Annotated in this window: 203 protein-coding genes, 5 tRNA genes, 2 pseudogenes and 1 riboswitch (2 of these 211 only partly in view); of the genes and pseudogenes, 71 read left to right on the forward strand and 139 right to left on the reverse strand. The window is 73.7% G+C overall.

All coding sequences use genetic code 11. From position 1 onward, the window contains the following. The 3 genes in view from QQS41_RS00975 to aspS are tightly spaced (at most 18 nt apart) and all read right to left on the reverse strand, a layout consistent with a single transcriptional unit that may run on beyond the window. A protein-coding gene (locus tag QQS41_RS00975) for a replication-associated recombination protein A (RefSeq protein WP_448850842.1) crosses the window boundary here: on the reverse strand, positions 1 to 1292 show its 5' portion. Its footprint begins 106 nt before the window's first position; only the first 1292 of its 1398 coding nucleotides appear in the window; its start codon is at positions 1290 to 1292; its stop codon lies beyond the left edge, outside the window. Beyond that, positions 1289 to 2725, reverse strand: a complete 1437-nt coding sequence (locus tag QQS41_RS00980) for a phosphotransferase (protein WP_448850843.1) — start codon at positions 2723 to 2725, stop codon at positions 1289 to 1291. The genes QQS41_RS00975 and QQS41_RS00980 overlap by 4 nt, the downstream gene beginning before the upstream one ends. Before the next feature lie 18 nt (positions 2726 to 2743). Further along, a complete protein-coding gene (aspS, locus tag QQS41_RS00985) occupies positions 2744 to 4576 on the reverse strand; it encodes an aspartate--tRNA ligase (protein WP_448850844.1) in 1833 nt (610 codons plus the stop codon). 127 nt (positions 4577 to 4703) lie between these two features. On the opposite strand from aspS, the gene ypfJ reads away from it, so the two are divergent. From ypfJ to QQS41_RS01005, 4 genes are all read left to right on the forward strand, one after another. Beyond that, positions 4704 to 5594: a KPN_02809 family neutral zinc metallopeptidase gene (ypfJ, locus tag QQS41_RS00990; RefSeq protein WP_448850845.1), complete on the forward strand. Its 891-nt coding sequence runs from the start codon at positions 4704 to 4706 to the stop codon at positions 5592 to 5594. A 4-nt stretch (positions 5595 to 5598) separates the two neighbouring features. Beyond that, a complete protein-coding gene (locus QQS41_RS00995) occupies positions 5599 to 6954 on the forward strand; it encodes an L-serine ammonia-lyase (RefSeq protein WP_448850846.1) in 1356 nt (451 codons plus the stop codon). 126 nt (positions 6955 to 7080) lie between these two features. Next, entirely contained in the window at positions 7081 to 7827 is a 747-nt protein-coding gene (locus QQS41_RS01000; RefSeq protein ID WP_448850847.1) for a CBS domain-containing protein, read from the forward strand. Between the two features lie 172 nt (positions 7828 to 7999). Continuing rightward, positions 8000 to 9445, forward strand: a complete 1446-nt coding sequence (locus QQS41_RS01005; RefSeq protein ID WP_448850848.1) for a nucleobase:cation symporter-2 family protein — start codon at positions 8000 to 8002, stop codon at positions 9443 to 9445. A 229-nt stretch (positions 9446 to 9674) separates the two neighbouring features. On the opposite strand, the gene QQS41_RS01010 is transcribed toward QQS41_RS01005, so the two are convergent. Further along, positions 9675 to 10694 (reverse strand): hypothetical protein, encoded by a 1020-nt coding sequence (locus tag QQS41_RS01010; protein ID WP_448850849.1) that lies wholly within the window; start codon positions 10692 to 10694, stop codon positions 9675 to 9677. Positions 10695 to 10848: 154 nt separating this feature from the next. Between QQS41_RS01010 and QQS41_RS01015 the strand changes: the two genes are divergently transcribed. The 3 genes from QQS41_RS01015 to QQS41_RS01025 all read left to right on the forward strand — a co-directional run bounded on the left by QQS41_RS01015 (position 10849) and on the right by QQS41_RS01025 (position 13533). Continuing rightward, entirely contained in the window at positions 10849 to 11979 is a 1131-nt protein-coding gene (locus tag QQS41_RS01015) for an LLM class flavin-dependent oxidoreductase (RefSeq protein ID WP_448850850.1), read from the forward strand. Further along, positions 11979 to 12674, forward strand: a complete 696-nt coding sequence (locus QQS41_RS01020) for a CE1759 family FMN reductase (RefSeq protein WP_448850851.1) — start codon at positions 11979 to 11981, stop codon at positions 12672 to 12674. The genes QQS41_RS01015 and QQS41_RS01020 overlap by 1 nt, the downstream gene beginning before the upstream one ends. A 145-nt stretch (positions 12675 to 12819) precedes the next feature. Then, entirely contained in the window at positions 12820 to 13533 is a 714-nt protein-coding gene (locus QQS41_RS01025; protein ID WP_448850852.1) for a DUF2786 domain-containing protein, read from the forward strand. On the opposite strand, the gene QQS41_RS01030 is transcribed toward QQS41_RS01025, so the two are convergent. The 3 genes from QQS41_RS01030 to QQS41_RS01040 are packed head-to-tail and all read right to left on the reverse strand — an operon-like array spanning position 13530 to position 18328. Beyond that, on the reverse strand, positions 13530 to 16337 hold the full coding sequence (locus tag QQS41_RS01030; RefSeq protein WP_448850853.1) for a DEAD/DEAH box helicase: 2808 nt from the start codon (positions 16335 to 16337) through the stop codon (positions 13530 to 13532). The two genes, QQS41_RS01025 and QQS41_RS01030, sit on opposite strands and share 4 nt — an antisense overlap. A gap of 14 nt (positions 16338 to 16351) precedes the next feature. Then, positions 16352 to 17632 (reverse strand): histidine--tRNA ligase, encoded by a 1281-nt coding sequence (hisS, locus tag QQS41_RS01035; RefSeq protein ID WP_448850854.1) that lies wholly within the window; start codon positions 17630 to 17632, stop codon positions 16352 to 16354. Between the two features lie 18 nt (positions 17633 to 17650). After that, positions 17651 to 18328: an MBL fold metallo-hydrolase gene (locus QQS41_RS01040; protein WP_448850855.1), complete on the reverse strand. Its 678-nt coding sequence runs from the start codon at positions 18326 to 18328 to the stop codon at positions 17651 to 17653. Between the two features lie 419 nt (positions 18329 to 18747). On the opposite strand from QQS41_RS01040, the gene QQS41_RS01045 reads away from it, so the two are divergent. Next, positions 18748 to 19596 (forward strand): peptidylprolyl isomerase, encoded by an 849-nt coding sequence (locus QQS41_RS01045; protein ID WP_448851925.1) that lies wholly within the window; start codon positions 18748 to 18750, stop codon positions 19594 to 19596. 210 nt (positions 19597 to 19806) lie between these two features. Continuing rightward, positions 19807 to 20772: a bile acid:sodium symporter family protein gene (locus QQS41_RS01050; RefSeq protein ID WP_448850856.1), complete on the forward strand. Its 966-nt coding sequence runs from the start codon at positions 19807 to 19809 to the stop codon at positions 20770 to 20772. A 171-nt stretch (positions 20773 to 20943) separates the two neighbouring features. Here the strand turns inward: QQS41_RS01050 and QQS41_RS01055 are convergent, their stop codons facing one another. The 8 genes from QQS41_RS01055 to ruvC form a co-directional block, all read right to left on the reverse strand. Beyond that, positions 20944 to 23205, reverse strand: a complete 2262-nt coding sequence (locus QQS41_RS01055) for a RelA/SpoT family protein (RefSeq protein ID WP_448850857.1) — start codon at positions 23203 to 23205, stop codon at positions 20944 to 20946. A gap of 5 nt (positions 23206 to 23210) precedes the next feature. Beyond that, positions 23211 to 23753, reverse strand: a complete 543-nt coding sequence (locus QQS41_RS01060; RefSeq protein ID WP_448850858.1) for an adenine phosphoribosyltransferase — start codon at positions 23751 to 23753, stop codon at positions 23211 to 23213. A 70-nt stretch (positions 23754 to 23823) separates the two neighbouring features. Next, positions 23824 to 25137 carry a protein translocase subunit SecF gene (gene secF, locus QQS41_RS01065; protein WP_448850859.1) on the reverse strand — a complete coding sequence of 438 codons (1314 nt, stop codon included), beginning with the start codon at positions 25135 to 25137 and terminating at the stop codon, positions 23824 to 23826. Positions 25138 to 25139: 2 nt separating this feature from the next. Beyond that, positions 25140 to 27035, reverse strand: a complete 1896-nt coding sequence (gene secD / locus QQS41_RS01070) for a protein translocase subunit SecD (protein WP_448850860.1) — start codon at positions 27033 to 27035, stop codon at positions 25140 to 25142. A gap of 45 nt (positions 27036 to 27080) precedes the next feature. Continuing rightward, positions 27081 to 27524 (reverse strand): preprotein translocase subunit YajC, encoded by a 444-nt coding sequence (gene yajC, locus QQS41_RS01075; protein ID WP_448850861.1) that lies wholly within the window; start codon positions 27522 to 27524, stop codon positions 27081 to 27083. 156 nt (positions 27525 to 27680) lie between these two features. Continuing rightward, entirely contained in the window at positions 27681 to 28775 is a 1095-nt protein-coding gene (gene ruvB / locus QQS41_RS01080; protein ID WP_448850862.1) for a Holliday junction branch migration DNA helicase RuvB, read from the reverse strand. 13 nt (positions 28776 to 28788) lie between these two features. After that, positions 28789 to 29409, reverse strand: coding sequence for a Holliday junction branch migration protein RuvA (ruvA, locus tag QQS41_RS01085; RefSeq protein ID WP_448850863.1), 621 nt, complete (start codon positions 29407 to 29409; stop codon positions 28789 to 28791). Continuing rightward, positions 29406 to 30005 (reverse strand): crossover junction endodeoxyribonuclease RuvC, encoded by a 600-nt coding sequence (ruvC, locus tag QQS41_RS01090; protein WP_448851926.1) that lies wholly within the window; start codon positions 30003 to 30005, stop codon positions 29406 to 29408. The genes ruvA and ruvC overlap by 4 nt, the downstream gene beginning before the upstream one ends. Before the next feature lie 155 nt (positions 30006 to 30160). Between ruvC and QQS41_RS01095 the strand changes: the two genes are divergently transcribed. Further along, on the forward strand, positions 30161 to 31180 hold the full coding sequence (locus QQS41_RS01095; protein ID WP_448850864.1) for an aminoglycoside phosphotransferase family protein: 1020 nt from the start codon (positions 30161 to 30163) through the stop codon (positions 31178 to 31180). Here QQS41_RS01095 and QQS41_RS01100 read toward each other — a convergent pair. The 15 genes from QQS41_RS01100 to QQS41_RS01170 form a co-directional block, all read right to left on the reverse strand. Next, positions 31084 to 31545: a DUF3817 domain-containing protein gene (locus QQS41_RS01100; RefSeq protein WP_448850865.1), complete on the reverse strand. Its 462-nt coding sequence runs from the start codon at positions 31543 to 31545 to the stop codon at positions 31084 to 31086. The genes QQS41_RS01095 and QQS41_RS01100 overlap by 97 nt on opposite strands. Positions 31546 to 31673: 128 nt before the next feature. Beyond that, positions 31674 to 32423, reverse strand: coding sequence for a YebC/PmpR family DNA-binding transcriptional regulator (locus QQS41_RS01105; protein ID WP_448850866.1), 750 nt, complete (start codon positions 32421 to 32423; stop codon positions 31674 to 31676). 201 nt (positions 32424 to 32624) lie between these two features. After that, the gene (gene pdxT, locus QQS41_RS01110) at positions 32625 to 33212 is read right to left on the reverse strand and encodes a pyridoxal 5'-phosphate synthase glutaminase subunit PdxT (RefSeq protein ID WP_448850867.1); all 588 of its coding nucleotides are present in this window, start codon (positions 33210 to 33212) and stop codon (positions 32625 to 32627) included. Continuing rightward, complete coding sequence (locus tag QQS41_RS01115) at positions 33209 to 34069, reverse strand: acyl-CoA thioesterase (protein ID WP_448850868.1); 861 nt, start codon at positions 34067 to 34069, stop codon at positions 33209 to 33211. Before QQS41_RS01115 ends, pdxT begins: the two co-directional genes overlap by 4 nt. 116 nt (positions 34070 to 34185) lie before the next feature. Further along, the gene (pdxS, locus tag QQS41_RS01120) at positions 34186 to 35091 is read right to left on the reverse strand and encodes a pyridoxal 5'-phosphate synthase lyase subunit PdxS (protein ID WP_448850869.1); all 906 of its coding nucleotides are present in this window, start codon (positions 35089 to 35091) and stop codon (positions 34186 to 34188) included. A 115-nt stretch (positions 35092 to 35206) separates the two neighbouring features. Further along, positions 35207 to 35701, reverse strand: a complete 495-nt coding sequence (locus tag QQS41_RS01125; RefSeq protein ID WP_448850870.1) for an NUDIX hydrolase — start codon at positions 35699 to 35701, stop codon at positions 35207 to 35209. A gap of 4 nt (positions 35702 to 35705) precedes the next feature. Beyond that, on the reverse strand, positions 35706 to 36860 hold the full coding sequence (locus tag QQS41_RS01130; protein WP_448850871.1) for a glycosyltransferase family 4 protein: 1155 nt from the start codon (positions 36858 to 36860) through the stop codon (positions 35706 to 35708). 3 nt (positions 36861 to 36863) lie between these two features. Further along, a complete protein-coding gene (locus QQS41_RS01135) occupies positions 36864 to 37865 on the reverse strand; it encodes a phosphatidylinositol mannoside acyltransferase (protein ID WP_448850872.1) in 1002 nt (333 codons plus the stop codon). Continuing rightward, on the reverse strand, positions 37862 to 38563 hold the full coding sequence (gene pgsA / locus QQS41_RS01140) for a phosphatidylinositol phosphate synthase (protein WP_448850873.1): 702 nt from the start codon (positions 38561 to 38563) through the stop codon (positions 37862 to 37864). Before pgsA (QQS41_RS01140) ends, QQS41_RS01135 begins: the two co-directional genes overlap by 4 nt. After that, on the reverse strand, positions 38563 to 39120 hold the full coding sequence (locus QQS41_RS01145; RefSeq protein WP_448850874.1) for an HIT family protein: 558 nt from the start codon (positions 39118 to 39120) through the stop codon (positions 38563 to 38565). Before QQS41_RS01145 ends, pgsA (QQS41_RS01140) begins: the two co-directional genes overlap by 1 nt. Next, positions 39113 to 41107: a threonine--tRNA ligase gene (gene thrS / locus QQS41_RS01150; protein WP_448851927.1), complete on the reverse strand. Its 1995-nt coding sequence runs from the start codon at positions 41105 to 41107 to the stop codon at positions 39113 to 39115. The genes QQS41_RS01145 and thrS overlap by 8 nt, the downstream gene beginning before the upstream one ends. 196 nt (positions 41108 to 41303) lie before the next feature. Next, positions 41304 to 42536 (reverse strand): Dyp-type peroxidase, encoded by a 1233-nt coding sequence (locus QQS41_RS01155; protein WP_448850875.1) that lies wholly within the window; start codon positions 42534 to 42536, stop codon positions 41304 to 41306. 189 nt (positions 42537 to 42725) lie between these two features. Continuing rightward, positions 42726 to 43421 (reverse strand): copper chaperone PCu(A)C, encoded by a 696-nt coding sequence (locus QQS41_RS01160; protein ID WP_448850876.1) that lies wholly within the window; start codon positions 43419 to 43421, stop codon positions 42726 to 42728. 8 nt (positions 43422 to 43429) lie between these two features. Then, positions 43430 to 44002: a copper resistance CopC family protein gene (locus tag QQS41_RS01165; protein WP_448850877.1), complete on the reverse strand. Its 573-nt coding sequence runs from the start codon at positions 44000 to 44002 to the stop codon at positions 43430 to 43432. Between the two features lie 242 nt (positions 44003 to 44244). Continuing rightward, positions 44245 to 44316, reverse strand: a tRNA-Val gene (locus QQS41_RS01170). A gap of 527 nt (positions 44317 to 44843) precedes the next feature. Between QQS41_RS01170 and QQS41_RS01175 the strand changes: the two genes are divergently transcribed. The 4 genes from QQS41_RS01175 to QQS41_RS01190 all read left to right on the forward strand — a co-directional run bounded on the left by QQS41_RS01175 (position 44844) and on the right by QQS41_RS01190 (position 45248). Then, positions 44844 to 44916 (forward strand) — tRNA-Gly (locus QQS41_RS01175). 66 nt (positions 44917 to 44982) lie between these two features. Continuing rightward, positions 44983 to 45053 (forward strand) — tRNA-Cys (locus QQS41_RS01180). Between the two features lie 14 nt (positions 45054 to 45067). Further along, positions 45068 to 45142: transfer RNA gene (locus QQS41_RS01185), tRNA-Val, on the forward strand. A 30-nt stretch (positions 45143 to 45172) separates the two neighbouring features. Further along, positions 45173 to 45248: transfer RNA gene (locus QQS41_RS01190), tRNA-Gly, on the forward strand. A 455-nt stretch (positions 45249 to 45703) separates the two neighbouring features. Here the strand turns inward: QQS41_RS01190 and QQS41_RS01195 are convergent. Then, positions 45704 to 46192, reverse strand: a complete 489-nt coding sequence (locus QQS41_RS01195) for a ferritin (protein WP_448850878.1) — start codon at positions 46190 to 46192, stop codon at positions 45704 to 45706. A 105-nt stretch (positions 46193 to 46297) separates the two neighbouring features. Here QQS41_RS01195 and QQS41_RS01200 point away from each other — a divergent pair, with 105 nt between their 5' ends. The 3 genes from QQS41_RS01200 to msrB are packed head-to-tail and all read left to right on the forward strand — an operon-like array spanning position 46298 to position 48904. After that, entirely contained in the window at positions 46298 to 47221 is a 924-nt protein-coding gene (locus tag QQS41_RS01200) for a dihydrofolate reductase family protein (RefSeq protein WP_448850879.1), read from the forward strand. Between the two features lie 10 nt (positions 47222 to 47231). Then, positions 47232 to 48497, forward strand: coding sequence for a glycosyltransferase family 87 protein (locus QQS41_RS01205; protein WP_448850880.1), 1266 nt, complete (start codon positions 47232 to 47234; stop codon positions 48495 to 48497). Further along, positions 48494 to 48904 (forward strand): peptide-methionine (R)-S-oxide reductase MsrB, encoded by a 411-nt coding sequence (msrB, locus tag QQS41_RS01210; protein WP_448850881.1) that lies wholly within the window; start codon positions 48494 to 48496, stop codon positions 48902 to 48904. Before QQS41_RS01205 ends, msrB begins: the two co-directional genes overlap by 4 nt. A 159-nt stretch (positions 48905 to 49063) precedes the next feature. Here msrB and hemQ read toward each other — a convergent pair whose 3' ends face one another. The 3 genes from hemQ to hemE form a co-directional block, all read right to left on the reverse strand. Next, entirely contained in the window at positions 49064 to 49762 is a 699-nt protein-coding gene (gene hemQ, locus QQS41_RS01215; RefSeq protein ID WP_448850882.1) for a hydrogen peroxide-dependent heme synthase, read from the reverse strand. 112 nt (positions 49763 to 49874) lie between these two features. Continuing rightward, positions 49875 to 51323 (reverse strand): protoporphyrinogen oxidase, encoded by a 1449-nt coding sequence (hemG, locus tag QQS41_RS01220; RefSeq protein ID WP_448850883.1) that lies wholly within the window; start codon positions 51321 to 51323, stop codon positions 49875 to 49877. 49 nt (positions 51324 to 51372) lie between these two features. Beyond that, a complete protein-coding gene (gene hemE, locus QQS41_RS01225) occupies positions 51373 to 52464 on the reverse strand; it encodes a uroporphyrinogen decarboxylase (protein ID WP_448850884.1) in 1092 nt (363 codons plus the stop codon). A 63-nt stretch (positions 52465 to 52527) separates the two neighbouring features. Between hemE and QQS41_RS01230 the strand changes: the two genes are divergently transcribed. Continuing rightward, positions 52528 to 53103, forward strand: coding sequence for a DUF3000 domain-containing protein (locus QQS41_RS01230; protein ID WP_448850885.1), 576 nt, complete (start codon positions 52528 to 52530; stop codon positions 53101 to 53103). A 197-nt stretch (positions 53104 to 53300) separates the two neighbouring features. On the opposite strand, the gene QQS41_RS01235 is transcribed toward QQS41_RS01230, so the two are convergent. From QQS41_RS01235 to QQS41_RS01250, 4 genes are all read right to left on the reverse strand, one after another. Further along, positions 53301 to 54059, reverse strand: coding sequence for an iron ABC transporter ATP-binding protein (locus tag QQS41_RS01235; protein WP_448850886.1), 759 nt, complete (start codon positions 54057 to 54059; stop codon positions 53301 to 53303). After that, on the reverse strand, positions 54056 to 55216 hold the full coding sequence (locus QQS41_RS01240; protein WP_448850887.1) for an iron chelate uptake ABC transporter family permease subunit: 1161 nt from the start codon (positions 55214 to 55216) through the stop codon (positions 54056 to 54058). The genes QQS41_RS01235 and QQS41_RS01240 overlap by 4 nt, the downstream gene beginning before the upstream one ends. Further along, entirely contained in the window at positions 55216 to 56250 is a 1035-nt protein-coding gene (locus tag QQS41_RS01245) for an ABC transporter permease (RefSeq protein WP_448850888.1), read from the reverse strand. Before QQS41_RS01245 ends, QQS41_RS01240 begins: the two co-directional genes overlap by 1 nt. A 190-nt stretch (positions 56251 to 56440) precedes the next feature. Continuing rightward, positions 56441 to 57397 (reverse strand): siderophore ABC transporter substrate-binding protein, encoded by a 957-nt coding sequence (locus tag QQS41_RS01250; protein ID WP_448851928.1) that lies wholly within the window; start codon positions 57395 to 57397, stop codon positions 56441 to 56443. A gap of 365 nt (positions 57398 to 57762) precedes the next feature. Between QQS41_RS01250 and QQS41_RS01255 the strand changes: the two genes are divergently transcribed. Further along, entirely contained in the window at positions 57763 to 59034 is a 1272-nt protein-coding gene (locus QQS41_RS01255; protein WP_448850889.1) for an HRDC domain-containing protein, read from the forward strand. A 120-nt stretch (positions 59035 to 59154) separates the two neighbouring features. Here QQS41_RS01255 and QQS41_RS01260 read toward each other — a convergent pair whose 3' ends face one another. The 4 genes from QQS41_RS01260 to dut form a co-directional block, all read right to left on the reverse strand. Further along, positions 59155 to 60390, reverse strand: a complete 1236-nt coding sequence (locus QQS41_RS01260) for a class I SAM-dependent RNA methyltransferase (protein WP_448850890.1) — start codon at positions 60388 to 60390, stop codon at positions 59155 to 59157. After that, complete coding sequence (locus tag QQS41_RS01265) at positions 60387 to 61049, reverse strand: DUF3159 domain-containing protein (RefSeq protein ID WP_448851929.1); 663 nt, start codon at positions 61047 to 61049, stop codon at positions 60387 to 60389. The genes QQS41_RS01260 and QQS41_RS01265 overlap by 4 nt, the downstream gene beginning before the upstream one ends. 68 nt (positions 61050 to 61117) lie before the next feature. Beyond that, entirely contained in the window at positions 61118 to 61915 is a 798-nt protein-coding gene (locus tag QQS41_RS01270; RefSeq protein ID WP_448850891.1) for a DUF3710 domain-containing protein, read from the reverse strand. A 63-nt stretch (positions 61916 to 61978) separates the two neighbouring features. Next, positions 61979 to 62440, reverse strand: coding sequence for a dUTP diphosphatase (gene dut / locus QQS41_RS01275; RefSeq protein ID WP_448850892.1), 462 nt, complete (start codon positions 62438 to 62440; stop codon positions 61979 to 61981). Positions 62441 to 62492: 52 nt separating this feature from the next. Here dut and QQS41_RS01280 point away from each other — a divergent pair, with 52 nt between their 5' ends. Then, complete coding sequence (locus QQS41_RS01280) at positions 62493 to 63002, forward strand: DUF3093 domain-containing protein (RefSeq protein ID WP_448850893.1); 510 nt, start codon at positions 62493 to 62495, stop codon at positions 63000 to 63002. Positions 63003 to 63182: 180 nt separating this feature from the next. Here QQS41_RS01280 and QQS41_RS01285 read toward each other — a convergent pair whose 3' ends face one another. Next, positions 63183 to 63482 (reverse strand): DUF4193 family protein, encoded by a 300-nt coding sequence (locus tag QQS41_RS01285; protein WP_448850894.1) that lies wholly within the window; start codon positions 63480 to 63482, stop codon positions 63183 to 63185. Between the two features lie 306 nt (positions 63483 to 63788). Here QQS41_RS01285 and QQS41_RS01290 point away from each other — a divergent pair, with 306 nt between their 5' ends. Beyond that, positions 63789 to 64388, forward strand: a complete 600-nt coding sequence (locus QQS41_RS01290) for a LytR C-terminal domain-containing protein (protein ID WP_448850895.1) — start codon at positions 63789 to 63791, stop codon at positions 64386 to 64388. A 13-nt stretch (positions 64389 to 64401) separates the two neighbouring features. On the opposite strand, the gene QQS41_RS01295 is transcribed toward QQS41_RS01290, so the two are convergent. Continuing rightward, a complete protein-coding gene (locus tag QQS41_RS01295) occupies positions 64402 to 65301 on the reverse strand; it encodes an inositol monophosphatase family protein (RefSeq protein WP_448850896.1) in 900 nt (299 codons plus the stop codon). Between the two features lie 34 nt (positions 65302 to 65335). Here QQS41_RS01295 and ppgK point away from each other — a divergent pair, with 34 nt between their 5' ends. Together ppgK and QQS41_RS01305 are read left to right on the forward strand one after the other, a co-directional pair. Then, on the forward strand, positions 65336 to 66091 hold the full coding sequence (gene ppgK, locus QQS41_RS01300; protein WP_448850897.1) for a polyphosphate--glucose phosphotransferase: 756 nt from the start codon (positions 65336 to 65338) through the stop codon (positions 66089 to 66091). Between the two features lie 198 nt (positions 66092 to 66289). After that, on the forward strand, positions 66290 to 67834 hold the full coding sequence (locus QQS41_RS01305; RefSeq protein WP_448850898.1) for an RNA polymerase sigma factor: 1545 nt from the start codon (positions 66290 to 66292) through the stop codon (positions 67832 to 67834). 179 nt (positions 67835 to 68013) lie between these two features. On the opposite strand, the gene QQS41_RS01310 is transcribed toward QQS41_RS01305, so the two are convergent. The 5 genes from QQS41_RS01310 to QQS41_RS01330 all read right to left on the reverse strand — a co-directional run bounded on the left by QQS41_RS01310 (position 68014) and on the right by QQS41_RS01330 (position 73809). Continuing rightward, on the reverse strand, positions 68014 to 69582 hold the full coding sequence (locus tag QQS41_RS01310; RefSeq protein WP_448850899.1) for an SLC13 family permease: 1569 nt from the start codon (positions 69580 to 69582) through the stop codon (positions 68014 to 68016). 208 nt (positions 69583 to 69790) lie between these two features. Then, on the reverse strand, positions 69791 to 71068 hold the full coding sequence (locus QQS41_RS01315) for a DUF418 domain-containing protein (protein WP_448850900.1): 1278 nt from the start codon (positions 71066 to 71068) through the stop codon (positions 69791 to 69793). After that, a complete protein-coding gene (locus tag QQS41_RS01320) occupies positions 71065 to 71547 on the reverse strand; it encodes a hypothetical protein (protein ID WP_448850901.1) in 483 nt (160 codons plus the stop codon). Before QQS41_RS01320 ends, QQS41_RS01315 begins: the two co-directional genes overlap by 4 nt. A 226-nt stretch (positions 71548 to 71773) precedes the next feature. Beyond that, positions 71774 to 73564, reverse strand: coding sequence for a DEAD/DEAH box helicase (locus QQS41_RS01325; RefSeq protein ID WP_448850902.1), 1791 nt, complete (start codon positions 73562 to 73564; stop codon positions 71774 to 71776). Further along, positions 73561 to 73809 carry a DUF3039 domain-containing protein gene (locus tag QQS41_RS01330; RefSeq protein ID WP_448850903.1) on the reverse strand — a complete coding sequence of 83 codons (249 nt, stop codon included), beginning with the start codon at positions 73807 to 73809 and terminating at the stop codon, positions 73561 to 73563. The genes QQS41_RS01325 and QQS41_RS01330 overlap by 4 nt, the downstream gene beginning before the upstream one ends. A 71-nt stretch (positions 73810 to 73880) precedes the next feature. Between QQS41_RS01330 and QQS41_RS01335 the strand changes: the two genes are divergently transcribed. The 6 genes from QQS41_RS01335 to galE all read left to right on the forward strand — a co-directional run bounded on the left by QQS41_RS01335 (position 73881) and on the right by galE (position 79678). After that, positions 73881 to 74393, forward strand: a complete 513-nt coding sequence (locus tag QQS41_RS01335) for a DUF3099 domain-containing protein (RefSeq protein WP_448850904.1) — start codon at positions 73881 to 73883, stop codon at positions 74391 to 74393. Between the two features lie 35 nt (positions 74394 to 74428). Continuing rightward, positions 74429 to 76123: a DUF7782 domain-containing protein gene (locus tag QQS41_RS01340; RefSeq protein WP_448850905.1), complete on the forward strand. Its 1695-nt coding sequence runs from the start codon at positions 74429 to 74431 to the stop codon at positions 76121 to 76123. Further along, the gene (dtd, locus tag QQS41_RS01345) at positions 76120 to 76554 is read left to right on the forward strand and encodes a D-aminoacyl-tRNA deacylase (protein WP_448850906.1); all 435 of its coding nucleotides are present in this window, start codon (positions 76120 to 76122) and stop codon (positions 76552 to 76554) included. Before QQS41_RS01340 ends, dtd begins: the two co-directional genes overlap by 4 nt. 224 nt (positions 76555 to 76778) lie before the next feature. Continuing rightward, positions 76779 to 77774, forward strand: a complete 996-nt coding sequence (locus QQS41_RS01350) for a sigma-70 family RNA polymerase sigma factor (RefSeq protein ID WP_448850907.1) — start codon at positions 76779 to 76781, stop codon at positions 77772 to 77774. A gap of 240 nt (positions 77775 to 78014) precedes the next feature. Then, positions 78015 to 78698 (forward strand): iron dependent repressor, metal binding and dimerization domain protein, encoded by a 684-nt coding sequence (locus tag QQS41_RS01355; RefSeq protein ID WP_448850908.1) that lies wholly within the window; start codon positions 78015 to 78017, stop codon positions 78696 to 78698. Further along, complete coding sequence (gene galE / locus QQS41_RS01360) at positions 78695 to 79678, forward strand: UDP-glucose 4-epimerase GalE (protein ID WP_448850909.1); 984 nt, start codon at positions 78695 to 78697, stop codon at positions 79676 to 79678. Before QQS41_RS01355 ends, galE begins: the two co-directional genes overlap by 4 nt. A gap of 54 nt (positions 79679 to 79732) precedes the next feature. Here galE and QQS41_RS01365 read toward each other — a convergent pair whose 3' ends face one another. Further along, positions 79733 to 80806: a DUF4192 domain-containing protein gene (locus QQS41_RS01365; protein ID WP_448850910.1), complete on the reverse strand. Its 1074-nt coding sequence runs from the start codon at positions 80804 to 80806 to the stop codon at positions 79733 to 79735. A 256-nt stretch (positions 80807 to 81062) separates the two neighbouring features. On the opposite strand from QQS41_RS01365, the gene QQS41_RS01370 reads away from it, so the two are divergent. Both QQS41_RS01370 and QQS41_RS01375 read left to right on the forward strand, forming a co-directional pair. Next, positions 81063 to 82397 (forward strand): PAC2 family protein, encoded by a 1335-nt coding sequence (locus tag QQS41_RS01370; protein WP_448850911.1) that lies wholly within the window; start codon positions 81063 to 81065, stop codon positions 82395 to 82397. 77 nt (positions 82398 to 82474) lie between these two features. Further along, a complete protein-coding gene (locus tag QQS41_RS01375) occupies positions 82475 to 84964 on the forward strand; it encodes a DEAD/DEAH box helicase (RefSeq protein ID WP_448851930.1) in 2490 nt (829 codons plus the stop codon). Between the two features lie 136 nt (positions 84965 to 85100). Here QQS41_RS01375 and QQS41_RS01380 read toward each other — a convergent pair whose 3' ends face one another. Next, the gene (locus tag QQS41_RS01380; RefSeq protein ID WP_448850912.1) at positions 85101 to 86075 is read right to left on the reverse strand and encodes a hydrogen peroxide-inducible genes activator; all 975 of its coding nucleotides are present in this window, start codon (positions 86073 to 86075) and stop codon (positions 85101 to 85103) included. A gap of 164 nt (positions 86076 to 86239) precedes the next feature. Between QQS41_RS01380 and QQS41_RS01385 the strand changes: the two genes are divergently transcribed. Both QQS41_RS01385 and QQS41_RS01390 read left to right on the forward strand, forming a co-directional pair. Then, positions 86240 to 86836 (forward strand): peroxiredoxin, encoded by a 597-nt coding sequence (locus tag QQS41_RS01385; protein ID WP_448850913.1) that lies wholly within the window; start codon positions 86240 to 86242, stop codon positions 86834 to 86836. Positions 86837 to 86838: 2 nt separating this feature from the next. Continuing rightward, entirely contained in the window at positions 86839 to 87363 is a 525-nt protein-coding gene (locus tag QQS41_RS01390) for a carboxymuconolactone decarboxylase family protein (protein WP_448850914.1), read from the forward strand. Positions 87364 to 87614: 251 nt separating this feature from the next. Here QQS41_RS01390 and QQS41_RS01395 read toward each other — a convergent pair whose 3' ends face one another. The 5 genes and pseudogenes from QQS41_RS01395 to thiE all read right to left on the reverse strand — a co-directional run bounded on the left by QQS41_RS01395 (position 87615) and on the right by thiE (position 92277). Beyond that, positions 87615 to 88994: a Na+/H+ antiporter family protein gene (locus QQS41_RS01395; RefSeq protein WP_448850915.1), complete on the reverse strand. Its 1380-nt coding sequence runs from the start codon at positions 88992 to 88994 to the stop codon at positions 87615 to 87617. A gap of 214 nt (positions 88995 to 89208) precedes the next feature. Continuing rightward, positions 89209 to 90255: a hypothetical protein gene (locus QQS41_RS01400; RefSeq protein ID WP_448850916.1), complete on the reverse strand. Its 1047-nt coding sequence runs from the start codon at positions 90253 to 90255 to the stop codon at positions 89209 to 89211. 75 nt (positions 90256 to 90330) lie between these two features. Further along, positions 90331 to 90777 carry a neutral/alkaline non-lysosomal ceramidase C-terminal domain-containing protein gene (locus tag QQS41_RS01405; RefSeq protein ID WP_448851931.1) on the reverse strand — a complete coding sequence of 149 codons (447 nt, stop codon included), beginning with the start codon at positions 90775 to 90777 and terminating at the stop codon, positions 90331 to 90333. Positions 90778 to 90871: 94 nt separating this feature from the next. Next, positions 90872 to 91498, reverse strand: a pseudogene (locus QQS41_RS01410) (neutral/alkaline non-lysosomal ceramidase N-terminal domain-containing protein); the annotation flags it as partial. A gap of 83 nt (positions 91499 to 91581) precedes the next feature. Beyond that, positions 91582 to 92277, reverse strand: a complete 696-nt coding sequence (gene thiE, locus QQS41_RS01415; protein ID WP_448850917.1) for a thiamine phosphate synthase — start codon at positions 92275 to 92277, stop codon at positions 91582 to 91584. Between the two features lie 20 nt (positions 92278 to 92297). After that, positions 92298 to 92403: riboswitch (TPP riboswitch) on the forward strand. On the opposite strand from thiE, the gene thiO reads away from it, so the two are divergent. The 6 genes from thiO (at position 92396) to hrpA (ending at position 101036) form a co-directional block, all read left to right on the forward strand. After that, entirely contained in the window at positions 92396 to 93568 is a 1173-nt protein-coding gene (thiO, locus tag QQS41_RS01420; protein ID WP_448850918.1) for a glycine oxidase ThiO, read from the forward strand. (Overlaps the previous riboswitch by 8 nt.) Beyond that, complete coding sequence (gene thiS, locus QQS41_RS01425; protein ID WP_448850919.1) at positions 93565 to 93804, forward strand: sulfur carrier protein ThiS; 240 nt, start codon at positions 93565 to 93567, stop codon at positions 93802 to 93804. The genes thiO and thiS overlap by 4 nt, the downstream gene beginning before the upstream one ends. Before the next feature lie 3 nt (positions 93805 to 93807). After that, a complete protein-coding gene (locus tag QQS41_RS01430; protein WP_448850920.1) occupies positions 93808 to 94632 on the forward strand; it encodes a thiazole synthase in 825 nt (274 codons plus the stop codon). Continuing rightward, positions 94629 to 95822, forward strand: coding sequence for a ThiF family adenylyltransferase (locus QQS41_RS01435; protein WP_448850921.1), 1194 nt, complete (start codon positions 94629 to 94631; stop codon positions 95820 to 95822). The genes QQS41_RS01430 and QQS41_RS01435 overlap by 4 nt, the downstream gene beginning before the upstream one ends. 191 nt (positions 95823 to 96013) lie before the next feature. Then, positions 96014 to 96796 carry a pyrroline-5-carboxylate reductase gene (gene proC, locus QQS41_RS01440; protein WP_448850922.1) on the forward strand — a complete coding sequence of 261 codons (783 nt, stop codon included), beginning with the start codon at positions 96014 to 96016 and terminating at the stop codon, positions 96794 to 96796. 133 nt (positions 96797 to 96929) lie between these two features. Beyond that, positions 96930 to 101036 carry an ATP-dependent RNA helicase HrpA gene (hrpA, locus tag QQS41_RS01445; RefSeq protein WP_448850923.1) on the forward strand — a complete coding sequence of 1369 codons (4107 nt, stop codon included), beginning with the start codon at positions 96930 to 96932 and terminating at the stop codon, positions 101034 to 101036. A gap of 61 nt (positions 101037 to 101097) precedes the next feature. On the opposite strand, the gene nrdR is transcribed toward hrpA, so the two are convergent. Together nrdR and QQS41_RS01455 are read right to left on the reverse strand one after the other, a co-directional pair. Beyond that, positions 101098 to 101541, reverse strand: coding sequence for a transcriptional regulator NrdR (nrdR, locus tag QQS41_RS01450; protein ID WP_448850924.1), 444 nt, complete (start codon positions 101539 to 101541; stop codon positions 101098 to 101100). Between the two features lie 28 nt (positions 101542 to 101569). Continuing rightward, the gene (locus QQS41_RS01455; RefSeq protein WP_448850925.1) at positions 101570 to 101761 is read right to left on the reverse strand and encodes a hypothetical protein; all 192 of its coding nucleotides are present in this window, start codon (positions 101759 to 101761) and stop codon (positions 101570 to 101572) included. Positions 101762 to 102346: 585 nt separating this feature from the next. Here QQS41_RS01455 and lexA point away from each other — a divergent pair. Further along, on the forward strand, positions 102347 to 103096 hold the full coding sequence (gene lexA / locus QQS41_RS01460) for a transcriptional repressor LexA (RefSeq protein WP_448850926.1): 750 nt from the start codon (positions 102347 to 102349) through the stop codon (positions 103094 to 103096). Between the two features lie 73 nt (positions 103097 to 103169). Here lexA and ptsP read toward each other — a convergent pair whose 3' ends face one another. Beyond that, on the reverse strand, positions 103170 to 104852 hold the full coding sequence (gene ptsP / locus QQS41_RS01465) for a phosphoenolpyruvate--protein phosphotransferase (RefSeq protein ID WP_448850927.1): 1683 nt from the start codon (positions 104850 to 104852) through the stop codon (positions 103170 to 103172). Between the two features lie 217 nt (positions 104853 to 105069). Here ptsP and QQS41_RS01470 point away from each other — a divergent pair, with 217 nt between their 5' ends. The 4 genes from QQS41_RS01470 to QQS41_RS01485 all read left to right on the forward strand — a co-directional run bounded on the left by QQS41_RS01470 (position 105070) and on the right by QQS41_RS01485 (position 109414). Further along, positions 105070 to 105849 carry a DeoR/GlpR family DNA-binding transcription regulator gene (locus QQS41_RS01470; RefSeq protein WP_448850928.1) on the forward strand — a complete coding sequence of 260 codons (780 nt, stop codon included), beginning with the start codon at positions 105070 to 105072 and terminating at the stop codon, positions 105847 to 105849. Continuing rightward, a complete protein-coding gene (locus QQS41_RS01475) occupies positions 105846 to 106829 on the forward strand; it encodes a 1-phosphofructokinase family hexose kinase (protein ID WP_448850929.1) in 984 nt (327 codons plus the stop codon). The genes QQS41_RS01470 and QQS41_RS01475 overlap by 4 nt, the downstream gene beginning before the upstream one ends. 137 nt (positions 106830 to 106966) lie before the next feature. Next, positions 106967 to 109054, forward strand: coding sequence for a PTS fructose transporter subunit IIABC (locus QQS41_RS01480; protein ID WP_448850930.1), 2088 nt, complete (start codon positions 106967 to 106969; stop codon positions 109052 to 109054). 84 nt (positions 109055 to 109138) lie between these two features. Further along, entirely contained in the window at positions 109139 to 109414 is a 276-nt protein-coding gene (locus QQS41_RS01485; protein ID WP_448850931.1) for an HPr family phosphocarrier protein, read from the forward strand. A 166-nt stretch (positions 109415 to 109580) separates the two neighbouring features. On the opposite strand, the gene QQS41_RS01490 is transcribed toward QQS41_RS01485, so the two are convergent. The 3 genes from QQS41_RS01490 to hflX all read right to left on the reverse strand — a co-directional run bounded on the left by QQS41_RS01490 (position 109581) and on the right by hflX (position 113887). Continuing rightward, complete coding sequence (locus QQS41_RS01490; RefSeq protein WP_448850932.1) at positions 109581 to 110774, reverse strand: SLC13 family permease; 1194 nt, start codon at positions 110772 to 110774, stop codon at positions 109581 to 109583. Positions 110775 to 110824: 50 nt separating this feature from the next. Further along, complete coding sequence (locus QQS41_RS01495; protein WP_448850933.1) at positions 110825 to 112159, reverse strand: uracil-xanthine permease family protein; 1335 nt, start codon at positions 112157 to 112159, stop codon at positions 110825 to 110827. Between the two features lie 132 nt (positions 112160 to 112291). Further along, positions 112292 to 113887, reverse strand: a complete 1596-nt coding sequence (gene hflX, locus QQS41_RS01500) for a GTPase HflX (RefSeq protein WP_448850934.1) — start codon at positions 113885 to 113887, stop codon at positions 112292 to 112294. 249 nt (positions 113888 to 114136) lie between these two features. Here hflX and QQS41_RS01505 point away from each other — a divergent pair, with 249 nt between their 5' ends. After that, positions 114137 to 114907, forward strand: coding sequence for a hypothetical protein (locus QQS41_RS01505; protein ID WP_448850935.1), 771 nt, complete (start codon positions 114137 to 114139; stop codon positions 114905 to 114907). A gap of 158 nt (positions 114908 to 115065) precedes the next feature. On the opposite strand, the gene QQS41_RS01510 is transcribed toward QQS41_RS01505, so the two are convergent. From QQS41_RS01510 to QQS41_RS01525, 4 genes are all read right to left on the reverse strand, one after another. Beyond that, positions 115066 to 115746 (reverse strand): DsbA family oxidoreductase, encoded by a 681-nt coding sequence (locus tag QQS41_RS01510; RefSeq protein ID WP_448850936.1) that lies wholly within the window; start codon positions 115744 to 115746, stop codon positions 115066 to 115068. 66 nt (positions 115747 to 115812) lie between these two features. Next, a complete protein-coding gene (dapF, locus tag QQS41_RS01515) occupies positions 115813 to 116709 on the reverse strand; it encodes a diaminopimelate epimerase (RefSeq protein WP_448850937.1) in 897 nt (298 codons plus the stop codon). A gap of 113 nt (positions 116710 to 116822) precedes the next feature. Further along, entirely contained in the window at positions 116823 to 117731 is a 909-nt protein-coding gene (miaA, locus tag QQS41_RS01520) for a tRNA (adenosine(37)-N6)-dimethylallyltransferase MiaA (protein WP_448851932.1), read from the reverse strand. Positions 117732 to 117832: 101 nt separating this feature from the next. Then, entirely contained in the window at positions 117833 to 118507 is a 675-nt protein-coding gene (locus QQS41_RS01525) for a hypothetical protein (protein WP_448850938.1), read from the reverse strand. A 159-nt stretch (positions 118508 to 118666) separates the two neighbouring features. Between QQS41_RS01525 and QQS41_RS01530 the strand changes: the two genes are divergently transcribed. Then, on the forward strand, positions 118667 to 120001 hold the full coding sequence (locus QQS41_RS01530) for a DUF349 domain-containing protein (RefSeq protein ID WP_448850939.1): 1335 nt from the start codon (positions 118667 to 118669) through the stop codon (positions 119999 to 120001). A gap of 81 nt (positions 120002 to 120082) precedes the next feature. On the opposite strand, the gene QQS41_RS01535 is transcribed toward QQS41_RS01530, so the two are convergent. The 5 genes from QQS41_RS01535 to QQS41_RS01555 all read right to left on the reverse strand — a co-directional run bounded on the left by QQS41_RS01535 (position 120083) and on the right by QQS41_RS01555 (position 124961). Further along, positions 120083 to 120868, reverse strand: a complete 786-nt coding sequence (locus QQS41_RS01535; protein ID WP_448850940.1) for an Rv2732c family membrane protein — start codon at positions 120866 to 120868, stop codon at positions 120083 to 120085. After that, positions 120861 to 122381 (reverse strand): tRNA (N6-isopentenyl adenosine(37)-C2)-methylthiotransferase MiaB, encoded by a 1521-nt coding sequence (gene miaB, locus QQS41_RS01540; RefSeq protein ID WP_448851933.1) that lies wholly within the window; start codon positions 122379 to 122381, stop codon positions 120861 to 120863. The genes QQS41_RS01535 and miaB overlap by 8 nt, the downstream gene beginning before the upstream one ends. Before the next feature lie 223 nt (positions 122382 to 122604). Next, positions 122605 to 123336: a regulatory protein RecX gene (locus tag QQS41_RS01545; protein WP_448850941.1), complete on the reverse strand. Its 732-nt coding sequence runs from the start codon at positions 123334 to 123336 to the stop codon at positions 122605 to 122607. Positions 123337 to 123339: 3 nt separating this feature from the next. After that, on the reverse strand, positions 123340 to 124446 hold the full coding sequence (gene recA / locus QQS41_RS01550) for a recombinase RecA (protein ID WP_448850942.1): 1107 nt from the start codon (positions 124444 to 124446) through the stop codon (positions 123340 to 123342). Positions 124447 to 124727: 281 nt separating this feature from the next. After that, positions 124728 to 124961, reverse strand: a complete 234-nt coding sequence (locus QQS41_RS01555; protein ID WP_448850943.1) for a DUF3046 domain-containing protein — start codon at positions 124959 to 124961, stop codon at positions 124728 to 124730. Positions 124962 to 125104: 143 nt separating this feature from the next. Here QQS41_RS01555 and QQS41_RS01560 point away from each other — a divergent pair, with 143 nt between their 5' ends. From QQS41_RS01560 to QQS41_RS01575, 4 genes are read left to right on the forward strand one after another with little or no spacing between them, the layout of a single operon-like run. Then, positions 125105 to 125860: a hypothetical protein gene (locus QQS41_RS01560; protein WP_448850944.1), complete on the forward strand. Its 756-nt coding sequence runs from the start codon at positions 125105 to 125107 to the stop codon at positions 125858 to 125860. Positions 125861 to 125917: 57 nt separating this feature from the next. After that, positions 125918 to 126559: a biotin transporter BioY gene (locus tag QQS41_RS01565; protein WP_448850945.1), complete on the forward strand. Its 642-nt coding sequence runs from the start codon at positions 125918 to 125920 to the stop codon at positions 126557 to 126559. Between the two features lie 10 nt (positions 126560 to 126569). After that, positions 126570 to 127280 (forward strand): energy-coupling factor ABC transporter ATP-binding protein, encoded by a 711-nt coding sequence (locus tag QQS41_RS01570; protein WP_448850946.1) that lies wholly within the window; start codon positions 126570 to 126572, stop codon positions 127278 to 127280. Position 127281: 1 nt separating this feature from the next. Next, positions 127282 to 127902 (forward strand): energy-coupling factor transporter transmembrane component T family protein, encoded by a 621-nt coding sequence (locus tag QQS41_RS01575; protein WP_448850947.1) that lies wholly within the window; start codon positions 127282 to 127284, stop codon positions 127900 to 127902. Between the two features lie 136 nt (positions 127903 to 128038). Here the strand turns inward: QQS41_RS01575 and QQS41_RS01580 are convergent, their stop codons facing one another. From QQS41_RS01580 to QQS41_RS01655, 16 genes are all read right to left on the reverse strand, one after another. Further along, entirely contained in the window at positions 128039 to 128872 is an 834-nt protein-coding gene (locus QQS41_RS01580) for a PspA/IM30 family protein (protein WP_448850948.1), read from the reverse strand. A 126-nt stretch (positions 128873 to 128998) separates the two neighbouring features. Continuing rightward, positions 128999 to 129322: a helix-turn-helix domain-containing protein gene (locus QQS41_RS01585; RefSeq protein WP_448851934.1), complete on the reverse strand. Its 324-nt coding sequence runs from the start codon at positions 129320 to 129322 to the stop codon at positions 128999 to 129001. A gap of 134 nt (positions 129323 to 129456) precedes the next feature. After that, complete coding sequence (locus tag QQS41_RS01590; RefSeq protein WP_448851935.1) at positions 129457 to 129930, reverse strand: CinA family protein; 474 nt, start codon at positions 129928 to 129930, stop codon at positions 129457 to 129459. A gap of 91 nt (positions 129931 to 130021) precedes the next feature. Beyond that, the gene (gene pgsA, locus QQS41_RS01595; RefSeq protein ID WP_448850949.1) at positions 130022 to 130579 is read right to left on the reverse strand and encodes a CDP-diacylglycerol--glycerol-3-phosphate 3-phosphatidyltransferase; all 558 of its coding nucleotides are present in this window, start codon (positions 130577 to 130579) and stop codon (positions 130022 to 130024) included. Positions 130580 to 130588: 9 nt separating this feature from the next. Next, the gene (locus QQS41_RS01600; protein ID WP_448850950.1) at positions 130589 to 131773 is read right to left on the reverse strand and encodes a TerC family protein; all 1185 of its coding nucleotides are present in this window, start codon (positions 131771 to 131773) and stop codon (positions 130589 to 130591) included. A gap of 383 nt (positions 131774 to 132156) precedes the next feature. Then, positions 132157 to 135666, reverse strand: coding sequence for a DNA translocase FtsK (locus tag QQS41_RS01605; RefSeq protein ID WP_448850951.1), 3510 nt, complete (start codon positions 135664 to 135666; stop codon positions 132157 to 132159). A 179-nt stretch (positions 135667 to 135845) separates the two neighbouring features. Next, positions 135846 to 136463 carry a TIGR03085 family metal-binding protein gene (locus QQS41_RS01610; protein ID WP_448850952.1) on the reverse strand — a complete coding sequence of 206 codons (618 nt, stop codon included), beginning with the start codon at positions 136461 to 136463 and terminating at the stop codon, positions 135846 to 135848. A 74-nt stretch (positions 136464 to 136537) separates the two neighbouring features. Further along, on the reverse strand, positions 136538 to 138733 hold the full coding sequence (locus QQS41_RS01615; RefSeq protein ID WP_448850953.1) for a ribonuclease J: 2196 nt from the start codon (positions 138731 to 138733) through the stop codon (positions 136538 to 136540). Further along, complete coding sequence (gene dapA, locus QQS41_RS01620; protein ID WP_448850954.1) at positions 138734 to 139639, reverse strand: 4-hydroxy-tetrahydrodipicolinate synthase; 906 nt, start codon at positions 139637 to 139639, stop codon at positions 138734 to 138736. Between the two features lie 93 nt (positions 139640 to 139732). Then, a complete protein-coding gene (thyX, locus tag QQS41_RS01625; RefSeq protein ID WP_448850955.1) occupies positions 139733 to 140485 on the reverse strand; it encodes an FAD-dependent thymidylate synthase in 753 nt (250 codons plus the stop codon). A gap of 5 nt (positions 140486 to 140490) precedes the next feature. Further along, positions 140491 to 141252, reverse strand: a complete 762-nt coding sequence (dapB, locus tag QQS41_RS01630) for a 4-hydroxy-tetrahydrodipicolinate reductase (protein ID WP_448850956.1) — start codon at positions 141250 to 141252, stop codon at positions 140491 to 140493. Between the two features lie 221 nt (positions 141253 to 141473). Then, positions 141474 to 142739, reverse strand: coding sequence for a galactokinase (gene galK / locus QQS41_RS01635; RefSeq protein WP_448850957.1), 1266 nt, complete (start codon positions 142737 to 142739; stop codon positions 141474 to 141476). After that, a complete protein-coding gene (galT, locus tag QQS41_RS01640; protein ID WP_448850958.1) occupies positions 142736 to 143869 on the reverse strand; it encodes a galactose-1-phosphate uridylyltransferase in 1134 nt (377 codons plus the stop codon). The genes galK and galT overlap by 4 nt, the downstream gene beginning before the upstream one ends. A gap of 3 nt (positions 143870 to 143872) precedes the next feature. After that, positions 143873 to 144181: a cell wall anchor protein gene (locus QQS41_RS01645; protein WP_448850959.1), complete on the reverse strand. Its 309-nt coding sequence runs from the start codon at positions 144179 to 144181 to the stop codon at positions 143873 to 143875. A gap of 12 nt (positions 144182 to 144193) precedes the next feature. Then, positions 144194 to 145849 (reverse strand): sodium:solute symporter family protein, encoded by a 1656-nt coding sequence (locus QQS41_RS01650; RefSeq protein ID WP_448851936.1) that lies wholly within the window; start codon positions 145847 to 145849, stop codon positions 144194 to 144196. 299 nt (positions 145850 to 146148) lie between these two features. Continuing rightward, positions 146149 to 147132 carry an aldose 1-epimerase family protein gene (locus QQS41_RS01655; protein ID WP_448850960.1) on the reverse strand — a complete coding sequence of 328 codons (984 nt, stop codon included), beginning with the start codon at positions 147130 to 147132 and terminating at the stop codon, positions 146149 to 146151. Between the two features lie 363 nt (positions 147133 to 147495). Here QQS41_RS01655 and QQS41_RS01660 point away from each other — a divergent pair, with 363 nt between their 5' ends. The 4 genes from QQS41_RS01660 (at position 147496) to QQS41_RS01675 (ending at position 153224) form a co-directional block, all read left to right on the forward strand. Then, positions 147496 to 148479 (forward strand): ABC transporter permease, encoded by a 984-nt coding sequence (locus QQS41_RS01660; protein WP_448850961.1) that lies wholly within the window; start codon positions 147496 to 147498, stop codon positions 148477 to 148479. 1 nt (position 148480) lies between these two features. Further along, complete coding sequence (locus QQS41_RS01665) at positions 148481 to 149446, forward strand: ABC transporter permease (protein ID WP_448850962.1); 966 nt, start codon at positions 148481 to 148483, stop codon at positions 149444 to 149446. After that, complete coding sequence (locus QQS41_RS01670) at positions 149443 to 151485, forward strand: ABC transporter ATP-binding protein (RefSeq protein ID WP_448850963.1); 2043 nt, start codon at positions 149443 to 149445, stop codon at positions 151483 to 151485. The genes QQS41_RS01665 and QQS41_RS01670 overlap by 4 nt, the downstream gene beginning before the upstream one ends. Before the next feature lie 68 nt (positions 151486 to 151553). Beyond that, on the forward strand, positions 151554 to 153224 hold the full coding sequence (locus QQS41_RS01675) for an ABC transporter family substrate-binding protein (RefSeq protein WP_448850964.1): 1671 nt from the start codon (positions 151554 to 151556) through the stop codon (positions 153222 to 153224). Between the two features lie 190 nt (positions 153225 to 153414). Here QQS41_RS01675 and QQS41_RS01680 read toward each other — a convergent pair whose 3' ends face one another. From QQS41_RS01680 to QQS41_RS01690, 3 genes are all read right to left on the reverse strand, one after another. After that, positions 153415 to 155664, reverse strand: coding sequence for a polyribonucleotide nucleotidyltransferase (locus tag QQS41_RS01680; RefSeq protein WP_448850965.1), 2250 nt, complete (start codon positions 155662 to 155664; stop codon positions 153415 to 153417). 328 nt (positions 155665 to 155992) lie between these two features. Next, positions 155993 to 156262: a 30S ribosomal protein S15 gene (gene rpsO, locus QQS41_RS01685; RefSeq protein ID WP_448850966.1), complete on the reverse strand. Its 270-nt coding sequence runs from the start codon at positions 156260 to 156262 to the stop codon at positions 155993 to 155995. A gap of 280 nt (positions 156263 to 156542) precedes the next feature. Further along, positions 156543 to 157568 (reverse strand): bifunctional riboflavin kinase/FAD synthetase, encoded by a 1026-nt coding sequence (locus tag QQS41_RS01690; RefSeq protein ID WP_448850967.1) that lies wholly within the window; start codon positions 157566 to 157568, stop codon positions 156543 to 156545. 30 nt (positions 157569 to 157598) lie between these two features. Between QQS41_RS01690 and truB the strand changes: the two genes are divergently transcribed. Then, positions 157599 to 158645 carry a tRNA pseudouridine(55) synthase TruB gene (truB, locus tag QQS41_RS01695; RefSeq protein ID WP_448850968.1) on the forward strand — a complete coding sequence of 349 codons (1047 nt, stop codon included), beginning with the start codon at positions 157599 to 157601 and terminating at the stop codon, positions 158643 to 158645. On the opposite strand, the gene QQS41_RS01700 is transcribed toward truB, so the two are convergent. From QQS41_RS01700 to rimP, 11 genes and pseudogenes are all read right to left on the reverse strand, one after another. Further along, positions 158626 to 159231, reverse strand: coding sequence for a hypothetical protein (locus QQS41_RS01700; protein ID WP_448850969.1), 606 nt, complete (start codon positions 159229 to 159231; stop codon positions 158626 to 158628). The genes truB and QQS41_RS01700 overlap by 20 nt on opposite strands. A 19-nt stretch (positions 159232 to 159250) precedes the next feature. Further along, a pseudogene (locus QQS41_RS01705) lies at positions 159251 to 159853 on the reverse strand (MFS transporter); the annotation flags it as partial. A gap of 151 nt (positions 159854 to 160004) precedes the next feature. Then, entirely contained in the window at positions 160005 to 160649 is a 645-nt protein-coding gene (locus QQS41_RS01710) for a 4'-phosphopantetheinyl transferase family protein (protein WP_448850970.1), read from the reverse strand. Positions 160650 to 160651: 2 nt separating this feature from the next. Next, the gene (locus QQS41_RS01715) at positions 160652 to 161479 is read right to left on the reverse strand and encodes a metallophosphoesterase family protein (protein WP_448850971.1); all 828 of its coding nucleotides are present in this window, start codon (positions 161477 to 161479) and stop codon (positions 160652 to 160654) included. 346 nt (positions 161480 to 161825) lie between these two features. Further along, complete coding sequence (locus tag QQS41_RS01720) at positions 161826 to 163118, reverse strand: MATE family efflux transporter (protein WP_448851937.1); 1293 nt, start codon at positions 163116 to 163118, stop codon at positions 161826 to 161828. 131 nt (positions 163119 to 163249) lie between these two features. Continuing rightward, positions 163250 to 164362, reverse strand: a complete 1113-nt coding sequence (locus QQS41_RS01725) for a DHH family phosphoesterase (protein ID WP_448850972.1) — start codon at positions 164360 to 164362, stop codon at positions 163250 to 163252. 4 nt (positions 164363 to 164366) lie between these two features. Continuing rightward, positions 164367 to 164813: a 30S ribosome-binding factor RbfA gene (gene rbfA / locus QQS41_RS01730; RefSeq protein ID WP_448850973.1), complete on the reverse strand. Its 447-nt coding sequence runs from the start codon at positions 164811 to 164813 to the stop codon at positions 164367 to 164369. Between the two features lie 393 nt (positions 164814 to 165206). Beyond that, positions 165207 to 167999 carry a translation initiation factor IF-2 gene (gene infB / locus QQS41_RS01735; RefSeq protein WP_448850974.1) on the reverse strand — a complete coding sequence of 931 codons (2793 nt, stop codon included), beginning with the start codon at positions 167997 to 167999 and terminating at the stop codon, positions 165207 to 165209. 124 nt (positions 168000 to 168123) lie between these two features. Continuing rightward, on the reverse strand, positions 168124 to 168480 hold the full coding sequence (locus QQS41_RS01740) for a YlxR family protein (RefSeq protein ID WP_448850975.1): 357 nt from the start codon (positions 168478 to 168480) through the stop codon (positions 168124 to 168126). A 157-nt stretch (positions 168481 to 168637) separates the two neighbouring features. Beyond that, entirely contained in the window at positions 168638 to 169642 is a 1005-nt protein-coding gene (nusA, locus tag QQS41_RS01745; protein WP_448850976.1) for a transcription termination factor NusA, read from the reverse strand. Between the two features lie 3 nt (positions 169643 to 169645). Beyond that, complete coding sequence (gene rimP, locus QQS41_RS01750) at positions 169646 to 170242, reverse strand: ribosome maturation factor RimP (protein ID WP_448850977.1); 597 nt, start codon at positions 170240 to 170242, stop codon at positions 169646 to 169648. A 65-nt stretch (positions 170243 to 170307) separates the two neighbouring features. Here rimP and QQS41_RS01755 point away from each other — a divergent pair, with 65 nt between their 5' ends. Then, positions 170308 to 171270, forward strand: a complete 963-nt coding sequence (locus QQS41_RS01755) for a DUF4439 domain-containing protein (RefSeq protein ID WP_448850978.1) — start codon at positions 170308 to 170310, stop codon at positions 171268 to 171270. A 198-nt stretch (positions 171271 to 171468) separates the two neighbouring features. Here the strand turns inward: QQS41_RS01755 and QQS41_RS01760 are convergent, their stop codons facing one another. After that, entirely contained in the window at positions 171469 to 173313 is a 1845-nt protein-coding gene (locus tag QQS41_RS01760; protein ID WP_448850979.1) for a proline--tRNA ligase, read from the reverse strand. Between the two features lie 51 nt (positions 173314 to 173364). Between QQS41_RS01760 and QQS41_RS01765 the strand changes: the two genes are divergently transcribed. Further along, the gene (locus QQS41_RS01765) at positions 173365 to 174123 is read left to right on the forward strand and encodes a YaaA family protein (RefSeq protein WP_448850980.1); all 759 of its coding nucleotides are present in this window, start codon (positions 173365 to 173367) and stop codon (positions 174121 to 174123) included. Positions 174124 to 174289: 166 nt separating this feature from the next. On the opposite strand, the gene cobA is transcribed toward QQS41_RS01765, so the two are convergent. From cobA to cobO, 3 genes are read right to left on the reverse strand one after another with little or no spacing between them, the layout of a single operon-like run. After that, positions 174290 to 175399 (reverse strand): uroporphyrinogen-III C-methyltransferase, encoded by a 1110-nt coding sequence (cobA, locus tag QQS41_RS01770; protein ID WP_448850981.1) that lies wholly within the window; start codon positions 175397 to 175399, stop codon positions 174290 to 174292. A gap of 29 nt (positions 175400 to 175428) precedes the next feature. After that, the gene (locus tag QQS41_RS01775; RefSeq protein ID WP_448850982.1) at positions 175429 to 176886 is read right to left on the reverse strand and encodes a cobyrinate a,c-diamide synthase; all 1458 of its coding nucleotides are present in this window, start codon (positions 176884 to 176886) and stop codon (positions 175429 to 175431) included. Next, on the reverse strand, positions 176880 to 177500 hold the full coding sequence (gene cobO, locus QQS41_RS01780; protein WP_448850983.1) for a cob(I)yrinic acid a,c-diamide adenosyltransferase: 621 nt from the start codon (positions 177498 to 177500) through the stop codon (positions 176880 to 176882). Before cobO ends, QQS41_RS01775 begins: the two co-directional genes overlap by 7 nt. A gap of 78 nt (positions 177501 to 177578) precedes the next feature. On the opposite strand from cobO, the gene QQS41_RS01785 reads away from it, so the two are divergent. After that, positions 177579 to 178055: a GNAT family N-acetyltransferase gene (locus QQS41_RS01785; protein ID WP_448850984.1), complete on the forward strand. Its 477-nt coding sequence runs from the start codon at positions 177579 to 177581 to the stop codon at positions 178053 to 178055. Positions 178056 to 178063: 8 nt separating this feature from the next. On the opposite strand, the gene QQS41_RS01790 is transcribed toward QQS41_RS01785, so the two are convergent. The 3 genes from QQS41_RS01790 to mqo all read right to left on the reverse strand — a co-directional run bounded on the left by QQS41_RS01790 (position 178064) and on the right by mqo (position 181643). Further along, entirely contained in the window at positions 178064 to 178723 is a 660-nt protein-coding gene (locus QQS41_RS01790; RefSeq protein WP_448850985.1) for a vWA domain-containing protein, read from the reverse strand. Positions 178724 to 178841: 118 nt separating this feature from the next. Further along, entirely contained in the window at positions 178842 to 179993 is a 1152-nt protein-coding gene (locus QQS41_RS01795; protein WP_448851938.1) for an ATP-binding protein, read from the reverse strand. A gap of 153 nt (positions 179994 to 180146) precedes the next feature. Beyond that, positions 180147 to 181643 (reverse strand): malate dehydrogenase (quinone), encoded by a 1497-nt coding sequence (gene mqo / locus QQS41_RS01800; RefSeq protein ID WP_448850986.1) that lies wholly within the window; start codon positions 181641 to 181643, stop codon positions 180147 to 180149. Positions 181644 to 181777: 134 nt separating this feature from the next. Here mqo and QQS41_RS01805 point away from each other — a divergent pair, with 134 nt between their 5' ends. After that, positions 181778 to 182941, forward strand: coding sequence for an alpha/beta hydrolase (locus tag QQS41_RS01805; RefSeq protein ID WP_448850987.1), 1164 nt, complete (start codon positions 181778 to 181780; stop codon positions 182939 to 182941). A gap of 51 nt (positions 182942 to 182992) precedes the next feature. Beyond that, a complete protein-coding gene (mtr, locus tag QQS41_RS01810) occupies positions 182993 to 184429 on the forward strand; it encodes a mycothione reductase (RefSeq protein ID WP_448850988.1) in 1437 nt (478 codons plus the stop codon). Between the two features lie 159 nt (positions 184430 to 184588). Here the strand turns inward: mtr and QQS41_RS01815 are convergent, their stop codons facing one another. The 5 genes from QQS41_RS01815 to QQS41_RS01835 form a co-directional block, all read right to left on the reverse strand. Continuing rightward, positions 184589 to 185515 (reverse strand): esterase/lipase family protein, encoded by a 927-nt coding sequence (locus QQS41_RS01815; RefSeq protein ID WP_448850989.1) that lies wholly within the window; start codon positions 185513 to 185515, stop codon positions 184589 to 184591. A gap of 264 nt (positions 185516 to 185779) precedes the next feature. Next, on the reverse strand, positions 185780 to 186796 hold the full coding sequence (locus QQS41_RS01820; RefSeq protein ID WP_448850990.1) for an esterase/lipase family protein: 1017 nt from the start codon (positions 186794 to 186796) through the stop codon (positions 185780 to 185782). Positions 186797 to 187056: 260 nt separating this feature from the next. After that, positions 187057 to 188541, reverse strand: coding sequence for a cobyric acid synthase (locus QQS41_RS01825; RefSeq protein WP_448850992.1), 1485 nt, complete (start codon positions 188539 to 188541; stop codon positions 187057 to 187059). Positions 188542 to 188547: 6 nt separating this feature from the next. Further along, complete coding sequence (gene map, locus QQS41_RS01830; protein ID WP_448850993.1) at positions 188548 to 189417, reverse strand: type I methionyl aminopeptidase; 870 nt, start codon at positions 189415 to 189417, stop codon at positions 188548 to 188550. 185 nt (positions 189418 to 189602) lie between these two features. Further along, positions 189603 to 190835 carry a M50 family metallopeptidase gene (locus QQS41_RS01835; protein WP_448850994.1) on the reverse strand — a complete coding sequence of 411 codons (1233 nt, stop codon included), beginning with the start codon at positions 190833 to 190835 and terminating at the stop codon, positions 189603 to 189605. A 317-nt stretch (positions 190836 to 191152) separates the two neighbouring features. On the opposite strand from QQS41_RS01835, the gene QQS41_RS01840 reads away from it, so the two are divergent. Then, positions 191153 to 191611: a DUF2631 domain-containing protein gene (locus QQS41_RS01840; protein WP_448850995.1), complete on the forward strand. Its 459-nt coding sequence runs from the start codon at positions 191153 to 191155 to the stop codon at positions 191609 to 191611. A 229-nt stretch (positions 191612 to 191840) separates the two neighbouring features. Here QQS41_RS01840 and rlmN read toward each other — a convergent pair whose 3' ends face one another. Further along, the gene (rlmN, locus tag QQS41_RS01845) at positions 191841 to 192965 is read right to left on the reverse strand and encodes a 23S rRNA (adenine(2503)-C(2))-methyltransferase RlmN (RefSeq protein ID WP_448850996.1); all 1125 of its coding nucleotides are present in this window, start codon (positions 192963 to 192965) and stop codon (positions 191841 to 191843) included. A 146-nt stretch (positions 192966 to 193111) separates the two neighbouring features. Between rlmN and QQS41_RS01850 the strand changes: the two genes are divergently transcribed. Next, on the forward strand, positions 193112 to 193495 hold the full coding sequence (locus tag QQS41_RS01850) for a LapA family protein (RefSeq protein ID WP_448850997.1): 384 nt from the start codon (positions 193112 to 193114) through the stop codon (positions 193493 to 193495). A gap of 116 nt (positions 193496 to 193611) precedes the next feature. Here QQS41_RS01850 and QQS41_RS01855 read toward each other — a convergent pair whose 3' ends face one another. The 5 genes from QQS41_RS01855 to rpsB all read right to left on the reverse strand — a co-directional run bounded on the left by QQS41_RS01855 (position 193612) and on the right by rpsB (position 198240). After that, entirely contained in the window at positions 193612 to 194505 is an 894-nt protein-coding gene (locus QQS41_RS01855; protein ID WP_448850998.1) for a phosphatidate cytidylyltransferase, read from the reverse strand. A gap of 93 nt (positions 194506 to 194598) precedes the next feature. Next, positions 194599 to 195156 (reverse strand): ribosome recycling factor, encoded by a 558-nt coding sequence (frr, locus tag QQS41_RS01860; RefSeq protein ID WP_448850999.1) that lies wholly within the window; start codon positions 195154 to 195156, stop codon positions 194599 to 194601. A 207-nt stretch (positions 195157 to 195363) separates the two neighbouring features. Further along, entirely contained in the window at positions 195364 to 196050 is a 687-nt protein-coding gene (gene pyrH / locus QQS41_RS01865) for a UMP kinase (RefSeq protein ID WP_448851939.1), read from the reverse strand. A gap of 521 nt (positions 196051 to 196571) precedes the next feature. Continuing rightward, entirely contained in the window at positions 196572 to 197390 is an 819-nt protein-coding gene (gene tsf, locus QQS41_RS01870; protein ID WP_448851000.1) for a translation elongation factor Ts, read from the reverse strand. Between the two features lie 49 nt (positions 197391 to 197439). After that, entirely contained in the window at positions 197440 to 198240 is an 801-nt protein-coding gene (rpsB, locus tag QQS41_RS01875) for a 30S ribosomal protein S2 (protein WP_448851001.1), read from the reverse strand. 453 nt (positions 198241 to 198693) lie between these two features. Here rpsB and QQS41_RS01880 point away from each other — a divergent pair, with 453 nt between their 5' ends. Next, positions 198694 to 199239, forward strand: coding sequence for a murein hydrolase activator EnvC family protein (locus tag QQS41_RS01880; protein WP_448851002.1), 546 nt, complete (start codon positions 198694 to 198696; stop codon positions 199237 to 199239). A gap of 84 nt (positions 199240 to 199323) precedes the next feature. Here QQS41_RS01880 and QQS41_RS01885 read toward each other — a convergent pair whose 3' ends face one another. From QQS41_RS01885 to QQS41_RS01950, 14 genes are all read right to left on the reverse strand, one after another. Beyond that, positions 199324 to 200217, reverse strand: coding sequence for a tyrosine recombinase XerC (locus tag QQS41_RS01885; protein ID WP_448851940.1), 894 nt, complete (start codon positions 200215 to 200217; stop codon positions 199324 to 199326). 439 nt (positions 200218 to 200656) lie between these two features. Next, positions 200657 to 201808, reverse strand: coding sequence for a DNA-processing protein DprA (locus QQS41_RS01890; RefSeq protein WP_448851003.1), 1152 nt, complete (start codon positions 201806 to 201808; stop codon positions 200657 to 200659). A 137-nt stretch (positions 201809 to 201945) separates the two neighbouring features. Then, positions 201946 to 203487 carry a YifB family Mg chelatase-like AAA ATPase gene (locus QQS41_RS01895; protein WP_448851004.1) on the reverse strand — a complete coding sequence of 514 codons (1542 nt, stop codon included), beginning with the start codon at positions 203485 to 203487 and terminating at the stop codon, positions 201946 to 201948. After that, complete coding sequence (locus QQS41_RS01900) at positions 203488 to 203868, reverse strand: YraN family protein (RefSeq protein ID WP_448851005.1); 381 nt, start codon at positions 203866 to 203868, stop codon at positions 203488 to 203490. 207 nt (positions 203869 to 204075) lie between these two features. After that, positions 204076 to 204381: a DUF2469 domain-containing protein gene (locus QQS41_RS01905; protein ID WP_448851006.1), complete on the reverse strand. Its 306-nt coding sequence runs from the start codon at positions 204379 to 204381 to the stop codon at positions 204076 to 204078. Beyond that, on the reverse strand, positions 204378 to 205130 hold the full coding sequence (locus QQS41_RS01910; RefSeq protein ID WP_448851941.1) for a ribonuclease HII: 753 nt from the start codon (positions 205128 to 205130) through the stop codon (positions 204378 to 204380). The genes QQS41_RS01905 and QQS41_RS01910 overlap by 4 nt, the downstream gene beginning before the upstream one ends. Before the next feature lie 85 nt (positions 205131 to 205215). Further along, on the reverse strand, positions 205216 to 206157 hold the full coding sequence (gene lepB / locus QQS41_RS01915) for a signal peptidase I (protein ID WP_448851007.1): 942 nt from the start codon (positions 206155 to 206157) through the stop codon (positions 205216 to 205218). A gap of 174 nt (positions 206158 to 206331) precedes the next feature. After that, complete coding sequence (locus QQS41_RS01920; RefSeq protein WP_448851008.1) at positions 206332 to 207705, reverse strand: glycoside hydrolase family 1 protein; 1374 nt, start codon at positions 207703 to 207705, stop codon at positions 206332 to 206334. A gap of 391 nt (positions 207706 to 208096) precedes the next feature. After that, a complete protein-coding gene (gene rplS / locus QQS41_RS01925) occupies positions 208097 to 208438 on the reverse strand; it encodes a 50S ribosomal protein L19 (RefSeq protein WP_448851009.1) in 342 nt (113 codons plus the stop codon). Between the two features lie 264 nt (positions 208439 to 208702). Continuing rightward, positions 208703 to 209566 carry a metal ABC transporter permease gene (locus QQS41_RS01930; protein ID WP_448851010.1) on the reverse strand — a complete coding sequence of 288 codons (864 nt, stop codon included), beginning with the start codon at positions 209564 to 209566 and terminating at the stop codon, positions 208703 to 208705. Continuing rightward, positions 209563 to 210441: a metal ABC transporter permease gene (locus QQS41_RS01935; protein ID WP_448851011.1), complete on the reverse strand. Its 879-nt coding sequence runs from the start codon at positions 210439 to 210441 to the stop codon at positions 209563 to 209565. Before QQS41_RS01935 ends, QQS41_RS01930 begins: the two co-directional genes overlap by 4 nt. Then, positions 210438 to 211175, reverse strand: a complete 738-nt coding sequence (locus QQS41_RS01940; RefSeq protein ID WP_448851012.1) for a metal ABC transporter ATP-binding protein — start codon at positions 211173 to 211175, stop codon at positions 210438 to 210440. Before QQS41_RS01940 ends, QQS41_RS01935 begins: the two co-directional genes overlap by 4 nt. Then, on the reverse strand, positions 211172 to 212137 hold the full coding sequence (locus QQS41_RS01945) for a metal ABC transporter substrate-binding protein (RefSeq protein WP_448851013.1): 966 nt from the start codon (positions 212135 to 212137) through the stop codon (positions 211172 to 211174). The genes QQS41_RS01940 and QQS41_RS01945 overlap by 4 nt, the downstream gene beginning before the upstream one ends. Positions 212138 to 212435: 298 nt before the next feature. Then, on the reverse strand, positions 212436 to 214847 hold the full coding sequence (locus QQS41_RS01950; protein WP_448851014.1) for a Tex family protein: 2412 nt from the start codon (positions 214845 to 214847) through the stop codon (positions 212436 to 212438). A gap of 220 nt (positions 214848 to 215067) precedes the next feature. On the opposite strand from QQS41_RS01950, the gene QQS41_RS01955 reads away from it, so the two are divergent. Further along, positions 215068 to 216045: a hypothetical protein gene (locus QQS41_RS01955; RefSeq protein WP_448851015.1), complete on the forward strand. Its 978-nt coding sequence runs from the start codon at positions 215068 to 215070 to the stop codon at positions 216043 to 216045. A 44-nt stretch (positions 216046 to 216089) separates the two neighbouring features. On the opposite strand, the gene QQS41_RS01960 is transcribed toward QQS41_RS01955, so the two are convergent. Further along, the gene (locus tag QQS41_RS01960; protein ID WP_448851016.1) at positions 216090 to 216824 is read right to left on the reverse strand and encodes a phosphatase PAP2 family protein; all 735 of its coding nucleotides are present in this window, start codon (positions 216822 to 216824) and stop codon (positions 216090 to 216092) included. A gap of 216 nt (positions 216825 to 217040) precedes the next feature. Here QQS41_RS01960 and QQS41_RS01965 point away from each other — a divergent pair, with 216 nt between their 5' ends. The 5 genes from QQS41_RS01965 (at position 217041) to QQS41_RS01985 (ending at position 219933) form a co-directional block, all read left to right on the forward strand. After that, entirely contained in the window at positions 217041 to 217934 is an 894-nt protein-coding gene (locus QQS41_RS01965) for a hypothetical protein (RefSeq protein ID WP_448851017.1), read from the forward strand. After that, positions 217931 to 218149, forward strand: a complete 219-nt coding sequence (locus QQS41_RS01970; protein ID WP_448851018.1) for a hypothetical protein — start codon at positions 217931 to 217933, stop codon at positions 218147 to 218149. Before QQS41_RS01965 ends, QQS41_RS01970 begins: the two co-directional genes overlap by 4 nt. Before the next feature lie 85 nt (positions 218150 to 218234). Next, entirely contained in the window at positions 218235 to 218447 is a 213-nt protein-coding gene (locus QQS41_RS01975) for a hypothetical protein (protein WP_448851019.1), read from the forward strand. Positions 218448 to 218608: 161 nt separating this feature from the next. After that, positions 218609 to 218962, forward strand: coding sequence for a GntR family transcriptional regulator (locus QQS41_RS01980; RefSeq protein ID WP_448851020.1), 354 nt, complete (start codon positions 218609 to 218611; stop codon positions 218960 to 218962). Next, entirely contained in the window at positions 218959 to 219933 is a 975-nt protein-coding gene (locus QQS41_RS01985; RefSeq protein ID WP_448851021.1) for a hypothetical protein, read from the forward strand. Before QQS41_RS01980 ends, QQS41_RS01985 begins: the two co-directional genes overlap by 4 nt. Positions 219934 to 220861: 928 nt before the next feature. Here QQS41_RS01985 and QQS41_RS01990 read toward each other — a convergent pair. From QQS41_RS01990 to rpsP, 5 genes are all read right to left on the reverse strand, one after another. Next, complete coding sequence (locus QQS41_RS01990) at positions 220862 to 221494, reverse strand: phosphatase PAP2 family protein (protein WP_448851022.1); 633 nt, start codon at positions 221492 to 221494, stop codon at positions 220862 to 220864. After that, entirely contained in the window at positions 221491 to 221883 is a 393-nt protein-coding gene (locus QQS41_RS01995) for a hypothetical protein (RefSeq protein WP_303145936.1), read from the reverse strand. Before QQS41_RS01995 ends, QQS41_RS01990 begins: the two co-directional genes overlap by 4 nt. A gap of 8 nt (positions 221884 to 221891) precedes the next feature. After that, a complete protein-coding gene (gene trmD, locus QQS41_RS02000) occupies positions 221892 to 222836 on the reverse strand; it encodes a tRNA (guanosine(37)-N1)-methyltransferase TrmD (RefSeq protein WP_448851023.1) in 945 nt (314 codons plus the stop codon). 3 nt (positions 222837 to 222839) lie between these two features. Continuing rightward, the gene (rimM, locus tag QQS41_RS02005; protein WP_448851942.1) at positions 222840 to 223436 is read right to left on the reverse strand and encodes a ribosome maturation factor RimM; all 597 of its coding nucleotides are present in this window, start codon (positions 223434 to 223436) and stop codon (positions 222840 to 222842) included. Positions 223437 to 223690: 254 nt separating this feature from the next. Further along, positions 223691 to 224143, reverse strand: coding sequence for a 30S ribosomal protein S16 (gene rpsP / locus QQS41_RS02010; RefSeq protein ID WP_448851024.1), 453 nt, complete (start codon positions 224141 to 224143; stop codon positions 223691 to 223693). Between the two features lie 524 nt (positions 224144 to 224667). On the opposite strand from rpsP, the gene QQS41_RS02015 reads away from it, so the two are divergent. Next, entirely contained in the window at positions 224668 to 226818 is a 2151-nt protein-coding gene (locus QQS41_RS02015) for an acyltransferase family protein (protein WP_448851025.1), read from the forward strand. Positions 226819 to 227029: 211 nt separating this feature from the next. Beyond that, positions 227030 to 228884, forward strand: the 5' portion of a protein-coding gene (locus QQS41_RS02020) for an acyltransferase family protein (RefSeq protein ID WP_448851026.1). It continues 371 nt past the right edge of the window; 1855 of the gene's 2226 nt are visible here — the first part of the coding sequence; the start codon lies at positions 227030 to 227032; the stop codon falls past the right edge of the window.

Here is a 228884-nt window from a genome sequence, read left to right on the forward strand (position 1 = left end):
ACGTTGTCCGGCGGGTACTGCTGCTCGACGACGCCGCGGGGGTCGTCGTGCGGGTAGCGGTAGCCGACGGCGTTGCCGATGGCCTTCGCGCCGGCGTAGTGGCCGTCGCGCAGGTGCGGCGGGACGGGCCCGGCCTTGCCGCCGCGGACGTCCTTCAGCGCCGCGTCGATGGCGGCGATGACGCTGTTGGACTTCGGGGCCGTCGCGAGGTGGATGACGGCCTGGGCCAGCGGCAGGCGCCCCTCCGGCATGCCGATCATCTGCACCGCCTCCGCTGCGGCGACCGCGGTCTGGAGGCAGCTCGGGTCGGCCATGCCGACGTCCTCGCTGGCGAGGATGACGATGCGCCGGGCGATGAACCGCGGGTCCTCCCCGCCCTCGATCATGCGGGCCAGGTAGTGCAGGGCGGCGTCGACGTCGGAGCCGCGCACCGACTTGATGAAGGCGCTGGTGACGTCGTAGTGCTGGTCCCCGTCGCGGTCGTACCGGATGGTCGCGCGGTCGATGGCGCGCTCCACGGCGGCCGCGTCGAGCGTGCCCCCGTCGGCGACGCCCTCGGCGGCGGCCTCAAGGTAGGTGAGGCACCGGCGCGCGTCGCCGGCCGACAGCGCCACGAGCTGCTCCAGGCCGTCGTCCGCCAGCTCTATGCGGCCGTCGAGGCCGCGCTCGTCGGCGACCGCGCGGCGCAGCAGCTCGGCGATGTCGCCGTCGTCCAGCGACTCCAGCTGCAGCAGCAGCGACCGGGACAGCAGGGGCGAGACCACGGAGAACGACGGGTTCTCCGTCGTGGCGGCGACGAGGAGCACGGTGCGGTTCTCCACGGCCCCGAGCAGGGCGTCCTGCTGCGTCTTGCTGAAGCGGTGGACCTCGTCGATGAACAGCACCGTGCGGGAGCCGTCGCGGACGAGGCGCCGCCGGGCGCGCTCGATGACGGCGCGGACCTCCTTGACGCCGGAGTTCAGGGCGGACAGCGCCTCGAAGTCGCGTCCCGTCGACGTGGAGATGAGTCCCGCCAGCGTCGTCTTGCCGGTGCCGGGCGGGCCGAAGAGGATGACGGAGGCGTCGCCGCCGCCCTCGACGAGCCGCCGCAGGGGCTTGCCCTCGCCGAGCAGGTGCGACTGGCCGACGACCTCGTCGAGCGTCCGCGGCCGCATGCGGACGGCCAGCGGAGCGTGGGCGCCGGGGTGGAAGTAGTCGGAGCCGGCACCGCCGCCGTCTGCCGCGCCGGCGGCCCCCGGGCCAGCGGCGCCCGCCGGGGCGGGCTCGTCGAACAGTCCGGGGCCGCCGGTCATCGGGCGGCCCCCTCCCGAGCCCCGGCCGAGGCGATCTCGGCGACGTCGGCGGCGAACGCCGCGAGCGCCGGCGAGGGCGTGCGGCGGCCCTCGGCCCAGGCGCGCAGCACCCGGGCGGTGGCGGCGACGCTGCGGACGGTCGCGCGCCCGGCGGCGGGCGGCTCGCCCTCGTCGGCGGCCGCGAGCGTGCGGGCGAGGTGGGCGACGACGCCCTCGTCCCGGTCGTCGACGTCGTAGCCCTGGCCGGCCAGGCGGCGCTCGATGGCCGCCTCCGTCTCCAGTCCCTGGTCGACGGAGCCGATGTGCATGACCGTCACCATGATGAGCGTCCAGCCCAGCAGGCCGACGGTGATGCGCTGGCCGAGGGTGTCCTCCTCCTCGATGTCCGGCCAGGTCCGGCGGACCTCGGACATCCAGGCGTCGAGCAGGACGCGGACCTCGTCCTCCTCCAGCGGGGCGATCCGCGGGTTGCGGGGGAAGCCGGCGATGACGTTGGCGAGGTCGAAGCCGACGTCGCGGTAGCCCGCCCACTCGTAGTCGAGGACGTTGACGGCGCCGCCGCCGAACAGGATGTTGTCGGGCAGCAGCTCGAAGGGCGTGAAAGCGCGGTGGAAGCCGTCGGAGATGCGGCGCACCGCCTCCTCCACCAGCGCACGGACCTCACGGGGCACGGATACCCCGCGGTGCTCGAGCAGGGCGAGGCCGAGGTCGATGGAGCGGACGATGCCCCGGTCGCGGCCGCCGAGGACCAGCCCGGGGATGTCGCGGTGGGCGCGCCACATGCGGCGGGCCAGCGAATCGAAGCCCGCCTCCCGCTCCGCGGTGCCGGCGTGCATGCGGCCCAACGCGTGGCCGAGCATGCGCAGCGCGTTGATGCGCTCCCCGGGCTCCGGTTCGCGGCGGGTGAGCACGTCGGCGAAGGTCACGCCGTCGCCGACGTCGGTGATGATGACCAGGCGGCGGTCGACGTCGTGGGCGAGCAGCACCGGCCCGGGCCGCACGTCCGCCGGCAGGGCGGTCGTGAACTGGTACGCCGCGATTTCGCGGAGCACCGCCGGTTCGACGCCCTGCGCCGCCGCGGGGGCGAGCTGCTTGACGACGACGGAGCGCTCCGGCAGGAACGGGTTCGGCGCGACGCGCACGCGCAGCACCAGGGCGTCGCCGGAGCCCCCGAGGTCCTCGGGATCGCCGAGCTCGGGGCGGCCGCCGAAGCGGCTGGCCAGGAGGTCGGCGGCGTCGTCGAGCAGCGCCGGGACGTCCGCGTCGGTCGCGTCGGCGGGCACCACGTCGCGGGTCCGGCCGGCCTGCGGCGCGGATCCGGCCGCGTCCCCGTGCGGGGGGACGCCGCCTGGGACCGGCTCGTCGTGCGCCGCGATCGGCGACGCCGCCGCGCGGGCCTCCCCCGCGCGGCCGGTGGCGTCGGTGTCCTGCATGGTCGTCCCCGTCGCCGCCTACGCGCCGGCGGCCGGGGCGGCGTCGCCGCCCGTGGCCTTCGCGGCGTCGGCCTTCGGCTTCGGCTTGGCGTCGATGCCGGCCTCGCGGCGCTGCGCGGCGGTGATCGGCGCGGGCGCGTCGGTCAGCGGGTCGACGCCGCCGCCGGACTTCGGGAAGGCGATGACCTCGCGGATGGAGTCGACGCCGGCCAGGAGGCTGACGATGCGGTCCCAGCCGAAGGCGATGCCGCCGTGCGGCGGGGCGCCGAAGGCGAAGGCGTCGAGCAGGAAGCCGAACTTCTCGCGGGCCTCCTCCTCGCCGATGCCCATGACCTTGAAGACGCGCTCCTGGACGTCGCGGCGGTGGATGCGGATGGAGCCGCCGCCGATCTCGTTGCCGTTGCAGACGATGTCGTAGGCGTAGGCCAGCGCCTCGCCCGGGTTCTCGTCGAAGGTGTCGAGGTGCTCCGGCTTCGGGGAGGTGAAGGCGTGGTGGACGGCGGTCCACGCGGAGTGGCCGAGGGCGACGTCGCCGGAGGCCTTGGCGTCGGCGGACGGCTCGAACATCGGGGCGTCGACGACCCAGGTGAAGGCCCACTCGTCGGGGTCGATGAGGTCGAGCTTCTCGGCGATGGCGCCGCGGGCCGCGCCGAGGAGGGCGCGGGAGGACTTCGTGTCGCCGGCGGCGAAGAAGATGCAGTCGCCCGGCTTGGCGCCGACGTGGGCGGCGATGCCCTCGCGCTCGGCGTCGGTGATGTTCTTGGCGACGGGGCCGCCCGGCACGCCGTCCTCGCCGATGAGGATGTAGGCGAGGCCCTTGGCGCCGCGTTGGCGGGCCCACTCCTGCCACGCGTCGAGCTGGCGGCGCGGCTGGGAGGCGCCGCCCTCCATGACGACGGCGCCGACGTACTCGTTCTGGAACACGCGGAAGGTCGTGTCCCTGAAGAACTCCGTGCAGTCGACGAGCGGGATGTCGAAGCGCAGGTCGGGCTTGTCGGAGCCGTAGCGCTCCATGGCCTCCGCGTAGGTCATGCGCGGGAACGGGGTGGTGACCTCGACGCCGGCGGCGGCCCACACGGCGGTCAGCACCTCCTCGGCCAGGGCGATGACGTCCTCCTGGTCGACGAAGCTCATCTCGACGTCCAGCTGGGTGAACTCCGGCTGGCGGTCGGCGCGGAAGTCCTCGTCGCGGTAGCAGCGGGCGATCTGGTAGTAGCGCTCCATGCCGCCGACCATGAGCAGCTGCTTGAACAGCTGCGGGGACTGCGGCAGGGCGTAGAAGGTGCCCGGCTTCAGGCGGGCCGGCACCAGGAAGTCGCGGGCGCCCTCCGGGGTGGAGCGCGTCAGCGTCGGGGTCTCGATCTCGGTGAAGTCGTGGGAGTCGAGGACGGCGCGAGCGGCGCGGTTGGCGGCGGCGCGCAGGCGCAGGGCCTTCGCCGGGCCCTCGCGGCGCAGGTCGAGGTAGCGGTAGCGCAGGCGGGTCTCCTCGCCGACCTCGTTGGCGCTGGACTGGTCGTCCAGCTGGAACGGCAGGGCGGCGGAGGTGTTGAGGATCTCCAGCTCGGAGACGTTGACCTCGATGGCGCCGGAGGCGAGGTTCGGGTTCTCGGAGCCCTCCGGGCGGGGCTCGACGACGCCGGTGACCTTGACGCAGAACTCGCTGCGCAGGTGGTGGGCGCGCTCGGCGACCTCGGACTCGCGGAAGACGACCTGGGCGATGCCCGAGCGGTCCCGCAGGTCGATGAAGATGACGCCGCCGTGGTCACGCCGGCGGGCGACCCATCCGGTCAGGGTGACGGTCTGTCCGGCCTGCTCGGCGCGGAGCTCTCCGGCGAGATGCGTACGCAGCACTGCGGGGGTTCCTTCCAGGTGTTCGTTCGAGGTCCTCGGCCCGCCGGTTCGCGGCGGGCGCACGAATACCGGAGTGTACCCGCAGGGCGCGCCGCCGTCGGCCCCGGGCCGTGCCATACTTCCGGCCATGACGTTCAGCGAGGGATTCCGGAAGGGCGGGGATCGCGCCCGCCGCGGCGGAGGCGGCATCGGCAGGGGCGGGATCGCCGTCGGCGGCGGCCTCGGCGGCATCGTCCTGGTCGGCCTGTACCTGCTCCTGGGCGGCGACCCGGGCGCCCTGATGCAGGGCGGCGGGCCGGCCGCGCCGCAGCAGGGCACGCACGCGGAGCAGGGCGGCCTGGACCACTGCGAGACCGGCGCCGACGCCAACGAGCACGTCGACTGCCGCATCGAGTTCACGGGCATCTCGCTGGACCGCGTGTGGTCGGAGCAGCTGCCGGCGCAGGCGGGCATCGAGTACACGGCGCCGGGCATCGTCATCTTCGACGGCCGCACGCAGTCGGCGTGCGGCCCGGCGACGGCGAACACCGGCCCGTTCTACTGCCCGGGCGACGAGTCGAGCTACTACGACGTGTCCTTCTTCGAGCAGCTGGAGCGCCTGGGCGGCGGCTCGGGCCCGCTGTCGCAGGAGTACGTGGTGGCCCACGAGTTCGGCCACCACATCCAGAAGCTCGAGGGGACGCTGCACCTGTCGGACTACAACGACCCCGGCGCGGACTCGGGCGCGGTGCGCATCGAGCTCCAGGCGGACTGCTACGCGGGCATCTGGGCGCACTTCGCCGACGACGGCCCGGACGCCATCCTGGAGCCGCTGACGGAGCAGCAGGTCCGCGACGCGATGGCGACGGCGCGCGCCATCGGCGACGACGCCATCCAGTCGCACTCCGGCGGCGGCGTCAACCCGGACCTGTGGACGCACGGCTCGTCGGAGCAGCGGGAGAACGCGTTCCTGACGGGCTACCGCACCGGCTCGATGGCCAAGTGCGACACGCTCGGCCGCGACGTCTACTCGGGCTGATCGCATGGCCATCAGCGCGCTGGACATGTTCTCGGTGGGCATCGGCCCGTCGTCGTCGCACACCGTCGGCCCGATGCGGGCCGCCGCGGCGTTCGCGGCCGCCGCGCCGGAGGGCACCGTGCGCGTCGACGTGATGCTCCACGGCTCGCTCGCCGCGACCGGCCGGGGCCACGGCACCGACCGCGCGGTCGTGCTGGGCCTGGCGGGCCACTCCCCCGACACCGTTGCGCCGGACGAGCATCCGGCGCCCGGGCTCCCGGTGCCGCCGGAGGGCACGGCCGGGCGGCTGCGCTACCGGCTGGGCTTCGACATCGCGGCGCTGCCCTCCCACCCCAACGGCATGGTCTTCACCGCGCTCGGCGGCGACGGCGAGGTGCTGAAGGAGGAGGACTGGTACTCCGTCGGCGGCGGCTTCATCCTGCCGGGCGAGGCGCTGCAGGGGGCGCAGCCGGGCCCCGGTGCGGCGGCCGCGGGCCGGGAGGCGGAGCTGCCGCATCCGTTCTCCACGGCGCGGGAGCTGCTGGAGCGTTGCGACGGCGCGGGCCTGACCGTCGCGGAGGTGATGCTCGCCAACGAGACGGCGCTCCACGGGGGCGAGGAGGCGGTCGTCGCGCACCTGGACCGGGTGTGGCGGGTGATGCGGGAGTGCGTCGCCGCCGGCGCCGGCGCGCGCGGCATCCTGCCGGGCGGCCTCGGCGTGGAGCGCCGGGCGTCCGCGCTGCGCGACAGCCTCGCCGCCTCCGCCGGCCGCCGCGGCACGGACCCGCTGCACGCGATGGAGTGGGTGAACCTCTACGCTCTGGCGGTCAACGAGGAGAACGCGGCGGGCGGCCGCGTCGTCACCGCCCCGACGAACGGCGCGGCCGGGATCATCCCGGCGGTGATGCACTTCGCCCTGGACTTCGAGGAGGGCTTCGACGGGGAGGCGGCGCGGACGTTCCTGCTCACCGCGGGCGCCGTGGGCATCATCATCAAGCGCAACGCGTCCATCAGCGGCGCGGAGGTCGGCTGCCAGGGCGAGGTCGGCTCCGCGTGCGCGATGGCGGCGGCGGGGCTGTGCGCCTTCCTCGGCGGCAAGCCGTGGCAGGTCGAGCGCGCCGCGGAGATCGGTCTGGAGCACAACCTGGGCCTCACCTGCGATCCGGTGGGCGGCCTGGTGCAGGTGCCGTGCATCGAGCGAAACGCCATGGCGGCGGTGAAGGCCATCAACGCCGCGCGCCTGGCGATGCACTCCACCGGCGCGCACGTCGTCAGCCTCGACGACGCGGTGCGCACCATGGCGGAGACCGGCCGGGACATGCTGGACAAGTACAAGGAGACGGCGGCCGGCGGCCTGGCCGTGAACCTCACCGAGTGCTGACGCCCGCGCCGTGCGGCCGGGGCCCGCGGCGGGGATCGGGGCGTCGTCACGCGATGCGGCGGCGACCCGCGGCGACCGTGCGGCGGACGGCGGCGGCGACCCGGCCCCGCGGATAGCATCGGGGGCATGGACGACGACGCCGGCACCCGCCCCGGGGACAGGGCCCGCACCTTCCTGGACCACTACGCGCGGATCGAGGCCATCCTGGTCAAGCGCGTGCCCACCGAGCACTGGACGGGCGCGGTGAAGCGGGCGGAGCGGCTGCACGACCGGCACGGGATGACGCGGCACCAGCTCGACGCGTTCAAGGCGTTCGCGGAGCTGCGCAACGCGCTGAGCCACGCGGCCTACCGCGACGGCCGGCCCATCGCGGACCCGCTGCCGGAGGCGGTCGCGGCGATCGCGAAGCTGGCGGAGGATCTCGACTCCCCGCCCACCGTCTTCGACGTGCTGGAGCACCGCCACCCCGTCACGCTCGCGCCGGACGACGACGTCCGCCGGATGCTGCGGACCCTGCACGAGCGGCCGCACGCCCAGTTCCCGGTGTACGAGGACGGCCGGGGCATCGCGATGCTCACCACCGACGCCATCGCCCGCTGGGTCGCGGAGGACGTGACGACGGACGGGGAGATCGGCGCGCGCACCGTTTGCGACGTCCTGGCGCACGTCGCCGGCGACGCGGAGCCGGTCTTCGTCGCGCGGCTGGCGCCCATCACGGAGATCATCCACCTGCTGTCGCAGTCGGACGACCCGCGGCGGCCGGGCGCCGTCATCGTCACCGAGCACGGCCGCGCCGACAACCGGCCGCTGCGCGTCGTCGCCATGGGGGATCTGCCGGCGCTGTACGCGGCGCTCGACGGCCCCGGGGCCTGAGGGCCGCACCCCGGAGGCCGGCACCGGCCCCCGCGCGACGGGGACGCGACGCCCCATGCACCGGGCCGGCGGACCCGCACCGCGCCCGGATCCCGCCCGATCGCCCCCGTTTCCGCCCCGGATCCGGGGAGACCCCGGGGTGGGCCGGGGCCCGGGACGCTACGATTCACCCGTGACGAAGCCATTGACCACACCGGGGTCGCCGGAGGCGGCCGATCATCCCGTCAACCAGTACCCGGGGCACCTGCGCGCGCTCATCCTCGGGTTCCAGCACGTCCTGGCCGCGTACGCGGGCGCCGTCGCGGTGCCGCTGTTCGTCGGCTGGGCGCTGGTGGAGCAGGGCCGCATGCAGCCCTCCGACATCCCGCACCTCATCGCCGCGGACCTGTTCGTCGCGGGCGTCGCGACGATCGTGCAGTCGGTGGGCATCTGGCGCTTCGGCGTCCGGCTGCCGCTCATCCAGGGCTGCACCTTCTCCGCCGCCATCCCGATGGTGACCATCGGCGGCACCTACGGCGTGCCGGCCATCTACGGCGCGGTCATCGCGTCGGGCATCTTCATGATGCTGTTCGCCCCGCTGTTCGCCTCCCTGCTGCGGCTGTTCCCGCCGCTGGTGACGGGCACGGTGCTGCTCATCATCGGCACGACGCTGATGCCGGTGGCGGCGGACTGGGTCGGCGGCGGCGCGGACCTGAAGGGCACCGACGCCTACGGCACGCCGCAAAACCTGGCCATCGCGTTCTTCGTGCTGGTGTTCATCCTGGTCATCGAGCGCTGGGGCCCGCCGATGCTGTCGCGGATCGCGGTGCTGCTGGGCCTCGTCGTGGGCCTGCTGGTGTGCATCCCGCTGGGGATGGTCGACTGGTCGGAGACGGCCGACTCCCCCGTCTTCGGCCTGACTACGCCGTTCTACTTCGGCCTGCCGGAGTTCGTCCCGGCGGCCATCCTGGCGATGTGCATCGTCTCCCTGGTCACCATGGTCGAGGCGACGGGCGACGTGCTGGCCATCGGCGAGATCACCGACTCGAAGGTCGACGACCGCCGCATCGCCGACACCCTGCGCGCAGACGGCGCGGCGACGGTGCTCGGCGGCGTGTTCAACACCTTCCAGTACACGGCGTTCGCGCAGAACATCGGCGTGCTGAGCCTGACGGGCGTCCGCTCCCGCTGGGTCACCGCGGTCGCCGGCGCGTTCCTCATCATCCTGGGCCTGCTGCCCAAGACCGCCGCGCTGGTGGCGGCGATCCCGGCGCCGGTGCTGGGCGGCGCGGGCATCGCGCTGTTCGGCATGGTCGCCGCCGCGGGCGTGCGCACCCTGTCGGGCGTGAAGTTCACCGAGTCCAACATCGTCGTGGTGGCGGTGCCGCTGGCGCTGGCGCTGCTGCCGGCGGTGGCCCCGGCGCTGTTCTCCGGCCTGCCGGCGTGGTCGCAGACGTTCCTGTCCTCCGGCATCGTCATCGGCTCCGTCGCGGCCATCCTGCTCAACCTCATGTTCAACACGGGCGCCCGCGCCCCGAAGTCCGCGGCGCAGACGGCGCACGACACCTTCCGCGGCAAGCTGAACCTGAAGGACGACGACCACGACGGCTTCGGCGACGCCCCGCGCGGGCACCGCTGACGCGATCGCGCCGCGCACGGTCCGCGGCGGGTGCGTGACGACGCTCCCCGCCGCGGCCCCCGCGCCCCCTGCACGGCGGCCGCCCTTCCCGGTTTCCCCGGGAGGGCGGCCGCCGTCGTCGTGCGCGCGGGGCGTGCGGGCCCCGCGGAGGCGCTGTCCTCGGACCGCGTGCACCCGCCGACGCCGGCGCGCGCCGGCGCACGTGCGGGTCCCCGGGCCGCGCCGCGCCTCAGGATCCGGTGACGCGCAGCCCGAGCTCCGCGGCGGCGGGGCCGGAGATGAGCTCGGCGTAGGACTCCCCTTCGTCGTCGACGCCCGTGCCGGCGAGGATCCCGACGGCGACGAGCGTCCCGTCCGGGGCCTCCGCCCAGACCGGCGAGCCGCTGTCGCCCTCGATGGCGGGGACGCGCAGCGCGACGTCGGAGACGTACCACGGCGCGCCGGGCACGCCGCCCCAGGCGCCGCAGGCGACCCCGGACATCTGGCCGGAGAAGCAGAGCTCGGGGCTCTCCGCGGTCAGCTCCGGCAGCTCGGCGACGTCGCCCGGGGCGCGGTCGACGCCGAGGATGGACGCGTCGGCGAGCGACGGGTCGTCGAGTGCGATGAACCCGAGGTCGAGGTCCTGGATCGTCATGCCGTCGTCGCGGGCGACGGTGAAGCGCCCGATGACGCGGGGTCCCAGGAGCGTGTCGACGGAGACCTCGTCGCCCACCGAGCCGCAGTGCCCGGCGGTGAGGAAGCCGAGGCGCCCCTCGGCGTCCTCTCCGAGGAAGCCGAGGGTGCACGTCGAGCCGGCGTCGTCGTTGACGTAGGGCGCGCCGGGGCGCACCACGGGCGTCGGCGACGTCGTCGTTCCCGTGAACAGGCCGACGAGCAGCATGAGGCCGATGGTGACGGCGCCGATGACCACCAGGCCGACGGCGGCCGCGAGGCAGCCGGAGCCGCGGCGCCGCGGCGGCGCGGGTGGAAGCGGCGCACCGTACGGGCCGTGGGGGACATGCGCGCCGTCGGCGAACGGCGGCGGGCCCGGCGGCAGCTGCGGGTGCGGGGCGGGGCCTCCGTGCCGCGCACCGGGGTACGGGCCCGGCTGCGGCGCGCCGAATCCGCCGGCGTGCCGGCCCGGGTGCGGGTTCGCGTCCGGGTGGTGCGGCGGGATGTTCGGGGGCTGCTGCGGGTTCCCCCACGGGCGGGGCTCATGGGGGCCGGACCACCCCGGGCCGGGCGGTCCCGGAGGCGTGGTCGCGGGCATGGCCGCCATCTTGCCACGGGCGCCGCCGCGCGCCGGGCGGGCGGGTCACCGGGCGCGGGGATCCGGGCGAGATTGTTGACAGGCACCCGTCGCAACGCATATTGTTGACGCATCAACCCGCGGCACGGGCCGCACCCGACGACAGGAGCACGGCATGCAGTTCGGCGTCTTCACCATCGGCGACGTCACCACCGACCCGACCACCGGCCGCACCCCCACCGAGGGCGAGCGCATCGAGGCGATGACCGCCGTCGCCCTCAAGGCGGAGGAGGTCGGCCTCGACGTCTTCGCCACCGGCGAGCACCACAACCCGCCGTTCGTCCCGTCGTCGCCGACGACGCACCTCGGCTACATCGCCGCGAAGACGGAAAAGCTGGAGCTGTCGACGGCGACGACGCTCATCACCACCAACGACCCCGTGAAGATCGCGGAGGACTTCGCCTTCCTCCAGCACCTCTCCGGCGGCCGCGTCGACGTCATGATGGGCCGCGGCAACACCGGCCCCGTCTACCCGTGGTTCGGCAAGGACATCCGCCAGGGCATCCCCCTGGCCGTCGAGAACTACCACCTCCTGCGCCGCCTGTGGCGCGAGCGCCCCGTCAACTGGTCCGGCCAGTTCCGCACTCCCCTGCAGGGCTACGTCTCCACGCCGTGGCCGCTCGACGACACCCCGCCGTTCGTGTGGCACGGCTCCATCCGCTCCGTCCAGATCGCCCACCAGGCGGCGTTCTACGGCGACGGCTTCTTCCACAACAACATCTTCTGGAACAAGGAGCACACGGCGAAGATGGTCGGAATCTACCGCCGCGAATACGAGCGCTACGGCCACGGCGGCGCCGAGCAGGCCATCGTCGGCCTCGGCGGCCAGGTCTTCCTCGGCGAGACCGAGGCGGAGGCCAAGCGCATCTTCCGCCCCTACTTCGACAACGCCCCGGTCTACGGCGGCGGCCCCTCCCTGGAGGAGTTCTCCGAGGTCACCCCGCTGACCGTCGGCACGCCGGAGCAGGTCATCGACCGCACGCTGTCCTTCGCCGACTGGGTGGGCGACTACCAGCGGCAGATGTTCCTCATCGACCATGCCGGGCTGCCGCTGGACATGGTCCTGGAGCAGATCGAGATCCTCGGCCGCGAGGTCGTGCCCGTCCTGCGCAGGGAGTTCGAGCTGCGCCGCCCCGCCGGCGTGCCGTCGGACCCGCCGGACCACGCGTACCTGCGCGACCACCGCGATCACCCGCACCATCAGGTGGAGCCCGGCAAGCCCGCGGCCGGGGAGGAGGGCCGCTGATGCGCCGCATCGTCGTCGTCACCGCCGGGCTGTCGTCGCCGTCGTCGACCCGCCAGCTCGCCGACATGCTGGCCGACGCCACCGTCGCCGCGGTCTCCAGCCGCGGCGAGGCCGCCGAGGTCGAGGTCATCGAGGTCCGGGACCTCGCCCGCGACCTCGCCACCGCGTTCACCGCGGGCGGGCTGTCCTCCCCCGCCCTGGACGACGCCCGCCGCGCGGTCGCCTCCGCCGACGGGGTCATCGCCGCCGCCCCGGTGTTCAAGGCGTCGTACAGCGGCCTGTTCAAGATGTTCGTCGACGCGCTTGACGACGAGGCGCTGCGCGGCGTGCCCGTCCTCGTGGCGGCGACCGCCGGGACGGCGCGCCACGGGCTGGTCGTCGACCACGCCATGCGCCCGCTGTTCGCGCACTTCGGCGCCGTCGTCGCGCCCACGGGCGTCTTCGCCGCCACCGACGACTTCGGCGAGGCCGCCTTCACCGGCGGCGACGACGGCCGGGGCGTCGCCCCGCTGCACGCCCGCGTCGACCGGGCGGCCGGGCAGTTCGCCGACCTGCTGCTGGCGCAGGCCGTCGGCGGCCTCGGCGGCGCGACGGCCGACGGGGCGGGCGGCTCCCGCGGCGCCCGGCCGTCGGGCGCCGGCGTCGAGGAGACCGGCGTCGGCTTCGAGGATCTGCTCCGCGGCCACATGGGCTGACGGCCCGCCGGCCGAGGCCTTTCCCGGCACGGTCCACGGCCCGGCCGCGCCGGAGTTGTCCACCGCCGCCCGCCCGTCCACCGCGTGACGGACGGGCGGCGGCGCGCGTGCGGGGCCCGGCGGCGCGGGGCCTACGATGCGGCGCATGGGGAACCGACGCGACGTCATCCGCGGCCGCATCCGCGCGCTGCTCAACCAGGCCGCCGACCGGGCGGGCACGCCGGAGGGGGAGATCTTCGAGGCCAAGGCGCTGGAGCTGCTGGCCAGGTACGGGCTCACGGAGTCCGACCTGCCGGAGGCCGGAGACGCCGACCCGCACGAGGTCGTCGAGCGCACCATCGACGTCACCGGGCGCTACGTGACGCAGCGGCTGGCCCTGCTGGGGTCGCTGGCGCGGGCGCTGCACTGCGCCTCCGCGGCCCGGAAGCTCGGCGGGACGGGGCGCCGCGCCATCCTCGTCGGCGCCCGCCGGCACGTCGATCGCCTGGACCTGCTGTGGCCGATGCTCGACGCGCACATGGCCGGCCGTGCCGTGCAGCTCCGCTCGGAGGTCGGCGACCCCGCGGAGACGGCGCGGCTGCGGCGGTCCTTCATGGTGGGCTTCTCCCGCGGCATCGCCGCCCGTCTGCGGGAGGTGGAGCATGCGGTGGCCGAGGAGCACGGCCCGGGCACCGGGCTCGCCCTGCTGGACGACGGCCGCCGGGCCGAGGCCGAGATGGCGCGGCGCTACAGCGTCCGGGCGGGCCGCGCCAGCACCGCGGAGATGGACCCCGCTGCGCTCGGCGACGGGGTGCGCGCCGCCGGGTCCGTGGACCTCGGCGCGCGGCGGATGGAGCCGCGCAAGGCCATCGGGGGCTAGATGCTGGACCCGGCGGACCCGGATCCGCCGGCATCGCCGGAGGCGCCGTCGCACATCGCGCCACCTGCGACATCGCGGGAATCCGCTGCGGCGTCGCCCCCGTCCCGGGAGGCGTCGTCCGCGTCGTAGCCCAGGCGGCGGCGCTCGGCGGCGACGATGCTGCGGGCGATGTCGGCCTCGGACACGTCGACCGCGTCGGCGACGTCGGCGGACTCGCTGGAACGGGCGTAGGCGTCGAAGATGCGCCGCTTGTCGCCGAGGATCTCCAGCAGCCGCTCGTCGGCCGTGTCGTCGCCGACCAGCCGGTGCACGACGACCTGCGATGTCTGGCCCATGCGGTGCACGCGGGCGATGGCCTGGTCCTCCAGCGTCGGCTTCACCTGCGGTTCCACCAGGACGACGACGCCCGCGGCCTGGATGTTGAGGCCCGTGCCGCCGGCGGTGATCTGCGACAGCAGCACCGACCCGGCCGGGGCCTCCCCCAGCCGGTCGACCATCGCCTGCCGCTCGTCCGGGGCGACCGAGCCGGTGAGCACGCCGACGACGCGGTCGCCGAGCTCGGCGCGCAGGACCTCCAACACGTCGAGGAAGAACGTGAACACCAGGACGCGGCGTCCGCCGTCGGCGGCGCGGTCGACGATCTCCCGGACGCGCTCCAGCTTCGCGGGGCAATTGCCGGGCGTCGTCATCGGCGCCCGGCGCATGAGCATCCAGTTGCCCTCCGCGACCGCGGCGTCGTAGTGCCGCCGGTCGGCGTCGGTGAGGTCGATCCAGTCGGTCTTCTCCGTCAGGTCCGGCAGCTCGTCGAGGACGTCGTCCTGGTTGCGCCGCAGGTAGGCCGGGGCGACGGCCGTGCGGAACATTCCGGCGGGCAGCGTCACGCGCCCGTCGTCCAGCAGATCCGGCCGCACCATCCTCACGAGGTTCGCGAACTCGTCAACGCGGTTCTCCAGCGGCGTACCGGTGAGCAGCATCGCGTGGCCCGCGGCGGCGACGAGCCGCGCGACGGCCCGGCTGCGCTGCGCCTCCGGATTCTTCACCATGTGCGCCTCGTCGACGATGACCGCGTCGGGCTCGGCATCGGCGAAGTCGAGGGTGCGGGCGCCGTCGTAGGTGCACACGCACACGCCGCCGAGCTCCGCCCACGCCCGCACTGCGTCGTCCTTCGCCGCGCCGTGGGCGCGGTGGACCGGCAGGTCGGTGAAGCGGCGGGCCTCCCGCAGCCAGTTGACGACGACGGAGGCCGGGCACACCACGAGGATCCGCCCCGGGCGCTCCCCCGCCGCGGTCTCCGCCGCGGACTGCGCCGCGACGTGGGCGGCCATCGCCAGCGCCTGGACGGTCTTGCCCAGGCCCATCTCGTCGCCCAGGATGACCTTGCCCTGCACGAGGGCGAAGCGGGCGCCGAAGGACTGGTAGCCGCGCAGGTGCAGGTCCCGCAGGTGCGTGCGGTCCAGGTGCAGGTCGCGGATGCGCTGCAGCGTCGGGGCGTCGAGGTCGCCGCCCTCGACCTCCAGCCGCAGCAGGGTGGCCAGCAGCGCCTGGTAGTGCGCCGGGCGCTCCAGGTAGTCCGACCATGCGGCGTCGCCGGCGTCGTGCACCGCCGTCGGCGTCAGCGACTCCGGGTGGGCGTCGGCCCACGCCACGTCGTCGAGGAAGCGGGCGAAGGCCACCGGGGCGTCCGCCCCCGCCAGTGCGACGGGCCACGGCAGCGGCGACGCCGTCTCCGGCAGCACGGCCGCCGCGTCGAGGAGCCGGGAACGGCGCGCCCGCTCGACCTCGTCCAGATCGTCGACCTGGTCGTAGCGGTGCAGGACGCGCACCAGCTGCACGGCCGGGGCGGTCGGCTCGTCGCCGATGGACGTGCCGGCCTCCGACTCGGCCTCGTGCTGCAGCGTCTGCGCCGCCGCCCGCAGCCGCCGGGCCGTGCGCTCGCCGATGCCCGGCACCTGGCGCAGCACCGCCTCGGGGGCGCGCAGGACGTCGGCGACCGTCGTCACGCGCACCTGCTCCAGCCCCGCGAACCGCAGGCGCTCGTCGGTGACGGTGCGCAGCGCGTCGACGGGCAGGCCGGCCAGCAGGATGCGGGCGCGGTCGGCGGCCAGGGCACGAAGGTGGCGTTCCGCCTCGGCGCGCAGCCGCGGCTCGGAGTCCGGGTCGGAGGCGAGCGACCGGGCGCGGGCGAGGACCCGCTGGACGCGGTCGGGCTCCACCCAGGTCCATTCGCGCACGCCACCGCCCAGCCGCTCCGCGACGGCGGCGCGGACGGCCTCCAGCAGGTGGGGCGGGCAGCCGTGGGCGCCGGGCAGCAGCGGCACCCCCTGCGCCTGGATTGCCGCGGCGGCGCCGGCGCGGTCCAGCAGCGCCGCGGCGTCGTCGAGGGCCGCCGCCGACCCGGGGTCGTCGAGGACCGCGGCGAGCTCGGCCGCCGCCTGCTCCGCGCGCCGGGTGCGGCCGGACAGGAACAGCCGGCCCAGGAGGCCGGGCGAGGCGTGGGCGGCGGTCGCGCGCAGGACCGCGGCGCGGGCGCCGGCGAGCTCCGCGCGGCGCAGCACGTCGGCGGAGCCGGGCGAGGCCGCCGCCTCCAGGCCCGGCAGCAGCGCCGGCGGCCAGGCGGCGAGGGCCGGCGGGAACAGGACGACGCGGGCGTCGCCCAGGTCGCCCCCGCCAGGCAGGTCGATCCCCGGCGGCTGCCACGGACCGGCGGCGGCGCCCATGTCGCGGGCCAGCGTCCGGACGCCGTCGCCGACGGCGATGGCCCGGTCGGCCCGGTCCAGCAGGGTCCGCAGCGCGACGGCGTCCATGGCGTGCCCCGGCGTCAGGCCAGGCGGGCGGCGAGATCCGCGACGGCGGCGTCGAGGGCGACGGCCTCCTGGGAGTGCTCGGCGAGGTCCTTCACCTGCACCTCGCCGGCCTCCAGCTCGCGGTCGCCGAGGACCAGGGCGAAGCGGGCGCCGGCGCGGTCGGCGCCCTTCATCGCGCCCTTGAGGCCGCGGTCGCCGTAGCTCATGTCGGCGGAGACGCCGGCGCCGCGCAGCTCGTCGACGAGGCGGGCCATGCGGCGCTTGGCGTCGGAGCCCATGGCGACGCCGTAGACGTCGACGCGGCGGGCGGCGCCGAACTCCACGCCCTCGGTCTCGAGGGCCAGCAGGGAGCGGTCGAGGCCGAGGCCGAAGCCGATGCCGGAGAGGTCCTGGCCGCCGAGCTGGCCCATCAGGCCGTCGTAGCGGCCGCCGCCGCCGATGCCGGACTGGGCGCCGAGGCCGTCGTGGACGAACTCGAAGCAGGTCTTGGTGTAGTAGTCCAGGCCGCGGACCATGCGGGGATTGACCTCGTAGGCGACGCCCATGTCGTCGAGCAGCCCCGTGACCGTCTCGAAGTGCTCCCGGCACTCGCTGGAGAGGTGGTCGAGCATGAGCGGTGCGTCCGCCGTCATCTCCTTGACCTCGGGGCGCTTGTCGTCGAGGACGCGCAGGGGGTTGATCTCGGCGCGGCGGCGCGCCTCCTCGTCCAGCGGCAGGGCGAAGAGGAAGTCCTGCAGCTTCCGCCGGTAGGCCGGGCGGCACGTCTCGTCGCCGAGGGAGGTGATCTCCAGGCGCTGGCCGGTCAGGCCGATGGAGCGGAAGCAGGCGTCGGCCAGCGCCACGACCTCGGCGTCCAGCGCCGGGTCGTCGACGCCGATGGCCTCGACGCCGAACTGCTGGAGCTGGCGGTAGCGGCCGGCCTGCGGGCGCTCGTAGCGGAAGAACGGGCCGGTGTAGGACAGCTTCACCGGCAGCTGGCCACGGTCGAGGTTGTGCTCGATGACGGCGCGCATGACGCCGGCGGTGCCCTCCGGGCGGAGGGTGACGGAGCGGTCGCCGCGGTCGGCGAAGGTGTACATCTCCTTCGTCACAACGTCGGTCGACTCGCCGACGCCGCGGGCGAACAGCCCCGTCTCCTCGAAGATCGGCAGCTCGATGTGCTCGTAGCCGGCCAGGCGGGCGCGGCGCGTGTACTCCGCGCGCACCGCCTCGAACGCGCGCGACGCCGGCGGCGCGTAGTCCGGGACGCCCTTCGGGGCGGAGAACGGCTGGATCTTCTGCTTCTTCTCGCTCACCCGGCAGATGATACGTGGCTAGCGGACCTGGGCGAGGAAGGGGTTGGAGGCCCGCTCGTCGCCGATCGTCGACGTCGGCCCGTGCCCCGGCAGGATCGGCAGGTGGTCCTCCAGCGGCAGCACCCGGTCGCGCAGCGACGCCATCATCGCCTCCGGGTCGGCGCCCGGCAGGTCGGTGCGGCCGATGGAGCCGGCGAACAGCACGTCGCCGGAGACGATCACCTCGTCCGCCCCGTCGGAGACGCGCAGCATGACGCAGCCCGGCGAGTGGCCCGGGGCGTGGATGACGGAGAAGACGAGGCCGCCGTACTTCACCTCGTCGCCGTCCTCGAGGTCCCGGATGTCCTCCGGCGGCGTCATCTCGGAGACCCGGAACATCGCGCCGAGGCTCAGCCCCGCGCCGATCATCGGGTTCTCCAGCATGAACCGGTCATTGGAGTTGATGAGCACCGGCACGTCCCACTCCGCGACGACCTCGCCGACGTCGCGGGTGTGGTCGATGTGGCCGTGGGTGAGCAGGACCGCCTCGGGGACGAGGCCGCGGGCGGCGCACTCCTCCCTCAGCCGCTCGTGGGCGCCCATGCCGGGGTCGATGACGACGCAGGGGCGGGCGGCGCCGTCGCCGGCGTCGTCGTGTCCGGTGGCGACGTAGCAGTTGGTCTGCAGCGGGCCGGCGGGGAAGCCGAGGATCTCCATGGCGCGGGCTCTCCTGTCGTTGCGGTGCGGGGCGCGGGTGGTGGGGCCGGGTCGCCGGGTGCGGTCGCGGGACGCGGTGCGTTGCGACGGGTCCCCTCCGGCCCGGGGCCCGCGCCCCGGCCCGGACCGCGACCGTTCACGCGGCGAAACCTTCGGCACGACAGTCTACCGCCCGCCGTCCGCGCCCTCCCCGGCCGGCCTCCCCCGCGGCCGGCGCCGACGACCCGGGGCGGGTGCCGTCGTAAAGCCCCTCCCGCACCATCCGCGGACCCGTCACGCGCGCCGCGCCCGCGGCCCTGCGCTCCCCGCGCGCCGCGCCGGGGCATAATGGATCGCCGTACCCCGACCGCACCGACCACCCGGAAGGCAGGCACCACGTGGCCGACACCGCCGACAACCGCCAGCGGCGCCAAGACGCGATGAAGAAGCTGGAGCGCGAGCTGAACAAGCGCGACCGCGCCGAGAAGGCCCGCCCCCTGGGCGTGGTCGCCGCGACGCTGGTGATCCTCGTCGCCATCGTCGGCGGCATCTGGTTCCTCACCACCCGCGGGCAGGAGGACCTGACGGCGGAGGGCGACCCCGCCGCCGCCGAGTCGCAGGCGCCGACCGAGCCCATCGCGCTGGAGCCGACCCCGGTCCAGGGCGACATCGTCCCGATGTCCCGCGAGGAGGCGCTGCCGGAGACCGTGACCTGCACCTACCCGTCCGACGGGCAGGACGCGGGCGTCACCCCGCCGCCGGCGGAGAACGTGCCCGCCACCGGCACCGTCACCGTCACGCTGAACACGAACCACGGCGCCATCCCGATGGAGCTGGACCGCGCGGTGTCCCCGTGCGCCGTCAACGCCATCGTCCACCTGGCGGAGCAGGACTTCTACGACGACACGGTCTGCCACCGCATCACCGGCGGCGGCCTCAACGTCCTGCAGTGCGGCGACCCGACCGGCTCCGGCGCCGGCGGCCCGGGCTTCTCCTTCCCCGACGAGTGGCCGGTGAAGGACTCCAACCTCGACGCGCAGACGCCGCTGATCTACCCGGAGGGCTCCATCGCCATGGCAAACTCCGGCCCGGACACCAACGGCTCGCAGTTCTTCCTCAACTACGCCGACGGCCAGTTGCCCCCGGCGTACACCATCCTCGGCAAGATGACCCCCGAGGGCCTGCAGGTGGTCAAGGACATCGCGGCCAACGGCGTCGCCCCGGAGGCCGGCCAGCCCGACGGCAAGCCGGCCGAGGAGGTCCGCATCGAGACCGCCGAGGTCTCCTAGCCTCCCCCATCGCCTGACGACGGCCCCCGCCGCGCCCTCCCGGACGCCGGCGGGGGCCGTCGCCGATCGCGGGAACCGGTGGGCGCGGACGCCCGGAGCGGACGCGGGCGTCCCCGCCGTGGGGCGGAGCCGGCCGGGGTCCGGCGGGCCTGTGACGCGGATCGCACCCCGCCGTCGGCGGAGTAGACCGCTCAGGGTAGCCTTCCCCGCATGGACACTCCCACGACGACCAGCAGGCGCGGGGCGGGCGCGGAGGCCGGGCGCGGCTCCGCGATGCTCATGGCATCGACCGTCTTCCCGCTCATCGTGCTCGCCGCCGCCCTGTGGGGCTGGCTCTCCCCCGGCACCTGGACCCCGCTCGCCCCGCACGTGCCGATCCTCCTGGGCATCATCATGCTGTGCATGGGCATGACCCTCACCCCGCCGGACCTGCGCTCCGTGGCCCGGCGGCCCGGCGTCGTGGCCCTCGGCATCGTGGCGCAGTTCGTCATCATGCCGCTGACCGCCTGGGCCATCGCGAAGGCGCTGAACCTGCCGCCGGAGCTGGCCGCGGGCCTCATCCTCGTCGGCTGCGCCCCGGGCGGCACGTCGTCCAACGTCATGACCTACCTGGCCCGCGGCGACGTCGGCGTCTCCGTCGCCGTCACCACCTGCTCGACGCTGCTCGCGCCGCTGCTGACCCCGGTGCTCACCCTGTGGCTCGCCGGCACCTACATGGAGGTCGACGCGGCGTCCATGGTCGGCAGCATCATCAAGACCGTCATCGTGCCGGTCGCCGTCGGCGTCGTCATCCGCATCGTCGCCCGCCGCCTCGTCGAGAAGCTGCAGCCGGCGTTCCCGTGGATCTCCGGCATCGTCATCGCGATGATCGTCGGCACCGTCGTCGCCGGCTCCGCCGACAAGATCGTCTCCGCGGGCCTCATCGTCCTCGTCGCCGTCGTCCTGCACAACGGCGCGGGGCTCGCGCTCGGCTGGGCCGCCGGCCGCGCCGCGGGTCTCGACCGGGCCACCCGCCGCGCCCTGTCCTTCGAGGTCGGCCTGCAGAACTCCGGCCTCGCCGCCACGCTCGCCGGCCAGTACCTCACGCCGCTGGCGGCCCTGCCGGCCGCGGTGTTCAGCCTCTGGCACAACCTCTCCGGCGCGTTCGTCGCCTCCGTGATGGCCCGCCGCGGCTGACCGCGCCCGGGACCCGCGCACGCCCCGGGCGCGTCATCCCGGGCACGGCGACGGCCCCCGCACCGCACCCCGGCGAGGGGGCGGCGCGGGGGCCGTCGTCACGCGAACCCGCGGCACGCGACCGCGCGGGACGCGGACGCGACGCGCGGGCACCCGCCCGCGGCGGCCGCCTCAGCCGCCGGAGGTGACGCGGAAGACGTCGTAGACGCCCTCGATGCCGCGCAGCACCGAGATGATGTACCCCAGCTGCTTGGTGTCGGAGACCTCGAAGGTGAAGCGCATCGTCGCGACGGAGTCCTCCGCGGTGTGCGACGACGTCGCCATGATCGGCACCTTCTGCTCCGAGATGGTGCGGGTGATCTCCGACAGCAGGCCGTGGCGGTCGAGCGCCTCGATCTGGATGGTCACCGTGAAGACGGCGCCGGCGAACTCGTCGGCCCACGACACGCGGATGATGCGCTCCGGCTCCTCCCGCAGCCGCGCCGCGTTCGTGCAGTCCGTGCGGTGCACCGACACGCCGCCGCCGCGGGTGACGAAGCCGAAGATGTCGTCGCCCGGCACCGGGGTGCAGCACTTCGCCAGCTTCGCCATCATGTCGGCGCTGCCCTCGACCAGCACGCCCGCGCCGTCGGCGCGCGCCCGCTTCTTCGGCGCCTGCAGCGCCGACAGCGGCGTCCGCGCCACCAGCTGATCCTCCGCGTCATCCGCGGAGGCGAACTGCGCCATGAGGCGGTTGGTCACGTGCCCCGGCTTGACGCGGCCGAGGCCGATCGCCGTGTACAGCCCGTCGACGTCCGCGTAGTTCAGCTCCTTGGCGATGCGGTCCATCGACTCCGGCGTGAACAGCCGGTGCATCGGCAGGCCGCCGCGCTGGATCTCCGCCGCCAGGGCGTCGCGGCCGGCCTCGAGCGCCTGATCGCGGCGCTCCTGGTTGAACCACTGCCGGATCTTCGAGCGGGCGCGCGGCGAGCGGACGAACGACTCCCAGTCCTTCGACGGCCCCGCCTGCGGGTCCTTCGACGTGAACACCTCGACCCGGTCGCCGGTCTTCAGGGCCGACTCCAGGGCCACGAGCTTGCCGTTGACCTTCGCGCCGATGCAGCGGTGGCCGACCTCCGTGTGCACCGCGTAGGCGAAGTCCACCGGCGTCGCGTCCGTCGGCAGGGTGATGACGTCGCCCTTCGGCGTGAACACGAAGATCTCGTTGGACGCCAGGTCGTAGCGCAGCGAGTCGAGGAACTCGTTCGGGTCCGCCGCCTCCCGCTGCCAGTCCAGCAGCTGGCGCATCCACGCCATCTGGTCGACCTCGGACTTGTCGCCGCGGTGGGAGCCCTTCGTCTCCTTGTACCGCCAGTGCGCCGCGATGCCGTACTCCGCGTTGTAGTGCATCTCGTGGGTGCGGATCTGCACCTCCAGCGGCTTGCCGCCCGGCCCGATGACCGTGGTGTGCAGCGACTGGTACACGCCGAAGCGCGGGGAGCTGATGTAGTCCTTGAAGCGGCCCGGCATCGGCTGGTACAGCGAGTGCACCGCGCCGATGGCGGCGTAGCAGTCCTTCACCGTGTCGACGAGGACGCGGATGCCGACGAGGTCGTAGATCTCGTTGAACTCGTGGCCCCGCACGATCATCTTCTGGTAGATGGACCAGTAGTGCTTCGGACGCCCCTCGACGCGGGCGCTGATGTGGGCGCGCCGCAGGTCGGCGCCGAGCTCGTCGGAGACCTTCCGCAGGTACTCGTCGCGCTGCGGGGCCCGGTCGGCGACGAGGCGGACGACCTCGTCGTACTTCTTCGGGTACAGGATGGCGAACGCCAGGTCCTCCAGCTCCCACTTCACGCTCGCCATGCCCAGGCGGTGCGCCAGCGGGGCGATGACCTCCAGGGTCTCGCGGGCCTTCTTCGCCTGCTTCTCCGGCGGCAGGAACCGCATGGTGCGCATGTTGTGCAGGCGATCGCAGACCTTGATGACCAGGACGCGGGGGTCCTTCGACATCGCGACGACCATCTTGCGCACGGTCTCCGCCTCCGCCGCGGAGCCCAGCGCCACCTTGTCCAGCTTCGTCACGCCGTCGACGAGGCGGGCGACCTCCGGGCCGAAGTCGGCCTCCAGGTCCTCCAGCGAGTAGTCGGTGTCCTCCACCGTGTCGTGCAGCAGCGCCGCGACGAGCGTGGTGGTGTCCATGCCGATCTCGGCGGCGATGACGGCGACCGCCAGCGGGTGGGTGATGTACGGCTCCCCCGACTTCCGGAACACGCCGTCGTGGAGCCGCTCGGCGGTGTCGTAGGCGCGCTGCAGCACCGCGACGTCGGCGCGCGGGTGGACCTCCCGGTGGATGGCCACCAGGGGGTCGAGGACGGGCCGGACGCGCGTGCGACCGCCCGTAAGGCTCCGGGCCAGCCTGGCCCCGTACCGGCGCGCGCCCAGGTCCGCCATCTCGATCAGTCCTTCGGGGAGTCGACGACGTAGACCTCGGTGCCGGCCAGCGCCTCGCGCCCGCCGAGGCCCTCGACCTCGAGCACGACGCACAGGCCGCGGATCTCGGCGCCGCAGTCCTCCAGCAGCTTCATCGCGGCGCCCATGGTGCCGCCGGTGGCCAGGACGTCGTCGACGAGGACGACGCGGCGGCCGTCCAGGTCGATGCCGCTGGCCGGGACCTCCAGGGCCGCCGTGCCGTACTCCAGCTGGTACTCCTCGGAGTGGACCGGCGGGGGCAGCTTGCCCTTCTTGCGCACCGCCAGCAGGCCGAGGCCGAGCTTGTAGGCGACGGCGGAGCCGAGCAGGAACCCGCGCGCGTCCAGGCCGGCGATGACCTCCGCACCCATCTCGCGGCACTTCTCCGCCAGATCGTCGATGATGAGGCGGAAGCCCTCCGCATCGGCGAGCGCGGGGGTCAGGTCCTCGAAGACGACGCCCTCCTCCGGGAAGTCGGGGACGAAGCGCATGAGGTCGGCGAGGGCCTCCCTGGCGTTGGCGTAGGTCACTGAAGAATCCTCCGGAAATGGCGAAGCGGGCCGGGTACCCGTACAGGTTACCCGGCCCGCTTCCCTCGGATCAGCGGGATCCCGGACGCCACGTCAGCGGCGTCTCGCCGTCGTCGCCGTCCTCCCGCGGGGGGCGGGGCGTGACGACGTCCCGACGTGCGGCGCGCGGGCCGCGGGAGCCGGCGGCGCCGTCCTCCCCGGCCCCGGCCGCGGCGGGCCGGGCCGCCGCGCGGGCCGCGCCCCGATCGGGGGCGGCGTCCGCGACGGCCGCGTCGCCGGAATCGGCGGCGCCGCCGGAGCGGGGCTCGTCGTCACGCTCCCCGGAGGCGTCGCGGGCCTCCCCGCCGCGGGCCTTCGCCACGAGCTCGTCGTGGCGTCGGTAGCGGCGCTGGCGGCGCTTGAGCCACACCAGGATCGGGGCGACCAGCAGCACCGAGGAGAAGGTGCCCTGGATGATGCCGATGAACTGGATGACCGCCAGGTCGGCGAGCGTGCCGACGCCGAGCAGGCCGACGGCGATGACCAGCAGCGCGATGATCGGCAGCAGCGTCGAGACGCTGGTGTTGATGGAGCGCATGATGGTCTGGTTCACCGCGAGGTTCACCAGCTCGCCGTAGGTGCGGCGCGTTGACTGCTCGAAGCCGGCGGTGTTCTCGTCGACCTTGTCGAACACGACGACCGTGTCGTAGAGCGAGAACGACAGCACCGTGAGCAGGCCGATGATGGTCGCCGGGGTGACCTCCAGGCCCAGCAGGGCGTAGACGCCGAGGATGACGACGCCGTCGACCAGCAGGCCGCCGATGGCGGCGATGGCCATGTCCCGCTCGAAGCGGATCATGATGTAGATGAACACCAGGACCAGGAACACCCCGGCCGCGATGAGCATCCGCTCCGTGATGGTGGAGCCCCACGACTCCGAGATGGTGGAGTCGCCGACGGCGTCCGGGGAGACGGTGCCGGTGTTGTCCTTCGGCTGGAACGTCTCGTAGAGCGCGACGCGGGCGTCGTTGATCTGCTGGTCGGTCAGGGACTCGGAGGTGACCTCCATGATGCGGCCCTCGCCGGAGCCGACGATCTGCACCTGCGCCGGCTCGACGCCGGTCGCCCCGGTGAAGACCTCCTCGACCTGCTGCTCGGTCGCGTCGCCCGGCGGCATGGTCATGCGGGTGCCGCCCTCGAAGTCGATGCCGAGGGAGAAGCCGCGGATGACCATCGCCAGGATCGCGACGGCGAGCACGGTGCCGAACACGGCGAACCAGCGCTTCGACTTGCCGATGATGTCGATGCCGCCGGCGCCGGTGTAGAGGCGCCGCAGGAACCCGCCGCGGGCGTCGTCCTCCGCGTCGATCGGGGCGACGGCGGTGTCGGTGGTGGTGTCTGCCATGGCTACTTCGCCTCCTCGGCGGTCTGGTGGGCGATGCGGCGCTCGGCGTCGGCGGGCAGCTCCCGTCCGGCGCGGCGGCGATCGCGGGCCAGTTCCATCACCGAGCCGAAGCCGTTCATCGACGGCTTCGCCATCGCCGGGCGCCGGGACGCCAGGACCACCAGCGGGGCGGTCACCAGGAAGGCGGTGATGATGTCGAACGCGGTGGACAGGCCCAGGGTGAAGGCGAAGCCCTTCACGTCGCCGACGGCGAGGATGTAGAGCACCACCGCGGCGATGATGGACACGAAGTTGCCGGTCCAGATCGTCCTGCGGGCGCGGCGCCAGGCCCGCGGGACGGCGGACCGGAAGGTGCGGCCGTCGCGGATCTCGTCCTTGATGCGCTCGAAGAAGACGATGAAGGAGTCGGCGGTCGTGCCGATGGAGATGATGATGCCGGCGATGCCGGCCAGGTCCAGGCTGTAGCCGATCCAGCGGCCCAGCAGCACGAGGACGCCGTAGACCATCGCGCCGGCCGCGGCCAGGGAGACGATGGAGATGGCGCCGAGGCCGCGGTACAGGGCCAGGGCGTACAGGACGATGAGGCCGACGCCGACGAGGCCGGCGATGATGCCCGCCTGCAGGGAGGCGGCGCCGAGGGTCGGCGGGATCGTCGTCGTGGTGCCGCCCGGCTCGCCGTTCTCGCCGGCGAAGCTCAGCGGCAGCGCGCCGTATCGCAGGTTGTTGGCCAGCGACTGGGCCTCCTCGACGGTGAAGTCGCCCGTGATGCGGGTGAACTCGCCGACCGGGGTGGGCTCCTGGATGACGGGGGCGCTGATGACCTGGGAGTCCAGGACGATGGCGACGCGCTCGTTGAGCATGTCGGTGGTCAGCTGGGTCCAGGTGCGGGCGCCCGGGTCCTCGTTGCCGGACTTGAACTTGAAGGACACCTGCACCTGGCCGGACTGCTGGTCGAAGCCGCCGTTGATGGGGGCGTTCGTGTCGATGTCGTCGCCGGACAGGCGGTTGCCGTTCTCCTCGTCGGTGTCGCCGACGACGAGCGGCGCGGGGCCGAGCGGCAGGACCTGGCCGGGGCTCGACGGGTCGCAGGACAGCAGCGGCAGACGCGGGTCGTCGGCGCCGGCGAGCGGGTCGACGCGCTCCGGGTCGTCGCAGCGCATGAGCGCGGAGGTGGCGAACTGGGTCGTCGGGTTGTCCGACTGGCGCGTCGCCAGGAGCACCTCGCGGGTCTCGGTGCGCTGCTCGGCCGCCTCGATGGAGTTGGCGGGCTCGGCGGGCGGCGCGGCGGTGACGGTCGGGGCCTCGGGGACCTCGATGTCCAGCTGCGGCGGCAGCTCCTGGTCGGGGAACTGCTGCTCGAAGCCCTGGCGCTGCTGGTCGATGTTCGCGCGGAACTGGTCCGTGAACTCCTTCAGCGACTGGTTGGCCTCCTCCGGGGTGAGCACGCCCACGCGGACCCACTCGTCGGCGACGCGCTTCAGCTCGCCGGTCATCGCCGCCGGGTCGGGCGTCGGGGGCTGGAGCACCGGGCGGAAGAACAGCTGGGAGGTCTGGCCGAGGGTGCGGGCCTGCTGGGAGTCCTCGCCGGGCACCGTGATGACCAGGGTGTCGCCGTCGGTGATGACCTCCGCGTCGCTGACGCCCATGCCGTTGACGCGGTTCTCCAGGATGGTGCGGGCCTGCTCGAGCTGCTCCGGCGTCGGGTCCTGGCCCTGCGGGACCAGGGTGACGCGGGTGCCGCCCTGCAGGTCGATGCCGAGCTTCGGCGTGGGGTTGCGGTCGCCGGTGAAGAACACCAGCGCGTACGTCACCACGAGGATGATGACGAAGAGGGCGAGGGACCATTGCGGCCACGACGCCCTGATGCCGCCGCGTCCGCGGCGCGTCTGTGCTGACACTGTCTGTCGTCTCCTAGCGGGGCTCCGCCCCGTCGGTCGTGGGGGCTAGGGGCGATCCTGCGGGTCGCGCGGGTCCTCGATGCGGTCGGCCGGGCGGTCGGCCGGCTGGTCGTCGAGGGGGCGGGCGGCCGGGGCGTCGTCGGCCGGGCGGGCCTGCGGGGCCTCGGTCTCCGACTCCGCGGCCGGGGCGCCGGCGACGGCCTCGTCGGCGCGGCGGCCGGCGACGCGGTCCTCGTCGGAGCGGTTGCGCATGATGGCGGCCCGCTCCCAGACGGTGGTGACGCCCTGGGCGATGGTCAGCTCGACCGTGGTCTCGCCGAGGGACTCGACGATGCCGTGGACGCCGGCGCCGGTCTGGACGCGATCGCCGACCTGGATGCGCGACTGCATGTCGCGGATGGCGCGGATCTGCTTGTTGTGCCGGAACGTCTGCCACAGCGGCAGCGCCAGCAGGATGAGCATGAGGATGAGAAGGAGCAAGGGGTCCATGGGGGACGAGTGTATAGGCAGGGTGCCCTTCCCCCGGGAGGCGGGGCGCGCGTCCCCGGCGGTGGCCGCCCGCTCCCCCGCGCGGCCGCCGCGGGGCGTGACGACGGGTGCCGCGCCGCGGTTCTCCCCCATGCCCCGGCGCCGCGCCCGCCGCGGCTAGTGGCCCAGCGCCCCCGGCGCGTGGTCCGGCGGCTCGAGGCCGAGGTGGCGCCACGCCGCCGCCGTCGCCACGCGGCCCCGCGACGTGCGGGCGATGAGGCCGGCGCGGACGAGGTACGGCTCGCAGACCTCCTCGACGGTCGCGGGCTCCTCGCCGACGGCCAGCGCGAGCGACCCGACGCCGACGGGGCCGCCGGCGTGCTGGCGCACCAGCGCGCCGAGGACGGCGCGGTCGAGGCGGTCGAGCCCCGCCTCGTCGACGTCGAAGACGACGAGGGCGGCGCGGGCGGCGCCGAGGTCGATGGACCCGTCGGCGTGGACATCGGCGAAGTCGCGGACGCGGCGCAGCAGGCGGTTGGCGATGCGCGGGGTGCCGCGGGAGCGCGACGCGATCTCGGAGGCGGCCTCCGGGGTGATCTCCACGTCGAGGATGCGGGCGGCGCGTTCGACGACGTGGCGCAGGTCCGCCGGGTCGTAGAACTCCATCTGGGCGGTGAAGCCGAAGCGGTCGCGCAGCGGGCCGGTGAGCATGCCGGAGCGGGTCGTCGCGCCGACGAGCGTGAACGGCGGGATCTCCAGCGGGATGGAGGTGGCGCCGGGGCCCTTGCCGACGATGACGTCGATGCGGAAGTCCTCCATCGCCATGTACAGCATCTCCTCCGCCGGTCGGGCGATGCGGTGGATCTCGTCGATGAAGAGGACGTCGCCCTCCATGAGGTTGGAGAGCATCGCCGCGAGGTCGCCGGCGCGCTCCAGCGCCGGGCCGGAGGTCATGCGCAGCGACGTGCCGAGCTCGGCGGCGATGATCATCGCCATCGTCGTCTTGCCCAGGCCGGGCGGGCCCGACAGCAGGATGTGGTCGGGCGTGACGCCGCGGCGGCGGGCGCCGGAGAGCACGAGGTCCAGCTGGCCGCGGACCTTCGACTGGCCGATGAACTCCTCCAGCGACTTCGGCCGGAGGTTCAGCTCCGCGTCCGCCTCGGCCGCCTGCGCCGACGGGTCGACGTCGGGGTTGCGGAAGCCCCCGCCGGGGACCGCGGGCGCGGGCCCGCCGCCGGCGAGGTTGAATTCGGTGCGCTCGACGTCGCTCATGGTTCCCCCCACCCTAGCCCCGGCCGAGGGCCTTGAGCGCCTGGCGCAGCGCCGACGACGCGTCGGCGGACGGGTCGGCGGCGAGGACCGACTCGACGGCCCCCGTCGCCTCCCGCTCGCCGAAGCCGAGGCCCGCCAGGGCCTCCACGACGCGGTCGACCTCGGCGCCGCCGGCGGGCGCCGCGGCCGCGGGGGCGGCGGCGTCCGCGCCGTCGTGGCCGGCGGGCGCGGCGAACGCCCCGACCTTCTCCTTCAGCTCCAGCACGATGCGCTCCGCCATGCGCTTGCCGACGCCGGTGGCGCGCGACAGCGCGCGCACGTCCGAGCCGGCGATGGCGGCCGCGATGCCCTGCGGCGGCAGGATCTCCAGCAGGGCGAGCGCGATCTTCGGGCCCAGCTTCGACACGGTCTGCAGGAGGCGGAACATCTCCCGCTCCTCCGACGAGCCGAAGCCGTAGAGCGTCATCGCGTCCTCCCGCACCACCAGCTCGGTGAGCACGAGGACCTCCTCGCCCCGCGGCAGCTCCGCGACGGTGCGCGGCGGGCAGGTGATGAGGTGGCCGACGCCGGCGGCCTCCACCACCACGTGGTCGAGCGCCTTGTCGATGACGGTGCCGCGCACCGAGGCGATCATCGGGTCCCCTTCCTCTGCGCCGTCCACTGCGGCGCGGTCCTGGGCGCGTGGGCGCGCCGGAGTTCGTCGAACCGGGCCTTCTGCGCCGCCACCCGCTCCGCGACGGCCCGTTCGCGGGCGATGAGCGGGGCGCGCCAGCAATGGCAGATCGCCAGCGCCAGCGCGTCGGCGGCGTCCGCCGGCTTCGGCGGCTCCGACAGCCCGAGGATGCGGGTGACCATGGAGGTCATCTGCCGCTTGTCGGCACGGCCGTTGCCGGTCAGCGCCTTCTTCACCTCCGACGGGGTGTACTGGTGCACCTCCAGCCCGCGGCGGGCGGCGGCGAGCATGACGACGCCGACGGCGTGCGCGGTCTGGATGACGGTGGAGACGTTGCCGCGCTCGAAGACGCGCTCGACGGCGACGACGTCGGGGTCGTACCGGTCGATCCACTCCTCCACCGCGTTGGACAGGCGCAGCAGGCGGTCCTCCACCGCCGCGCCCGACTCGGTGCGGGCGACGCCGACGGCGACGGGGACGACGGACCTGCCGCGGCCGCCGTCGGCGACCGAGAGGCCGCACCGGGTCAGGCCGGGGTCCACGCCCATGACGCGCACGCGTCCGCCACCGTCGATGTCCACCCGTCCATTCCTATCACATCGTCCGAACAACCGTTCCCATGGGCCGGGTCCGCCCGGGCGCCGGGACGGCACCGCACCGGGGTCCGGGGCGGAGGACGGCGGCGCCCGGCCCACGCGTATCGTGGACGACCATGACCGACGCCCCGCTCACCGACGCCGTCCGCGCCACCTGGCCCGACGTGACCTGGGACGACGTGTCGTCGCCCCCGCGGGGCCTCGACCACGACGTCGCGGTGCTGCACGGCGCGGCACTCGGCGGCGATCCCGTCCCGGGCGGCGCCGTCGTCGCCCGCCGCGCCACCTCCCCCGGCGTCCGGGGCCGCGCGGGCCTGGAGGCCGCCGTCCTGGCCGAGCTGGGTCCGCGCATGCCGGACGGCGTCCGGCTCGCCCGGGCCCTGCGCCACGACGGCGCGGACCTGACCCTGCAGTCCTTCGTCCCCGGCGAGCCGCTGGACGCGGCGGCCGTCGCCGACGCCGGCCTCCCCGCCATGGCGGCCCGCATCTCCGCGGCGCTCTCCGTGTTCCACCGCGCCGGCATCACGGCCGCGCCGTTCGACGCCGTCGGCGGGTCCTGGTTCCCGGAGAAGGCCGCCACCGTCCGCGAACGCTGCGAACGGCACCTCCTGCCCCGGCTCGACGACGGCGCCCGCCGCGGCGTCGCCCGCATCCTCGACCGCGCCGACGAGGCGTTCGACGCCGACCCCGCCCCGGCGCACCTGGTCCACGGCGACGTCAACGCCTCCCACCTGCTGTGGGACGGGACGACGCTGGGCGTCATCGACGTCTCCGACATGACGGTGGCCGACGCCGCATTCGATGTCGCCCACCTCGACGACGTCGCCCCGGGCCTGCGCGATGCGGTCATCGGCGGCCTCGCCGACCGGGACCCGCGCGTCACCGCCGCCTCCCTGCGCGAGCGGGCCGCCCGCTACGCGGCGTGGGACGCGGTGTTCCTCGCCTGCGACGCCGCAGCCGGCGGGCACGCCGACGCGGCGAAGGCCCGCCGCCTGCTGGACGCCGCGCTGCGCGGCGCCGTCGGGGGCGGGGACCGTCGTCAGGCGAACCACTCGGTCGGAGGACCCGCCATGAGCAGCAGCCCGAACACGACCGCGACGCCGAGCAGCGTCACGATCGCCATGGACAGCGGGTAGCGGACGTACAGCGCCAGCACGCGGTCCGGCAGCGTCGACGGCCGCTCCACGGAGTTGCGGTAGCGCCAGTCCCCCTCCAACAGGCCGCGGCGGTCGACCCACTTGTCGAACGGCAGCGTCGCGAACGGCACGATGGACGACGCCAGGCCCAGCACGCCCGTCTTCGCGTCCCACCGCTGGTTCACCCAGGTGAGCACGGTGACGACGCAGTACGTGAGGAACGTCAGGCCGTGGACGCCGCCGCCGATGCGCACGCCGAGCTCGCCGGCGCCGACGGCGTACTTGAGGAACATGCCGCCGAGCAGCAGCGCCCACGTCACCATCTCGGCGGTGGCGAGGACGCGGTAGAGGGATTTCGGAGTCATGGCCGCAAGGGTATAGGCGCATACCCTTGCGGCACATCATCCGAAAGGCTGAAGGACGCGGCGCCCCGCGATCGACGGCGGCGCGGGCCCGCGTGCTGCGGGACCCGCGCCGTCGGCGGCGGCCGGACCTAGTCCAGCTGCTCGGCCACCTCGTCGGAGATGTCCATGTTGGAGAAGATGTTCTGCACGTCGTCGGAGTCCTCGAGGGAGTCGATGAGGCGCATCATCTTCTTCGCGCCCTCGACGTCCAGCGGGACCTCGACGGAGGCGCGGTAGTCCGGGTCGGCGGAGTCGTACTCGATGCCGGCGTCGGTCAGGGCCTGGCGGACGTTGGAGAAGTCGGTGAAGTCGCAGACGATCTCGAACTTGTCGTCGAGGTCGTTGACCTCCTCCGCGCCGGCCTCGAGGACGGCCATCAGCACGTCGTCCTCGTCCATGTCGCCCTTCGGCAGGACGAAGACGCCCTTGCGGGTGAACATGTACGCGACGGAGCCCGGGTCGCCCATGGAGCCGCCGGCCTTCGTCACGCGGGAGCGGACCTCGGACGCCGCGCGGTTGCGGTTGTCCGTCAGGCACTCGACCAGCATGGCGACGCCGCCGGGGCCGTAGCCCTCGTACAGGATGGTCTCCCAGTTCGCGCCGCCGGCCTCCTCGCCGGAGCCGCGCTTCCGGGCGCGCTCGATGTTGTCGTTGGGGACCGACTGCTTCTTCGCCTTCTGGATGGCGTCGTACAGCGTCGGGTTCGCCGCGGGGTCACCGCCGCCCGTGCGGGCCGCAACCTCGATGTTCTTGACCAGGCGCGCGAATTCCTTGCCGCGCTTGGCGTCGTTCGCGGCCTTCTTGTGCTTGGTGGTTGCCCATTTGGAGTGGCCGGCCATGTAGCGCTACCTGCTCCTCGTTCATCGGTTTCAGGGGGACGCCCCACTATAGCCCAGGGTGCGCGCGCCGACGGAGGCGGGCGCCCTCCGCGTCGCGCGGGGTTCGCGTGACGACGGTCACCGTCCGGCAACGCGCCGCCCTCTCCGCGGCGCGGCCGCCCCGCGGTGCCGCGTGACGACGGCCTCCCCCGGCGCTTCGCCTCAGGCTCCGGCGCCGACGCACTCCCGCAGGAACAGCTCGTGGACGCGCAGCTCCCCGTCCTGGCACTCGGGGTGGAAGCTCGTGGCCATGACGCGGCCCTGGCGGACCGCGACGACGGCGCCGCCCTCGGTGCGGGCGAGGACCTCGACGTCCGGGCCGACCTCCTCGACCTGGGGCGCGCGGATGAACACGGCGTGCACCGGATCGTCGATGCCGGCGAAGTCGAGGTCCTCCTCGAAGCTGTCGATCTGGCGGCCGAAGGCGTTGCGCCGCACCACCGCGTCGAGGGCGCCGAGACGCACGGCGTCCTCGCGGGTGTCCAGCACCGTGGAAGCCAGCAGGATCATGCCGGCGCAGGTGCCGTAGGCGGGCAGGCCGCCGGCGATGGCGTCGGCCAGCGGCCCGTCGAGGCCCTCCATCCGCAGCAGCTTCGACTGGGTCGTCGACTCTCCGCCGGGCAGCACGATGCCGTCGAGGCCCTCCAGGTGCGCCGGGCGCCGGACCTTGCGGACCTCCGCGCCCAGCGATTCGAGCACGCGCTCGTGCTCGGCGACGCCGCCCTGCAGCGCCAGCACGCCGATGATCACCGGCCGCCCTCCTTCTTCGACGGGACGGACTCCTGGCCGGGCGCCAGGGTCCGGGTCAGGCCCTCCTGCGTCGCGACGGCGACGAGGTCGCCCGCGCGGTTGAAGATCCGGCCGTGGGTCAGCGCGCGGCCGCCGTGGGCCGACGGCGAGATCTGGTCGTAGAGCAGCCAGTCGTCGGCGCGGAACGGGCGCAGGAACCACATCGCGTGGTCCAGGCTCGCCTCCTGCACCTCGACGCCCGGGTGCGGAACGAGCGCCGAGGACAGCAGCGTCATGTCGGACATGTACGCCAGGGTGCAGACGTGGAACGTCGGGTCGTCGGGCAGGCGGTCCTTCGCCCGGAACCACACCGCCTGGTGCGACACCGTGTACGGGTTCCGCGTGTACCGGTCCCCCGGCACGATGCGGATGTCCCAGTCGGACCACTCGCGCAGCAGCAGCTTGCGGGTCTCCGTCATCGTCGACTCGTCGACGACGACCTCCTCCGGCGGCGGCACGTCGCGCATCGCGTCGGAGTGCTCGATGCCCTGCTCCCCGACCCGGTGGAACGACGCCTGCATCACGAAGATGGTGCGCCCCTCCTGCACCGCCTTGACCTGGCGGGAGTCGAAGGAGCGGCCCTCCTTCACCCGATCGACGAGGTAGACCGTCGGCACGTCCGGCCGGCCCGGGCCGACGAAGTAGGCGTGCAGCGAGTGCACCTCCTTGCCCTCGCCTACCGTGCGGGTCGCCGCCACCAGGGCCTGCGCGGCGACCTGGCCGCCGAACGTGCGCTGCAGGATGGACTCGATGACCGGGCCGCGGTAGATGTCGCGATCGATGTGCTCCAGGTCCAGGACCTTGCGGATGTCCGCCATGGCCGGGAAACCCTCCTTCTCCTCGTGAATCGGGTGCGCCCCGGGTCCGGCGTGCCGGCCGGGCCCGGGGCGTCGTCACGCGCACGCGCGGGGGACGCGCGGCGCGTGCGGTGCTCCTACCAGCCGCGCTCGGCGAGGCGGTGCGGCTGCGGGATCTCGTCGACGTTGATGCCGACCATCGCCTCGCCCAGGCCGCGGGAGACCTCGGCGATGACGGACGGGTCGTCGTAGTTCTGGGTGGCGCGGACGATGGCCTTCGCGCGCTTCTCCGGGTCGCCGGACTTGAAGATGCCGGAGCCGACGAAGACGCCCTCGGCGCCCAGCTGCATCATCATCGCGGCGTCGGCCGGGGTGGCGATGCCGCCGGCGGTGAACAGCACGACCGGCAACTTGCCCTTCTCCGCGACCTCCCGGACCAGCTCGTACGGGGCCTGCAGCTCCTTCGCGGCGACGTACAGCTCGTCGTCGGCCATCGACTTCAGGCGGTTGATCTCCGCGCGGATGGTGCGCATGTGGGTCACGGCGTTGGACACGTCGCCCGTGCCGGCCTCGCCCTTGGAGCGGATCATCGCCGCGCCCTCGTTGATGCGGCGCAGCGCCTCGCCCAGGTTCGTCGCACCGCACACGAACGGCACGTCGAACGCGAACTTGTCGATGTGGTTGGCGTAGTCCGCCGGGGTCAGCACCTCGGACTCGTCGATGAAGTCGACGCCGAGGGACTGCAGCACCTGCGCCTCGGCGAAGTGGCCGATGCGGGCCTTCGCCATCACCGGGATGGACACCGCCTCGATGATCCCGTCGATCATGTCCGGGTCGGACATGCGGGACACGCCGCCCTGCGCGCGGATGTCGGCGGGCACGCGCTCCAGCGCCATGACGGCCGTCGCGCCGGCGTCCTCCGCGATACGCGCCTGCTCCGGGGTGACGACGTCCATGATGACGCCGCCCTTCAGCATCTCGGCGAGGCCGCGCTTCACGCGGGCGGTGCCGTGGGTCACGGTGCTGTCGGAAGAGTTGGTCAAGGAACCTGCTCCCTCGTGTGATGGGCCGGACGGCGGCCCGCCGGTGTGGTCCGCACCATGATAGACCGCACCGTACAGATGAACGCCATTCAGCCCGGTGGGGCGGTGGAACGCCTTACGCGTGGTCGGGTGCTGCGACGTCGAAGAACTCCGGGCGCGGGGCGGTGCCCGCCAGGCGCAGCCAGCGCACGATGGGCCGCCGGCGCAGGTTCCGGGTGTCGGTGACGGCGTCGTTGTAGAAGCGGCGGGCGAGCTCCACGCGCAGCCGCGCGTCGTGCAGCTCGATGGCCAGCGGGCCCGGCAGGCCCTCGTCGCCGCGGGCGACGAGCTCGGCGGTCAGCCGGTTCTCCGCGTCGGCGCGCGCGCCGGTGTCCGCCGCGGTCAGCGGCAGGGCCTCCGCGGCGCGCACGAGGTCCGCCAGGTCGGGGTGCGCGGCGCGGGCGACGGCGCCGCGGCGGCCGAGCGCCGACTCCAGCGACAGGCGCGCCAGATCGCAGCGCACGTGCATGCGGTTGAGCCGCTGGGCGGTGGCGGAGGCCAGCAGGCCCACCACGAGCGCCACGACGGCGACGACGATGACGACCACCAGCCAGGTGGGGATCTCGACCATTGCGCTACGTCCTCACTACCTTCTCGCCGTCCATGCGGACGGTGTCGTACACCTGCAGGACCCGGTCGGCGATCGTGGACCAGTCGTAGTCCCACGCCCGGGCGTGCCCGTCGGCGATCATCGCCCGCCGCCGATCGTCGTCGTCCAGCACCTCCGAGACGGCGCGCGCCAGGTCGGCGGAGTCGCCGTTGCGGAACTGCTCGCCCCACCGGCCGTCGCCGAGGACGAGGCGGAACGCGTCGAGGTCGCTGGCGACGACCGGGGCGCCGGCCGCCATCGCCTCCACCAGCACGATGCCGAAGCTCTCGCCGCCGCGCTGCGGGGCGACGTAGGCGTCCGCCGACCGCAGCACGGCGGTCTTCGCCCGCTCGGAGAGGCGGCCGACGAAGCGCAGCGCGCCCTCGTGGGCGCCGGCGCGGCGCATGGCGTCGCGGCGGTCGCCGTCGCCGATGACGACGACCTCCAGCCCCGGGTGGCGCCGGGTGATCTCCGGCAGCGCCTTCAGCAGCACGTCGAGGCCCTTTCGGGGCTCGTCGAAGCGGCCGAGGAACACCAGGCGGCGCACGCCGGGCTCCGCGGGTCCGATGCCGGCCTCCTCGCGGACCTCCGGGTCCTCCAGGCCCGGGCACTCCTCGTACTCCGCGACGCGGACGCCGTTGGGGATGAGCACCGGGTCCCCGCCGACCTGCTCCACCTGCCAGCGGCGGGCGACGTCGCTGACGGCGATGCCGCCGCGGATGCGCTCCAGGAAGGGGCGCAGCACCGGCAGCGCGAGCTTCAGCACCAGCGACCGGGTCGCCGCCGAGTGGTACGTGGCGACGATGGGGCCGACCGCGTTGGCCATGGCGAACATGGACCACGACGGCGAGTTCGGCTCGTGGATGTGCAGGACGTCGAACTCGCCGCGGCCGATCCACCGGCGCACGCGGCGCCACGTCACCGGGCCGAACGCCAGGCGGGCGACGGAGCCGTTGTACGGGATGGGCAGCGAGCGGCCGCCGCGGACGACCCAGTCGGGCACGTCCGCGTCGGGGCCGGCGGGGCCGGCGAGGCTGACCTCGTGGCCGCGGCGGCGGAACTCCGCGCACAGGTCCAGCGCGTGGGCCTGGACGCCGCCCGGGACGTCGAAGGAGTAGGGGCAGACCATACCGATGCGCATGGGCTACTCCCCCGCCTCGGCCGTCCCGGCGGGCTCGTCCGACCGGCCGGTCGGCTCCGTGGCCCCGGCGGCATCCGCGCGGTCCGCGGCCTGCTCCTCCGCCGTCTCCGCGCGGCGGCGCCGGCGGTCGGCGAGCCACAGCGGCTGCAGCATGTGCCAGTCCGCCGGGTGCGCGGCGATGTCGGCCTCCATGTGGCGGGCCTGCTCCTGGACGATGTCCGCGATGTCGCGGCCCTCGACGGGGATCTCCGGGCCCATCTTCATGCCCCAGCCGTCGTCGCCGACGAAGTGGACGTGGACGACGTGCAGCGCGGCCCCCGTCTCGCGGGCCAGCTGCGCGGCGCCGGCGGGCATGGTGGTGCGCTCGCCGAAGAAGTCGACCTCCACGCCGCGGCCGCCGAGATCCCGCTCGCCGAGCAGGCAGACGACGCCGCCGTCGCGCAGCCGGGCGCGCAGCCCCTCCATCGGCGGCTCCCCGCCGGTCAGCGGCAGGACGGTGAAGCCCAGGCCCTCGCGGAAGTCCACGAACGCGTCGTAGAGCTCCTCGGGCCGCAGCCGCTCGGCGACCGTCGTGAAGCCCCCGATGCGGTCGACCAGCCACATGCCGGCCATGTCCCAGTTGCCGGAATGGGTCAGGGCCATCACGATGCCGCGGCCGGAGGCGCGGGCCTCCTCGAAGATCCCCAGTCCATCGAAGTGGGCGCCGGCGGCCTCGACGAGCTCCGGGCCGACCATGCTGGGCAGACGGAAGGCCTCCACCCAGTAGCGCAGGTAGGAGCGCATCGACGCGCGCACCAGCGCGTCCGGCACCTCCTCCGGCGGGCAGCCGACGACGCGGGCGAGGTTGCGGCGCAGCTGCGCCGGGCCCCGGCCCCCGTCGGAGAAGCGATCCGCCGCGCGGTCCGCCGCCCACCGCACCAGCCGGTGCGGCAGCAGCCCCACGAAGCGCCACCCGGCGATGTAGCCGAGCGCCGCCCAGTCCTCCTGCGTGCGCGGGATCCTCATCGGGAACCGCCCTCCGGGCAGCGGCGGGTGGCGTCGTCACGCGAACCGGCGTGCGGACCGTCCTCCGCGCCCTTCGGCGGCGCGATGTAGTCCGACGCGCCCGGCTGCCCCGCGACCATCGCGAGGCGCTGGACGACGGTGAACACCGAGCCCGCGGCCAGCGCCCACATGGCGACCCCGATGGCGTACGGCACGCCCAGGCCCTCCAGGCCCAGACCCGTCAGCCCGATGATGAGGCGCTCCGCGCGCTCCACCAGGCCGCCGTCCACGGTGAAGCCCGACGCCTCCGCGCGGGCCTTGACGTAGGAGATGACCTGCGACGCCACGAGCACGGTCAGCGTCGCGCCGACCAGCGGCCCGGGCGACTCGACCTGCCACCACGCCCACCACGCGATCGCCGCGAACAGCGCGCCGTCGGTGATGCGATCGCAGCTGGCGTCCAGCACCGCGCCGAAGCGCGAACCCCCGCCGCGCAGGCGGGCCATCGTGCCGTCGACCAGGTCGAAGGCGGTGAACAACGCCATGAGCACGGCCGCGGCGAACAGGTGCCCCGTCGGGATGAGCCACAGCGCGACGCCGACGGCGGCGACGGTGCCGGCGACGGTGACGACGTTGGGGCTGACCCCGGAGCGGTTCAGCCGGATCGCGATCGGCTCGACGAACCGCGCGATCGGGCGGCGTGCCCTGGCGTTGAGCATCAGTCCTCCTCGGCCCAGGCCCCGGCCAGCAGGGCGCGGGTGTCCCGCAGCAGCTGCGGGAGCACCTTCGTGCCGTCCAGGACCGTCATGAAGTTCGCGTCGCCCGCCCAGCGCGGCACGACGTGCATGTGCAGGTGGTCGCCGACCGACCCGCCGGAGGCGCGCCCCAGGTTGAAGCCGACGTTCACCGCGTGCGGGTGCGACACGCGCTTCAGCACGCGGATGGCCTTCTGGCCGAACGCCATCAGCTCGTGCAGCTCCGGGTCCTCGAGGTCCTCCAGGTTCGCCACCTGACGGTACGGCACGACCATCATGTGCCCCGAGTTGTACGGGAACAGGTTGAGCACGCAGTACACCAGCTCGCCGCGGGCGACGATGAGCGCGTCCTCGTCCGACCGGGACGGCAGCTCCGTGAACGGGTTGGCCCGCCGCTTCGGATCGTCGTCGTCCCGGGCGCCGCCCTCCGCGATGTAGGACATGCGGTACGGCGCCCACAGGCGCTCCAGGCGATCGGGCTCGCCGGCGCCCCGGTCGATGAACGCGTCGCCGTCAGGCACGCCGCGCCCCGATCGACTCGGCGGACGGCTGCTCGTTGAGGCGCTCGCCCACCCAGGCGGCGACGAGGTCCGCGGCCTCCTCCACCGGCACGCCGTTGACCTGCGAGCCGTCGAGGAAGCGGAACGACACCGCCCCGGCCTCCACGTCGCGGTGGCCGGCCAGCACCATGAACGGCACCTTGCCGGTGGTGTGGTTGCGGATCTTCTTCTGCATGCGGTCGTCGGAGGCGTCGACGGAGGCGCGCAGGCCGCGGGCCTTCAGCAGCGCCGTGAACTCCTCCAGGTGCGGGATGCAGTCGTCGGACACCGGGATGCCGACGACCTGCTCCGGGGCCAGCCACGCCGGGAACGCGCCGGCATAGTGCTCCAGCAGCACGCCGAAGAAGCGCTCGATGGAGCCGAACAGCGCGCGGTGGATCATGATCGGGCGCTGCTTGGAGCCGTCCGGGGCGGTGTACTCCAGCTCGAAGCGGTCGGGCAGGTTGAAGTCCAGCTGCACCGTCGACATCTGCCAGGTGCGGCCGATGGCGTCGCGGGCCTGGACGGAGATCTTCGGGCCGTAGAACGCGGCGCCGCCCGGATCCGGGACCAGCTCCAGGTCGGACTTCTCGGCGACGGACTGCAGGATCGACGTCGCGCGCTCCCAGATGTCGTCGGAGCCGACGAACTTCTCCTCGTCCTTGGTGGACAGCTCCAGGTAGAAGTCGTCGAGGCCGTAGTCGCGCAGCAGCGACAGGATGAACTCGAGGACGTCGGAGAGCTCCTTCTCCAGCTGGTCCTCGGTGCAGTAGATGTGCGCGTCGTCCTGCGTGAAGCCGCGGGCGCGGGTCAGGCCGTGGATGACGCCCGACTGCTCGTAGCGGTAGACGGTGCCGAACTCGAACATGCGGATCGGCAGCTCGCGGTAGGACCGGCCGCGGGAGCCGAAGATCAGGTTGTGCATCGGGCAGTTCATCGGCTTGACGTAGTAGTCCTGCGGCTGCTTGACGCAGTGGCCGTGCTCGTCGTATTCGCCGTCGAGCTGCATCGCCGGGAACATGCCGTCGGAGTACCAGTCCAGGTGGCCGGACTGCTTGAACAGGTCGCCCTTGGTGACGTGCGGGGTGTAGACGAACTCGTAGCCCGCCTCGATGTGGCGGCGGCGGGAGTGCTGCTCCATCTCGTTGCGGATGATGCCGCCGCGGGTGTGGAACACCGGGAAGCCGGAGCCGATGCCGTCCGGGAAGGAGAACAGGTCCATCTCCTGGCCGAGGCGGCGGTGGTCGCGCTTCTCGGCCTCCAGCAGCATGTCGAGGTGGTGGTCGAGGGCGTCCTTGGACTCCCAGGCGGTGCCGTAGACGCGCTGCAGGCCGGCCTTCGACTGGTCGCCGCGCCAGTAGGCGGCGGACGAGCGGGTCAGGGTGAAGGCGGGGATGTAGCGGGTGGTCGGCACGTGCGGGCCGCGGCACAGGTCGAACCAGACGGTCTCGCCGGTGCGCGGGTTGACGTTGCGGTAGCCGGTGAGCTCGGCGCCGCCGACGTCGACGTTGGCGTCCTCGTGGTCGGCGACGCCGCCCTTCGACTTGTCCTCGATGAGCTCCAGCTTGTACGGCTCGTCGGCCAGCTGCTCGGCCGCCTGCTCCGGGCCGTCGAAGACGAAGCGCGCGAAGCGCTGGCCGGACTTGATGATCTTCTTCATGCGCTTCTCGATGCGCTTGAGATCCTCCGGCGTGAACGGCTCGGCGACGTCGAAGTCGTAGTAGAAGCCGTTCTCGATGGCCGGGCCGATGCCCAGCTTCGTGCCCGGGAACTCCGCCTGGACCGCCTGGGCCAGCACGTGGGTGCAGGAGTGGCGGATGACCCCGCGGCCGTCGTCGGTGTTCGCGGGGACCGGCTCGACGGTCTCCTCGGTCTCCGGGGCGTAGCTGAGGTCGCGGAGCTGCCCGGACGAGTCCCGGACGCAGACGATGGCGTCGGGGCCCTTGTTCGGCAGCTCCAGCTCCCGCATCGCCTCGCCGGCGGTGACGCCGGCGGGGACGGTGAAGGGGGCGGGCGTGGGCGTGGCGGTGGTCACGGGGAGGGTTCTCCTTCGGTTCTCGGGCGGTGGTCACATACCTGGCGACCCCCGCGGACGGGAAGTCACCTTACCCCCTGCCCTTCCCCGGCCGCCGACCGCGCCCGCGGCGTGGCCCGGGGCCGCCGCGTCAGTCGCCGAGGATGTCGTCGCCCCACCAGCCCTCGGGGTCCGTGCCGTGCGGGATGAAGAACACGGCGGAGCCGATGTGGGTGATCCACTCGTTGAGGCGGTCGGCCTCGTCGAGGCGCTTCTGCACCGGGTCGTACTGCAGCAGCGGGTCCTTCTGGTACGCGGCGAAGATGAGGCCCGTGTTCGTCGTAGCGCCGGAGCCCGGCTCGGGCGGCAGGTCGTACTGGTACGGGCGGCGCAGCATCTGCAGGCCCGGCTTGCCGTTCTCCGGCATGGAGCGGGCCATGTGCGACTGGGCGTCGATGACGGGCAGGCCGTACTCGTCGGTCTTCGACAGGTCGGCCGGGTCGTGCTCGTGCAGCTGCCCCAGCGGCGCGCCGGTGTCGAGGGTGCGGCCGGCGACCTCCTCGCGCGAGGTCCGGTCGAGGATGTCCCAGCCCTCGATGTCCATCTCGATGCGGCGGACGACCAGCGCCGTGCCGCCGCGCAGGTGCAGCGGGCCGTCCTGGATCCACACGATCTCGTCGTATTCCTCCGGCGTGCGGGGGTTGACGGTGCCGTCGAGCTGGCCGAAGCGGTTGCGCGGCGTGGCGCCCGGCTCGATGGAGCCGCGGGCGTGAAGGAATCCGGTCTGGATCCAGCGGGGCTCGGCGTAGGTGGCCCCGTCCTTGATCATGAAGCGCGCGCAGTGCGACAGCATCATGGGGTCGTCGCTGCCGATCTGGAGCAGCAGGTCGCCGTCGTTCCACTCGTCGCGCAGCCGGTCCAGCCGGTACGCGGGCAGCGGCCCGAGCCATTCCGGCGCCTTGTCGCGCATGCCGGCGGCCTCGAAGAAGCCGGGCCCGAAGCCGACGGTGATGGTGAGACCCGCGACGGAGAACAGCATCTCCGGCTCCAGGTCGGTGCGCGCCGGCTCGCCACGGGTCATGCGGCGGGCGGAGTCGGTCCAGATGCGCATGAGGCGGCGCAGCTCGGTCGCCCCGACGTCCTCGCGCAGGTCGAAGGCGATGAACCAGGAGTGCGCCTGCTGGGCCGTGGAGATGCCGGCCTGGTGGCGGCCGTCGAAGGGGATGACGTCGTCGCGCAGCGGCGGCGCCGGCGGGGCGTCGTCCTCCTTCGGGGTGAAGGACAGCGCCCCGGCGGCGGGTGCGGCGCCGGCGGCCGCGGCGGTCGCGCCGGCGGCGGCGCCGAAGCCCGCGAGGAACCTGCGGCGGGGAAGGTTGCTGCTCATGTCTCCGATTCTCCTTCGGTCGCGTGGGTTGCGGGTGGAGGGCGGCTGCGCGGGTCGCGTGACGACGCCCGCCGCCCCGGCCCCGCGCCCCGGATCGCGGGCGGCGCCCGCCCCGGGGGTGTCCGGGAGCGGGCGCCGCGTCAAGGTGCGGGCGCGGGGCCCGCTCCGGGGCCGTCGGCCTGCACGGGCCTAGTGGTCGTGGCCCTCGTGGCCGTGATCGTGGTCGTGGCCCTCGTGATCGTGGTCGTGGCCGGCGTGGTCGCCGTGGTCGTGGCCGGCGTGCTCGTCGTCGCCCGGGTTGACCAGCTGGCCGTCCTCGCCGTAGTCCTCCTCGCCCGCGGCCTGGACGCGGACCTCGACGTCCTCGCGGACGGTGGTGCCGTCGGAGAACTCGAGGACCATCTCGACCTCGTCGCCGGCCAGAAGCGGCTTGGTGGCGTTCATGATCATGAAGTGGTCGCCGCCCGGGGCGAGCTCCAGCTTGCCGCCGGCCGGGACGGTGAGGCCGCCGGGGACCTCCTGCATGACGCCGTCCTTGGTCTCGTGCTGCTCGTAGGTGGTGCCCTCCGGCAGGCCCTCGATGGAGAAGGAGGTGATCGTCAGATCCTCCTTGCCCTCGTTGACGATGGTGCCGAAGATGGCGGTCATCTCCTTGCCCTCCGGCATCTCCTTGACGTAGAAGTCCTCGAGATCGACGGCGGCCTCGGCCTTCGCCTCGTCGGTGGCGCCCTTGGCGGCCGAGGTGGCCTCCTCGGCGGCGCCGGCGACGGCGGAGGTGGCGTCGGCGGCCGCGTCCTTGGCCTCGTCGGCGGAGCAGCCGGCCAGCGCGAGCGCGAGGGCGGCGGTGCCGGCGGCGAGGATGCGGGTGGAGCGGTGGATGGTCATGGGGTGGTTCATCCCTTCTTCTTGACGACGGCCACGCCGGCGACGACGGCGATGACGAGGGCGATCAGGACGCCTCCGGCGACGTACGCCCAGGCGGGCACTCCGCCCGCGGCGTCACCGCCTTCGGAGGGGTCCTTCTCCGCGCCCGGGCCGGGGGCCACGGTCCGGCCGTCGCCGACCGAGAACGTGACCATGCCGCGGGTGGAGTGGCCGTCGGATGAGGTGATCTGGAACCCGACGAGGTACGAGCCGGGTCCGGGTCGGACGTCGTCCGGGACCTCCACCGTGACGTTCCTGCCGTCGAGCTCGGGCTCGGCGGTGAACAGGACTTCCTTCGTGTCCTGGTCGCTGACCGCGACCGTGTTGAAGCTCGGCTTCGGTTCGCCGGAGAAGACCAGCTGGATTTCGCGGGGGAATTCGTCGACGGAGCCGCCGTTGGGGGGAGTCGAGTCGACGACGGAGTCGTGGGCCGCCGCGACGGGCAGGCCCTCCCCCGCGACGGCCGGAGCCGCCACCGCCCCTCCCGCGAGGAGCGCGGCCGAGCCGAGGGCCGCCGCGATCCTGCGGATGGTGGTCGTCATCTTCGTGTGCTCCTCCCGCCCCGCGCCCGGGGCCCGACGGCGCCGCGCGTGCTCTCCCGCGGCGGACCCGGGCCAAGGTCCGGCCGGGGTCACGTCAGTAGTCGGACCCGGCCGCGGTTTGGTTCCCGCGTCACCCCGGAATGCTACGCCGGGTATCCGCGGGCGCGGAAAACGAGGGCCTGGCGCGTCAGAGATGCGACGAGGGCCGCGGCACCATCGGTGCGGCGGCCCTCGCGTTTCGGTAGCTCCGACTGGGTTCGAACCAGCGACCTTTCCGGTGTGAACGGAACGCTCTTCCACTGAGCTACGGAGCTGCAACGGGCGGGTTCCGGGGAACCGCGCCCTCGCTGCGGGATAAGTTAGCACGCCCGCACCCCAGGTTCCCAATCACCCCTCCGACATGGACCGGGGTGCCGATCCCCGGGCGGCCGCCGGGTCGCGGCCACCCGCGCCGGAGCGTGACGACGGCACCCGCCGCGCGCATCGACGTCGCCCGCATCCACCGGCACCCGCGTACGCGTCCACGCCCGAGCGCACGCGCACGCCCGTCACGCGCACGGGCGACGCGCACGGCGGCCGAAGACGACGGCGCCCGCCGCCCGGCGCCCGCGCGGATGCGCGTCCCGCGCCCGCCGGGGCGCGCGTCCCCGGTGCGGGCGCCGGGGCACGGGCACCACGGTGCGCGGAACGCCGTCGAAAAGCAGCCGCCATGCACCCACCGGAAACCGGAAATACGGCACCACCTGGGGATTTGTGCGCGTCGGAGTAATCACGCTAATGTTCTTCTCGCACCGCAAGCGGGGGCCACGGGAAACCGGGACCGCCGCGAACGGATTGCAGTGCGGATGTAGCGCAGCTGGTAGCGCATCACCTTGCCAAGGTGAGGGTCGCGGGTTCGAGTCCCGTCATCCGCTCGGATTTTTCCAAACCGGACACCATCTGGTATAAAGTTCGGAAGAATCACGAGGCGGTAACGCCACGGTGGAATGGCCGAGTGGTGAGGCAACGGCCTGCAAAGCCGTGCACACGGGTTCGATTCCCGTTTCCACCTCGCAGTAATTGCAGGCGCGATTAGCTCAGCGGGAGAGCGCTTCCCTGACACGGAAGAGGTCACTGGTTCAATCCCAGTATCGCGCACCAACCACTCCCCTCACGGGGAGTTCGGTTTTTGCGGATGTAGCGCAGCTGGTAGCGCATCACCTTGCCAAGGTGAGGGTCGCGGGTTCGAGTCCCGTCATCCGCTCCACCGAAACCCGCCGCCCGGCTCAGCCGGACGGCGGGTTTCCTCGTGCGCGGGGTGCGGTACGCCCCGGTGCGCCGTCGCCGCTTCGGGGCCACCGCTCCCCACCTTCCGGCGGACTCGCGGACATGCGGTCGGACGACGGGCGAAATGGTCCCCGCAGCCGTGGGACGGCCCCGCGGGAACCTGCGGAACGAAAGCGCCGACGCCCGCGGGGCGAATCCGCCGGGCCCCGTGGATCGCCCGCCGGCGGATGGAACGACGAGCGGATCGACGCCGCCCGTCCATCGCCGGCGCACGGCACGGGGCTCGCGCATCCGCACCGCGCCGAAACGGGAAAGGGCATGCCCGGGGACGGGCGATCGTCCCCGGACATGCCGAAGGGCGCCGATCCCGTGGGCTGGACGGGATCGGCGCCCCTGAAGTTGCGCCTCAGGCGCACCGGCAGGCCATGGCGCGGTTTAGCGCTTGGACAGCTCCTGGTCCATGAGCAGGATGCCGGTGCCCTCGGAACCGACGAAGGTCAGGCGGCCGATGATGGTGCGGACGGTGTCCTCCTCCTCGATCTGCTCCTCGAGGAAGCCGTCGAGCAGCTTGCGGGAGTCGACGTCGCCCTCCTCGGCGGTGAGGTTGCGCAGGGCGCGGATGGAGGCGGAGACCTTCTCCTCGTGCTCCAGGGCGATGCGGAAGGCGTCGATCGGCTCGCCGATCTTCAGCTCCGGCTTCTCGATGACGCCGATCTGGGCGCGGTTGTCGCGGGCGTCGAGGTGGGAGATGAACGCCTCGGCGTGCTCGATCTCCTCGGCGGCCTGGGCGCGCATCCACGCGGCCATGCCCGGGAGGTCGATGTAGTCGAGCTCGATGGCCAGCTGGCGGTAGACGTTGGACGCCGTCAGCTCCATCGTGATCTGGTCGTTGAAGGCCTTTTCAAGAGTGTCGTTGAGTCGCATGCCTGCACTATAAATCCACCCTTTTAAAGGCGGCAACCCAGTCGCGAATACCTATCGAAGGTGACCCTTCCCTGCGTTCGCATGCCGTCACGTATCGTCCGGACCATGCATTGGCACGGCTCCATCACGCCCGCCGACGCGGCGCGATTCGTCTCCGACCAGGGGCTTTACGACGACACCCGCCCCGGCGGCGATGCCGGCGGCGACGATTCAACCCTTTTCGGGGGTGCGAACCCCACGGAACCAAATGCAGAATGTGAGTCCAATCACGATTCAGGATGTGCGCAAATCTCGGCTTCCCGCGCCACTTCAGCCCCATCAGCCACTCCCGTTGCGCCTGAAACGTGGACTCGCGCCGTCCTCATCACCACGCCTGATGGACGAGCCACCGTCGACGGCGTCTCCGGCGGGCTCGGCAACGACGCGGACGCCGCCGTGCTCGCAGCCTGCCGCGACGCCGCGGACGTCATCGTCGTCGGCGCCGCCACGGTCCGCGCCGAGGACTACGGCGGACACCATCCCTCCGACGAGGTGCGCCGGAAGCGCCGCGCGGCGGGACGCGCCGGGGCCGCGCCGGTGGCCGTCGTCACGCGATCCGCGAGGATCGTCCCGGACTCGCGGCTGCTGCGCGACGCGGAGGAGCCCCCCATCATCGTCACGCCCCGCGACGCGGGCGCCGCGGACGACGCCGGCGACGATGAGGCGGCTGCGCGGAGGGCGCGGCTGGACGCGCTCCGCGACGCCGGCGCCCGCCTCCTCGAGCTCGACTCGACCGAGCCCGCCGACGTGCGCGCCGCGCTGGCGGAGCTCGGCCTGCACCGCATCTCCCTGGAGGGCGGCCCCTCCCTCTACCGCGCGTGGATCGACGCCGGCTGCGTCGACGAGCTCACGCTCACCCTCGCACCCGTCGTCGCCAGCTCCGGCGCCGCCGCCTTCCCGGACGGCCCGCCCGCGCACTGGCGCCTGCACGCCGCGGCGCACGGCGACTCGCACGTCTTCCTCCGCTATCTGCGCACCCCCGGGCGGTAATGTCCGCCCCGTGACGTACACCCCCGAGAAGCCCGCGCCCGCCGCAGGCCGCAGCCCCGGCCGGTACCTCGCACCGGCGCTGTGGCCCCTGGCGATCCTGGCGGTCATCCACCGGTGCATCATCCGACCCTCCGGCGGCGACACCACCGACGACTTCTCCACCGTCTTCACCGCCATCTGGCGGTTCATCGACGGCGAGCGGGTCTACGAGCAGGACTACGCGTCCATCGTCCCCCACTACCTGTACTCCCCCGGCGGCACGCTGGCGCTGACGCCGCTGCTGGGCTGGTCGGACGACATCGACACCGTCCGGTGGGGCTTCATCGCCATGCAGGCCGCCGCCATCATCGGCGCCATCGTCCTGCTGCTGCGCTGGGTCGGCGTGCCGTGGCGCCACTGGCTCTACCCCGGCGCCATCGCCGCGGCGTTCGTGACCGAGACGGTGTCCAACACCGTCGCCTTCACCAACGTCAACGGCATGATCCTGCTGGCCGAGGTCGCGTTCCTCGTGCTCCTGCACCGCCGCCGCCAGCTGTGGGCCGGCCTCATCATCGGCCTGGCCATCACGGTCAAGCCCATCGTCGCGCCGCTGCTGTTCCTGCCCTTCGTCCGCCGCCAGTTCGGCGCCGTCGGCGCGGGCATCGCCGTGCCGATCGTGTTCAACATCGCCGCCTGGCCGCTGATGACGGCGCCGAAGGAGTACCTCACGCTGACGGTGCCGTACCTCGGCGTCATCCGCGACTACGCCAACGTCTCCCTGTCCGGCCAGTTCGAGTACTTCGGCGTGCCCGGCACCCGGACCCTCATCTGGCAGGCGCTCGTGGCCCTGGCCGTCATCGTCGGCCTCGTGCTGCTGCTGCGCTGGGTCGACCGGGACGAGATCTTCTGGCTGTCGACGACGGCGGCGCTGCTGATGACCGGCGTCTTCCTCCTCGGGTCCCTCGGCCAGATGTACTACTCCATGCTGCTGTTCCCGCTGTTCGCGACGCTGGCCCGCCCGCTGGCCGGCGCGCGCGACGGCTGGGGCGAGCCCGCCCGCTCCGTGCTGCACTCCGTGCCCGTCGCCGCGGGCCTGGCGCTGTGCCTCTGGTTCACGTCGTTCCAGACGGAGGCCTTCGCCACCGGCTCCTGGTGGTTCGACGTCGGCCGCGGCACCGTCGGCTGGATCCTCATCGTCTTCGGGCTCGTCGGCTGCCTGGTGAAGTGGACCGTCGAGGAGGCCGCACGCGGCGTGCCGCTGCACCCGGCGCTGCCCGGTGTACGGTCGGCCCCATGACCGAGCGCGAGGACTGGAACCTGACCGACGCCGAGTGGCGCGCCCGCCTCTCCGACGCGGAGTACCGGGTGCTGCGGATGGCCGGCACCGAGCGGCCGTTCACCGGCGAGTACGTCGACACGGAGACCGAGGGCGTCTACTCGTGCCGCGCCTGCGGGGCGGAGCTGTTCCGGTCGCGGGAGAAGTTCCATTCGCACTGCGGGTGGCCGTCGTTCTTCTCGCCGGCAGACTCGGACGCCGTCGTCGAGAAGCGCGACACCTCGCTCGGCATGGTTCGCACGGAGGTGCTGTGCGCCCGCTGCGGCTCCCACCTCGGCCACGTCTTCGAGGGCGAGGGCTACGCCACGCCCACCGATCTCCGCTACTGCATCAACTCCATCTGCTTGACGCTGGAGCCGTCGGCCTAGGTCGCGTCGCGTCAAGCACCCGCGCAGGACGACGGCGCCGCGCCGGCCCCTCCCCGGGGCGGCGCGGCGCCGTCGTCATGCGGTCGACCGGCCGGTTGCGCGGCGGCCGCGGACGCCATGCCGGCGGCCGTCGTCAAGCAGCCGGCCGCCGGCGCGCCGTCACGGCAGCGTCGTGGTGATCTCCGCGATGTCGTCGACGCGGCGGCCGGTGTGGAACGGCACCTCTTCGCGGACGTGCAGGCGCGCCTCGGTGTAGCGCATCTTCCACATGAGGTCGACGATGCGGTCGAGCTCCGGGCCCTCGAACGCGAGGATCCACTCGTAGTCGCCCAGCGCGAAGGACGGCACCGTGTTGGCGCGGACGTCCGGGTAGTCGCGGCCGGCCATGCCGTGCTCGGCGAGGATGCGGCGGCGCTCCTTGGCGTCCATGAGGTACCAGTCGTAGGAGCGGACGAACGGGTACACCGCGATGTAGCGGCCCGGCTCCTCACCCATGATGAAGCTGGGAAGGTGGGACTTGTTGAACTCCGCCGGGCGGTGCAGCGCGGCGTTCGACCACGTCGGGGTGGAGGCGCGGCCCAGCGCCGTCTCGCGCTGGAAGCGCTTGTAGAACTCCTGGATGTCCTCGATGCGCTCGGCGTGCACCCACGTCATGAAGTCGGCGTCGGCGCGGAGGCCGGAGACGTCGTAGACGCCGCGGATCTCCAGGTCCGTGTCGTCGTAGGACGCGAGGAAGGCGCGGGCCTCCTCCGTCACCGCGTCGCGGTCGTCGCCGAGCGCGCCCGGCTGCACCTTGTACGCCGTGAACATGAGGTAGCGGATGGTGCTGTTGAGCTTCTCGAAGTCGAGCTTGGCCATGTGGCCCGTGTCCTCCCTGGTCGTCCGGATGGGTTCTCTGGTTCAGGGTACCCTCACCCGTATCGCGCGCGCCGCCGCGCCCGCGTGAGGTGCCCCACGCCGCATCCCGCTGCTACAGCGCGGCGGCCAGCCGGTCGGCGGCGGCGCGGGCGTCGGCGATGCAGGCCGGGATGCCGGGGCCATGGTGCCAGGCGCCGCAGGCGACGACGCCGCGATCGGCGGCCTCCTCCAGCAACGCGTCGGCGACCGTCATGAGCTCCGTGTGGCCCACACCGTAGCGCGGGATGCCGCCGCGCCAGCGCTGCACGAGCGTCTCGACGGGCTCGGCGCGGAAGCCGGTGGCGGTCTCCAGGTCGCGGACGGCGCGGCGCACCAGCTCGTCGTCGTCCAGCTCCACCAGCGACTCGTCGCCGTAGCGGCCGAAGGACGCGCGGACCAGCGCCCCGCCGCGCTCGGCGAGGTGCGGCCACTTGCGGGAGCTGAAGGTGAAGGCCTTGGCGTCCAGGCCGGCGTCGGCGGCGACGAGGATGCCGGAGTTCTCCGGCAGCCCGCCGGCGTCCTCCAGACGCAGCGCGACGACCGCGGACGAGGCCAGGTCGACGCCGCCGATGATCTCCGCCGGGTCGGGGGCCACGGACGCCAGCAGGCGGGAGGCCTCCGGGGCGGGGGCCGCGACGACGACGCCGTCGACCTCGCCCACGCCGGGGACGCGCAGTCCGCCGTCGACGGCCTCCACCGGGCCGGTCTCCGCGCCCAGCAGGAGCTCGGCTCCGGACTGCTCCACCAGGGCGTCGACGAGCGCGCCGAAGCCGCCGTCGAGCGCCCGGAAGATGCCGGCGAAGCGCGGGCCCCCGCCCTCGGCGCCGGCCTTCTCCGCGGCCGCCTTCCGGGCCGCCTCCATCGCCTCGCGGCGGCGGTCCAGCACGCGGGTGACGGCGCCGGTGAGCGTCACGGGCACGCCGTCGACGACCATCGCGTCGAGCTCCTCCGCCAGCTGCGGGACGGTGGCCCGCAGGCCCAGGTCGTCGGCCAGCGTCGAGTAGACGCCGCCGAGCAGGGGGCTGACGACGTGGTCGACGACCTCCTGGCCCATCCGCGCGGCGACGAGCTGGCCGAGGTTCACGTCGTCGCCGGGCACCCAGTGCAGCGGCGGGGTGCGCTCCGGGTCGCCCTCGGCGGCGATGCGCTCCCCCGTCTCCTCCGAGACCAGGTCCCCCAGCGCGTCGGCGGAGCCGGGCACGCCCATGAGCGTCGCCCGCGGCATCGCCCGCAGGCCGCCGGAGTAGATGAGGGAGCCGAGGCCGGAGGGGCCGACGACCCGGTCGCCGAGTCCCAGCTCCTCCACGAGCTCCGCGGCCTCCGGCTTGGTGCCGATCCACGCCTCCGCTCCGACGTCGACGGGGCCGCCGAGGTCGGCGGTGCTCAGCTTGCCGCCGGCCCGCCCCGCGGGGTCGGCGACGACGATGCGGGTGTGGGAGCCCAGGCGGCGGCGCAGGCGGTGGGCGGCGACGAGGCCGCTGAGGCCCGCGCCCAGGACGGCGACGGTGGTCGGTCGGGTCACGGCGGAAACCGGTCCTTTCGTTCGATCCGCGCTCCCGCCGCGTCCGGGGTCAGGCGCCGGCGGCGGGCAGCGAGTGCACGTACCCGACGGTACGCGTGATCGCGTCGGGGTCGGTCGTCGGCAGGACGCCGTGGCCCAGGTTGAAGACGTGGCCCGTCGCATCGCCCGCGGCGATGGCGCGATCGGACTCCGCGACGATGCGGTCGACCTCTGCGCGGACGACGTCGTCGCCGGCGAAGAGCATCGCCGGGTCGAGGTTGCCCTGCAGCGCCTTCGGGCCGGCGGCGGCGCGGACGCGGCGCGCGGCCTCGTCCAGCGGGACGCGCCAGTCGACGCCGACGACCTCCGGGCCGGCCTCCGCCATCGCGCCGAGCAGTTCGCCGGTGCCGACGCCGAAGTGGATGCGCGGCACGCCCGCGTCCGCGACGGCCTCCAGGATGGCGGCCGAGTGCGGCAGGACGTGGCGGCGGTAGTCCCTCTCCGTGAGGAAGCCGGCCCAGGAGTCGAACAGCTGCAGCGCGTCGACGCCCGCGTCGATCTGCACCCGCAGGAACGCGGTGACCAGCGGGGTGATGCGGCGCATGAGCCGGTCCCACAGCTCCGGGTCGGAGTGCATGAGGGACTTGGTGCGCTCGTGGTTGCGGGACGGGCCGCCCTCCACGACGTACGACGCCAGGGTGAACGGGGCGCCCGCGAAGCCGATGAGGGCCTGGGAGTCCGTCAGCTCGTCGAGGATCGCCGCGATGCCCTCGGCCACCGGCGCGAGGTCCGCCGGGTCGAGCTCCGGCAGCCGGTCGACGTCGGCGGCGGTGCGCACCGGCTCGGCGACGACGGGACCGCGGCCCGGCACGATGTCCAGGTCGACGCCCGCGGCCTTCAGGGGCACGACGATGTCGCTGAAGAGGATCGCGGCGTCGACGTCGTGGCGGCGCACCGGCTGCATCGTGATCTCCGCCAGCAGGTCGGGGCGGAAGCAGGAGTCCAGCATGCCGACCTCGGCGCGGATCTCGCGGTACTCCGGCAGGGACCGGCCGGCCTGGCGCATGAACCAGACGGGACGCCGGGACGGGACGCGCCCGGCGGCGGCGTCGAGGAGCGGGGCGTCGGACAGCGTGCGGCGATTGCTCATGCCCCCAATCATGCCCCATGACTCCCCCGGCGCGCCTTCCCCCCATCCGGGGCGGTCCGGGATATGTTGCGGCCTGTGACAGCGACCGACACCGCACCCCAGATCTTCCGCGACGCCGTGGCGTCGATGCACTCCGCGCGCCTGCGCGCGGAGCTGTCGCTCGCCGAGATCCGGGCGCCCCGGAAGCTCGCCCCGTTCTCCCACGCCGTCGGGCTGGAGGTCCTCCACGACGACGACGCGCCGGTGCCGGAGACGTCCGAGGGCGACGCCTTCGGCCGCCTCATCCTGCTCCACGACCCGGGCTCGGGCGAGGACTGGCAGGGCCAGATGCGGCTCGTCGCCTACATCCAGGCGGACATGGACGCCGCCGTCGCCGAGGATCCGCTGCTGCCGCAGGTCGCGTGGGAGTGGCTGACGGAGGGCCTCGAGGACTCCGGCGTCGAGCACGTCAACCTCGGCGGCACCGTCACCACGACGAATTCCGTGCGCTACGGCGACATCGGCGGCCCCGGCCAGGCGTTCCAGCTGGAGCTGCGCGCCTCCTGGACCGCCGCCGGCCCCGACCTCGCCGCGCACGTCGAGGCGTTCGCCCACGTGCTGGCCAACGTCGCCGGCCTGCCGCCGGAGGGCGTTGCCGTCCTCGGCCGCTGACCCGGCCCGCCGCTCCCCGCGGCCGCGCCCGTCGCACGCGGCCCCGGACGCGCCGAAGGCCCCCGCCGTCCTGGCGGGGGCCATCGCCGTCCCCGGGGTCCGCGGTCGGGTGCGGTGCGCGCGCACCGCACCCGTCCGCACGCGGGTTCCGTCGTCACGCGTGACGACGGGACCCGCCGCGGCCCGGCGCCCGGCGCCTAGTAGTAGACGGCGAGGGGGCTGCCGTGCGGGCCCTCGACGACGTCGATGGGCGTGTTGAAGACCTCGGTGAGCAGCTCGGAGTCCATGATCTCCGCCGACTCGCCGAACGCAACGACCTCGCCGTTCTTCGTGCAGCAGATGCGGTCGGCGTAGTGCGCCGCGAAGTTGATGTCATGGATGACGATGACGATCGTGCGGCCGAACTCCCGGGCGGCGTTCTTCAGGTGGTGCATCATCTGCACCGAATGCTGCATGTCCAGGTTGTTCAGCGGCTCGTCCAGCAGGACGTAGTCCGTCTCCTGCGCCAGCACCATGGCGACGTAGGCGCGCTGGCGCTGGCCGCCCGACAGCTCGTCGAGGTAGCGGCCCTCGAGCTCCGCGAGGCCCAGGAAGTCGATGTACGTGGAGATGATCTCCTCGTCCTTCTTCGTCAGCCGCCCGCGCGAGTACGGGTAACGGCCGAAGCCGACCAGCTGGCGCACGGTGAGGCGGGTGACGAAGTGGTTCTCCTGCCGCAGCACCGAGATGATCTTCGCCAGGTCCCTCGAGTTCGTCGACGCGACGTCGTAGCCGGCGATCTCGATGCTGCCCTCGTCGAGCTTCAGCAGGCGGCCGATCATCGTCAGGATGGTCGACTTGCCGGCGCCGTTCGGCCCGATGAGCGCCGTGATGCCGCCCGCCGGGATCTCCAGGTCGACGGGGCCGATGCGGACGGAGTCGGTGTACTGCTTGACGACCTTGTCGAGCGTGATCACAGGCGTCCCTTTCGCATGATGTAGGTCAGGAAGAACAGGCCGCCGACGACTTCGATGATGATGCCGACGCTGCCCTCCGCGTAGAAGATTTCCTTGAGGATGAAGTACGCGCCGGACAGGAACGCGATGCCCGCCAGCGTCGCCATCGGGAAGATGAGCTTGTGGTCGTACGTGTCGGCCAGCTGGTAGCCGATCATCGCGACGAGGAAGCCGAGGAACGTCAGCGGGCCCACCAAGGCGGTGGAGCACGCCATGAGCACGGCGACGAGCATGAGGACGATGATCGTCTCCCGCTTGTGGTTCTGGCCCAGGTTCGTCGCCGTGTCCCGGCCGAGGCCGAGCACGTTCAGCCGGCCCGAGCGGAACCACAGGATGCCGCCGGAGACGAGCACCAGCGGAATGCACACCATGAGGTAGTCGGTGTCCGCGTTGGCGATGCTGCCGATGAGGCGGGCCTGCAGGATGTCGAACTCGCCCGGCGTCATCAGGCGCTGCATGAACGTCGCGACGGCGCCGAGGCCGGCGCCCAGCACGATGCCGACCAGCAGCATGATCTGCAGGTTGCCGCGGCGGCCGAGCAGCAGCCAGCCGTACAGCAGCGCCGACAGCGCGACCATCATGGCGACCTGCAGCAGGAACCCGGCGATGCCCTCGAGGGCCGACAGCCCGGCGACGCCCAGGAAGAACATCGCCGAGGTCTGGATGAGCCGGTACAGGGCCTCGAAGCCCATGATCGACGGGGTCAGGATGCGGTTGTACGTGACCGTCTGGAACGCGACCGTGGCCGTCGCCTGCGCGAAGGCGACGACGAGGATGACGATGATCGCCTCCACACGCATGTTCGCGATGCGCATCCATCGGTCCGAACCGAACGGCACCGTGATGTCCCAGCTGAGGTACAGGAGGCTGAAGCCCGCCGCCAGGACGATCATGAGGATGAGCAGGGCGGTGTAGCGGCCCTTCTTCTTCATGGTCGGCAGCGGGCCGGCGTGTCGGCCGCGGGGATCGGCGTCGGACGCGTCGACGGCGACGGCGGTGGCGGTGCGCCCGTCGTCGGCCGCGTGGCCCGGGGCGGACGCGTCGGCGCCGGTGGCGCGGGCCGCCTCCGCGGCGGCGTCCTCCGGCAGGTCCGGGCTGGTGCGGGTCGTGTCGGACATCAGCCCACCGCCTTCCGCCGGCGCATCAGCATGTAGATGAAGACGACGGTGCCGACGACCGCGAGGATGGTCGAGACCGGGACTTCGAACGGGTAGATGATGGTGCGGCCGATGAGGTCGCACACGGTGACGACCATGATGCCGACCAGGCACACCCAGGGCAGGTTCGAGCGCAGGTCGTCGCCGCGGAACATGGACACGAGGTTCGGGACGACGAGGCCCAGGAACGGCAGATTGCCGACGACGACGGTGACGATGCCGGTGGCGACGGCGACGAGGCCGGTGCCCAGGAGCATGATCGCCCGGTAGTTGAGGCCGACGTTCGTCGCGACGTCCTCGCCGAGGCCCGCGACCGTGAATCGGTCGGCGACGATGAAGACCACGACGACGACGATGGTGACCAGCCACAGCGGCTCGTACTGGTTCTCCAGCACCGAGGTAAAGGAGCCCTGGAACCAGATCTGCAGGGACTGCAGCATGTCCGTGGCCATGCCGATGTAGGAGGACACGCCGCCGACGACCGCGCCGAGCATCATGCCGACGATGGGCACGATGACCGACGACTTCAGCGTGACCTTCTGGATGAACGCGAAGAAGATCATCGTGCCGAGGAACGCGGTCAGGATGGCGCCCACCATCTGCGGCAGGATCGCCGCGCCCGGGAAGACGACCATGACGAGCAGCAGGCCCAGGCCCGCCCACTCCGTGGTGCCGGTGGTCGTCGGCTCGACGAACCGGTTCTGCGTGATGAGCTGCATGATGAGGCCGCACATCGCCATGGCCGCGCCGGCGAGGACGAGCGAGACCGCGCGCGGGACGCGGGTGATCTGGAACATCTCCGCGCCGTCCTCGTTGCCGAAGATGTCGTAGGCGCCGACGAAGAGGGAGCCGATCACCAGTGCGGCGGTGACGATGATGCCGATGATGAGGGGCCAGGTGAAGAGCTTCCCCCTGCCCCGCTCCGGCGCGGCCGGGTCGGCGCCCGGCCCCGCCGTCGGAGCGCCGATGGCCTCCGATGTGTTCTGTGCTGTCATGGATGCTTCCCCAGGTTGGGCTGTACTGCCTTCATGTCGTGTCGCTGCCCGTCATTATCGCGCACCGGGTTTCGGAATGCGGCTCCGGGGTCGCGGGCGGGGCGCACGGGAAGGGCCCCGCGGCCGGTGACGGTCGCGGGGCCCGTGGTCACGGACGCGGAGCGCGGCCGCGTGCCGGTGACTGCTGGCCCTACTTCTGCTTCTCCAGCTGGTCGGCCAGGGTGTTGAAGAACTCGGTGTAGGTCTGGATCGACTCGTTGGTGTACGTGTCCTTCGGGAAGTACACGATGTTGCCGTTCTTCACGGCGTCGACGTTCTGCAGCGCCGCGGAATCGGCGATGAGGTCGGCGGCCGGGGCGGAGCCCTCGTCATTGGACTTCACGCCGGCGTCGCGGTCCATCACCAGGATGAGCTGCGGGTTGGACTCGGCGATGGCCTCGACGGAGATGTCGTCGCCCTGGTGGTCGGAGGTGCCGTCGACCTTCAGGGACGGCTCCAGGCCCAGGATGTCGAACACCGGGCCGACGGAGCGGCCGGCGCCCGGGGCGGAGTAGTTGATCTCGCCGCCGGAGGTGATGAGGCCCATGGTGGTCTGGCCGTCGTACGCCTTCTTGGCGCGCTCGATGGAGGCCTTGAAGTCGTCGACGAGCTTCTGCGCCTCCTCCTCCTTGCCGAAGATCTTGCCCAGGTTCTCGGTCTGGCGGATGAGCTCCTCGTCGAACGGCTTGTCGTCGCGCGGGGTGAAGTCGACGATGGCGGCCTCCGGGGCGGCCTCGATGAGCTTGTCGCGCTGCTTGGCGAAGCGCTGGCCGTTGACGATGAGGTCCGGCTGGGCCTCGACGACCTTCTCGAAGTCCGGCTCGCGGTGGTTGCCCATGTCCAGGATCTGGTCCTGGTTCTTGAAGGTGATGGCGTCCGGCACCAGCTTCATCGGCGCGGCGACCGGCTCGACGCCCCACTCGGCCAGGGTCTCGAAGGAGCGGTTGTCGGTGATGACGACGCGCTCGGCCGGGGACGGGACCGTCTGCTCGCCGAAGTTGTCCTCGACGGTGATGGTGCCGGCGCCCTCGCCGCCCTCGGCGGCGGCGGTATCGGTGCCCTTGGTGTGGGCGTCGCCGGAGGCGGAGGAATCGGAGCAGGCGGCCATGCCGAACGCCAGGGAGGCGGCGACGACGGCGGCGGCGGAGCGGCGCTTCGTGAGGAACAAGGAAAGGTCTCCTTCAGAGGTCGTGGGACCCTCCGTCCTGGAGGGCGGATTCGTCGGCCACCGGGGTGCGCGGCATCCGCGCGCCGTGGTGCGGCGCGGTCGGGACGCGGCCCGGTGCAACGCATGTGACCATATCACGGATTTTTGCATGCCTACCCTTATTTTTTTAGCGCAGGTGGCGCTTATCTTCCTGACCTGCGGTTTTCGGTGAACGGATTTCATAAAATCGTTGCCCGGGACACTTGACACGTCCCGAAAACGGCTTAGTGACGGACCCGCGGCCCCCGCGTCCTAGAATCATCCGCATGACCACGCCCCTCCTCCATCCCCGCGCCGGAACCCCCGAGGTACTCGTCACCCGCGAGGAGGTCGCGGCGGCGGCGGAGCGGCTGGCGGCGGGCACCGGGCCCCTGGCCGTCGACACGGAGCGGGCCTCCGCCTACGTCTACGACGACCGCGCACTGCTCATCCAGCTGCGCCGCGCCGGCGCCGGCACGTTCCTCATCGACCCGGAGACGGAGCCCGGCGCCGTCGCCGATCTCCCGGACGCGCTCAACCCGCTGCCGTGGGTGCTCCACGCCGCGCCGAGCGACCTCCCCTGCCTCACGGCGCTGGGCCTGCTGCCGGCGGAGCTGTTCGACACCGAGATCGCCGGCCGGCTCCTCGGCCTCGACCGCGTCAACCTCGCCGCGATGACGGAGCGCTTCCTCGGCGTGTCGCTGGCAAAGGGCCACGGGCGGGAGGACTGGTCGCGCCGCCCGCTCCCGGCGGACTGGCTGGACTACGCGGCCCTCGACGTCGAGCTGCTGCCGGAGCTCGCCGAGACCCTGGGCGATGCCCTGTCGGAGCTGGACCGCATGGACTGGCTGCTCGACGAGACCCGGGCGATCATCACGCGCTTCGCCCCCGACGCGGCCGACGGCGGCGCCGCCGCGCCGCTGAACAACCCCGACCCGGAGGGCTGGCGCCACCTCAAGGGCATCGGCGCCCTGCGGCGGCCGGACCAGCTCGTCGTCGCCCGGGAGCTGTGGCGGGAACGCGACGCGCGGGCCCGCTCCCGCGACGTCTCCCCCACGCGCGTGCTCGCCCACGACGTCATCGTCGCCGTCGCCCGCGAGCTGCCGCGCACCGAGCAGGAGCTCGGCGCCATCCGCGGCTTCCCCCGCCGGCGCCGCGGCGCCGCCGCCGACTGGATGCGCGTCGTCCGCCGGGCTCTGGCGCTGCCGGAGGCCGACCGGCCCCGTCGGCTGCCGTCCGCCCACCGGGGCATCCCCCACCACCGGGACTGGCCGGAGCGCGCCCCGCAGGCGGCGCGCGCCCTGGAGCTCCTCGAGCCCGCCTACCGCACCGCCGCCGGCGATCTCGGCATCGCGCCGGAGACGCTGCTGCCGCCGAAGGTGATGCGGCGCGTCGCGTGGGTCCTCGGCGGCGCCGACGGCGACGTCCCGGCCCCGGCCGACGGCGACGGCGTGCGGCGCCTGCTGCGCGCCGAGGGCGCCCATCCGTGGCAGGAGGACATCCTCGCCCCCGTGGTCGTCGAGTCCGTGCTGCTGCCCTGCGCGCAGCCGCTGAGCTGACGCCCCGCCGGCGCCGTACGCGGCGGGCCCGGAGGCCCCGGCGGCACGGGCCCATCGCGGCCCCGGCGACGACAACGCCCCGCCAACCGATCGCATGACCGGGCGGCGGGGCGCCGCCGTCTAGCCCTCCAGGTTGACCTGCGCGTCGCCGCGGACGAACAGCGCCAGCGTCTCGACGTGGTGCGTGCCCGGGAACGCGTCGACGGCCTCGATGCGCTCCAGCCGGTACCCGGCGCCGAGCCAGGCCGCGGCGTCGCGGGCGAACGTCGCGGGATCGCACCCGATGTGCAGGACGTGCGAGGGCCCGGCCGCGGCGACCGCGGCGACGACCTCCGCGCCCGCGCCCGTGCGCGGCGGGTCGAGCACGACGAGGTCCGCCCGCCCCGCGACGGCGTACTCCACCCGCGCGGTGACGAACTCCACCGGAAGGTCGTGCAGCGAGTCGCGGCCGGCGCGCGCCGCCTGTGGGAAGGCCTCGACGCTGACGACGCGTCCGTCGGCGCCGTCGCCCCGGACCAGCTCCGCCAGCGGCGCGGCCAGCACGCCGACGCCGCCGTAGAGGTCCCACGCCACGCCGCCGGGGACCTCCGGCAGCCAGGAGCGGACGACGTCGACGTAGTGGTCGGCCGCGGCGGCGTGCGCCTGCCAGAACCCGTCGACGGCCACGTCGAAGCGCCTCCCTCCGGCCTCCATCGGCGCCGTCGCCGAGCCCTCGACGACGGTGGCGGCGGGCCGGCGCCGGCGCCTGCCGCGCACGCCCCGCTCCGGCGCCGCGCGGTGCAGCAGGTGGCGGCGGCCGTCGGCGTCGAGCACCGCGTGGAGCTCGCCGCCGGCGGGTGCCGCGCCCTCCTCGCCGAGGCCCGCCATGAGTCCGTCGGCGGTCTGGGCGCACACGACGCCCGTGACCAGTTCCCGGGACTTCCGGCGGCGCAGGCCCGCACGGCCCCTGCGGTCGACGCCGAGGCGCAGCCGGGTGCGCCAGCCCGTCGCCGGCGACAGGGCGGTCACGGCGATGTCCGGGACCGCGTCGGCCGGGATGCGGCCGATGCGGCGCAGCGCGTCGGCGACGACCTCGCCCTTCAGCACGGCCGCGTGGGCGGGGTCGACGAAGTCGAGGTCGCAGCAGCCGGCCCCGGCCGCCGCGGCGTCGCACATCCCGTCGATGCGGTGCGGCGACGCCTCCTCGATGCCCGCGACCGCGCCGCGCAGCAGCTTGGCTCCGGGATCGTCGAGGGCGACGTCGACCAGTTCCCCGGGGATGGCGCCGCGCACCAGCACGACGCGCCCGTCCAGCAGGCCGATGGACTCGCCGCCGTGGGCCGGGCGGTCGATGCGGAGGCGGACCACGTCGCTCACGCGTCCGCCCCCTCGTCCCCGGGCCGGGCCGGCCGCTGCGCGGGGCCGTCGGCGGAGGCGTCGATCGGGGCGTCGTCACCCGCACCCGCGGAACCCTCCGCGTCGCGCCCGCGCGCGGCGCGCACCGCGAGCACCGTCACCAGCAGCACCAGCGCGGTCAGCGGCCACCCCATGAGGATGCGCGCGACGCCGAGCCACGCGACGTCGTCGGCGCGGTAGAAGCCGTTCTGCACGACGAAGCGGGCGGCGAAGACGACGGCCCACGCCGCCGTCGCGATGTCGTAGGCGCGCACCACTCGGCGGTCCTCCCGCCACCCGGAACGGCCGTTGAGGCCCTCCCAGATGAGGCCCACCGCGGGCCTGCGCACGAGGATCGACAGCGTGAACAGCACCGCCGCGGCCGCCGAGTACCAGATGCCGTAGAGGAAGAAGCCCTTCGCGTCGCCCACCAGGAACGCGATCGCCGCTCCGATGAGAACGCCGAACAGGCCCGACACCGCCGGCTGCAGCGTCTCCCGCCGCGCCAGGCGCCAGACGAAGATGGCGGCGGCCACCGCCACCGCGGCGATCATCGCGGGCACCAGCCCCCACGCCGCGTTCACCGGCACCAGCACGACGACGGGCAGGGTCGTGGCCACCAGGCCCGAGACCCCGCCCATCTGATCGAGGAGGGTGCCCTCCCCCGGCCCCGCGGCGCCGTCGCGCCCGGGGCCCTCCGCGCGGTGCGTCACTGCGCGGCGCCGGGCTGCGCGCCGCCCTGCGGCTGGCCGCCCTGGGCGCCCTGCTGCTTCAGCTGCTCCTGGCGCGCCTGGTACGCCTTGCGGATCTGGTCGGCCATCTGCGCCGGCAGCGTCACCGGCAGCACCTGGCCCGCCGGCATCGGGTCGTCGCCGCGGTGCACGAAGGTGCGGGCGACGACGCCGCGGCCGACCTCCGCCAGCTCATCGGCGCGATCCGCCGGGCCGGACATGGTCATGCGCAGCATCCACCGCGGGCCGTCGGCGCCGATGACGCGCATGGCCAGGTCGTCCTTCTCGCCGACGATCTCGTCGCCCCACGGGCCCTGCTCGATGCGCACGGCCAGGCCGTCGCGCGACAGGCCCTCCGCGATCTCGCGGGCGGACGACTCCCACTGGCCGCCGGACGTCGGCGCGGCGAACGCCACCGGGGTCAGGCGGCCGGCGACGGTGACCAGGTGCAGCATGGTCGGGCCCTTCGGGCCCATCTCCACCTGCACGTCGCCCTGGTGCGGCACCGGCAGGATGATGGAGCCCAGGTTCACCGTCGCCTTGGCGAAGGAGGAGAAGTCGAATTCGCCGATGTCCTCGGCCTGCGCGTCGAACGGGCCGGCCTCGTCGACCTCCGGCGCGGGCGCGGCGGCCTCCGCGGCCGCCGCCGTCTCCGGGGCGGCGCCGGCCGGGGCCTCCGGCCGGTCCCCGGTCACCGCGGTCTCCGCGGCGTCGTCGCGGGCGCCGCCGGCGGCCGGCTCGTCCTCGTTCTTGGTCTTCTTGCCGAAGGGCCACATGATGGGGTGATTCTCCTCGTCGTCGTTCGTCGGGGTCCAGCGTAACGCCGGGGCGCCGGGCCGTCAGCCGCTCACGCCGGTGGATCCGAAGCCGCCCTCGCCGCGGGTCGTCTCGTCGAGCTCCTCGACCTCCACGAAGTCGCACAGCTCGACGCGCTGCACCACCAGCTGGGCGATGCGGTCGCCGCGGCGGATCGCGATCGGCTCCTCCGGGTCCAGGTTGATGAGCGTCACTTTGATCTCGCCCCGGTAGCCCGCGTCGACGGTGCCGGGGGCGTTGACGATGGACAGCCCCGCCCGCGTCGCCAGGCCCGACCGCGGGTGCACGAGTCCGACGGTGCCGGCGGGCAGCGCGATGGCGATGCCGGTGCCCACCAGCGCCCGGTGGCCGGGCTGCAGCGTCACGTCCTCCGTCGCGCGGAGGTCGACGCCGGCGTCGTCCGCGTGGGCGCGCGTCGGCAGGGGCAGCTCGGGGTCGAGGCGGCGGACCCGGACGGGTCCGGCGGGGGCGGGGATTCCGGTCATGACCGTGAAGGGTACGCGACCGCCCGCCGCGCGGTGGGTAGGCTGGGTAACCGTGAGCACCTCCACCGATCCCGCGACCTCCTCCGCCGAACGTGTCCTCTACTCCGAGCGCCTCTGGGTGCCCTGGTGGTACTGGGCGCTCGGCGTCGCCGGCGGCGTCGTGTGCACGGCGCAGATCGCGTTCAACCGGTCGGTCGTCTGGCTCATCGGCGGCGCGATCCTGGTGGTCGCCGTGGGCGTCTGGATCCTGGTGACCATGTCGAAAACCCGCATCGCGGTGACCGAGGAGCCGTCCGGCGAGCGGTGGCTGCACGCCGGCGACGCGATGCTGCCCGCCTCCGTCGTGGCGCGTTCCCTGGTCGTGCCGGAGTCCGCGCAGCGCGCGGCGCTGGGCCGCCAGCTCGACCCGGCCGCGTTCCTGGTGACCCACGGCTGGGTGAAGACGATGGTGCTGCTGGTCCTCGACGACCCGGACGATCCGACGCCGTACTGGCTGGTCTCCACCCGCAAGCCGGATGAGGTCCTCGACGCCTTCCTCGGCGCCGGCCGCGACCGGGGCTGACCCCGGACCGCACGCGGACGGCCCCGCCGCCGTGCCATCGTCGAGGCGATGGTGCGGCGGCGGGGCCGTCTCCCCGTCGCGGTGCGTGACGACGGGACCCGCGCCCGGTCGTCCGCGGGCCCCGGCGCGCGGCGTGCGCCGCACGACCCGCCGGGCCACGTGCCGCGGCGGGCGCCGTCGTCAGGCGCAGTCCTCGCAGATGGGCAGGCCGCCGTCCTCGGGCACGTAGGCGATCATCCGGCGGTTCATCACCAGGAAGCAGGAGCCGCAGGTGAACTCGTTGTCCTGGCGGGGCTTGAACTGGACCTCCAGCTCCTCGCCGGCGAGCTCCACGCCCGGCAGCTCGAGGGGCTCGACGATCTCGCCGTCGTCGTTGTCGTCGATGCGCCCGTCGTCCTCCGCGGCCTGAAGCCCCTCGAGGGAGTCGGTCTCGATCTCCTCGCGGTCGTCCGTGCGGGGGGCGTCGTAGTCGATGGCCATGGGCCGGGGCCTCCTTGGGGAACGCTGTTCGGCACCGGTCCGCGGGGGCTGGCCGCGGTCTCCGACGCCTCGTCTGCGGCGGGATGTTAGGGCACGCGGGGCGCCCGTGTCACGTCCCTCCCCCGCGCGTCGCGGACGCGTCAGCCATCCGGCCGCGGGATGCCCCGCCGGCGCCGCCGTGCGGAGCGTCGCGGCGGCCCCGCGCGGCGATGGCCGGCGCCTCCGTGCGGCGGTGGACGGCGGCCCGGACGACCGGCGCCCGGAGCGTCCGCGGGGCCGCGCCGACCGGGGGATATGATGGCCCCCGTGAACCAGCACCGCACCTCCCCCGCCGCCCGATCCCGCCGCAGCGCCCTGGCCTACGGCGTCATCGTCGCCGTCCTCGCGGTCGCCGCGATCGGCTCGTGGATCGTCGCCCGCGGAGCCGCCCCGGAGTCGGTGCCCGTCGCCTGCGCCCGCCCCGACGCGGGCGCCGTGATGCCGTCGACGGAGCTCGTCGGCGTCGCCGCCGCGGCCCCGTCCGCCATCCCGGTCCGCGTCGTCAACGGCGGCGGCGAGTCGGGCGCCGCGACCTCCGCGGCGGACGCACTGTCGGCGCTGGGCTTCGCGCAGGCCGCCGACCCGGTGGGCAACGACCCGCTGTCGCCGGCGCAGGACATGGACTGCCACGGCCAGATCCGCTTCCCCGCCGCGGAGCTGCCGAAGGCCGCGACGCTGCACCTGGTGCTGCCGTGCTTCGAGCTCGTCCGCGCCGACCGCCCGGACGGCACCGTCGAGGTGTCCGTCGGCTCGGGCTTCACGACGCCGGATGACTCGAAGGAGATCACCGCGATCCTGGAGGCGCTGAACCGCGGCGAGGAGCCGCCGGCGGGCGCCCTCGACGCCGTCGGGCACGCCACCTGCTGACGGGCGGGGCCGCCTAGCGGCCGTCGTCGCCCGCGGGCATCGGCGCATCCGCGCCGAGCCCGGCGAGCGCCGCCGCGAAGGCGCCGCGCACTCCCGGAGCCGCCGCGATGACGGCATGGCCCTCCGCCGAGGCGGTGCGCTCCGGACGCGTCACCACGGCGCCGGCCTCCTCCGCGATGAGCGCGCCGGCGGCCCAGTCCCATTCGCCGAGCCCGTGCTCGTAGTAGGCGTCGATCGCGCCATCCGCGAGCAGGCACAGGTCGATGGCCGCCGACCCGATGCGGCGGATGTCACGCACGGAGCCGAGGAGCTCCGCGGCCACCCGGCCCTGGCGGCTGCGCCGTGCCGGGTCGTAGGAGAAGCCGGTGGCGACGAGCGCCGTCGCCAGCTCGTCGGCACCGGAGGCGCGCAGCGCGCGGGAGCGCCCGTCGGCCTCCCGCACGCGGGCGCCCTGGCCGAGGGCCGCGGAGTGCACCCGCCCGCGGGGCACGTCGGCCACGGCCGCGGCGACGACGCGGCCGCCGGACTCCGCCGCGATGCTGACCGCGTAGGCGGGGATGCCGTAGAGGAAGTTCACCGTGCCGTCGACGGGGTCGACGATCCACCGCACGCCGGTCGTGCCGGCGTCGGCGCCGCCCTCCTCCCCGAGGATCGCGTCGCCCGGGCGCAGGGCCGCGAGGAGCTCCCGGATGCGGCGCTCGGAGGCCTCGTCGACCGCCGTGACCGGGTCGACGGCGTTGGATTTCGTCCGGGCGGTCTCCGCGAGGTCGTCGCCCAGATCCGCGCGCATTCCCCTGATGAGGCGGGCCGCCTCGGCGGCGAGGAGCTCCGCGATGTCGCGGAGCTCCCCCGGTCCGGGGGCGGCCGGGGAGGCGTCGGGGTGCGGGTTCGGGGACGCGGCGTCGGAGGTCATGGCGCCATTGTGCGCCGCCCGTACAATCGGCGCCATGAGCGACAACCACGCATTCGGCGTCGATGTCGGGGGCTCCGGCATCAAGGGCGCGATCGTCGACCTGGACACGGGCGACTTCGTCACCGACCGCATCAAGATCCCGACCCCGCAGCCGGCGACGCCGGACGCGGTGGCGGAGACGATCGTCGAGCTGCTGGACCGGTTCGGCTGGGAGGGACCGCTCGGCGTGACCCTGCCGTCGGTCGTCCGCGGCCAGACCGCCCACCTGGCGGCCAACATCGACTCCAGCTGGGTCGGCGTCGACTGCGCGGAGCTGTTCGCCCGCCATCTGCCGGGCCGCGAGGTGTTCGTCCTCAACGACGCGGATGCCGCGGGCCTGGCGGAGGCCCGCTACGGCGACGTGCGCGCCCGGGAGGGCTCCGTCGTCCTGCTGACGTTCGGCACCGGCATCGGCAGCGCGCTGCTGAACGACGGCGCGCTGTTCCCGAACACGGAGTTCGGCCACCTGGTCATCGACGGCGTGGAGGCGGAGCACTACGCCTCCTCCGCCGTGAAGGACCGGGAGGAGCTGTCCTACAAGCAGTGGGCGAAGCGCGTGTCGAAGGTGCTGCGCACCTACGAGGCCGTGCTGTGGCCGACCCTCTTCATCGTCGGCGGCGGCATCTCCCGCAAGCACGAGAAGTGGGTTCCGTTGCTGGACAACCGCGTTCCCGTCGTGGAGGCGCGGCTGCGCAACCGCGCTGGCATCGTCGGCGCGGCGATGGCGGCGGACCAGGGCCTGCGGCCCTGATCCCGGCGTTCCGGTTACAATGGGGAGTTGATTCACGGCACGTGACCGGGGCGCCCACTCGTGTGGGGCCGGGGCCGACTGCGGACCCCACGACCTTCCCCGGGTCGCCGTGGCGGCAAGGACAGACGGCGGGAGGTGCTCCCCGGCTACGGCCGGGGCGCCTCCGCCCGAGCAAGCGACAATCGTGAAAGGGCGTTCGTGGCAGTCAACGAAACCGACCAGCCCACCGAGGCCACCGGTGCCGGCGCACCCGCCAAGAAGGCCGTGAAGAAGACGGTCAAGAAGGCCGTCAAGAAGTCGGCGGTGAAGAAGACCGCGGCGAAGAAGACGGCGGCGAAGAAGACCGCCGCCCCGAAGACGGCCTCCACCTCCCCGGCGGACCCCGCCGACGCGTCGGCGGATGCGGCGGAGGCCGCCCCCGCGAAGAAGGCGGTGAAGAAGACCGCCGCGAAGAAGACCGCGAAGAAGGCGGCCAAGAAGGCCGCCCGCAAGACGGCCAAGAAGGCCGCGAAGAAGACGGCCCGCAAGACGGCGAAGAAGGCCGCGGCACGCGGTTCCGGCACGTCCAACACCGCGAAGACCATCAGCGACGAGGCGAAGGACGCGCTCGCCGAGGAGGCGCTGGCCGAGGATCAGGACGACGAGGCCGGCGACCCGCTCGACGCCGAGTACGACCCGGATCTGGACGCCGGCGAGGACGAGGACGACGAGGCGGGCGACGACGGCGTCGACGACGAGTCCGACGAGTCCGACGGCGACGAGATCTGGAACGAGGACGAGTCCGCCAAGCTGCGCCAGGCGAAGAAGGACGCGGAGCTCACCGCGTCCGCCGACTCGGTCCGCGCGTACCTGAAGCAGATCGGCAAGGTCGCGCTGCTGACGGCCGAGGAGGAGGTGTCGCTGGCGAAGCGCATCGAGGCGGGCCTGTTCGCGCAGTACCGCATCGACGAGGCGAAGAAGGCCGGCGAGCGCCTCCCCTACGCCCAGAAGCGCGATCTGCGCGACGTCTCCCGCGACGGCCAGAAGGCGAAGAACCACCTGCTGGAGGCGAACCTCCGTCTGGTGGTGTCGCTGGCGAAGCGCTACACGGGCCGCGGCATGGCGTTCCTGGACCTCATCCAGGAGGGCAACCTGGGCCTCATCCGCGCCGTCGAGAAGTTCGACTACACCAAGGGCTACAAGTTCTCGACGTACGCCACGTGGTGGATCCGCCAGGCCATCACCCGCGCGATGGCGGACCAGGCCCGCACCATCCGCATCCCGGTGCACATGGTGGAGGTCATCAACAAGCTCGGCCGCATCCAGCGCGAGCTGCTCCAGGATCTGGGCCGCGAGCCCACCCCGGAGGAGCTGGCGAAGGAGATGGACATCTCCGAGGAGAAGGTGCTGGAGATCCAGCAGTACGCCCGCGAGCCCATCTCCCTGGACCAGACGATCGGCGACGAGGGCGACAGCCAGCTCGGCGACTTCATCGAGGATTCCGAGGCCGTCGTGGCGGTCGACGCGGTGAGCTTCACGCTGCTGCAGGACCAGCTGAAGGACGTGCTGACGACGCTGTCGCCGCGTGAGGCCGGCGTCGTGGAGCTGCGCTTCGGCCTGACCGACGGCATGCCGCGCACGCTGGACGAGATCGGCCAGGTCTACGGCGTCACGCGCGAGCGCATCCGCCAGATCGAGTCGAAGACGATGTCGAAGCTGCGCCACCCGTCGCGGTCGCAGGTGCTGCGCGACTACCTGGAGTGACGCGCGGCGCGCGCCGTCGCGCTCGGCGCGTGTTCGCGTGATGACGGGCCCCGCCGCCCCCGTTCCCGGGGGCGGCGGGGCCCGTTTCGCGTGCGCCGCCCCTCCGGGGGGCCCGCATGCGGCGGCGCCCCGGCCGGTCCGCGGGGACCGGCCGGGGCGCGTCGTGCGCCGTGCGGGCGCTAGTAGACGATGCCGAAGACCCAGACCAGCAGGGTCATGGACAGCAGGGTGATGAGCACCAGGGCGATGATGTTCAGCCAGATGCCCGTCTTGACCATGTTGCCCATGGAGACGTAGCCGGAGCCGTAGGCGATGGCGTTCGGCGGGGTCGCCACCGGCATCATGAAGGCGGAGGTGGCGGCGAGGGCGACCGGGACGCACAGCAGCATCGGGTCGATGCCCATGCCGCCGGCGATGCCGCCGACGAGCGGCAGGAACGTCGCGGCGGTGGCGGTGTTCGAGGTGAACTCCGTCAGCAGCAGGACGACGGCGGAGACGACGACGACGATGAGCAGCACCGGCAGGCCGCCGAGGCCGGACATCTGGTCGCCGATCCACTCGGAGAGGCCGGAGTCGGAGAACTGGGTGGACAACGCCAGGCCGCCGCCGAAGAGCAGCAGGACGCCCCACGGCAGCTCCAGGGAGGTCTCCCACGTCAGCAGCTTCACGCCGTTGGAGCCGCCGGGGATGATGTGCAGCGCGATGCCGACCGCCATGGCGATGACGGCGTCCGCGATGAGGGTTTCCGGCCAGATGGTCGGGACGAGGACCCAGGCGAGGGCCGCGATGACGAAGATGGCCAGGACCCGGCGCTCGCCGGTGGACATCGGGCCGAGGTCGGCGAGCTGCTGGCGCATCAGGCCGCGGCCGCCCGGGATCTTCTTGATCTCCGGCTTGAACAGGACGCTGGTCAGCAGGAACCAGCAGACGAGCATGAGGATGACGGCGAGCGGGACGCCGACGAGCATCCACTGGCCGAAGCCGATGGTGACGTCGTGGGTGCTGCTCATGTAGCCGGCCAGCAGGGCGTTCGGCGGGGTGCCGATGAGGGTGCCGAGGGAGCCGATGGAGGCGGAGTATGCGATGCCCAGCATGAGGGCGATGCCGAACTTCGTGTTCGGCTCGGAGTCGTCGGAGGCGGCGTCGGCGGCGATCTCCTTCGCCGCGGACGGGTCCTTCGCCAGCTGCGGGTCCTCGCGCAGCATCTTGCCGATGAGGGCGAGCACGGAGACGCCGATGGGCAGCATCATGACGGCGGTGGCGGTGTTGGACACCCACATGGACAGGAAGCCCGTGGCGATCATGAAGCCGAGGATGAGCATCTTCGACGAGCCGCCCATGGCGACGAGCACCCACAGGGCGATGCGGCGGTGGAGGTCCCAGCGCTGCATGGCCAGGGCGAGCATGAAGCCGCCCATGAACAGGAAGATGGTGGGGTCGGTGTATTCGCCGGAGAAGTCGCCGATCTTCGCCGCCCCCAGGGCGGGGAACGCCACCAGCGGCACGAGCGCGGTGACGGTGATCGGGATGGCCTCGGACATCCACCATGCGGCCATGAGCACGGCGATGGCGGCGGTTGCGCGCAGGTTGTGCGGCAGGTCCGACGGCATGAGGAAGAAGACGAGCAGCGCAAGGACGATGCCGATGACCAGGCCGGTGCGCTTGCGGAACAGTTCGCGGGGCGAATCGCCCCGATCCTTCTGCCCCGCGGAGAGCTGGCGCTGGGCGGTGCCGGCAGGCGAGGACATGAACACTCCCCCGTTTCAGGTGGTCGTCCAAGCACCGTTCGGGCACCGGGACAAGGGTTTTCGGTTGTCCTCTTCAGTGTAGTTAAGGAAGTTCGTATATTCGCCTTCACCCCCATTGCCCGGATCAGGGGAGGTCATGGCGACGCCCGGCACCCCCGCAACCCGCCCGAACGGGCGGCCGCGTTACCGGCCGCACCCGATTCCGGGGTCAGGCGGAGGGCATCGGGCCGGCGCCCGGCGGGGCGGCCCCGGGCGGGTTCCCCGGGCCACCGGGATGACCGTGGCCGCCGGCGCCCGCACGCCGCCCGCCCGCGCCGTAGATCAGGCGGCGCAGCAGCGTCTCCAGCGGGCCCTGCCGCCCCGCCGCGGCCAGCGCCGCCGCACCCGCGACGGTCGCCGCCCACACCCCGAGGGCGAGCAGCGCCCACGCGGCGACGCCGGCGTCGACGGGCATGAGGTCGAGGCCCCACGGCATCGCGATGACGGTGAACAGGACGGACTGGGCGACGTAGCCGGACAGGGAGCGCCGGCCGAGGGAGGCCAGCGGCCGCACGGCGGCGGGCAGCCCGCGCCCCTCCCCGAGGCGGCGGTGCAGCGGGATGCAGGCCAGTGCGATGGCCGCGATGATGCCGGGGCCGGCGAGGAAGCCCGCGGCCGACGACACCGTGGACCAGGCGGCGCCGCCGTCGCCGGCGGATTCCAGCCCCGCCGGCACGCCCGCGGCGACCGCCGCGGCGAGGCCGATGCCGGCGGTCCAGGCGAGCAGGCGCCGGTGCTCCGGCGCGTCTTCCAGGACGCGGCGGCGGGCGGCGGCCAGGCCGACGAGGATGAGGGCCAGGAGCTGCGGCGCCGCGAACACGGCGACCAGCGGGGACGCCAGGGTGATGCCGATGCCGGGCAGGAGCTGCTCGCCGAGGTAGCCGCCGCCGTCGAAGATCCCGCCGGCGAACGGCGCCACGTCGCCCGCGGGCCCCGCCGGGCCCGGCATGGTGGCGACGATGAGGCCCATGACGGCGTAGCCGATGAGCTGCAGCCCGGCGAGGACGCCGGCGATCCACAGCAGCGTGCGGTTGCGGGCGCGCCCCAGCAGCACGGCGACGGTGCCGAGCAGCGCGTAGGTCATGAGGATGTCGCCCCAGAACAGCACGACGGCGTGGACGGCGCCGATTACCCAGAGCCACAGGTGGCGGCGCAGCAGGATGCCCCGGGCCACCGGCCACGGCGCGCCCCGCGCCGACTCGCGCATGAGCACCATGCCGATGCCGTAGCCGAGCAGGAGGGAGAACATCGGCAGGCCGCGGACCTCGGCGACGACGGCGATGATCACGTCGGCGGCGACGTCGGCGGCTCCGGTGGTCTCCGGCAGGAAACCGCGGTTGAGCGCCCAGACGGTGACGGCGTTGGCCAGCGCGATGGACAGCAGCATGACGCCTCGGGCGATGTCCGGGGCGGGGATGCGGTGGCGGGTGGGCGCGGGCGCCGTCACTCGGCGCCTCCGCTGGGGGGCGCGCCGGCGCCGCCGGATCCGGTGACCTTCTCCACCAGGCACTGGCCGTGCTCGGGGCTGTTCTCCGGCAGGTGGGAGCACTCGTCCATGATCTGGCCGACGGTCTGCATGATGACGATCGGGATGATGACGGCGGCGATGCCGGTGATGATGCCGACGACGCCGAGTCCGAGGGCGCCGCCGGTGCGCGGCTCCCGGCCGGCGGCCTTCACTCGCTTGTTCGCCGCGCGGGACTTCACGATGGCGACGATGCCGAGCACGATCGCGACGACGCCGATGACGCCGCCGAACATGAACGGCGAGGTGAGCAGGCCGCCGATGCCGAGGACCAGGGAGGCCAGGCCGATGGTGCGGCCGCGGGCCGAGCCGTCGATGCCGTCCGGCCCGTAGCCGTCGACGGGGGCGCCTGGGCGTCCTGCGTCGGGGGCGGGCGGCTGCTGGGCCGGGGTGGGCGTCACGGCGGGGTCCTTTCGTCGGCGGGGCTCGTCCCGGCGATCATGGCACGGCGGGGCGGGCCGCTCCACCGCCGGGTGCCGCGCCGCGCGGTGACCGTCGTCACGCGTTGCGACGGTCCCCTCCCGTATCATGCGCACCCACCGGGCCCCGCGGCGCGTCGCGTCGTCACGCGTTGCGGCGGTCCCCTCCCGCAGCGCACGCGCCCGCCCGGGCCCCGACGGGCGGGGGTCACCAGCGGCGCAGGTGCGCGATGCGCTCGCGGAGCTGCTCCGCGGAGCACAGGGCGGTCTGCGGGCCGCCGCACGCCCGGCGGACCTCATTGTGGATCTGGCCGTGGGCCTTGCCGGTGCGGGCGGCGGCGATGGACACCAGGGTGTTGAGCTGCTTGCGGAGCTTCGGGATCTCGCGGGCGTCGGTGGCGCGCTCCCCCAGGCTCGGGGCGCCCGCGGCCTCCGGGGCGGGCACCTCGGGCGCGTCGTCGTCGACCGCGCCGGCGCCGCCGGTCGTCGCGGTCGGGTCGGACTCCGCGGCGTCGAGCTCCGCCTGCAGCCGCTCGTGCTCCATGCGGGCCGACGCGGCCTTCAGCTGCTCGTCCTGCCGCTTGGCCAGCAGGGTGCGCATCTGGTCGTGGTCGAGCAGACCGGGCAGGCCGAGGTACTCCGCCTCCTCCTCGGAGCCGGCGAGCGTGGCGGTGCCGTAGGTCGCGCCGTCGTAGATGATCTCGCCGAGCTCCGCGTCGGCGCCGAGGGACTCGTAGGCCGGCAGGTCGTCGGTCTTCTCGTCCTCGCGCCGGTTCGCCTCGGCGACCAGCTCGTCGTCCCACCCGTCGGCGACGCGGTCGGGCTTGCCCAGGACGTGGTTGCGCTGCACCTCCATCTCGGAGGCGAGATCCAGCAGCACCGGCACCGACGGCAGGAACACCGAGGCGGTCTCGCCGGGGCGGCGGGAGCGGACGAAGCGGCCGATGGCCTGGGCGAAGAACAGCGGCGTCGACGAGGAGGTGGCGTAGACGCCGACGGCCAGGCGCGGCACGTCGACGCCCTCCGACACCATGCGGACGGCGACCATCCACTCGTCGGTGGACTCGCTGAAGCTCGCGATGCGCTCCGACGAACCCTCCTCGTCGGAGAGGATGAGCGACACCGGCGTCGACGACAGCTCCTCGAGGATGCGCTTGTACGCGCGCGCCGTCTTCGAGTCGGTGGCGATGACCAGGCCGCCGGCGTCCGGCACCTGGCGCCGCATCTGCGTCAGCCGCGTGTGGGCGGCCCGCAGCACGGCGGGGATCCAGTCGCCGGAGGGGTCGAGGGCGGTGCGCCACGCCCGGCCCGTCTCCTCCGGGGTGAGGATCTCGCCGAGGCGGGCGGCGAACTCCTCGCCCGCCGAGTCCCGCCACCGCGCCTCGCCGGAGTAGGCGAGGAACACGACGGGGCGGACGACGCCGTCGCGCAGCGCCTGCGGGTAGCCGTAGACGTAGTCGGCGACGGACCGCTCGTGGCCCTCCCCGTCCGGCTCGTAGCGGACGAAGGGGATCGCCGCGTCGTCGGAGCGGAACGGCGTGCCGGTGAGGCACAGGCGCCGTTCGGCGTCGTCGTAGGCCTCGGCGATGCCGTCGCCCCAGGACTTCGCGTCGCCGCCGTGGTGGACCTCGTCGAGGATCACCAGGGTGCGCCGGGCGGTGGCGACGGCGCGGTGCTTCATCGGGTGCACGGCGACCTGGGCGTAGGTGACGACGATGCCGTGGTAGGCGGGGTTGACCACTCCCCCGCTGTTGCTGAAGTGGGGGTCCAGCGCGATGCCGTTGCGGCCGGCGGACTCGGCCCACTGGACCTTGAGGTGCTCTGTGGGCACGACGACGACCACGCGGTCGACGGTGCGGGCGGCGAGCAGCTCGGCGGCCAGTCGCAGGGCGAACGTCGTCTTGCCGGCGCCCGGGGTCGCGACCGCGAGGAAGTCCCGCGGCGCCGTCGCCAGGTACTTGTCCAGGGCCTCCCGCTGCCAGGCGCGGAGGCCGCTCACTTCCGCCGGAGGGTCTTGTAGATGCGCTCGCAGTCCGGGCAGACCGGCGAGCCGGGCTTGGCGGACTTGGTGACGGGGAAGGTCTCGCCGCACAGGGCCACGACGTACTTCCCGGACACCGCGGACTCGACGATGCTGTTCTTCTTGACGTAGTGGAAGAACTTGGGGGTGTCGTCCTGCCCGACGTCGTCCGTGTGGACGTCGGGCCTTTCGATGGTCTTCGTGGTCTGGGTCGGCGCGGTCATGATCCCCGATTATGGTCCATCGGCCCGCACCGGTGTCGAATCGGCCGGTGGCCCGGCCTATGGTGAGGGGCATGGCGAAGAGGCGCGGACGAGGCGAGGCGGTGCTCATCACCGACGCCGGTCATTCGCGCCTGCGCAACTACCACCGGCGGCGCCGCATCTACGCGGGCCTGCAGTGGTCGCGCATCCCGCTGCTGCTGGTGGCGGGTGCGGCGTTCATGTGGTGGGACCTGCCGTGGCTGGGGATCATCTTCACGGTGCTGTCGGTGCCGATGCCGTGGATCGCGGTCGTCATCGCGAACGAGTCGGGCGAGAAGCGCGACAAGAACGAGCGCCGCGTCTACAAGCCGGGCGTGGCGCGCGAGCAGGCGCGCCGCGAGCGGGAGGAGGCGGAGGCCCGCGCGGCGGAGGTCGCCGCGGCGAAGCCCGTGGGCGACGGCCCGTACGGGGGCGGGTCCCACCCCAATCTCCCGGTCCTGTGGGTTCCCCCGGAGATGCGTGACGACGGCGACCGCCCCGGCGGCCGCCCGGACGCCGGGCACGGCGCCGCCCGCCCGGTCGTCATCGACATGCCGGACGAGTGACGCCGCGGCACGCCCCGCCCCCTAGGCTGGTCGGCGTGAACGACGAGCGCGCCTATCCCCCGCCCCCGACCGACGACGCCCTGTCCGGGCTTCCGGACCTGGCGCCGGACCTCGCCGCCGCCCTGGCCGCGGCGGGCTTCGGCTCCGCCGGGCTGGCGGAGCTGCTGGGCGACGAGGGGCTGGCTGCCCTCGACCGCGGCGAGCCCGAGGCCGTGGCGGCGCTGCTGGACGGCTCGCCGCTGGCGCGGCTGGTCTCCGCCGTCGTCGTCGGGGACCCCGCTCCCGTGCGCGACGTGCTGGGCGCGGACGTCCACGACCGCGCGGTGGCGTGCGGAGTCCTCGTCCCGGCCGATGACGTGGCCGGTGCGGGGGACGTCGCCAAGCCCGGCGATGCGGGCGGTGACGCGGGCGGTGGCCGGAACGACGGCGCGGACGGTGACGCGGGCGGCGGGCTCGGCCCCGCCGTCGTCGCCGCGATCGACGTCCGGCCGCTGGCGCTGCACGGCCGCGACCACCTGGTCTTCAGCGACCGCGACGCCTCGATGCGCCCGCACGTGCCGGGTGCGGACCACGTCCCCGGCGTCGGCCGGGCGTCGCGCTCGCTGCTGGACATCACGCCGCACGACCCGGTGGGCTCCGTGCTGGATCTCGGCTGCGGCGGGGGCGTGCAGGCCCTCGGGCAGGTCGGTGCCGGAACCATCGTCGCGACGGACCTGCACCCGCGGGCGCTGACGTACGCGCGGGCGACGCTCGCCGCCGCCGGCCGCGCCGACGCGGAGGTGCTGGAGGGCAGCTGGTTCGAGCCGGTCGCCGGGCGGGAGTTCGACCGCATCGTCGCGAACCCGCCCTTCGTCGTCGGCCCGCCCGAGGTCGGCCACGTCTACCGCGACTCCGGCCTGGACCTCGACGGGGCGACGGCGACGATGATCGTCGGCGCGGTGGAGCACCTCGCCCCCGGCGGCACCGCCCACATGCTCGGCGCGTGGGTCGTCGGCGACGGCGGCGACTGGCGCTCCCGCGTCGCCTCCTGGATCCCCGACGAGGGCGTGGAGGCGTGGATCGTCCAGCGCGACGTCGCCGACCCCGCCCCCTACGTCGGCACCTGGCTGCGCGACGAGTCCGCCGACCCGCGCTCGGCGGAGGGCCGCGCCCGCACCCGGCGCTGGCTCGAGCACTTCGCCGCCGCGGGCGTGCGCGGCGTCGGCTTCGGCTACGTCACCCTCCAGCGCATCGACGGCCCGTCGTCGGTGCTGTGCGAGGAGATGCCGCAGCCGCTGGCCGGGCCGTTCGCCCTGGAGGCCGAGGAGCACCTCGCCCGCGCCGCGTGGCTGCGGGACAAGTCGGCCGACGACATCGCGGGGTCCGTGTTCCGGCTGCGCCCGGGCCTGGCGCTGGAGCGGGTGTCGCTCCCCGACGCCTCCGGCGTGGGCTTCGCCGAGGAAATCGTCCGCGTCACCCGCACCGACGGTCCGCGGTGGAGCCACGAGATCGACGACGCCGTCGCCGGCCTGCTGTCGTCGTTCCAGGAGGGCGCGACGCTGCGGCTGCTCGTCGACCTGCGCGTGGAGCTCGGCGCCTGGGGCGATCCGGGCGACGACCCGGACGCGGTGAAGGAGGAGATCCTGTCGGCGGCCGTCCCGGTCGTCGTGGACCTGGTGCGCCACGGGCTGGTGCTGCCGGAGGAGATGACGGCCGGGGACGCCCCGGCGGAGACGGAGGAGGACGCGTGAAGGCGGTGCTGACCCGGGTGACCCGGGCGCGGGTGACGGTCGACGGCGAGGTCGTCGGCGCGATCGACGGCGGGGAGACCGGCGGAGTGCTGGCGCTCGTCGGCGTCGGGCGGGAGGACGACCCGGACGCGTGGCGCACGATGGCCCGCAAGATCGCGGAGCTGCGCCTCCTCGACGGGGAGCGATCGGCGGAGGAGGCCGGCGCGCCGGTGCTCGTCGTCAGCCAATTCACCCTCATGGGCGCGACGAGGAAGGGGCGGCGGCCGTCGTGGTCCGCCGCGGCGCCGGGCGCGGAGGCGGAACCCGTCATCGACCGGATCGTGGAGGAGCTCCGCGGCCGGGGCCTCGAGGTCGCCACCGGCCGCTTCGGGGCGATGATGCAGGTGGAGTCCGTCAACGACGGGCCGTTCACCCTGCTGGTGGAGTGCTGACGGACGCACCGCCCCTCCCCCGCGCCGCGGCCCCGCCCGGGGCGCGGGACGCCGCCGGAGTTCGTCCGGCGGCCCGTAATCACCCCCGCCGCCACCCCCGCCCGGAACCCCGCGACCCGGGGTAACGCGGTTTCCGCGGGGAAAATCCGCCGGTTGCGGGAACACCGGGGGCGTCCGGCGCGTTATACCCCGTGAGAACGTCGACCACCAGGAGGCCAGGTTCCATGAGCAGTGCCGTCACCAGCGACCGCGCCAACGACGGAGAGGACGGCAGGGGCGGCTCCCGCCGCCGCGCCGGGGGCAACGAGAACCCGTCGCAGGATCTCGTCCGCGTCTACCTCAACGGCATCGGCAAGACGGCGCTGCTGTCGGCCGAGGAGGAGGTCGAGCTGTCCAAGCGGATCGAGGCGGGCGTCTACGCCGAGCATCTGCTGGAGTCCGGGGCGAAGGTGACCCGGGCGAAGAAGCGCGACATGAAGGTCCTGGCGCAGGAGGGCAAGGCCGCCCGCGCCCATCTGCTGGAGGCGAACCTGCGCCTGGTCGTCTCCCTGGCGAAGCGCTACACGGGCCGCGGTATGCCGCTGCTGGACCTCATCCAGGAGGGCAACCTCGGCCTCATCCGCGCGATGGAGAAGTTCGACTACACCAAGGGCTTCAAGTTCTCCACGTACGCGACGTGGTGGATCCGCCAGGCGATCACCCGCGGCATGGCAGACCAGTCCCGCACCATCCGCCTGCCCGTCCACCTGGTGGAGCAGGTGAACAAGATCTCCCGCATCAAGCGCGAGCTGTACCAGCAGCTGGGCCGCGAGGCGACGAACGAGGAGCTGGCGGAGGAGTCGGGCATCCCCGAGGCGAAGATCGAGATGCTGCTGCGCCAGTCCCGTGACCCGGTGAGCCTGGACATGCCGGTCGGCACCGACGAGGAGGCGCCGCTGGGCGACTTCATCGAGGATTCGGAGGCGACGGACGCCGAGGAGGCGGTCGTCGCGAGCCTGCGCCACCACGACGTGCGCAAGGTGCTGTCGATGCTGGAGACGCGGGAGCGCGACGTCATCAAGCTGCGCTACGGCCTCGACGACGGCCTGCCGCGCACGCTCGACCAGATCGGCCGGCATTTCGGCCTGTCGCGTGAGCGGGTCCGCCAGATCGAGCGCGAGGTGATGGCGAAGCTGCGCGAGGGCGCGCTGGCCGATCGCCTCCGCGACTACGCGAAGTAATACGGAGCGCGGCGGCACGCGGACGCGGGTCCCGCGGACGCGTTGGCCGCCGCCCCGGTCGCATGACGGCGCCGGCCCGGATCCCCGAGGGGATCCGGGCCGGCGCCGTTTTCGGCGCGACGCGCGGGACGGGCCCGGCCCGGCTGCGGCTGGGTTAGTCTAGGCTGGGTAAGCGCGCGTGATCCCGCCCACGGCTCGGATCCGCCATCCACCTGAGAACCCCCGGCCGAAAGGAACCACGTGAGGGACCTGGTTGACACCACGGAGATGTACCTGCGAACCATCTTCGAGCTCGAGGAGGAGGGCATCGTCCCCCTCCGCGCCCGCATCGCGGAGCGGCTCGAGCAGTCGGGGCCGACCGTCAGCCAGACCGTCGCCCGCATGGAGCGCGACGGCCTCGTCTCCGTCGCCCCGGATCGCAGCCTGAAGCTGTCGGAGGAGGGCCGCCGCCGCGCGACGTCGGTGATGCGCAAGCACCGCCTGGCGGAGCGCCTGCTGGTCGACGTCCTCGGCCTGGAGTGGGACAAGGTCCACGACGAGGCCTGCCGCTGGGAGCACGTCATGAGCGACGACGTGGAGCTGCGCCTGGTGGATCTGCTGGAGGAGCACACGCTGTCGCCGTTCGGCAACCCGATCCCGGGCCTGGACGAGCTGGGCGTGAAGGGCCCGAAGCCGCTGCCGGCGGCGGCGCTGCGTCTGACGGATCTGGACGAGGGCGGCCCGTACGAGGTCCGCATCATCCAGATCAACGAGATCCTGCAGGTGGAGCCGACGTACATGAAGCGGCTGAAGACCGCCGGCATCAAGCCGGACGCGGAGGCGCAGGTGGAGGTCCACTCCGGCCGCGTCACCCTGTCCCGCGGCGACCACTCGCTGGATCTGCCGGACGAGCTCGCCCACGCCGTGATGGTGGTGCCGAAGTGAAGCTCCTGGTCACCGGCGGCGCCGGCTACGTCGGCGGCGTCACCGCTGCGGTCCTGACCGAGTCGGGCCACGAGGTCACGATCCTCGACAACCTGACCACCGGCAATCGCGACGGCGTGCACCCGGCCGCGGAGTTCATCGAGGGCGACGTGGCGGAGGCCGCCGGGGACGTGCTGTCCTCCGGCGACTTCGACGGCGTCCTGCACTTCGCGGCGAAGTCCCTCGTCGGCGAGTCCGTGGAGGATCCGGCGGCGTACTGGCACGGCAACGTCGGCACGACGCTGGCGCTGCTGGACGCGATGCGGGAGACGGGCACGGGCAACCTCGTGTTCTCCTCCACCGCCGCCACCTACGGCGAGCCGGAGCAGGTGCCGATCACGGAGGACATGCCGACGGCGCCGACGAACCCGTACGGCGCGACGAAGCTGGCCATCGACTACGCCATCACCTCCTACGCCCGCGCCTACGGCCTGGGCGCGACGAGCCTGCGGTACTTCAACGTCGCCGGCGCGTGGAACGGCTTCGGCGAGAACCGCGTCGTCGAGACGCACATCATCCCCCTCATCCTGCAGGTGGCCCTGGGCCACCGGGACCGCATCTACGTCTTCGGCGAGGACTGGCCGACGGCCGACGGCACCGCCGTCCGCGACTACATCCACGTCAAGGACCTGGCCGACGCCCATCTGCTGGCGCTCCAGTCCAACGAGGGCGGCGTCCACCGCATCTTCAACCTCGGCTCCGGCGACGGCTACTCCGTCCGCCAGGTCATCGAGGCGTGCCGCGAGGTGACGGGCCACCCCATTCCGGCGGAGTCCGCCCCGCGCCGCGCCGGCGACCCGGCGACCCTCATCGCCTCCTCCGAGAAGGCGATCCGGGAGCTCGGCTGGGAGCCGAAGCTGACGGAGCTGCGCACCATCGTCGCCGACGCGTGGGAGTTCACCTCCAACCTGGGCGACCGGGCGCATTCGGCGCACCGCTGACGCCCACCTCGCGGCATCGCCGCCGCGGGACATGACGACGGTGCCCCGTGATCGTCACGGGGCGCCGTCGCCGTACGCGGCCTCCCCCATCGCGGCGTGCAGGCGGGAGGAGGCGGTGATCATCGTCGCCGCCGCCTCGTCGCCGCGGCCGGCGGCGATGGCCCGGTCCATCAGCCCGGTGAGGGTGTGCCCCGGGTCGGCGTCGCGCGCGGCGGCGAGGGCATGCTCGGCGATGCCCTGGCAGCCGTGATGCCAGCGGTCGAGGGCGTAGCAGGCCAGGGCGTTGGCGCGGGCGCGGCCGGTGAACAGCCGTGCGCATTCGAGCCACAGCAGGCGCGCCAGCGGGGCGTCCGCGGAGGCGATGACGTCGATGGTGAGGTCCCGGACGGTGAGGTTCACCAGCCCTCGGGCGAGCACCCGCAGCGTCGGCACGCCGGACAGCACCTCGTCGACGCCGGCGCCGCGGTCGCGGAGGTCGCGCAGCAGCGCGTCCCATTCGTCGTACCAGGACAGCAGGCGCCGGGCCGCCCCGGCCTCGCCGATGGCGCAGTGCCGGGCGGCGAGCCTCGCGACGTCGCGTTCGGCGAGGTCCTGCGCCTCCGCGGCCGCCGCACGCCGCTCCCCGTCGGATTCGGGTGCGAAGCGGGCGACGAGGGCCCCGGCGTCCTCGCAGATGGCCTCCCCCGCGTCGGCGAGGATGCCGGCGGCGGGGCTGAGCGCCGGGTCGTCGACGAGTCCGCGGGGCGTTCCGTCGCGGTCGGTGACCGGTGCCCCGGCGGCGATGGCGGGGACGCCGGAGTAGGCGCCGAGGTCGATGCGCGGCGCGAGCGCCTCCTCGACCTCGTGCGGCGCGGGGAACGCCTCCGGCCAGCCTCGGGAGACGACGAGGACGTCGAGGACGACGCCGTCACGCGGGTCGAGCAGTTCGGCGGTGCGGGAGAGCAGGGCGACGACGTCCAGGTCGTCGTCGATGTCCTTCATGAGCATCGGGCCGGGCAGCGGGGCGCCGCGGTGGCGCTGCAGCAGGATGAGGTGCTCGGCGACGTGGTGGCCGAGCAGTCCGGGGACGTTGGTGAGGGTCGGGGCGGGGCCGGCGGGGCCGTCGATGGTGCGCGTGTCGTCTCGCATGCCCGCAGCATCGCCGCCCGCCCGACGCCGCGGGGCCGCCGCCGCGTCCGCGAAAGCCCGTTCGTGGACGGTTTCCGGCCGGTGGACAACTTCCGGGCGCGCCGCCCCGCCCCCTCCCCATGCGCCGCCGGGAATACGTGGGACGCGGCGGCCGTTGACGGGGGAGGAATGACCACGATGTCACTTCGGCCCGGTAGGTTGGTGGGACACCACCTGGAACGGCCAGGGCGCGTCGGACGAGAGGAGGGCCGGGACTATGGCAGAGGACGTCAACCGCGGAGGTGACGGGGACCGCATGTACGAGATGGAGTTCCCCGCGCCCGAGGTGCGCCCGGCGGACGACGGGTTGACGCTCGTCGTCGCGCTGCAGGGCTACGCCGACGCCGGCCACGCCGTGGGCGGGTCCGCCCAGCATCTGCTGGATGCGCTGGACCACCGCACGGTCGTGTCCTTCCACAACGACGAGCTGGTGGACTACCGCTCGCGCCGTCCCCCGGTGACGATGGTGCGCGACGAGATCGCGGAGATGAAGGAGCTCGATCTGTCGCTGCAGGTGCTGCGGGACGACGACGGGAAGATGTTCCTGCTGCTGTCGGGCCCGGAGCCGGATTTCCGGTGGGAGGCGTTCTCGGACGCGGTGGCGGATCTGGCGGAGCGCTTCGACGTGCGCCGCACGGTGAGCCTGTACTCGGCGCCGATGACGGTGCCGCACACGCGCCCGCTGACGGTCATCGCGCACGGCAACGACCGGTCGGTGCTGCAGCGCCATCGCACGTGGGGCCACAAGGTGACGGTCCCGGGCGCGGCGAGCCTGCGCATCGAGCTGGAGCTGAACCGCCGCGGCCGCTCCACCAGCGGTTTCACGGCGCAGGTGCCGCATTACATCGCGCAGTCGGAATACCCGCTGGCGGTGCTGCGCCTGCTGGAGGCGGTGCAGGAGGTCGGCGATCTGAACCTGCCGCTGCGCGCGCTGCAGCAGGACAGCGATCGCCTCGCGGCGATGCTGGCGGAACAGGTCGCGGAGTCCGGCGAGGTCGCCCAGATCGTCCGCATGCTGGAGCACCAGCACGACGAGGAGGAGCATCGCCGTTCCACGCTGGAGTCGAGCCCCCTCATCGGCGAGAACGGGCGCATCCCGTCGGCCGATGAGCTGGGCGCGGAGTTCGAGCGCTTCCTGTCCAACCAGCTGGATGCGCCGGAGGAGTCCCCGCGCACCCCGCGCGGCGAGTGGCCCGACGCCCCGGTGGGCGACGGGCAGGACGCGTCCCCCGCGGATGAGCGTGACGACGATGACCGCTCCGGTTCCGATGCCTCCGCCTCCGGCGACGCCGGTGCGGCGCGGGAGGACGGCGCGGACGACGCGGAGGACTCCTCCCCCGACGGCGACCGCGCGGACGACGCCGGCGACGCCCCGGCCGCCGGCGGTCACGCGACCAGCGCGGCCGACGGGACCCCGGACGGCCCCTCCCACGGCTCCGCCGGCTCCGGCCACGGGGACGACGGCGCCGCCGGTCACGCGGACGGCGACGGCTCCGACGGCGACCACCGCCGCGGCCGGCGCGGGCGGCGCCGCCCCTGGTTCCGCTTCTAGGCCCCGGTAGGCTGGCGGGCGTGTCCGACCAGACCCTCGCCCAGCTGCTCCCCGACCTCTCGGAGGTCCCCGAGTCGATGATGGCCGACGCCGTCATCGACTCGTTCACGTCGTGGACCGCCTCGCGCGGCATCACGCTGTATCCGGCGCAGGAGGAGGCGTCGCTGGCGCTGGCCGCCGGCGACCACGTCATCCTGGCGACGCCGACGGGCTCCGGGAAGTCGATGGTCGCCATCGCTGCGCATTTCGCCGCGATGGCGCAGCGGAAGAGGAGCTTCTACACCGCGCCCATCAAGGCGCTGGTGAGCGAGAAGTTCTTCGCCCTGTGCGAGGTGTTCGGGGCGGAGAACGTCGGCATGATGACCGGCGACGCGACGGTGAACCGCAACGCGCCCATCATCTGCGCGACCGCGGAGATCGTCGCGAACATCGCGCTGCGGGAGGGCAACGAGGCGGACATCGACCAGGTGGTGATGGACGAGTTCCACTTCTACGCGGAGCCCGACCGCGGCTGGGCGTGGCAGGTGCCGCTGCTGGAGCTGCACCGCGCGCAGTTCCTGCTGATGTCGGCGACGCTGGGCGACACGTCGATGTTCGAGCGCGACCTGAAGGAGCGCACGGGCCGCGACGTGGAGCTGGTCACCGGCAGCGAGCGGCCGGTCCCCCTCGACTTCCACTACGTTTACACCCCCGTCCACGACACGCTGGGCGACCTGCTGAAGGACGGCAAGGCTCCCATCTACGTCGTGCATTTCTCGCAACGCGAGGCGGCGGAGCGCGCCCAGTCGCTCACGGGCCTGAAGCTGCTGACGGACGAGGAGAAGGAGCGGGTCCGGGCCGAGATCGGCGACTTCCGCTTCACGACGTCCTTCGGCCGCGTGCTGTCGAAGCTGCTGCGCCGCGGCATCGGCGTCCACCACGCCGGCATGCTGCCGAAGTACCGGCGCCTGGTCGAGCGGCTCAGCCAGACGGGCCTGCTGAAGGTCATCTGCGGCACCGACACCCTTGGCGTCGGCATCAACGTGCCCATCCGCACGGTGCTCATGACCGGGCTGGTGAAGTTCGACGGCCAGCGTCGGCGCGTCGTCAAGTCCCGCGAGTTCCACCAGATCGCCGGTCGCGCGGGGCGTGCGGGCTACGACACGGAGGGCGCCGTCGTCGTGCAGGCGCCGGAGCACGAGATCGAGAACGCGAAGCTGCGCCGGCGCGCGGGCCAGGACGAGGCGAAGCTGCGGAAGCTGCGGAAGAAGACGGCGCCGAAGGGCGAGGTGACGTGGTCGGAGACGACCTTCGACAAGCTCGTCGATCAGCCGCCGGAGCAGCTGACCAGCCGGTTCCGGGTGTCGAACTCGATGATCCTCAACGTCATCGGCCGCGGCGGCGACACCTTCGCCCACATGCGGGGGCTGCTCCGCGGCAACCACGACACGCGGCACCGGCAGAACGAGGACATCCTCACGGCCATCGAGCTGTACCGGGGCCTGCTCAACGCCGGCATCATCGGCCTGGCGGAGACGAAGCACGGCCCGCAGCCGCGGCTGATGATCGAGCTGCAGCGCGATTTCGCGCTGGACCAGCCGCTGGCCCCGTTCGCCCTGGCGGCCCTGGAGCTGCTGGACCGGGAGTCGGAGACGTACGCGATGGACGTCGTCAGCGTCTTCGAGGCGATCCTCGACGACCCGCGCCCCATCCTGCGGGCGCAGGAGCGGGCGGCGCGCGGCGAGGAGATCGCGGCGCTGAAGGCCGAGGGCGTGGAGTACACGGAGCGGATGGCGCTCATCGAGGACGTGACGTACCCGAAGCCCCTCGAGGAGGAGCTGGAGGCGGCGTTCCGCACCTACTCGCAGGGGCATCCGTGGGTCGGCGAGTTCGAGCTGTCCCCGAAGTCCGTGGTGCGCGAGATGGTGGAGAAGGCGATGACGTTCAGCGACGTCGTCGCGGAGTACGGCGTCGCCCGCGCGGAGGGCGTGCTGCTGCGTTACCTCACGGACGCGTGGCGGACGCTGAAGCACACGCTGCCGCCGGAGGCGTCGACGGAGGAGCTGGACGACGTCGTCGCGTGGCTGGGCGAGCTGATCCAGCAGGTCGACAACTCGCTGGTCGACGAATGGGCGCGGATGGCCGACCCGGATGCCGCGCTGGACGAGGCGACGCTGAAGGAGGCGGCGTTCGGCGACGACGGCTCCCGCCCGCTGACCGGCAACCGCCGCGCCTTCACGCGCATGGTGCGCAACCTCATGTTCCGGCACGTGCAGCTGTTCGCCTTCGAGAAGGAGGAGCAGCTGGCGGAGCTGGACGGGTACCTGGAGGACGCGCCGGACTGGCCGGCCGCGATGGACGACTACTTCGACGAGTACGACGACGTCGGCATCGGCCCCGACGCCCGCGGCCCGGAGCTGTTCCGCGTCGACGAGTCCGCGACGGCCGACGGCGTCTGGCTCGTCTCGCAGACCATCGACGACCCGGAGGGCGACCACGGCTGGCGGCTGGAGGCCGAGGTGGACCTCGCAGCCTCCGACGACGCCGGCGAGGTGCGCCTGCGGTCGCTGCGCGTCGTCTCCGGGTAGGCGCGCCCGGGTGGGCGCGCTCCCCCGTCATACGTGACGACGGGTCCCCCGCCGCGCATGCCGACGCCCCGGGCGGGCGGCCCGGGGCGGTGCGGGATCCCGTCGTCACGCGCACGCGCGCGGCGGGGCGTGCGCGCTACGCGGAGGCGGTGCCGGCGATGGCGGACTCCTCCGCGGAGTGGCCGACGGCCTGCTCCCAGGCGCGGCGGGCCATGTCGCCGATGCGGGTGAACTCGTCGGCGCGCACCGACGAGGCGCGGTAGACCATGCCGATGGTGCGGCCCGGGCGGACCGGGCCGGCGAAGCGGGCGGTCGCGAGGCCGGGGCGGGACGCCTCGACGCGCAGCGCGGACTCCGGGATGAGCGTCTCGCCGAGGCCGCCGGCGACGCACTGGACGACGGTCGACAGGGAGGCGGCGCGGGTCTCCATGCCGGAGTCGTCGCTGCGGATGGCGTCGACGCGGCGGCAGAGGTCGAGGACCTGGTCGCGCATGCAGTGGCCGTCGTCGAGCAGGAGCAGCTCGAGCTCGCCGAGGACCTCCAGCGGCACGTCCTCGCGGCCGGCGAGCTCGCTGTCCTCGGGGACGACCAGCTCGAACTCCTCGTCGTAGAGGCGCTCCTCCGTGAACATGGAGACGCCGGAGGGCAGCGCCATGATGGCGACGTCGATGGCGCCGGAGCGCAGCGCCTCGACGAGGTGCTCCGTCGGCTCCTCGTGGATGCGGGGCTCCAGCTCCGGCAGCTCGTCGCGGACGAGGCGCAGGAAGTTCGGCAGCACGTACGGCGCGACGGTCGGGATGAAGCCGATGGACAGCGGGCCGGCGAGGTCGCCGGTGCGGCCGGAGGCGCGGGCGACGATGTCGTCGGCGATCTCGGCGACCTGGCGCGCCAGGGGCAGCAGCCCCCTGCCTATCGGGGTGACCAGCACGCGCCGGGTGGAGCGCTCGACGAGCTGGACGTCGAGCCCCTGCTCGAGGGTGGCGAGGGCCTGGGAGAGGGAGGGCTGGGAGATCCCGAGACGCCGAGCGGCCTGGCCGAAGTGGCCCGTGTCCGCGATCGCGACGAACGCCCGGAGCTGCGGGAGGGTCGGTCGGTACTCTCGATTATTCATGCCTATCACCCTACACGACATAATTCGTCGTTTCCTCTTGACGCCCCCGGGGAACGCGTGCATACTTGGCCGTGATGCTGGACACGGTGTCCGCCCGCCTCACGCGGCACCCGCACCGGACCCGGCACGAACAGAACCCAGAGCGATTCTTAGGAGGAATTCCCATGGCTCTGCTCACCGTTGGTGACCAGTTCCCCGAGTTCGACCTCACCGCCCTCAAGGGCGGCGACCTGCACGAGGCCAACGCCCAGTCCCCGGACGACTACTTCGAGCAGGTGTCCCTGGACAAGTACGAGGGCAAGTGGAAGGTCGTCTTCTTCTACCCGAAGGACTTCACCTTCGTCTGCCCGACCGAGATCGCCGCGTTCGGCAAGCTGAACGAGGAGTTCGAGGATCGCGACACCCAGGTTCTCGGCGGCTCCACCGACAACGAGTACGCCCACTTCAACTGGCGCGCCGTCCACCCGGAGCTGAAGGACGTCCCGTTCCCGATGTTCGCCGACGTGCGCCATGACCTCATCCGTGCCCTGGGCGTCGAGAACGCCGACGGCGTCGCGGACCGCGCGACCTTCATCGTCGACCCGGACAACGTCATCCAGTTCGTGTCCGTCACCCCGGACGCCGTGGGCCGCAACACCGACGAGGTCCTCCGCGTCCTCGACGCGCTGCAGTCCGAGGAGGTCTGCGCCTGCAACTGGCAGGACAACGACCCGACCAAGAACATCGACAAGATGTCCGTCGTCCAGGAGTCCCTGAAGTAAACATGTCGATCGACAACCTGAAGAGCAACCTCCCCGAGTACGCCAAGGATCAGAAGCTCAACCTGGGCACGCTGACCCGTTCCACGGAGCTCTCCGAGCAGCAGCTGTGGGGCACCATGGTCGCCGCCGCGGCCGCCTCCCGCAACGAGACCGTGTTCTCCGAGATCGCCGACGAGGCGAAGGAGCACCTCTCCGACGAGGCGTTCGAGGGCGCGCTGGGCGCCGCCACGGTCATGGCGATGAACAACGTCGCCTACCGCGCCAAGGGCTGGCTCGGCTCCGACTACGCCCAGGTCAAGTTCGGCCTGCGCATGAACATCATCTCCAAGCCGCCGGTCGACAAGGTCGACTTCGAGCTGTGGCAGATGGCCGTCTCCACCGTCAACGGCTGCGAGCACTGCACGCTGGCCCACGACAAGGTCGTCCGCGAGGGTGGCCTGACCAAGGAGCAGGTCTGGGAGGCCGTCAAGATCGCCTCCGTCATCCAGGCCGTCGCCCAGGTCGTCATGATCGAGGACGCCCGCTAAGCCGGCTCCCCGCATGACGCGGCCCGTCCACGACGGGCAGCATGCCTGAGAAGGGCCCGCCGTTCCCCCGGGAGCGGCGGGCCCTTCCGCGTGCGCGGGTGGCGCGTGACGACGGCGCCCCGCGCGGCGCGCGTCCCGCCGGCCGCTGCCACCGCCCTCCTCCCCCGATCGCGGAGACGCCGCCGCCCTCCCCGGTCGCGGGGCGGGCGGCGGCCGTCGTCATGCCGGGACCGCGTCCCGGGGCCGTGGTGCTAGAGGACCATCGCGGCGACCCAGCCGGCCGCGAGCAGCGGGAGGTTGAAGTGCAGGAACGTCGGGATGACGGTGTCCCGGATGTGGTCGTGCTGGCCGTCGGCGTTGAGGCCGGCCGTCGGGCCGAGCGTCGAGTCGGAGGCCGGGGAGCCCGCGTCGCCGAGCGCGCCGGCGGTGCCGATCATGGCGACCGTCGCCAGCGGCGAGAAGCCCAGGGACAGGCACAGCGGCACGTAGATGGTCGTGATAATGGGCAGCGTCGAGAAGGACGAGCCGATGCCCATGGTGACGATGAGTCCGACGACGAGCATGGCGAACGCGGCGGCCGCCCGGTTGCCGCTGAACAGCGCGGCGGTCGCGTCGACCAGCGGGGTGACCTGCTCGGTGGCCTGCATGACGGAGGCGAAGCCCTGGGCGGAGATCATGATGAAGCCGATGAGCGCCATCATCTTCATGCCGGCGGTGAACACGTCGTCGGCCTGCCGCCAGCGGACCGCGCCGGTGAGCATGAAGATGGCGAGGCCGGTCAGGGCGCCAACGAGGAGCGAGTCGGCCTCGTAGCCCGCGGCCTGCATCCACACCTGCACCGCGAACGTCGCGATGATGGCGATGACGGCGACGACGACGCGGTACGTCGACGGGCGCTCGTCGTCCTGCACCGCGTCCATGTCCCCGCCGCCGGAGATGGCGCCCGAGACGGTGACCGCGCCGTACTCGCGGCGGCCGCGGTAGCTGACGAACACGGCGACGAGCAGACCCGCGAGCATGCCGAGCGCCGGGATGCCCATGGCTACCATGACGTTGATGCCGGTGACGTCGAGGCCCGCGACCTCGATGTTGTGCATGAGGATGTCGTTGAGGAAGATGTTGCCGAAGCCGACCGGGACCCACATGTAGGTCGTGACCAGGCCGAAGGTCAGCACGCAGGCGACGAGGCGGCGGTCGAGGCGCAGGCGGTTCATCACGCGCAGCAGCGGCGGGACGATGAGCGGGATGAAGGCGATGTGGACCGGGATGACGTTCTGGCTCATGATCGCCATCGCGAGGATGCCGACGATGAGGCCCCAGCGCGTCGCGGCCTCCGCCTTCCTCTTCGCGCTGTCGCCCTCGACGCCGATCTTCTCCACCATCCAGTCGGCCAGCATCTTCGGCAGGCCGGTGGAGGCCACCGCCATGGCGAACGCGCCGAGCAGCGCGTAGCTCAGCGCGATCTTCGCGCCGCCGGACAGGCCCTCCTGGAAGGCGACCATCGTCCCGTCAAGCCCGAGGCCCGCGACGAGGCCGCCGACGAGGGCGCCGATGAACAGGGCAAGGACAACGTGGACCCTCACGACCGCGAGGATGAGCATCACCAGGACGGCGAGTAGCACGGCATTCATGCGGATTATTTAAGCAGTACCTCAGGGTCCGCCTCCCCCGCCACCCCCGGCGACGCGGGCCCCGGCCCCGCGGCCGCTCCCCCGTTCGCGGGATGCGGGACCGACGCGCCGGCGGACACGCGGGCGGGACATGCGGACGGCCCCGCCGCGCGTGATGCGCGGCGGGACCGGGGTTCGGTTGCGGGACGGGCCCGCGGGGCGGATGCCGGGGACGCTAGGCGACCGCGTCGATCGGGCGGCGGCCAGCGGTGACCTGGCGGTACAGGTGGGCGGTCATGAGCACCGCCGCCGGCAGGGCGACCAGCAGGCCGACCAGGCACAGGATGGCGCCGGCGAAGCACACGACGGCGACGATGATGGTCATGACCAGGATGCCCGCGTAGTTGGCCTTCGCGGCCTCCACGTTGGCCTTCAGCGCGTCGATCGGGTTCAGGCGGCGGTCGACGATGAACGCCAGCAGGTAGCCGTAGAACGGGCCGATGAGGATGGCCAGCAGGAACGTAAAGATGGAGACGAACGGCGGGAACAGCAGGCTCGGCAGCTGCAGGACGAAGCCGATGACGCCGGAGAGCAGGGCGCCGAGGGCGATCGGGCCCCAGTTGTCGATGCGGAAGAAGTCGCCGAACTGCAGGCTGCGGCCGTCGACCTGCTCCAGGGCGCCGCGCCACGCGAGCGCGGTGGCGAAGCCCACCAGGATCGTCATGACGATGTTCATGATGAAGGTCATCGGGGTGGGCTCCTGCAGCGCGTTCGCCTCGTAGGAGACGCTGCCCGGGCCGGAGGTGGCGGCGAGCTGGAATGCGCCGAGGAGGCCGAACACCAGGCCGATGATCATGAAGACGACGAACAGCAGGATCGTGAAGCCGATCCACGGCACCGCCGCGCGGCCGAAGGCCTTGAAGCCGAAGTTGAACGCGTCGCCGATGCGGGCGCCGGGGGCGTAGGTGGCCACCGGAACCTCGGGGGCCTCGTCGCCGCCGCGCTGGCGGACGCCCTCGCCGGGCGGGCCGTGCTGGGCGCCCGGGGCGCCGTAGGCCGCGTTCTGCGCGCCGTAGCCGCCCTGCTGGCCCTCGTAGCCCGCGTTCTGCGCGCCGTAGCCGCCCTGCTGGCCCTCGTAGCCCGCGTTCTGCGCGCCGTAGCCGCCCTGCGGGGCCTGCCCGCCCTGGGCGCCGTACGGGTTCGCGGCGTTCGGGTCCTGGCCGTACGGGTCGTACCCGCCGTTGTCGTTGCCCGGGTTGCCCGGGTATCCGTTGTCGCTCATGTCACATGTAGTACCAGGCATCGCGGGGTGCCGCGCGGAATCGTGACACCCCTGCGATTTTCGTTCCCGCGCAGGCTAGGCGACGGTGATCTCGGCGCGGCCCTCGAACGGCGTCAGGCGGCCGCCCCCGCCGCGGGAGGAGCCGGCGTAGGTGACGGCGTAGACGCCGGGCGCCGCCGAGGAGGTGTCCCAGGTGACGGTCGCGGACGTCGACATTCCGTCCTTCACGAACTCCAGGCGGGTGTCCACGTGCGAGTCGTCGGCGACGACCGCTCCGTCGGGCCCGACGATCGTGATGAACCCGGCGTCGTGGCGCAGGTCCGAGTTCGGGTTCGCCGCCGCGAACGTCACCGAGACGGACTCGCCCGCCGCGACCGGGGCGCCCGGGGACTGCAGCACCTCGCCGAAGGCCGCGCCCGCCGGGGGCGCGTCGATGAACGGGTTGCCGACCGGGGACGGAGGGATCTTGCCCGTCAGGTCGCCGGCCGCGGCGCCCGCCTCCACCGGCGCGCCGGAGGCCAGCGCCCCCCGCCAGCCCGGCGAGGATCTGGGTCGCCGCCGGGGTGGCCAGGCGTCCGAAGGCGGTGGCGCCGCCCTCGTAGTCCTGCTGGTCGTACTCCTCCGGCGTGGTCAGGTAGTGGCCGTAGCCGTTGACGTAGCCCTGCACCTGCACCAGCGCCGGATCGACGCCGGCCTCCGCCGCGACGGCGCGTCGGATGCGATCGGCGGCGACGACCGTCGGCTCGAACGACAGGGAGACGATGTGGAAGCCGCCGACGCGGTGGACCTGGAACAGGAACGTCTGCTGGATCATGCCCGGGATGTAGCCGGCGGGGATGAGCAGATCCTTGTTGCCGTGGATGGCCTTCGCCGACGGCGGGACGACGACCTGGTTGACCTTGTTGATCCACGGGGTGCCGCCGCGCTCGCCCTCGTTGAATCCGAGCGCCGGGTCGCCGCCGCCGTCCTCCTGGCTGGACGCGGCGAACGCGGCGCCGAGGATGGCCGGGCCCGTCGTGCCCGCGGCGCCGTCCGGCGTCCAGCGGCCGTCGACCTGCACGTTGGCGAAGTCGACCCACTGGTGGCGGCCGTCGATGCCGCCGCCGGGCAGCGGCACCGCCGAGCCGGACTTCACGCCGTCGCGCTGACCGCCGAGGATGCGCGCCGAGTCGTACTCGTCGGCGCCCGGGCCGGAGTTCGGGGTCAGGCCGTGGTTCGGGCTGACGTCGCCCGGCGCCGACATGGCGAACGCCGCGACGAACGGGGCGGCGGGGACAGCTGGCGTCCGCGGGACCGGCGGGGACCGGCCCTCGCGGGAACGGCCCCCTACGCGCCCGGCTGCGCCAGCGCCGCCTTCAGCCCCCGGGCCGCGGCCTCCGGGTCGCCGGCTGCGGCGATGGCCCGCACGACCACGACGCGCGACGCGCCCGCCTCCCGGACGTCGGGGACCCGGGCCGCGTCGACGCCGCCGATGCAGAACCACGGCCTCGCCGTCCCCCCGGGCTCCCCCGCCTCCTGTTCCGCGGCGACGCGGGCCGCCATCGACACGGCCTCCAGCCCGACGGGCGCCCGGTCCGGCTTCGTGGGCGTCGCCCACACGGGGCCGATGACGGCGTAGTCCAGGCCGGGGTCGGCCATGGACTCCCGGAACATCGCCTCGGTCTGGTTGGAGCGGCCGATGAGCACGTCGTCGCCGAGGATGGCGCGGGCCTGCTCCGTCGTCAGGTCCCCCTGGCCGACGTGGAAGACGTCCGCCCCGACGAGCTTCGCGACGTCGGCGCGGTCGTTGGCGGCGAAGAGCCGGCCGTGCTCGGCGGCGACCTCGGCGAGGACCTCCAGCGCGGCGATTTCGGCGCGCGCCTCCAGCTTCTTGTCGCGCAGCTGGATGACGTCGACGCCGCCGGCGTAGGCGGCGTGGAGGAACTCGCGCAGGTCGCCGCGGTCGGCGCGGGCGTCGGTGCACAGGTACAGGGTCGCGTCGGCGAGCATGCGGCGGCGCTGCTCGCGGGTCCGTCCGGTCATGGAGCCTATGCTAGGACCGGACGAGGAACCACGGGAGCCCCGCACGGGGCTGAGAGGGCCGGGAGCCGGCCGACCGTCGAACCTGATTCGGATCATGCCGACGAAGGAAGGTGCGCCGTTGAACGGGACCGATCACCCGGCCGCCGCCGGGGAGGGCCGTGTGCCCGCCTCGGCCGTCATCGCGGGAGGGGGCGTCATCGGGCTGGCGACGGCCTGCGAGCTACTGCGCCGCGGCGTCGACGTCGTCGTCGCGGATCCGGAGCCGGCCTCCGGTGCGACGCGGGCGGCCGCGGGCATGCTCGCCCCGGTCGCGGAGGTCGTGTGGGACCAGCCCGGGCTCTACCCGCTGATGGTGGAGTCGGCGGCGCGCTACCCCGCGTTCGCGGCGCGGATCGCGGAGGCCTCCGGCATGGACGCCGGGTTCCTGGAGTGCGGCACGCTGGTGCTCGCCGGGGATTCGGCGGACCGGGCGGCGCTGACGGAGCTGGCGCAGCTGCAGCGCTCCATCGGCATGGACGCCGAGGTCATCGGGGTGCGCGAGGCCCGGACGCTGGAGCCGGCGCTGGGCCCCGGCGTCGTCGGCGCCGTGCGCATCCCGGGCGACCACCAGGTCGATCCGCGGAGGCTGGCCGCCGCGATGCTCGCGGTGCTCGGGGAGCGCGTGGTGCGCGCCCGGGTCGCCGCGGTGCGTGACGACGGCGGCCGCGCCGGCGGCGTCGTCCTCGACGACGGGCGGGTGCTGGGGGCGGAGGAGACGGTCGTCGCCGCCGGCATCGGCGTCGGCGGCATCGCCGGGCTGCCGGAGGGCCTGCGGCTTCCGGTGCGCCCGGTGCACGGCGACGTCGTCAGGCTCCGCGTCCCGGAGCGCCTGCGGCCCCTGACCACCCGCGTCATCCGCGGCGTGGTGCAGGGCCGGCCGGTGTACGTCGTGCCGCGCGCCGACGGCACCGTCGTGCTCGGCGCCACCAGCCGGGAAGACGACCTGGCGGGCGTCTCCGCCGACGGCGTCCACCAGCTGCTGCGCGACGCCTCCCGCCTCGTGCCCGCGATCCTCGAGTGCGAGATCACGGAGCTCATCGCCCGGGCCCGGCCGGGCTCCCCGGACGACGTGCCGATGATCGGCCGCGTCGCGCCGGGCCTGACCGTCTCGGCGGGCTACTTCCGCCACGGCATCCTGCTCACCGCGGTCGGCGCCGACCTCACGGCCGACGCCGTCTGCGGCCTCGACCCCGACCCCCGCTTCGCCGCCGCGGTGGACCCGCGGCGCTTCTCCCGGAAGGACACCGCATGACCGACACCCCCGCCGTCGTCAACGGCGAACCCCACCGACCCGCCGAGGGCGAGACGCTGCTGGAGCTCGTCGCCGCCCGCGTCGGCGCGGAGCTCAACCCCGACGGCACCCCGGCCGGCGGCGGACGCCTCGGCGTCGCCGTCGCCGTCGACGGCGCCGTCGTCCCCCGCGGCCGGTGGGCGGACACGCCCGTCGCCGGCGTCATCGACATCGTCACCGCAGTCCAGGGAGGCTAGGACATGAACGACACCACCGACGCGCCCGGCGCGGCCGCCGATCCGCTCGTCATCGCGGACCGGGAGTTCGGTTCCCGGCTCATCATGGGCACCGGCGGCGCGACGTCGCTGGACACGCTGGAGCGGGCGCTGCTGGCATCCGGCACGGAGCTGACGACGGTGGCGATGCGCCGCCACTCCCCCGACGGCCGGCAGAACGTCTTCGGCATCCTGGAGCGCCACGGCATCGCCGCGCTGCCGAACACCGCCGGCTGCTACACCGCCCGCGACGCCGTGCTCACCGCGGAGCTGGCGCGCGAGGCCCTGGAGACCGACCTGGTGAAGCTGGAGGTCATCGCCGACGAGGAGACGCTGCTGCCCGACCCCGTTGAACTCGTCGACGCCGCCGACCAGCTCGTCGGCCGTGGCTTCCACGTCCTGGCGTACACCAACGACGACCCGGCGCTGGCCAAGCGCCTGGAGGACCTCGGCTGCGCCGCGGTGATGCCGGCGGGCTCTCCGATCGGCACCGGCCTCGGCATCCTCAACCCCCACAACATCGAGCTCATCGTCGACCGGGCGGAGGTGCCCATCATCCTCGACGCCGGCATCGGCACCGCCTCCGAGGCGGCGCTGGCGATGGAGCTCGGCTGCGACGCGGTGCTGCTGGCCTCCGCCGTCACCCGCGCCCACGACCCGGAGGCGATGGCCCGCGCCATGCGCGACGGCGTGACCGCGGGCCGCACCGCCCGCCTCGCCGGCCGCATCCCCCGGCGCCGCCTGGCCCGCGCCTCCTCCACGTTCGACGGCATGGCCGTCGGCGGCAGCCGGGAGGACGAGTCCCTGTGAGGCCCGCCGCCGCGCCCGGCGCGCCGCTGACCGACGCGGAGTCCGCCCGCTACGCCCGCCACCTCACGCTCGACGGCATCGGGGCGGAGGGCCAGCGCAGGCTGCGCGGCGCCCGCGTCCTCGTCGTCGGCGCCGGCGGGCTGGGGTCGGCGACGATCCCGTACCTCGCGGCCGCCGGCGCGGGCCACCTCACCATCCTCGACGGCGACGTCGTCGAGGAGTCGAACCTGCAGCGCCAGGTCATCCACGCCGACGCCGCGGTCGGTCGCCCGAAGGCGGAGTCGGCGCGGGAGTCGGTGCTGCGGCTGGACCCGTCAGCCTCCGTCGACGCGATCATCGGCGAGCTGACGCCGGACAACGCCGTGGAGCTGTTCGCCGCCCACGACATCGTCGTCGACGGCGCCGACAACTTCGCCACCCGCTACCTGTCCAACGACGCCGCGGAGCTGACCGGCACGCCCCTGGTGTGGGGCACCATCCACCAGTTCTCCGGCCAGGTGTCGGTGTTCTGGCCGGGCGAGGGCCCGATGCTGCGCGACCTCTACCCGGACATCCCGCCGGCGGACTCCGTGCCGTCGTGCGCGGCCGGGGGCGTGCTCGGCGCGATGGCGGGCCTGGTCGGCTCGATGATGGTGGTGGAGGCCGTGAAGGTCCTCACCGGGTGCGGCGAGCCCGCCGTCGGCCGCCTGCTCATGCTCGACGCCGCCGCCATGCGCCTGCGGGAGCTGAGCTTCGGGCCCGACCCCGACCGCGCGCCGGTGACCTCGCTGGACGACGCCGCCGCGTCCTTCGGGGACCGCTGCCGCCTCGACGCCGCGGAGGACGCCGACCGGGCCGCCGCCGCGACCGTCGGCGCCGCCGCACTGGCCGCCGAGCTCGCGGGCGGGTCTCCCCCGCTGGTCGTCGACGTCCGCGAGGCCCACGAGCGGGGCGGCGGCCACGTCGCCGGCGACGTCCACGTCCCCCTCGGCCGGGTGCTGGACGGCGGGCGCGCCGCCATCGACGACGCGGCCGGGAAGCCTGCGGACGCCGGCGGCCGCGGCGTCGTCGTCTACTGCCGCTCCGGGATGCGCTCGGCGCGCGCCGCCGCGGCCCTCGGCGCCGCGGACGCGCCCGGCGGGCCGCTGGCCGTCCGCAGCCTCGCCGGCGGCCACCTCGCCTGGGCCGCCGGGCCCGGCGCGGGGGCCTGACCGGGCCCGCCCCGGCCCCCGTGCGCCGGGCGCCCGGGCGGCCGCGGCGGGCACCGTCGCACAGCACCACCGCGGACCCCGCGACACGCGCGACCTTGCATGATCCCGCGAGCCACGTACCGTCGTGGGGTGCGCCGCCGGGAGACCCCCGGCGGCCGGACGACCACGACGACGGGAAGGATCACGCGAACATGACCACGGTCGGATTCATCGGCGCCGGCAACATGGGCGGCGCCATCATCACGGGCCTGCTGCGCGGCGGGGAGGTGACCGGCGGCGACGTGCTGGCCTCCGGCCGCGACCGCGCGAAGCTCGAGGCCCGCTGCGCCGACCTGGGCTGCACCCCCGCGGAGTCCAACGCCGACCTGGCGCGGCGCAGCGACATCGTCTTCCTGTGCGCCAAGCCGAAGCAGATCCCGGGCATCGTCGCCGACCTCGGCGAGGACCTGGCGGACACGACGGTCGTCTCCGTCGCCGCCGGGCTGCCCGTCGCGGAGCTGGCGGACATGCTGCCGGACACCGCCCGGGCGATGGCGTTCCTGCCCAACACCCCGGTCGCCGTCGGCCACGGCATCTTCCCCGTGGAGGCCGGCCACACGGTCGAGGGCGAGCACCTCGACGAGCTCACCCGGCTGCTGGAGTCCTGCGGCCGCATCATCCACCTGGAGGAGGGCGACTCCGGCATGCTGTCGGTCGTCTCCGGCTGCGGCCCGGGCCTGGTGCCCGTGCTGATGGAGGCCTTCGCCGACGCCGCCGTGAAGAACGGCGTCCGCCGCGAGGACGCCTACGACGTCGTCGCCCGCACCTTCCTCGGCAGCGCGACGCTCATGCTCGAGTCCGGCAAGATCCCCGCGCAGCTGAAGGACGAGGTCTGCTCCCCCGGCGGCACGACCATCCGCGGCGTGACGGGCCTGGACGAGTACGGCGTGCGCGCCGGCATCATCCGCTCCCTCGACCGCATCATCAACGGGTAGCGCGGGGCCCGGGCGGTCGCGTCTCCCCGGGGGGGCCGCGGGCGCAGCCGCCGCGGTGCGTGACGACCGGACCCGCGCGGTTCCCCGCCGCCCGCGGCGCCGCGGCGCGGACCGGCTACCCTGTGACGCGACCATGTCTGAGCAGAACACCCACCATGACGACGCCCGCCCCGACGACCGGGGACGCGGCGGCCGACGCGGCTCCCGGGGCCGCGGCGGCGACGGCCGCGGCAACCGGAACGGCGGCGCCCGCGGGGGCGGCGGCCGCGGCGGCGACCGCGCGAACGGCGGCGGCGACCGGAACCCGCGGCGCGGCGGCGACCGCGGCCGCGCGCCGCGCGTCGACAAGCGCCCCCTGTACGACGCGCTGGACGGCGTCCGCCTCGCGGAGGCCCGCACCTTCCGCAAGCGCCTGAAGCGGGCGTCGGCGCCGAACGCCGTCCACGCCATCGGCGAGGACATCGAGCTCGCGCGCCTGCGCCTCGAGGAGCGGCGGGAGAACCTGCCGGACATCACGTTTCCGGCGCAGCTGCCGGTCTCCGGGCGGCGCGACGACATCGCGGAGGCCATCCGGGACAACCAGGTCACCGTCATCGCCGGCGAGACCGGCTCCGGCAAGACCACCCAGATCCCGAAGATCCTCCTCGAGCTCGGCTACGGCATCCGCGGCCGCATCGGCCACACCCAGCCCCGCCGCATCGCCGCCCGCTCCGTCGCCGAGCGCATCGCGGAGGAGCTCGGCGAGCGCATCGGCGACCACGTCGGCTACGCCATCCGCTTCGACGACCGCGTCTCCGAGCCGACGGCGGTCAAGCTCATGACCGACGGCATCCTGCTGGCGGAGATCCAGCGCGACCGGCTGCTGCTGGACTACGACGCCATCATCATCGACGAGGCGCACGAGCGGTCCCTCAACATCGACTTCCTGCTCGGCTACCTCAAGCGGCTGCTGCCGAAGCGCCCCGACCTCAAGGTCGTCATCACCTCGGCGACCATCGACCCGGAGCGCTTCGCCCGGCACTTCGCCGGCGAGGACGGCGAGCCCGCCCCCGTCATCGAGGTCTCCGGGCGCACCTACCCCGTCGAGATCCGGTACCGGCCGCTGGTGGAGGAGACCGTCGACAAGCGCGGCGAGGTGCGGCAGGTCGACGTCGACCAGATCGACGGCGTCATCGCGGCGTGCGAGGAGCTCATGCGCGAGGGCGACGGCGACATCCTCGTGTTCTTCTCCGGCGAGCGCGACATCCGCGAGACGGCGGAGGCCATCGAGGGCCGCAACTGGCGCGGCGTCGAGGTCCTCCCCCTGTTCGGCCGGCTGTCCAACGCCGAGCAGCACCGCGTCTTCGGCCCGCATTCGCAGCGGCGCATCGTGCTGGCCACCAACATCGCCGAGACGTCGCTGACCGTGCCCGGCATCCGCTACGTCGTCGACACCGGCACCGCCCGCATCAGCCGCTACTCCACGCGAACGAAGGTGCAGCGGCTGCCCGTCGAGCCGATCTCGCAGGCGTCGGCGAATCAGCGCTCCGGCCGCTGCGGCCGCGTCGCCGACGGCATCGCCATCCGCCTCTACGCGGAGGAGGACTTCCTCTCCCGCCCCGAGTTCACCGACCCGGAGATCCTGCGCACCAACCTCGCCAGCGTCATCCTGCAGATGGCCGCGCTGCGCCTGGGCCACGTCGCGGACTTCCCCTTCGTCGAGCCGCCGGAGCACAAGGCCGTCCGCGACGGCGTCCAGCTGCTCGACGAGCTCGGCGCCCTGGAGCCGCGGAAGGACCCGTCCGCCCCGCCGGACCTGACCCCCGTCGGCCGCGAGCTGGCGAAGCTGCCCGTCGACCCGCGCTTCGCGCGCATGCTCGTCGAGGCGCACCGCAACGGCGCCCTCCACGAGGTGACCGTCATCGTCGCCGCGCTGAGCCTGCAGGACGTCCGCGAGCGGCCGCTGGAGAAGCAGGCCCAGGCTGACCAGGCCCACGCCCGGTTCAAGGACGAGTCCGGCGACTTCGCCTCCCACCTCAAGCTGTGGGACTACCTGCGCACCAAGCGCCGGGAGCTGTCCGGCAACCAGTTCCGCAAGCTGTGCCAGCGGGAGTTCCTGCACTACCTGCGCGTGCGCGAATGGCAGGACCTCGTGCGCCAGCTCAACCAGGTCGCGGGCCAGATGGGCTGGAACTGGTCGGCCGACACCAACGACCCGTCGCCGGCGGCGATCCACCAGTCGCTGCTGGCCGGCCTGCTGTCCCAGATCGGCGTCCGCGAGGGCGAGGGCAAGGAGTTCACGGGCACCCGCAACACCCGCTTCCTGGTCCACCCGTCGTCGTCGCTGTCGAAGAAGCGGCCGCGGTGGGTGATGGCCGCCGAGATCGTCGAGACGTCCCGGCTGTTCGCCCGCGACGTCGGCCGCATCGAGCCCCAGTGGGTGGAGCGCGCCGCCGCGCACCTGCTCAAGCACCAGTACTCCGAGCCGCACTGGTCGTCGAAGCGCGGCGCGGCGATGGCGCACCAGAAGTCGACGCTGTACGGAGTGCCCGTCGTCGTCGACCGGCTCGTGCCCTACCACCGGGTCGACCCGGAGGCGGCGCGCGACATGTTCCTGCGCCACGCGCTGGTCGAGGGCGACTGGACCACCCACCACCGCTTCTTCGCGCACAACCGGGCGCTGCTGGAGGACGCGGCGGCGGTCGAGGAGAAGGCGCGCCGCCGCGGCATCGTCGTCGACGACGACACGCTGCACGCGTTCTACGACGCGCGCGTGCCGCACGAGGTGGTCACCGCCGCGCACTTCGATCGCTGGTGGAAGAAGGCGTCGCGTGACGACGAGCACCTGCTCGATTTCGACCCGGACGCCCTGCTCGATCCCGACGCGGACGCGGTGACGGGCGCCGACTTCCCCGATCTGTGGCGCCAGGGCGGGCTGGAATTCCAGCTGGAGTACGTCTTCGAGCCGGGCTCCCCCGACGACGGCGTCACCCTGCGCATCCCCGTGCCGCTGCTGGCGGGCGTGGAGTCCCACGGCTTCGACTGGCTCGTGCCGGGCCTGCGCGCGGAGCTGGCGGAGGCGCTCATCCGCACGCTGCCGAAGCCGCTGCGCCGCACCGTCGTGCCGGCGCCGGACTTCGCCCGCCGGGCGCTGGATCGGATGACGCCGTACTCCCGTCCCGTCACGGAGGAGCTTGCCGACGCCCTGCGCTCACTCGGCGGGTCCGCCATCTCGGCGTCGGACTTCGACGTCGCGAAGCTGCCGGAGCACCTGCGGTTCAACTTCGCCGCGGTCGACCGCCGCGGCAGGGTCATCGACCGGGACCGGGACCTCGCGGCGCTGCAGAAGCGGCGGGCCGGGCAGGTGACGTCGGCGGTGTCGAAGGCCGCGGCGTCGTCGTCGAACGAGGTCGTGAAGAAGTGGACGGCCGACAACCTCGGCGCCGTCCCGGAGACCGTCGACAACACCGTCGACGGCCAGACGGTGACCGCCTACCCCGCCCTGGTGGCGGAGAAGGGCGGCGTCACCGTCAAGGTGCTGCCGACGAAGGCACAGGCCGACGCGGCGATGATCACCGCGACGCTGACGATGCTGCTGCGCGACTGCGCGGTGAACGCCAAGTCGATGCTGAAGGGCCTGCCGCTGCAGCAGCGGGTGGCCGTCGACGCGTGGCCGCACGGTGGAGCCGAGGGCCTGGTCGAGGACTGCCGGGTGACGGTGGTGCGCGACGCGATGATGGGCCACGGCGGCCCGGTGCGCGACCCCGCGGACTACGAGAAGCTGCGCGCGGCGGTGTCGCCGGGCGTGTCGGCCGGCGTGCGCCAGCTGGTCGTGGGCCTGGCCCAGGCGCTGCCGAAGTACCACGCGGTGGCGGCGAAGCTCGGCGAGTGGGAGGGCCCCGCGATCGACGACATGCGCGGCCAGCTGGAGTTCATGCTGCCGAAGGGCGCGGTCGCCCGGCACGGGTGGGCGCATCTGCGGCATCTGCCGCGCTACCTGGAGGCGATGGAGATCCGGCTGGCGGACATGGCGCGGGATCCGGACCGGGACGCGGATCTGGAGGACGAGGTCGCCGAGGTGGCGGAGGCCCTGGAGACGCGGCTGGAGCAGCTGCCGGAGGGCCGGCGGAAGTCGGCGGCGGTGCGCGACATCGGCTGGCGGATCCAGGAGCTGCGGGTGAGCCTGTTCGCCCAGCGGCTGGGCACGGCGGGCTCGGTGTCCCCGCAGCGCATCCGCAAGGAGATCGCGAAGCTGCGCTGATGCGCCGCCCCGACGTGCGGCCGGCCCGGGCGCTCGGCGCCGGGGCCGGCCGCGGCGGACGTCAGTCGCGGCGCAGGAGGTCGATTTCCCGCTGGAAGTCGTCGGCGGATTCGAAGGACTTGTAGACGGACGCGAAGCGGAGGTAGCCGACCTCGTCGAGTTCCCGCAGCGGGTCGAGGATGGCGAGGCCGACGTCGTTCGAGTCGACCCGCGGGGTGCCCTTGGCGCGCAGAGTCTCCTCCACCTGCTGGGCGAGCTGCTTGAGCTTCGCCTCGGGCAGGTCGCGGCCCTGGCAGGCGCGGCGGACGCCGCGGACGACCTTGTCGCGCGAGAACTCCTCCACGACGCCGCCGCGCTTGACGACCATGAGGACGGAGCGCTCGAGCGTGGTGAAGCGGCGCTCGCAGTCCTCGCATTCGCGACGGCGGCGCACGGTGGTGCCGCCGTCGACCAGACGCGAGTCGACGACCCGCGTCCGGTCGTGGTGGCAGAAGGGGCAGTGCACGGAACCGAGACTACCGCCCCCGCGGGGCCTAGCCCGCGGCCGGGGCGACGACGGCGGCGGCCGGCACGGCCTCCACCGACAGCGCCGGCTCCTCCCCGCCCGCGGCCCACACGAGGCCGAGGCCGCAGAAGACGCCGATGCCCGCGGCCGCGGCGACGGAGCGGAGGGAGCGGCGGATGCCCGCGACGGGGCGGGCCGCCGCCGGCATGCCCGCGGACACGCGCAGCGCCGGGCGGGGCGCCGCGCCACGGCCGGCGATCGGGCGGCCGGCGGGGCGCTCCGCCGGACGGACGGAGCGTCGGGGCGCGTTCGAACGGATGGACGCGTCGCCCGCCCTCGCCCCGGGCGGCCTGGTGGAGGTTCCGGCGCGCCCGCGGGCGCGGTCGGCCCGTCGAACGTCCCGTCGAACGCGGGCCGACGGGGCATCCCCGTTCGAACGGGTTCCCGCGGTACGGTGGGAGTAGGCGGGGACGTGTCCCGCGGGCGCGTCGAGGCGCGTCGCGATGGCGCGGACCGCGCCGTCGTTCCAGGTGGACGAGGTGGGCCGTGCGCCGTTCACGGTCGAGGTCATGATGGTCTCCTTCATGGTCGCCGCCGCCGCATCCCGGGCGTCCCCTGACCGGGATTCGAACGAACGGCTGTTCGAACGTCGTTGCTACGTTCGATTTATAGCACCCCGCCCCGACATCGTCCATATGTTCGGGGGGATTTTTTCGAACGGATGTACCCATCTTCGAACGGGGATGCGGTACAGTCTCACGGGAGAGCCGACGAGACGAGACCCGGAAGGCGCGAGACGACGACCATGGCACCGAAGAAGAAGGGCGGCCGCGAGCAGCTCACCGAGCGGCAGCGGAAGATCCTGGAGTTCATCCGCAATTCCGTGATGCTGCGCGGCTACGCCCCGAGCATCCGGGAGATCGGCGACGCCGTGGAGCTGAGCTCCACCTCGTCGGTCGCCTACCAGCTCAAGGTCCTGGAGACGAAGGGCTACCTGCGGCGCGACCCGCACAAGCCGCGCGCGGTCGACGTCCGCGCGCTGCAGAACGGGCCGGAGGGCCAGGCGGAAGCGCAGGACGCGAAGGCCGCGCCCGCCCCGGCGCCGGCGGCCGATGAGGCGCCGGAGCCGGTGCCCGCGACGGTGACGCCGCTGCGCGACGACGTGCTGCCGCCGACCTACGTCCCGCTCGTCGGGGCCGTCGCGGCCGGCTCCCCCATCACCGCGGAGCAGGACGTGCAGGACACGTTCGCCATGCCGCCGGAGCTGCTGGGCCCAGGCGACGAGTTCTTCATGCTGCGCGTCCAGGGCGATTCGATGGAGGACGCGGGCATGTTCGACGGCGACTTCGTCGTCGTCCGCGCGCAGGAGACCGCGGAGCGCGGCGACATCGTCGTCGCCATGCCGGACGGGCTGGAGAGCGAGGCGACGGTGAAGGAGTGGGCCCCGGACAGCACCGGCAACTACCTGCTCCCCCACAACAGCGCCTACGAGCCGATCCCGGCCGACGACGCGATCATCCTGGGGCGCGTCGTCACGCTCCTGCGCCGCTACTGACGCACCGTGCACCGCGGGCCCCGGCCCTCCCCGTCGGGAGGGCCGGGGCCCGTCGTCGTGCGCGGTGCCGGCGTCAGAGGCCCAGCGCCTCGCGCGCGGCGGCGCGGGCGCCGTCGGCCTCCGGGGCGTCGAGGGCGGCGCGGGCGGCGGCCCGGCACTGCTCCAGCGTCACCTCCGCCAGCTGCGCGCCGACGCCCGGCAGGGCGGTCGACGCGGCCGACAGCGAGGACACGCCCATGCCGACCAGGACGCAGGCCAGGACCGGATCGGCGGCGGCCTCGCCGCACACGCCCACCGGCGTTCCCGCGTCCTTGCCGGACAGGCAGGTCATGTCGATGAGCCGGAGCACCGCCGGCTGCCACGGGTCGGTGAGGTACGCCAGGTGCGGCGACAGGCGGTCGGCGGCCATCGCGTACTGCGTGAGGTCGTTGGTGCCGATGGAGACGAAGTCCAGCTCCTTCATCAGCTCGTGGCTCATCAACGCCGCCGCGGGCACCTCGATCATCGCGCCCGGGGTGAGGCCCCGCTCCCGGCACAGGCCCGCGAACCAGCGCGCCTCCTCCAGCGTCGCGACCATCGGCGCCATGACCCACGTCGGGGCGTCGTCGCCGCGCCCGGCGGCCTCGTCGGCCTCGGCGATGGCGGTGAGCTGCCGCTCCATCAGGCCCGCCGCGGAGCGGGAGATGCGCAGGCCGCGCACGCCGAGCGCCGGGTTCTCCTCCGACTCGAGGTTCGCGAACGCCAGCGGCTTGTCGGAGCCCGCGTCCAGGGTGCGCACCACGACCTTCTTCCCGGGGAAGGTGCGCAGGACCTTCGCGTAGAGCTCCGCCTGCGCCTTGACGGTCGGCTCCGCGGCCGCGGACAGGAAGCTCAGCTCCGTGCGGAACAGGCCCACGCCCTCGGCCACGCCGCCCTCGGCGGCGACGCGGGCGGCGTTGCCGTCGCCGACGTTGGCGAGCAGCTGCACGCGGTGGCCGTCGGCGGTGGCGGCGGGGCCGCGCCAGGCGGCGATGCGCTTGGCCGCCTCCTCGGCCTCCGCTACGCGGGCGGCGGCCTCCGCCTCGTCCGGGGCGACCTCCACGACGCCGAGGGCGCCGTCGACCAGCACCCGCTCGCCCACCGGCACCTCCCGCAGCGCGGGACCGACGGCGACGATGCACGGCACCCCCAGCTGGCGGGCGATGATCGCGGTGTGCGACGTCGGCCCGCCGAGCACCGTCACCAGGGCCACGAAGACCGACGGGTCGAGCGTCGCCGTGTCGGCCGGGGCGAGATCGTCGGCAAGCAGAACCGAGGGAACGGTCGCGCCCGGCAGCCCCGGCTCCTCCAGGCCCCGCAGCTCCGCGAGCACGCGGTCGCGGATGTCCTCCAGGTCGGTCAACCGCTCCGCCATCACGCCGCCGGCGGCGCGGAACATGTCGGTGAACTTCTCGATGGCGCGGACGACGGCGACCTCCGCCGTCGCCAGGTTCTTCATCTCCTTGACCGCCGCGCGGTGCCATCCGCGGTCCAGCGTCAGCTTCGACGTCGCCAGCAGCACCTCGGCGGCGTTGCCCTCGACCTCGCCGGCGCGCGTCGCCAGGCGCTCCGACACCGCCGCGGCCGCGCCGCGGAAGCGCTCCACCTCCGCGTCCACGGCGTCGGAGGCGATCCGGTCGCCGTCGTCCGGCAGCTCCGGGCGGGGGCGGACGCGGACGGCGGGGGCGCAGGCCACGCCCGGGACCACCCCGGTGCCGGTGAGCACGGTCTTCTCCATCTTCGGCCTTCCGTTCGGCGCGCGGCCGGCCCGCGCGCGGATGCCCCAATCCTACCGAACCCGCCACCCCCGAACCCCACATCCCCATCCCCCAAACCCACATCCTCGGGCATAATCGACGGGGACGGCCTGCGGGAACAGCACGACAATCGGACATCGCCCGCCCGCGCCGCATGGCCGAACGCGGGTGAACGGGCATCCGGGCAGGGAGAACAGGATGTACGCCGAGGAACGCCGGAGGAAGATCGCGTCGCTCACCGCCGTCGAGGGGCGCGTCATGGTGGCGGAGCTGGCGAAGAACTTCGGGGTCACCGCGGAGACCATCCGCCGCGACCTCGCCCAGCTCGACGCGGAGGGCGCCGTCCACCGCGTCCACGGCGGCGCCGTCGCCGCCAAGGCCTTCCAGACCATGGAGTTCTCCGTCGAGGACCGCGAGGGCGCCCAGTCCGAGGCCAAGCGCGCGATCGCCCGCGCCGCCATCGCGCACCTGCCGGAGGCCGGCGTCGGCGTCTTCCTCGACGCCGGCACCACCACCGAGGCGCTGGCGAAGCTCATCGCCGCCAACCAGCACCCCCGCCTGTGGTCCGTCGTCACGAACTCCCTGCCCAGCGCCCTGACGCTGGCCTCGAACCCGTACGTCGAGCTGCAGCTGCTCGGCGGCTCCGTCCGCGCCGTCACCCAGGCCGTCGTCGGCGACGCCGCGCTGCGCACCCTGGCGCTCATGCGCGCCGACGTCGCGTTCATCGGCTCCAACGCCCTGACCCTCGACCACGGCCTGTCCACCGCCGACCCGCAGGAGGCGGCGGTGAAGCGGGCGATGATCGCCAACGCCTCCAAGGTCGTCGTCCTGTGCGACTCCACGAAGCTCGGCCGCGACTTCCTGGTCAGCTTCGCCCGGCTGGAGGACGTCGACGTCGTCGTCACCGACGCCGGCGCCCCGGAGGCCTTCGTCGCGGAACTGCGCGAGCGCGGCGTCGAGGTGGTGCTCGCCCAGTGATCCTGACCCTCACCGCGAACCCGTCCATCGACCGGACCTGCACCGTCACCCAGCCGCTGGAGCGCGGAGGCGTCTACCGCCTGTCCGACCCGGAGGACGTCGCGGGCGGCAAGGGGATCAACGTCGCGGGCGCCGCCCACCTGGCCGGGCGCACGACGATGGCGCTCTACCCCGCCTCCCGGTCCGGCCGGTTCACCCGTCTGGTGCGCGACGCGGGGCTGCCCCACCGCGCCATCGCCACCGACGACGAGGCCCGCGTGAACCTCACCATCGTGGAGTCCGACGGCACCACGACGAAGCTCAACACCCCCGGCCCGGAGCTCACCGAGCCGCAGATCCGCCGCTGCCTGGACTACCTGTGCCGCTTCGCGGGCGACTCGCGCTGGGTCGTCCTCGCCGGCTCCCTGCCCCCGGGCGTGCCGCCGGAGTTCTACGTCGACGCCTGCCGCATCGTCCGGCACTCCGCCCCCGGGGCGCGCATCGCCGTCGACACCTCCGATGCGCCGCTGCGCGCCATCGGCGCGGCCCTGGCCTCCGGGGACGCGTCCGGCCTGCCCGACCTGCTGAAGCCCAACGGCGTGGAGCTCGGCCAGCTCGCCGGAGTCGACGGCGCGGAGCTGGAGGAGCGCGCCGCCGCCGGGGACTTCTCCGGCGTCGTCGCCGCCGCCCGCGAGGTCAACGCCCGCGGTCTGAAGGAGTTGCTCATCACGCTCGGCCCGGCCGGCGCCATCCTGTCCATCGCCGGCGGGCCCGTGCTGCACTCCACCTCGCCGCGCATCACGCCCCTGTCCACCGTCGGCGCCGGCGACTCCGCGCTGGCCGGGTACATCCTGGCCCGCGACGAGGGCGCCGACCACGCCGACTGCCTGCGCCGCGCCGTCGCCTACGGCGCCGCCGCCACCGCCCTGCCCGGCACGACCCCGCCGCGGCCGGAGCAGGCGCACCCCGAGCAGGCGGAGGTCACCGTCCTCGACGCGTGACGACGGGCCCCGCGCGGCGGCCGCACGACGGCCCCGCGTGGCCCGTCCATCGCAGCCCACGATCACCCCGACCATCCCACCGCCGGCTGGCGTCCCCGCCGACGCACCACCACGACGCACCACACGAGGAGACCCCGATGTCCCAGCAGGACGTCATCACCGCCGACCTGGTCCGCCTGGACGTCTCCGCGGGCACCGCGCCCCGCGACGTCATCCGCACGCTCGCCGGGGCCGTCGCCGGCGCCGGCCGGACCGCCGACCCGGACACGCTGACGGCCGACGCCGCCGCCCGCGAGGAGAAGTCGGGCACGGGCGTGCCCGGCGGCGTCGCCATCCCCCACTGCCGCACCGCCGCGGTCGACGCGCCGACGCTGGCGTTCGCCCGCCTGTCGGATCCGGTCGACTTCGGAGGGCCCGACGGCCCGGCCGACCTGGTGTTCCTCATCGCGGCCCCCGAGGGCGGCGGCAAGGAGCACCTGACCATCCTGTCGAAGCTGGCCCGCGCGCTCATCAAATCCGACTTCCGGGCGGCGCTGCGCGGGGCGGAGACGCCGCAGGAGGTCGTCGACGCCGTCGGGCAGCGCCTGGCCGCGAAGAAGGCGCCGTCGAAGAAGACGGCCCCGGCGGACGCGGCCGCGACGCCCGTCGACGCGGGGCACGCGGGGAAGCTGGTCCGGCTCGTCGCCGTGACCGCCTGCCCGACCGGCGTCGCCCACACGTACATGGCCGCCGACGCCCTGGCGGACGCCGGCGCCAAGCGCGACGGCGTCGAGATCGCCGTGGAGACGCAGGGCTCGTCCTCCAACAAGTCTCTGGATCCGGAGGTCATCGCGGCGGCCCACGCCGTCATCTTCGCCACCGACATCGGCGTGCGCGATCGGGCCCGCTTCGCGGGCAAGCCCGTCGTGGAGTCCGGCGTCAAGCGCGGCATCAACGAGCCCGCGCAGATGATCGAGGAGGCCGTCGCGGCCGCCTGCGACCCGAACGCGAAGCGCGTCGCGGGCTCGCCCGACGGCGGCTCCGGCGGCGAGGGCGCCGCCGCGGCCGGAGGCTCCCTCGGCTGGGGCACTCGCATCCGCCAGGCGGTGATGACGGGCGTGAGCTACATGGTCCCGTTCGTCGCCGCGGCCGGCCTGCTGATAGCCCTGGGCTTCCTGCTCGGCGGCTTCCAGGTCAACGCCGTCGCCGCGCACGTGGCGCAGAACTTCGCGCTGTGGAACCTGCCGCACGGCACGGAGTTCGAGGTCGACGGCGCGATGCAGACCGTCGACACGTCCGGGCTGATGCTGTACCTCGGTTCGATCCTGTTCGCGACGGGCAACTTCGGCATGGGCGTCATCGTCCCGGTGCTGTCGGCGTTCATCGCCTTCGGCCTGGCGGGCCGGCCCGGAATCGCGCCGGGCTTCATCGGCGGCGCCATCTCGGTGGCCATCGGCGCGGGCTTCCTCGGCGGCCTGGTCACCGGCATTGTCGCCGGCCTCATCGCCCTGGGGCTGGCGTCGCTGTCCGTGCCGCGGTGGCTGGCGTCGCTGATGCCGGTGGTCATCATCCCGCTGCTGGCGTCGCTGGGCGTCGGCCTGCTGATGTACCTGTTCCTCGGCCGCCCGCTGACGGCGCTGATGACGGGCCTGCAGGACTGGCTGTCCGGCATGTCCGGCACGTCGGCGGTGCTGCTGGGCGTCATCGTGGGCCTGATGATGTGCCTGGATCTCGGCGGGCCGGTGAACAAGGCGGCGTACCTGTTCGCCACCGCGGGCCTGTCGACGGGCGACGAGGCGTCCATGAAGGTGATGGCCGCGGTGATGGCGGCGGGCATGGTGCCGCCGCTGGCGCTGGCGCTGGCCTCCGCCGTCCGCCCGAAGCTGTTCACCACCGCCGAGCGGGAGAACGGCAAGGCGGGCTGGCTGCTGGGCCTGTCGTTCATCTCCGAGGGCGCCATCCCGTTCGCGGCGGCGGATCCGCTGCGCGTCATCCCGTCGATGATGGCCGGCGGCGCGGTCACGGGCGCGCTGTCCATGGCGCTGGGCGCCGGGTCGCGTGCCCCGCACGGCGGCGTGTTCGTGCTGTTCGCCATCGACAATCCGCTGGGCTGGCTGGCGTCCATCGTCGCCGGCATGGTCGTCGCGGCGGTGTGCGTCTGCCTGCTGAAGGCCTTCTGGCGCCGCGGTGCCGGGGCGTCCCCGGAGGGCGCGGAGGCGGCGGCGCCGCAGCCGGCTTCCGCGTAGGATCGGCGTGACGACGCGCACCGAGCCCGACCCGGGACGCGGCGCGCGCACCGCAGAAGCGAATCCGAGAAAGGACCGCCGCACATGGCCTCCAAGACCGTCACCGTAGGCTCCACCGTCGGGCTGCACGCCCGCCCGGCCACCCTCATCTCCGAGGCCGCCGCCGAGTTCGACGAGGAGATCCTCATCGAGCTCGTCGACGCCGACGATGACGACCTCGAGCCGGCCGACGCCGCCAGCTCCCTGATGATCATGGCGCTGGGCGCCGAGTACGGCGACCAGGTCACGGTCTCCTCCGACGACGCCGAGGCCGTCGAGCGCATCGCGGCGCTGGTGGAGAGCAACCTCGACGAGGAGTAGGCGCGACGCGCCCCGCACGGCGGGCGCCCCGGGACGGAAACGGTCCCCGGGGCGCCCGCCGCCGTCGTATCCGGGGTTCGCCCGCGGTGCGCGGGTCGCCCGGTGCGCGCGAGTGCAGGGTCGCGCCGTCCCCCGCGTGGCGCGTGACGACGCCTCCCGCCCCGGCTCAGGCGCCGAGCAGCAGCGCCGCGGGCAGCACGGCCAGGGGCGCGACGACGAGGCCGTGGCGCGCCCAGGTGCCCCACCGGACGGTCTCCCCGCTGCGGCGCATCTGGTCGGCCCACAGGATGGTCGCCAGCGACGCCCAGGGGGCGATCATGGGCCCGGCGTTGACGCCGACCAGCAGAGCGCCGAGCGCCGATGCCGCTTGGGCCCCGGCGGCGCCGGCGACGGGCTCCAGCAGCAGGTAGGCGGGCAGGTTGTTGACCAGGTTCGCGGCGACCGCGCCGGCGGCGGCGACGGCGGCCGCGCCCCACGGCTCCCCCGACGCGGCGGCCGGGCCGAGCAGCCCGCGGACCAGGCCGGCGCCTCCGGCGGCGTGGACCAGCTCCGCCAGGCAGCACAGCCCCACCGTCAGCGCGACCGCTCCCCAGGGCACGAGGGACGGCGACAGGTCCTCCGGGGACCGGACGGCGAAGAGCGCGACGAGCACGAGCGCGGCGACCGTCGTCGACGCCCAGTACGGCACCGGGGAGGCCAGGACGGGCACGAGCACCGCGAGGACGGCGAGCGACGGCCCGGCCAGCCCCCGCCGCGGGGCGGGCCCGGCGGCGGCGCCGCCGGGGCCGGGTCCGGTGCCGGAGCGGGGGGCGTCGTCACGCGAACGGGCGCACCACGCGACCGCGGCGGCGTAGGCGACGACGGCGAGCAGCGCGGCGGTCGCGGGCGGCCACAGCACGCGCAGATGCGCGCCGGTGGTCGGCAGCACCCCGAGGGAGCCCGCGAGCAGGTTGGTGAGGTTGGATACCGGCAGGAACAGCGACCCGGCGTTGGCGATCCACGCGACCGCGAGGCCGGTGGCCATGACGGGCAGACCGGCGCGGCGGGCCATCGCGACGGCCAGCGGCGTCACCATCACCGCCGCGGTGTCCAGGGACAGGAACGCCGTGGACACGGCGGCGAGCGCGACCACGGCGAGCCACGTCGGGACGGCGCGGCCGCCGAGCAGCCGCGTCGCCCCGTCGGCCAGCGCCGTGAACGCGCCGGCGGCCGCCGCGAGGTTCACCGTCGCGGACACCGCGGCGAGGAACACGAGGATCCCCGACAGCCGCACCGCCAGCGGCCCCAGCGCGGACGGCTCCGCGATCGCCAGCGCCGCCGCGGCGAGCGCGGCGGCGGGGACGAGCAGGCGAAGGGGCACGGCGATGGTCCGGGTTTCGCGTTCCGGGGGGGGGCGGGGCCGGGCCCGGGTCAGGACCGGACGGAGGAGTCGCGGCCCTCGCCGAGGGTGCGGTAGAGCCACATGAGGATCGGGTAGCCGACGATGATGCCGACCGAGCCCCACGCGATGCCCTCCAGCGTCAGCGACCCGATGTTCAGCGTCAGGTTGCCGATGCCGGCGATGAGCGCGGTCGCCGCGGCGACGAGGTTCACGGGGTTGTTGAAGTCGACCTTCGCGTCCATCCAGATGCGCACGCCCAGCATGCCGATGAGGCCGTACAGGACGATGGTCGCGCCGCCGAGCACGCCGGTGGGGATGGTGAGGATGAGCGCGCCGAACTTCGGCACGAACGCCAGGCAGATGGCGGTCAGCGCGGCGACCCAGTAGGCGGCCGTGGAGTAGACGCGGGTGGCGGCCATGACGCCGATGTTCTCCGCGTAGGTGGTGGTGCCGGAGCCGCCGGCGCCGCCGGCCAGCGTGGTGGCCAGGCCGTCGGCGATGAGCGCGTCGCCCGCCAGGTCGTCGAGGTCGCGGCCCGTCATCGAGGACACGGCCTTGACGTGGCCGACGTTCTCCGCGATGAGCACGACGATGACCGGCAGGCCGATGAGCACGGCGTTGAGGTGGAACTCCGGGGCGTGGAACTGCGGCAGGCCGATCCACGGCGACGCCTCCAGGGTCCGGGTCGCGGCGGGGTCGAGGTTGCCGGTCAGCGTCGCGAAGATCCAGCCGACGACGACGCCGATGAGGACGCCGAGGCGGGAGACCATGCCGCGTCCGGCGACGGTGGCCAGGATGATGGCCGCCATCGTGATGAACGCGACCAGCGGCTGGGAGGCGAAGTTGTCGGTCGCCGCGGGGGCGAGGTTGAAGCCGATGAGCGCGACGATCGCGCCCGTGACGGCCGGCGGCATGACCGCGTCGAGGATGCGACGGCCGGCGATCTTGACGACGACGCCGACCAGCGCCAGCACGATGCCCGCGGAGATGACCACCGCGGACTGGGCGCCGAGGCCGTCGGCCTGCGTCGCGGTCAGCGGGGCGATGAACGCGAACGACGAGCCCAGGTAGGAGGGCAGGCGGTTGCGCGTGATGAGCAGGAACAGGATGGTGCCGATGCCGGAGAACAGCAGCGTCGTGTTCACCGGGAAGCCGGTCAGCAGCGGCACCAGCAGCGTCGCGCCGAACATGGCGATGACGTGCTGCATGCCGATGCCGATGGTGCGCGGCCAGTCCAGGCGCTCCTCCGGGGCGACGACGGCGCCGGGGGCGATGCGGCGGCCGTCGCCGTGGACGGTCCAGCCGAAGAGGCGGCCGCCCCGGTCGTTCGTGGTCTCGGGCGGGGTTCCCGTGGAATTCGTCACGGACCGTCATGCTACCGCCCGGGAGGCGGTTTCCGCGTGCGGGTCGCGGGGTTCGCGCGGTGCGCCGCCGCGCGGGTGGTGCGGGGTGCGCGTGACGACGGGACCCGCGCGGCGCGGACGACGCGCGGCGGGCTACTCCCCCGCGGCCGCGCCGGCTCCGAGGTCGTCGGCGTCCCCGTCGTCGACGGCGAACGCGGCGAGCTCCTCGGCGACGTTGCCGGGCACGCGGACCTCCATCAGCGCGCCCTCGCCGGTCCACTCCTCCGACAGGACCGTCGCCTCCTCGTGCAGGCGGCTGACGACGTCGCCGCGGTCGTACGGGATGAGCAGGCGGACGTGGGCATCCATGGCGTTGAGGGCCAGCTCCACGCGGGTCTGCAGCTCCTCGATGCCCTCGCCCGTCGCCGCGGAGGTGAACACCACGTCGTCGAGGGCGTAGCGCAGGGACTCGACGGTGCCCGGCTGGGCGCGGTCGACCTTGTTGACGACGAGGATCTCCGGCGGCGCCTCCGCCCCCGTCTCCTCGAGGACGCCGGCGATGACGGTGTTGACGGCGCGGATCTGCTCCAGCGGGAACGGGTCGGAGCCGTCGACGACGTGGAGGATGAGGTCGGCCTCGACGACCTCCTCCAGCGTCGACCGGAACGCCTCGACCAGCTGCGTCGGCAGGTGGCGGACGAAGCCGACGGTGTCGGTCATGATGACCGTGCGGCCGTCGCGGAGCTTCGCGCGGCGCGTCGTCGGGTCGAGGGTGGCGAACAGGGCGTCCTCCACCAGCACGCCCGCGTCGGTCAGCGCGTTGAGCAGCGACGACTTGCCGGCGTTGGTGTAGCCGGCGATGGCGATGCGCGGCAGGTTGCCGGCGCGGCGGCGGGCGCGCTTGACCTCGCGGGAGGCGGTCATGCCCTTCAGCTCGCGGCGGATGCGCGCCATGTCCTGGCGCAGGCGGCGGCGGTCGGTCTCGATCTTCGTCTCGCCGGGGCCGCGCAGGCCCACGCCGCCGTTGGAGCCGGCGCGGCCGCCGGCCTGGCGGGACAGGGACTGGCCCCAGCCGCGCAGGCGGGTGATGAGGTACTCCATCTGCGCCAGCGACACCTGCGCCTTGCCCTCCTTCGACTTCGCGTGCTGGGCGAAGATGTCGAGGATGAGCATGGTCCGGTCGATGACCTTGACGTTGAGCGCGTTCTCCAGCGCCACGAGCTGGCCGGGCGACAGCTCGCCGTCGCAGATGACGGTGTCGGCGCCGGTGGCGTCGACGATGTCCTTCAGCTCGGAGACCTTGCCGGAGCCGACGTAGGTGCCGGGGTCGGGCTTGTCGCGGCGCTGCAGCACCGCCTCCAGCACCTCGGAGCCGGCGGTCTCCGCCAGCGCGGCGAGCTCGTCCATGTTCGCCTCGGCCTCGGCGGCGGTGCCCTCGGTCCACACGCCGACGAGGACGACGCGTTCCAGGCGCAGCTTGCGGTACTCGACCTCGTAGCCGTCGTCCTGCTCGGTGGTGTGCTGCGCGGTGCGGGTCAGGCGGCGCAGGGAGGAGCGGGCCTCGAGGTCCAGGTCGCCCGTCGTGGGGGCGGCGTCAAAGCCTGCGTCGTAGGCGGAGTCGTGGCCGGGGTCCCCCGGAAGACCCGCCGCGCGGTCGGCGGCGGAGTCGGACGGGATGCGGTCGCCGCGGCCGGCGGCGTCGTCCGCCGGGACGTCGCCGGCGGGGAGATCATCGTGGATGTCAGTCATGTTGCGGACCATTGTTCCACGCCGCGCGGCCCCGGCCGCGTCCGGGCCGGTGCGGGCGCCGCGATGGCCCCGGGCCGTCGTCACGCGGGCCCCGCACCGTCGTCGCGCGGGCACCGGGCCGACGCCGCGCACGCCGCGGCGCCGCAGCCGCGCGCACCCCGTGCCGTCGTCGCGCTCGTGCCGCGGATGCCCCTCCCGGCACCCGGGGCACCTCCCGGATCATGTCCGGGCCCCGGTTACACTGGCCGCATGAATTCCGATCTGCAGAGCATCGGCCTCGGCTTCGACACGTGGCAGGACGCCATCGAGGCCGCCATCGGCAGCGACGACCTCTCGGTCTTCGGCGAGGTCCGCGGCGGGCAGCTGGTCCGCTTCGAGGACCCGTCGGGCGCCCAGCTGCTCATCCTGGGCGTCGAGCCGTTCTCCACCTACGCCGGCTTCGCCGGGCAGTCGCGCCTGACGGGCCACGTCAGCCCGGTCAACGACGTGCTGGCGCTCATCGACGTCGTCGACGACGTGCCCACGTCGCCGACCTACGAGAAGCCGCTGACGTCGCTGACCTGCAACCTCGCGCAGGGCCCGATGATCGTCGACGAGCCGACCCTGTCCTTCGAGACGGTGTCGCTCACCGCCCTGGCCCTGTCCGTGCGGGTCTTCGAGACCGCCGAGGACTACGAGGAGCGGATGGGCCGCCGCCCGGGCCGCTTCTACTCCACCGGCGCCGCGCCGATCCTCCACCCGGGCGAGTCCTCCGGCCAGCCGGACGCCTCCGCGGAGCTTTCCGGCGTCGTGCGGTCCTCCGAGCGCCGCGTCAACTCCCTGACCGGCGACGAGTTCTGGGTCGTCCACCTGAATGCCCCGGTGCCGATGGACGTCACCCTGCCCGGCGACGTCGAGCCGGAGCCCGCGCCCGGCACCGTCGTCAGCGGCGACTTCATGATGGTCGGCGAGGTCATGGCGCCCGCCGGCTGCGGCGGCGACGGCGGGGGCTGCGGCTCCGGCTCCTGCGGCTGCCACTAGCCCGCCCGCGCGCTCGCGCCGCGGGATGCGCGCCCGCAGGATGCGCGCCCGCAGGATGCGCGCATGGCGACGGCGCCCGGCCGGCCCCTTCACGAGGGGCCGGCCGGGCGCCGTCGCCGTTTGCGGGGGCCATCGTCACGCGGACGACGCGCCGGCCGCTACTGCTCCTCCGGGCCCTCCCACGAGGTCTGCAGCGCCTGGGCCATGACCTCGGCCGGCTGGGCGCCCTGCACCAGGTACTTCCCGTCGAAGACGAAGGCGGGCACGCCCTGCAGGCCCATCTGCATGCCGGTGGCGAAGTCGGCGGTGACGACCTCGTCGTGCCGGCCGGCCGCGTAGAGGTCCTCGACGCGGTCGGCGGGGATGCCGCATTCCACGCCGATCTCCGTCAGGACGGAGCGGTCGGAGATGTCGCGGCCCTCCTCGAAGTAGGCGCGGTGCAGCGCCAGGTGGACGCGCAGCGCCAGCGGGTCGGCGCCGGTGGCCGTCCCGTTGTCCGCGTCCACGTCGTGGGCGAGGTACACCAGGCGGTGGGCGTCGCCGGTCGGGGCGGCGACGACGGAGTCCCAGTCGAAGCCGAGGCCGATGCCCTCGCCGATGCCGGAGATGTTCGCGAACATCTCCTCCACGTCCGACGGGGCGACGCTCTTGTGCACCGCCAGCCACTGGGCGTACGGCCGGTCGGTGACCGGGCCCTCGAGGTCGGACTGCAGCAGGAACGCGTGCAGCGCGACGGTGACCTCGCCGGCGTGCTCGAAGTCCTTCAGCGCCGCGGCCAGGTTGGTCAGGCCGATGCGGCAGAAGGGGCAGGAGATGTCGGACCAGACGTCGATGCGCATGGCCGCCAGCGTACCGGCGCCCCGGACCCGCCCGCCGCGGTGCAGGTCAGGGCACCGAGTGATGCGTCAGCGCGCCGGCGGGGCCTGCAGAGCCGCCGGGTCGACGGCGCCCTCGGAGTGGATGGCCGACGGCCCGGTGAGCGTCGCGCCGCCCTCGCCGTCGAGCGTGACGACGACCTCCCCGCCCGGCACGCGCACCGTCACCGAACCGGCGACCTCCCCGGCGTCGGCCAGCGCCGCGACCGCGGAGGCGACGGTGCCGGTGCCGCACGACATCGTCTCGCCGACGCCGCGCTCGATGACGCGCATGTCGACGGCGCCGTCGCGCAGCGGCGTCAGCAGCTCCAGGTTCAGGCCGGCGGGGAACATGTCCTCCGGCCCCTCGACGGTCTCCGGGCCGCCGAGCGCGAGCCCCGCGATGGTCCCCGCGTCGGCGTCCGGCAGCACGCAGGCCAGGTGGGGGTTGCCGACGTCGACGCCGACGCCGCCGACCATGGCCCCGCCGACGCGGGCCGAGGCGGCGCCGAGGACCGTGACCTCGCCCATGCCGACGGTGACGGTGGCGTGGCGCTCCCCGACCTCGGAGACGGTGACGGGGCGCAGGCCGGCGCGGGTGCCGACGCGCAGCTCCGGGCCGTCGGCCAGCCCGCGGGAGGCGACGTAGTGGGCGAAGACGCGGACGCCGTTGCCGCACATCTCCGCGACCGACCCGTCGGCGTTGTAGTAGTCCATGAACCAGTCGCCGCCCTCGACGCCGTCCGGCAGGGCGTCCAGGACGCCGGCGTCGACGAGCGCGGAGGCGCGGGCGACGCGCAGGACGCCGTCGGCGCCGATGCCGAAGCGTCGGTGGCAGAGCTTCGCGACGAGCTCCGCGTCGAGCGGGAGCCCCGCGTTCTCGTCCGGCAGGATGACGAAGTCGTTGCCGGTGCCGTGGCCCTTGAGGAACGTGATGGTCTGCTGCATGGCGGCGATGCTACCGCGCGGGGCGGCGTCGCCCGTCCGGAGCGGCATCGCCCGTCCGGGGCGGCGCCTGCGGGGGATGCGCGGGGCGGCACGGCCCGCCCGGCGCCCGGCGGTCACTCCCCGGAGTTCTCCAGCGCGCGCAGCGCCTCGCCCGCGACGTCCGCGGCATCGGCGGGAATCCACCGCACGCGCGGGTCCCGGCGGAACCACGACCGCTGGCGGCGGACGTAGCGGCGGGTGCCCGTGATGGTGCGGTCCAGCGCCTCCTCCGGTGTGAGCACGCCGTCGAACATGTCCAGCACCTGCGCGTAGCCGATGGCGCGGCGCGCGGTCACCCCGTCGCGGAGTCCCTCGCCGCACAGCCGCTCCGTCTCCTCCACCAGGCCGTGGTCGAACATGAGGCGGGTGCGGCGCTCGATGCGGTCATTCAGCCACGGCTGCTCCGTCGCCAGGCCGAGGATGCGGGCGCCCCACCGCGGCGGGGCGTCGATGGGCGGCTTCGACGCGGCGAACGGCTCGCCGGTCAGCTCGATGACCTCCAGGGCGCGGACGATGCGGCGCGGGTCGCGGTCCTCGATGATGGCGGCGGCCGCCGGGTCGCGCTCCTCCAGGACGCGGTGCAGCGCCTCGACGCCGATGTCGGCCTGCACCGCCTCCCACTTCGCGCGGACGGCGGCGTCGGTCGGCGGGAAGCGCCAGTCGTCGACCAGCGCCTGCACGTAGAGCATCGAGCCGCCGACGAGAATGGGCGTGCGCCCGCGGGCGCGGATCGCCTCGACGTCGGCGACCGCCGCCTCCTGGTACGTCGCGACGGACGCCGGCTGCGTGACGTCCAGGACGTCGAGCTGGTGGTGCGGGATGCCGCGCCGCTCCTCCACCGTCAGCTTCGCGGTGCCGATGTCCATGCCCCGGTAGAGCTGCATCGAGTCGACGTTGACGATCTCCCCGTCCAGCACCTCCGCCAGCGCCAGGCCCAGGTCGGACTTGCCGGACGCGGTCGGGCCGACGACGGCGACGGGCACCGGGCCCTCCGCGGACCGGCCCGCGGCCACGCCACGCGCCGAGGGGTTCACCGCCGGCTCGGCACCGGCCGCCGCCTCCGACGGCGCGTTCGCTCCCCCGTTCACCACCACGACCACCGGGCCACGTGGTAGCCGACGCCGTGGGAGGCGTCGCGGTGCACGACCTCGAAGGCGGTGCCGGACTCGCCGGCGATCTCCCCGGCGAACCGGGCGAGGTCCTGCCACACCCCGGCGCAGCCGAGGCCCACCCGGTCGAGCGCCGCCGGGCCGAACGCCGCCAGCGGGTCGTCGCCCGGCGTGACGCGGCCCGCCGCGATGTCCGCGCAGGCGCCGTCGACGTCGGACGCCCCGTCGATGAGCGTCAGGGGCGCGCGGGCCGTGAGCGCCGCCGGCCCGTCGGCGACGACGACCAGCGGCCCGTCGTGCTCCCACGGGTCGGGCGCGACGGCGACGGCCTCCGCGCCCGCGTAGTCGCGCTCGGCGGCCCCGGCGGCGCGCAGCGCCCACCGGGCCAGCAGCTCCGGCAGGTGGTTGCCCGCGCCCACGCGGACGTCGGCGCCCCAGGCCGCGAGGCTGGCGGTGCGCCCCGTCGCGAAGCGCTCGTCCGGGCGGCGCACGATGAGCGGGCGGCCCGCGCCGGCGGCCCCCGCCCGCTCCAGCACGCCGCGCAGCACCCCGGTCACGGCGCCGCGCAGCCGCGCCGCGGCCTCGTCGCCGCCGGCGAGCTCCGGCACCAGCAGCGGCGCGCCGGGCATGATGACCAGTTCCCTCTCCACGGCGATCCAGGCTACCCGGGCCGCGCCCGGCACCCGCGAGGGCAACGCCCGTCCCCCGCGCCGCCGTTCGTGCGATAATCGGGGGACGTACATCCGCGGCGCCGGCCGCGGGCAGGCAGCCGTGACGCGCGGCGACGACGACGGAAGAAGGTCGACGAGATGTCCAAGACCCCCACCCCGAAGCCCGGACCCAAGCCCGGTCCGAAGCCGGGCCCCCGCCCGGGCCCCCGCCCCGGCGCCCGCGCCGCCCGCCCGGCCGCCGCCCCGCGGCGCCGCTCCAACCCCGCCGACTGGGGCCGGGTGGACGCCGACGGCACGGTCTACGTGAAGCAGGGCGACGGCGAGCGCGCCATCGGCTCGTGGCAGGCGGGGTCGCCGGAGGAGGCGCTGGCCCACTACGGGGCGCGCTACGACGACCTGTCGACCGAGATCGAGCTGCTGGAGTCCCGCCTGCAGACCCACCCGGAGGAGTCCACGGCCATCGCGGACACCGCCGAGCAGCTGAAGGCCACCCTGCCGGAGGCCGCCGTCATCGGCGACGTCGCCGACCTGGACCGCCGCCTCGACGCCGTCGTCGCCCACGCCGGCACCGCCCGCGAACAGGCGAAGGCCGACAAGGCCGCCCGCCGGGAGAAGGCCATCGAGGCGAAGGAGAAGCTCGCCGCGGAGGCCGAGGACCTGGCGGAGAACTCCACCGACTGGAAGGCCGCCGGCGACCGCATCCGCGCCATCCTGGAGGAGTGGCGCACCATCCGCGGCATCGACCGCGCCACCGACGACAAGCTGTGGCGCCGCTACGCGAAGGCCCGCGACGCGTTCAACCGACGCCGCGGCTCCCACTTCGCGGAGCTCGACCGCGGCCGCGCGTCGGCCCGCCGGGAGAAGGAGGCGCTCATCGAGGAGGCGGAGGCCATCCAGCACTCCACCGACTGGGGCCCCACCGCCGCCGCCTACCGCGACCTGATGGCGCGGTGGAAGCAGGCCGGCCGCGCCGGGCGCGACCTCGACGACAAGCTGTGGGCCCGCTTCAAGGGCGCGCAGGACACGTTCTTCGGCGCCCGCAAGGCCGTCAACGCCGAGCGCGACCGCGAGTACGAAGCGAACGCGGAGAAGAAGGAGGCCCTGCTGGCCGAGTTCGACCCGCGCATCGACCCCGCCAAGGGCCTGGACCACGCCCGCGCCGAGCTGCGGAAGCTCCAGGAGGAGTGGGAGGCCGTCGGCTACGTGCCGCGCGGCCGCGTCCGCGAGTTCGAGGACCGCATCGGCGCCCTGGAGCGCCGCGTCTCCGACGCCGCCGACTCCGAGTGGCGCCGCACCGACCCGGAGGCCCAGGCCCGCGTCGCCCAGTTCGAGGACCGGGCCCGCGAGTTCGAGGCGAAGGCCGAGGAGCTCGACGCGAAGGGCAAGGCGAAGAAGGCCGAGGAGGCCCGGCAGCAGGCCGCGCAGTGGCGCGAGTGGGCGGACACCGCCCGCCACGCCGTCGAGGACCGGTAGCCGCCGCTCCCCCGTCCCCGCGGGTCGCCGCGGGCGCCGGGGCCGTCGTCATGTCCGCCTGGGCGGGCGCGGCGCCGGGCGTCAGGCGCCGGCGTCGCCCGGGGCGTCGTCACGCGCGGCGGCGTCCCCCTGCCCAGCGGCACCCCGCGCGGCCTCCTGCGCCTCCCGCTCGCGGCGGGCGGCGCGGCGCCGGCGCGACGCCTCGCGGCGGTCGTCGACCAGCTCCACGTCGGTCTGGGTGTGCGGGGTGAGGCCCGAGCGCAGGTAGACCTGCTGAGCGCGCAGCACCGGGTCCGAGTCGGCCTCGTCGCGGCGGGCCAGCGCCAGCGCCGACTGCAGCGCCGACTTGCGGAACACCAGGAAGCACAGGGCGATGAACAGGGCGACCGAGGCGATGATGGCCAGCCACAGGCCGAACGCGATGCCGCCGCCCGGGCCCTCCACCGGCCGGGACTGGCGCATCCAGCCGGCGGCGAAGGCGTACCACATGTTGATGCCGCCGACGACCCACGTCACGAAGCCGAGGATGACCTGGCGCACCGCCAGCGTCGCCACGACCAGCAGGATGGTCACCAGTTTCAGCACGGCGTGGATGCGCTCCGGCAGGGCCGTCGCCGCGGCGCGCGCCGTCTCGGTGTCGAAGAGGACGTCGAAGCCGCGCACCGCCACGGAGTGGGGCAGGAAGTACGTCGCGACGAGCAGGATGACGCACAGCGCCACCGGCGCCAGCGTGCCGCCGATGGTGATGGTGCCGGCGACCTTCCGCTCCGCACGACGCAGATCCCCGCGGTACTCCGCCAGGCCGTCGGCGGCCTCCGCCGCGCCGCGGGCCTCCGCCCCGTCCCGGTCCTTCGCCCGATCAGTCACAGCCGCATCCTCCCTGGGTCGACGTCGCGGGCGCGGGCTCCTGTCCGCGCGACCGCACCGACGGCAAGCCTAGCCCCACGCCGATGGGCGCCGTCATGGGCGTGTTGCCCGCCTCCCACATGTCGCCGGCGCGGGTGCGGCGGTGATCGGCGACGCCGGAGTCGGCCAGCAGGTAGTGCGGGGCGGAGCCGGTGACGGTGACCGTGACGTAGTCGCCCGGGCGGATGCCCGGCCGGTCGGCCGTGAAGTGGACCAGGCGTCCGTCGCGGGCGCGGCCCGACTTGCGGCCCGTCTCGTCGTTGCGGCGGCCCTCGCCCTCGGTCACCAGCAGCTCGAGGGTGCGGCCGACCTGCTTGGCGTGCTCCTCCTCGCTGATGCGCTCCTGCAGCTCCATCAGCCGGCCGAAGCGCTCCTTCACGACCTCCGGCGGCACCTGCTCCTCCATCGTCGCCGCCGGGGTGCCCGGCCGCGGCGAGTACTGGAACGTGAACGCGGAGGTGAAGCGGGCGCGCTCGACGACCTCGAGGGTCGCCTGGAAGTCCTCCTCCGTCTCCCCGGGGAAGCCGACGATGATGTCGGTGGTGATGGCCGCGTCGGGCATGCGCTCGCGGACCTTGTCCAGGATGCGGAGGAACTTCTTCGACCGGTAGGACCGGCGCATGTCCTTCAGCACCTTGTCGGAGCCGGACTGCAGCGGCATGTGCAGCTGGTGGCACACGTTCGGGGTCTCCGCCATCGCGTCGATGACGTCGTCGGTGAACTCCGCCGGGTGCGGGGAGGTGAACCGGACGCGCTCCAGGCCCTCGATGCCGCCGCACGCGCGCAGCAACTTCGAGAAGGCGGAGCGGTCGCGCTCCAGCTCCGGGTCGGCGAAGTTCACGCCGTAGGCGTTGACGTTCTGGCCGAGCAGCGTCACCTCGGACACGCCCTGGTCCACCAGCGCCTGCACCTCGGCGAGGATGTCGCCGGGTCGGCGGTCGCGCTCCTTGCCGCGCAGGCTGGGCACGATGCAGAACGTGCAGGTGTTGTTGCAGCCCACCGACACGCTGACCCAGCCGGCGTAGGAGGATTCGCGCTTCGCCGGCAGCACCGACGGGAACTCCTCGAGCGCCTCGCGGATCTCCACCTGCGCCTCGGCGTTGTGGGCGGCGCGCTCCAGCAGCGCCGGCAGGGAGCCGAGGTTGTGGGTGCCGAAGACGACGTCGACCCACGGCGCCTTCTTCACGACGACGTCGCGGTCCTTCTGCGCCATGCAGCCGCCGACGGCGATCTGCATGCCGGGGTGGGCGTCCTTGACGGGCTTGAGGCGGCCGAGGGTGCCGTAGAGGCGGTTGTCGGCGTTCTCTCGCACCGCGCAGGTGTTGAAGACGACGACGTCGGCCTGCTCCCCCTCCGCCGCGCGGCTGTAGCCCGAGTCCTCCAGCAGCCCGGAGAGGCGCTCGGAGTCGTGGACGTTCATCTGGCAGCCGAACGTGCGGACCTCGTAGGTGCGCCCGTCGCCGGAGCCGGGCAGTGCGCCGGCGGCGGGCTCGGTGGCGGTGTCGGTGGGTGTGGTCACGGGTGTACACGATAACGGCCGACCCGACGTCGGCGGCAATCGTGCGGTCCCGCTCACGCGTGCGTGACGACGGTGCCCGCCCCGGCAGGCCGCCCGCGGCGCGCGGGCCCGGCCACCGGGCCCGGCCTCCGGGCCGGCCTCCGGGCAGGGAGCGGCGAACGCCCCCGGGGCGCGCCGGCTACTCCCCCGCGCCGAGCTCCGCGTAGCGGGCGTCGAGCGCCTCCTTCGCGATGCCCATCGCCATCGCCTGCCCGAACCCCCGCCGCGCCAGCACGCCGACGACGCGGCGCAGGTCCTTGTCGCGGCCGGCCCGGTCGGCGGGCACGGCGCGGACGGTGCGGGCCTTCTTCTCCGCCAGCGCGACGGCCGTGGCGTGCTCGTCGGCGTCGGAGACCTGCTCCAGCGCCTCCTCCCGCAGGTGCGGGGCGACGCCCTTGGCCGACAGCTCCCGGTCGAGGACGCGGCGGGACTTGCCGCGGCGGCCCGCCCGCTGGCGCACCCACTCCGACGCGAACGTCGCGTCGTCGATGAGGTGGGCGGCCTCCAGGTCGTCGAGGACGCGGTCGACGTCCTCCCGCTCCCGCTCCGGGTCCTCCGTCAGCCGGGACCGCAGCTCCTCCCGGGACCGGGAGCGCTGGTCCAGCAGCCGCAGGGCGTGGGCGCGGATCGGCGCCCGCCGCTCCTCCGCCGCCTTGTCGACGAGGCCCGACCCGTCGGCGTCCGCCATCTCCGCGATGGCGCGGCGCAGCGCCTCCACCCGGTCCGACGGCGGCGCCGCGGATCCGGCGGCCGTGGCGTCGCCCGGCACGTCGTCACGCGATGCGCGGGCGACCCCGTGATCGGCGGCGGGCGCCGCGGCGGCGCCGTCGCGCACGCCCGCGGCGCCCTCCCTCCGGTCGTCGTCCGCCACCGGCTACTCGTCGTCCTCGTCGTCGAAGTCGACGTTCGGCACGACGTCGATCGGCGCGTCGGCGTCGATCTCCTCGTCCTTCTGGTTCGCGTACTCGCCGACGCCCAGCTTGCGCAGGATCTTGTCCTCGATCTCCGCGGCCACGTCCGGGTTGTCCTTGAGGAACTGGCGGGACTTCTCCTTGCCCTGGCCCAGCTGATCGCCCTCGTAGGTGAACCACGAGCCCGACTTCTTCACGATGCCGTTGTCGACGCCCATGTCCAGGATCGATCCCTCGCGCGAGATGCCCTCGCCGTAGAGGATGTCGAACTCCGCGATCTTGAACGGCGGCGACACCTTGTTCTTCACGACCTTCAGGCGGGTGCGGTTGCCGACGGCGTCCTGGCCCTCCTTCAGCGTCTGGATGCGGCGGATGTCGCAGCGCACCGACGCGTAGAACTTCAGGGCCTTGCCGCCCGTCGTCGTCTCCGGGGAGCCGAACATCACGCCGATCTTCTCGCGCAGCTGGTTGATGAAGATGGCGGTGGTGCCGGAGTGCGACAGCGCGCCGGCCATCTTGCGCAGCGCCTGCGACATCAGGCGGGCCTGCAGGCCGACGTGGGAATCGCCCATCTCGCCGTCGATCTCCGCCTTCGGCGTCAGCGCCGCCACCGAGTCGATGACGATGATGTCGATCGCGCCCGAGCGGATCAGCATGTCGGCGATCTCCAGCGCCTGCTCGCCGGTGTCCGGCTGCGACACCAGCAGGTTGTCCGTGTCGACGCCCAGCTTCGCCGCGTACTGCGGGTCCAGGGCATGCTCCGCGTCGATGAACGCGGCGATGCCGCCGGACTTCTGCGCCTCCGCGATGGCGTGCAGCGCCACGGTCGTCTTACCCGACGACTCCGGGCCGTAGATCTCCACGATGCGGCCCCGCGGGAAGCCGCCGATGCCGAGCGCGACGTTGATGGCGGTGTTGCCGGACGAGATCGCGCGGATCGGCGGACGCTCCTCGTCGCCCAGCCGCATGATGGCGCCCTTGCCGAAGTCCTTCTCGATGTTCGCCAGCGCGACGTCGAGGGCCTTCAGCCGATCGCCGCCTCCGGCCGCCGCCGTCTTCTTCTTCGCCACGTCGTTCTCCTTCCGCTGGTCCCGGTCGACCACGTCCGGTCCGGGATGTTCCTCGATGTTCACGCCCCGTTGGACGCGACCGGGGCCCGGGCGGTTCCATTCCCGCCGCGGGCGGGGCACCGCCGGGTGCACCCGTACGTTCTATCGCGCGACCGGACGTCGTCGCGGTTGCGCCGCCAGCATATCCGAACACCGATTCGAACGCGAACCGGATGACGCGGCGTGTTCGACGCGCGCTTCGCACGCCCTGCCGACGTTCGAACGCCGTCGGCTCCCCGCCGTCAGGCGCGGTCCGGGAACGAGTCCTCACCCTCCTCGGGGCCGAGCCAGCGCTCCTCCGGCACGTCGTTGTCGCGACACAGCGCCCACCAGACCTCGCGGAGGTCCCCCCCGCGGTCCATGAGCTCCTGCGGCGTCGCACCGAAATCGGCCAGGACGTGCGAGGACAGCATCCAGGACCCGACCTGGTCGCCGAACTCCGCCCTGACCAACCGGTGAAACTCCGCCAAACGCATGGGGCCGAGGGTACAGGCAGGCGGCGGGGTCGCCGCCGTCGGGAACATTCGGGCGCTCTGCAGCATCTGCTTAACGACGGCAACGACGCCGTACCGGCAACCGGCCCACGACCCGGCCGGCCGCGCCCAGAGAAAGGTTCCCCGTGACGCACGCTTCCCCGACCGCCGCACCCTGGCATTCGCCCCGCTCCCCGTCGTTCCGGTGGGGCGCCGCGGCCATCGCCTACGCCCTGCTGCTGTTCTTCATCCCCGCGTTTTACGCATTCTCGCCGCGATACTTCAATTACGGCACCCTCATCTATTTCGTGCCCGAGCCCTTCGCATTCGATTGGCGGCGTTTCGGCAACCCGCTCGATTTGCTCGTGCTGGAGCTGAGTCGAGTCATCCTGATCACCGTCATCGGAATGATCATTCCCCTGCGCTACGCGACGGGCGCAGCAGTAGCGCTGGGCACGGCCGTCATTGTCAACATGCTGCTCGTTCGGAACCGCTTCAGTTACGCGCCCTATGACGTCGATAACGCGATCTCCTACGGTGTGGTCCTCACGGCATGCATAATCGTGACCGCCGCCATCGGCCGAATCGCCGTCAAAGATTTCGGAGGAGCACTTATCGCGCTGATGTTGGCGACCGTTCCGTCGGTCGTGGTGCAGGCAATCGCCGCATGGTTCGTGTGCGAACAGGTCCACGACGCGGCGCCGTCCGACTCCGACTGGAGCCCGGGCATCCCGGGTCCCAAGTTCATCCCCTTCACTGACTATTTCAGCGATGCGGTTCACCCCGGATACACGCTCCTGGCCATGCTTCTCTCGGCACTGGCCGCATGGCTGGCGCTCCGCGCATGGCCGCGGCTCCGCGCCACCGTCGCCGGTTCCGGCGGCGCGAGCCCGCGGCGGTGACCGTCGTCACGCATTTGGGCCCTGAACATTGTTCGGGCCGCTGGTTAGGGTGGACTCATGCAGAAGAACACCATCGTCGACGCCGTGCTCATCGCGGCGTTCGCGGCCCTCATCATCGTCCTCGGCGCCGTCTCCATCCCCATCGGCGGCCTGGGCGTGCCCATCGTCCTCCAGAACATGGGCATGGTGCTCGTCGGGCTCCTCCTCGGCTGGAAGCGCGGCACCCTGTGCGTCATCCTCTTCCTCGCCGTCGGCCTCGTCGGCGTCCCCAACCTCGCCGGCTTCCGCACCACCCTGTCGGCGCTGCCCGGCCCGACCGTCGGCTACCTCGTCGGCTACATCGTCACCGCCCTCGTCGTCGGCCTGCTGACCATGTACCGGCCCCGCAACACCGTCGCCCAGATCGGCCTGTTCATCGTCGCCGGCATCATCGGCGTCATGTTCCAGTACCTGTGCGGCTCCGTCGGCCTCGTCATCGTCAACGGCATGGAGTTCCCGGCCGCCGTCGCCTCCAACGCGGCGTTCATCCTCGGCGACGTCGTCAAGGTCGTCATCGCCGCGGTCATCGCCGCCCCGGTGCTGCGCGCCATCCCGTCGCTGCGCGGGAACAAGGCCGTCAAGCGGGCGGGCGTCGCGGAGTCGGACGCGGCCGTGGCGGGCACGGCGGGCACCACCGGCGCCGCCGGCGCGTCCGCGTAACCTCGACGCCGTGCCCGTCATCCGATTCGAGGACGCCTGCTGCGACTTCGGCGCCCGCCGCGCCCTCGGCCCCGTCACCGCCGAACTGACCGAACGCCGCATCGGCGTCATCGGCCCCAACGGCGGCGGCAAGTCGACGCTCGTGCGGCTCATCAACGGACTCGGCGACGCCACCGCCGGCCGCGTCACCGTCGACGGCGTCGACCCGGCGAAGAACGGGAAGGCGGTGCGCCGCCACGTCGGATTCGTGTTCTCCGACGCCGACAACCAGATCGTCATGCCGACGGTCGCCGAGGACGTCGCGTTCTCCCTCCGGCTGCGCAAGGTCCCCGCGCGCGACCGCGGCCCCCTCGTGGACGCGGCGCTCGCGCGCGTGGGGCTCGCCGGCCACGCCGACGACTCCCCGCACGACCTGTCCGGCGGGCAGAAGCAGCTCCTCGCTCTGACGTCGGTGCTCGTGCTGGAGCCGGACCTCATCATCGCCGACGAGCCGACGACGCTGCTCGACCTGCGCAACCGCCGGGCGCTGCGCCGCGTCTTCGACGACCTCGACCAGCAGCTCATCGTGGTCACCCACGACCTCGACTTCCTCGACGGCTTCGACCGCGTCCTCTGCGTCGAGGGCGGGCGCATCGTCGACGACGGCGCGCCGGAGGACGTCATCCCCGCCTACGTGCGGCGCATGGGCGGCGACGGGCCGGGCGCGGGCGGGGCGGCCTGACGTGGCCCGCCTGCCCATCCCGCTGTCCGTCTACGTCCACGCGGACTCGCCGCTGCACCGGGCGCCCGCGATGGCGAAGCTCGGCGGCGTCGTCGCGTTCATCATCGCGACGACGTTCCTCGCCGGCACCCTCCCCCTCGCCGCAGCGGCGCTGGCGGTGGCGGCGCTCGGCTACGTCGTCGGCCGCATCCCGCAGCGCACCGCCGCCTGGCAGATGTTCGGCGCCGTCCCGCTCCTGGCGTTCATCGCCGTCATCCAGGGGTTCACCGTCGGCTGGCACGAGGCCGGCGTGATGTTCCTGTCGGTGCTCGCGTGCGTCATCGCGGCCACGCTCATCACGCTGACGACGCGCGTCTCCGACCTCATGGACGCCTTCGACCGCCTCCTGGCGCCTCTGGCCAGGTTCGGGGTGCCCGTGGCGACGATCTCCCTGGCCATGTCGCTGACGCTGCGGCTCATCCCGCTGCAGGTCAAGGCCGTGGAGGAGGCGCTCGACGCCCGCCGGGCACGCGGCGGCGGCGCCTCGCCGGCGGCCTTCGGGGTTCCGGTGGTCATCCGCACCGTCCGCCGCTCGCAGGCGATGGCCGACGCGCTCATCGCCCGCGGCGTCGGCGACGACTGAGGCGGACGACGACGGCCCCGCCGGCCCGCACGAAACGACGACGGCCCCCGCGGGCCCGCTTGATGCGGGGGCGGGGGCCGTCGTCACGCGTACGCGGCGCGGGCGCCGGGAGAACCGGCGCAGGCGCGTGCCGGTTCTACTGGCCGCGGAGCTCGCGGAGCTTCGCCTGCACGTCGTCCTCGGCCGCGGAGCCCTGGGCACCGCCGGCCGGGAGCTGGTTCTGCGCGCCCTGGCCGGAGGTCAGCTGGTTGCCGCCCTTCATCTCGGAGCGGATCTGCTCCAGGCGGGAGTGGCCGGCGAGCTGAACGGACGCCTGCTCCACCTCGGCCATGCGGCCCTGGACGGAGTTCTGCGCCAGCTCGGCCTGGCCGAGAGCGTTGGCGTAGCGGCGCTCGATCTTGTCGCGCACCTGGTCGAGGTTCGGGGTGTTGCCGGAGGACAGCTGGTTCATCGACTGCAGGGACTCGGAGACCTTCTCCTGCATCTTCGCCTGCTCCAGCTGGGACAGCAGCTTGGTGCGCTCGGCGACCTTCTGTTGCAGCGCCATGGAGTTGCGCTCCACGGCCTTCTTCGCCTGCGCGGCCTGCTGCAGGGACTGGTCGTGCAGGCCCTTGAGGTCCTCCACCGACTGCTCCGCGGTGACGAGCTGCGCGGCGAACGCCTCCGCGGCGTTCTCGTACTCCACGGCCTTCGCCTCGTCGCCCTCGGCGCGGGCCTTGTCGGCCAGCTGGAGCGCCTGGCGGGTGTTGCCCTGCAGCTTCTCGATCTCGGCGAGCTGGCGGTTCAGCCGCATCTCCAGCTGGCGCTGGTTGCCGATCACGGCGGCGGCCTGCTGCGACAGCTCCTGGTGCTGGCGCTGCGCGTCCTCGATGGCCTGCTGGATCTGGACCTTCGGATCCGCGTTCTCCTCGATGGTCGAGTCGAACTTCGCCATCAGGTAGTTCCAGAGCTTCGCGAAGGGGTTAGCCATGTTCTTCCGGTTGCCTTCCTGGGTGGTGTGCGGGGCTCCTGCCCGCCGTCCAACAGTACCCGCGGCGAACGCGCGCCGCAGACCCTCCCCGGGGTCCGCCGCGCGGGCCGCGGAGGGGATGCCGAGCTACATGACCGCCAGCTCGGGCTCGGCGGCGTGGACCGCCATCGCGCCGGCCGCCTCGATGATGAGGTCGGCGACGGTGACGCCGAGCGCGTGGCACACGGCGGCGAGGAGCTCCGAGGAGACCTCCTTGCGCCCCCGCTCCAGCTCGGAGAGGTAGCCGGGGCTGACGGCGGCCGCGTCGGCGGCGTCCCGCAGCGTCATGCCGCCGCGCGTGCGGACGTCCCGGAGGGTCTCCCCCAGGGCCTCCCGCAGCAGCGGCTCGCGGCCCGGTGCGGGCGCCGCGTCGAGGGCGGCGCCGGCGGGTCGTTCGGCGGTGAGCGTCATCGTGGTGTTCGTCATCGTTCGGTTCAACGCGCGCGGAGGCGCGTTTGTTCCCTCATTCCCGGGATCGTGGTCGGTCGTCGGGGCCGGCTGGGTCGGGCGGGGCTCCGGCGCGGGGCCGGTGCGGTGGGGACAGCCTAGCGGTCGGGAAGGGCCGCCGCGAGAAGTTCCGCGACGGCGGCGGCGACGGCGGCCTCCCGGATGCCGCGGCGGCCGAGTTCCGGGTCGATGCGCAGCCGCGTCGCGCGGGGCTCCGCGCACGACGAGCCGTCGGGGCCGGCCAGGCCGCACCACACCTCGCCGACGGGATGCCCGTCCTGCGGGTCGGGGCCGGCGACGCCGGTGAGTCCGACGCCCCAGTCGGCGCCGCAGCGATCGCGGGCGCCGGCGGCGAGTTCGCGGGCGGTCTCCTCCGCCACGGGCCCGTGGGCGTCGAGGACAGCCCGCCGAACGCCGGCGAGACTCTCCTTGAGGTCGGTGGCGTAGGCGACGAATCCGCCGCGCAGGACGGCGGAGGCGCCGGGCACGTCGGCGACGGTGGCCGCGAGGAGCCCGGCGGTGAGGGATTCGGCGCAGGCGAGGGTCAGGCCGCGGGCGGCGAAGCCGTGCACGAGCGTGACGACGTCCCCCGCCGCGGTGGCGCGGGCGCCGGAGAGCGCGCCGTCGGCGCGCTCCGCGGCCCGCTCCCCCGCGCCCACGGCGCTACGCCGCCCTGCGGGAGTCCAGCAGGTACTGGACGCCGGTGAGGACGGTGACGATGATGGCGAAGCCCATCACGATCCACGCGGGCCAGTGCATCCAGGCCCACGGGACGATGAACAGGGCGACGGCCAGCGTCTGCAGGACGGTCTTCAGCTTGCCGCCCTTCGAGGCCGGCACGACCTTGCCGCCCTTGAGCAGGACCATGCGCCACAGGGTGATGCCCAGCTCGCGGACGACGATGACGACGGTGACCCACACCGGCAGGGCGCCGATGATGTTGAGGCCGACCAGCGCGCCGATCATGAGGAACTTGTCGGCGATGGGGTCGGCGATCTTGCCGAAGTCGGTGATGAAGCCGTGCTTGCGGGCGATCTGCCCGTCGACGCGGTCGGTGAACATGAGGACCGCGAAGATGAGCAGGGCCCACCAGCGCCAGGCGTCGTCGGTGCCCCCGTCGTGGAGCAGCACCCACAGGAAGACCGGGACGAAGACGATGCGCAGCGTCGTCAGGACGTTCGGCAGGTTCCAGTTGGACGGGGCCGTCGAGGAGGTGCTCACGTCACCAGCCTACCCGTGGGAGCCGCCGTCGCCGTGCGAGCCGGAGCCGGAGCCCTCGCCGCGGCCCTCCGCGGCGTCGCGCGCCTCGGCGTCGAGATCCGCGGCGGTGACGGCGGTGGCGGCGCCGGCGCGCTCGGCGTCGTCGCCCGGGCGCCAGTTGGCCAGCTCGGCCGGGTGCGGGCCCTCGCCGTCCCAGCGCTTCGGGGCGACGCCGCCCTGGGCCTCGTCGCGCTTGTTCTTCAGCCAGGACGCGGCGACGGTGATGACCAGGACGCCGACGATGACGGCCAGCGAGGTCCAGGTGGAGATCTCCGGGACCTTGACGTTCTCGCCGCCGTTGATGAACGGCAGGTTGTTCTCGTGCAGGGCGTGCAGGAACAGCTTGACGCCGATGAACGCCAGGATGATGCCGAGGCCGTAGGCCAGGTAGACCAGGCGGTCGAGCAGGCCGTCGAGCAGGAAGTACATCTGGCGCAGGCCCATCAGGGCCAGGGCGTTGGCGGTGAAGACGATGTACGCCTCGTCCGTCAGGCCGTAGATGGCGGGGATGGAGTCGAACGCGAACATCAGGTCGACGAAGCCGATGGCGACGAGGGAGATGGCCAGCGGGGTCAGCATGCGCTTGCCGGAGACCTTGGTGGTCATGCGGTCGCGGTCGTACTCCGCGGAGATCGGGACGATCTTCCGGAGCCACTTGATGATGCGCATGTCGTTGGGGTCGGTCTCCGGCTTGTCGGCGATCTCGTCCCAGACCGTCTTGATGGCGGTCCACAGCAGGAAGATGGCGAACAGGTAGAAGACGTCCGACCAGGCGGAGATGACGGCGGCGCCGAGCAGGATGAAGATGGTGCGGAACACCAGGGCCATGGCGATGCCGAACAGCAGCACCTTCTGCTGGTACTTCCGCGGGATCTGGAAGGCGCCGATGATGAGCGCGAAGACGAAGAGGTTGTCGACCGACAGCGCCTTCTCCGTCACGTAGCCGGACAGGAACTCCACGCCGCGGTGGTGGTCCCAGAACAGCCAGATGAACGCGCCGAACAGCAGCGCGAGGACGACGTAGAAGGCGGTCCAGCCGCCGGCTTCCTTGAGCGTGGGCTCGTGGGGCGTGCGGACGTGGGCGAAGAAGTCGAAGGCGATGAAGCCGATCACGACCAGGATCGTGATGGCCCACACCCAAACGGGCACATGCATGACGGGGCAGGTCCTCCGGTGGATCAGTAGACGATGAACCGGAGGTCTCTCCCGCCCGCGCGTGCTGCGCGAGATGGCGGCGCCGGGGCCCGTGCCCGTGCTGACGACGTCCGCCGCGGTGGATGTGCCGGGGATACTCCCCTCCATTGCCCCGCCACTCTACACCCCGGGGTGGGCCCGGGCGCATCCCGGAGCGCGCCGCCGCGGGTCGCAGCGCGCGTCGCGCGCCCCTCCCCCTCCCGCTTTTCGCGTGACGACGGGCCCCGCATGCACGGGGCCCGGGTCGCCGGCGCGAGTGCGGGGTCGCCGCACCCCGGGCGTGACGACGGCCCCCGCCCGGCGCCCGGTGCGGGCGCTGGGCGGGGGCCGTCGTCACGCGGGGGCTACACGACGCCGTCGGCGGGATCGGCGTCCACGACCTCCGTGTCCTCCTTGGGGGCGTCGGCGGGGTCGGCGCCCTTGAGCATCCACAGGATGGTGTCCAGCTCCTCGGGCTTGACCAGCACCTCGCGGGCCTTCGAGCCCTCCGACGGGCCGACGATGCCGCGGGTCTCCATGAGGTCCATGAGGCGGCCGGCCTTCGCGAAGCCGACGCGCAGCTTGCGCTGCAGCATCGACGTCGAGCCGAACTGGCTGGTGACCACCAGCTCCACCGCCTGCAGGAGGTCCTCCAGATCGTCGCCGATGTCCGGGTCGATCTGCTTCTTGGCCTCCTCGGCCTTGTCCTCCGTCACGCCCTCGGCGTAGTGCGGCTCCGCCTGCTCCTTGCACGCGTCGACGACCGCCTGGATCTCCTCGTCCGTGACGAACGCGCCCTGGATGCGGCGCGGCTTGCCGGCGCCCTGCGGGATGAACAGGCCGTCGCCCATGCCGATGAGCTTCTCCGCGCCCGCCTGGTCCAGGATGACGCGGGAGTCCGTCAGCGACGACGTCGCGAACGCCAGCCGCGACGGCACGTTCGTCTTGATGAGGCCCGTGACGACGTCGACGGACGGGCGCTGCGTCGCCAGCACCAGGTGGATGCCCGCCGCGCGCGCCTTCTGGGTGATGCGGACGATGGCGTCCTCGATGTCGCGCGGCGCCGTCATCATCAGGTCGGCGAGCTCGTCGACGACGCAGATGATGTACGGGTACGGCTGGTACTCCCGCTCGCTGCCCGGGGGCGCGACGAGGTCACCGGACTTGACCTTGCGGTTGAAGTCCTTGATGTGGCGCACGCGCGCGGACTTCATGTCCAGGTAGCGCTGCTCCATCTCCTCCACCAGCCACTGCAGCGCGGCGGCCGCCTTCTTCGGCTGGGTGATGATCGGCGTGATGAGGTGCGGGATGCCCTCGTACGGCGTCAGCTCCACCATCTTCGGGTCGACGAGGATGAGGCGGACGTCCTCCGGCGTCGCGCGCGTCAGCAGCGACACCAGCATCGAGTTCACGAACGCCGACTTGCCGGAGCCCGTCGAGCCCGCCACCAGCAGGTGCGGCATCTTCTGCACCGAATGCGCGACGAACTCGCCCTCGATGTCCTTGCCCAGGCCGATGAGCATCGGGTCCGGGTCCGCCAGCGTCTTCGGCGCCTCCAGCACGTCGGCCAGGCGCACCATCTCGCGGTCGTTGTTCGGCACCTCGATGCCGACGGCCGACTTGCCCGGGATGGGCGTGAGCAGGCGGACGTTGTCCGTCGCCGCCGCGTAGGCGATGTTGGACTGCAGGTTGGTGATCTTGGAGACCTTCACGCCCGGGCCGAGCTCGACCTCGTAGCGCGTGACCGTCGGGCCGCGCGAGAAGCCGGTCACCGCCGCGTCGACGTTGAACTCGTCGAACACGTCGGTGATCGCCTCGATCATCCGGTCGTTGGCGGTCGTGCGGGTCTTCGGCGCCTCGCCGGCGACGAGCAGCTCCGTCGGCGGCAGGACGTAGTCCGGGGTCGACTGGACCGCCGGCGCCTGCGGCGGCACATCCTTCTCCAGCTCCGACTTCGGGGTCGAGGCCGGGACGGCGGACGCGTCGATGCCCGAGCGCGCGGCGATGGCGTCCATCTGCTTCCGGACGGAGGCGGGGACGTCGTCGCGGGCGCCGGCGGAGGCCGATGCCCCGTCGGCGGCGTCGGCGATGTCGCCCTCGTCGGCGGCGTCGGGGGCGTCCTGCGCCGGGGCCTGCGGGGCCTGCGGGCGGCGGGTCCGCGGGACCGGGCGGGACGCGGCGGACGGGCGGGACGCGGCGGACGGGCGGCGGCGCGGGGCCGGGGCCTCCTCCGGGGCGTCGTACGCGTCGACGGCGTCCTGGGCGTCGTACGTGTCCGCCGCGTCGTAGTCGTCGTAGCCGTCGAGCGCGGAGGCGTCGTCCGGCACCGGGTCGCCGAGGGCGGGCAGGCCGCCGCGGCCGCGGGAGCCGAGCACGACGGTGTCGTCGCGGCCGGCGTCGCGGGCGCCGCGGTCATCGTGGCGTCGGCCGGCGGTGCGGCGGGCGCGGCGCGGGCGGGTCGGGGCGTCGTCCGCGGCGGCCGCGCCGTAGTCCAGCTCCTCCTGGTGCGCGTCGCCGTCGACGGGGTAGTTCTCCATCGGCGTGCCGCGGACCGGACCGTCGACAAGGGCGTGCAGGTCGGTGTCGCCGGTGCGGGTGCGGGCCGGGCGGCGCACGGCGCGGGTGGGGGCGTCGTCGCCGAGGTCGGCGTCGGCGCCCTCCTCCGCCCACGGCTCGGCGGCGCCGCCGTCGGCCTCGGCGGCAGCGCGGCGCGGGCGGGAGCGGCGGCCCGCGTAGCCGGCGTCCTCCCCGCGGGAGCGGGCGTCGAGGATGCCGTCGACGTCGCCGTACGGATCGTCGTCCTCCTCCGCGAAGTCCTCCTCGCGCGCGGCGCGGCGGCCGTCGAGGGCCCCGCGGATCGCGTCGACGAGCTCGCGGACGGTGGTGCCCGCGAGGACCAGGGCACCGTAGAACACGACGCCGAGCAGCAGCACGATGGCGAAGCCGCCGGTGAAGCCCGCGGCGAGCGGGCTGCCGATCCAGGCGCCGATGGCGCCGCCGGCCTCGCGGCGCTCCGCCCAGCGGATCGGGCCGCCGGAGCCGATGTGCACGATGGCGAGCAGGCCCACGATGATGAGGCCCGCGCCGAGGGCGGTGGTGCCCGCGCGCTCGCGCGGCGGGGTCGCCCCGATCATCATCGCGACGGCGCAGCCGGCCAGCACCAGCGGCAGCACGAAGGCGCCGAGGCCGATGATGGTGCGCACCGCGGCCTCGATAAGGGAGCCGACGGGCCCGGCGATGGAGAACCACGTCGAGCCGGCGAGGACCAGGGCGATGGCGAAGAGCAGCAGCGCGGCGCCGTCGTGGGCGCCGGGCTCTCCCCCGCCGGCGGGGCGGGCGGCGCCGGACTCGGCGGGATCGCCGCCGGCCGCGCCGGAGTCGCCGGTGCGGCCGCCGCCGGGGCCGAAGCCGAAGTAGCGCGCGACGGCGCCGCCGCGGCCGCGCCGGCGACCGCGGGAACGGTCACGTCGCTCCTCGCCCACGTCAACCCCTTCCGCTTGACCGTCGTACTCGTTCACGTCGTCGGCGCGGGGCGCGAAGTCCTCGTCGCCGTAGCCGCGGCCGTCGTCTAGGCCCCCGCCGCGGACGTCGCCGCGCCGGCGGGAGCCGCCCCGGCCGGCGATGCGGCGCGTCAGCCCCGCGACGCCGCGGGCCGTCTGCCCCCAGGCGCCGGCGAGACCCGAGCCGACGGCGCGCACGGCGCTGCCGGTGCGCTCGAATCCGTCGTCGTACTGCGGCGCCTGCGCGCGGCGCGTGCTGCGCGGCCGCGTCGCCCGGCTCGGGCGGCGGCCGCCGGGCCCGGACGCGGAGGGGCGGCCGCCCGCACGTCGGTCGGTGCGGGCGTCGGCGATCCTGGTTCGGCTCGTGGCGGACATGCCCACCACAATAACCGTTAGGCGCCCCTTCTTTCACATCTGTAACTCCCGTGTCGCGGCGCCCCACGGCGACCGGCCACGATGCGGGCGGGAGCCGACGACGCGGCGCGGCACCCGTCGTCACGCGACGGGGCGGGACCACCCGGCGACACCGCGGGGACCGCGCACCGCGGAACCCGCTACAGCGACAGGCGCTCGACGGCGGCCGCGTCGCCGTCGATCTCCACCTTCGCGACGTCGCGGCCGTAGAGCCACAGCACCAGCTCGCCCGCGTCGCCGCGGACCGTGACGACGGGCGCGCCCTCGTACCCGCGATCCACCGGCGTGATCGCCACCCCGTCCGGGCGCTGCAGCACGACCGTCGCCCGCGACTTCTTCAGCATGCGCGGGCCCAGCAGCTCGAGGACCTTCCACAGCGCGCGGACGCCGCCCGGGCTCATCGGGCGGACGTCCCACCCCTCCCCCGCGCGGCGCACGTCCTCGTGGTGCACGAAGTTCTCCGCCGCGTTCAGCCACTTGTCGCCGAACCCGAACGGGCTCCACTTCGGGGCGCCCGCCGCCCACTTGTCGACGAGCTCGTCGTAGTCCATCGCCTCGTACTCCGCGGACACCTTCTCCAGGTGCGATCCCAGCGCGCCGACGAACATGCCGGCGGCCGCGTCCGGCCGGTTCTCCCGGACGACGAGGTGGACGGCGAGGTCCCGGGTGGTCCAGTCCCCGCACAGGGTCGGATGATCGGGGCCGACGCGGTGCAGCAGGTCGGCCAGGGCGGCGCGTTCGGTGTCGGTGAAGCTCATGCCCCCAGCGTAACGACGGCGGCCGGCGCCCGCCGCGATGGCGGACGCCGGCCGTGCGCCGGACGCGTGCTCCCCTACAGGGACTCGCGGGAGCCCGCGACGTCGTCGTCGGAGACGACGCCCGCGGCCTCGGACGACATCGGGACGATGGTCGGGACGACCATCGGCTCACGGCGCCACTTGGAGTTGATGTGCTTCTCCGCCCGGCGGCGGGCCTCCTGCGCCATGCGGTACGGGTTGTTCTCGCCCGAACCGGCCAGGTCGAACATCGTGTCGTCGACGATCTTCTCGACCTCCGCCAGGACCTCCTTGACGTCGTCGGAGAAGCCGCGGGCCTGGGCGCGGGGCTTCTCCAGCGGACGGCCCGTGCGGTTGTCGATGACCGCGGTGACGGTGATGAGGCCGCCCGAGGACATCTCGGCGCGATCCGCCAGCACGTCCGCGTCGACGTCGCCCATGGTCACGCCGTCGACGTACAGGTTGCCGACCGGGATCTGGCCCACGACCGACGCCTTGCCGTCGACCAGGTCGACGACGACGCCGTTCTGCGCCAGCACCACGTGGTCCTCGCGGACGCCGGTGGAGATGGCCAGCTGCTTGTTGGCGCGCAGGTGGCGCCACTCGCCGTGCATCGGCATGGCGTTGGACGGGCGGGCCGCGTTGTACAGGAAGAGCAGCTCGCCGGAGTAGCCGTGGCCCGAGGTGTGGACCTTCGCGTCGCGGCCCGTGATGACCGTCGCGCCGATCTGCGACAGCATGTTGATGACGCCGAACACGGCCTCCTCGTTGCCCGGCACCAGGGAGGAGCTCAGGATGATGAGGTCGCCGTCGCGGACGGTGATCTGGCGGTGCTCGCGGCGCGCCATGCGGGACAGCGCGGCCATCGGCTCGCCCTGGGTGCCCGTGGTGACCAGCACGACCTTGTGCGGGGCCATGCGGGACGCCTCGTTCATCTCCACGATGGCGCCCTTCGGCGCGTGGAGGTAGCCCAGCTCCTCGGCGATGCGCATGTTGCGGATCATCGAGCGGCCGTTGAACGCGACCTTGCGGCCCGCGGCGACGGCGGCGTCGATGACGGCCTGCACGCGGTAGACGTTCGACGCGAACGCCGCGACGATGACGCGCTGCTTCGCGTCCGCGATGAGGCGGCGCATCGTCGGCACCAGATCCGCCTCCGAACCGGAGTGGCCCGGCGTGGTGGCGTTCGTGGAGTCGCACATGAACAGGTCGATCCCCTCGTCGCCCAGGCGCGACAGCGCCGGGAGATCCGTCGGGTCGCCGTCCGGCGGGGTCTGGTCCAGCTTGATGTCGCCCGTGAGGACGACGAGGCCGGCGCCGGTCTTCACCGCGATGCCCAGGCAGTCCGGGATCGAGTGGTTGACGTTCCAGAACCGCAGGTCGAACGGGCCGTACTGGACGTTGGAGTCCTTGTTGACCTCGACGGCCTTCGGGCGGAGGCGGTGCTCCTGGCACTTCGCCTGGATGAGGGCCAGCGTGAACTTCGACGCGACGACCGGGATGTCCGCGCGCTGCTTGAGCAGCCACGGGATGGCGCCGATGTGGTCCTCGTGGCCGTGGGTGACGACGAGGGCCTCGACGCGGTCCCACTTGTCCTCCAGGTAGCTGAAGTCCGGGAGGATGAGGTCGACGCCCGGCTCGTTGGAGCTCGGGAACAGCACGCCGCAGTCGACGATGAGCAGGCGGCCCTTGTACTCGAAGACCGTCATGTTGCGGCCGATCTCGGAGATGCCGCCGAGCGCGACGATGCGCAGGCCGTTCTTCGGGGCCTTCGGCGGCTCCGGCAGGCGGCGCGTCAGGTCCGCGCCCTGCATGGACTGGACGACGTTGCGGCGGTTGCCGCCGCGGCGGTCGCGGCCGCCGCCCTTGTTGTCGTTGCGGTTGCCGCCGCCGTTGCCGCGGCCGCCGCCGTTGCCGCGGCCGCCGCGGTCGCCGCCCTTGTTCTGGCCGCCCCGGCCGCCGCCGTTGCCGCGGCCGCCCCTGTTGTCGTTGCGGGCGTTGCGGTTGCCGCCGCCGTTGCCGCGGCCGCCGCCGTTGCGGTTGCCGCCGTTGCCGCGGCCGCCGCCCTTGCCGCCCTCGTTCTTCGGGGCGTCCTTCTTCTGGCCGCCGTCGTTCTTCGGGGCCTCGTTCTTCGGCGCGTTATCGGCGGCCTGGGCCTCCTTGGCGCGGGCCTCGCTGCGGGCCACCTCGGCGTCCTGCGGCGCGCCGGCCTTGCGGACGACCTTGCGCCCGCGGTTCCTGTTCTCGGTCATTTACAGCGCACCGACCTCTCGGAGGTCGGCGGTCAGCTCTTCCAGCTGCTGCGCATCGGGTGCGATCTGCGGCAAGCGGGGATCTCCTGTCTCGATGCCCTGCAGGCGCAGGGCTGCCTTGGCGAAGCTCACGCCGCCCAGGCGCGCCTGGGCGCGCCACAGCGGGGCCATGGCGGAATGGGTGCGGCGGGCGGACTCGATGTCGCCCTCGTCGAACTGCCGGCGGAGTTCCGCCAGCTTCGCGGGGGCCGCATGGCCGACGACCGAGATGAAGCCGGTGGCGCCCAGGGACAGCCACGGCAGGTTCAGGGGGTCGTCGCCCGAGTACCACGCGAGCGATGTCGACTCGATGATAGACGCAGCGGCGCCGAGATCCCCCTTCGCGTCCTTCACGGCCTGGATGTTGGGGTGCTCCGCGAGGCGCAGGATCGTCTCCGTCGCAATCGGGACGACCGAGCGCGGCGGGATGTCGTAGAGGCAGACCGGCAGGTCGGTGGCGTTCGCCACCGTCGTGAAGTGCTGGTACAGGCCCTCCTGGTTGGGCTTGGAGTAGTAGGGCGTGACGACGAGCAGCGAGTCGGCGCCCGCCTCCGCCGCGGCGCGCGCGTTGTCGGCGGAGCCGGCGGTGTCGTACGTGCCGACGCCCGCGACGAGCTTCGCGCGGTCGCCCAGCTCCGCGCGCACGGCGCGCAGCAGCTCGAGCTTCTCCTCCCGCGACGTCGTCGGCGACTCGCCGGTGGTGCCGGCGAGGATGAGCGAGTCGATCCCGTTGTCGACGAGGTGCCCGGCGAGCTTCACGCCGGCCTCGACGTCGATGGCGCCGTCGGCCGTGAACGGGGTGACCATGGCGACGGCGACGGTGCCGAAGTGCTCCGCGCCGCGGGTCGATGCGAATCCGGTGGTCATGATTCTCAGCTTTCCCTTTGTCGTCGGGGCCGCCGGGCGGCGTCCCCGTCCTGTGCAGTTCCGCGGCCTCCGGCTGGCGGGGCCGCGCGGGTCCTAACCTTCGAACGCGTACGGGCTCGACGCCGTGACGGAGCCGTCGCGCAGCGTGCCGATCTCGAAGTCCCCGAACGCCGTCGGCGCGGCCGTCCGCAGCTCGCGGAGGCAGGCGACGGCCAGTTCGCGGATCTCCGCGTCGGCGTGCTCGGTGGCGCGCATCCCGATGAAATGCCGCCACGTCCTGAAGTTGCCGGTCACCACGATACGTGTCTCGGTCGCCCCGGGCAGAACCGACCGCGCGGCCTGTCGCGCCTGCTTCCGGCGCAGCAGCGAGTTCGGCTCGTCCGCGAACTTCTCCTCCAGCGCGTCCAGCAGCTCGTGGTACGCCTGCCGGGACTCGTCGACGGCGCCCTCGAACAGGGCCATCAGCTCCGGGTCCTCCGCGATGGCGGCCGGGGCGACGACGCGGTTCTCCGCGTCGGGCACGAAGCGCTGGGACAGCTGGCTGAAGGAGAAGTGGCGGTGCCGGGTCAGCTCGTGGGCGCAGCCCCGGGAGAGGCCGCGGACGTAGATCGTCGCCACGGCGTGCTCGAACAGGGCGGCGTGGCCGACCTCGAGGACGTGGCGCAGGTAGCCCGCGTTCGTCGCGGTGCGCGGGTTCGGCTTGTCCCACGTCTCGTAGCAGGCGCGGCCCGCGAACTCGACGAGCGCGTCGCCGCCCTCCGCGTCCGTCTCCCAGTCGACGGTGCCGCGGGGGTCGAAGCTGGTGGAGGCGATGAGCGTCGCCTCGAGGGGAACGATTCCGGGCACGGCCGCTACAGCCCCAGGTAGGCCTCGAGGCCCACGGTCAGGCCCGGGAACTCTCCGATGCGGCGGACGCCGACGAGCACGCCCGGCACGAAGCTGGTGCGGTCGTAGCTGTCCTGGCGGATGGTGAGGGACTGGCCCTCGGTGCCGAAGACGACCTCCTCGTGGGCGACCATGCCGGTCATGCGCACGGCGTGGACCGGCACGCCCTCCACGTCGGAGCCGCGGGCGCCGTCGAGGGACTGCTCGGTGGCGTCCGGCTGGGCGTCCATGCCGGCCTCGCGGCGGGCGCGGGCGATGCCCTCGGCGGTGTGGATGGCGGTGCCGGACGGCGCGTCCTTCTTGTTCGGGTGGTGGAACTCGATGACCTCGGCGGACTCGAAGTACGGCGCGGCGATCTCGGCGAAGCGCATGGTGAGCACCGCGGAGATGGCGAAGTTCGGGGCGATGAGCGCCGACGCGGGACGGCCGGCCTCGTCGGCCTCCGCGATCCACGCGCGGACCTGGTCCAGGCGCTCGGCGGTGAAGCCGGTGGTGCCGACGACGGCGCTGATGCCGTGGCCCAGGCAGTACTCCAGGTTGCCCATCACCGCGTCGGGCTGGGTGAAGTCGACGACGACCTCTGCGCCGGCGTCGGACAGGTCCGACAGCTCGTCGCCGACGTCGACGCGGGCGACCAGCTCCAGGTCGTCCGCGGCCTCCACCGCCTCGCAGATCGTCCGGCCGACCCGGCCCTTCGCGCCCAGCACGCCGACCTTGATCGCGCTCATCGCGTTCCCGTCCTTTCGATTGGTGGATTGCGTTCGTGGCCGCGGGCCGCGCTCGGGGCGCGGTTCCCGCCGACGCGCTCAACTCTAACGCCCGGCCCCCGCACCGGGGCGCGGACGCCCCGGGCCGCGCCGCATCCTCCTCCCGCCCCCGGCCCCGGAGACGCCGCGGGGCCGCCGCCCCGCGGAGGGGACGGCGGCCCGTGCGGAAACGGCCGCGGCGGTCAGCGCACGCGGGCGGCGCCGGCGGACGGCGTCGCCACGGCGAACCGCGGCTCGGCGAACCCGGCGGCGGCGAAGGCCGCGGCGATGCGCGCGGCCGCCTCCTCCACCCGGTCCTCCGGCAGCAGGGCGATGGCGGAGCCGCCGAACCCGCCGCCCGTCATGCGGGCGCCGAGCGCGCCGACGGCCATCGCCTCGTCGACGACGAGGTCGAGCTCGGGGCACGTCACCTCGTAGTCGTCGCGCAGCGACGCGTGGGAGGCGCACATGGAGCGGCCGAAGGCGGCGAAGTCGCCGTCGCGCAGCTCGCCGATGGCCCCGGCGGTGCGCTCGACCTCCGACAGGACGTGGCGCACGCGGCGGGCGACGACGTCGCGCCACTCGCCGGCGTCCATGCCCTCCGGCACCGTGCGGTCCGCCCAGCGCTCCGCGGCGCCGTGCGGGTCGTCCGCGACGCGCAGGGTCTCCGCGCCCGCCTCCTCCGTGACGCCGTCGATGACGCCGCGGCGGGTGGCGTACTGGCCGTCGGCCAGCGAATGCGGGGCGTTGGTGTCCGTCACCAGGATGGCCAGGCCCTCCGCGGCGACGTCGCACGGCACGAGCTCGTCGGAGTCCTCCGCGAAGTCGATGGCCAGGGCCATCCCCTCGCGGCCGAACAGCGCGATGCGCTGGTCCAGGCCGCCGGTCGACGCGCCGACGACCTCGTTCTCCGCCCGCATGCAGGCGCCGACGAGGGCGCGGCGGTCGTCGTCGCCCGCGGCGCGGCCGGTGGCCAGCTCGACGGCGGCCAGCGCCGCCGAGCACTCCAGGGCGGCGGAGCTGGACAGGCCCGCGCCGACGGGGACGTCGGACACGATGGCCAGGTCCAGGCCCCGCGGGGCGCCGTCGTCGCCGGCCGGCGCGACGCCCGCCTCGGTGGCGGCCCACACGGCGCCGGCGACGTAGCCGGTCCAGCCGCGCGGCCCCTCCGGGCCGACCTCGCGCAGGTCGATCTCCGCCTCGTGCACGTCGCCGCCGTAGGCGCTGGCGACGCGCAGGATCGCGTCGTCACGCGGGGCCGCGGCCACGACGGTGGACTGGCCGAGCGCGAACGGCAGGCAGATGCCGCCCGCGTAGTCGACGTGCTCGCCGATGAGGTTGACGCGGCCGGGCGCGGCCCAGCAGCCCGCCGGGTCGGCGCCGAAGCGCTCCCGGAACAGCGCGACGGCGTCGTCCGCCGCGGCCTCCCGGTCGCGCAGGGGCATCCACTGGGGTTCCACGGCGGTCATTCCGCCACCTCCCGGAATCGATCGGCGATGCGCTCGGGCGTGGTGTCGGAGATCCACGCCCCCGCGCCGGACTCGGAGCCGGCCAGGAACTTCATCCGGCCGGGCGACCGCATCATCGAGTACAGCTGCAGGTGCAGCCGCCCGAATTCGCGGTCCTCCCCCACCGGCGCCTGGTTCCAGGCGGCGATGTAGGGCGTGCGCTCCACGCCCTCGAAGAACCGGTCCATGCGGCCCAGCAGGTCGAGGTACATGCGCGTGAGCTCGTCCTTCTCCGCGTCGTCCAGGTCCGCAAAGTCGCGGGCCGCGCGGCGCGGCAGGATCATCGCCTCCACCGGCCACTTCGCGGCGGCCGGGACGAAGGCGACGAAGTGCTCCCCCTCGGCGAGGATGCGGCGGCCGGAGCGCAGCTCCGCCTCCAGCACGTCGTCGAAGAGGTCGCGGCCCGTCTCCTCCCGGTGAGCGCGCGCCGACTCCACGATGGAGCGGGCCCGCGACGGCAGGTACGGGTAGCTGTAGATCTGCCCGTGGGGGTGCTGCAGGGTGACGCCGATTTCGACGCCGCGGTTCTCGAACGGGAACACGAGGCGGACCCCGTCGATACCCGACAGCTCCCGGGTGCGGTGCGCCCACGCCTCGACGACGGTGCGCGCCCGCCCGTAGGGCAGATCCCGGAAGGACAGGTGCGCGTCGGGCGTGAAGCACACGACCTCGCACCGGGCGAGGGCCGGGCGGCGCGGGAACAGCCCCTCGCCGTCGACCTCCGCCGCGAAGTCCTCCGGGACGTCCATGTGCATGGACAGGGAGGGGAACCGGTTCTCGAAGACCGCAACGTCGTAGTCGTCCGCCGGGATCTCCGTCGGCAGCTCCCCCGGCCGCGACGGCGCGAGCGGGTTCTCGTTCGCCGGCGGCATGAAGGTGCGGTTCATCCGGTGGGCGGCGTAGCAGTTCCACTCCCCGGTCAGCGGGTCGCGCCGCAGCTCCGACTCGGTCGCCGCGACGGGGAGGTCCCGGGGGTCCTCCAGCTCGCGGGTCCGCTCGCCGGAGACGTACTCCGGCTCGTCGTCGAAGTACAGCAGCTCGCGGCCGTCGGCGAGGGTCGTGCGGGTGACGCGGTGGTCATGTGCCGCCATCGGTCAGCGCTCCCCGGTGAGCGGGGCGTCGGCCTCCGGCGCGTCGACGTCGTCGGGGACGACGACCGGGCGGAGCTTGGCCCAGGCGAGGAAGACCAGGGCGACGACCACGAGGGCGACGCCGGTCCACACGTTGTAGCCGGAGTACTTGGCGACGCCGGCGGCGTTGGTGCCCGGGTCCAGGGCGACCGCGCTGATGAGCAGGACGATGCCGTAGATGCCCAGGAGGGCGCCGATGACGTTGCGGATGTCGAACGCTCCGGCGGAATGACGGCGCTGGACGCGCGTGGCGTTGGTGTCTGCGTTGGCCATTTGGGGTTCCTCCTAGGCGAACACGATGTTGAGGATGATGACCATGACGAGGCAGAAGATGCCCAGCGGCACGGTGCGGCGGTACCACGGCAGGGCGGCCTCGGCGGCGTCCGCCAGGTGCTCCTTCGGGGTCACGGACTTCACGAAGCCCACGAGCTCGTGGTCCGGCTTCGGCTTCGTGAACAGGGACACGGCCACGGAGAACACGATGTCGACGACGAAGGCGATGGACGCGGCGACGAACGCGGTGCCCTGGCCCGGCAGGTTGAAGAAGCCGATGTCGGTGCCGCCGAACTGGGCGATGGCCCAGTAGACGATGGCGGCGAGCGTGCCCAGGACCAGGCCGACCCAGCCGGCGGTCGGGGTCATGCGCTTCCAGAACATGCCGAGGATGAAGGTGGCGAACAGCGGGGCGTTGAAGAAGCCGAACAGCGTCTGGAGGTAGTCCATGACGTTGCCGAAGTTGTTCGCGATGAGGGCGGTGAAGACGGCGATGACGGTCGCGGCGACGGTCGCGAGGCGGCCGAAGCGCAGGTAGTAGTCGTCATCGCGGCCCTTGACGACGTAGGTCTCCCAGATGTCGTAGCTCATGACCGTGTTGAAGGCCGAGATGTTCGCGGCCATGCCGGCCATGAACGCGGCCAGCAGGCCGGCGATGGCGACGCCCAGCAGGCCGTTCGGCAGCAGGTCGCGCATCAGGTACAGCATCGCGTCGTTCGGCTGGGCGGAGCCGTCCATGATCGGGGTGACCGTGGCGCCGGCGACCATGCCGGGGATGACGACGAGGAACGGGATGAACATCTTCGGGAAGGCGCCGATGATCGGGGTGCGGCGCGCGGCGGACATGGAGTCGGCCGCCATGGAGCGCTGGACCTCGACGAAGTTCGTGGTCCAGTAGCCGAAGGACAGGACGAAGCCCAGGCCGAAGACGAGGCCGATGACGGACACGACCGGGTGCTCGAAGCCGGAGATCTCGGTGCCCGGCCAGGTGTGGAAGTGCGAGGGGTTCGCGACCTTCTCCTGCAGGCCGGACCAGCCGCCGACCTGGTGCAGGCCGATCATCGTCAGCGGCAGCAGCGCGGCGATGATGACGAAGAACTGCAGCACCTCGTTGTAGATGGCCGCGGACAGGCCGCCGAGGGTGATGTAGGACAGCACGATGACGGCGGCGATGACCAGGGTCACCCACAGCGGCCAGCCGAGCAGCGAGTTGACCACCTTGGCCAGCAGCAGCAGGTTGACGCCGGCGATGAGCAGCTGGGCGATGGCGAAGGAAATCGCGTTGACCAGGTGCGCGCCGGGGCCGAAGCGCTTGAGCATGAACTCCGGCACGGACCGGACCTTGGATCCGTAGTAGAAGGGCATCATCACGATGCCCAGGAACACCATCGCGGGGATGGCGCCGATCCAGAAGTAGTGCATCGTCTCGAAGCCGTACTGCACGCCGTTGGCGGAGTGTCCGACGATTTCGACGGCACCGAGGTTGGCCGAGATGAAGGCGAGGCCCGTGACCCACGCCGGCAGGGACCTGCCGGACAGGAAGAAGTCGATCGAGCTCGAGACCTTCGATCGGGCGGCCCACCCGATGCCGAGGACGAAGATGAAGTACACGGCGACGAGGGCGTAGTCCACCCACGACGCGTCGAGGCGCAGGGCCTCGGAGGCCATGACCATGGCCGTCTCCTTACGGTCGTTCCCATTTCACGCGCGGGCTGCGGATGCGCGTGGCGCGGGGACCGGGGCCCGGGCGTCGGGATGCGCCCGGACCGGGGCCCGCGGCCGCGCACGGCCGGGCCCTTTTACGGGATCGCCGCAGGTAGTGCGGATGATCCCGGGGAGCGCTTCCCTCGCCGTTGAAATTACCCCCGTAAACGGGGACCGTAAAGGCGGATTTTGTAGTTTCGTATGGAAACCGAGGGGATATTCCCCAAAAACCCAGGTGAACTTCCTCGGCCAAGTCCACTCATTCAGGCATCGAACGCGCAGATACCCACATTCAGGGTGAGGGACTCCCCCGGTTCGAGCGTCACGAGATCCCGGCCGGAGCGCAGCGCGTCCGGGGGGCACGTCATCGGCTCCACGGCGACGGCGCGGCCGACCCCCGGGAAGCCCTCGCGGCGGGCCGGGTCCGCGGTGAAGATCTGCAGCCACCGGAACCGCGGATCGGCGGTGAGCCGGACGCCGCGGCCGTCGGGGCCGACGAGGCGGGCCTCGACGCCGGCCGAGTCGTCCCGGTCGGACCCGACGACGCCGCCGAAGCAGTGGTCGAGCCACAGCCCCGCCATGGGGGCGCCGGCGGCGAGCCCCGGGGCGGCCGCGTCGGCCGGGGCCTCCGGGCCGACGGGCAGGTTCCGGACCGGGTCGAGCGGCAGGAAGGTGGAGACGGGGGCGTGCAGCGTGCAGTCGTCCAGGGCCGCGCCGCGGGCCGACAGATACGGATGCCAGCCGAGGCCGAGCGGGCAGGCGGAATCGGAGAGGTTCTCCGCGCCGAGCTCGCCGACGAGGCCCCGCTCCGCGTCGAGCGACCAGCGGGCGGTCAGCCGCAGCGGCCACGGCCAGCCGGGTTCCGGGCCGACGTCGAGCGTCAGGGTGGCCGAGGGCTCCCCCGCCTCCGCGACGTCCCAGCGGCGGGAGGCGGCGAAGCCGTGGATGGCGGTGGCGCGGGGCGCCTCGGTGATCTCCAGGCGGTGGATCTCGCCGCGGTGGGCGAAGACGCCGTCGCCGACGCGGTTCGGCCAGGGGGCGAGGACGCACTGGGCGGTCATGGGCGGGAACGGTCCGGAGACGGCGGCCTCGCCGGGCCGGGCCACCTCCCCCGGGGAGCCGACGAGCAGGGGCTCGCCGCGGTGGGTCAGCTCGCGGGGCCCGCCGCCGTACGGGGTGATGGCGGCGGAGTAGTCCCCCGCGGAAATCCGCACGTCCTCGCGTGTGTCGACGTCATGTCCGTCCATGTCCGCATCCCTTCACAGGTTTCTCGTTCCAGATGCCCCCGAGCGTAGACCCGTCCACACCCGCGCCACCCGCGCCGGCCGCCCGATTCCCCCGCTTCACCCCCAAGGGGGTGTTCACGTTCCCGGAACATCTCAGAAACTCCAGGTGAACATCAGTGAGGGGAAAATAACCTGCGCAACATCCTCGATGACTGTGTGTCACAGCTCACGGACTGGTAGAAGTTTTCTCATCGCCCGGTGAGGCCTTTCACAGGTTTCGCCGGGGCCGAGAGCCGGCGGAGGAGTCGCCGGGCGCCGCGCCAGTCCAGCGTTGCGCCGCACCGGAGGGCCACCGCCGCCGGGACGACCGATGAAAGTTCACCCATGCTCAAGTACCTGCTGAAGAAGACCGCCGGCTGGCTGCTGGTCGTCTTCCTCGCCACGAACATCGCGTATTTCCTGGCCGCGACGTTCCTCGACCCGAGGGCCAACTACGCCGGCCGGCGTCCCCCCATCCCCGACGAGAAGGTGACGGCGATCCTCGAGCCGCTGAACCTCTCCGACACCACCCCCCTGCTGGAGCGGTGGTGGACCTGGCTGACCGGCATCATCCTGCGGTGGGACTGGGGCGTCTCCCCCGTCAACACCCCCGTGAACGCCGAGATCTCCTACCGCATCTGGGTCTCCGCCCAGCTGCTGCTCCTGGCGACGATCCTGTCCGTCATCGTGGGCGTCGCCGTCGGCATCTACACCGCCTCCCGCCAGTACAAGGCCGGCGACCGCGCGTGGCAGGGCATCTCCATCCTGACGATGAACCTGCACGTCATCGTCGCGTCGATGGCCGTCGTCGCGGTGGCGCTGGCCATCAACGACGCGGCCGGCACCCGCATCTTCTTCGTCACCGGCGCCGCGAGCCCCGACGTCCAGGGCTTCCTGCCGAAGCTCGTGGACATGGCGCAGCACCTCATCCTGCCGACGCTGTCGCTGCTCATCATCAGCTACGCCGGCTACCACCTGATGCAGCGCACGCTGCTGCTGGACAACCTGGCCATGGACTACGTCCGCACCGCGCGGGCGAAGGGCCTGACCCGCCAGCAGGCGATCCGCCGCCATGCGCTGCGGACGTCCATCATCCCGGTGGCGACGTCGGTCGCCTTCTCCATCCCCGGCATCTTCACCGGCGCCATCGTCACCGAGCAGATCTTCGCCTGGCAGGGCATGGGCGACTACTTCATCAAGTCCATCAGCAACAACGACGTCCACGGCACGGTCGCCGTCGCCGCGTTCGGCGCCTTCATCACCGCCGTCTCGGCCGTCCTGGCCGACCTGACCGTCGTCGCACTGGACCCGCGAGTGAGGGTGAGCTGACATGAGCGCCAACGACCGAGATCTCACCGTCGTCGCCGACGACGCCCCGGAGACCGCCCCCGCCGATCCGGCGGCCGCGGCCGTCGCCGACGAGAAGAAGGCCGCAGCCCGCGGCATGAGCCGCCTGACCCTGTACCGCCGCCGCTTCCTGCGCAACCGCATGGCCGTCGTCGGCCTGGTTATCTTCGGCCTGCTCGTCCTGTTCGCCCTGTTCGGCCGGTTCCTCACCGACTGGCACTACTCCGAGCCGGACTTCGCCGCGCTGTCGCAGCCGCCGTCGCCGGAGCACTGGTTCGGCACCTCCGCCAGCGGCAACGACCTGTTCGCGCAGACCGCGCACGGCCTCGGCCGGTCCCTCATCATCGCCGTGACCGTGTCGCTGGGTGTGTCCGTCCTGTCGGCCGTCGTCGGCGCCGGCGCCGCGCTCTACGGCGGCCGCGTGGAGAAGGCCATCCTGACCCTCATCCACTTCCTGCTCGCCATCCCGTCGTTCCTGCTCATCGCCCTGCTGGTGGCGGATTCGGGCGGCGACTGGAAGCTGCTCATCGTCGTGCTCATCGTCTTCGGCTGGGCCTACCCGGCCCGCGTCATCTGGGCGATGGCCCTGTCGGTGCGCGAGAACGACTTCGTGCGGGCCGCGAAGTACATGGGCGTCGGCGACTTCACGACGCTGACGCGGCACGTCATCCCGAACATCGGCTCGCTGCTCATCATCCAGTTCGCGCTGTCGGTCGTCTCCACCGTCAATTCGGAGACCGCCCTGTCCTTCCTGGGCCTGGGCGTCAAGCTGCCCGACGTGTCCCTGGGCACCCTGCTGACCGTCGGCACCGGCGCGCTGCAGTCGTCCCCGTGGCAGTTCTGGTTCCCCGCAGCCATCCTCACCCTCCTGACCACGTCGATGGCCTTCATCGCGGACGGCCTCCGCGACGCCCTCGACCCGAACTCCAACGCCGGAGGCCGCGCATGATGTCCCCAGCCCAGCCCGCCGCCGGACGCGCCGTGCCCCTCGGCGACCCGTCCGCCCCGAAGCCCGCCCCCGCCGGGGAGCCGATCCTGACCGTCCGGGACCTGTCCGTGTCGTTCCCGTCCGAGGCCGGCGTCGTCAACGCCGTCCGCGGCATCGACTTCGACCTGCACCCGGGCCGCACGCTCGGCATCGTCGGCGAGTCCGGCTCCGGCAAGTCCGTCTCCTCCCTGGCCGTCATGGGCCTGCTGCCCGACTACGCCACCATCACCGGCTCCGCGAAGCTCGGCGGCGTGGAGCTGCTGGGCAAGTCCGAGAAGGAGATGGCGAAGATCCGCGGCTCCGAGATCGGCATGATCTTCCAGGACCCGCTGTCGGCGCTGACCCCGGTGTTCACCATCGGCGACCAGATCGTCGAGGCCATCCTGTGCCACCAGGACGTCAGCCGGAAGCAGGCCTGGAAGCAGGCCGTCGAGCTGCTCGATCTGGTCGGCATCCCGGCCCCGGACAAGCGCGCGAAGGCGTTCCCCCACGAGTTCTCGGGCGGCATGCGCCAGCGCGCCGTCATCGCCATCGCCATCGCGACCCAGCCGCGGGTGCTCATCGCGGACGAGCCGACGACCGCCCTGGACGTCACCATCCAGGCGCAGATCCTCGACCTCATCAAGCTGGCCCAGAAGGAGACCGGCGCGGCGACGATCATGATCACCCACGACATGGGCGTCGTCGCCGGCACCGCCGACGACGTGCTGGTCATGTACGCCGGCCGCCCGGTCGAGCGCGCCGGCGTCGACGAGCTGTTCGCCAACCCGCACATGCCGTACACCGTCGGCCTGCTGGGGTCGACGCCGCGCCCGGACGTCGCCGGAGAGGGGGCGCTGATCCCCATCGAGGGCCATCCCCCGGTGCTGGTCGACCTGCCGCCCGGCTGCCCCTTCGCGCCGCGTTGCCCGGTCCGGAAGCCCGAGTGCGACGCGGGCGAGCCGAACCAGCGGCTGCTGGCGGGCTCCAACGACCACTGGACGTCCTGCATCCGCGCCGACGAGATCGAGGACGGCAAACTCGGCGGCGAGGACCTCTTCCCCGTGCCCGAGCTGCCCGAGGACCGCTTCGCCGGCGTTCCGCGCGAGGACCGCGAGCCGGTCCTCGAGGTCGAGAACCTGGTCAAGGAGTTCCCGCTGACGAAGGGCGCGCTGCTGAAGCGCCGCGTCGGCACCGTCCACGCCGTCCGGGGCCTGACCTTCGACGTCCGCGAGGGCGAGTGCCTCGCCATCGTCGGCGAGTCCGGCTGCGGCAAGACGACCACGCTGCTGGAGATCATGGACCTGGAGCCGGGCGACGGCACCACGATCCGCCTGACCGGCCGCGACGCCGGGTCGATGTCGAAGAAGCAGCGCCTGGAGGCGCGCCGCGACATCCAGATCGTGTTCCAGGACCCGATGAGCTCCCTCGACCCGCGCCTGACCATCCGCGACATCATCGCGGAGCCGCTGAACTCCCTCGGCTGGGAGGGCGACGTCGACGAGCGCGTCGCCGAGCTGATGCGGCTGGTCGGCCTCGACGCCAGCCAGATCGACCGCTTCCCGGGCGCCTTCTCCGGCGGCCAGCGCCAGCGCATCGGCCTGGCGCGCGCCCTGGCGACGAACCCGAAGCTCATCGTCCTCGACGAGCCGGTCTCCGCCCTGGACGTCTCGATCCAGGCGGGCATGATCAACCTGCTCGAGGACCTGAAGCGGCGCCTCGGCGTCTCCTACCTCTTCGTCGCGCACGACCTGTCCGTCATCCGCCACCTCTCCGATCGCGTCGCCGTCATGTACCGCGGCGAGTTCGTCGAGCACGGTGACGTCGACGACGTGTTCGACGACCCCCAGCACCCGTACACGCGCGCGCTCCTGTCGGCGATTCCGGTCCCGGATCCGGCGGTCGAGCGCAGCCGCGAGCGGGTGCCGGTGCCAGAAGACCTGCCCACGGCCATCACCGAGGACGACGGGGGGTCGGCCGGCCGGCCGAAACGCCGGCTCCTCGGCCGATCGCGGGCATGAGGACCCCTCCCGCAGGGACCGCCCCGGGGCCGCCCGGCCCCGCTCCCCGACCCACAAAGGAGAGAACGATGAAGACCACGATGCGCGGCAAGTTCGCCGCGGTCATCGCGGCCGCCGGCCTCGTGCTGACCGGCTGCGGCGGCGACGGCGGTGACGTCGGCGCCGGCATCGACCACCAGCAGGTGGCCGACTACAACCCGATGGAGCGCGACCAGATCAAGGACGGCGGCGAGCTGAACCTCGCGCTGGCCGAGCTGTCCGAGCAGCAGAACACGTTCCACGCCGACGGCACGGCCTACACGCGCGACGTGTGGCGCCTGTACAACCCGGTCCTGGCGACGTTCACCCCGGAGGGCGAGTACGCCCCGAACCCGGCGTACGTGACCGACGTCAAGGAGGACTCGAACGACGAGCGCACCGTCGTCACCTACACCATCAACGAGAAGGCGACGTACAACGACGGCACGCCGATCGACTGGAAGGCGTTCGAGAACACCTGGAAGTTCAACAACGGCGAGAACGAGGAGGTCAACCCCTCCTCCACCGACGGCTACTCCCTCATCGAGTCGGTGAAGGCCGGCGAGAACGACAAGCAGGCCGTCGTCACGTTCAAGCAGCCGTGGCCGTGGTGGCAGGGCCTCTTCAATGAGCTCCTCCCGCCGCAGGTCAAGGACGCCAAGACGTTCAACGAGGAGTACCTGCAGGAGCTGAAGCCCGAGTGGGGCGCCGGCCCGTTCAAGGTCGAGAACGTCGACTTCCAAACCGGCACCGTCTCCTTCGTCCGCAACGAGAAGTGGTGGGGCGAGCCGGCGAAGCTGGACAAGATCACCATGCGCTACATGGAGGATCAGGCGTCCCTGAACGCCTTCCGCAACGGCGAGATCGACGCCACCGGCGTCGGCACCGCCGACCGCCTGAAGACCGCCCGCGACATGGGCGACGCCATCGAGATCCGCAACGGCCGCGAGGCGTCCACGAACCTCTACGTCCTCAACGCCGACGCGCCGCTGCTGGGCGACGCGAAGGTCCGCGAGGCCATCATGCGCGGCATCGACCGCAAGCAGCTGGCCGACATCCGCTTCCAGGGCCTGGACTACGAGGAGAACGCCCCGGGCTCCTTCACCCTGTTCGAGTCCCAGGAGGGCTACGAGGACAACTTCGGCGCGGTCGTCCAGTTCGACCCGGAGAAGTCCAAGGCCCTGCTCGACGAGGCCGGCTGGACCACCGACGGCGGGGAGACGCGCGTCAAGGACGGCGAGCCGCTGGTCGTGCGCTACCCGCTGCTCGGCGATGACCCGACGCAGAAGGGCCTCGCCAGCGCCCTGCAGGCGATGATGAAGTCCATCGGCGTCGACATGCAGATCGAGGAGCGCCCGACGTCCGACTTCTCCAACATCATGACGGAGAAGGACTTCGACATCATCGGCATGGGCTTCTCGTCCTCCGACCCGTTCGGCGTCGCGTACTTCGACCAGATCTACGCGTCGGATTCGCAGCTCAACAGGTCCGGCACCGGCACGGAGGAGTTCGACGAGAAGATCGCGGAGCTCCAGAACCTGCCGACCGCGGAGGAGCAGATCAAGCGCGCCAACGAGCTGGAGAAGGAGGCCTTCGGCCTCTACGGCATCATGCCCTCCATGACCCGCCCGCAGATCACCGCCGTCAAGCCGGGCCTGGCCAACTACGGCCCGAAGATGTTCGCCATCGTCCCGTGGGAGAACGTCGGCTGGGCCAAGTAGCCCCCGCTCCCCCGGGAGCCCGACGAGAGGGCCCCGCCGTCCACGTGGACGGCGGGGCCCTCCCCCGTTTCCGCGCCACCGCGCGCGGGGCCGGGAACGGCGGCGGCGCCCGCATCCGGGATGACCGGATGCGGGCGCCGTCGTCACGCAACCGCGGTGCGCCGCGCGATGCGGGCGCGGTCCGCGGACGCTACTCCTTGACCGGGACCAGCGAGATCTTGCCGCGGTTGTCGATATCCGCGATCTCGACCTGCAGCTTGTCGCCGACGGTCACGACGTCCTCGACCTTGTCGATGCGCTTGCCGTCGCCCAGCTTGGAGATGTGGACCAGGCCGTCGCGGCCCGGCACCAGGGACACGAACGCGCCGAACGCGGTCGTCTTGACGACGGTGCCCAGGTAGCGCTCGCCGACCTTCGGCAGCTGCGGGTTGGCGATGGCGTTGATCCTCTCGATCGCGGCGTCGGCGGCCTCGCCGTTGGCGGCGGAGACGTAGATGGTGCCGTCGTCCTCGATGGACACGTCGGCGCCGGTCTCCTCCGTGATGCCGTTGATGATCTTGCCCTTCGGGCCGATGACCTCGCCGATCTTCGACACCGGGATGGAGATCGCGGTGATCTTCGGGGCCAGCGGGCTCATCTCGTCCGGGCCGTCGATGGCCTCGGCCATCGTGTCCAGGATGGTCAGGCGCGCGTCGCGGGCCTGCTCCAGCGCCTTCGCCAGGACCTCGGACGGGATGCCGTCGAGCTTGGTGTCCAGCTGCAGCGCCGTGACGTACTCGGAGGTGCCGGCGACCTTGAAGTCCATGTCGCCGAACGCGTCCTCCGCGCCCAGGATGTCGGTCAGCGCGACGTACTTCGTCTCGCCGTCGACCTCGCCGGACACCAGGCCCATCGCGATGCCCGCGACCGGCGCCTTCAGCGGCACGCCGGCGTTGAGCAGCGACAGGGTGGAGGCGCAGACGGAGCCCATGGAGGTGGAGCCGTTGGAGCCCAGCGCCTCGGAGACCTGGCGGATGGCGTACGGGAACTCCTCGCGCGACGGCAGCACCGGCAGCAGGGCGCGCTCGGCGAGCGCGCCGTGGCCGATCTCGCGGCGCTTCGGGGAGCCGACGCGGCCGGTCTCGCCAGTGGAGTACGGCGGGAAGTTGTAGTGGTGCATGTAGCGCTTGTGATCGACCGGGCCGAGCGAGTCGATCTGCTGCTCCATCTTCATCATGTCCAGCGTGGTGACGCCCAGGATCTGGGTCTCGCCGCGCTCGAACAGGGCGGAACCGTGGGCCCGCGGGATGAGCTCGACCTCGACGCCCAGGTCGCGGATGGCGGTGGTGGAGCGGCCGTCGATGCGGAAGCCCTCGGTGAGGATCATGTTCCGCACGATGGACTTCATCACCGCGTTGTAGGCGTTGGCGATCTCCTTCTCGCGCTCCGGGAACTCCTCGGAGAGCTTGTCGACGATCTCCGCCATGTACTCGTTGGTCGCCTCGTCGCGCTCCAGCTTGCCCGGCAGCTTCAGCAGCTTGGCCAGGCGGTCGCGGCACTCGGACTCGACGGACGCGTACACGTCGTCGTTGTACGGCGGGAACAGCTCGAAGTCGCGGACGTCCTGCGCGGCCTCGTCGGCCAGCTCCTGCTGCGCGCGGCAGAGGGCGGCGATGTGCGGCTTCGCGGCCTCCAGGCCGGAGGCGACGACGGACTCGGTCGGGGCCGGGCGACCCTCGGCGACGAGGTCGGCGACCTGCTCGGTCGCGCCGGCCTCCACCATCATGATGGCGACGTCGTCCCTCTTCTTACCGCGGCCCTTGTCCTTGCCCTTCGCCTCGCCGGTCAGGCGGCCGGCGACGACGATCTCGAACAGCGCGTTCTCGTGCTGCTCGCGGGTCGGGAACGCGACCCACTCGCCCTTCGGGTGGGCGTCGTCGGCGACGAGCGCCATGCGGACGCCGCCGACCGGGCCGGAGACCGGCAGGCCGGACAGCTGGGTGGCGGCGGAGGCGGCGTTGATGGCCACCACGTCGTACATGTCCTTCGGGTCGAGGGACATGACGGTGATGATGATCTGCACCTCGTTGCGCAGGCCCTTGGTGAAGGTCGGGCGCAGCGGGCGGTCGATCAGGCGGCACGCCAGGATGGCGTCGGTGGAGGGGCGGCCCTCGCGGCGGAAGAAGGAGCCGGGGATGCGGCCGGCGGCGTACATCCGCTCCTCGACGTCCACCGTCAGCGGGAAGAAGTCGAAGCCCTCGCGCGGCTTGTTGGACGCGCAGGTGGTGGCGAGCATCATGGTCTCGTCGTCCAGGTAGGCGGTGACGGAGCCGTCCGCCTGCAGGGCCAGCTGGCCCGTCTCGAAGCGCACCTCGCGGGTGCCGAAGTCGCCGTTGTCGATCACGGCGACGGCCTCGACGATGTCGTCGTAGTCCTCGTCGTACTGGTTGTTGTCGCTCATGCGGTGGTAACCACGTCTTTCGGTAGTCGTGTCCCCAGGGCGATCATCGTTGCCGCCCGTTCCTCTCGTCTCGGGACATCCCGGCCAGCCTATCAGCGCAGGTGGGCCACGGCCATCCGGCGCGCCCCCCGCCGCCCGTGGGCTCCGTCACCGCGGCGCGCGTCACCGTCGGCGCCCCTCCCGCACGGCTCCCCTCCCCGCCGCGCCGCCGTCACCGCGCGGCCGGGCCGCATGCCCCGGATCGGCGGAGGGCCCGCCCGGAATCATTCCGGGCGGGCCCTCCGCTCGCCGCGCTCCCCGCGGGGAGGCGGCCGTCGTCACGCTGAACCTAGCGGCGCAGGCCCAGGCGCTCGATGAGGGAGCGGTAGCGGTTGACGTCGTTGTCCTGCAGGTACTTCAGCAGGCCCTTGCGGCGGCCGACCAGCAGCAGCAGGCCACGGCGGGAGTGGTGGTCGTGCTTGTGGAACTTCAGGTGCTCCGTCAGCTGACGGATGCGGGTGGTCAGCAGCGCGACCTGGGCCTCCGGCGAACCGGTGTCGGTCTCGTGCAGGCCGAACTCCTTGAGGATGTCGGACTTCTCCTGGGCGGACAGCGCCATGCGCGTCTCCTTCTCTCGATGTTGCGTTGTGGTGGTTGTCTCAGTCCACTCTCCGTGCCCCGCGGGCGGGGCGATGCGCGACCGACGTGGACCACGGTCGCGACCGAAGGGACAGGCTACCAGGTGCCGCCCCGTTTCCCCCAATCGCCGCCGCACCACGCGTCGCGGCGGGCGGGTGGTTCCGCTCCCCCGCGTGACGACGCCCCGATCCGGCGGCCCGGCCGGGCGCCGCCCGGGGAGCCCGCGCGGCGGGCTGCGGCGCGTGCCGGGGTTGCGCGCGTCAGCGCCGCAGCGGCGGCTCGCCGAGCATCTCGAGCGCCTCGTCGACGTCGACGTGCATGCGCTCGATGAGCGCCTCGGCGCCGTCGAAGGTGACCATGCCGCGGATGCGGCCGACGAACTCCAGGCAGCCCTGCAGGCCGTAGAGGTCGGCGTCGCGGCCGATGACGTGGGCCTCGACGGTGCGGGCGGTGTCGCCGAAGGTGGTGTTGGTGCCGACGGACGTCGCCGCCGGGTACCAGGCGCCGAGCTCCATGTCGCCGTCCGGGTCGGCGTCGGCGCGATCGGCGCCGGCGGTGACGCGGAAGCGGCAGGCGTAGACGCCGTCGGCGGGCACGGCGACCTCCGGGTCGAAGCCCAGGTTGGCGGTCGGGAAGCCCAGCTGGGAGCCGCCGCGGCCCTGGCCGCGCACGACCTCGCCGGAGAGCATGTACGGGTGGCCGAGCAGGTCGGCGGCCGCCGCGACGTCGCCGGCGGCCAGCAGCTCCCGGACGCGGGTGGAGCTCACGCGCTCCCCGCCGCCCTCCTCCAGCAGCTCGACGACGACGGCGCCGATGCCGTGCTCCGCGCAGTGGGCGGGCAGCGTCTCCGCGGTGCCCGCGGCCTTGTGGCCGTAGGTGAAGTTCTCCCCGACGTGGACGGCGCGGGCGTCGAGCGCGTCGTGCAGGACGACGCGGACGAACTCCTCCGGCGCCATCGCGGCGAGCTCCCGGGTGAACGGCAGGACCAGGACGTGGTCGACGCCGGCGGCGCGGGCGAGCTCCGCGCGGGTCGGCAGGTCGGTCAGGCGGGCCGGGGCCTTGTCCGGGGCGAACAGGGCCTTCGGGTTGGGGTCGAGGGTGATGAGCACGGCCGGGACGCCGCGGGTGCGGGCGTCGGCGACCGCCGAGTCGATGAGGCTGCGGTGGCCGCGGTGGATGCCGTCGAACACGCCGATGGTCGCCACCGTCGGACCGAGGTCCGCGGGGATCGCGTCGAGTCCGTGCCAGTAGCCGCCGAGGGTGCCGTCGCCGTAGTCGTTGTCCACGGGGGCAACGATACGACATACGATGCGCACATGAACGACCTCCCCTCCCGTCCCGCCGCCGCGTCCGGCGACCCGATCGCGGACTCGGCCGTCATCGTCGTCGACAAGCCCGCGGGCATGACCAGCCACGACGTCGTCGGCCGCCTGCGTCGCGTCTTCGGGACCCGGAAGGTCGGGCACTCCGGCACCCTCGACCCGGACGCGACGGGCGTCCTGGTGCTGGGGCTGAACCGCGGCACCCGCTTCCTGCCGCACGTCCACGCCGACGCGAAGTCGTACTCCGCGACCATCCGCCTGGGCGCGTCGACGCTGACCGACGACGCCGCCGGAGAGGTGCTGTCGCGGGCCGCCGCGGAGGACGTGGTGGCGGTGACGGACGAGGCGATCCGCGCCGGCGTCGCGGATCTCACCGGCGACATCATGCAGGTGCCGGCGGCGGTGTCCGCGGTGAAGATCGACGGCGTCCGCGCCCACGAGCGCATCCGCCGCGGCGAGCACGTCGAGATCCCCGCCCGACCGGTCACGGTGTCGCGTTTCGACGTGCTGGGCATCCGGCGCGTCGCGGGCGGCGCGGAGGGTGCCGGCGAAGCCGCCGACGTGGACGCGGCACCCGGCGGCGGGACCTCGGCGGAGGCCGGGCCCTGGATCGACGTCGACGTCGAGGTCGACTGCTCCGCCGGCACGTTCATCCGCTCGCTGGCCCGCGATCTGGGCGCCGCCCTGGGCGTCGGCGGGCACGTCACCGTGCTGCGCCGCACCGCCGCCGGACCGTTCACCGTCGACGACGCCATCGAGCTCGACGAGCTGCTGCGCCTGCGCGAGGAGGCGGACGCCCCGCTGAATCCGACCGCCCTCGACCGTGCGCTCGGCCTGGACGAGGCGTGCGTGCGCTGCTTCCCCGTCCGCGACATCACGGCGGAGGAGGGCGCGGCCCTGTCCATGGGCAAGTGGCTGGAGCCCGCCGGGCTGAAGGGCGTCCATGCGGCGCGCACGCCGGACGGGCGCGTGCCGGCCCTCATCACGGAGTCCGGCAAGCGGGCCAAGACGGTCTTCGTCGTCAGGCCCTCGACCCTGTAGCGGCCCGACGCAGCAGGACGCACAAGGCAGCCGCCGCGACCGCCATCGCCGCGGCCAGCGCGAGCCACCCCGCCGCTCCGCCGACGGCGGCCGCGGTGACGGCGGGCAGGACCACCATGAGCAGTCCCCCGCGCATGGCGACCTCGCACGCCTCGTACCCGCCCTGGAGCTCCTCCGACCGCAGCGGGTACGACGCCTCCCGGTAGGCGGACAGCAGGAGCGCCTGCCCGGCCGCGGCCGCCAGGTGGGCGAGGACGACGACCGTCCCCGCCGCCACCGGATGGGCGATGGCGAAGCATCCCGCGCCCGCGGCGGCCAGTGCGGCGGCGATGATGCCCGCTCCCGCGGCGCCGACGCCGGGCACGCGGCCGGCGAGGCTCATCTTCGCGGTCGCCTCGTGGGCGACGGTCGTCGCGGCGATGAAGACCAGCGTGAACGCGGGGAAGGCCGCGGCGGGCAGGACCGGGGACGCCTCCAGGGCGAGCGACAGCCCCGTGCCGAAGGCCATGAGCAGGCCGGCCGCCACGGCCAGCAGCACCGCCAGCGAGAGGAAGCGGCCGTTGGCGAGGATGGCCCGCGGCGGCACGAGCCCGCGCAGTACGTCCGCGACGCCGGTCCTCCCCCCCCCCCCCCCGCCGGCGGGCTCCGGAGAGCACGGGCAGCGTCACCAGCATGACGACGCCGGCGACGACGCTCGTGGCCGCGTTGACGGCGATGGCCGCCCGGTACCAGCCGGGCTCGTCGACGAGGAGCACCGCCGTGCCGGCGGCGGTGCCCACCGCCAGGCCGAGCTGGGCGGCCGCCCGCAGCTTCGACCGCGCCGCGGATGCGGTGAGGCCCTCCGTCGCGGCGGCGCAGCGGCTGCAGGCGGGCGCGTTGCCGATCATGGCCGCGCCGCCGATGGCGAGCAGGGCCGCGACGGCGGCCGGCTGGGTGATCCAGATGAGCGGGGCGGTCGCGGCGCCGAACGCGATGTTGCCCCAGGCCATGGGATGCTTCGGGCCGAACCGGTCGACCAGCGCCCCGCCGGCGGGCGACAGCAGCGCGCCCGCCAGCGTGCCGGCGGCGATGACGGCGCCGATTGCCGCGGCGTCGACGCCGGCGTGCACCAGGAGGAACAGCGGGTACGTCGCGGTCATCACGCCGCCGCCGGCCATGTTGAGGACCGACAGCAGCCGCAGCGTCCGGAAGCCGTCGGGGGTCAGCATGGGCCCATTGCATCAGGGGACGCGGCGGTGCGCCGCGGAACCGGCGAAAGCGCCCCGGGGCGATCCGCCGGCCCAGGCGGCGGAGCCGCTGCACGCGGGTGCAGGCGTCACCGCACCCGGGAGCAGGCGCCGCCGCACGCGGACGCGGGCGCTACCGCACGACGGCGGTGGCGATGACGTACCCGCCCTCGAGGGTCCAGTGCCCCTCGATGAACGGCATCGGCGTGGGATTGAGGAGGATGCGGCTGATGAAGGTGCCGTCGGGGCGCAGGTCGACGTCGGCGTCCTCGAAGCCCAGCCACCGGCCGGTGACGGGGAACCACGCCTTGTACGTCGCCTCCTTCGCGCAGAACAGCAGGCGGTCGGCGCAGTCGAGGCCGCACCGTTCGATGGCGTCGAGCTCCCGCGGCTCGGCGATGGACTCCAGCACACCGCGCGGCAGCGGCTCGGCGACCTCCGCGTCGACGCCGATGGAGCGCACGAGCAGGCGCGGGGCGACGACGGCTGCGCGGAAGCCGTCGGTGTGGGTCATGGAGCCGGTGACCTCCTCCGGCCACAGCGGCATGCCGCGCTCGCCGCGGAGGATCGGCTCGCGCGACGGGGCCCCGGTCAGCTCCTCGATGGCGCGGTGCGCGCACCAGCGGGCGTCCCCGAACTCGGCCTTGCGCTGATCAACGGCGCCGGAGACGAGCGAGCGCTCCCGCGGGTCCAGCGCATCGTAGCGCTCCAGGCACGAGCCGGACGTCCACATCTGGTGGTACGCGGAGTGCGCGGGGAGCATGGACTTGGTGAGCACGGTCATCGATCCTCCAGGACGGGAACCGGCCAGGCCCGGTCCTCGGGGTGGCGCTGCCACTCCCGCGGGTACCCGAGGCTGACCTCGACGTGTCGGACGCCGGCGACGGTGAAGTCGCGCGGCATGTGCAGGTGGCCGTAGACGACGGCGACGGCGCCGTAGCGCTCCGGCCAATGCTGCGTGTGGCGGGTGCCCGCCCACAGGGCGAGCTGCGGGGCGGCGAGGCCCTCGAGGGCCTCCCGCACCAGGGGCCAGTGGTTGACCAGGATGACGGGGGCGCGCACGTGCGACAGGCGGCGCACCGTTTCAGCGAGGCGCCGGCGGCACCAGGCGGCCGGCTCCTCGAAGGGGCGGATGGCGAACTCGTCGGTCATCATCACCCCGGCGTCGGCCGCCGCGGCGACCGCCTCGTCGACGGAGAGGCCGACGGGGCGCCACGTGTAGTCGTACAGCGTGAACAGCGGGCAGATGGTGACGCCGGCGAACTCCGGGTACGGGTCCTCGGGCGTGACGACGCCGAGGGCGCGCGCCCCGTCGACGAGCTGCCGGTAGCGGTCCTCCCCCGTGTGGCGGTCGGTGCCGCGGCAGAACATCTCGTGGTTGCCCGGGGTCCAGATGACCCGCTCGAAGCGGTCGGCGAGTTCGCCGAGGGTGCGCAGGACCAGCTCGGGGCGCTCCGCGACGTCGCCGGCGACGATGAGCCAGTCGCGCGGGTGGCGGGGAGCCAGCTCCGCGACGACGGGCCGGTTGGCCCGGACGGCGACGTGAAGGTCGGAGACGGCCCACAGCGTGCGGACGGGGGCGGACGGCTCGGCGCCTGCGTCGGCCATGCGCTCCCCTTTCCACGGCGCCGGGACGGTCCCGGCGCTCAACCGGTGCATCGCCATAGGTCACGGAAACGTCACGGTTTCAGCGCGGATTCATCGCGGATTCCGGCGCGCGGTGACGTGACGACGCTCACGGGCGACACTCACGCAACTTTAGTCACACGGTTCCCCGCCGCACCAGATTGGGGGACGAAAAGAACCGCCCGCGCCGCACCCGCCCGGGGTGCGATGCGGGCGGTCGCCGGCGACGCCCGGCCCGAGGGCACGGCTCCGGCCGCTGGAGCCGGCCCCGGCCGCCGCGCCGGCGCCTCAACCGCCGCGCCGGCGCCTCAACCGTCGCGCCAGAGCCTCAGCCGTCGCGCCGCGCCCACGCGTCGCCGCGGAAGCGCCAGGCGACGAAGACGAGGCGGACGAGGATGAAGCACGTCAGGCCCCACCACACGCCGGGGAGACCCCAGCCGAACACCGGGGTGAGCCACACCGGCGGCAGGAAGCCGATGACGACGGCGGCGATGGAGATGTTGCGCAGGTACGCCGCGTCGCCGGCGCCGAGCAGCACCCCGTCGACGGCGAAGACGACGCCGCCGAGCGGGATCATCACCACCAGCAGCCACCAGGAGCCGCCGGCCAGGGCGTCCAGCACCGCCGGGTCGTCGGTGAACAGGCGCGGGATGGCGATGTGCCCGACGGCGAAGACGGCGGCGAGGATCGCCGCGAAGGCCGTCGACCACGCGATGACCCGCCGGCCGGTCGCCCGCGCGACCGCCGCCGAGCCCGCGCCGAGCGCGGAGCCCACGAGCGTCTGCGCCGCGATCGCCAGCGAATCGAGCACCAGCGACAGGAAGTTCCACAGCTGCAGCTGCACCTGGTGGGCGCCGAGCTCCGCGGGGCCGATGCGCCCGGCGACCGCGGCGGCCGACAGGAACGCCACCTGGAACGACAGCGACCGCAGGATGAGATCGCGGCCCAGCGCCAGCTGGCGGCCGATGAGCCGCGGCTGCGGCCGCGCGCCCACGTCCATGCGCCGGGAGGTCACCAGGAGCTGGACGACGAAGCAGACGGCGGTGATGGACGCGCCCAGCACGTTCGCCCACGCCGAGCCGACCAGGCCCATGACCTTCACCAGCGGCACCACCGACGCCGCGGCCGGGATGACGCCGGCCAGCACGAACGCCAGGGGCCTCCGCGTGTTCTGCAGCCCGCGCAGCCAGCCGTTGCCGGCCTGCACGATGAGCAGCAGCGGCACCGACAGCGACGCGACGCGCAGCCAGTCGGCCGCCTCCGCCGACACCGACCCCACCGGGGCCAGCCAGCGGGTGAACACGCCCGCGAAGATCTGCAGGACGGCGGTGATGACGGCGCCGACGGCGACGGCCACCCACGTCGACTGCACGCCCTCGACGACGGCGCCGCGGACGTCGCCGCGCCCGTAGGCCCGCGACGCGCGCGCTGTCGTGCCGTAGGCGAGAAACGTCAGCTGGGAGGTGACCATCGCCTGGATGGTCGTGCCCGCCGCCAGCGCCGCCAGCGCCGTGGCGCCGAGGCGGCCGACGACGGCGGTGTCCAGCAGCAGGTACAGCGGCGCCGCCGACAGCACGCCCAGCGCCGGCAGCGCCAGGCCGAGGATGCGCCCGGCGGTCACCGTGGGCGCGGGGCCGCGGCGGGCGCCGTCGTCACGCGCTTCCGCGGGCGACGCGCCGACCTTCGCGGCGCCGGACGCCTCCGGCGACCCGGCGTCCCGCTCCCCCGCGGACCGGTTGCCCTCCGCGGCGCTCACGCGCGACCGCGGGCGTGGCGCGGCGCCTCCGCCTCGGCCGCGTCGGCGGCCAGGGCGCGGCGAAGCTCCGCCTCCTCGTCGCGGGAGGCCTCGGCGACCTCCGAGACGCCGAGCAGCGCCGACAGCGCGTCGTCGGCGGTGCCGCGGTGGGTGAGCCCCGCGCGGCGGACGTGCCCGCCGCCGCCGAGGGCGGAGGCGACCTGGGAGACGTCGACGAGCTCGCGGGAGCGCAGCGACACCCGCCAGCGGCCCGGCTCGTACTCCTTGAGGATCGCGCTGACGTCGCCGCCGGCGGTCGTGCGGACGACGTTGACGACCGCCTCGACCTCGTCGTGGCCGACGTCGGCCATCATGTCGTGCGCCACGGTGACGTGGACCAGGCCGGCGCCGCCGCCCCACGACTCGTCCCGGCCGGCCGTCGCCATGACGCGGCCGAGGAAGGGCAGGTACTCGAACGGGTGGCCCTCCAGCAGCTGCGCCGCGATGGTCCGCGGGTCCAGGCCCGTGCCCAGCAACCGCGCGGCGGCGGTGTGCATGCGGGCGCGGCCGAAGTGGAAGCTCACCGTGTCCGTCAGCAGGCCCGCGTACATCGCGTGCGCCATGTCGCGGGTCAGCTTGATGCCCCACACCTCGAACAGGTCGAGCTCCACCATCGTCGTGGACTCCGCGTCGAAGTCGACCACGTTGACCGTGCCGAAGTGCTCGTTGGTGTCGTGGTGGTCGATGTTGATGACCCGGTCGGCGGCCTCGATGCGGCCGCGCAGCAGGCCGACGCGGTCCAGCGACGCGCAGTCGACGGTCACCCACGTGTCCGTCGACGCCGGGATCTCCCCGTGCGGGACGAAGAAGTCCCAGCCCGGGATGGTCAGCAGCGACTTCGCGGGCAGCGCGTCCTCGCCGTAGGAGGCGACGGCGCGGATGCCGCGCTGCCGCAGCGCCATCACCATCGCGGCGGCCGAGCCGATGGCGTCGGCGTCCGGGTGGATGTGGCAGACGACGGCGACCTCGCGGGCCTCCGACAGCGCGTCGATGGCCTTCTGGATCGCGCCGCCCATGCGGCGGCTGATGGACTGCTGCAGCTGGTGCTCCACCTGGGTCGTCGGCTGCATGCGGCTACTCCTCCCCGTCCTCGTCGTCGTGGCGGTACGGGTCAGCGTCGCCGGCGGGCGTGGCGTCCCGGGCGGCCGCCGCCAGCTCCGCGTCGCGGGCGCGGGCCTTCGCCAGCAGGTCCTCCATGTGCGCCGACGCCGCGGGGACGGTGTCGACCTCGAAGGACAGGGTCGGGGTGTAGCGCACGCCGGTGCCGCGGCCCACCATGGAGCGCAGCTGGCCGCGGGCGCGGTCGAGGGCCTCGCGGGCGGTCTCCCAGTCGGGCTCATCCTCCAGCGTCCGGCCGCGGACCGTGTAGTAGACCGTGGCGTCGTGCAGGTCGCCGGTGACGCGGCAGTCGGTGATGGTCACCAGCTCCAGGCGGCGGTCCTTGATCTCGCGTTCGATGCCCGTGGCGACGATCTCCAGGATCCTCTTCGCCAGACGTCGTGCGCGTGCGGGGTCGGCCATGTCGCTCCCTCGTTTCTTTCCATGTGCGGTTCGCGGCCCGGGCCGGGGTTCCGGCCGTCCGCTCACCATGATTGTCGTTCCTCCCCCTCGTCAATGCCCCCGCTTCGCATGATAATCCCCCGGGCCCGCCCGGGGAAAGGCGCCGCGTGCGCGGGGCGTTCCGCGTGCGCCGCGTGAGCGGGGTGCCCCGCGTGACGACGGCGCCCTCCGCCTGCGCGGGGCCGCCGCCGCGTGCGGGGCGCGGGGTCCGCGGGTTCCCCGCGTCCCCCGCGTGACGACGGGACGGCGTGCGGGATCGCGGACGGGCCCCGGTCCGCCGCTCCCCTCGTCGGGGATTCGGCGGGCCGGGGCCCGTGCCCCACGTGGGTCCGCGATGCGGGCCGGTCCGGTGCGCTAGGTGCGCGGGACCTCGACCTGCTCGTAGACCTCGATGATGTCGTCGACCTGGATGTCCGGGTAGGACAGGACCATGCCGCACTCGTAGCCGGCGGACACCTCGGTGGCGTCGTCCTTCTCGCGGCGCAGCGACTCGATGGTCGCGGCGTCGGCGACGACGTTGCCGTCGCGCACCAGGCGGACCTTCGCGTTGCGGCGGACCTTGCCGGACTCGACCATGCAGCCCGCGATGAGGCCGACGGCGGAGGACTTGAAGATGGCGCGGATCTCCGCCTTGCCCACCTCGCGCTCCTCGTAGACCGGCTTGAGCATGCCGCGCAGGGCCTGCTCGACTTCCTCGATCGCCTTGTAGATGACCGTGTAGTACCGGATGTCCACGCCCTCCGCGGAGGCGACCTCGGTGGCCTTGCCCTCGGAGCGGACGTTGAAGCCGATGATGACGGCATCGGACGCGGCGGCGAGGTTGACGTTCGTCTGGGTGACGGCGCCAACGCCGCGGTCGATGATGTTCAGCGCGACCTCGTCGTCCACCTCGATCTTGAGCAGCGCCTCCTCCAGGGCCTCGACCGTGCCGGCGTTGTCGCCCTTGAGGATGAGGTTGAGGGTGTTGGTCTCCTTCAGCACCTCGTCCAGGTTCTCCAGGGACACGCGCTTGCGGTTGCGGGCCTGCATGGCGTTGCGGCGGCGGGCGTCGCGGCGGTCCGCGATCTGGCGGGCCGTGCGGTCCTCGTCGACCACCAGCAGGTTGTCGCCGGCGCCGCACACGGAGGTGAGGCCCAGGACCTGGACGGGGCGGGACGGGCCCGCCTCGTCGACGTCGTTGCCGTACTCGTCGACCATGCGGCGCACGCGGCCGTAGGCGTCGCCGACGACGATGGAGTCGCCGACGCGCAGGGTGCCGCGCTGGACGATGACCGTGGCCACCGGGCCGCGGCCGCGGTCCAGGTGCGCCTCGATGGCGACGCCCTGGGCGTCCATGTCCGGGTTGGCGCGCAGGTCGAGGCTGGCGTCGGCCGTCAGCAGGACGGCCTCCAGCAGCTGGTCGATGTTCTGGCCCTGCTTGGCGGAGATGTCGACGAACATCGTGTCGCCGCCCCACGCCTCGTCGGTCAGGCCGTACTCGGTGAGCTGGCCGCGGATCTTCTCCGGGGACGCGCCCTCCTTGTCGATCTTGTTGACCGCGACGACGATCGGCACGTCGGCCGCCTTCGCGTGGTTGATCGCCTCGACCGTCTGCGGCATGACGCCGTCGTCGGCCGCCACGACCAGGATCGCGATGTCGGTGGACTGGGCGCCGCGGGCTCGCATGGCGGTGAACGCCTCGTGGCCCGGGGTGTCCAGGAACGTGACCTTGCGGTCCTCGCCGTCCAGCTCCACGTCGACCTGGTAGGCGCCGATGTGCTGCGTGATGCCGCCGGCCTCGTCGCCGCCCACGTTCGCCTTGCGGATGGTGTCCAGCAGGCGGGTCTTGCCGTGGTCGACGTGGCCCATGACGGTGACCACCGGGGGACGGTGCGCGAGATCGTCCTCGTCGCCCTCGTCCTCGCCGAACTGCAGGTCGAAGGACTCGAGCAGCTCGCGGTCCTCGTCCTCCGGGGAGACGACCTCGACCTTGTAGTCCATCTCGTCGCCCAGCAGCTGCAGGGTCTCGTCGGAGACGGACGCGGTCGCGGTGACCATCTCGCCCAAGTTGAACAGGGCCTGGACCAGCGAGGCCGGATCGGTGCCGATCTTCTCCGCGAAGTCGGACAGGGACGCGCCGCGCGCGAGGCGGATGGTGGAGCCCTTGCCGTTCGGCAGCTTGACGCCGCCGACGACGGACGGGGCGCTCATCGCCTCGTACTCGTGCCGCTTCTGCCGCTTCGACTTGCGTCCGCGGCGCGGGGCGCCGCCCGGACGTCCGAACGCGCCGGCGGTGCCGCCGCGGCGACCGCCGCGGCCGCCGCGCGGGCCACCGCCGCCGGGGCCGCCCGGGCCACCCGGACCGCGGCGACCGCCGAAGCGGCCGCCGGGGCCGCCGGAGGCGGACTTCGCCGGCATCTGGCCGGGGCTCGGGTGCGACGGCATCATCGCGGGGCTCGGGCGGTTGCCGCCCGGCTTGCCGCGGCCGGCGCCCTGCTTGGCGCCGCCGCCCTGCGGGCGCGGGCCGCCGCCCGGGCGCGGGCCGCCGCCCGGGCGCGGGCCCGGCTTGCCGCCGGGACGGCCCTGCGGGCGCGGCATGTTCGACGGACGCGGCGCGGGGCGCTCGCCCGTCGAGAACGGGTTGTTGGCCACGCGCGGGGCGCGGGCGCCCGGCTTCGGGCCCGGCTTCGGGCCGGGGCCCGGGCGGCCGCCGCCGCGCTGCTGCGGGGCGTTGCCCTGGCCCTTGTCGCCCGGCTTCGCCGCCGGCGACGGCTTGGCGGCCTGCGCCGGCGACGGCGCGGGCTTGGCGCCCGGCTTCGCGGCGGGCTTCGCCGCGTCGGCCGGGGTGGCGGCCGGCTTCGCGGCCGGGGACGGCTTCGCCGCGGGCTTGGCGCCGGGCTTGGCGCCGCCCTTCGCCGGGGCGACCTTCTCGCCCGGCTTCGGCAGCGGCTTCTTCGCCGGGGCCGGCTTGTCGCCGCCCTTGGCCGGGGCGGCGTCGCCGCCCGACTTCTCGGCGTAGAACTGCTTCATCTTGCGGACGACGGGGGGCTCCACCGTCGACGACGCCGTCTTCACGAACTCGCCCTGCTCCTTCAGCTGGGCGAGGAGTTCCTTGCTGGTGACCCCGAGCTGCTTCGCCAGCTCATGGACACGGAGCTTTCCGGACACTGCTCTCCTCACTCGTGGAGTCGAGCCGCACCCGGGCGACGCGCGTCGCGCGCCGCGAGGTGACCCGACTCCCGTTTATCGGTTGCCGTTCATCGCTGATGCTTCATCGTGTGCTCATCAGTGTTCAGGTCTTCCTTCGGTTCTGTTCCCCGGCGGGGTCTCCCCCGGCCCGGGCGTCTCCGGACGCCCGCAGGGCCAGCAGATGCTCCCTGACCGGTTCCGCGTCCGCCGAGGCGGACACCTTCAGTGCGCGGCCGAACGCCCTGCGCTTCACGGCCTGCTCCCACGCCTCGAGGGTGGGGGTCAGCCATGCGCCGCGGCCCGGCATGCGCCGGCGCGGATCGGGGACGACGCGGAGGTCGTCCCCCTCGCCACGCGCGACGACGCGGAGCAGCTCGTGCTCCGGACGGCGGGTGCGGGTGGCGATGCAGGTGCGGACGCGATCGACGGGACGCGGCATGGCGTCGACGGTGTCTGTCATACGCGTCGTGGCACGCCCCTTCCATCGCATCGGCGTTCGTCGGCCGTCCACCAGCTTAACCGGAAAAGGCCCGCGGATCCCAACCGCCCGGCCGCGCGTCGCGGTCGGGCGGACGGGTGCGCCGGTCAGGGCCCCGCGGGCGGGGTCCGCCGGGGCGTCAGAGGGCGCCGTCGGCGTCCTCGTCGTCGGCGTGGATGTCGATGCGCCAGCCCGTCAGGCGGGCGGCGAGGCGCGCGTTCTGCCCCTCGCGGCCGATGGCCAGCGACAGCTGGTAGCCCGGGACGACGACGCGGGCGCGGCGCTCCTCCTCGTCGAGGATCTCGACGGAGACGACCTTCGCCGGGGCCAGGGCGTTGCCGACGAACTCCGCCGGGTCCTCGGCCCAGTCGATGATGTCGATCTTCTCTCCGGCCAGGTCGCGCATGACGTTGGAGACGCGCTGGCCGCGGGGGCCGATGCAGGCGCCCTTGGCGTTGAGGCCCTTGACCGCCGGGCGGACCGCGACCTTGGAGCGGTGGCCGGCCTCGCGGGCGATGGACACCAGCGCGACGGCGCCGTCGGCGACCTCCGGGACCTCCAGCTCGAAGAGCTTGCGGACGAGCTCCGGGTGGGTGCGCGACAGGTTGATGGACACGCCTCGGGAGGTCTTGTTGACCCCGACGACGTAGCACTTCACGCGGTCGCCGTGGGACAGGCGCTCGCCCGGCAGCTGCTCGGCCGGCATGAGGATGCCGTCGCGGCCGTTGGCCTCGGAGCCGATGTGGATGATGTGGATCCCGCGCTCCTCGGCGCGGGCGTCGCGCTGCACGACGCCGGAGACGATCTGGTTGGCGTAGTCGGCGTACTCGCCGAACACCTTGTCCGTCTCCGCGTCCTTCAGGCGCTGCAGGATGGCCTGGCGCACGCGGTGGGCGGAGGCCCGCTCGAAGTCGGCCGGCGTGTCGTCCCACTCGGCGATGAGGTTGCCCTCCTCGTCGCGCTCCTGCGCGAAGACGATGGCCTCGCCCGTCTCGTGGTCGATGTCGACCCGCGCGTGGGGCGCCGGGGAGTCGGACTCCGCGTACGCCTGCCGCAGCGCGCGGGCGACCAGCCCGAGCATCTCGGGGACGGGGATGCCCTGCTCCTTCTCCAGGACCCGCAGCGGCGCCAGCTCAATCTTCACTTGTCATTCCTCCAGCCGATGGACGGCAGCATCGAAATCGGATTCCGCCGGCGCCGTCTCGACCTCGGGCGCCGGGGTGAACTCCACTTCTACCACCGCCGTCGCCACGGACGAAAGCGGCAGCGCGCGCACCGAGACCTTCTGCGACACGCGGGCGCCCTTCTTCACCGTCCCGGCCGCCGCCTTGGCCGCCGGCCCCTCGATGAACGCCACGTTCTCCTCCGCGTCGTCGAGCGCGCCGATGCGCCCGATCGCCGCGGAGCCGTCGTCCAGCGTCACGCGGACGAGGCGGCCGCGGTTGCGCCGCCAGTGCCGCGGGGCGGTCAGCGGGTGGCCGACGCCCGGGGTGGATACCTCCAGCACGTAGCCGGGGCCGAAGTCGAGCATGCCGGAGGCCTCCGCGTCGTCGAGCGCGCGGGAGACGTCCTCGCTGGCCAGCTCCACGCGGTCGAGGTCCGGCGCCTCGTCGCCGTCGACGAGGACGGTGACGCGGGACTTCGCGCCGGCGCGGGCGACCTGCACGTCCTCGATCTCGAGGCGGTGGGCGACGACGGCGGGGCCGATGACGTCGGCGATGGCATCTGCGTTGGGGAAGGACATGCGCCGGATCCTACTGCGGCGGGTCCCGCCCGCCGCGGCGGCGCCCGCGTGGCACCATGGGGCGCGTGACGTACCCGAGCCCCGCACCCCAGCCCTCCCTCCGCCGGCCGACCCGCCGCCGGGTCCTCGCCGGCGGCGCGGGCCTGGCGGTGCTGCTGCTCGGCGCGGGCGGCTGCTCGGTGCTCCACCTGCCGGAGGCCGACGACGCGCTGCAGGCCATGCGCGGCCTCGCCGCCCGCGACTCCGCGGTCCTCCCCGGCCATCCCGGCGAGGTCCGCCTCGCCCATGCGGAGGCGCTGGGCGCGGAGATCACCCGCTCCTGCGGCGTCCGCGAAGATGGCACGCGGCCCGAGGGCTGCGGCGACGCCCCCGGCGCCCCCGCCCCCGCCGGCGGCGACCCGGTCGGCGAGCTGACGGACTCCCGGGGCCACGCGTCGCTGCTCACCGCCCTCGACGGCCGCCGCACCCTGAGCGACGCCTACGAGTGCGAGCTGGCGGCGGCCGTCGACGGCGGCATCGTCCTGGCCCTGCGATCCCTCGACGTCGACTGGGAGGACCTGGTGCCCGACCCGGCCGCCGCCGTAGCGGAATCCGGCGAGGGACTCTCCGGCGACGACGCCGACCTGCTGGCCGCGGCGCTGGAGGCCGAGTACGCGCTCGTCTACGGCATGGGCGTCGCCGCCCCGCGCATCGCCGACGACCTCCGGGTCTCCGCCGGCACGTCCGCCGACCGGCACCGCATCCTCCGCGACCGCGTCATCGCCCTGCTGGAGGACGCCGGCGAGGAGGTCCCCGCCGCGGCCCCCGGCTACGCCGTCGCCGCCGGCGCCCCCGACCCCGACGCCGACGCCGCGGGCTTCGCCCGCCACCTGGAGCGCACCGCCGCCGAGAAGTGGCGCGCCGTGCTCGCCGGCTCCCGCACCCCGGCGCTGCGCCTGGCCGCCCTGCAGGCGGCGGGCCTCTCCCAGGCCGGCGCGGCGGTCTTCGCCGGCGACGGCACCGCCGCGCTACCCGGCCTCGGCGGCTGACCGGCCCGCGCCGCCCGCGCACCGGGCCGCCCACGCACCCGGCCGCGCCCGGCACCGGGCCGCTGCCCCGCCCCGGGCCGCTCCCCGCCAAGAAAGACGGCGGCCGCCCCGGCTCCCGGGATGGGAGCCGGAGCGGCCGCCGTCGTCACGCGCACGCGCGACCCGCACCCGGCGGACGACGCGCGCGGACCCCGCGCGCTACCCGCGGAGGCGCTCCAGGACCGCGTCGACGGCGCCGTCGTACGCGATCTCCTCCTTCGCGCCGCCCATGCGGTCGCGCAGCTCGACCACGCCGTCGGCGTAGCCGCGGCCCACGACCACGACGTACGGCATGCCCAGCAGCTCGGAGTCCTTGAACTTCACGCCGGGGCTGACCTTCGGGCGGTCGTCGAACAGCACCTCGACGCCGGCGGCGGACAGGTCCTCCGCCAGCTTCTCCGCCGCCTCGCCGGCCGCGGCGTCCTTGTTCGCGATGACGACGTGGACCTGGAACGGCGCCACCGACGCCGGCCAGCGCAGGCCCGCCTCGTCGTGCAGCTGCTCCGCCAGCACGGCCACCAGGCGGGAGACGCCGATGCCGTAGGAGCCCATCGTCGGGCGGGCGCGCTTGCCGTTGACGTCGAGCAGGTCGACCTCGAAGGCGTCGGTGTACTTGCGGCCCAGCTGGAAGATGTGGCCGATCTCGATGCCGCGGGCCAGGGTCAGGGTGCCCTCCCCGTCCGGCGACGGGTCGCCCTCGCGGATCTCCGCGGCCTCGATGACGCCGTCCGGGGTGAAATCGCGGCCGCAGACCATGTCCACGACGTGCTGGTTCGGGGCGTCGGCGCCGGTGATCCACGCGGTGCCCTCGACGATGCGCGGGTCCGCCAGGACGCGGACGCCGGCCTCCGCCAGGCCCTTCGGGCCGATGTAGCCCTTGACCAGGAAGTCGTGCTTCGCGAAGTCCGCGTCCTCCAGCAGGCGGGGCTCCGCCGGCTCCAGGGCCGCCTCGACGCGCTTCATGTCGACCTCGCGGTCGCCCGGGATGAGCACGCCCAGCAGCTCCTCGACCGGCTCGGCGACGACGCCCTCCTTGGCGGCCTTCTCCGCCCGCTTGCGCTCGGCGGCCGCCTCATCGTCCGTCATGCCGGGGCGGACCATGCCGGCGGGGTACTTCACGGCCAGCATGATGCACTTCAGGGTGTCGGAGGCGCCGACGGCGCGGTCCAGGTTCGCGGCATCGGAGTTCGCCCACTCGACCAGCGCGTCGATGGTGACGGCGTCCGGGGTGTCGTGGACGACGGCCTCCGGCTTGCCCTCGACGGGCTGCGCCGGCGGGGCCGGGGTGGTCACGGCCTCGACGTTGGCGGCGTAGTCGGAGCCGGTGGCGCGGACGAAGGTGTCCTCGCCCGCCTCGGAGACCGCCAGGAACTCCTCGGAGGCGGAGCCGCCCATCGCGCCGGACATGGCGGAGCAGATGGCGTACTCCAGGCCCAGGCGGTCGAAGATGCGGCGGTAGGCGCCGCGGTGCGCCTGGTAGGACACCTCGAGGCCCTCGTCGTCCATGTCGAAGGAGTAGGAGTCCTTCATGGTGAACTCGCGGCCGCGCAGCAGGCCCGCGCGCGGGCGCTCCTCGTCGCGGTACTTCGTCTGGATCTGGTACAGCGTGACCGGCAGGTCCTTGTACGAGGCGTACAGGTCCTTCACCGCCAGGGCGAACATCTCCTCGTGCGTCGGGCCGAGCAGGTAGTCCGCGTCCTTGCGGTCCTTCAGGCGGAACAGGTTGTCGCCGTACTCGGTCCAGCGGTTGGAGACCTCGTAGGGCTCGCGGGGCAGCAGCGCCGGCAGGCTGATCTCCTGCGCGCCGATGCCGTCCATCTCCTCGCGCACGATGTTCTCGATGTTGCGCAGCACGCGCAGGCCCAGCGGCAGCCACGTGTAGACGCCGGGGGCCGCGCGGCGGATGTAGCCCGCGCGGACCAGGAGCTTGTGGCTGGCAACTTCGGCATCGGCCGGATCCTCGCGCAGGGTGCGCAGGAACAGCCGGGACATTCGCGTGATCATGCCCCGGATACTAGCGGTTGCCCCGCGGCGCCCGCCGTTAGGATTCGGGGCATGCTGATCCTGCTTCCCCCGTCCGAGACGAAGTCCTCCGGCGGCGACGGCGCGCCCCTGGACCTCGCCGCCCTGTCGTTCCCGTCGCTGACCCCCGTGCGGGAGTCGATCGCCGCCGATCTGACGGCCCTGGCCTCGGGGGACGCGGACGCGGCGCGGGAGGTGCTGGGGCTGGGCCCGAAGCTGGCGGCGGAGGTCGCCGCGGACGCGGACCTGATGTCCTCGCCCACCGCCCCGGCGCTGGATCGCTACACCGGGGTGCTGTTCGACGCGCTCGACGCCCCGACGCTGCCGCCGGCGGCCCGCGCGCATCTCGCGGTCGGCTCGGCGCTGTTCGGCGTCGTCGGCGCCGAGGACCCCATCCCCCGCTACCGCCTGTCCGGCACCGTGAAGCTGCCGGAGGCCGGGTCCGGCGGCGCCGCGCCGACGATGCGCGCCCGCTGGGGGAAGGCCATCACGGAGGCGCTCGAGGCGACCGGCGAGTTCATCGTGGACCTGCGCTCCGGCGCGTACATGAACCTGGGCAAGGTGCCGGGCGCGGTGACGTGCCGCGTCGAGACCGCCGACGGCAAGGTCGTCTCCCACTTCAACAAGCACCACAAGGGCCTGCTCGCCCGCGCGCTCGCCCTGGCCGCCGCCGACGGCGCCGAGGTCACGGATGCGGAGGGCGCCGCCGCCGTCGCCCGCGACGCCGGGCTCGACGCCCGCGTCGACGACTCGGGGCGCGCTCCCCTGCTGGTCGTCACGGTGCGCGACTGAGGGACGCGCGGCCGAGGACCCGTGACCTGGGGTGCGCGCCCGGGTCGCGCGGATTCGCACGTCCCGCGCGCCCGCCCGCGTCACCGTCCCCCGCGTGACGACGGCGCCCGCCGCCGCGGGGGAACCGCGGCCGCGGGCGCCGTCGGCGCCGGGCGGGGAGCCGTCGTCACGCCCCCGGCAGATCGCCGGCGACGTCGCCGACGACGAGGACCGCCGGCGGCTTGACCTCGTTGTCGATGAGCGTGGAGCCGAGCGTCGCCAGCGTGCAGCGGAAGGCGCGCTGGCGGGTCGTGGTGCCCTCCTGCACCACGGCGGCGGGGGTGTCGCCTGCGCGGCCACCGGCGATGAGGGCGTCGGCGATGGCCGGGCCGTTCTTCACGCCCATGATGACCACCAGCGTGCCGCGCAGCTTCGCCACGGCGTCCCACTCCACCAGAGATTTCGCGTGGCCCGGCGGGACGTGGCCGGAGACGATGGTCAGATCGTGGGTGACGCCGCGGTGGGTCACCGGGATGCCCGCGGAGGCCGGCACCGCGATGGCGGAGGTGATGCCCGGGACCTCGACGACCTCGATGCCGGCCTCGCGCAGCGCCGTCATCTCCTCGAAGCCGCGGCCGAACAGGTACGGGTCGCCGCCCTTGAGGCGGACGACGAAGAGGCCCTGGCCGGCGCGGTGGACCAGCAGGTCGTTGATGCGCTCCTGCGCCATCGCCCGGCCGTAGGGCAGCTTGGCGGCGTCGATGATCTCGACGTCGGGGTCGAGCTCCCCCAGCAGCGACAGCGGTCCGAGGTGGTCGGCGACGACGACGTCGGCCAGGCGCAGCAGGCGCCGGCCCTCCACCGTGATGAGGCCCGGGTCGCCGGGGCCGCCGCCGACGAGGGCGACCGTGCCCGCGAGCTCTCCGGCGCGGGAGGCGCGGCGTCCCGTGAGCCGCGCGGCCTCGACGGCCTCGCCGCCGGTGGCGTCGTCGACCAGCACGCCGTGGCGCGCCGAATGGACCGTCACGTCGCGCAGCAGCGACGGGTCGCACACCACGACCAGGGCCTTGCCCCACAGCATCGCCGGGGTGAAGTGGGTGCGGTGCAGGGTCACGCGCCCCTCGTCCGCCCAGGCGCCGATGGTGGTGGTGATGCGGGCGCCGTCCTCGGCCACCGGCTCCTCGCCCTCGCACACGGTCACGCGGGCGCCGGCCCGGACGTAGCCGGGGATGACGCGCTCGGCGAGGGTCGAGCCGCCGACGATGAGCACGTCGCGGTCCTTCAGCAGCAGGGTCATGCCGATGATTCTAGTTCCGCGCGCATCGCTCACCGCGCCCGGGCGGCCTCCAGGAAACGGCGCACGACCTCGGGCGCCCCGGCCGGGTGGAGGTGCAGGTAGGAGGCATGGACGCGGCCGTCGGGGGACGTCAGCCCCTCCGTCGCGGGCTCGCCCCGCCAGTCCCTCCAGCCCCAGGCGGGGGTCCAGCCCGCCGCGCGGGCGGCGTCCATGCGGGCGGCGTCGAGGCGGGTGCGGTGGAACTCGTGGCCCGTCACCCGCAGCCCGGCCGGCGCGATGGCGGAGTCGCCGAGGGCCACCGCCTCCCGGTAGCCGAGCGTCAGCCGCCCGGTCATGGCGCCGGCGCCGGGGACGACGCCGCACATGCGGTGGCCGTCGAGCTCCTCCAGCAGCCACAGCAGGCCGGCGCACTCGCCGTGGACGACGGCGCCGCCGGCGACGGCCTCCCGCACCGCCGCGGCGAGGTCCGCCCTGGCGGCGAGAGCCGCCGCGTGCTCCTCCGGGAAGCCGCCGGGCACGACGAGGCCGTCGAGGTCCGGCAGGTCGTCGGTCAGCGGGTCGAACGTGACGACGTCGGCCCCGCCGGCCGCCAGCATCTCCGCGTGCTCCGCGTAGGCGAACGTGAAGGCGGCGCCGGAGGCCACGGCGATGCGCGGGCGGCGTCCCGCGCCACCTGCGGCGGAAGCGCCGGCGTCGGAGGCGGCGGTCCGCGCCCCGCCGGTTCCGCCGGCCCCCTCGGCCGCGCCCATCGCCGCGGCCGGGTCCCACGGCTCGCACGGCCGGGGCCGGGCCGCCAGCGACAGCAGGCCCTCCAGGTCCACGTGCCGCTCCACCAGGTCGGCCATCGCGCCGACGACGGCCGCCGCCCCGCCGTGCTCCTCGGCGGTGACGAGGCCCAGGTGGCGCGAGGGAACGGCGATGTCGTCGACGCGCGGCACCTCGCCGAGCACCGGCACGCCGACGGCCTCCACGGCGTCCCGGCACACCTGCGCGTGGCGGGCGGAGCCGACGTGGTTGACGATGGCGCCGGCGACGCGGACGCCGTCGTCGAGCGTCGCGAAGCCGTGCACGAGCGCCGCGACGGACTGGCTCATGTGGCGGGCGTCGACGACCAGGACGACGGGCGCGCCGAGCAGCCCGGCGATCTCGGCGGTGGAGCCGGCGGCGGCGAGCGGGTCGCCGCCGATGCGGCCGTCGTAGAGCCCCATCACGCCCTCGACGACGCCGATGTCGCAGCCGGCGGAGCCGTGGGCGTACAGCGGCCCGACGAGGTCGCGGCCGCACATGACGGAGTCGAGGTTGCGGCCAGGCCGACCCGCGGCGACGCCGTGGTAGCCGGGGTCGATGTAGTCGGGGCCGACCTTGAAGGGGGCGACCTCCATGCGGCGGGCCAGCGCGGCCATGATGCCGGTGGCCAGCGTCGTCTTGCCCGTGCCCGACCCGGCGCCGCCGATGACGATCGCCGAGGCGGCCGGGCCGGTCACCACTCGATGCCCTTCTGGCCCTTGCGGCCGGCGTCCATCGGGTGCTTGATCTTGGCCATCTCGGTGACCAGGTCGGCGACCTCGACGAGCTTCGGATCGGCGTCGCGGCCGGTCATGACGACGTGCTGGCGGCCCGGGCGGGTGCGCAGCGTCTCCACGACGTCGTCGACGTCGATCCAGCCCCACTTCACGGGGTAGGTGAACTCGTCGAGGACGTAGAGGTCGTGGCGCTCCTCGGCGAGGCGGCGCTTGATCTCCTCCCAGCCCTCGGCGGCGTCGCGGGCGTGGTCCTGCTCCGTGCCGCGCTTGCGGGACCAGGACCAGCCCTCGCCCATCTTGTGCCATTCGACGGGGCCGCCCTCGCCCGTCTCCTCGTGGAGGGCGCCGAGGCGGCGGAACACCGCCTCCTCCCCGACCCGCCACTTGGCGGACTTCACGAACTGGAAGACCCCGATGTCCATGCCCTGGTTCCAGGCCCGCAGCGCCAGGCCGAAGGCGGCCGTGGACTTGCCCTTGCCGATGCCGGTGTGGACCGCGGTGATGGGCAGCATGCGGCGCTGGCGCGTGGTCAGTCCGTCGTCGGGGATGGCGCTGGGGTCGACCTTGCCCTGGGGCATGGGTCCTCCTCGGGGTGTCGCGGGCGGGCTGGGGCGTGGCCCTCCAGGGTAGCCGGGCCGGGCGCTACCCTGGGCGCCATGACCGTACCCCACCGTTTCGAGGGCGCCATCGTCGCTGCCCCGCTGGAGGCCATGTCCGCGCTCGAGGTCCACGACGTCTACAAGCTGCGCGTCGACGTCTTCGTCGTCGAGCAGGCGGAGACCTGGCCGGAGATCGACGACGCCGACGCCGACCCGTCGACGGTGCACCTGCGGGCCTACGCCGACGACGCCGACGGCGCGCCCCTCCTCGTCGGCGTCGCCCGGGTGCTTCCGGGCGAGACCGCCGACGGGCGGGATGCCGTGCGCATCGGCCGCGTGTGCGTCGCCGCCGATCACCGGTCGGCGGGCGTGGGCGCGGCGCTCGTCGAGGAGGCGCTGTCGCTTGCCGACGGCCCCTTCGTCCTCGACGCCCAGGAGCACCTGGAGTCCTGGTACGGGGGCTTCGGGTTCGTCCGCGACGGCGACGTCCACCTCGAGGGCACGGTGCCGCACGTGCCGATGCGCCGGGGCTGACCCCCGCCCTAGAGCCCCGCGTGGACGACGCCGGCGACGGCGTCGGCGTCGAGGGCGTCGAGCCGGACGCACGGCCCGCCCAGGCCCCGCGCCAGCTCGGCGGCGAGCCCCAGCCGGATGCGCCCGGACTCGCAGTCGACGACGACGGCGCCGGCGAGGTTGCGCCGGCGCAGCGCACCGGCGGCGGCGCGCGCCCGCTCCAGACCGTCGCGGCCGGTGGCGCGGCCGTCGGACAGCACGACCAGCAGCGCGCGGCGCCCCGGCTCGCGGCGCCGCTCCCGCTCGAGGATGCGCGTCGCCTCCGCCAGCCCCTCCGCCAGCGGCGTGCGGCCGCCGGTGCGCAGGTCCGCCAGCCGGCGGGCCGCGGCGTCGGTGGAGCGCGTCGGCGGCAGCGCGACCTCCGCGCCGTCGCCGCGGAACGTGACGACGGCGACCTTGTCGCGCCGCTGGTAGGCGTCCCGCAGCAGCGAGGACACCGCCCCGGTGACGGCGGAGAGCCGATCGCGCGCGGCCATGGAGCCGGAGGCGTCGACGAGGAAGACGATGAGGTTCGACTCCGTGCCCTGGCGCACCGCGCCGCGCAGGTCCGCGGCGGTGAGCTCGACGACCTCGCCGGGGCCGCCGAGGCGCGCGCCGCGTTCGGCGGCGGCGACGACGGTGCCGGGCACGTGCAGGCCGTGACCGCCCTCGGTGCGCGCCAGGGCCCGGACCGTGGAGCCGCGGGCGCCGAGCGCCTTCGACCGGCGGCCGCCGACGGAGCCGTCGCCGGCCCCGGGCAGCGTCAGCTCACGGACGCGGAAAGGGGGCGCCTTCGGCGGCGCGACCTCCCGTCCCGCCCGCGGGGGCGTCGTCGCTCTCCTCCGGGCCCTCCGGCGGCTCCGGCTCCCCCGGCCGCGGCGGCTCCGGAGCGTCGTCCACGCCCGCGCCCTCCGGCGCCGGCGGCTCCTGCTGCTCCTGCGGCGGCTCCGGCTCCTCCGGCCGGTCGTCCGGCACCTCGTCGCGGGCCCGGTCCATCGCGTCGTCGAGACGCTGCTCGTCCAGGCCCGGCTCGTCGAACGGATCGCGGCGGCGCCGGTGCGGCAGCGCCAGCTCCGCGGCGACGCGGATGTCGTCGTCGGTGATGTGCGCCGGGCCGCCGTCGCCGCCGGCCAGGCGCCACGCGGCGTGCGCCCGGGCGGTGCGGGCGATGACCAGGTCCGCGCGCATGCCGTCGACGTCGAACTCCGCGCACACCGCGGCGATGCGGCCGAGCGCCACGTCGTCGAGCGGGATGTCCGCCAGGCGGGCGCGGGCCCGGGTGAGCCGGGCGCGCAGCGCCTCCTCCTCGTCGGCCCAGCGGCCGTGGAACGCCCGCGGGTTGTCCTCGTACGCCAGGCGGCGGCGCAGGATCTCGGCGCGCACGGCGGGCTCGCGGGAGGCGGCGACGTCGACGGCGAGGCCGAAGCGGTCGAGCAGCTGCGGGCGCAGCTCCCCCTCCTCCGGGTTCATCGTGCCGACGAGCACGAAGCGCGTGTCCTCCACGTGGGAGACGCCGTCGCGCTCGACGACGATGCGGCCCGTCGCCGCGGCGTCCAGGAGCACGTCCACCAGGTGGTCCGGCAGCAGGTTCACCTCGTCGACGTAGAGGATGCCGCCGTCGGCCGCCGACAGCAGGCCGGGGACGTAGCGGGCCCGGCCCGTCGTCAGCACCGCCTCCACGTCGATGGAGCCGACGACGCGGTCCTCGGTGGCGCCCAGCGGCAGGTCCACCAGCCTCCCGTCGAGGTGCGGGGCCAGGGCGCGGACCGTCGTGGTCTTCGCCGTGCCCTTCTCTCCCCGCACGACGACGCCGCCGATGGCCGGCGACACCGCCGACAGCACCAGCGCCAGCCGCAGCCGGTCCTGCCCCACCACCGCCGTGAACGGGTAGTCCGGGGGCGCGGTGCGGCTGGTCTCCATGCTCATGACCCCACTATTACCCGACGCCCGGGCCGCCGCGGCGGGCGCCGTCGCAACGCGCCGCCCGCGCAGCCGCGGAAAAGGGGCCGGGGCCGGCCGCCGCGAGCGATGTCGCGGCGGCCGGCCCCGGGAAGAGCAAGCCCTCGATGCGTACTAGCGATCCAGCAGCAGCGCCTTCTGGGACTCGTCCCACACCTTCTTGAACAGCGCCTCGTCGTCGGCGAGGACGCGGCCGTAGGACGGCACGAGCTCCTTGAGCTTCGGCGCCCACGCCGGCATCTTCTTGCCGAAGCAGCGCTCCAGCAGGTCGATCATGACCGCCGGGGCGATGGAGGCGCCCGGGGAGGCGCCCATCAGGCCGGCGATGGAGCCGTCGGAGGCGTTGATGACGGCGGTGCCGAACTCCAGGGTGCCGAACTTCGGGGCCTTAGCCGGAGCGATGACCTGGACGCGCTGGCCGGCGACGATGAGCTCCCAGTCCTCGTTCTTCGCGGTCGGGACGTAGTCGCGCAGGGACTCGACGCGGGCGTCGAAGTCCTTCATGACCTCGGTGATGAGGTACTTGGTCAGGCCCATCTCCTGCAGGCCCGCGCCCGCCATGGTGAACACGTTGCCCGGGCGGAGGGACTTGAACATGTCCAGGTAGGAGCCGGTCTTCAGGTACTTGGTGTTCCAGCCGGCGTAGGGGCCGAACAGCAGGCCCTTCTTGCCGTCGATGACGCGGGTGTCCAGGTGCGGCACGGACATCGGCGGGGTGCCGACGGACGCCTTGCCGTAGACCTTCGCCGCGTGCTGCTCGATGAGCTCCTCGTTGGTGCAGCGCAGCCACTGGCCGGACACCGGGAAGCCGCCGAAGCCGCGGATCTCCGGGATGCCGGACTTCTGCAGCAGCGGCAGGGCGTTGCCGCCGGCGCCGACGAACACGAAGTTGGCGCGGACCTTGCGGACGTCGCCGGAGTGGACGTTCTTCACGGTGACGACCCACTTGGCGCCGTCGCGGGTGATGTCCTTGACCTCGTGGCCGTAGCGGATCTCGGTGCCGCGATCGGACAGCGCGGACAGGTACTGCTTGGTCAGCGAGCCGTAGTTGACGTCGGTGCCGTTGGGGTTGCGGATGACGGAGACCGGGGTGGAGAAGTCGCGGCCCTCGGCCATCACCGGCAGGTACTCGGCGAACTTGTCGTGGTCCTCGATGAGCTCCTGGCCGAAGAACAGCGGGTTCTCGTTCAGCGCCTCGTAGCGGTTGCGCATGAAGCGCATCTGGTCCTCGCCCTGGGCGAAGGCCGTGTGGTCGACCGGGTTGATGAAGCCCTTCGGGTCGGTGAGCACGCCGTCGTCGACGAGGGAGGTCCAGAACTGGCGGGAGACCTGGAACTGCTCGTTGATCTTGGAGGCCTTGGTGATGTCGACCTTGCCGTTCTTCTCCGGCGTGTAGTTCAGCTCGCACAGCGCGGAGTGGCCGGTGCCGGCGTTGTTCCACGGGGAGGAGGACTCCTCGGCCGGCTGATCCAGGCGCTCGAAGACGACCTGCGTCCACTCCGGCTCGAGCTGGTTCAGCAGCACGCCGAGGGTCGCGCTGATGACGCCGCCACCGATGAGGACGACGTCGACGTCGTCTCCGACCTTGGCGGGAAGCTTGTTTTCAGACACTGCAGTCAACATCCTTCACGTGTGGGTGAACGGGCGACGCGTGCGGCGGCGCCCGGGGCTTCTCTTCAGTGATACCCCTCCATTGTGTCACAGTGCCCCCGAACCCCTAATCGAGGGCCGCTAGTGTGGTTGACGTGAACAATGATTCGACCAGCGAAGTTACCCCCGCCGATCACCCCGCGTGGACCGGCGACGTCCTCCCCGGGTTCATCGCCGCCACCCGTGACCTGGGCCGGGACCCCGACGGGGAGACGGACGTGGCCGTCACCGTCGTCCGCTACGACCCCTCCCACCCCGCCGCCGCCCCCGCCCCGGACGGGTCCGGTCCGGCGGCCGCCGCCGGCGCGGGCGCATCCCCCGCGGGGGTTCCCGGGGAGGGCGCGGGCCCGGGTGCGCGCGAGGGTTCGGCCGATGCGGGCGCCGCGGAGGCGCGTGACGACGCCTCCCGCTCCGGCCGCCCCGCCGTCCTGTGGGTCCACGGCCTGTCCGACTACTTCTTCCAGGACCACCTGGCGCGCGACATCGACGCCGCCGGCTGGGCGTTCTACGCCCTGGACCTGCGCAAGTGCGGCCGCTCCCACCGGCCGGGCCAGCGCCGCCACTTCGTCACCGACCTGGCGCACTACGACGCGGACCTCGACGCGGCGCTCGACCTCGTCGCGGCGGAGGGCCACGACCGCGTCGTCGTCGCGGGCCACTCCACCGGCGGCCTGGTCATCGCGGGCTGGCTGGACCGCAAGCGCGCGAACGACCCGGCCCGCCACGGCCTGCTGGCCGGCGCGCTGTTCGACAGCCCGTGGTTCGAGCTGCCGGTGGCGGACTGGAAGCTGCCCGTGGCGCGGCCGCTGACCCGGCTCGTCGGCAGGCTCATGCCGGAGCGCACCGTGCCCGCCGACGAGCTGGCCGGCTACGGCGAGTCGCTGCACCGCAGCCGCCGCGGCGAGTGGGACTACGACCTGGAGCACAAGCCGCTGAAGGGCTTCCCCATGCCGTTCGCGTGGCTGGCCGCCATCGTGCGGGCGCAGGACGCGCTGGCGAAGGGGCTGGAGACCGGCGTGCCGAACCTGGTGCTGCGCTCCGACCGCTCGTGGCTGGGCAAGCCGTACTCCGCGGCGACGGATTCCGCGGACGCGGTGCTGAACGTGGAACACATCGAGCGCCGCGCGCGTTGCCTCGGTGGAAGGACGCGGACGGTGACCGTCCCCGGTGCACGCCACGACGTGTACCTGTCGAAGGAGCACGCACGCGCCCTGGCGATGCGCGAGACCCTGGACTTCCTCCGGGGCCTCGCGGACTGACCGAACCCCGCCGCGGCGCGGGAACGAACGAACGGAAGGCCAGAGCAGGACATGACCCAGACCACCGGCGAGCACTACGACGTCATCATCATCGGCGCGGGCTCCGGCAACTCCATCCCGGCACCGGACTACGACGACGTGCGCGTCGCGCTCGTGGAGGAGGACCGCTTCGGCGGCACCTGCACCAACGTCGGCTGCATCCCGACGAAGATGTACGTGCTGGCCGCCGACGCGGCGGCGAACGTGGAGGAGGCCCGCCGCCTGGGCGTCCACGCCACCCTCGACTCCGTGGACTGGGCCTCCATCCGGGAGCGCGTCTTCGGCCGCCGCATCGACCCGATCGCCGCCGGCGGCGAGGCGTACCGCCGCGGCGACGAGACGCCGAACATCGACGTCTACGACGGCCACGCCTCCTTCGCCGGCCCGCGCACCATCCGCACCGCCCAGGGCGGCGAGGAGAAGGTCATCACCGGCGACCAGATCATCATCGCCGCGGGCTCCCACACCAACGTCCCGGCGTTCGTGGAGGAGTCCGGCGTCCGGTACCGGACGAACAAGGACATCATGCGCGTCGAGGAGTTCCCGCGGGAGCTCATCATCCTCGGCGCCGGCTACATCGCCTCCGAGTTCGCGCACGTCTTCTCCGCGCTGGGCTCCACCGTCCACGTCGTCAACCGCTCCGGCAAGATGGTCCGCCACTGCGACGCGGACATCGCCGACCGGTTCACCGAGGTCGTCTCCCGCAACTGGGACGTCCACCTCAACGCCGAGATCGAGGAGCTGACGCAGGACGACGGCGGCCGCATCACCGCCAGGCTCTCCGACGGCTCCACGGTCCACGGCGACGAGTTCCTCGTCGCCACCGGCCGCCGCCCCAACGGCGACCTCATGGACCTGGAGCAGGGCGGCGTCGAGATGCACGACGACGGCCGCGTGAAGGTCGACGCGTTCGGCCGCACCTCGGCCGAGGGCGTGTGGGCGCTGGGCGACGTGTCCAGCCCGCACCAGCTGAAGCACGTGGCCAACCACGAGGCGCGCGTCGTGTTCCACAACGTGCTGGCCGCCCACCGCGCCGGCGGCGACGCGGGCGAGGACGCGTACAAGACGGTCAATCACGACCACGTGCCGTCGGCGATCTTCTCCCACCCGCAGATCGGCCAGGTCGGCATGACCGAGGAGGAGGCCCGCGAGTGGGCCGCCGCCAACGGCACCGAGGTGACGGTGAAGGTGCAGAACATCGGCGACGTCGCCTACGGCTGGGCGCTGGAGGACGAGACGGGCTTCGCGAAGCTCATCGCCGATCGGAAGTCGGGCCAGCTGCTGGGCGCGCACTTCATCGGCGCGCAGGCCGCGACCCTGGTGCAGCAGTGCATCCAGATGATGGCGTTCGGCATCGACTGCCGCGACGCGGCGACGAAGCAGTACTGGATCCACCCGGCGCTGCCGGAGGTCGTGGAGAACGCGCTGCTCGGCCTCGAGTTCGACTAGGCGGGGCGCGGGTCGCCCGCGCGGCCGCGCACCGAGAGGGCCCCGGCGGTCCGGCTGATGCCCGTCCGCCGGGGCCGTTCCCGTGCCCGGACCGGTCCGCCGGGCTCTGAGGGCGCCCCGGGTCGGTCCGGCCCTGCGGGTGCACTGGCCCGCTCCGGGTCAGGCGCGGCAGACGGGCTCGCGGCCCGACAGCGCGTCGTCGACGAGGCCGCCCATCACCGGGTCATCGCGGACGTCGTTGTGCCGGAAGACGCGCCCGTCGCCCGCGCACAGCTCGTCGACGACGAGGTTGCGCACCGTCGCGCCGGGCCCGGCTTCCAGGAACGACGCCTCCGGCGGGTACGAGGTCATGTCGCCGGCGGCGACGAAGACGACGTAGTCGACGCCGGGCTCCGTGTCGGGCATGGCGTTGAGGCGGCGCGTCGCCTCGGAGTCGGTGAGCTGGTCCATCGGCGCGGTGCCGAGCGTGCGCGTCCCGATCTCCCGGGTGACGGGGCTGCGGTTGAAGCCGGCCCCGCCGAACCCCATCCAGTTGGTGCCGTGGTTGGTGCCCGCGAGCGTGACGACGGTGCCCGTCCGCGCCGCGTCGCCGTGATCGTGGAGCGCGAAGCGGATGAGGGCGCCGCCCTGGGAGTGCCCGACGAGGTCCACCTCCCCGGCCGCCCGTCCCGCCGCGGTGCCCTCCGCGACGTGGTCGATGGCGCCGTGCAGCTGGCGGGCCGATTCCTCGACGGGGCCGACGCCGGTCGAGCCGAACGCGCCGGCGAGCGAGGCGTCGCCGCCGCCGTAGGTGATGGCCCACACGCAGTAGCCGCGGTCCGTCAGCGCGCGGCCGAGCGGCTCCATCTCCTCCGCCTCCGACCACGTGCCGTGGACGAGCAGCACCGGGCGCGGGTGCTCGGAGGAGGGGATGCAGGCGTCGTCGTTGGCCCATCCGAGATCGGGGAACGCGGCGTCGCCGCCGGCGTCGCCGGAGGACGACCACGACCCCGCGGCGGAGCCTTCCTCCCCCGCTCCGGAGGGCGTGGCGCCGGCCTGCCCCGCCGCGGCAAGCGTCAGCGCCGCCGTCGCGGCGGCCGCGGCCACGCGGGCCCTCCCCCGGCCGGCGCGACCCGGCGCCCGCCCCCGCCTCCGTGCCCGCACCGCGTCCCGCGTGCTCCGCATCCCCGTCGTCCCTCCGTTCCCGGCGCCCCGGCGCCGCCCGATTGCTTTAGACGGAGAATATTCACCGAATCGCCCGCCGCGGAACGTTTTCGACGGAAAAGGGTTCGGCGGCGCGGAATGCCGCCGTCGCGGCGCACGGGGCATGTGCGGGCGCGGGCCCGCGCGGCCGTGCGTCCGCCCCCTGGGTCAGGCCCGGCAGGCGGGAGCCCTGCCGGCGAGCGCGTCGGCGACGAGCCCGCCCATCACGGGCGCGTCGCGCATGTCGACGTGGTCGAAGGGCCGCGGCAGGTCGGCGCACACGTCCTCGACGACGACGTTGCGCACCGTGGCGCCGGGGCCGGCCTCCAGGAAGGACGCGAGCGGCGGGTACGACGTCGTGTCGTCGACGGTGACCATGACGACGTAGTCGACGCCCGGCATCGTGTCGGGCAGCGAGTTGAGATGCTTCGCCGCCGGCGAGTCGGTGATCTGGTCCATCGGCGCGGCGCCGAGCGTACGGCGGCCGACCTCGCGCGTGACGGGGTTGCCGTTGACGCCGAGTTCGGCGGCCTTGAGCATGTCCGTGCCGTGGTTGGTGCCCGCGAGCGTGACGACGGTGCCCGCGCGGACGTAGTCGCCGTGATCGTGAAGCGCGAGCCGGATCAGGGCCCCGCCCAGGGAGTGGCCGACGATGTCGATCTCCCCCGCCGCCCGCCCGGCGTCGGTGCGTTCGGCGACGTGCTCGATGGCCTCGTGGACCTGGCGGGCCCCCTCGGCCATCGGGGCGAGCCCATCGGATCCGAAGATGCCGGCGAGGGAGGCGTCTCCGGCGCCGTGCGTCGCGGCCCAGACGCAGTGGCCCCGTTCCTTCAGCGCACGGCCGAGGTTGCCCATCTCCTCCGCGGTCGACCACGTGCCGTGGACCAGGAGAACCGGGCGCGGGTGCTCCGGGGACGGGACGCAGGAGTCGTCGTTGGCCCAGTCAAGCTCCGGGAAGACGGGGCCCTCCGTGACGTGGCCGGTGGAGTCGTCGAACCGGCCGCCGGAGGAGCCGAACGCTCCGCCGGCGGAGCCGGGGACGTCCGTGGATCCGGCCGCGGATCCCGCTGAGGGCGGCGCGGAGCCGTCGCCCCCGGGCTGGGCCCCGGCCACCGGGGCCATCGCCATCAGGGCCGCCAGGGCCGCCGCGGATGCGGCGGTCAGGCGGCGGGTCTTCGCGGGCACGTGGCGCGTGCGCATCTTCCGCCGCCCTCCATGTTCGTCTGCGGGGGGCGCCGGGTCGGCGCCGCACGATTCAATGCTATTCCCATCACCAAATACGGGGTGAATCGATAAGGCGCCTGGTGGCGCGATACGTGACGGCGGCGTGGCGGCGATGTTTCCGGCGGATTTCGCCGCAGGTCGGGAGTCCCGCGGGCGTCCGGCGCACCGCGGAGGGGGCATCGCGGATCACCCCCGGAAAGGTCGTGCCCGCCGTGTCCCCGCTACGCGAGCGCGTCGATCCCGGTCGCGGCGGCGAGCGCCGGGCCGGCGAGGTGCTCCTCCACCGCGTCGGCGATGAGATCCAGCTGCCGCAACCGCTCGGCGGCGAAGGACGTGTCCGGGCTGACGCGGAAGCCCCTCAGCCCGGCCGCAGCCGCGACGTCGGCGAGGTAGCGCCGGCGGGTGTCGTCGCACTCCAGCAGGCCGTGGCGGTGGGTGCCGGCGACGGCGCCGCGCACCGCACCCTCCCCGTGGGGCCACGTCGGGTCGCCCTGGCGGGCGACGCGGCCGTTGTGCACCTCGTAGGACCCGTCGCCGTGGCGGGCGAGGATCTTCTCCTCCCCGAAGACGATGTCGGCGTCGAGCAGCCCCAGGCCCGCCACCGGCCCCGCGCCGGACTCCACCGGGTCGTCGATGGTGCGGCACAGCATCTGGAAGCCGCCGCAGATGCCCAGCACGGGGGCGTCGCGGCGGGCGCGGTCCGCCAGCACGTCGGCGATGCCGGTCTTCCTCAGCCAGCCCAGGTCGTGGACCGTCGACTTCGATCCCGGCACCACCGCCAGGTCGGCGTGGGCGACGGCGCCCGGGTCGTCGGTCCACTCCACGCGCACGCCCGGCTCGCAGGCCAGAGCCTCCACGTCGGTCGCGTTGGACACCCGCGGCAGCCGCACCGCCGCCACCGCCAGCACGTCGGAGCCGAGCGGCCGGGTCGCGGGGCCGACGCGCACGCCGGCCTCGGTGCCCAGGGAGTCCTCCGCGTCGACCCACAAACCCCGGATGAACGGCACGACGCCGAGCACCGGCACGCCCGTGTGCCCGCGGACGACGTCGAGGCCCGGCGTGAGCAGGCCGACGTCGCCGCGGAACTTGTTGACCACGAAGCCGGTGATGCGCGCCCGGTCCTCCGGCGACAGGATGGCGTGGGTGCCGACGAAGTGCGCCAGCACTCCCCCGCGGTCGATGTCGCCGGCGACGATGACCGGCAGGTCGGCGGCCTCCGCCAGCCCCATGTTGGCGATGTCGGACTCGCGGAGGTTCACCTCCGCCGGGGAGCCGGCGCCCTCGCACAGGACGACGTCGTACCGCCCCCGCAGATCGGCGAGCGTCTCCGCGACCACCCCGCGCAGCGCTCGCCGGCGGGAGCGGTACGTCAGCGCGGAGACGCGCCCGTCGGCGACTCCGCGGACGACGACCTGGCTGACGTGATCGGCCTCCGGCTTGAGCAGCACCGGATTGAAGTCGACGTGGGGCTCCAGCCCGCACGCGAGCGCCTGGAGCGCCTGGGCGCGGCCGATCTCCCCGCCGTCGGGCGTGACGGCGCAGTTGTTCGACATGTTCTGCGCCTTGAACGGCGCCACCCGCACGCCGCGGCGGGCCAGCAGCCGGCACATGCCCGCCACCAGGACGGACTTGCCGGCGTCGGAGGTGCAGCCGGCGACCAGCGCCGCGGGGGCCGGACCCGCGGCCCCCTTCGCCGTCGCCGCCACCGCCGCCTAGTCCTCGGAGGGGAGGGTGAGGATCTCGTAGCCGCCGTCGGTGACGACGATGGTGTGCTCGAACTGCGCGGTCCACCTGCGGTCGGTGGTCTGCACGGTCCAGTCGTTGTCCCAGATCTCGTAGTCCAGGCCGCCGAGGTTCACCATCGGCTCGACGGTCAGGGTCATGCCCGGCTCCAGGAGGGTCTTCTGCGACGGCTCGTCGTAGTGCAGGACGACGAGGCCGTTGTGGAACGTCGGGCCGACGCCGTGGCCGGTGAAGTCGCGGACGACGTTGTAGCCGAAGCGGCGGCAGTAGGCCTCGATGACGCGGCCGATGACGTTGACCTCGCGGCCCGGGCGGATGGCGCGGATGCCGCGCATCATCGCCTCGTGGGTGCGCTCCACCAGCAGGCGGTGCTCCTCCGACGGCTCGCCGGCGAAGAAGGTGGCGTTGGTGTCGCCGTGGACGCCCTCCTTGTAGGCGGTGACGTCGATGTTGACGATGTCGCCCTCCTCGATGACCTGCGAGTCCGGGATGCCGTGGCAGATGATCTCGTTGAGGGAGACGCAGCAGGACTTCGGGAAGCCGCGGTAGCCGAGCGTCGAGGGGTAGGCGCCGTGGTCGAGCATGTACTCGTGGGCGACCTTGTCGACGTCGTCCGTCGTCGCGCCCGGCACCACCGCCTTGCCCGCCTCCTGCAGCGCGTCGGCGGCGATGCGGGAGGTGCGGCGCATGGCGTCGATGACCTCCGGGGTCTGCACCAGCGGCTCGCCGACGTTCTCCTGCACGGAGTCCTTCCACGCGTACTCGGGCCGCTCGATGTCGGCGGGCACGGTGCGGATGGGGGTCGGCTTCTGCTGGGTCAGCGGTGCGCGTGCGGTCATGCCGGACACGATACCCCCGGGGCGTCCGCGGCGGACGGCGGGCCTGCGGGAACCGCGACGGGGGCACGGGGTTCCGCGGTGCGTGACGACGGGACCCGCCGCGGCGTGGGCCCCGGCGCGCGGCGCCCGGGCTCCCCGTGGTCCGGCCTCCGGCGCGGGACGACGGGCCCGGCCGCGGCCCCGCGTCAGCCGAACAAGCGGATGGGGTTGACGACGTCGGCGGCGATGACCAGCCCGCCGAAGAGCAGGAGGACGACGGTGAAGCCCATCGTCACCGGCATGAGCTTGCGGTAGTCCGCCGGCGGGCCCGGCTGCAGGCCGCGGGCGCGGCGCAGCAGGTCCCGCACCTTCTCGTACAGCACGACGGCGATGTGGCCGCCGTCCAGCGGCGGCAGGGGCACGAGGTTGAAGAAGGCGAGGAAGAAGTTGAGGTTCGCCAGCATCATGACGAAGACGTTCCACAGGTCCCGCTCCGCCAGCTCGCCGCCGGCGCGGGAGGCGCCGACGACGCTCATCGGCGACTCGGGGTCGCGCTCGGCGCCGAAGACGCTGGCGACGACGCCGGGGATCTTCTCCGGGATGGCCAGCAGCCCGTCCCACACGGCGCCGAGGACGGAGCCGGTGAACCGGAACGTCGCGGGCACCGCCTCCAGCGGGCCGTACTGCACCGTGCCGTATTCGGGGACCTCGAAGGTCATGCCGACCACCGGCGTCTCCGCCAGCGCCCCGGAGTTGGCGCGCCGCTCCACCATGTCGGGCACGACCTCGACGGTCAGCGCCTCCCCGCCGCGCTCGACGCCGAGGACGACCGGCCCGCCGCCGGAGTCGCGCACCGCGGAGGTGACGTCGGCGAAGTTCGCCGTCTCCTCCCCGTCGACGCTGCGGATGACGTCGCCCGGCAGGATGCCGGCGCGCTCGGCGGGGCCCTCGCCCGTGCAGTCCGGCAGCGTGCCGTCCGGGTTCTGGGTGGCGGGCACGCAGGAGACGGAGGCGACGCGCGGGGTCTCGTCGACGTCCATGTCGGGCAGACCCCAGGCCACGGCGACGACGTAGAGCAGCATGATGCCCAGCAGCATGTTGACCATCACGCCGCCGGCGAGCACGATGACGCGCTGCCACCAGGGGCGCCGCCACATGGCGTGGGGGTCCTCCTCCGGGGTGACCGGGTCCTGGGCGGTCATGCCGGCGATGTCGCAGAAGCCGCCGAGCGGCACGGCCTTCAGGCCGTACTCGGTGACGTGCCCGCCGGCGGCGGCGCGGCGGCGCCGCCAGGAGAAGAGGGTCGGGCCGAAGCCGATGAAGTAGCGGCGCACGCGCATGCCGAAGATGCGGGCGGCCGTCATGTGCCCCCATTCGTGCAGGGCGATGGTCACGGCGATGCCGAGCGCGAACAGCGCTACTCCGACGATGAAATCCACCCGCCCAGGATAACGGCGCCCGCCGCGCGGTCCACCTCCCCGCCGCCGCGTCCCGGACGCGCCGCCGGAACCGCGACGGAACCGCGCCGGGTGCTCACCGGGACCGATCCGCAGCCGCGCCACAGCCGCTCGCCGACCGCGAGGAACGCCCCGCACACGACCCGCGTGAGTCCGGCGCGCCGTTCCCGCCACCCCTGCAACTGGGGTATCCTGTCCCCCGATACTCAAATTCACCTGAGAGTGTGCCAAAATACGGGTTAACGGGACCGCCCGCCCCCTCCTCGTGTGCGACGGGGGCCGGAGCAGCCCGGACGACCGTGGCTGACAGGAGGAACATCGTGGCCGAGCACCACCAGAAGGAAGAGTTCTACAACGGCGTGAGCACGCTCGACGAGCCGTCGGCGAAGTGGGGCTGGCACGGCCTCTCCAAGGGCGCCGTGCTCCGCACCGGACTCATCGCCACCGTCTTCATGCTGTGCATGCTGTGGGGCAACCACCACGGCAACGTCGAGAACATCTGGCTCATCGTCCTGGGCGTCATCATGTTCGCCGGCATCCTCCTCTACGCCCTGAAGCCGCGCGGCACCCAGGTCCGCACGGTCACCGCGCGCAACAAGCCGCTGGGCCACGTCGAGCCGAACTGGTGCCAGGACCAGGTCAACGGCACCGGCGCCTACGCCAACCTGACCGAGTCCCAGCTGCGCAGCTGGAACCGCGACCCGAAGGCCGCCGCCGCGCTGGCCCCGGTCGATCGCGAGCAGGGCTCCCTCCACTAGCCCGTCCGGGCCCCGCAGGGCCCGTCCCCGACGCCGGCGCCGTCTCCCCCCGCGGGAGGCGGCGCCGGCGTCGTCATGCCCCCTCGCGTGACGACGCGCCCCGCGCCGCGCTCCCCCGCGCCCCGTGCGCCCGCGGCCCCGTGCGCGGGAACCGCGCACCCGGTCCCCGCACGACGACGGCGCCCGCACATCCCGGGCGGGCGCCGTCGTCACGCGCATGAGGGGGCCGTCAGGCGGCGGGCTCCCGATCCTCCGCGGCGAGCTGGCCGCACGCGGCGGAGATCTCGTCGCCGCGGGTGTCGCGCACCGTGCACGGCACGCCCTGCGCCTCGACGCGGCGGACGAACTCGTCCTGCCGGCGCTTCGGCGCCGCGTCCCACTCCGAACCCGGCGTCGGGTTCAGCGGGATGACGTTGACGTGCACCTTGGAGCCCAGGCGGCGGTGCAGGCGGCGGCCCAGCAGGTCGGCACGCCAGTCCTGGTCGTTCTTGTCGCGGATGAGCGCGTACTCGATGGACACGCGGCGGTTCGACTTCTCCGCGTAGTACTTCGCCGCGTCCAGCACCTCGTCGATGGAGAAGCGGTTGTTGATGGGCACCAGCGTGTCGCGCAGCTCGTCGTCCGGCGTGTGCAGCGACACCGCGAGGGTGCACGACAGGCCCTCGTCCGCCAGGCGGCGGATCGCCGGGGCCAGGCCCACCGTGGAGACGGTGACGTTGCGCATGGAGATGCCGAAGCCCGCCGGCGCCGGATCCGTGATGCGGTGCACCGCGGCGACGACCCGCTTGTAGTTGGCCAGCGGCTCGCCCATGCCCATGAACACGATGTTCGTCAGGCGGCCCGGGCCGCCCGGCAGCAGGCCGTCGCGCATCGCCGCGGCGGCGTCGCGCACCTGGTCGACGATCTCCGCCGTCGACAGGTTGCGCTGCAGGCCGCCCTGGCCCGTCGCGCAGAACGGGCAGGCCATGCCGCAGCCGGCCTGGGAGGAGATGCACAGCGTCGCGCGGTCGTCGTAGCGCATCAGCACCGACTCCAGCAGCGTGCCGTCGCCGGCGCGCCACAGCGTCTTGCGCGTCGCGCCGTCGTCGGCGGTGACGTGGCGCACCGGCTCCAGCAGCGGAGGGAACAGCGCCTCCTTGACCTTCTCCCGCGCCGCGGCGGGCAGGTCCGTCATGGTCATCGGGTCCGACTCGAACTTGCCGAAGTAGTGGCGGGCGATCTGGTCGGCGCGGAAGGCGGGCAGGCCGAGCTCCTTGACGGCGGCCTTGCGGGCGTCGACGTCGAGATCGGCGAAGTGGGTGGCCGGCATGCCCCTGCGCGGGGCCTTGAAGACGAGAGGCAGTTCCTTGGTCATGGTCCTGCCATCGTCCCACGTCGGGGCCCTCCGGGGCGAATCGGAGGGCCCCGTCCGTGACCCGTTCCGCACCGCGGCGCGGGCATGGCGGGGACCACGCCCGTCCGACTTCCCGCCGGCGCCCGAAATGCGGTTGAATAAGCCCCATGACCAACCCGAACGACCAGTTCCGCGACCCGAACGTCGCCGAGACCCGCGCCGACCTCGCTGGTGCCGACCACGACGCCGCCCTCGCCCCCGCCACCACGGGCGCCGCCGACGTCCGACACCAGGAGGAGGCCCCGCGCAAGGCGAAGGGCAGCTTCGCCGGCAGCACCTGGGTGGCCCTCATCGTCGGCGCCATCATCCTGGTCGTCCTGCTGGCCTTCATCATGCAGAACATGCAGAACGTCACCCTGACGCTCTTCGCATGGACGTTCAACTTCCCGCTCGGCGTCGGCATGCTGCTCGCCGCCATCGGCGGCGCCCTGCTGATGGGCCTCGTCGGCGGCGTCCGCATCATGCAGCTGCGCCGCCAGGTCCGCCGCTAGGACCTCCGCCAGGACCTGCGGCCGCGCACGGCGAAGGGCCCGCCCTCCCCCGACGGGGACGGCGGGCCCTTCGCCGTGCCGGGCGCGGCGCGCGGGACGCGGCGTCCGCGGCGACGTCAGACGACGGCCTCCGCCAGCGACACCATCACCCACATCACCGCCGCGGCCGGCAGCATGCCGTCCAGGCGGTCCATCAGGCCGCCGTGTCCCGGCAGCATCGCCGACATGTCCTTGATGCCCAGGTCGCGCTTGAACTGGCTCTCCAGCAGGTCGCCGAACGTCGCGGCGATGACCAGCAGCACGCCCAGCGCGATGCCGAACACGAGGCTCCGGTCGAGCATGAGCACCGAACACGCCGCACCGGCGGCGGCGCCGAGGACCACCGAGCCGGCGAAGCCCTCCCAGGACTTCTTCGGGCTGATCTGCGGGGCCATCGGGTGCTTGCCGAAGAACACGCCCGCGACGTAGCCGCCGACGTCGTTGGCGACGACGCAGAGCATGAACGTCACGATGTACCAGCGGCCGTCGATGCCCTCGTAGCGGCCGCCCAGCGACAGCATCGCCGCGAACGCCACGTTCAGCGGGATCCACAGCAGCACCAGCATCGCGACGGAGGCGTCGCGCAGCCAGTTGCGGGGGAACTCCATGCCGTTGAAGAACATGCGGTGGCCGAGCGCCAGCACCATGCTGGCCACCAGGCCCGTCAGCAGGCCCAGCGACCCCAGCGGGATGGTCAGCCAGATCATGAGCTGGCCGCCGATGATGAGCACCGTGCGGGGCACCAGCCAGTCATGCTCCCGCATCCGGGACACGACCTCCCACGTCCCCAGCGCCGCCGCCAGCGCGACGACGGGGTACCACAGCACCGGGCCGACGAAGAGGCCCGCGACGGCCAGCGCGCCGAGCGCCACGCCCACGGCGATCGCCACCGGAACGTCGCGGCCCGCGGAGTTGCGGGGCCGCGGGAGCTTCATCTCGCGGACGATTCTGTCGCGTTCCGGCTGGGTCACCTCGGGCTCCGTTTCGCTCGTCGTGGACGCGTGGTCGCCCCGGCGACCGCCGGGACGGGCGACGCCGCGGCCCGGGGGCCGCGGCGGCGGAGGCTACACCTCCATGAGCTCCTTCTCCTTGCGCTCGACCAGCGAGTCGACCTGCTCCACGTAGGTGCGGGTGACGTTGTCCAGCTCCTTCTCGGAGGCGCGGACCTCGTCCTCGCCGGCGTCGCCGTCCTTCTGGATCTTCTGCAGGGTCTCCATGCCCTTGCGGCGGATGTTGCGGATGGCGATCTTGGCGTCCTCGCCCTTCGACTTCGCCAGCTTCACCATCTCGCGGCGGCGCTCCTCCGTCAGCTGCGGCACGGTGACGCGCAGGACGTGGCCGTCGTTGGTGGGGTTGACGCCCAGGTCGGAGTTGCGGATGGCCGTCTCGATGTCGTCCATCACGGACGGCTCGTACGGCTTGATGAGCAGCATCCGCGGCTCCGGCACCGAGATGGTGGACATCTGGGTGATCGGGGTGGGCACGCCGTAGTACTCGGCGATGACCCCGTTGAACATGGCCGGGTTCGCGCGGCCCGTGCGGATGTGGGTCATCTCCTCGCGGCAGTGCTCCACGGAGTTGGCCATCTTCTCCTCGGCCTCGAGCAGGGTCTCGTCGATCATCGTCGCCTCTTCGTCGTTGTCGGTGGTCGGTTGTCGGGGGTCGTGCGGTGCCGCCGCGCGGTGGCGCCGCCGTCGGGGCGCCCGGCACGCAGGGTGCGCGTTCCGCACGCGCCCGCGCCGTCAACCGCAAGGGTAGTCGGCGCGGGCGCGGGGCGCGGCCCGGCGGCGCCCGCGGCGGGTCGCGCGCGGGCTCCGGGCAGCAGGGGGCTAGGTGTGGACCAGGGTGCCGATGCGCTCGCCGGAGACGGCGCGGGCGATGTTGCCCTGGGTGAGCAGGTTGAACACCAGGATCGGCATCTTGTTGTCCATGCACAGGGAGAACGCGGTGGCGTCCGCGACCTTCAGGCCGCGCTCGATGCACTCGCGGTGGGAGATCTCGTCGAACATGGTGGCGTCGGGGTTGACGCGCGGGTCGTCGTCGTAGACGCCGTCGACGGCCTTGGCCATCAGCAGCACGTCGCAGCCGATCTCCAGGGCACGCTGGGCGGCGGTGGTGTCGGTGGAGAAGTACGGCATGCCCATGCCGGCGCCGAAGATGACGACGCGGCCCTTCTCCAGGTGGCGCTTCGCGCGCAGCGGGAGGTAAGGCTCGGCGACCTGCGTCATCTCGATGGCGGTCTGGACGCGGGTCTCCACGCCCTCCTTCTCCAGGAAGTCCTGCAGCGCCAGGCAGTTCATCACGGTGCCGAGCATGCCCATGTAGTCCGATCGGGCCCGGTCCATGCCGCGCTGCTGCAGCTGCGCGCCGCGGAAGAAGTTGCCGCCGCCGATGACGACGCACACCTCGACGCCGTCGCGGGCGACCTCGGCGATCTGCCGGGCGACGTTCTCCACCACGTTGGGGTCGACGCCGACGGCCCCGCCGCCGAACATCTCGCCGCCCAGCTTCAGCATCACGCGCTTGAAGCCGTCGCGCGTACCGGCGTCCTGGTTGTCGCTCACCGTCGTTGCTCCTTTGCCCGGCGGCACCGGGTCCCGGTCCCGCCGCATCCGCTGGTCATGTTCCGTCGGCCGCCCGCGCCGGGGAACCGGCCGGACGTCCGGGACAACACTACCCCCTGACAGGGCCGGCGCGGCGGCGCGGGCGCGGCGCGGCCCGGGGCGTCGTCACGCATGCGGCGGTGACCTGCGCCGCACGTGGCGCGATGCGCGCGCACCCGGGCGCGGCGGGGCGCCGGGTGCGCGGGGAAGGCGCGCCGCACGGGGCGCGCGGGGTGCGCGGGGTGCGCGGGGTGAGCGGGGTTGCAGGGGCACGGGGTTGCGGCGCAGCGTGACGACGCCCGCCGCCCCGGCCCCTCCCCCGCGCATGCGGCGGGGCCCGCCTCCCCCGTCGCGTGGACGGGAGGGGCGGGCCCCGGTGCGGCCGCGCTCGCGCGCGGCGGAGGGTCCTGCTCCGGCGTGGCCGGAGGGGAGGACTAGTGCTGGCCGACCTCGAAGCGGGCGAAGTCGGTCAGGGTGATGCCGGCCTCCTCGACGACCTGCTTCACGGTCTTCTTGGAGTCGCCGACGGACGGCTGCTCCAGCAGGACGACATCCTTGTAGAAGCCGTTCAGGCGGCCCTCGACGATCTTCGGCAGGGCCTGCTCCGGCTTGCCCTCCTCGCGGGAGATCTTCTCGAAGACGGCGCGCTCGGCCTCGACGCGGTCGGCCGGGACGTCCTCGCGGGAGAGGAACTGGGCCTTCAGCGCGGCGACCTGCATGGCGGCCGCGTGCGCGGCCTCCTCGCCCTCGCCGGTGTAGGCGACGAGGACGCCGACGGCGGCCGGCAGATCGGCGGCGCGGCGGTGCAGGTAGACGGCGACGTTGTCGCCCTCGAGGGTGACCGCGCGGCGCAGCTCGAGCTTCTCGCCGATCTTCGCGGACATCTCCTGGATGGCCTCGGCGGCGGTCTTGCCGTCGACCTCGGCGTTGGCGAGCTCCTCGGCGGAGTTGGCCTTGACCTTGGCGGCGGCCTCGGCGACCTTGTTCGCGAAGTCGATGAACTCCTGGTTCTTCGCGACGAAGTCGGTCTCGGAGTTGACCTCGACCATGGTGGCGCCGGAGACGGCGATGAGGCCCTGGGCGGCGGTGCGCTCGGCGCGCTTGCCGACGTCCTTGGCGCCCTTGATGCGCAGAATCTCGACGGCCTTGTCGAAGTCGCCGTCGGTCTCGACGAGCGCGTCCTTGCAGGCCTTCATGCCGGAGCCGGTGGTCTCGCGCAGCTTCTTGACGTCAGCGGCGGTGAAATTCGCCATGTCTGGCGTTCCTCCTAGTAGTTCGAGGGGGTGTTCTGTGAACCGGAGATTACTCCGCGGCGGGGGCGTCCGCCTGCTCGGCGGGGGCCTCGGCCTGCTCGACCGGAGCCTCGGCCGGGGCGTCGCCGGCGGCCTCGCGGGCGGCGGCGAACTCGCGCTCGGCCTTCGCCTTGCGGCCCTCCTCCACGGCGGTGGAGATGATGCGGGTCAGCAGGGTCACGGAGCGGATGGCGTCGTCGTTGCCCGGGATCGGGTAGTCGACGTCGTCCGGGTCGCAGTTGGTGTCCAGGATGGCGACGACCGGGATGCCCAGCTTCTTCGCCTCGGAGACCGCGATGTGCTCCTTGTTGGTGTCGACGATCCACAGGGCCGAGGGGACCTTGGCCATGTCGCGGATGCCGCCGAGGGTGCGCTCCAGCTTGGTGCGCTCGCGGTTGAGGAGCAGCACCTCCTTCTTGGTGCGGCCCTCGTAGCCGTTCTCCGCGGCCTCCATGGCCTGGAGCTCCTTGAGGCGGCCCAGGCGCTTGGCGACGGTGGAGAAGTTGGTCAGCATGCCGCCGAGCCAGCGGTGGTTGACGTAGGGCATGTCGACGCGCTCGGCCTCGGCCTGGACGGCCTCCTGGGCCTGCTTCTTGGTGCCGACGAAGAGGATGTTGCCGCCGTGGGCGACGGTCTCCTTGACGAACTCGAAGGCCTCGTCGATGTAGGTCAGCGACTGCTGCAGGTCGATGATGTAGATGCCGTTGCGGTCGGTGAAGATGAAGCGCTTCATCTTCGGGTTCCAGCGACGCGTCTGGTGGCCGAAGTGCACACCGGCGTCGAGGAGCTCACGCATGGAGACAACTGCCATGTCATGTCAGGGGAGTCCTCGCGTCCGGCCGTCACTCGCCGACGGCCGCGGCTGCTCCCCTTCCTCGCTTTCTGTCGATTTCGGTTGGGTGTCCTGCGGGTTCTCCCCGCAGCCTGGCGCCGTCTCCCCTCCGGCGCCCCCGTGGGGAACCGTGCCGGGCGGGTCGCGATGACGGCGCGCGAAGTCAGCGGCCCGGCCGAACCGGGCACACTGCGGGAGTCATCATAGCCGCCGACCGGCGTGAAGGCCATTCCGGCGCGTCCGGCGGGTCGCGCCGTCCACGGGGCATCTTCCGCGGGCCCGGTTCCGTCCACCGCCGCCGCATCGCCCCTGGCGCGCGGGTCCTGCGCGCGATGCCATCGGGGTATGACGTTGCGCGGGGTTGCGGGGGCCGTCCGGTGCGTGCGGGTGCGCGGACCGGATTCCGGTCCGCGCCCGTTCCCCGCTGTTCGCGTGACGACGGGGCCCGCCCGCGGCACCCCTCCCCCGTTCGCCGCCGCCGTCGTGGCCCTGGCGCTCGCGGCCGCCGCGGTCCTGGCGGCGGCCCCGGCCCCGGCGCAGGAGGCGGGGCCGGGCACCGCGGGCGCGGTCGCGCAGGACGGCGGCGGGCACGTCCGCCCGGTGCCGGGCGCGGTGCTGCGCCCCTTCGACCCGCCGCCGGAGCCGTGGCTTCCCGGCCACCGCGGCGTGGACCTCGCGGCGGCGCCGGGTGCGCCGGTGCGGGCGTCGGCGGCAGGCCGCGTGCACTTCGCGGGTTCCGTGGCGGGCCGTCCGACGGTGTCGGTGATGCACGCCGACGGCCTGCGCACGACCTACCAGCCGGTGGAACCGTCGGTGCGGGTCGGCGACGCCGTCGCCCGCGGCCAGGTCATCGGGACGCTGGCGGCGGGCCCGGAGCCCGGGCTGCACTGGGGCGCGCTGCGGGGCGACGACTACGTCAACCCGCTGGACCTGCTGGGCCGGCGACCCGTCATCCTGAAGCCCGCGCGGCCGGGGTGACGCCCCGCATCGGGAACCGCGGAAGGCCGGGGCCGTCAGGGTCCCGGACGGGCGCGGCCACCGGACTCTCGGCGGCCGGGACCGTCAGGACCGCGGATGGGCGCGGCGGTGGACCTCGCGCAGGCGGTCAACGGAGACGTGCGTGTAGATCTGCGTCGTCGCCAGCGACTCGTGGCCCAGCAGCTCCTGGACCATGCGCAGGTCCGCGCCGCCCTCGACGAGGTGCGTGGCGGCGGAGTGGCGCAGCCCGTGCGGGGCGAGCTCCGTGCCGGAGGATCCGGTGAGCTCGTGGACGATGCGGCGGGCCTGGCGCGGATCCAGCCGTCCGCCGCGCACGCCGAGCAGCAGCGCGTCGCCCGAGGCGGCGGTCGCCCACCGGCCGCGGAGATCCAGCCAGCGGCGGATGGCGGCGACGGCCCGCGGGCCGACGGGCACGGTGCGCTGCTTGTCGCCCTTGCCGGTGACGACGAGGGTGCCGCGGGCCAGGTCGACGTCTCCGACGTCGAGGCCGCACAGCTCGCCGACGCGGATGGCGGCGGCGTAGAGGATCTCCGCGATGGCGGCGTCGCGGGCGGGGCGCGGGTCCTCCGGGGCCTCGTCGGCGGCGGCCGCCGCGGCGTCGAGGGCCGCGGCCGCGTCGTCCGCCGACAGCGTCTCCGGCAGGTGCCGGTGCCGGCGCGGCGACGACAGGCGCGCCGACGGGTCGACGTCGAGGACGCCCTGCTCCACCGCCCAGGCACAGAAGACGCGGAAGGCGGTCGTGGCGCGGGCGAGGGTGGACCGCGAGGCGCCGGCGCGGTGGCGGGCGGCGAGGTCGGCTCGCAGGTGCGCGACGTCGAGCTCCCGGACCGTGGTCAGCGGGGCGAGCAGCGGCAGCAGGTCCGCGCGGTAGGCGCGTGCGGTGCGCGGCGAGAGCCCCCGGGTGTAGAGGACGTGGTCGAGGAAGTCGCCGAGGACGGCGTCGACGCCGGGCGACAGCCCCTCGTCCGCGGAACCGCCGTCCCCGGACGAGGCCTTCGCGGCGTGCAGGCCCGCCGCCCGACGATCATCGGCCCGCCCGTCGTCGGTCCGCCGGTCGTCGGCCCGCCGGTGGTCGGCGTGCGGGTCACCGGACATGGTCGCCCTCCCCTCCCGCGCCGGACCTTCCGGAGAATGCGGAAGGCGGCGACGCCCATGCCCTCCGGGACGAATCCCGGGACATGAGCGCCGCCGCCTGTGCCTCACCCATGATGCAAGACCTTACCCCGGAGGGGCCGTGAAGCGCGGAGCCAGCCCGCACCGCGCTTCTCACTTAGGCTTGCCTGGCCTAGTATACATATGGCTCACAACAGTGCAACCCCGTCACCAAACCTTTCTTCACCCCCGGGCCGCCCCCGCCCGAAATGGGCATCGGATGCGGGCCGGGGTATTCCCGTCGTCAGGTGCGTGACCAGCGGGAACCGCGCCTTTCCACCAGTCCCCGGCGCTGCAGCGCGGTGAGCAGATGAACCGTCAGCGCCAGCGGCGCGCCGCATTCCGCGGCGATGGGGCCGGCCCCGAGGCCCTCCGATCCGGCGGGCGGGACGGCGTCGTAGACGCGGAGCTCATTGCGCGGCAGGGCCTGCACGGCGCCGGCGGCCCAGTCGAGCTCCAGCTGCTCGTCCTCATCGATCTCCCCGATGGGCCGGCACAGCGCCAGGACCTCCCGCACCGACGACACCAGGGTCACGCCCTCGCGGATGCACGCGTGCGCGCCCGTCGACGACGCCGACGACACCGGCCCCGGCACGGCCCCGACCGGGCGGCCGTAGCGCTCCGCCCAGTGCACGGTGTTGCGGGCGCCCGAGCGCCAGCCGGCCTCCACCAGCACCGTCGCCGCGGTCAGTCCGGCGACCAGTCGGTTGCGGGTGAGGAAGCGGTGGCGGGCCGGGCGCATCCCGGGAGGGTACTCGGTGATGACCGCGTCGAGCCGATCGAACAGCTCCCCGTGGGCGACCGGGTAGGTCACGCCCGGCCCGCAGGCCATCACCGCCACGGACCGGCCGCCGGCGGCCAGCGCCCCGCGGTGGCACGCCGCGTCGATGCCCAGCGCCCCTCCGGAGACCACCGTCGTCCCCGCCGCGGCGACGCCCGCGGAGAAGTCCTCCGCCACCCGCTTGCCGTACGCGGTGGCGGCGCGAGTGCCGACCATGGCCACCGCATCCGCCAGCAGCGCCGCGGGCGAACCGCCCCGCACCCAGAGCGCGTGGGGCGCGGCGGCCCCCGCCTCCCCGGCCACGGCGACGAAGGGGGCGATGGCGTCGACCGGCCAGTCGGGGTCCTCCGGCGTCGTCAACCGGAAGCCGTGGTCGGCGGCCTCCGCGAGGTCCGCCTCCGGCTCGCAGGCGGCGTACCGGGCCTCCGTGGCGCGCAGCAGCACGGCGGGCAGCCCGGCGCGGGATCGGATGCGGTCGGCGAGCTCCTCCGGGCCGATGCGGCCGAGCAGGACGTTGACGTCCGGGTGCGGGCCCTCGACGACGCGGGCGAGGTAGGCCCACGCCCGGCGCGTCTCCGCCGTCATCGCGGGATCGCCGGTCGCGTTGCCCGGCACGGTGTCGGGCGCATTGCCGGGCGCATTCCCGTGTGCGTCGTCGGGAGCGCGGCCATGTGCCCCGCCGGGAGCGCGGCCATGTGCGCCCCCGGGAGCGCGGCCGTGCGCGTCACCGTCCACGGGCGGGGTCGGGCCGGTCATGCGAGCACCTCCTCGGCATCGGAGTGCAGGGCCGCGGCGTCGGCGACGTCGCCGAGGCCCGGGCGGGCGCGGCCGGCGAGGTCCGCCAGCGTCCACGCCACGCGCAGGGTCCGGTCGACGCCGCGCTGCGTCATCGCGCCGTCGGCGAGGACGGCGGCCAGCCACGCCAGCCCCTCCTCGTCGGGTGGGGCATGCCGGCGCAGGACCGGCCCCGGGACTTCGGCGGTGGCGACGGCCTCCCCCAGGCCGAGTCCCGCCCACCGGGCCGCGGCGCGCCCGCGGGCCCCGGCCACCCGCTCCCGCACCGCGGACGACGGCTCCCCGGGTTCCGGGGCGAGGACCGAGTGCCGCGGGTGCAGCCGCACGCGAACGTCGATGCGGTCGAGCAGGGGTCCCGACAGCGACGCCATGTGCCGGCGCCGCTCCCCCGGTGAGCACCGGCACTCCCCGGGGTCCGCGGCGCCGCAGCGGCACGGGTTGGCCGCGGCGACGAGCTGGAAGCGCGCCGGGTAGCTCACCCGGTGCCGGCTGCGGTGCAGCGACACGGTCCCGGTCTCCAGCGGCACGCGCAGCGCGTCGAGGTGGCGGCCGGGCATCAGCGCCACCTCGTCGAGGAACAGCACCCCGTGGTGGGCCAGGCTCACCGCCCCCGGCTGCGGCACCCCCGGGCCTCCGCCGAGCAGCGCCGCGGCGCTCACCGTGTGGTGCGGGGCCACGAACGGCGGATGAGCAGCCGGGCCCAGCCCGCCCCCGCCGTGACCCGCGATGGAGCAGATGGCCGTGACCTCCAGCGCCGCGCGCTCCCCCAGCGGCGGCAGGATGCCCGGCAGCCGCGCCGCCAGCATCGACTTGCCCGTGCCCGGCGCACCCGTGAACAGCAGGTGGTGTCGGCCCGCGGCGGCGACCTCCAGCGCCCGGCGCGCCTCCTCCTGCCCGTGGACGTCGGCCATGTCGGGCGCCGCCGGCTGGGGCGCCGGCCGGGGCTCGCCCGGTGCGGCCAGCCCCTCCCCGGTGACCACCCAGCGCCACAGCTGCGCGAGATCCGCGGCGCAGGCGACGGCGACGCCGCCGACGAGGGCGGCCTCCGGCCCGCAGCCCTCCGGCACCACCACCGCCCGCACCCCGGCGTCGCGGGCGGCCAGCACCGCCGCGAGCACGCCGGGCACGTCCCGCACCGCCCCGTCGAGGCCCAGCTCCCCCAGCAGGACCGTCGCCGCCAGCCGGTCGCGCGCCGCATCCCCGGCCGGGCCGGGGTCCAGGCCCGCCGACAGCACCGCGCACGTGATGGCCAGGTCGAAGGCGGAGCCGTGCTTGCGCAGCGACGCCGGCGACATCGACACGACCACCTTCGTCCGCGGCCACCCCAGCCCGGAGTTCACCGCGGCGGTGCGGGTGCGCGACCTCGCCTCGCTCACCGCCGCGTCCCCCAGCCCGACGACGTGCATGCCGGGCAGCCCGGCCCCGACGTCGGCCTCGACCTCCACCAGATGGCCCTCCAGGCCCGCCAGCGCCACCGACGCCGCCCTGCCGACCGTCATCTAGGCCACCGCCCGGTACCGCTCGTAGGCGAACGTCCCGTCCGACGGGGTGAGCACCCACACGTCGACCCGGACCTCCCGGATGCCCGGCGCCCCGTGCTCCTCCAGCCACCGGGCGGCGGCGCGCCGGAGACGGACGAGCTTGCCGGACGTCACCGACTCCGCCCCGCCCCACAACGCCGAGGTGCGCGTCTTGACCTCCACGACGTGCAGCACCGGGCCCCGGCGGGCCAGCACGTCGATCTCGTCGCGCCCCACCCGGACGTTGACGCCCAGCACCTCGTGGCCGGATTCCGCCAGCGCGGCGGCCACGGCCCGCTCCCCCGCGCGGCCCAGCCGCGCCCTGCGCTCCGCGGCCCTCCGGGCCCTCTCGTCGACCATCCCCGTCCCCTTCCCCGCCCGGCCGGGCCGTGGCGCGTCCATCCCCGCGGGAGCCGTCCGCGCGGCGCCCGCGGCCACGACGATGGCACGGCGGCCGCGGCGGGCACCGTCGTCACGCGGACGACGCGCACCGGATGTGGACGCGCCGCGCCCCGTGGACAACTCCGTCGGGAGCGGTCCACGGGGCGCGGCGGAAGGAGGCGGGGCCTAGTCCGGCAGGCGGAGATCCGGCTTGTCCAGCTCCTCGATGTTCACGTCCTTGAACGTGATGACGCGCACGTAGCGCACGAACCGCGCCGGGCGGTACATGTCCCACACCCACGCGTCCGACATGCGCAGCTCGAAGTACACCTCGCCGCCGCTGTTGTGCGGGATGAGCTCCACCGCGTTGGCCAGGTAGAAGCGGCGCTCCGTCTCCACCACGTAGGAGAACTGGCTGACGACGTCGCGGTACTCGCGGTACAGCGACAGCTCGACCTCGGCCTCGTAGTTGTCCAGGTCCTCGGCGCTCATCTCGGGCTCCCCTCGTTCGTCTGCGTCCGCCCGCGCGGCCCGTCGCCGCGCGGCTGGCCACCGCCCGCGCGGCCCGCGGCGCGGTGGGCCGCATCCGCCGCGCGGACGTTGGCGTAGCTGAACCGGTGGCAGGGTGCGGCGCCCAGGGCCTCCACCGCCGCCATGTGCGCGGCCGTGCCGTAGCCCTTGTGCGCCGCGAACCCGTAGCCGGGCCAGCGATCGTCGTGCTCAACCATAATGCGGTCGCGCGCCACTTTGGCGAGGACACTCGCGGCCTCGATGCACCGGGCCACCGCGTCGCCGCCGATGACCGGCAGCTGCGGCGCCGGCAGCCCCGGCACCCGCCACGCGTCCGTCAGCACGTAGCCCGGCCGCAGCCCCAGCTTGCCGACGGCGCGCCGCATCCCGTCGATGTTCGCGACCTGCACCCCGCGGGCGTCGATCTCCCGCGGGTCCGTGACGTCGACCGCCCACGCCAGCGCGTGGCGGCGGATGAGCGGCTCCAGCAGCTCGCGGCGCCGCTTCGTCAGCTTCTTCGAGTCCGCCAGCCCGTCGAGCTCCCGCACCACCCCGGGCGGCAGGATGCACGCCGCCGTCACCAGGGGCCCGGCGCAGGCGCCGCGACCGGCCTCGTCGACGCCGGCGACCGGCCCGAGGCCGCGCCGCTCCAGCGCCGCCTCCAGCATCCGGTCCTGGGCGAGGCGCCGCGGGGCGGGCGCGGCGGGGACGGCGGCGGCCGCGCGGGCCAGGGCGCGCGCGACGGACGCGGGCCGCGGCGCGGGCCCCGGGGCGCGCCGGGCGCCGCCCGTGCCCCGCGGCCGGCGGGGCGCCACGTCAGCCCGCCTGGATGTCCGGGGACTCTACCCCGCCGATCCGGCTGAACGGCAGGATGATCCAGCGGACCTTGCCGACGACGTCGTCGACCGGGATGGCCCCCTGGTTCTCGTCGCCCATGTGGTAGCGCGAGTCCAGGGAGTTCGTGCGGTTGTCGCCCATCATCCACAGGTGGTCCTCCGGCACCGTGACGGGGCCGAAGTACGGGCCGCCGCACGCCTCCGAGCCGACCAGCGGGTCGACCGGGAACTGCGGGGGCTGCAGCAGGTACGGCTCCTTCAGCGGCTTGCCGTCGACGAGGATGCCGGGGTCGCCCTCGCGGCACTGCACCGTCTGCCCGCCGGTGGCGATGACGCGCTTGACCAGAGCGTTCTCGTCCGGGGCGACGACGCCGACGTACGAGCCCAGCGTCTGCAGGCCGCGCACCAGCGGGTTCTCCGAGCGCTGCACGACGTAACCCGACTCCCACGACGGCGGGCCGTTGAACACCACGACGTCGCCCGGCTCCGGGTCGCCGCCCAGCTTCGCCAGCTTGTCCACCCAGATGCGGTCGCCGGTGCAGCCCTCGCAGCCGTGCAGCGTCGGCTCCATCGACTCCGAGGGGATGAGGTACACGCGGCCGACGAACGTCTGCACGCCGATGCTGAGGAGCAGCGCCACCAGGATGATGATCGGCACCTCGATCCACCAGGGCCGGCCCTCGTCCGCGTCGTCGCGGCCCTCCCGGGCCTCGCGCGCCTCCCGCTCGCGGGTGCGCTCCCCGGCGTCGACGTGCTCACGCCGGAACGCGGGCCGGCCCGCCCCGGCGCGGCGGCGGCCGCCGGAGCCGCGCCGTCCCCCGCCGGCGGCGCCGGAGGCTCCCGTCCCGCCGTCGCGGCCGTCCGCGCCGATCGCGTCGCCCGCTCCGGTCGTCGCGCCGTCGTCATGCCCCGGTTCAGTCATGGTCAGCGACTATACCGGCGCCGACGCCGACCGCCCCGCCGCCGCGCGGGACGCGCGGGGACGGGGCGGATGCGGGTGCGGGTGCGGCGTGCGCGGGCCGGGGCGGTCACCGTCGTCACGCGAATGATGCGTGACGACGGCGACCCCGCCCGGCGGCCCGGGCCACGCGCGCGGTCAGCCGCCGATGCGGGCCAGCGGGCCGTCGACGGCCGGCGGGTTCAGGCAGCTGTCCGGCACGCGGGCCATCGAGCAGAACGCGGCGCCGAAGACCGGGTGGTAGCCCTCCGGCACGCCACCGTTGGAGATGACCTCGCGGTAGGCGTCGACGCCCGAGGTCGGCTTCCTGGTCAGGGACGGATCGTCGAGGATGTCGACCTGGTACAGGCCGAAGCGGGCGGAGTAGTCGCCCCACTCGTAGTTGTCCGTGATGGACCAGTGGTTGTAGCCGATGACCGGGTAGCCGTCGGCGATGGCGCGCTGGATCCAGAAGATGGTGTCGCGGACGAAGTCGCCGCGCTCGGCGCCGTCGGCGCGGGTTCCGTTGACGGTCGGCATGCCGTTCTCCACGAAGTAGATCGGCTTGCCCGGGAACGCCTCCGCGAAGTGGCGGATCGCCTCGTACGCGCCGTCCGGCTGCGGGCGGACGCGGCCGAAGTCCGCCGCCGCCGCGTAGGCCGCCGTCAGGTTGTCCAGGCTGACGCCGTAGTAGTAGTCGATGCCGACGTAGTCCAGCTCATCGCGGACGCGGTCCAGCAGCATCATGTCCGTGATGCCGGTGACCGCCGGCAGGAACGCCTCGTTCGTGGTGACCATCGCCTCCGGATCGGCGGCGTGGGCGGCGCGGTAGCCGTAGCCGTGCGCCTCCACGATGGCGTCGAGGAACGGGGCCATGTCCTGCACGCCGAGCATGCCGATCTCGACCTCGTGGCCGAAGAACACCAGCGGCTCGTTGAACGTCACCCACATGGTGCCGCCGCCGGACCAGCGCTGGGTGACGACCTCCGCGAAGCGGCCGAACAGCTCCGGGGCGTCCGGGGCGAGGAAGCCGCCCTTGTCCGCCAGCCAGCCCGGGTAGACGTAGTGGACCATCGTGATCATCGGGGTCATGCCGTGGGCGCGGATGGTGCCGATGATGCGGTCGTAGTGCTCCAGCACCGCCTCGTCGAAGACGCCCTCCTGCGGCTCGATGCGCGCCCACTCCACCGAGATGCGGTAGGTGTTGACGCCCATCGAGGCGGCGTTGGCGATGTCCTCCTCGTAGCGGTTCCAGAAGTCGACCGCGTCGTTGACCGGGTCGACCTCCCCGTTGCCCTGGTTCGCCTCGACGTAGCGCAGCCAGTTCGAGTCGGGGTTGCTGCCCTCGACCTGGAAGCCGGAGGACGCGGCGCCCCAGTGGAACGGGCGCTCGGCGGCGGCCTCCGCCTTCGTCGGCTGGGCCAGGCAGACGACGAGGGCGAGGGCGGCGAGGATGGCCGCCACGGCGGCGCCGGCGGCCGCGGGTGCGTGTGCGTGGATGCGCCGGGCGCATCCGCTCGGTGTCGTGCTCATGATTACGATTCTGCACTGCGGAATAGCGCGGAAATACGCCGCCCCACCTGCACGTTCGCCGTTTACGCGAGAAACGAAACATCTCTCCTGGGGAAATGCGGCCGGACGAACCCCGCCAGTCCCGGGAATCACACGCGCCCCAGGTCGCCGGCTGCCCCCCCCCCTCCCCCCCCCGACCGGCACCCCCGAGCCGGAGGGGCGTAACGCGCCGACGGTGCGGACGGCCCCCTCCGCAGGCCCACGGCGCCCCCTCCTCCCCCGGCTCCCGGGCGGGGGCCGGGGCGGGTGCGTCGTCACACGACCCCGCACAACGCGACGGGCGCCGCACCCCGTCGCGATGACGGAAGGTGCGGCGCCCGTGGGCTGCGCCGGCAAGGCCGGCGCGGGGGCCTTAGCGGCGCTCCTTGATGCGGGCCGCCTTGCCGCGCAGGTTGCGCAGGTAGTACAGCTTCGCGCGGCGGACGTCGCCGTGGAAGACGACGTCGATGTGGTCGATGTTCGGGGAGTGCACCGGGAAGGTGCGCTCCACGGCGACGCCGAAGGAGACCTTGCGGACGGTGAAGGTCTCGCGGATGCCGCCGCCCTGGCGGCGGATGACGACGCCCTTGAAGACCTGGACGCGCTCCGTCTTGCCCTCGACGATCTTGACGTGGACCTCGATGGTGTCACCGGGGCGGAACTCGGGGATGTCGTCGCGCAGCTGCGCGGCGTCGACCTTGTCGAGAATGTTCATGGAAATACTTCCTTAAGCTTTCGCAGTGGACAGAGGACCCTGGCGGCACTTCCCCCGTGGGGCGCTCGGCCGGTTCGTGCCCGAGACATGTGAAGCCGTCGCGGGCGCATCGCCCCGCGATCAACCCGGGCATTATTGCACGGATCCGGGGCCCGGGCCAAATGATGGAGGCCCCGGCGCGTCGCGCGCCGGGGCCTCCCGACCGGGGGTTTCGGGGCGCGGGCGGCCCGGGCGGACGGCCCGGGCGGGCACCGCGCCGCCGGCTCAGCGGGACGTCCCCCGCGTCATCCGCTGCCGTACGACGTACGCGCCGAATGCCAGCAGGAAGATGAGGCCGTCGACGAGCGCCATCATCGGCGACGTCGCCGCACCCAGCGGGTAGGCCGTCCAGAAGCCCAGCTGCGACGACACCAGCGCGATGGCGAGGCTCGTCAGCACCATCGCGGGCACCGTCCGGCAGAACAGCATCGCCGTCGCCGGCGGCACGATCATCAGCGCCACGACCAGCACGGAGCCGGCGACGTGGAACGCCGTGACGACGGTCAGCGACACCAGCACCATGATCATCTGGTTGACCAGGCGGACCCGCACGCCGGTGGAGCGGGCGAAGTCCAGGTCGAACGTCGCCGCCTCCACCTGCCGGTGCATGACCGCCCAGCAGATCGCGGCCAGCAGGCCGACCGCGCCCATGGTCCAGGCGTAGGTCGGGCCGAACTCGTAGCCGCCGAACTCCAGCACGTTCATCGCCGTGAGGTTGAGGTCGCCGACGAGGACGGAGTGCTCCGACAGATGCGAGCTCTGGAAGTTCGTCGAGATGAGCACCACGCCCAGGGCGAACAGCGGCGGGAACACGAGGCCCGTCGCCGCGTCGCCCATGAACTTGCCGGTGTCGGCCAGCCACTGCGACGCCGCGACGACGACGAGGCCGCCGACGGTCGCGCCGACGAGCAGCAGCGGCGAGTCCACGCTGCCCAGGATCATCGCCGCGATGACGATGCCCGGCAGCACGGCGTGGCCGATGGCGTCGGTGAGCATCGACTGACGCCGCAGCACCAGGATGATGCCCGGGATGGTGCACGTCACCGCGGTGACGGCCGCGAGGATCGCGACCTGCACGGAGAAGCTCATGAGCGCACCCTCCTCTTCACCGCGTGCATCGCCGTCGTCGCCGCCAGGGAGAAGGCCAGGATGACGGCCAGTGCGATGACGATGACGGGGCCGGTCGGCATGTCGCCCACCGCCACCGAGGCGTAGCTGCCGGCCACGGCGCCGAGGGCGCCGAAGAGACCGGCCAGCGGCATCATCGCCGTCAGCGAGCGGGTCCACAGCCGCGCGGCGGCCGCCGGGAAGATGGCGAACGCCACCATAAGGATCAGGCCCACGGCCTTGATTCCGATGACGATGGACAGCACGACGAGCCCCAGCTGCAGCGGGGACAGCAGCGCCGGCCGGTAGCCCGTCGACGCCGCGAAGTCGTGGTCGAACGTCAGGATCGAGAACGGCCGGTGCAGCACCGCCGCGAGGATGAGCACGAGGGCCGCCACGATCGCGATGGTCCGCACGTCCGCGTTGGTCAGCGTCGCCGCGTTGCCGAACATGATCTCCGAGATGCCGCCCTTCCCGGGCAGCGTCGACTTCTGGATGATCTGCAGCAGCACCATGCCGCCGCCGAAGAACAGCGCCAGCGTCACCGCCATCGTCGCGTCCTCCCCCAGCCGCGTCCGGTGCGCGACCGCGGTGGAGATGAGCACCGCCGCCAGGCCCGACGCCAGCGCGCCGAGGATGACGACGATCATCGACTGGCCGTTGGCGCCGAGCGACGCGGCGATGATGAAGCCCGCCATGACGCCGGCGACCGCGGAGTGGCCGACGACGTCCGACAGCAGCGCCTGCTTGCGCAGGTACAGGTGGCAGCCCAGCATGCCCGCCGCGATGCCGATGATCGACGTGCCGATGATCGTGCGGCGGTAGGCGAACTCGGCGAGGAACTCGAGGGGGCTCACGGCAGCCCCAGTCCGTAGGCCTCGTTCAGGTTCTCCTGGGTGAAGGCCTCCTCCACCGTGCCCGTCGCCACGACGCGGCCGTCGAGCAGCGTCACATGCGAGCAGACCTCCCGCGCCGCGCCCAGGTCGTGGTGGACCAGGACGACGGTCGCGCCCGAATGCACGAGCTCGTCGAGCACCTCGCCGATGACGCGCTCCGAGACCATGTCGACGCCCGCGAACGGCTCGTCGAGGAAGTACAGCTCCGGCTGCTGCGCCAGGATGCGCGCGAAGAACGTGCGCTTCAGCTGGCCGCCGGACAGCTCGCCGATCTGGCGCTTGCGCAGATCCTGCAGGCCCATCCGCTCGATGGCCCGGTCGGCGATCTCCCTGTGCTCGCCCTTGACCCGGCCGAACCAGCCCAGGCGCGGCATGACGCCCATGAGCACGACCTTCTCCACCGTGATCGGGTAGTCCAGGTCGACCCGCGCCGTCTGCGGCATGTACGCCACCCGCCGGCGGACGTCGTCGAGCGGCTCGCCGAAGAACCGGGCCTCGCCCGAGGACTTCGGGATGAGCCCCATCGCCGCGCGCAGGGCGGTGGACTTGCCGGCGCCGTTCGGGCCCAGCAGGCCCATCACCGCGCCGACGGGAACGTCGAAGTCAACATCCCGCAGAACCGGCGAATCGCCGTACGAGACCGTCAGGCCCCGTACGGCGAGTGCCGGTGCAGCGGTGTCCGCTGAATGGGTCACTTGCCCAGCGCCCCCGCGATGGTGTCCGCGTTGTGCTTCAGGACGCCGATGTAGGTGTCCGTCGGCGCGGACTCGCCCAGGGAGTCCGCGTACAGCGGCTGATCGGAGACCTCGACCTCGTGGCCCTTCTCCTTCACGAGCTCCTTCAGGGAGGTGACGGCCTGCGGGTTCTTCAGGTTGTCCTGGAAGATGACCGGGATCTTGTGCTTCGCGATGAAGTCCGCGAGCTCGTTGATCTGCTCCTGGGTCATCTCGGACTCGGAGGTGACGAAGTCGGTCGCCATGACCTCGAGGTTGAAGTCGCGGCCCAGGTAGTTGAACGCGTCGTGGCCGGTGACCAGGTAGCGCTTGTCGTCCGGGATCGCCGACAGCTTCTCGGTGACGTAGCCCGCCGCCTCGTCGATCTCGGCGTTGTACTCCTCGCCGTTCTTCTCGTAGGTGTCGGCGTTGTCCGGGTCGACCTTCACCATGTGCTCGACGATCGCGTCGACGACGAGCTTCCAGTTGTCGGTGGAGTTCCACACGTGCGGGTCGAACAGCGCCTCGCCGTTCTCGCCGGTCTCCGGCCACGGCAGCAGCTTGTCCTCCGGGATCTTCGAGCCGGCCTCGAGCTGGCGGTCGCCCTGCTCGCGCAGCAGGTCGATCATCTGCGCCTCGAGGTGCAGGCCGTTCCAGATGACGGCGTCGGCGTCCGAGATCATCTCGATGTCCTCGGTCGTCGGCTGGTAGGTGTGCGGGTCGCCGCCCGGGCCGACCATGACGTGCACGTCGGCGTCCGGGGCAATGTTCTTCACCGCGTCCCCGAGGTAGCCGGTGGTGGCGAAGACCTCGACGGTCTCGCCGCCGTTGCCGCCCTTCGCGGCGTCGGTGCCCTCATCGGAGGCGCAGGCCACGGCGCCGAAGGACAGGGCCGCGGCGGCGGCCAGGGCCGCCGTCGAGCGGATCAGGGAGATGGGACGCATCGCGTTCCTTTCCGTATCGGCCCCCTTTGGAAATATGGGGCGTTCAAACGGAATTTTAGGACCACCGTAATTTTGCGGCAAGGCGGGGCTCAGGTGATTCAGGCGACTGTTCGGACTTCGCCGGGTGCGCCGTCACGCCCGGCGATGCCCGGAACCGCCCGGTTCCGGGGCGCCGCCGCTGCCCTCCACGCCCCCGGCGCCCCGCGGGCCGGCCCGGCCGCACCGCGCGCCGGCCGGGCGCGAACGCCCCGGGACGCGCGCCGCCCGCGGCCCGCGGAATCCGCCGGAGCGGACGCCGTCAGCTGCCGAAACCCGCCCGGCGAAGCGCGTCGGCCATGGAGCCGCCCGGCCGGCCGCCGCGGTCGCCGCCGTCGCCACGCGAACGGCCTCCGCGGCCGCCGCCCCGGCCGCCGCCCTGGCCCCGGCCGCGGCCGCCACCGCCGCGGTTGTCGCCGCCGCGCGAACGGCCGCCGGAGGCTCCGCCGCGCCCGCCGCGGTCACCCCCGCGGGACTCCCCCGACCCGCGCCCGCCGGCGTCCCGGCCCCGGCGGCGTGCGGGAGCCGCGCCCGGCTCGTCGTCAAGCCTCAGCGACAGCCCGATCCGCTGGCGCTCCACGTCGACGTCCATCACCTTCACCGTCACCACCTGACCGGAGGAGACGACGTCGTGCGGATCGGCGACGAAGCGGTCGCTCATCGCGGAGACGTGAACCAGGCCGTCCTGGTGCACGCCGACGTCGACGAAGGCGCCGAACGCCGCAACGTTGGTGACCGTGCCCTCGAGGATCATGCCCGGGGTCAAGTCCGAGACCTTCTCCACGCCCTCCTTGAACGTGGCGGTGCGGAACTCCGGGCGCGGATCGCGGCCCGGCTTGTCCAGCTCCGCGAGGATGTCGCGGACCGTCGGCACGCCGACGCCCGCGGCCTCGTCGACGAAGTCCCGCGGGTCCAGCCCGCCGAGCACCCGCGAATTGCCGATGAGCTCCGCGACGCCCAGCCCCGTCGCCGCCGCGATGCGGTCGACGACGCCGTAGCTCTCCGGGTGCACCGCCGACGCGTCCAGCGGGTTCGCCGCCCCGCGCACCCGCAGGAAGCCGGCGCACTGCTCGAACGCCTTCGGGCCGAGCCGCGGCACCTTCAGCAGATCCTTGCGCGAGGTGAAGGCGCCGTTGGCGTCGCGGTGGGCGACGATGTTCTCCGCGACCGTGGCGCTCACGCCCGCCACGCGCCCCAGCAGCGGCGCCGAGGCGGTGTTGACCTCCACGCCGACGGCGTTGACCGCGTCCTCGACGACCGCGTCGAGCGAGTGCGCGAGCTTCGCCTCCCCCACGTCGTGCTGGTATTGGCCGACGCCGATGGACTTCGGGTCGATCTTCACCAGCTCCGCCAGCGGGTCCTGCAGACGGCGGGCGATGGACACCGCGCCGCGGAGGCTGACGTCCATGTCCGGGAACTCGCGCGCCGCGACCTCCGAGGCGGAGTACACGGACGCCCCGGCCTCCGACACCGTCACCGTCGACGGCTCGCGGCCGCCGGCCTGGCGGATGAGGTCGCCGACCTCGCGCGCCAGCTTCTCCGTCTCGCGGGAGGCGGTGCCGTTGCCGACGGCGATGAGCTCCACGCCGTGCTCCGCCGCCAGGCGGGCGAGCACGTCGCGGGAGCCGTCCCAGTGGTTGCGCGGCTGGTGCGGGTGGACGATGGCGGTGTCCAGCACCTTTCCGGTGGCGTCGACGACCGCGCACTTCACGCCGTTGCGGTAGCCCGGGTCCAGTCCGAGGGTGGCGCGCTGGCCGGCGGGGGCGGCGAGCAGCAGGTCGCGCAGGTTGCGGGCGAAGACCTCGACCGCCTCGTCCTCGGCGCGCTCCTTCAGGCGGGTGCGGGCGTCGAGTCCCGCGGAGACCTCCAGCTTGGTGCGCCAGCCGAAGTGCACGGCCCGGTCCACCCAGGCCGACTCCGGCAGGTCGAAGCGGTCGCGGATCATCTGCTCGTAGACGGCGTCCTCGCCCGGGTCGACGGCGAGGCGCAGCACGCCCTCGGCCTCGCCGCGGAGCACGGCGAGCACGCGGTGGCCGGGCATCGAGGCGAGCGGCTCGGAGTGGTCGAAGTAGTCGCGGTACTTCGCGCCGGAGGTCTCCTTGCCCTCGACCACGGCGGCGGTGGCGGCGCCGTCGCGCCACACGCGCTCGCGGACGTCGCCGACGAGGTCCGCGTCGGTGGCGAAGCGGTCGACGAGGATCGCGCGGGCGCCGTCGAGCGCCGCCTTCGCGTCGTCGAAGCCCTCCGTGACGAAGCCCTCCGCCAGCTGCGCCGGGTCGGCCGCCGGGTCCTCCAGGAGCTTGTCGACGAGCCCCTCCAGGCCCGCGTCCCTGGCGATGTCCGCCTTCGTCCGCCGCTTCCTCTTGTACGGCAGGTACAGGTCCTCGAGCCGCGCCTTGGTGTCGCAGCCGAGGATGAGCGCGCGGAGGTCGTCGGTGAGCTTGCCCTGCTCCTCGATGGCCGCGAGCACCGTCCGCTTCCGGTCCTCCAGCTCGCGGAGGTACGTCAGCCGCTCCTCCAGCTGCCGGAGCTGGGTGTCGTCCAGCCCGCCGGTGGCCTCCTTGCGGTAGCGGGCGATGAAGGGCACGGTGTTGCCCTCGTCGAGGAGGCGGACGGCGGCGGCGACGTGCGCCTCCGCCACGCCGCGTTCACGGGCGATGGTGGTCTCGATCATTCCGGCGAGTGTAGCGGTCGGGCGAGCGGCGGCGCCGGGGCGGTGCCGGGCGCGGCGGCGCCGGGGCGGTGCCGGGCGCGGCGGCGCCGGACCGGTGGCGGGGCGGTGCCGGGCCTGGAGGGGCCCGGCGGGATCCGATACGGTCGCCGCCATGACACGGAACGCGCCCGACGGAACGGCCGCATCATCCCGGGGCCCGCGTCCGGGCCCCCGCCTGCGCATGGCGCTGTCCGTGGCGGCGGCCCCGGCGGCCGCGCTCCTCCTGCTCGGCGCCGTCGGCGGCCCGATCGCCACGACGCTGCCCGGCGACGTCCGCCCGTGGACCGGCGGGGACCTGCCCTACGGGGCGGCGTCGCCGATGTCGCTGCTGCTCCTCGGCGGGCTCGCCACGATTGTGCTGTTGACCGTCGCCCTGTCGTTCCTCGCCGCCACCCTGACCACGGCCGGCAACCGCGCCGACCGGATCTCCGTGGCGGTGCTGTCCGCCGTCTCCACGGCCACGTCGGCGCTGTCGCTGCTCGCCCTCGCGCACGTCGCCGCCGCGCATGCCGGCCCGCCGACCGGCCTGCCCTGGTGGACATGGGCGGGCGGGGCGGCCGCAGCCGGCATCGGCGCCGCCGTCTCCTGGGCGCTGTTCCCCGTCCGGGACGAGCTGCCCCCGTCGGGTCGCATCACGCCGCTGCCCGTCATCGCGGAACCGCGGCAGGTGCCCGCGGACGCCCCGGAGGACCTGACCTGGTCGGGCACCGCCCGGATGGAGCCCGCGGCCCTGCGCGGGTTCGGGCTGTCCGTCATCGTGATCGTGGTGGTGGAGATCGCGGCGGGCGCGGCCGGCCTGGGCACGCTCGCCGCGGCCATCGCCATTCCGTTCATCCTGTTCATGGTCGCCCCGCTGGCCTACGCCAGGGTCACCGTGAGGGTCTCCCCCTCCGGCGTGCGGTTCGGGGGCATCGGCGGGCTGTTCGGCCGGACCGTCCCCATGCGGGAGATCCGCGCCGCGCGCGTGGTCCGCACGGGCACGCCGGACTGGGGCGGCTACGGACGGCGCATCGACGCCCGCGGCGAGGGCCTCATCGTCCGCGAGGGCGAGGCTCTGCTGCTCGAGCGCCTCGGCGACGACGTCGTCGTGTCGCTCGACGACGCGGCCGGGGCGGCCGGCGTCGTCACGCACCACGTGCGGCGCATGCGCGGTGCGTGACGACGGTGCCCGCCGCGGCGGGGAGCGTCGTCACGCGAACATGATCACGGCAGGTCGCGGCCGCCCGGCAGCAGCTGCGCCACCAGCACCGCCAGCGCCGTTCCCGCGGCCGCCGACAGGAACCCGGCGGTGACGTCGGCCGCCCAGTGCACGCCGAGGTAGACGCGGCTCAGCGCCACCACCGCCGCCACGGCCAGCGCGACGGCCACGACCACGATGCGCCCCATCGCCGGCACCAGCGGCACGATCGCGACCATAAGGCCGAGCGCCAGCGCCGTCGCCGCCGTGGTGTGCCCCGACGGGTAGGAGTGCGCGTACTCCTCCACCAGCCGCAGCTGCTGCGGAGGGCGCTGCGCGTCGATGGCGTACTTCAGCGAGAACGTGATGGCGGAGGCGAGGGCCACCGCCAGCGGGGCGATCATCGCCCGCGCGAACGTCTGGGCCACCCACATCGCGACGAGCGCGACGACGCACAGCGCCACCGTGCCCGGGGTGTTGAACCACGAGGTCACGGTGCGGAAGAACGACGTGGCCGCGCCGGAGCGCTCGAAGACGACGTCGTAGGTGACGTCCGCGTTGAGGTCCTTCGCCCAGTCCGTCCGCAGGATGAGCGTCAGCGCCGCCAGCAGCACCGCCGCGACGCCGAAGACCGCCAGCGGGGCGCGGCGGTTCGGCGCGGCCGGGGCCGCGGTGGCCGGGGCCGCGGTCGCGGGAGCCGGGGCCTGGTCGGCGGGGGCCGCATCGTCGTGGCGGGCGGGGTCGGGCGTCGTGTCGGGCATGGGAAGCACGGTAGCAACCGCCCGGCCGCGGGTACTGCGTCGCACCTGGTCCGGGGCATCGCGGGGGCGGAAATGACGCGGACCGGCCGGAGGGCTCCGGAAAATCTCCCCCCGCACGGGGCCCCCGATCGGGCTATCCTGCGGACACCGGCGACCGCGGCACCCCGCACCGCCACCCCCGACACGATCCCGCAATCACCTGAGGAGCGATCCCCGATGACCGGACCAGACGACGACGGCACCCCGTTCCGCTACGGGTCGGGCGGACGGCCCGACGGCCAGGGCGCACCGGGCGGCGGCGCCCAGCCCCAGGGCGGGCACGCATACGGCGCCCAGCCCCAGGGCGGTCCCGGATACGGCGCCCAGCCCCAGGGCGGCGCCGCGTACGGGGCGCAGCAGCCCCAGGGCGGCAACTCCTACGGTGCTCAGCAGCCCCAGGGCGGCAACTCCTACGGCGCCCAGCGCCAGGGCGGTCCCGGATACGGCGCGCAGCAGCCCCAGGGCGGCAACGCCTACGGCGCGCAGCCCGCCCCGCCGCAGAACCCGTACGGCGGTCAGGCGCCGACCTCCAATCCGGAGAAGGGCCGCGGCTTCTTCATCGCCGCCGCCATCGTCGGGGTCATCGCCATGCTCGGCGCCGTCGCCGCGGGCATCGGGTTCCGCGGCGTCGTCGACGGCGCGTCCGGCCACGAGATGCGCGCCATCCCGCCCTCGGGCATCGAGATGGAGGCCGGGAAGGAGTACGGCATCTGGGTGCAGGGCGATCCCGTCCGGTCCTCCGACGGCGGGACGGAGCTGACCAACGTGTCGTGCACGCTGCTCTCCCCGGCTCCGGTGACGACGCCGTCGAGCAGCTACACGCTGAACGATCGTCGGCTCGTCGCGCTCTACACGCCGGAGGAGTCCGGCATCCAAAGGTTCAGCTGCGACGGCCGCCCGCTGTTCGCGGGCCCCGGGAAGGAGGCGGTGACCGGCCTGTTCGGCGGGGTCACGGCCGGCATCCTCGGCGTCGTGGCCATGTTCGTCTGCGGCATCGCCGCCGTGATCCTGCTGATCGTCGGTTTCGTCGCCCGCAACAACTCCCGCCCGAAGGAGGCGCCGCGACGGTGACGGGCGGCAAACGCGACGGCGGGGCCGCGTGGCCCATCACCCTGGCGGCCGGGCTGGTCCTCCTGGCGGCCGCGGCCTTCTTCCTGTGGTGGCTGAATCTGGGCGACGGCCGCGCCTCCGTCTACGAAATCGAGGGGCAGCCGCCGGACCATCACGCACCCGTGTACCCGGTCGAGCTCTACGAGGGCCAGGAGGTCAGCCTCTCGGGACCATGAAGCGGACGGCTATCTGGACGCGCTGTTCAAGCGCCCGTGCGCCCTCACCGGCCCGCCGGGCACGAAAGCTGCGGGATTCCGGCCGATGGTGTCCGGCGATCAGGTGGTCGGCTATTTCACGGCTCCGGCGGACAGCGTCTACGAGTTCCGTTGCGGGGGCTACCGCATCGGGCAGGGCCCCGCCGCACCGGGGGTGCTCGGCCAGGCGCTGGGGACCGGAGCGGCAATTGTCGTGGGGCTGCTCGCGCTTCTGCTGATCCTGGCGGCGATCGGGCAACGCCCGGGCGGACGGCGCTGAACCCGGCGCCTCCGCGGTCTCCGGCATCCACCGCCCGCGACGTTGCGTGACGACGGTCCCCGCCGCGGCCCGGCCCCTCCCGCCGGGCGGCAGACCCTTCCCGACATAGGCCACTTGTGATAGCATTAGTGGCACAATGTGGCCCCGGCAAGGAGGATCCAATGCTCATCACCGTCGACTCCGCGTCGCTGCTGCCCATCTACGGGCAGCTCGTCGCCGAGCTGCGGCGCCGCATCGCCGACGGCGACGTCCCCGTCGGCGAGCGCCTGCCGTCCGCCGGCGAACTCGCCGACTCGCTCGGCCTCAACCGCAACACCGTGCTCCGCGCGTACCGGACGCTGCGCGACGACGGCCTCGTCGAGCTGCGCCGCGGCCGCGGGGCCACCGTCGTCGCCGCCCCCGACCGCGACGGGGACCTGGACGCCGCGCTCGACCGCGTCGCCTCCCTCGCCCGCGCCCACGGCCTCGGCCTCGCCGACGTCGCCTCCGCGCTGTCCGTCAGGGGGCTGTCATGAGCCGCGCCCGCTACGTCCTCGCCGTCTCCGCGCCGGCGGCCGTCGTCGTCCTCGCCTGCGCCCTGTGGGCCGCCGCCGCGCTGCCGCAGCTGCCGGACCCGCTGGCCACGCACTTCACCGGGCTGCCGATGCGCGCCGACGGCTGGAGCGCGCCGGGTTCGTCCGTCGCCCTCCTCGTCGCCCTCTCCATCGGCATGCTCGCCCTGCAGGCGGGATCGGCCGCGATACCCGGCAACCACGGCGCCGGAGCCCGCTTCCTCGGGGCCTGCATGTCCGGTTCCACTGCCGTCATCGCGCTCCTGATCCCCGCGACCCTGGTCCCCCAGACCGGGCTCGACGACGTCCGCGACCTCGTGCTGCCCGGCTGGTCCCCGGCGCTGCTGGCCATCGGCGCCGTCGTCTTCGCCGCCATCGGCGCCCTGATTCCGCCGCCGCCCGCGCCGGAGCAGAAGGACCCGGCCGACGGCGCCGCGGCTCCGGTCATCGACGTGCCCGCCGGGGGCGCCACCGCCTGGTTCGGCTCCGGCACGCTGTCGCGGATCCCGTTCATCATCCTCGTGGCCGCCGCGGCGGCGGCCGCGGGCACCATCGCCGTCGTCGGATTCTCCGGGGCCGGGGCCGGCGTCACCGCCCTGACGGCCGTCGTCGCCGTCCTCGTCGTCACCGCGACGGTGTCGTTCCTGCGGGTGCGGGTGCGCGTCGACGCCCGCGGCATCCACTGGCGGATGCTGCTGGGCCTGCCCCGCGGCTCGATCCCGTGGGGGGAGATCGACGGCGTCTCCGTCGAGGACGTCCAGCCCGGCGCCTGGGGCGGCTGGGGGCTGCGCGCCAACGGCGACGCCTGGGGAGTGATCCTCCGGGACGGCGAGGCGCTGCGCGTCTCCCGCATCTCCGGCGGCGCTCGCGTCTTCACCGTCGACGACGCCGACACCGCGGCCGCCGTCGCCCGGGGGCATCTGCGGCGCCGGTAGCCCCGGTCATGCAGCGGCGCCGCGATCCTCTTACGGGACCGCGGCGCCCGGCTTATCCTTCGGGCACCGAACACCGTCGGGGCACGGTCGATGCCGTGCCCGGGCGCACGCCGACCGCGGCGCACGACACCCGGATGCTGCGCCGCCCCACCGCCACCGTCGACGCGACCCGGGGAACGACCGATGACCGGACACCACCCGACCTCCCCTCCCCCGCACGACGACGGCGACGACGCGCCGTTCCAGCCGCCGGGCTACGGCACGCCGGGGCCGGAGTCCGACCCCCGGCAGCCTCACGGCCACGGCACCCCGGAGCCCGCACCCAGCACCTGGCTGCCGACGGACCACGGGAGGTCCCCGCGGGACGACGGCCCGGCCCGCGCCGGAGCCGCCGGCGCCCCCGCGGAACCCGAGCCCGACGACGACGGACTGTTCGGCCACATGACCCCGCGGAGGATCGCGACCGCGATCCTGGGCTTCGTCGTCCTGATCGGCGCCATCGCGTGGGCGGCGATCGGACTGCTGTCCGATCCGCCGTCCGGGCGGAGGGACATGCCCGCCGACGGCATCGAGCTGCGCGCCGGGGAGAGCATCAGCGTCTACGCCGGCTACTGGAAACCGAACGACATCCCCGTCGAGGTGTTCCACCACTGCGAGGCCACGGGGCCTCCCGGTTTCGAGCCGACGCGAATCCGCAGGGTCACCATCTACGAAATGGGCATGGACTACGCCGTCATCGGGTACTTCACCGCACCCGCCGACGGCCGGTACGTCTTCGGCTGCGGTGACTCGGAGATCAGCATCGGCCAACCCCGCCCGCACGTTGAACGAGCCGACCGCGACGCGATCATCGTCGCCGTGGCGCTCGTCGTCGGAGTGGTTCTCATGTACGTCGGCTTTCGCCCGAAGGTCCGGCGGCGGGCGGACGTCATCGCCGAAGCCCGACGGCGCGGGAACGCAGCACCAGCAGGGCGATCACCACGCCGAGGATCCCCGTCGCCAGACCCGCGGCGACGTCGGTGGCCCAGTGGGCGCCCACGTAGACGCGGGAGAAGGCCGTGAGCCCGATGAGCGCGACGACGAACACCGCCAGGAGGCGGCGCAGGCCCCGCCGCAGCCGCGGCAGGCCCAGCTGCACCAGGGCGACGCCGGCGGCGGTGACGCCGGCCATGTGCACCGACGGGAACGCCGCGCCGGTGGTGTCCAGGCCGGGCAGCACGAGGTCGCCCATCGGCCGCTCGCGACCGAACACCCACTTCAACAGGAACGACAGGCCCACCGCCGCGCCGAAGGAACCGGGCACGAGCAGCGCCATGCCGCGCAGGCGCGGAAAGAGCAGCGCCGCCACGACGAGCGTCGCCGGGGTCATCCACATCGGCCGCAGAGCCTCGTCGGCCAGCGACATGACGTCGGTGACGGCGGGGCCGCGGAAGCGCGCGACGAGCTCGGCGACGGCATGATCGAAGCGGCCGCCCGCACCCGTCGACGCGAACCAGGCCAGCAGGCCCAGCGCCACGATCCACAGGATGACGTGCGACGGCCGTGCGACGGCGGCCCTCATCGGCGCACCTCCACCGTCGTCCCGTACCAGGGCGCCCCGCCGGGCAGGGCCCCGGCGACCAGCGCCGTGCGATCGACGTCGGCGGCGCCGCCGGCCTCCCCGGCGTCCCCGACCTCGCCGCCCGGAGCTCCCGGCTCCGCCGGCCAGTCGACGTCGATGAGGTGCACGACCTCCGACACGGGCGGCCCGTCGTGGGCCGCCTGCCACTGGGCGGTGAGCATGTCCTCCGGCTCGCAGAAGCCGTGCTGCTCCGTCGCCGCGACGGCGGGCTCCGGCAGCCCGGCCCCGCGCGCGGCGTCCAGGATGCGGGCGCGGGCGGCGGGCCAGTCGGCCGGGTCGAGCAGGGCGTTCAGCCGCGTGCGGTGCGCGGCCGGGGTCTCGGGGGTCACTCGGCGGTTCACTCCTCGGGGCTGCGGCCGGCGTCGAGCGCGGCGCGGTCGCGGTCGGTCAGGTCGACGGCGTCGAGCAGTTCGGGGCGCCGCCGCGCCGTGCGCAGCAGCGCCTGGTCACGGCGCCACCGGTCGACGCGGGCGTGGTTGCCGGACAGCAGCACCGGCGGGACCTCCAACCCGCGCCACTCGCGGGGCTTGGTGTAGCTCGGCCCCTCCAGCAGGCCGTCGCTGAAGCTGTCCTCCTCGTGGCTGCGCCGGTTGCCCAGCACGCCCGGGATGAGCCTGACGACGGCCTCCGCGATGACGAGCACCGCGACCTCGCCGCCGATGAGGACGTAGTCGCCGATGGACACCTCCTCGACCCGGTAGCGGTTCGCCGCGTCGTCGACGACGCGCTGATCGATGCCCTCGTAGCGGCCGCACGCGAAGACGATGCGGTCCTCGTGGCTCCAGCGCCGCGCCATGTCCTGGGTGAACGGGCGGCCGGCCGGGGTGGGGACGATGAGCAGGGGGCGATCGTCGTCACGCTCCCCCGCGGCATCCGCGCCGGCGACCGCGGCCGCACCCTCCGCGCCCGCGTCGGCGGTGCCCGCATCGTCCGCGGCGGCGCCCGCCGGCGCGTAGGAGGAGCGCTCCGGCAGCCCCGCCTTCTCGTCGTGGCGCGCCTGCCCGAGGTGCGGCAGCGACGACTCGAGGGCGCCGGCCTCCGCCGCCGGGCCGGACACGGCCGCGACGTCGTCGAGCGCCGGGCCCCACACCGACGGCTTCATCACCATGCCGGGGCCGCCGCCGTACGGGGAGTCGTCGACCGCCTGATGCACGCCGGTCGCCCACTGCCGCAGATCGTGGACGTGCACGCCGAGGCGGCCCTGCTCGATGGCCTTGCCCAGCAGCGCATGGCGCAGCGGGTCGAGGTACTCGGGGAAGATGGTCAGGACGTCGATCCGCATGGGCTACAGCTCCAGCAGGCCGGCCGGCGGCGTGATGACGACCGCGCCGTTGTCGAGGTCCACGATCGGCACGATGGCGTGGACGAACGGCACCAGCACCGTGCGGGGCTCCGCCGCGGCGCCCGGGGCGCCCTCCGCGTCCCCGTCCGCGTCGCCGTCCAGCGCCACCTCCAGCAGCCGGTGCGCCGGACCGCGGACGACGCCCGCGATCTCGCCGATGTCGGAGGGCTCCGGCTGCACGCCCTCGTAGGCGCGCGCCTCCGCCTCCTCCGCCGTCACGTCGCCGCAGTCCAGCACGCGCAGGCCGACCAGCTCGTGGTCGTAGTACGCGTCCTCGTCGTCGACGACCGGCTCCGCGAAGAAGCGGGTGCCGCGCAGGCTCTCCGCCTCGTTGCGCCCCGGCACCTCCTCGAACCGCACCAGCAGGCGGCCCTGGTGCGGGCGCATCGCCGTCACCGTCAGCCGGTGCTCCCGGCCCGTCTGCCGGCCCAGCAGCACCTCCCCGACCGCGAAACGCCCGGCCGGATCGTCCGTCGTCGCGTCCACCACGACCTCGCCGCGCACCCCGTGGGGCTTGACGACGCGGCCGATCTGCACCAGGTCGCCGTCCGTGTTCTTCCCGTCTGACTTCACGGTGGGCATCCTAGCCGCCGGGACGGCACGGCCCCGACGCGGCCGCGGCCGGAGGCGACGGAGCCGCGGCGGGCACCGTCGCAAAGCACCTCACGCGCCCACCCGGGAGCTCCCCTGCGACCCCGGACACGGCGAACGCCGCCCCGGGTCGGCGGAAACCGACCGGGACGGCGTGCGATGCGCGCCCTCGGGCGCGGGATGCGGCGGGAACCGCGACGGGCCTACTCGGCGTCGTCGGCGGACTCCTCCACCTCGGCCTCGGCGGCCTTGGCGCGCTGCTCGTCCTTCTTCTTGCGGGCCTTCGCGGCGACGTCCTCGGCGGACGGGCCCTCGTTGGCCTCGGCGAGCGCCTTGTTGAAGAGGTCCAGCTTGGACGGCTTCTCCTCGGCGACCTTCAGGGTGCCCTCGGCGCCCGGCAGGCCCTTGAACTTCTGCCAGTCGCCGGTGACCTTCAGCAGGGCGAGGACCGGCTCGGTCGGCTGCGCGCCGACGCCCAGCCAGTACTGCGCGCGCTCGGAGTCGATGCGGATGACGGACGGCTCGGCCTTCGGCTCGTAGATGCCGATGTTCTCGATGACGCGGCCATCGCGGCGGGTGCGGGAATCCGCGACGACGACGCGGTAGTGCGGGGTGCGGATCTTGCCGAGGCGCTGGAGCTTGATCTTGACGGCCATGGGGGCCTGCCTTTCTCTTCGGTCACGGGGCAATTCTTGTGACACCCGCGGCATCGGGCCGCGGGCCGGTTTTGCCCTTGGGTTTGGGCTGCAGGTGACCACCGGGCGTCCGTGGGCGCTGCCGGTGTCTGCAGATGCCGCCGCCGGCGGATGAACGCCGGACGACAACTGCGGGAACATTACCAGGCCGGGGCGCGCGGGCCCAAGCCGCGGGGCGCGGCGCGTCGCGGGGCGGTTCCCGGGCATGCGGCGCGTCGCCGGACGGGTGCGGGGCTGCGGCGAGGAGGCTCGCGGCGCGGCGCGGGACGGCTGCGGGGTTGCGGCGAGGAGGCTCGCGGCGCGGCGCGGCACGCCCCGGGGGCATCGCGTGACGACGGCGGGCGCCCGGCGGAGAATCCCGGCGCCCCACCGGATCACGCGGGAGCACGAACGCCGGGCGACCACATTTCCGCAGGTGAAAAGACATGCCGGGCAATAACTTCGCATTATCGCAATCCAGGCCCAACCTGTTGCCTTGCCCGACCATGACGGCTCCCCCGACCCCCGCCCCGTCCGCCACGGCCGCGACCGGCTACCGCCGCGATCTCGACGGCCTGCGCGGCATCGCCATCGCGCTCGTGGTGCTGTTCCACGTGTACGTCGGGCGGGTCTCCGGCGGCGTCGACGTGTTCCTGCTGCTCTCGGGGTTCTTCTTTCTCGGCTCGCAGATCCGCAACGCCGACCGGCCGGGGACGTCCATCAACCCGTGGTGGTCGCTGTGGCGCACGCTGCGGCGCCTCTACCCCGCCCTGGTGACGGTCATCGCGGCCTCCACGGTGCTGGCCGCGTTCGTCGCCCCGGCGCTGCGCACCCGGGAGATGGCCGAGCAGATCCTCGCCCCCCTCGTCTACGCGCAGAACCTGAAGCTGACGCAGAAGTCCGCGGAGTACGGGGCCGCCGCCTACGACATCTCGCCGCTGCAGCACCTGTGGTCGATGGCGGTGCAGTTCCAGTTCTACGTCTTCGCGATCCTCGTCGTCGCCGCCATCGCCTGGTTCCACCGCCGCCGCGGCTCCCGCCCCGGCGCCGTCGCCCGCACCGCCCTGCCGCTGCTCGCCGCCGGCACCGCGATCTCCTTCGCCATCGCCGTGTGGCTGCACCGCGGGGATCAGCTGGCGAACTACTACTCCACCCCGGCCCGCTTCCGGGAGCTGGGCCTCGGCGGCCTGCTCATGCTCGTGCTCGCCCGCCGCGCCGCCGCCGGCCGCGGCCCGCTGCTCGGCGACCGCGGCGCCCGCCTCGCCGCGCCCGCCGGCCTGCTGCTCATCGCCGCCACCGGCCTGGTCATCGACGGCGCCGCCGAGTTCCTGGGCCCCCTGACGCTGCTGCCGCTGGGCGGCGCCGTCCTGGTCGTCCTCGCCGGCGCCCGCCCCGGCCCGACCACCACGTTCCTGGAGAGCCGTCCCGTCACCTTCCTCGGCGACATCGCCTACTCGCTGTACCTGTGGCACTGGCCGCTGCTCATCATCGCGACGAACCTGCTCGGGGATCCGCCTCCGGATCCGCTGACGGGCACCGTCATCATCGCCGTGTCGGTCGCGCTGGCATGGGCCACCCACCGCCTCGTCGAAAAGCCCCTGCAGCAGCACCGCCGCCGCCCGGCCGCCGGGGAGCCGGTCATCGCCCAGGCCATCACCGGGCTGCGCACGCGCCGCCCCGCGCGACTGCGGGCCCTCGGCGGCGTCGCCGTCGCCGCCGTCGCCGCCGCCTGCCTGGCGCTCACCCCGGCGACCGGCGCGATGATGGAGCACACCCGGACCACGCGCCCGGATCCGGCCGCCTATCCGGGAGCCGCCGCCACCGCCGACGGCGCCTCCGCCCCCGCCGTCGACCGCACCCTGCCGGCGTACCCGGTGCTCGCCGACGACGACGAGACGCCGCGGCAGGTCGGCTGCCTGTCGGGCACCGAGGACCCGCTCGACCACGTCGCGTCGACCGGCTCCGACGGGAGGCCCTGCGTCTACGGCGACCCGGAGGGAGACCGCACGATGGTCCTCATCGGCGGCTCCCACAGCGCGCACTGGTTCGGAGCCCTCGACGAGGTCGCCCGCAACCGCGGCTGGCGGCTGGAGCTGCGGCTGCGCGACGCCTGCCCGCCCGCGTTCGGCCGGCTGCCGGGCATGCCGGAGTACTGCGACGGCTGGGCGCGCGAGCAGCTGGAGGGCCTGGCGGAGGACCGCCCGGACCTCGTGGTGAGCACCACGACGCGCCCCCGCCCCGGCGGCGGCGACGAGGTGCCCGCGGGCTACCGCGCGTTCTGGGACGAGGTCGCCGGGCTGGGCATCCCGGTGCTGGGCTTCCGCGACCACCCGTGGACGACCGACGGCCACGGCACCGACCACGTCGCGGCGTCCTGCGTCGTCGCCGGCGGCGACCCCGTCGACTGCGGCCCGGATCGGGCGGCGACCATCGACGAGGTCGACGACGGCGCGGAGATGCTCGCCGCGTACCCGGATTCCCTCCAGGTCGACTTCACCGACGTGCTGTGCGGGCCGGAGAAGTGCCCCGCCGTCATCGGCAACCTGTGGGTCTACCGCGACGACGACCATCTGGCGACGACCTTCGTGAAGACCCTCGCCCCGGAGCTGGACCGCCGCGTCGGCGGGTACCTGGACGGGCTCGCGGCGCGGGCGTGACGACGCGGCCCGCGCCTCCCGCGCGGCCGGCGCCGATCGCGCGCTCCCCGCACCCCACGCTGCGCCCCTCCCTCCCCGCGGGCACCACCCGGCCCTCGCGCACCTCGCGTCCCGCCGCCCACGTGACCCGCCTCACCCGCAACCCATGAACCGCCCCGCATCACCGCACCTCATCCCCGCCGCCGGCCGCGTCTGCGCTAGGGTCCCGGCCGTGTCCGTGACGTCGACCAGCTCCTCCGATGTCCGCCGCACGCCCTACCGCCATGACCTGGACGGCCTGCGGGGCATCGCCATCGCCCTCGTCGTCGTCTTCCACGTGTTCGTCGGCCGGGTGTCCGGCGGCGTCGACGTGTTCCTTCTTCTGTCCGGGTTCTTCTTCCTGGGCTCGCAGATCCGCAACGCGGACCGCCCGGATTCCTCGCTGAACCCGTGGTGGTCGATCTGGCGGACGCTGCGGCGGCTGTACCCGTCGCTGGTGGTCGTGGTCGGCGCGTGCACGGCGTTCGTTCTGTGGCGGCTGCCGGAGATCCGCTCCGGCAACCTCGCCGATCAGCTGACGGCGACGCTGCTGTACTTCCAGAACGTCGAGCTGTCGGAGCAGGCGGAGGACTACGCGGCGGCCTCGAATTCCGCGTCGCCCCTGCAGCACCTGTGGTCGATGTCGGTCCAGGGGCAGTTCTACCTGAGCGCGATCCTGCTGGTCGCGGCCGTGGGCGCGCTGGTGCGCCTGCGCCGTCGTCACGCGCTGAAGAAGGCGCGCGACGGGGAGCCCGCGGATGCGCGTGACGACGGGACCTCCCCCGCCGACGTCCCCGATTACCGGCCGGGGCCCGTCGCGCGGATCATGCTGCCGATCGTCGCCACGGCGACGGCGGCGTCGTTCGCCTATGCCTGGTGGCTGCACGGCGAGGACCAGGCCCGCAACTACTACTCCACCGCCGCGCGGCTGTGGGAGATGGGCCTCGGCGCCCTGCTGGCGCTCATCCTGGTGCGCGTGCCGGTCGGCCGGGGCCGCTTCTCCGGGCTGGCCGCCCGCGTCGCGGTGCCCCTGGGCCTGGCGCTCATCGTCGCCACCGGCTTCGCGTTCGACGGCGCCTCCCTCTTCCCCGGCCCGTGGACGCTGCTGCCGCTGACCGGCGCCGCCCTGGTGGTCCTCGGCGGCCGCCGGGAGGGCTGGACGCGGGCGCTGCTGGCGGGCCGCCCGGCGCGGTGGCTCGGCGACATCGCCTACGCGCTGTACCTGTGGCACTGGCCGGTGCTCATCATCGCGCTGCACGTGCTGCACGTCGACGAGCCGACCCGGAAGGTCGGCGTCGCGGTCGTCGCGGTGTCGGTGGTGCTGGCGTGGGCGACGCACGTGCTGGTGGAGCGCCCGATGCTGCAGCGCGGCCGCCGCCCGAAGCGCAAGGAGCGCGTGGTCCGCGACGCGGTCGCCGGCCTGCGGTCCTCCCGCCCGGCGCGGCTGCGCGCGTACGCCGCCGTCGCCGTCGTCGCGGTGGCCTCGTCGATGGCGTCGGCCTCGTGGTTGCAGGGCGACCGCATCGAGTGGGCCCGCGCCCTGGAGCTCGATCCCGCCGACTACCCCGGCGCGCGGGCGGTGACGGAGGACGCCCCGGTGCCGACGGTGCCGGCGTTCATGCCGCCGTACGACGTGCTGGACGAGATGTGGCCGCGCGTCGCCTCGGAGGGCTGCATCTCCACGGTCGACGACCCGGACGACCACATCGCGCGGACGAAGGAGGACGGCACCCCCTGCGTCTACGGCGACCCGGACGGCGAGCACGTGATGGTGCTGGCCGGCGGCTCCCACAGCGAGCAGTGGTTCTCGCCGCTCGACGCCATCGCGCGGGAGAACGGCTGGCGGCTGGAGGTCATGCTGCGGCCGGGCTGCGCGACGACGCTGCTGCCCATCCCGGAGATGGGCGACCGGTGCGTCGAATGGTCGCATGCCGTGGTGGATCAGCTGGTGGAGGACGAGCCGGACCTCGTCGTCACGACGACGACCCGCCCGGGCTCCAGCAACACCGACTACACCCCCGACGGCTACCGGGAGTTCTGGGCGCGGC

The organism is Corynebacterium sp. 335C (assembly GCF_053525695.1).

What these genes read in the sequence shown, in the direction of transcription:
- QQS41_RS00980 (WP_448850843.1), bottom strand. Translation starts at nt 2,725, where the DNA reads ATGCAGGACACCGACGCCACCGGCCGCGCGGGGGAGGCCCGCGCGGCG.
- ypfJ (WP_448850845.1), top strand. Translation starts at nt 4,704, where the DNA reads ATGACGTTCAGCGAGGGATTCCGGAAGGGCGGGGATCGCGCCCGCCGC.
- QQS41_RS00995 (WP_448850846.1), top strand. Translation starts at nt 5,599, where the DNA reads ATGGCCATCAGCGCGCTGGACATGTTCTCGGTGGGCATCGGCCCGTCG.
- QQS41_RS01000 (WP_448850847.1), top strand. Translation starts at nt 7,081, where the DNA reads ATGGACGACGACGCCGGCACCCGCCCCGGGGACAGGGCCCGCACCTTC.
- QQS41_RS01010 (WP_448850849.1), bottom strand. Translation starts at nt 10,694, where the DNA reads ATGCCCGCGACCACGCCTCCGGGACCGCCCGGCCCGGGGTGGTCCGGC.
- QQS41_RS01015 (WP_448850850.1), top strand. Translation starts at nt 10,849, where the DNA reads ATGCAGTTCGGCGTCTTCACCATCGGCGACGTCACCACCGACCCGACC.
- QQS41_RS01020 (WP_448850851.1), top strand. Translation starts at nt 11,979, where the DNA reads ATGCGCCGCATCGTCGTCGTCACCGCCGGGCTGTCGTCGCCGTCGTCG.
- QQS41_RS01025 (WP_448850852.1), top strand. Translation starts at nt 12,820, where the DNA reads ATGGGGAACCGACGCGACGTCATCCGCGGCCGCATCCGCGCGCTGCTC.
- QQS41_RS01030 (WP_448850853.1), bottom strand. Translation starts at nt 16,337, where the DNA reads ATGGACGCCGTCGCGCTGCGGACCCTGCTGGACCGGGCCGACCGGGCC.
- QQS41_RS01040 (WP_448850855.1), bottom strand. Translation starts at nt 18,328, where the DNA reads ATGGAGATCCTCGGCTTCCCCGCCGGCCCGCTGCAGACCAACTGCTAC.
- QQS41_RS01045 (WP_448851925.1), top strand. Translation starts at nt 18,748, where the DNA reads ATGAAGAAGCTGGAGCGCGAGCTGAACAAGCGCGACCGCGCCGAGAAG.
- QQS41_RS01050 (WP_448850856.1), top strand. Translation starts at nt 19,807, where the DNA reads ATGGACACTCCCACGACGACCAGCAGGCGCGGGGCGGGCGCGGAGGCC.
- QQS41_RS01055 (WP_448850857.1), bottom strand. Translation starts at nt 23,205, where the DNA reads ATGGCGGACCTGGGCGCGCGCCGGTACGGGGCCAGGCTGGCCCGGAGC.
- secF (WP_448850859.1), bottom strand. Translation starts at nt 25,137, where the DNA reads ATGGCAGACACCACCACCGACACCGCCGTCGCCCCGATCGACGCGGAG.
- yajC (WP_448850861.1), bottom strand. Translation starts at nt 27,524, where the DNA reads ATGGACCCCTTGCTCCTTCTCATCCTCATGCTCATCCTGCTGGCGCTG.
- ruvB (WP_448850862.1), bottom strand. Translation starts at nt 28,775, where the DNA reads ATGAGCGACGTCGAGCGCACCGAATTCAACCTCGCCGGCGGCGGGCCC.
- ruvA (WP_448850863.1), bottom strand. Translation starts at nt 29,409, where the DNA reads ATGATCGCCTCGGTGCGCGGCACCGTCATCGACAAGGCGCTCGACCAC.
- QQS41_RS01095 (WP_448850864.1), top strand. Translation starts at nt 30,161, where the DNA reads ATGACCGACGCCCCGCTCACCGACGCCGTCCGCGCCACCTGGCCCGAC.
- QQS41_RS01100 (WP_448850865.1), bottom strand. Translation starts at nt 31,545, where the DNA reads ATGACTCCGAAATCCCTCTACCGCGTCCTCGCCACCGCCGAGATGGTG.
- QQS41_RS01105 (WP_448850866.1), bottom strand. Translation starts at nt 32,423, where the DNA reads ATGGCCGGCCACTCCAAATGGGCAACCACCAAGCACAAGAAGGCCGCG.
- QQS41_RS01115 (WP_448850868.1), bottom strand. Translation starts at nt 34,069, where the DNA reads ATGGCGGACATCCGCAAGGTCCTGGACCTGGAGCACATCGATCGCGAC.
- QQS41_RS01125 (WP_448850870.1), bottom strand. Translation starts at nt 35,701, where the DNA reads ATGGTCGAGATCCCCACCTGGCTGGTGGTCGTCATCGTCGTCGCCGTC.
- QQS41_RS01130 (WP_448850871.1), bottom strand. Translation starts at nt 36,860, where the DNA reads ATGCGCATCGGTATGGTCTGCCCCTACTCCTTCGACGTCCCGGGCGGC.
- QQS41_RS01135 (WP_448850872.1), bottom strand. Translation starts at nt 37,865, where the DNA reads ATGAGGATCCCGCGCACGCAGGAGGACTGGGCGGCGCTCGGCTACATC.
- pgsA (WP_448850873.1), bottom strand. Translation starts at nt 38,563, where the DNA reads ATGCTCAACGCCAGGGCACGCCGCCCGATCGCGCGGTTCGTCGAGCCG.
- thrS (WP_448851927.1), bottom strand. Translation starts at nt 41,107, where the DNA reads ATGCGGGAGCTGGAGCTGCCGAACAAGGGCCCCGACGCCATCGTCTGC.
- QQS41_RS01155 (WP_448850875.1), bottom strand. Translation starts at nt 42,536, where the DNA reads ATGAGCAGCAACCTTCCCCGCCGCAGGTTCCTCGCGGGCTTCGGCGCC.
- QQS41_RS01160 (WP_448850876.1), bottom strand. Translation starts at nt 43,421, where the DNA reads ATGACCATCCACCGCTCCACCCGCATCCTCGCCGCCGGCACCGCCGCC.
- QQS41_RS01165 (WP_448850877.1), bottom strand. Translation starts at nt 44,002, where the DNA reads ATGACGACCACCATCCGCAGGATCGCGGCGGCCCTCGGCTCGGCCGCG.
- QQS41_RS01195 (WP_448850878.1), bottom strand. Translation starts at nt 46,192, where the DNA reads ATGCGACTCAACGACACTCTTGAAAAGGCCTTCAACGACCAGATCACG.
- QQS41_RS01200 (WP_448850879.1), top strand. Translation starts at nt 46,298, where the DNA reads ATGCATTGGCACGGCTCCATCACGCCCGCCGACGCGGCGCGATTCGTC.
- msrB (WP_448850881.1), top strand. Translation starts at nt 48,494, where the DNA reads ATGACCGAGCGCGAGGACTGGAACCTGACCGACGCCGAGTGGCGCGCC.
- hemQ (WP_448850882.1), bottom strand. Translation starts at nt 49,762, where the DNA reads ATGGCCAAGCTCGACTTCGAGAAGCTCAACAGCACCATCCGCTACCTC.
- hemE (WP_448850884.1), bottom strand. Translation starts at nt 52,464, where the DNA reads ATGATTGGGGGCATGAGCAATCGCCGCACGCTGTCCGACGCCCCGCTC.
- QQS41_RS01240 (WP_448850887.1), bottom strand. Translation starts at nt 55,216, where the DNA reads ATGTCCGACACGACCCGCACCAGCCCGGACCTGCCGGAGGACGCCGCC.
- QQS41_RS01245 (WP_448850888.1), bottom strand. Translation starts at nt 56,250, where the DNA reads ATGACAGCACAGAACACATCGGAGGCCATCGGCGCTCCGACGGCGGGG.
- QQS41_RS01250 (WP_448851928.1), bottom strand. Translation starts at nt 57,397, where the DNA reads ATGGCCGCCTGCTCCGATTCCTCCGCCTCCGGCGACGCCCACACCAAG.
- QQS41_RS01255 (WP_448850889.1), top strand. Translation starts at nt 57,763, where the DNA reads ATGACCACGCCCCTCCTCCATCCCCGCGCCGGAACCCCCGAGGTACTC.
- QQS41_RS01265 (WP_448851929.1), bottom strand. Translation starts at nt 61,049, where the DNA reads ATGGGCGGGGTCTCGGGCCTGGTGGCCACGACCCTGCCCGTCGTCGTG.
- QQS41_RS01270 (WP_448850891.1), bottom strand. Translation starts at nt 61,915, where the DNA reads ATGTGGCCCTTCGGCAAGAAGACCAAGAACGAGGACGAGCCGGCCGCC.
- dut (WP_448850892.1), bottom strand. Translation starts at nt 62,440, where the DNA reads ATGACCGGAATCCCCGCCCCCGCCGGACCCGTCCGGGTCCGCCGCCTC.
- QQS41_RS01285 (WP_448850894.1), bottom strand. Translation starts at nt 63,482, where the DNA reads ATGGCCATCGACTACGACGCCCCCCGCACGGACGACCGCGAGGAGATC.
- QQS41_RS01295 (WP_448850896.1), bottom strand. Translation starts at nt 65,301, where the DNA reads ATGACCTCCGACGCCGCGTCCCCGAACCCGCACCCCGACGCCTCCCCG.
- ppgK (WP_448850897.1), top strand. Translation starts at nt 65,336, where the DNA reads ATGAGCGACAACCACGCATTCGGCGTCGATGTCGGGGGCTCCGGCATC.
- QQS41_RS01310 (WP_448850899.1), bottom strand. Translation starts at nt 69,582, where the DNA reads ATGTCCTCGCCTGCCGGCACCGCCCAGCGCCAGCTCTCCGCGGGGCAG.
- QQS41_RS01330 (WP_448850903.1), bottom strand. Translation starts at nt 73,809, where the DNA reads ATGACCGCGCCGACCCAGACCACGAAGACCATCGAAAGGCCCGACGTC.
- QQS41_RS01335 (WP_448850904.1), top strand. Translation starts at nt 73,881, where the DNA reads ATGGCGAAGAGGCGCGGACGAGGCGAGGCGGTGCTCATCACCGACGCC.
- QQS41_RS01350 (WP_448850907.1), top strand. Translation starts at nt 76,779, where the DNA reads ATGAGCAGTGCCGTCACCAGCGACCGCGCCAACGACGGAGAGGACGGC.
- QQS41_RS01365 (WP_448850910.1), bottom strand. Translation starts at nt 80,806, where the DNA reads ATGCGAGACGACACGCGCACCATCGACGGCCCCGCCGGCCCCGCCCCG.
- QQS41_RS01370 (WP_448850911.1), top strand. Translation starts at nt 81,063, where the DNA reads ATGGCAGAGGACGTCAACCGCGGAGGTGACGGGGACCGCATGTACGAG.
- QQS41_RS01375 (WP_448851930.1), top strand. Translation starts at nt 82,475, where the DNA reads ATGATGGCCGACGCCGTCATCGACTCGTTCACGTCGTGGACCGCCTCG.
- QQS41_RS01380 (WP_448850912.1), bottom strand. Translation starts at nt 86,075, where the DNA reads ATGAATAATCGAGAGTACCGACCGACCCTCCCGCAGCTCCGGGCGTTC.
- QQS41_RS01385 (WP_448850913.1), top strand. Translation starts at nt 86,240, where the DNA reads ATGGCTCTGCTCACCGTTGGTGACCAGTTCCCCGAGTTCGACCTCACC.
- QQS41_RS01390 (WP_448850914.1), top strand. Translation starts at nt 86,839, where the DNA reads ATGTCGATCGACAACCTGAAGAGCAACCTCCCCGAGTACGCCAAGGAT.
- QQS41_RS01395 (WP_448850915.1), bottom strand. Translation starts at nt 88,994, where the DNA reads ATGAATGCCGTGCTACTCGCCGTCCTGGTGATGCTCATCCTCGCGGTC.
- QQS41_RS01400 (WP_448850916.1), bottom strand. Translation starts at nt 90,255, where the DNA reads ATGAGCGACAACGGATACCCGGGCAACCCGGGCAACGACAACGGCGGG.
- thiE (WP_448850917.1), bottom strand. Translation starts at nt 92,277, where the DNA reads ATGACCGGACGGACCCGCGAGCAGCGCCGCCGCATGCTCGCCGACGCG.
- thiS (WP_448850919.1), top strand. Translation starts at nt 93,565, where the DNA reads ATGACCGACACCCCCGCCGTCGTCAACGGCGAACCCCACCGACCCGCC.
- QQS41_RS01430 (WP_448850920.1), top strand. Translation starts at nt 93,808, where the DNA reads ATGAACGACACCACCGACGCGCCCGGCGCGGCCGCCGATCCGCTCGTC.
- proC (WP_448850922.1), top strand. Translation starts at nt 96,014, where the DNA reads ATGACCACGGTCGGATTCATCGGCGCCGGCAACATGGGCGGCGCCATC.
- hrpA (WP_448850923.1), top strand. Translation starts at nt 96,930, where the DNA reads ATGTCTGAGCAGAACACCCACCATGACGACGCCCGCCCCGACGACCGG.
- lexA (WP_448850926.1), top strand. Translation starts at nt 102,347, where the DNA reads ATGGCACCGAAGAAGAAGGGCGGCCGCGAGCAGCTCACCGAGCGGCAG.
- ptsP (WP_448850927.1), bottom strand. Translation starts at nt 104,852, where the DNA reads ATGGAGAAGACCGTGCTCACCGGCACCGGGGTGGTCCCGGGCGTGGCC.
- QQS41_RS01470 (WP_448850928.1), top strand. Translation starts at nt 105,070, where the DNA reads ATGTACGCCGAGGAACGCCGGAGGAAGATCGCGTCGCTCACCGCCGTC.
- QQS41_RS01480 (WP_448850930.1), top strand. Translation starts at nt 106,967, where the DNA reads ATGTCCCAGCAGGACGTCATCACCGCCGACCTGGTCCGCCTGGACGTC.
- QQS41_RS01485 (WP_448850931.1), top strand. Translation starts at nt 109,139, where the DNA reads ATGGCCTCCAAGACCGTCACCGTAGGCTCCACCGTCGGGCTGCACGCC.
- hflX (WP_448850934.1), bottom strand. Translation starts at nt 113,887, where the DNA reads ATGACTGACATCCACGATGATCTCCCCGCCGGCGACGTCCCGGCGGAC.
- QQS41_RS01505 (WP_448850935.1), top strand. Translation starts at nt 114,137, where the DNA reads ATGAATTCCGATCTGCAGAGCATCGGCCTCGGCTTCGACACGTGGCAG.
- QQS41_RS01510 (WP_448850936.1), bottom strand. Translation starts at nt 115,746, where the DNA reads ATGCGCATCGACGTCTGGTCCGACATCTCCTGCCCCTTCTGCCGCATC.
- dapF (WP_448850937.1), bottom strand. Translation starts at nt 116,709, where the DNA reads ATGCAGCAGACCATCACGTTCCTCAAGGGCCACGGCACCGGCAACGAC.
- QQS41_RS01530 (WP_448850939.1), top strand. Translation starts at nt 118,667, where the DNA reads ATGTCCAAGACCCCCACCCCGAAGCCCGGACCCAAGCCCGGTCCGAAG.
- QQS41_RS01555 (WP_448850943.1), bottom strand. Translation starts at nt 124,961, where the DNA reads ATGCGTTTGGCGGAGTTTCACCGGTTGGTCAGGGCGGAGTTCGGCGAC.
- QQS41_RS01565 (WP_448850945.1), top strand. Translation starts at nt 125,918, where the DNA reads ATGCAGAAGAACACCATCGTCGACGCCGTGCTCATCGCGGCGTTCGCG.
- QQS41_RS01580 (WP_448850948.1), bottom strand. Translation starts at nt 128,872, where the DNA reads ATGGCTAACCCCTTCGCGAAGCTCTGGAACTACCTGATGGCGAAGTTC.
- QQS41_RS01585 (WP_448851934.1), bottom strand. Translation starts at nt 129,322, where the DNA reads ATGACGCTCACCGCCGAACGACCCGCCGGCGCCGCCCTCGACGCGGCG.
- QQS41_RS01600 (WP_448850950.1), bottom strand. Translation starts at nt 131,773, where the DNA reads ATGCATGTGCCCGTTTGGGTGTGGGCCATCACGATCCTGGTCGTGATC.
- QQS41_RS01605 (WP_448850951.1), bottom strand. Translation starts at nt 135,666, where the DNA reads ATGTCCGCCACGAGCCGAACCAGGATCGCCGACGCCCGCACCGACCGA.
- QQS41_RS01610 (WP_448850952.1), bottom strand. Translation starts at nt 136,463, where the DNA reads ATGAGCTTCACCGACACCGAACGCGCCGCCCTGGCCGACCTGCTGCAC.
- QQS41_RS01615 (WP_448850953.1), bottom strand. Translation starts at nt 138,733, where the DNA reads ATGACCGAGAACAGGAACCGCGGGCGCAAGGTCGTCCGCAAGGCCGGC.
- dapA (WP_448850954.1), bottom strand. Translation starts at nt 139,639, where the DNA reads ATGACCACCGGATTCGCATCGACCCGCGGCGCGGAGCACTTCGGCACC.
- dapB (WP_448850956.1), bottom strand. Translation starts at nt 141,252, where the DNA reads ATGAGCGCGATCAAGGTCGGCGTGCTGGGCGCGAAGGGCCGGGTCGGC.
- galK (WP_448850957.1), bottom strand. Translation starts at nt 142,739, where the DNA reads ATGACCGCCGTGGAACCCCAGTGGATGCCCCTGCGCGACCGGGAGGCC.
- galT (WP_448850958.1), bottom strand. Translation starts at nt 143,869, where the DNA reads ATGGCGGCACATGACCACCGCGTCACCCGCACGACCCTCGCCGACGGC.
- QQS41_RS01645 (WP_448850959.1), bottom strand. Translation starts at nt 144,181, where the DNA reads ATGGCCAACGCAGACACCAACGCCACGCGCGTCCAGCGCCGTCATTCC.
- QQS41_RS01650 (WP_448851936.1), bottom strand. Translation starts at nt 145,849, where the DNA reads ATGGCCTCCGAGGCCCTGCGCCTCGACGCGTCGTGGGTGGACTACGCC.
- QQS41_RS01655 (WP_448850960.1), bottom strand. Translation starts at nt 147,132, where the DNA reads ATGGACGGACATGACGTCGACACACGCGAGGACGTGCGGATTTCCGCG.
- QQS41_RS01660 (WP_448850961.1), top strand. Translation starts at nt 147,496, where the DNA reads ATGCTCAAGTACCTGCTGAAGAAGACCGCCGGCTGGCTGCTGGTCGTC.
- QQS41_RS01665 (WP_448850962.1), top strand. Translation starts at nt 148,481, where the DNA reads ATGAGCGCCAACGACCGAGATCTCACCGTCGTCGCCGACGACGCCCCG.
- QQS41_RS01670 (WP_448850963.1), top strand. Translation starts at nt 149,443, where the DNA reads ATGATGTCCCCAGCCCAGCCCGCCGCCGGACGCGCCGTGCCCCTCGGC.
- QQS41_RS01675 (WP_448850964.1), top strand. Translation starts at nt 151,554, where the DNA reads ATGAAGACCACGATGCGCGGCAAGTTCGCCGCGGTCATCGCGGCCGCC.
- QQS41_RS01680 (WP_448850965.1), bottom strand. Translation starts at nt 155,664, where the DNA reads ATGAGCGACAACAACCAGTACGACGAGGACTACGACGACATCGTCGAG.
- rpsO (WP_448850966.1), bottom strand. Translation starts at nt 156,262, where the DNA reads ATGGCGCTGTCCGCCCAGGAGAAGTCCGACATCCTCAAGGAGTTCGGC.
- truB (WP_448850968.1), top strand. Translation starts at nt 157,599, where the DNA reads ATGAACGACCTCCCCTCCCGTCCCGCCGCCGCGTCCGGCGACCCGATC.
- QQS41_RS01715 (WP_448850971.1), bottom strand. Translation starts at nt 161,479, where the DNA reads ATGGCCGACGCAGGCGCCGAGCCGTCCGCCCCCGTCCGCACGCTGTGG.
- QQS41_RS01725 (WP_448850972.1), bottom strand. Translation starts at nt 164,362, where the DNA reads ATGCAGCCGACGACCCAGGTGGAGCACCAGCTGCAGCAGTCCATCAGC.
- rbfA (WP_448850973.1), bottom strand. Translation starts at nt 164,813, where the DNA reads ATGGCCGACCCCGCACGCGCACGACGTCTGGCGAAGAGGATCCTGGAG.
- QQS41_RS01740 (WP_448850975.1), bottom strand. Translation starts at nt 168,480, where the DNA reads ATGACAGACACCGTCGACGCCATGCCGCGTCCCGTCGATCGCGTCCGC.
- rimP (WP_448850977.1), bottom strand. Translation starts at nt 170,242, where the DNA reads ATGTCCTTCCCCAACGCAGATGCCATCGCCGACGTCATCGGCCCCGCC.
- QQS41_RS01760 (WP_448850979.1), bottom strand. Translation starts at nt 173,313, where the DNA reads ATGATCACGCGAATGTCCCGGCTGTTCCTGCGCACCCTGCGCGAGGAT.
- QQS41_RS01765 (WP_448850980.1), top strand. Translation starts at nt 173,365, where the DNA reads ATGCTGATCCTGCTTCCCCCGTCCGAGACGAAGTCCTCCGGCGGCGAC.
- cobA (WP_448850981.1), bottom strand. Translation starts at nt 175,399, where the DNA reads ATGACCCTGCTGCTGAAGGACCGCGACGTGCTCATCGTCGGCGGCTCG.
- cobO (WP_448850983.1), bottom strand. Translation starts at nt 177,500, where the DNA reads ATGCCCCAGGGCAAGGTCGACCCCAGCGCCATCCCCGACGACGGACTG.
- QQS41_RS01785 (WP_448850984.1), top strand. Translation starts at nt 177,579, where the DNA reads ATGACCGTACCCCACCGTTTCGAGGGCGCCATCGTCGCTGCCCCGCTG.
- QQS41_RS01795 (WP_448851938.1), bottom strand. Translation starts at nt 179,993, where the DNA reads ATGGAGACCAGCCGCACCGCGCCCCCGGACTACCCGTTCACGGCGGTG.
- mtr (WP_448850988.1), top strand. Translation starts at nt 182,993, where the DNA reads ATGACCCAGACCACCGGCGAGCACTACGACGTCATCATCATCGGCGCG.
- map (WP_448850993.1), bottom strand. Translation starts at nt 189,417, where the DNA reads ATGACCGCACGCGCACCGCTGACCCAGCAGAAGCCGACCCCCATCCGC.
- rlmN (WP_448850996.1), bottom strand. Translation starts at nt 192,965, where the DNA reads ATGACCAAGGAACTGCCTCTCGTCTTCAAGGCCCCGCGCAGGGGCATG.
- QQS41_RS01850 (WP_448850997.1), top strand. Translation starts at nt 193,112, where the DNA reads ATGACCAACCCGAACGACCAGTTCCGCGACCCGAACGTCGCCGAGACC.
- frr (WP_448850999.1), bottom strand. Translation starts at nt 195,156, where the DNA reads ATGATCGACGAGACCCTGCTCGAGGCCGAGGAGAAGATGGCCAACTCC.
- pyrH (WP_448851939.1), bottom strand. Translation starts at nt 196,050, where the DNA reads ATGCTGAAGCTGGGCGGCGAGATGTTCGGCGGCGGGGCCGTCGGCGTC.
- tsf (WP_448851000.1), bottom strand. Translation starts at nt 197,390, where the DNA reads ATGGCGAATTTCACCGCCGCTGACGTCAAGAAGCTGCGCGAGACCACC.
- rpsB (WP_448851001.1), bottom strand. Translation starts at nt 198,240, where the DNA reads ATGGCAGTTGTCTCCATGCGTGAGCTCCTCGACGCCGGTGTGCACTTC.
- QQS41_RS01895 (WP_448851004.1), bottom strand. Translation starts at nt 203,487, where the DNA reads ATGACGGTCGGCAGGGCGGCGTCGGTGGCGCTGGCGGGCCTGGAGGGC.
- QQS41_RS01900 (WP_448851005.1), bottom strand. Translation starts at nt 203,868, where the DNA reads ATGGTCGACGAGAGGGCCCGGAGGGCCGCGGAGCGCAGGGCGCGGCTG.
- QQS41_RS01905 (WP_448851006.1), bottom strand. Translation starts at nt 204,381, where the DNA reads ATGAGCGCCGAGGACCTGGACAACTACGAGGCCGAGGTCGAGCTGTCG.
- lepB (WP_448851007.1), bottom strand. Translation starts at nt 206,157, where the DNA reads ATGACTGAACCGGGGCATGACGACGGCGCGACGACCGGAGCGGGCGAC.
- QQS41_RS01920 (WP_448851008.1), bottom strand. Translation starts at nt 207,705, where the DNA reads ATGAGCACGACACCGAGCGGATGCGCCCGGCGCATCCACGCACACGCA.
- rplS (WP_448851009.1), bottom strand. Translation starts at nt 208,438, where the DNA reads ATGAACATTCTCGACAAGGTCGACGCCGCGCAGCTGCGCGACGACATC.
- QQS41_RS01930 (WP_448851010.1), bottom strand. Translation starts at nt 209,566, where the DNA reads ATGAGCTTCTCCGTGCAGGTCGCGATCCTCGCGGCCGTCACCGCGGTG.
- QQS41_RS01945 (WP_448851013.1), bottom strand. Translation starts at nt 212,137, where the DNA reads ATGCGTCCCATCTCCCTGATCCGCTCGACGGCGGCCCTGGCCGCCGCC.
- QQS41_RS01950 (WP_448851014.1), bottom strand. Translation starts at nt 214,847, where the DNA reads ATGATCGAGACCACCATCGCCCGTGAACGCGGCGTGGCGGAGGCGCAC.
- QQS41_RS01955 (WP_448851015.1), top strand. Translation starts at nt 215,068, where the DNA reads ATGGCGCTGTCCGTGGCGGCGGCCCCGGCGGCCGCGCTCCTCCTGCTC.
- QQS41_RS01960 (WP_448851016.1), bottom strand. Translation starts at nt 216,824, where the DNA reads ATGCCCGACACGACGCCCGACCCCGCCCGCCACGACGATGCGGCCCCC.
- QQS41_RS01965 (WP_448851017.1), top strand. Translation starts at nt 217,041, where the DNA reads ATGACCGGACCAGACGACGACGGCACCCCGTTCCGCTACGGGTCGGGC.
- QQS41_RS01975 (WP_448851019.1), top strand. Translation starts at nt 218,235, where the DNA reads ATGGTGTCCGGCGATCAGGTGGTCGGCTATTTCACGGCTCCGGCGGAC.
- QQS41_RS01980 (WP_448851020.1), top strand. Translation starts at nt 218,609, where the DNA reads ATGCTCATCACCGTCGACTCCGCGTCGCTGCTGCCCATCTACGGGCAG.
- QQS41_RS01985 (WP_448851021.1), top strand. Translation starts at nt 218,959, where the DNA reads ATGAGCCGCGCCCGCTACGTCCTCGCCGTCTCCGCGCCGGCGGCCGTC.
- QQS41_RS01990 (WP_448851022.1), bottom strand. Translation starts at nt 221,494, where the DNA reads ATGAGGGCCGCCGTCGCACGGCCGTCGCACGTCATCCTGTGGATCGTG.
- trmD (WP_448851023.1), bottom strand. Translation starts at nt 222,836, where the DNA reads ATGCGGATCGACGTCCTGACCATCTTCCCCGAGTACCTCGACCCGCTG.
- rpsP (WP_448851024.1), bottom strand. Translation starts at nt 224,143, where the DNA reads ATGGCCGTCAAGATCAAGCTCCAGCGCCTCGGCAAGATCCGCACCCCG.
- QQS41_RS02015 (WP_448851025.1), top strand. Translation starts at nt 224,668, where the DNA reads ATGACGGCTCCCCCGACCCCCGCCCCGTCCGCCACGGCCGCGACCGGC.